Raw genomic sequence first — 225869 nt, 5'->3', positions numbered from 1 at the left:
CGCCGTGCGCGGTGACCGAGGGCGTGGCCGGAGCAGGGCGGGTGGGCCCGCCGCCGTCCGTCACCTCGACCGTGAGTCTGCCGGTCGGCTCCACGCGCCACGCGGCGCGGACGTCGCCGTCCCCGGCCAGGGCGTCGCCCAGGGGCCGACCGTGCTTGCACGCATTGCTCAAGAGTTCGGAAAGAATCAGTACGGCGTCGTCGATGACCGCTTCCGACACACCGCCCCTGCGCAACTGAGAACGCATCCGGTGTCTTGCTTCCCCCACGCCCGCAGGGCCATGGGGTACGGCCATGCTCGACGACGTGGGCACCTCCTGTGCCACCACCAACGCCACCCCCGAGACCTCCTTTGCCCCACGCCACGGTGTGGATGCCCCATTGGCCTGTACCGGAAACCGGCCAACGTAGGTCCGCTGACGCATTCGTAACGATCGAACACGGACCGAACGCGCCGGAGCACTCCCTGTAATCGTGTGGCCGGATTTCGACGATTTGGCCGTGACCGAAGATGCTTCAGTCGACTCGTGGGGTCAAGGTTTCTTCACAGGTCTTTACCAGTGACTCACCGTCAGGCGCCGCGAAGGTCATCGGCCCAGCTGGCGCAGGACCGCGCGGGGCCGGTTGGTGATGATGGCGTCGATGCCGAGTTCCACGCAGAGGTCGACGTCCTCGGGCTCGTTCACCGTCCACACGTGCACCTGGTGGCCGGCTCGTTTCAGCCGCTCGATGTACGCCGGGTGATTGCGCACGATCCGGATCGAGGGCCCCGCGATCCGCACGCCCGCCGGAAGCCGACCGTCCCTCAGCCGGGGCGAGACGAACTGCATCAGATACACCGTCGGCAGCATCGGCGAGGCGGCACGCACGCGTGCCAGCGAACGGGCCGAGAAGCTCATGATCCGCACCGGGGAGTCGGCGGCCGTGGCGGGCGCCTCCAGGCCGAACCGCTTCAGCAGCACCAGCAGCCGCTCCTCCACCTGCCCCGCCCACCGTGTGGGGTGCTTGGTCTCGATGGCCAGTTCCACTCGCCGTCCCGCGTCCGCGACCAGCTCCAGGAGTCGCTCCAGGGTCAGTACGGAGGTCTCCTCGCGGTCCTCGGGGCGGTGCTCCCAGTCGGGCTCCTCGTCCCGGTTCTTCCAGGAGCCGAAGTCCAGGGCGGCGAGCTCGGCCAGCTCCAGGGCGGAGACCGCACCGCGCCCGTTGGACGTACGGTTGACGCGTCGGTCGTGGACGCAGACGAGATGGCCGTCGGCCGTCAGGCGCACATCGCACTCCAGGGCGTCGGCGCCGTCCTCGATCGCCTTCTTGTACGCGGCCAGAGTGTGCTCGGGGGCCTCTTCGGAGGCTCCGCGGTGGGCGACGACCTGAATGCTGTGCTGCCGTGCGTGAGTCACCGCGTCATGGTGCCATCGTGGCGGGGTACGCGTCGCACGTGGTGGGCGATGACAGGACGAGATGCGGGCGTCGAGATGCGGCCGTTCCGTCCGAAAGGTCCCATATAAAGGATGGTCGCAGACCCACAGGCACCGCTTATGGTGCTCTGACGGCCTGTGGGAAAAGCTGACGGCATACAAAAGCACATGCACAGCTGCATCGCGCCGGACCGTCGGCAAGCGTGAACGAGCGTGACCGAGTGCGACCTTAGGAAAAACAGCCGTGGATCGAGGAGACAAGCTGTGAGCACCGAGAACGAGGGCACTGCGGTACCCCCGGCCCCGTCCGCACCTCCCGTGCCGGTGGATTCCCCCGCAGCCTCCCCGGCCTCCCCGCAGGCGAGCGCGCCCGACAGCGGCGCCCCGACGACCCCGCTCCCCACGACGCCTCCGCACGCCCCCGGCGCACCGGAGCAGGAACTGGTGCACGCGGGCCAGGCGCCGGCCTACGCGTCGGCGGGTGCGGGCGGCACGCAGGGGCCACAGGGTGCGCAGGGCTCGTACGGGCCGCAGGGCTCTCAGGCCTCGCAGGGTGAGGGCACCCCGGGTCAGGCCCCGGCCCAGGGCGTGCCCGGCTACGGCACCCCGGCCCAGACCCCCCAGGCCCCGGACGCCTCCTGGCCGCCTCCGCCGCCCGCGACCCCGGCGTACGCCGACAGCGGCTCGGGCGGTGCGGGTGCCGGTGGCTGGGGCGCCTCGTACCAGCAGCCCGCCCCCAAGTCGGGGCGCGGGCGCGGCGGCCTGATGGCGGCGGTCCTGATCGCGGCCCTGGTCGCGGGCGGCCTGGGCGGTGGTCTCGGCTACACCCTGGCCAAGAACGACGACAACGGCTCCTCGACGACCGTCTCCGCCTCCGACAGCGGCGGCGACGTCAAGCGTGACGCGGGCACCGTCGCGGGCGTGGCCGCCGCGGCCCTGCCGAGCACGGTGACCATCGAGGCCGAGTCGAGCAGCGGCGAGGGCGGCACCGGCACCGGCTTCGTCTTCGACCGCGAGGGCCACATCCTCACCAACAACCACGTGGTGGCGGACGCGGTGGACGGCGGCAAGCTGACCGCGACCTTCCCGAACGGCAAGAAGTACGACGCCGAGGTCGTCGGCCACGCACAGGGCTACGACGTGGCGGTGATCAAGCTCAAGAACGCGCCGGGCGACCTCAAGCCGTTGACGCTCGGCAACTCCGACCAGGTGGCGGTCGGCGACTCGACCATCGCCATCGGCGCCCCCTTCGGCCTGTCCAACACGGTCACCACGGGCATCATCAGCGCCAAGAACCGCCCGGTGGCCTCCAGCGACGGCACGGGTTCGAACGCCTCCTACATGAGCGCCCTCCAGACCGACGCCTCGATCAACCCGGGCAACTCCGGCGGCCCGCTGCTGGACGCCAAGGGCAACGTGATCGGCATCAACTCTGCGATCCAGTCCACGAGCAGCGGCGGCCTCGGCGGCGGCAGCCAGTCCGGCTCCATCGGCCTCGGCTTCGCCATCCCGATCAACCAGGCCAAGTACGTCGCCCAGCAGCTCATCAAGACCGGCAAGCCCGTCTACGCCAAGATCGGCGCGTCCGTCTCCCTGGAGGACTCCACGGGCGGCGCGAAGATCACCGATCAGGGCGCCAGCGGCTCCGACCCCGTCGAGTCCGGCGGCCCGGCCGACAAGGCGGGCCTGAAGCCGGGCGACGTCATCACCAAGCTCGACGACTCGGTGATCGACTCCGGCCCGACCCTCATCGGCGAGATCTGGACCCACCAGCCCGGCGACAAGGTCAAGATCACCTACGAGCGTGACGGCAAGACCAACACGGTGGAGCTCACCCTGGGCTCCCGCGAGGGCGACAGCTGACCCCACACGCGGGCCGCACCACCGCCCCCACGCGCGCGTGGGCACCGGTTACTCTTGTCCCCGCGCCGCCGGTCGACGAGCGGCGGCGCGGGGTGGGTTGCCCGAGCGGCCTAAGGGAACGGTCTTGAAAACCGTCGTGGCAGCGATGTCACCGTGGGTTCAAATCCCACACCCACCGCGTGAGTTCGAAGGGGTGTCTCTCCAGGAGAGGCACCCCTTCGGCCGTTTCCGGCGCACCGCCGACCTGCGGGTCGCAACTCCTTGCCCGGCGTGAGCGCATGTGCACGCGCGCACGGCCCGTCTCGACCTCGGTGCCGAGGGGATGGTCGGCGACGTCACGGGGCGCTACGAGACCCGCGAGCCCTTCCCGTTCACCCCGGCGTGAACGGCAGCGCCTGGAGCGCGTAGTCCCGGGCCAGCTCGTCCCAGGCCACGTCGCGCAGGGCGGCCGTCGTGTCGCAGTCCGAGGGCACGTCGGTGGTCGGCTGGAACCAGACGATCGTGAGCCGGGAGCGGTACAGGTCCGGGTCGTGGGACGGGGCGAGGGCCGCGGAGTGGAAGGTGCCGACGCAGGCCACGGAGGGGAGCACCTCGACGGGACCGAAGCCGCCGGCGTACTGGTGGGGGTACTCGCGCGGCGGCGGGACGAGGTGGACGGGCGCGGCCGGGAGGGTGTGTTCGGCCGCGTTCACCAGGGCCCTGATCCGTGACTCGTTCAGTGGCTTGCAGGGATAGCCCTCCGGCATGTCGCCGTACGTCGAGGAGAGCCGCAGTTCGGAGAGGACGACGCTGCGGCCCGAGGCGAGGGTGAGGCGTGCCAGGGCCATAGTCGGCACTCTGGGACGGTGGCGCATCGTGCTCCCGGGGGTGGTGCGTGCTGTGGTGCCGTGACATCCGCCCTCACGGCCGGTGTCCCGTCATGCGCGCCGCCGAGGCGATCGTGGCGCGGGCCTCGCGTTCGGTCAGGCCGGTGTTGAGGGCCGCCTCGACGAGGGGGTCCACGAGGGCGGGGCCGATGCCGTCCTCGTAGGCGCGGCAGGCCGCCCAGAACAGGCGGGTGTTGCGCTGGCCCTCGTGCGCGGCCAGCACGAACTGGACGAGGCCCTGTCCGTGGTCGCCGGTCGACGTGGGCGTGGGGTGGTGGGGGGTGCGGGGCGGCGGGAGCAGGAGGCGCAGCAGGGCCGGCGGGCAGGCCGCCGGGGCGAGGCGGGCCGTGCCGGGGGCCGTCGCGTACACGCCGTGGTCGGTGCGGGAGCCGGGGCCGACGAGATAGCCGCCGGCGCCGCGGATGTCGATGCCGGGCGCCAGCCGGCCGGCCGAGTTGGGGACGACCACGTCCGGCGGGCCGCTCAGCCACAGATGGCGGCCGCCGCTCGGGGTCAGGACGACCACGGTGGCCGGGATCGTGAAGAGGTGGCGCAGGGCCAGCTCGCGCAGTGCCGCGGAGGAGTCCGTACCGGACTTGGTGTCGAGGTCGACGCCGATCAGATGGTGGGGCGGGAGACCGCACGCGATGCCGTAGCCAGTCGCCCAGGGGGCCGCGGCGAACATCTCGCGGATACGCGCCGGGTCGGTGGCGGCGTCGTAGACCCCGTGCCCGAAGCGGCCGCACTCGCCGTGGCAGGGCGGGCCCGGCGCGGGCTCGGGAGCCCCGGAGGCCTCGGAGATCTTGGTTTCGTCGCGGTGCGGGGAGCGCAGCGCCGGGAGCTTCGTCCGGGACAGGGGAATGACGGCCAGTCCGCGTTCGGCGGCGGACAGGGCGTGTGCGAGGGCCAGCGTCGTGGCCTGCCGGTCTGTGGTGGCCATACCTTCATTTTCGTACGGGTGTTCGAAAAAGGGAAGGGAGTTCGGAGGCGACTCGCCAGGCGGAGCGGATTGGCCGGAAAACCGCCGGAACGCTTCACCTGTTGCGGCGCTTGGGGTGGAGATGCCCTGACCATGCCGGTCTGACGCCGTAGATCGCGAAAGGGGTTTATCGACTTGTCCTCACGCTTCAGGGGGAATAGCCGCTTCCGGGCTGGTTCGCCGGGGATTCGGTGGGCAACTCTGGTCTCGCGACGTCGTGAACGACACCGAGGTGGTCGGCCAACTGCCTTGGAATCAGCCTTACTTGACGTACTTCCGGCTCAAGAGGCCGGGTTCTGGAGGAAGAAACATGGCAAGCATCCGTACCGCCCGCGTCATCGCCGCCGTCTCCGCCCTTCCGCTCGCCGCGGCTCTGTTCACCGGCGTCGCGGCGGCGGACAACGGCGGCTTCGCGGACGACGGATCGAACGCGGGTGTCGCGAGCATCGTCGGCAGCGGGGTCGGCGGCACCAACAACGGCAACTCGTCCACCACGCAGCAGAACGCGGTCGGCTCCGGCGCCTCGAACCAGAGCAACACCGCCCAGGTCAACGGCTCCGCGTTCACGGCCATCAATCAGGGCAACGACAACACGTCCGTCAATTTCACCCCGCTGTGGTGGTGAGCCGGAGGGCTGCACCGAGGACGTGAACTGAGGGGAGGGTCGGCCGACCGGGGGGTCGGCCGGCCTGGTTCAACGGGACGGCCGGCCTGGTCCAACGGGTCGGCCGGCCTGGTTCAACGGGCGTGCTCCGAGGGGTGGTCGTACGGCTGCGCGGTGGTGCTTCGGCGCCACCGCGCAGCCGCTTTCGCATGACCTTGACGGGGCCCGCTGACCTTGACAGCTTCCGCCGACCTTGACAGGTCCCGCTGACCTTGACAGCTTCCGCTATCTGACGGACAGTCAGAAATCTTCGCGGAGTTCGCGGCCGGTTCGTGGAACCCGGGCGGCGGCAGCGGTGTACCAGAAATGACAGAACGCGACGGGCGGGACGGCGGGGACAAGGAAGACAAAGGGGGCTGAGATCCATGGCGCACGAGCTGCGGCCGAGCGACGAGTTGGGCTGGCGACTGAAGGCGTACGAGGGACAGGCCGCCGCCGTCTCCGCCGCCGGCAAGGACCCCGTCAACGCGCCCATGATCCGGCACTGGTGCGAGGCCATGGGCGACACCAACCCGGCGTACACCGGCCCGGACGCCATAGCGCCCCCCACCATGCTCCAGGCATGGACCATGGGCGGCCTCTCCGGTCATACGGGCCGCTCGTCGGCGTACGACGAACTGCTCACCCTCCTCGACGAGTCGGGCTGCACCTCGGTCGTCGCCACCGACTGCGAGCAGGAGTACGTCCGCCCCCTGCGCCCGGGCGACGAGATCACGTTCGACGCGGTCATCGAGTCCGTGTCCGACCGCAAGACGACCAAACTCGGCACGGGTTACTTCGTCACCACCCGTATGGACATCCGCGTCGGCCCCGACCTGGCGGGCACCCATCGCTTCCGCATCCTCAAGTACGCACCTGCGCACAGGAGGGAGGAGCCCGCGCGGAAGGAGCCTCAGCCGGAGAAGCTCCGGCGCGAGGAGCCCCCGCAGGGCGAGCCCGCACAGGGAAAGCCCGGGCAGGGAAAGCCCCCGCGTCCCCGCCCCGTCGTCAACCGCGACAACGCCGGCTTCTGGGAGGGCGTCCGCGAGCGCCGTCTCCTGATCCAGCGCTGCACGGCCTGCTCCACCCTGCGTCACCCCTGGCTCCCCGGCTGCGCCACCTGCGGACACCCGGAGTGGGACACGGTCGAGGCGAGCGGGACGGGCGAGGTCTATTCGTACGTCGTCATGCACCACCCGCCCTTCCCGGCCTTCGACCCTCCCTACGCGGTCGCCCTGATAGAGCTCACGGAAGGCGTGCGCATGATCAGCAACGTGATCGGGGTGCCGTACGACGAGGTGCGGATCGGTATGCCGGTGCGGCTCGAATTCGAGCAGTACGACGAGGAGTTGGTGCTCCCTGTCTTCCGTGCCGAGAAGAGCCGCGTCGAGAAGAGCCGCGTCGCCGTCGAGGGGAGGCCCGTATGAAGCCGGGTGAGCAGCTCCCGCCGCTGGAGATCCCGGTGACCCGGACCCTGGTGGTCGCCGGGGCCATCGCCTCCCGCGACTACCAGGACGTGCACCACGACGCCGAGACGGCCCGGCGGAAGGGCTCTCCCGACATCTTCATGAACATCCTGACCACCAACGGCCTGGTCGGCCGCTACATCACCGACCACTTCGGCCCGACGGCCGTCCTCCGCCGCGTGGCCATCCGGCTGGGGGCGCCCAACTACCCGGGCGACACGATGGTGTTGAGAGGCACGGTCGAGGAGGTCACCGAGGCCCCCGGCGGCGCCACGGCGACGGTCCGTGTGGTCGGGGAGAACGGCATCGGCAGACATGTCACGGGCACGGTGACGGTGACGGTCCCTTCGGGAGCCGACGCGCTCTCGGCAGCCGACGCCCCTTCGAGAGCCGGGGTGCCTTCAACGGCCGACGCGCCTTCAACAGCCGACGCGCCCCCGGCACCCGACCTCCCCCCGGCACCCGACCTCCCCCCGGAGCCCGCCGCCCCCGTCGGAGGTGCCGCATGAGTGTGCGGGCGCGGGACTCCCTCGGTGGGCGTGCTGCCGTCGTCGGGATCGGGGCCACGGAGTTCTCCAAGGAGTCCGGCCGCAGTGAGCTGAAGCTGGCCGTCGAGGCGGTGCGGGCCGCGCTGGACGACGCTGGGCTTACGCCGGCCGACGTGGACGGGATGGTGACGTTCACGATGGACACCAGCCCGGAGATCACCGTCGCCCAGGCCTGCGGGATCGGCGAGCTGTCGTTCTTCTCCCGCGTCCACTACGGCGGCGGCGCGGCCTGTGCGACCGTCCAGCAGGCGGCGCTCGCCGTGGCGACCGGCGTGGCCGAGGTGGTGGTCTGCTACCGCGCCTTCAACGAACGCTCGGGGCGTCGCTTCGGCTCCGGCGTGCAGCACCGGGAACCCTCCGCGGAGGGCGTCGCGCTCGGCTGGTCGCTGCCGTTCGGGCTGCTCACCCCGGCGTCCTGGGTGGCGATGGCGGCCCGGCGCTATCTGCACACGTACGGCCTGACACCGGAGGCCTTCGGACAGGTGGCCGTCACCGCACGCAGACACGCGGCGACCAACCCGGCGGCGTACTTCCACGGCCGCCCCATCACCCTCGCCGACCACGCCGCCTCGCGCTGGATCGTCGAGCCGCTGCGCCTCCTCGACTGCTGCCAGGAGACGGACGGCGGCCAGGCCCTGGTCGTCACCTCGCTGGAGCGGGCGCGGGACCTGCCGAACCCGCCCGCCGTCGTGGCCGCCGCCGCGCAGGGAGCGGGCCGGGCCCAGGAGCAGATGACCAGCTTCTACCGGGACGACCTGACCGGCCTGCCGGAGATGGGAGTGGTGGCCCGGCAGCTGTGGCGGACCTCGGGGCTCACGCCGGCCGACATCGACGTGGGGATCCTGTACGACCACTTCACGCCGTTCGTGCTGATGCAGCTGGAGGAGTTCGGGTTCTGCGGGAAGGGGGAGGCGGCGGAGTTCGTGGCGGAGGGGAGGCTGCCGCTGAACACACACGGAGGACAGCTCGGGGAGGCGTATCTGCACGGGATGAACGGCATGGCGGAGGCGGTGCGACAGATCAGGGGGACGGCCGTGAACCCCATACCCTCGGCCCGCCGGGTCCTGGTGACGGCGGGGACGGGAGTGCCGACGTCGGGGCTGGTGCTCACGGCGGACGGATGACCTCGGTCCGGTGCCTCCGTGGGACGAGCCCCCAGGGGTCATCCCGCAGTAGTCCCCACCCCCTCGTCCACCCTCAGGAGGTGGAGCCACCCCCACCCCTACAACCTGAGGCGGAGTCGTCTTCGGGACCTGCGGCCGATGAGCCGGAGGCCCCCTCGCTCCTAGCGTTGAGCCATGACCACACCCGTCTGCACCAGCGCTTCGGACGCCGCAGTACCGGCGAGGCAGACCCGCCCGTATGCGACGTACCCCTCCTTCTCGTCGTACGTGAAGGCGCGCCAACCGGTGCTGCTGCGTACCGCCCGGTCGCTGACCGCGAACCCGAGCGACGCCGAGGACCTGCTGCAGACCGCGCTCACCAAGACGTATGTCGCCTGGGAGCGGATCGAGGACCACCGCGCGCTCGACGGCTATGTGCGCCGCGCGCTGCTGAACACGCGCACGTCGCAGTGGCGCAAGCGCAAGGTGGACGAGTTCGCGACCGACGAGATCCCGGAGCCCGAGCCGCTGCCCGGCGGCGAAGACCCGGCGGAGCAGCAGGCGCTGCACGACGCGATGTGGCGCGCGATCCTGAAGCTGCCGGCGCGGCAGCGGGCGATGGTCGTCCTGCGGTACTACGAGGATCTGAGCGAGGTGCAGACGGCGGAGGTGCTCGGGGTGTCGGTGGGGACCGTGAAGTCGGCGGTGTCGAGGGCACTGGGCAAGCTGCGCGAGGACCCGGAACTGGGCCTGGTCCGCTAGCGGGCCCCAGACGGGCTCTTCCCGGTAGCGCCGCCACGCTGTGAACACAACGTGACGTGATCGATCACCGTCCACTAGTGACATACCGCGCGGTATGTGAGCAGAATCAGCCCAACCCTTACTACCGCGTAGGCAATGTCGCCCCGGGAGGACGCCGTGCTGAGCACCATGCAGGACGTACCGCTGCTGATCTCGAGGATCCTGACCCACGGGTCCACGATCCACGGCACATCGCAGGTGACCACCTGGACCGGTGAGGGCGAGCCGCACCGCCGCTCCTTCGCCGAGATCGGCGCCCGGGCGGCCCAGCTGGCGCACGCGCTCCGTGACGACCTGGGGGTGGCCGACGACGAGCGCGTCGCGACCCTCGCCTGGAACAACGCCGAGCACGTCGAGGCCTACTTCGCGATCCCCTCCATGGGCGCGATCCTGCACACGCTGAACCTGCGGCTCCCGGCCGAGCAACTGGTGTGGATCGTCAACCACGCGGCGGACCGGGTGGTGATCGCCAACGGATCGCTGCTGCCGCTGCTCGCCCCGCTGCTCCCGCACCTGAAGACGGTGGAGCACGTGGTGGTGACCGGCCCCGGTGACCGTTCGCTCCTCGAGGGCTCCCACGCGAGCGTGCACGAGTACGAGGAACTGCTCGCGGGCAAGCCGACGACCTACGACTGGCCGGAGCTGGACGAGCGCCAGGCAGCCGCCATGTGCTACACCTCCGGCACCACGGGCGACCCCAAGGGCGTGGTCTACAGCCACCGTTCGATCTACCTGCACTCCATGCAGGTCAACATGGCCCAGTCGATGGGCCTGACCGACCAGGACACCTCCCTCGTCGTGGTCCCCCAGTTCCACGTCAACGCCTGGGGCCTGCCGCACGCCACCTTCATGACCGGCGTGAACATGCTGATGCCGGACCGCTTCCTGCAGCCCGCGCCGCTCGCCGAGATGATCGAGCGCGAGAAGCCGACGCACGCGGCGGCCGTGCCCACCATCTGGCAGGGCCTGCTCGCCGAGCTGACCGCCAGGCCGCGGGACGTCTCCTCCCTCGGCCAGGTCACCATCGGTGGCTCGGCCTGCCCGCCCTCCCTCATGGAGGCCTTCGACAAGCTCGGCATGCGGGTCTGTCACGCCTGGGGCATGACGGAGACCTCCCCGCTCGGCACCATCGCCCGCCCGCCGGCCCATGCGGTCGGCACGGACGCGGAGTTCGCGTACCGGCTCACCCAGGGCCGTTTCCCGGCCGGCGTCGAGGCCCGCCTCACCGGCCCCGGCGGCGAACGCCTGCCCTGGGACGGCGAGTCGGCCGGCGAGCTGGAGGTCCGCGGCACCTGGATCGCGGGCGCGTACTACAACGGCCCGGACGCCGAACCCCTGCGCCCCGCCGACAAGTTCAGCGAGGACGGCTGGCTGAAGACCGGCGACGTCGGCACCATCTCCCCCGACGGCTTCCTCACCCTCACCGACCGCGCCAAGGACGTCATCAAGTCCGGCGGCGAGTGGATCTCCTCGGTGGAGCTGGAGAACGCGCTGATGTCCCACCCGGACGTCGCCGAGGCCGCCGTGGTCGCCGTACCCGACGAGAAGTGGGGCGAGCGCCCGCTGGCCACCGTCGTCCTGCGCGAGGGCTCCGCCGCGACCTTCGAGACCCTGCGCGCCTTCCTCGCCGACGAGGGCCACATCGCCAAGTGGCAGCTCCCGGAGCGCTGGACGGTCATCGAGTCGGTGCCGAAGACGAGCGTGGGCAAGTTCGACAAGAAGGTGATCCGCAAGCAGTACGCGGAGGGCACCCTGGACGTCACGAAGCTCTAGAAGGCGCCTGTCGGCACCAACTGAACCTCATCAGGGCTCAGTTGGTGCCGATGCGTGCCAGCAGGTCCACGATCCGCGCCTGCACCTCGGCGCTGGTCGACCGCTCCGCCAGGAACAGCACCGTCTCCCCGGACGCCAGTCGCGGCAGGTCGGCCTGGTCGACGGCGGCGGTGTAGACGACGAGCGGGGTGCGGTTGAGCTGCCCGTTCGCGCGCAGCCAGTCCACGATCCCGGCCTGCCGCCGATGCACCTGCAGCAGGTCCATCACCACCAGGTTCGGCCGGAACTGCCCCGCCAGCGCCACCGCGTCGGCATCGCTCGCGGCCCGCGCCACCTGCATCCCGCGCCGCTCCAGCGTCGCCGTCAGCGCCAGCGCGATCTCCGCGTGCTCCTCGATCAGCAGCACCCGCGGCGGATGCTGCTCACTGTCCCGCGGCGCGAGCGCCTTCAGGAGTACGGCGGGGTCGGCGCCGTACGCCGCCTCGCGCGTCGCCTGTCCGAGCCCCGCGGTCACCATCACCGGCACCTGCGCGGTGACGGCGGCCTCCCGCAGCGACTGGAGCGCGGTCCGCGTGATCGGCCCGGTCAGCGGGTCCACGAACAGCGCGGCCGGGAAGGCGGCGATCTGCGCGTCGACCTCCTCGCGCGAGTGCACGATGACGGGCCGGTACCCGCGGTCGCTCAGCGCCTGCTGGGTCGTCACGTCCGGCGCGGGCCACACCAGCAGCCGGCGCGGGTTGTCCAGCGGCTCCGGCGGCAGCTCGTCGTCCATCGGCTGCGGCCGCGGCGGATCGGCGACCTCCACCGCGCCGCCCGGGCCGTCCAGCGGCTCAGGGCCCTCGGCGGCGTTCTCGTCCGGCGCCCCTATGGCGTACGACCGTCCGGTGCCCTCGGTCATCTGCGCGAGCCGCGACTGCCCGGCGAGCGACGGCTGCGGCGCCGCGGGCGCGGGGGCCTCCGCGGTGGGGTGCGGTCGGCCGGCGGCCGGGTCGGGCGGCGTACCGAGCTTGCGGCGGCGTCCGGAACCCCCTGGCTGATGCGGCGCGGGCGTGGCGGTCTGCGGCTGCTGCACCTGGGCGGCCTGCCGTGTGAACGGCACCCCCTGCCCCAGCGTCCGCACACTGATCGCCCGCCCCTGCGTGGAGTTCGGGTCGACGGGAGCGGCGGGAACCGCGCCCGCCCCGGCCTCGGCGGGCAGCGGCTGAGCGCCACGCGCCTGCGCCGCACCGGCCGCGGGCGGCAACGGCGTGCCGGGCGCGGACTGCGGGGCATGCGGCGGTACGGCGACGCCCTCGCCGTTCGCCGGTACGGCAACTCCGGCGCCCTCGCTGCCGGCCGCCCAGGCCTGCGGCGCGGCGGCCTCCGCCGGAAGCGGCTGTGCGGGAGCGGCGGCCGGAGCCGGCTGCGGAGCCGGCGCCTGCGCGGGCAACGCGGTCTGACCGGTGGCGTTCTGCGGGGGCACGGGAGCGACAGCCTGCGCCGGCACCGACTGAGCGGGCACCGGCTGCCCCGGAGCCGCGGCCGCCGGAACGCCCGCCGCCTGAGCGCCCTGCCCCGCGGTCGCCTGCTGCTGCGCCGGAACCCCCGGCGCGGGCGTCGCCCCGGTGGCCTCCGCGGGCTGACCCACGGCCCGCCGGCGCCGACCGGTCGGCGCGCTCGCGGGGTGCGGCTGCGGCGGAGTGTGATCCTTGGACTGATCGTGTGGCACCGCGTCGTGCCGCCCGTCGTCGACCAGCCCGCCGACGGGCCCGGCCTGGCCGGGAACGTGTACGGCGACCTGGGCGCCGGGCACCTGCGGAGGCACCGCGGCCGAAGCCTGCGCCTGAACCGGCATCTGAGCCGGCATCTGAACCGGAACCGGAACCGGCGCGGCCCCCGCCACCTGAGCCGGAACCGGCACGGCCCCCGGCACCTGAGGCTGCCCGGGAACCGGAGCCGCCCCGGGAACGTGAGGTTGCCCGGAAACTTGAGGCACCCCGGCAACCTGAGACTGCCCGGCAAGGTCAGGAGCCCCGGGAACCTGGGGCTGCCCCGCGACCTGGGCCGCCCCGGCAACCTGAGACTGCCCGGCAACCTGAGTCGCCCCAGGAACCTGAGGCTGCCCGGCACCGGCAACCGGCGAAGGCACCTCGGCCACCTGCCCTGGCCTCTCGGCCACCTGCCCCGGCACCCCGGCCACCTGCCCCGGCACCGCGCCCCCGGCCACCTCGGGCCCCCGGTCCGCCTCCGCCGGCGGCAGGGCGAACACCGCACGCGGCCCCGCCTCCTGCGCGGCCGCACGCTCGTTCGCCGCGGCCAGGGCACGGCGCCGACGCCCGGTCGGCTGAGCCTCCCCACCGGCCGCGTCCCCGGACGCCACCGCGGGCAAGGCCGGCGGCAACGCGTGCTGCGCGGCCGCGGGCACCGCTTGCGGGGACACTCCCTGCGGCGGCACCCCCTGCGACGGCACTCCTTGCGGCGGTACGGTCCCGCCCAGTCCACTGCCCACGGCCGCGGTCCCCGCGGCATGCTCGGCGGCGGTCATGACGGCACCCTCGGAGACACCCACGCCCCCGCCGACGCCCGCGTCCGCCCCCGCGGCCACCTCACCACCGGCAACCTCGGCAGGCCGCCCCCGCCGCCGCCCGGTACCCCCGGACGCGGGCGCGGACTCCTCGGCAGCCGGACCCGTCTGAGCCGCCGCAACCGGCGCCACCTGGGCCGCCGGAACCTGCGCCGCCTCCTCCGCCGTACGCCTCCTGCGTCGCCCGGTCGGCGCGGTGCCCCCGGCGCCACCGCCCTCACCCGAGCCCTCGGCGGAGCCGTCCGCGTCGGCCAGGTCCTCGCTCTCCAGGAACGCGTCCGTCGTCGCTCGCCGAGCCCGGCGTCGCCCGCCCGCCTCGGTGGCCTCCGGGGCCGCCTCGAGCGCGGCCGGAACAGCGGCGGGTGCGGCCGGAACGGCCCCCGCGCCACCCCCGATCGGCACTTCGAGGACGTACGCGCTCCCGCTCATCCCCGGCACTTCATGGGTCTGGAGCACACCGCCGTGGGCCCGCACGATCCCGCGCACGATCGGCTCGTGCACCGGGTCTCCTCCGGCGTACGGCCCGCGCACCTCGATGCGGACGACCTCGCCGCGCTGGGCGGCGGCCACCACGACCGTGTTGTCCATGTAACCGCCCGCCGACACGGGCGCGTTGCCGGTGGCGTCGACGCCGGCGACGTCGGCGACGAGGTGGGCGAGGGCGCGGGCCAGCAGCGCGTGGTCGACCTCGGCCTCGATGGGCGGCGCGTGCACGGCGAACTGCACACGGCCGGGCCCGATGAGCTCGACGGCCCCTTCGACGCCCGCCGCGACGACGGCGTCGAGCATCACCTTGGTCCGTGTGATGCCGTCGGTGCCCGCGTCGAGCCGCTGGTAGGCGAGGACGTTGTCGATGAGCTGGGTGATCCGGGAGTACCCGGCGGACAGGTGGTGCAGGACCTGGTTGGCCTCGGGCCACAACTGCCCGGCGTCGTCGGCGGCGAGGGCGGCCAGCTCGCGGCGGAGTTCGTCGAGCGGCCCGCGCAGAGAGGTGCCGAGCAGCGTCAGCAGCTGCTCGTGCCGCCCGGCGAGAGCCTCGTAACGGTCCTTCTCACGCTCACCCAGCGCCGCGTACCGCTCCTCGCCGGCGGCGAGTTCCTCCGCGTGCCGCTCCTGGAGTTCCTCGACCTCGGTGACGTGCTTCTGGCGCAGCGCGGTGAGTTCGGAGGCGTGCTCCTCCGAGAGCCGTTCGAGCTCGTCCGCGTGCTGCTTCTCGACGGCGGCCTTCTCCTCGGCGAGCGCGTCGTACGGCCGCCGGTCGGTGAAGGTCATGACGGCGCCGACGAGCTGGTCGCCGTCGCGTACCGGTGCGGTCGTCAGGTCGACGGAGACCTTCTCGCCCTTCTTCGACCACACCACCTGCCCGCGCACCCGGTGCTTGCGCCCGGAGCGCAGGGTGTCGGCGAGCGGGGACTCCTCGTACGGGAAGGGCGTGCCGTCGGCGCGCGAGTGCAGCATCAGCTCGTGCAGCTCGCGTCCGCCGAGGTCGCTGGCCCGGTAGCCCAGTATCTGGGCGGCGGCCGGGTTGACGAGGACGATCCGCCCGTCGGTGTCGGTCCCGACGACTCCCTCCGCGGCCGCGCGCAGGATCATCTCGGTCTGCCGCTGCGAGCGGGCCAGCTCGGCCTCGGTGTCGACGGTGCCGGTGAGGTCGCGTACGACGAGCATCAGCAGTTCGTCGCCGCCGTAGCCGTAGCTGTCGTAGGCCTGCTGGCTGTTCTCGAGGTTGGCGCTGGTGACCTCGACCGGGAACTGGCTTCCGTCGGTCCGGCGCGCGAGCATCCGGGTCGGCTTGGTCCGGCCGCGCGGGTCCATGTGGTCCGGGCGTCGCATGGAACCCGGGATCAGCTTGGAGTCGAACTCGGGCAGCAGATCGAGCAGCCCGCGCCCCACGAGCGCGGTGCCGGGGGCCTCGAAGGCCTCCAGCGCGATCGTGTTGGCGTTGACGACGGTCCCATTGGCGTTGACCAGCACCAACGCATCGGGCAGCGCGTCGAGTATGGCTGCGAGGCGAGCAGCGCCTCGGGATGGCCTGCTGCTCACGAGACGCTTCCTCCCTGTTACCGCACCTTGCCGACCGCTCGGGCCATCTTGCCAACCGGTCCGCAGCGTGTCACGCGAGGGAGTCTAAGGGCTGCGGTTGCGCGCGCGGCCCCGGATGAGAGGGAGGTCGCACGACGAAGTGACGCAGAACGTGTGACCGACTCCCGCGACCTCTTGCTTCGTCTCCGGGGGACCTGCGCGCCGCTTTCACGTCCCCGCTGATTCCGCCATGAAATGCCTGTGCGAACACGACGGGTGTACGCGACCTCCCGCCATGGCCTCACCCCCGCAGGTCGGGCAGCAGCGGCACCATCCGGTCCCACCGCCCGATCTCGCACCCGTTGCTGCGGTCGTACGTCGCCTCGACGGGCCGCCCGGCCCAGGTCCCGGTGACATGCGCGGTGGCGGGGCCGCCGTACTGCCTGGTGCAGAGGCTGTCGTCGGGTACGGGGGCGAAGGTGTCCTTGCCCCACTGGGTGCCGCGGTCGAGCGCGGCGCAGGCGCGGCCGGCGTCGGGGTGGGTGCCGCCTCCGGGGTGGCAGTACAGCTCGAAGGTGCCGTCCTTTCCGCCGCCCGCGTTCCGGACGGTGACGGTGAGGTGGTCGCCGGTGCCGAGGTCGTCGCGGGCGGGCGGCGGCATGCGGTCCAGGGCGGTGGCGGGCGAGGCGGCCAGGGAGCCGACGGCGACGAGGGAGGAGGCGCCGGCGACGAGCAGCCGGGCGAACGGGGCGCGGGACTTCCGGAACAGGGACATGACCTGACTAACGCCGCCCGCCCCGGCCGGTTGCGGCGCGGCCCGGTGACGGCGAGAAGGGCTTTGCCCTGCGGCCCGCCTGCCTAGTACCGTGGGAGGCGATTGGTGACACCGCGCTCGACTGTGTCATCATCTGCACGCACCACTCGCGCTCGCGCGGGCGGCTGTGCTGGAGGCGTCGCCTAGTCCGGTCTATGGCGCCGCACTGCTAATGCGGTTTGGGACTTAAATCCCATCGAGGGTTCAAATCCCTCCGCCTCCGCGCTTGATCACGAAGCCCCGGTCCTCGGACCGGGGCTTCGTCGTTGTCCGGCATCGGCCGCGCATGCCGCCGACAGGGCGTTTCCGCAGGTCACAAGGGGTAAGGCAAACGGATTTCACATGGCGGCGGCAGTCATGTAATGTTCTTCCTGTCGCCGCGAGCGGCCCGGAAGGGCAAGGAACGGCGGGAAAACAAAACAAGCACTCGTAGCTTAACGGATAGAGCATCTGACTACGGATCAGAAGGTTGCAGGTTCGAATCCTGCCGAGTGCACACCGACGAAAGGCCCCGGAGAGATCCGGGGCCTTTCGCGTTTCATGGTGATGTTCCGGGGAGGGAGAGCGCGATGAGGGTCAGGGGCGGCGGCAGAGCGGGGCTCGTGGGGATGGGACTCGCGGCCGTGCTGGTGGGATGCGGCGGCGGGGGCGACACGGAGGGCGCGGGGGCCGGGGAGGCGTCGGAGCGGGCGTCCACGGCTTCCGCGTCCGCATCCTCGTCCCCTGCCTCGTCCGCGTCCTCGTCGTCCTCGTCGGAGCAGGGGCGGCTCGCTCCCGATGTGTTGCAGAGCCGCTGGTGGTCCTGGGCGGCCTCCGAGCCCGAGTCGACGAACCCGGTCGCGGACGAGGACGGCGGCGACTGTGCGCGGAACCAGCCGAAGGACGTGTGGTTCCTGGCCGGCACCTTCGGGACGCGGGCCGCGCGCAGCTGCCCGGTCCCGGCCGGGGTGCCGCTGGCCTTTCCCCTGGTGAACCGGATCGGCGGCCCCGCCGACTGCGCGCTGTTCATGGACGGTGTGGAGGGCACGGCGGTCCTGGACGGCAAGAAGGCCGAGGCGGACGTCTACCGGGGCCAGGCCGTCACCGTGGAGAGCGTCGCCGGCAATCCCGTCACCGGCACGGACGAGACGTTCGAGGGCACCGGGTGCGGGCTGTGGGTCCAACTGCCCGGTCTGGACAGCGGTCTGCACACGCTGAAGATCCGGGGCCGGGCCGGCGACTTCGCGACGGGCGTCGACTACACGCTGACGGTGGCCGCCAGCTCGTAGGGGTCGTACGGCAGTTCAGGCCGCCGCCCCGGCCAGCCGGTGGAAGGCCTCGATGGTGCGCGGGTGGGCGAGCTCGTCCAGGAGGTGGCGCCACTCGGGGTCGGCGGCGGCCGGGTGGGTCAGGTCCCAGGCGGTGAGCAGCGGAGCGAGTTCGCTGTCGTCGGTCGGGGACGAGGGGTTCGCCGGTGTGTTCATGAGAGCTTCCTTCCTGCGAGGGGTCTGAGCCCCTGGGACGGGATGCGTTCCTCCGAAGGCCCTTGAGAACCTCTGCCTTCCACCATGCCGTGACCCCACTCGCGGAACCATGGAGTCGCCCACCGGAGCGGGGGTGTGGTCAGCCCCACCCACCGGACGCGGGGTGGCCGGTGTCGGCTCAAGTGTCGCGCCACTCCCGCCCGTTGAGGCGAACATTCGCGCTTGTGTCGCATGTTCGAATGCGCCTAGCTTCTCGCGTCATGACCATGACGAGAAGAACGATCCTGCGTGGCATGGCCGCCGGCCCCTTCGCCGGTGCCGCCGCGAACGTCCTGTCCGCCACCCCCGCCCAGGCCGCGACCGTCGACGCGAACCAGTACTCCCTGACCGGCCGCTCCTCCAACGAGCACGGCGAATTCGCCGCACTGGCGGCCGGGTTGGCGTCCCGGCTGACCAAGGTGGACGCCACCACCGTCATCGCCACCACCAACCGCGACGCCAAACCGCTGACCAGCGCACCCAGCACCGCCGAGGCCTTCCAGACCGGCTTCGCCTGGGACCCCGCCGACCAGGACGTCCTGTACTGGATACCCCAGGGCGTCACCACCAGCGCCGACGCCTACGGCAACGGCCGCTACCCGGACAGCGGCGGTGACAAGGTCGTCCTCGTCTCCTGGTACTTCGAGACCGACACCGACCCCGACACCCCGGGCGACGAGCAACCCATCGACAAGGGCATGCGCCTGACCTTCGTCGACTACAACGCCGCCGCCGCGCCCACCTATCGCCACGTCCTGCTGGTCGAGCCGGTACGGACGGCCACCGGCGCGTACTCCTTCGCACCCGTGCAGAAGCACGCCGGCGGCATCATGTGGTACGGCAACCTGCTGTACGTCGTCGACACGTACAAAGGGCTGCGGATCTTCGATCTCAACACCCTGTTCACGGTCGACACCGCCGAGAAGGACGTCTGCGGTCTGCACACCGACGGCAGTTACTACGGGTACGGCTACCAGTACGTCCTCCCGCAGAGCCACGCCTACGACAACGCGGGAACGTATCTGCGCTACTCGACCATCGGCCTCGACCGCGCCAGCACCCCCGACAGCCTGGTGATAGGCGAGTACTCGTTGGACGGAGTGGTCTCCTACAACGACCCCGGCCACACCTTCAACGGCACCGGCGCGCCCGCCGAGACGACACCCCATGTGGTGCGCTGGCCGCTCGACTACACGGACCGGCATCCGGGCTCGCTCACCGCGACCGAGGCCGTCACCGTCGCGCAGAAGAAGATCCAGGGCATCGTCTCCCGCAAGGACAAGCACTACCTCTCGGTGAGCGCGGGTCCGTCCACCAAGGGCGCCCTGCGCACCTTCACCTCCGGCTCGTCCACCGCCACCACCGTCGCCGACCTCGCCATCGGCTGCGAGGACCTGAGCTTCCACAGCAGCGGCGCCTCCGGGTGGGCGTACGGCGAGTCCGTGATCTGGAACGTCAGTGAGTACGACGGACTGCGGTACGTGTACGCGGTGCGGGCGGACGGTTCGTGAGCGTCTTGTCCTGAGCCTGTTGTCCTGAGCCTCTTGCTCCAGCTTGCTCTAACGGGCGAGCAGGAGGTCGTCGTGGCGGAGGCGGACGGCGGTCGGCAGGGGGCGTACCGGCACCGCCTTCTCCGCGCGGCCGCCCGCGAAGACGCACAGCCGCAGCACCAGGAACCGTCCGATCCCGGCGAGACCGGAGGCGCCCAGGTAGACGGCCTGCTCCCGGACGAGGCCCGGCGAGGCCACCACGGCGTGCAGCACGACCATCGCGGCGCAGGTCACCCCGTAGGCCACCGTCGCCGAACCCGCCGACTGAAGATGGCGGCGCAGTCCGGCGCGGCGGCCGGTGCCGAAGGTGACCAGGGCGTGCAGCTCGGTGCAGAGCAGGGTGGACGAGACCGTGATCACCGCGTTCGCCAACGCCCAGGGCATCAGCGTCGCCAGCAGCGGGACCGCCGCGCCGGCCAGCAGCCCCACGCCTCCGCCGCACACCACGAACCGGACGAAGGAGGCGAACGCGCCCACCCCCTGCCGCACGTCCGGGCGCTCCGTGCGCTGGGTCTCCATGGCGGTGTCCTTCCGGGGCGGTCGGGGAGCTGCTGACGTGCTCCACGATCTCCCGGCGGGCCTCGCGAAACGATGGTGCGCCCTCCCGGAACGGGGGTAGGGCCAGCTCCACCATCTCCCTTCGGCCACGCCCGACTTGGCCGCCCTTCGGCCACGCCCGACTTGGCCTTCCTTCGGCCACATCCGACTTGGCTTCTCTTCGGCTACGCCCTACTTGGAGCGCCCGGCGGCCTGCGCGTCCTGGCCGCGCAACTCCTCGATGTACTCCAGTGCGAGGCCTGTCGTCCGCGTGAACCAGTCGTTCAGTACGGCGATCTCGGCGGCGGAGTAGTCGGCGAAGAGGGTGTCGAGGCGGGCGTAGTAGGGGCCGTACAGGGCCGTGACCCGGGCGACCGCGGCCGGGACGGCGGCGACCCGGACGCGGCGTCGGTCGGCGGGGTCGGGGCGGCGGGTGATGAAGCCGCCGCGCTCCAGACGGTTGAGGATGCCGGTCATCGCGCCCGTGGTGACGTGGGCGTGCTCCGCGAGGTCGCCCGCGGTGAGCAGGTTCTCGCCGGCCTTCAGGACGCAGGCGAAGCAGAGCAGGTCGGTGACGTTCAGGCCCAGCCGCTGGGCCATTTCCTGCTGGCCGAGCAGGTGCGTCGCGATGAGGGAGTCCATCGACGACAGCGCCTCGGCCGGGGTCGTGGCGGGGCGGGGCTTGGCTGGCATCTTCCCTATTACCTTAGATTGTGAGAGGTTTAGTGTCTGAACTTCTTAGATCGTGAGAGATCGGGGGTGGGTACGTGAGCCAGTATGACGAGGGGCACACGATCGCGGGGTGGACCGGATGCGCCGTGGCCACGGTCGGTTGTGTCGTCCTGGGCCTCGGGGTGGTCATGGTGTCGGTCCCGGTGCTGGCGGGCGGGGGTGCCGTGGTGCTGCTGGGGCTTCTGGTCACCTGGGCCCTCCATCTCGCCGGCTGGGGCAAGCCGCCGGGGCGCCGGCCGCGGGAGGAGTGGGGGCTGCGGACGCGCGACCTGTCGGCGCGGGACGGGCATCCGGGGTGTGTGGGGTGCCGGCTGGCGGGGCGGGGGCGGCGGGCCGCGGTACCGGTGGTCGCCGCCGCCGAGCCGGAGGTCGTCACGGCGGACGCGGGTGGCTGATCGGGGCGTTGTCAGTGGCGCCCCCTACTCTCGTCAGAGATGGCACAGGCATGGAAGTGCTCGGGGCTGCGATGGTCGGCGGACGGTCCCGTGCTGGCGTGGGACGGCGGTCGGCGCAGTGCGCTGACCTGGGGGAAAAGGGTGGCCTTCGGGGTCGCGGACGGGGGTGTGCGGACATGCGTGGGAGCGCGGGGGCATGCGTGTCCGGTGCGGGCGGCCGTGCCGGGGCGGAGCACGGGGGCGCGGTGCGAGGAGTGTGCGCGGCTGGACCGGGCGCACTCCGTGGCCGCCGACACGATCGCGGACGACCCACGCCCGTACCACGTATATCTGGCGTGGTTCGGCCCCGGCATGACCAAGGTCGGGATCACCGCTGAGGAGCGGGGTTCCGCGCGGCTGCTGGAGCAGGGGGCAGTCTGCTTCAGCTGGCTCGGCCTCGGCCCGCTGATGGCCGCCCGGCGGACGGAGGAGCTGCTGCGGGCCGCCCTCCGGGTGCCGGACCGGATTCCGTACGCCGACAAGCGCGCCGTGCGGTCCGCGTTGCCGGGGACGGCGGCGGAGCGGGCGGCCGAGATCGCGGAACTGCACGGGCGGGCGCTGGCGTTGGGCGGCTGGCCCGAGTCGCTGCGGGCCGAGCCGTTCCGGCCCGTGGACCACATAGAGGTGTTCGGCCTCGCGGGGGTGCCGGCCGCTGTCGGTGCGGTGTCCGAGCTCGTCGCGGGTGGCGTGGTGGGTGGGCGGCTGGTCGCCGCCGCCGGGCCGGATCTGCATCTGGACACGGGGGACGGGGTGATCGTGCTGGACACGAGGCTGATGACGGGGTGGGGCCTGGTGCCGGTGGAGGGGGCGGAAGTGTCGGTGCCGGTGCGGGAGTTCAGGCGGGAGGCGGGGGTGCAGGACGGGTTGTTCTGAGGGGCCGGGCGACGGCCCGGACGCGGAAGGTGAGAGGGGCCGGGCGCCCGCCCGGGCCTGGAAGGTAAAGAGACGGATCCCTCCGGGATCCCTTTCGGCAAGGTCCCTGGACGCGGCGCCGCACCGGGGGCGACCGTGGACGACATGAGTGATCAACACATTGCACCTGTCGCGCCCGTTCTCCCCGTCGCCGCCCATGAACCGCCGTACTACGCGGTCGTCTTCACCTCCGTCCGTACGGAGGAGGCGGAGCGGGACGGCGGATACGGCTCCACCGCGGAGCGCCTGGGCGAACTGGTCCAGGAGATCCCCGGGTTCCTCGGCGAGGACTCGGCGCACACGCCGGGCGGACTCGCGGTCACCGTGGCCTACTTCCGGGACCTGGCCGGCATCGAGGCGTGGCGGCAGCACGCGGCGCACCGCGAGGCCAAGGAGCACGGTCAGGCGCACTGGTACGAGCGCTACGCGCTGCACATCGCCAAGGTCGAGCACAGTCACGGCTTCCAGCGGGCCCGCGGCTGACCTCGGGCGACCGGTGCCGCCTGGGTGTTCCCTGTGCGTTTCTCAGGGAAATCACAGGAAGACGAAAGCCGGTTCTCAGAGCGTCCCGACAGTGTGTCCACCATGACCACGACCTCGCCCCAGGGGCGCACCGAACTGCTGAGGCCGGACGGGAGCCCCGTCCGAGTGCTTGTGGTGGACGACGAGCAGTCGATCACCGAACTGCTGTCCATGGCCCTGCGCTATGAGGGATGGCAGATCCGGAGCGCGGGGGACGGCACGGGTGCCGTCCAGACCGCGCGGGAGTTCCGGCCCGACGCCGTCGTACTCGACATGATGCTGCCCGACATGGACGGGCTGACCGTCCTCGGGCGGCTGCGGCGTGAGCTGCCGGACGTCCCCGTCCTGTTCCTCACCGCGAAGGACGCCGTCGAGGACCGTATCGCCGGGCTCACCGCCGGTGGGGACGACTACGTCACCAAGCCGTTCAGCCTCGAAGAGGTCGTCGCCCGGCTGCGCGGCCTCATCCGGCGTTCCGGCGCCGCCGACCGCCGCTCCGACTCCGTCCTGGTCGTCGGCGACCTCACGCTGGACGAGGACAGCCACGAGGTCTCGCGGGCCGGGGTGTCCATCCACCTCACCGCCACCGAGTTCGAGCTGCTGCGCTTCCTGATGCGCAACCCGCGGCGGGTGCTCAGCAAGGCGCAGATCCTGGACCGCGTGTGGTCCTACGACTTCGGCGGCCAGGCCAATGTCGTCGAGCTGTACATCTCCTACCTGCGCCGCAAGATCGACGCCGGTCGCGAGCCGATGATCCACACCCGGCGCGGCGCCGGTTACCTGATCAAACCCGCGGCGTCATGAGCGGACGGCGACGGCCGCGTCCGCAGAGGAAGCGACTGGGCAAGCCGCGTACCCTGCGGGCGCGGCTCGTCGTCGCGTCCGTGGTGCTGATCGCCGTGGTGTGTGCGGTGATCGGGACCGTGACGACGTTGGTGTTGCGGTCGCATCTGTATGAGCAGCTGGGCACCAAGGTCGGAGAGGCCGCGATGCGGGCCTCCGGCATGGGCGCGCCGCCCGGCCTGCAGACCAAGGGCACGGGCGGCCCCGGGAGCACCCCGGCCACCTTGACCGATCTGGTCACCAAGGGACCGCAGCAGAGCAGCATCGCGGCCACGGTGCAGAAGGGCGTCATCACTGATGCCCTGGTGGGGAACGACGACGCCTACACCCGGTCTGCGGAGTCGCTGAGCGACGCGGCGATCGAGGCGCTGAACGAGGTCTCCCAGGACCAGAAGCTGCACACCGTGGACCTTCCCGGCCTCGGTGAGTACCTCGTCCGGTACGCCTCCGGTGACAGGGGCGACTACTACGTGGGCCTGCCCACCAAGGAAGTCAACAACACGCTCAACACCCTCATCGCCGTGGAGGCCAGCGTCACCGCCGCCGGCCTGGTGGCCGCCGGTATCGCCGGTGCTGTCATCGTCGGCGTAGCCACCCGCCCCCTCCGTCGCGTCGCCGGGACGGCCACCCGGGTCTCCGAACTCCCCCTCCACACCGGCGAGGTGAACCTCAGCGAGCGAGTCGCCGAGTCGGAGTGCGACCCGAGCACCGAGGTCGGCAAGGTCGGCGTCGCGCTCAACCGGATGCTGGACCACGTCCACGCGGCCCTGCACTCCCGTCAGCAGAGCGAGATGCGCGTCCGCCAGTTCGTCGCCGACGCCAGTCATGAGCTCAGGACGCCGCTGGCCTCCATCCGTGGGTACGCCGAACTCACCAGACGCGGCCGGGAGCAGATCGGCCCCGACACCCGCCACGCGCTCGGACGCATCGAGTCCGAGGCGGGGCGTATGACGTTGCTGGTGGAGGACCTGCTGCTGCTCGCGCGGCTCGACGCCGGGCGCCCGCTCCAGTTCGAGCAGACCGACCTGATCCCCCTCGTCGTCGACACCGTCAGCGACACCCGCGCGGCAGGCATGGAGCACAACTGGCGGCTCGACCTGCCCGATGAACCCGCCCTCGTCTCCGGCGACGCCGCACGCCTCCAGCAGATCCTCATCAACCTCCTCGGCAACGCCCGCAAGCACACCGCCCCCGGCACCACCATCACCGCCCGCGTCCAGCGGCGCGGCCCCTGGATGTGCGTGGACGTCGAGGACAACGGCCAGGGCATCCCACCGGATCTGCTGCCGCATGTCTTCGAGAGGTTCGCGCGCGGTGACTCGTCCCGTTCCAGGGCCTCCGGGTCCACCGGGCTGGGGCTGGCCATCGTGCAGGCCGTGGCGACCGCGCACGGCGGTGCCGTGACCGTGGACAGCGTGCCGGGCCGGACCGTGTTCACGGTCCACCTGCCCGCGCTCGCCCCCGCGACGCCCCGCCCGGCGCCCGAAACGAACTGGCAATCGCACTCACAGGCACAGCACAGTGCCGGCACATGGGTGCAACAGGGCACTTGACGACAGTCGGTGCATGCGAACCGACTCTTCTCCCGGCACTCTGCCGGCGCGGGAGCACCTCCCGGCCGCAGCCGCCGGTACGCCTGTCCTGGACGTAGTGATCCCCGTCTACAACGAGGAGAAGGACCTCCAGCCGTGTGTGCGCAGACTGCACGAGCACCTCACGCGCACCTTCCCGTACGCGTTCCGCATCACGATCGCGGACAACGCGTCGACGGACACCACCCCGCAGGTGTCCCGGCGGCTGGAGGCGGAGATCGCCGAGGTCCGGGCCTTCCGACTGGAGCAGAAGGGCCGCGGCCGCGCCCTGCGTGCCGTGTGGTCCGCCTCGGACGCGCCGATCCTCGCCTACATGGACGTGGACCTGTCCACCGACCTCAACGCCCTGCTCCCGCTGGTGGCCCCGCTGATCTCGGGCCACTCCGACCTGGCGATCGGATCCCGCCTCGCCCGCTCGTCCCGAGTGGTGCGCGGCCCCAAGCGGGAGTTCATCAGCCGCTCGTACAACCTCATCCTGCGCGGCTCGCTCCAGGCCCGCTTCTCGGACGCGCAGTGCGGCTTCAAGGCCATCCGGCGTGATGTGGCGCAGGCGCTGCTGCCGATGGTCGAGGACACCGGCTGGTTCTTCGACACCGAGATGCTCGTCATCGCCGAGCGCGCGGGGCTCCGTATCCACGAAGTGCCCGTCGACTGGGTCGACGACCCCGACTCCACTGTTCATATCGTCAAGACGGCGACCGAGGACCTGAAGGGGGTGTGGCGGGTCGGCAAGGCGCTGGCCTCCGGCTCGCTGCCGCTGGACCGGATCGCGCGTCCCTTCGGCGACGACCCGCGCGACCGCGAGATCAAGGACGTACCGAAGGGGCTGGCCCGCCAGCTCGTCGGGTTCTGTGTCGTGGGCGGTCTGTCGACCCTCTTCTATCTCCTCCTCTACAGCGGCTTCCGGACCTTCTCCGGCTCGCAGGTCGCCAACGCGCTCGCGCTGCTGGTCTCCGCCGTCGCCAACACGGCGGCCAACCGCCGGCTCACCTTCGGGGTGCGCGGCAGCGGCGGCGCCGTCCGGCACCAGGCGCAGGGCCTCGTCGTCTTCGGTATCGGCCTCGCCCTGACCAGCGGCTCGCTCGCCGCCCTCGACGCGGCCGGCGGCGACCCCGCGCACTCCACCGAACTGGCGGTCCTGATCGTCGCCAACCTCGCCGCCACCGTGCTGCGCTTCCTGCTCTTCCGTGCCTGGGTGTTCCCCGAGCGCCGCGAGTCGACGCTGGTCGCGAGCCACACACCCGGCCGGCCACCGCACCCGCCGCTGCCGATGCGCGCGGGCGGCCACCACTTCACGTACGACGACCAGTTCCGCGCCGGTGAAGCCGCGGACCGCACCTGGGGGGACGCCACCATGCAGTTGCAGCCGGTGCGCCCGACCGACACCGACCCGAGGGACGCCCGATGACCATCACCAGTACGGCCGTGCCGGAGCCCTCGGCTCCGCCGGCCCCGCCCGCCCCCGAGGCCGGTGAGCCCAAGCAGCCGTTCGTGCGCGGACTGTGGCGCGGCCGGCCCGAGGACCCCCGCTGGGCGCGCCCGGCCTTCTGGGGCCTGCTGCTCGCCACCGCGGTCCTGTACTTCTACGACCTGAGCTCCTCCGGCTACGCCAACTCCTTCTACTCCGCGGCCGTCCAGGCCGGCAGCCAGTCCTGGAAGGCGTTCTTCTTCGGCTCGCTCGACGCGTCCAACGCCATCACCGTCGACAAGCCCCCGGCCTCGCTGTGGCCGATGGCGCTGTCGGTGCGGATCTTCGGGCTCAGCTCCTGGGCGATCCTGATGCCCGAGGTGCTGATGGGCATCGGCACGGTCGCCGTCGTGTACGCCTCCGTGCGTCGCCGTTTCAGCCCCGCGGCCGGTCTGATCGCGGGCACCGTGCTCGCGCTCACCCCCGTCGCGGCGCTGATGTTCCGGTTCAACAACCCGGACGCGATGCTGGCCCTGCTGATGGCGGTCGCCTGCCATCTCGTCGTGCGCGCCCTGGAGGACGGGCGGACGAAGTGGCTGGTGTGGGCGGGCGTGGCGATCGGCTTCGCCTTCCTCGCCAAGACGCTCCAGGCCTTCCTGATCCTGCCGCCGCTCGCGATCGTGTACGCGGTCTGCGCACCGGTGTCGCTGAGGAAGCGCTTCGGCCAACTGGCCGCCGCGACCGCCGCGTTGATCGTCTCCGGCGGCTGGTGGGTCGCGATCGTCGAACTGTGGCCCGCCTCCTCACGCCCCTACATCGGCGGCTCCCAGAACAACTCGTTCCTTGAACTGACCTTCGGCTACAACGGCCTTGGCCGTCTCAACGGCGAGGAGACCGGCAGCGTCGGCGGCGGTGGCGGCAACAGCGGCGGCCAGTGGGGCGAGACCGGCTGGGACCGGATGTTCAACTCCGAGATCGGCGGCCAGATCTCCTGGCTGCTCCCGGCGGCCCTGATCCTGTTGGTCGCGGGCCTGTGGGCCACGCGCAGGGCGCGCAGGGCGTCCGTCACCCGCGGCGCGTTCCTGGTCTGGGGCGGCTCGCTGGTCATCACCATGGTCGTCTTCAGCTACATGGCGGGCATCTTCCACCAGTACTACACGGTGGCCCTCGCCCCCTACCTGGCGGCCGTGATCGGCATGGGCGCCGGGCTGCTGTGGGAGAAGCGCGCCGAACTGTGGGCGTCGATCACGCTCGCGGCGTCGGTCGTGGCGGCGGCCGCCTGGAGCTACGTCCTCCTCAACCGCACCTCCGACTACCTGCCCTGGCTGAAGTGGCTGGTCCTGATCGGCGGTCTGGTCGCCGCGCTCGGCCTGATCTTCGCGGGCCGGATCAGCCGCCGACTGGCCCTCGCGGCGGCGTCCCTGGGCCTGGTGGCCTCCCTCGCCGGCCCGACCGCGTACACCATCAGCACCCTCCAGGAGGGCCACACCGGCTCCATCGTGACGGCCGGCCCGGCCGGCGCGAGCATGGGCATGGGCGGCGGGGGCGGCCGGGGCGGTGGTCCCGGTGGCGGTGGCGGTGGCTTCCCGGGCGGCGGGATGCCGGGCCAGAACCAGCAGAACGGCAACGGCAACACCCAGAACCAGCAGGGCAACGGTTTCCCCGGGGGCACTCGGACGGGCGACGGCGGCGGCATGGCCGGTGGCGGCGGTGGCGTCGGCGGCCTGCTGAACGGCGCGACCGTCTCCGACGAGGCCAAGAAGCTGCTGGAGACCGACGCCGACGACTACACGTGGGCCGCGGCGGCCATCGGCGCCCAGAACGCGGCGAGCTACCAACTCTCCACGGGCGAACCGGTGATGGCGATCGGCGGCTTCAACGGCACCGACCCGTCCCCGACGCTGGCCCAGTTCAAGCAGTACGTCGAGGACGGCAAGATCCACTACTTCATCTCGTCCGGCTCCGGCGGCGGCATGGGCGGCAGCGGCACGTCCTCGCAGATCACCTCCTGGGTCGAGGCCAACTTCAAGAAGGTGACGGTGGGTTCGTCGACCTTCTACGACCTGACGCAGAAGGCGAGCAGCTGACGTGACGCGGTGAAGGGCGGCGACCGGTGGAGGTCGCCGCCCTTCTCGTCGTACGGCGAGAAACAGCGGGACGGCGAGAAATCGCGGGACGGCGAGAAATCGCGTTGTACGGTGTATAGCGACCGCTCTACGGTGTACAACATGTCTGCTCCCGCTCCCGCTCCCGCACCCGCCGCCGTCGCCCAGAGCCACCCCCAACGCTGGCTCATCCTCGGTGTCATCTGCCTCGCCCAGCTCACCGTCGTCCTCGACAACACCGTGCTGAACGTCGCGATCCCCTCGCTCACCCGTGAACTGGGCGCGGCCACCTCGGACATCCAGTGGATGATCAACGCGTACTCCCTGGTGCAGTCCGGGCTGCTGCTCACCGCGGGCAGCGCCGCCGACCGCTACGGCCGCAAGAAGATGCTGATCGCCGGCCTGAGCCTGTTCGGCATCGGCTCGCTGGTCGCCGGACTGGCCGACAGCACCGGCCAGTTGATCGCGGCGCGGGCCGGGATGGGCGTCGGCGGCGCGCTGCTGCTGACCACCACCCTCGCCGTCGTGATGCAGATCTTCGCGCCCGAGGAGCACGCCAAGGCCATCGGCATCTGGGCGGCCGTCAACGCCCTCGGGTTCGCGTGCGGTCCGCTGCTCGGCGGGTTCATGCTGGACCATTTCTGGTGGGGCGCGATCTTCCTGATCAACCTGCCGGTCGCGGCGGTGGGGTTGGTGGCCGCGGTGACGCTGGTGCCGGAGTCGAAGAGCCCGCGAGGAGACCGTCCCGACCTGCTGGGCGCGCTGCTGTCGACGATCGGTATGGCGGCGCTCGTCTTCGCGATCATCTCCGGTCCGGAGCACGGCTGGACGTCGGGCCGGGTGCTGCTGACGGCGGCCGTCGCGGTGGCCGTCCTGGGCGGGTTCGGGTACTGGGAGACCCGGATCGAACACCCCATGCTCGACCTGCACTTCTTCAGGAACCGCCGCTTCACGGGCGCCATCGCGGGCGCGGTGCTGATCACCTTCGGCATGGGCGGCTCGCTCTTCCTGCTCACCCAGCACATGCAGTTCGTCCTCGGCTACGGCCCCCTGGAGGCCGGTCTGCGCACCGCGCCGCTCGCCCTGACGATCGTCGCCCTCAACTTCTCGGGCCTGGCGGCGAAAGCGGCGACGAAGCTGGGCACCCCGACCGCCATCGGAGTGGGCATGGCGCTGATGGCGGCCGGGCTGGCGTCCATCGCGACGCTCGCCTCCGGCGGTTACGCCGGGACGCTGATCGGGCTGCTGCTCATCGGGGCGGGGGCGGCGATCGCCAGCCCGGCGATGGCGCACGCCATCATGAGCTCCATTCCGCGGGAGAAGGCGGGGATCGGAGCGGGTATCAACGGGACGGTGGCGGAGTTCGGGCAGGGGCTCGGGGTGGCGGTGCTCGGCGCGGTGCTGACTTCGCGGTTCGCGGCGGAGTCCTTGCCGGCGGCGTTGGCCGAGGCGCGGTCGGCTGCGGAGCGGGTGCGTCTCACGGAGGCGTTCTCTTCTGGGCTGGAGAGCAGTTTGCTGGTGGGGGCCGTTGCGGTGTTGGCCGGTGGGCTGGTTGCCGCCGCGTTGTTGAGGCGGGCTGAGCGGGGAGAAAGTGCCTAGGCCGCTGAGAGGGCGCTTAAGGTGATCGTTGATCGCAAAGCTAGGAAGGTGCGCCATGGAGAAGGCCGGTCAGCGGGCTGCGCGTACCAGTGTGTGGCTGGAAGGGAAGGCGCGGCGGAGTGCCCGGGGTGGCGGTCAGCCCACCGGGCTCGACCGTGAGCGCATCACCTCGGCCACCGTCCGGCTCCTCGACAGTGAAGGGCTGGCCAAGTTCTCCATGCGGCGGCTGGCCGCCGAGTTGAACGTCACCGCGATGTCCGTCTACTGGTACGTCGACACCAAGGACGACCTCCTCGAACTCGCCCTCGACGCCACCTACGGCGAACTGGACCTCCCCGACCCGGAGGCGGACGGCGAGGACTGGCGCGACCAACTCCGCGTGCTGGCCCGGGGCTACCGTTCCCTGCTGGTCCGGCACCCCTGGATGTCCTCGCTGGTCGGCACGTTTCTCAACATCGGGCCGAACAGCCTGGTCTTCTCCCGGTTCATCCACGGCGTCATCCGCCGCACCGGCCTGCCCGCGCACGGCCTGGCGGCGGCCATCTCCGCGGTCTTCCAGTTCGTGTACGGCTTCGGCACCATCGAGGGCCAGTTCAACGCCCGTTCCGTCCAGGTCGGCATGACCCCCGACGAGTACTTCCGCGACGCGATGAGCGCGGTGAGCCAGGCCCCGCAGACCGCCGACCTCGTCAAGGAGGCGGAGGACATCATGGCGGCGCGGGGCGGCGACACGGTCGAGGAGATGTGGGAGCGGGACTTCGACTTCGCCCTCGATCTGCTGATCGCGGGGATCGAGGCGATGGTCAGGCGTCCGGCGTGACGAGTCGGGCCGGAAAGCCCCCCGTCGCCACCGGACCCCACTTCTCCGGTGTGATCCGGATGATCGACTTGCCCTGCTTGAGCATCGCGGCCCGGTACTCGTCCCAGTCCGGGTGCTCCCCGGCGATGTTCCGGTAGTACTCCACGAGCGGCTCGACGGAGTCGGGCGAGTCGATGACCTCGGCGGTGCCGTCGATCTGGACCCACGGCCCGTTCCAGTCGTCGCTCAGCACGACGAGGCTGACCCGCTCGTCGCGCTTGGCGTTGCGCGTCTTGGCCCGCTCCGGGTAGGTGGAGACGACGATCCGCCCGGAGTCGTCGACCCCGCACGTCAGCGGGGACGCCTGCGGGCTGCCGTCCGCCCGGCGGGTCAGCAGCAGGGCCTTGTGCCGGGGCCGTACGAAGTCCAGCAACTCGTCGAGGGAAACACGGGTGTTGGTAGCGATGCTCGGTGCCATGGCCCCACCCTAGGCCTGCGGAGGCAGGGACTCCCCTTGTACCGCCTGAATGTCGAGCTCCACCTTCAGCGTCGTGCCGATCGCCGCGATCCCCGCCTGCACGACCTGGTTGTAGTTCATCGCGAAGTCGTCCCGCCGCAGTTCGGTCGTCGCCCGGAACGCCGCCCGCGTCCCGCCCCACGGGTCGGCGCCGGTGCCGAGGTAGGCGAGGTCCAGGTCGACGGGGCGTACGACACCGTGCATGCCCAGCTCCCCGTGGACCGTCCAGCGGTCGGTGCCCGCGAGCGAGATGCCCGTCGACCGGTAGGTGATCTCGGGGTGCACCTCGACGTCCAGGAAGTCGGCGGACTTCAGATGGCCGTCGCGCATCGCGTTCCCCGTGTCGATGGACGCGGCCCGGATCACCGCCGCCACCCGGGACTTGGTGACGTCGTCCGGCGCGATCTCGATCGTGCCGGCGAAGTCCGTGAAGCGGCCGTGCACGCTGGAGATGCCCAGGTGCTGGGCGACCGCGCCGACGCTGGAGTGCACCGGGTCGATGGTCCACGGTCCCGGCGGCGGGAGTTCGGTGCCGCCCTGGCGGGCCAGGGTGACCGTGCCGACCTCGGCCCGGCCGCTCGCCGTGACGATCGCGCTCGACGCGGCGGGCGCGTAGCCGACGGCGGTGACGATGACGGTGTACGCGCCGGGCGCCAGCGGCTCGGGGTCGCGTACCGCGCCCTCCTCGTCGGCCTCGGCCCGCAGCACCTGCGTGCCGGTCATGTCCGTCACCGTGACGACCGCGTGCGACACGGCCCATCCGTCCCGGGTACGGATCCTCGCGGTCAGTCCCATCTCAGCTCTTCTCTCCTCACACGGGTCCGGCCCGTGGGGCGCGCCTCCGCTCGGGACGCGCTCCACGGGCCGGGGTTCTCAGTGACTCACTCGCCGGGGTGCGCGAGCTCGATGTCGTGACCGTCGGTCCCCTGCCCGGTCACCGTCAGGGCCGTCGCGACCGGCGGGTAGCCCGTCGCGATGACCGTGTACTCGCCGCCGCCCAGGTCGGTGAAGGCGTACGCCCCGTCCGACCCGGTGGTGGCGGTGCCGACCACGTTGCCGGCCGCGTCCACGAGGGTCACCCGTGCGTCGGCCAGCGGACCGTGCGGCGCGCGTACGACGCCCTGGACCTGGGCGCCGGAGTCCAGCTCCACCTCGATCCGGGTGACCCCCGTGCCGCCGACCTCGACGGGCAGTGCGCGCGGCCGGTACCCGGCGGCGTTCACCGCGACGGTCACGGCACCCGGCACCAGCTCGGCGAAGCCGAACTCGCCCTGCTCACCGGTGGTCCCGGTGGCCAGCAGATCACCGCGGACGTCGGTCACGATGACCATGGCGTCCTTCACCGGCAGCGCGCCGTCCGAGGCCCGCACGACCCCGCTCAGCCCGCTCGTGCCGCTGAGTAGGATGTCGTACGCCACCGGCTCGCCGTTGACCACGACGGTGGACGCCTGCGGCTGGAAGCCGTCCGCGGAGGCGATCAGGACGTACGAGCCGACGCTGGGCGCCTCCACCCCGTAGGAACCGTCCGCCTGCGTCACCGACCGGCCCAGCTGCCGTCCCGCGAGCGAGATCAGCGTGACCGCGGCCTGCGGGACGGGCGCGCTCTCGGCGCCGCGGACGTGACCGCGGACCGGGATGCCGCCGGACGGTGCGACCGGGGCCTCGACGGTCGCCACGGCGGCGAGCCGCTGGGTGCCGTCGGCGACCGGCTCGGCGGTGGCCCAGCTGGGCACCCGCTCCTCGGCGACCGGCGCCTCCGTAACAGCCTCCACCGGAGCCTTCTCGGCCTCGGACTCGGACGCCGCCTGGGCCAGCGCACCCTTGGTCTTCAGCGGGACCTCCTTGATGAACAGCGTGATCAGGAAGGCCGCCGCGGCCAGGCACGCGGCGATCAGGAACACGTCCGCGATGCCGTGGCCGTACGCGCTCTCCATGACCGTGCGCAGCGGCGCGGGCAGCTTGTCCATGTCCGGGATCTCGCTGGAGCCGTTCGAACCGGAGGCGAGGGAGGCGTACTTGGGGCCGAGGTCGGTCAGGCCGTCCCTGACGTAGTCGGTGATCTTGTCGGCCATCACGGCACCGAGCACCGAGACGCCCATCGCACCGCCGAGGGACCGGAAGAAGGTGACCGTGGAGGACGCCGAACCGAGGTCCTTGGGCTCGACCTGGTTCTGCGTGCACAGCACCAGGTTCTGCATCATCATGCCGATGCCGAGACCCAGCAGGGCCATGAAGATCGCGGTCTTCCAGTAGTCCGTGTCGTAGCGGATGGTGCCGAGCAGGCCGAGGCCCGCCGTGATGAGCACGCCACCGCTGACCAGCCAGGCCTTCCAGCGGCCGGTGCGGGTGATGAACTGCCCGGAGACGGTGGAGGAGACGAACAGACCGCCGATCATCGGGATGGTCAGCACGCCGGACATGGTCGGGGACTTGTCGCGGGCCAGCTGGAAGTACTGGGCGAAGAAGACCGTGCCGGAGAACATCGCGGTGCCGACGAACATCGACGCGATCGACGACAGAGTGATGGTCGGGTTGCGGAACAGCCGCAGCGGGATGAGGGGTTCGGAGGCCTTGGACTCCACCAGCACGAAGATCAGGGCGAGCGCGATCGAGCCGCCGACCATGGCGTAGGTCTGCCAGGACACCCAGTCGTACTTGTCACCGGCGAAGGTGACCCAGATCAGCAGCAGCGACACCGCCGCCGCGACGAAGAACGCGCCGGCCCAGTCGACCTTCACGTCCCGCTTCACGACCGGCAGGTGCAGGGTCTTCTGCAGCACGATCAGCGCGATCACGGCGAAGGGCACACCGACGTAGAAGCACCAGCGCCAGCCGAGCCACGAGGTGTCGGTGATGACACCGCCGAGCAGCGGGCCGCCGACGGTGGCGACGGCGAAGGTCGCGCCGAGGTAGCCGGAGTACCGGCCGCGCTCGCGCGGGGAGATCATCGCCGCCATCACGATCTGCGCGAGGGCGGAGAGCCCGCCGACGCCGATGCCCTGGACCACGCGGAAGGTGATCAGCATGCCGGCGTTCTGGGAGAGTCCGGCCGCGGCCGATCCCAGCACGTAGATGACGAGCGCTATCTGGACGAGCGCCTTCTTGCTGTAGAGGTCGGCGAGCTTGCCCCACAGGGGAGTGGAGGCCGTCATCGACAGCAGGGCGGCGGTGACGACCCAGGTGTAGGCGGACTGGCCGCCGCCGAGGTCACCGATGATCTCCGGGAGGGCGTTCGAGACGATCGTGGACGACAGGATCGCCACGAACATCCCGAGCAGCAGCCCGGAGAGCGCCTCCATGATCTGCCGGTGCGTCATCGGGGCATGCTCGGCGCCTCCCCCGTGCTTGGCATGAGCCCGCACACCGGCTGGTGTGGTCGTTGCCATGGGCTTCCTTCTCTTAAGTGGTCGCGGGTGTACGGGTGGTCTCTTCGAACACAGGAGGGGCGGCGGGGGCGCGGCCGTCGTCGAAGCTCGCCCGGAGCCGGGCCATGAGCCGGCTCAACTGGGCCACCTCGTCGTCGCTCCAGTCACTGAGCCGCTCGGCGAGCATCCGGCAGGTCCGCTCCGACAGTTCGTCGAGCCGGGCCAGGCCCGCCGGGGTGAGGTGCAGGATGCGACCGCGCTTGTCCGCCGGGTCGGGGGAGCGCCGTATCCAGCCGCGCTCGGCGAGGTGCGCCGCATGGCGGCTGGTCACCGACATGTCCACGGCGAGCAGCTCCGAGAGCTTGCTCATGCGCATGTCCCCGTGGCGGGCGAGCAGCGTCAGCACGGCGGCGGAACCGCTCGGGCAGTCGGACGGCAGGATCCGCCCCATCTCCCGCTTCACGGCACCGAAGGCACTGAACTGGCGCATCAGCTCCTCGTACTGCGGCTGACCGGCCATGCCACCTCCCGTATTCGTTGCTTGGGGCAACCATAGGAGAGGTTGGTTGCTACAGGCAAATAAAACGGGTGAGGGCCGCATAAAAACTTGGCAAAGGCAAGTATTGCGAGCGTAAACGCGCATGTGAGAGGCGTTGGAGCAGGTCCCTGCCCCGCACTTGGGCCGACACGGCGGATTCGCTAGTGTCTCGGGGCATGGCTAACACCCAGGACCCCCAGGGCAACTACGACCCCGCCGGCAGCACCCAGATGTTCCGCGCGTTCGTCGACGAGGGCCCGCAGGGCCGCCAGCAGGCGGCCGCCGCCCCCACCTCCTCCGGCCCGCGCATCGGCCTGATCGTCGGTGTCGTCGTCGCCGTGGCGATCGTCGCGGCGGTGGCCTGGCTGGCGCTCAAGTAGTTCCCGGGGTCACTCCCAGCGGACGTCGACGTCCCGCGTCTCGATGTGCATGCCGAGCGGCACGCGCCACGCCTCGACGCACACCGTCCACGTCCGCTCCTTCCGCGCGCCGCCCCCGACCGGCGCCGGAAGCGCCACCTCCGACTCGACGGTCCCCCAGTCGACCCCGAGCGCCCCGATGACGTGCGTCCCGAACCGCGCGGTCCCCGAACGGACCGCCGCGTCCCCGGAGTTGCGGAACACGAGCGTCACGTCCTCGCACCACCGCCGGTCGGTGGCCGTCCGCACGGGAGCGTCCCAGGTGAGCGCGGCGGGCGCGGTCGTACGACGGGAGGACGCCGTCGGGGACGGTGAACCGGACGCCGTAGGACCGGACTTGGCGCCGCTCGTCGGGTGGGCACCCGACGCGCGGGCCCTGGACGGGTGGGCGCTCGGCGCCGGGAGGTCCGGATCCGGTGAACCGTCCGTGTGGTCACGGGAGTTGCCGACGCCGGTGCTTGCCGCACCGCTCTCGAGCGGCACCACCCGCACGTCCCCCGTCGGCTGCACGGACGAGGGCGGGCCGGCCGGCGGCCCGACGGCCGTGTAGCCCTCACCCGTGCTGCCGCACGAGGTCAGCGCCACGCCCAGACAGACGACGGCCGCCGATGCGCCGATCAGGGCGCCTCGACGGCCATACGTCCATGTCGTACTCGGTGTCGTGCCCGGTGTCGTACGGAGCATCGGGCCATGGTGGCTGACACTCCGTCAATTATGAAGACCTCAGTCGGAGATGAGGCCTTCCCGCAGCTGCGCCAGGGTCCGGGTCAGCAGCCGGGAGACGTGCATCTGGGAGATGCCGACCTCCTCGCCGATCTGCGACTGGGTCATGTTGGCGAAGAACCGCAGCATGATGATCTGCCGCTCGCGGGGCGGCAGTTTGGCGAGCAGCGGCTTCAGGGACTCGCGGTACTCGACGCCCTCCAGGGCGGTGTCCTCGTAGCCGAGGCGGTCCGCGAGGGAGCCCTCGCCGCCGTCGTCCTCCGGGGCCGGGGAGTCCAGCGAGGAGGCGGTGTAGGCGTTGCCGACCGCGAGGCCGTCGACGACGTCCTCCTCCGACACCCCGAGAACCGCGGCGAGTTCGGCGACGGTCGGGGAGCGGTCGAGCTTCTGCGAGAGCTCGTCGCTGGCCTTGGTGAGGGCGAGCCGCAGCTCCTGGAGGCGGCGCGGGACCCGCACCGACCACGAGGTGTCGCGGAAGAACCGCTTGATCTCACCGACGACCGTCGGCATCGCGAACGTCGGGAACTCCACGCCCCGTTCGCAGTCGAAGCGGTCGATCGCCTTGATCAGGCCGATGGTGCCGACCTGGACGATGTCCTCCATCGGCTCGTTGCGCGAGCGGAACCGGGCGGCGGCGTACCGCACCAGCGGGAGGTTGAGCTCGATCAGGGTGTCCCGGACGTAGGCACGCTCGGGGCTGTTCTCGTCGAGTGCGGCGAGCCGCAGGAAGAGGGAGCGGGACAGGGTGCGGGTGTCGATGGCTCCCGAGGCCGCGGGGGCCGGGAGAGCCGGGGCCGGCGCGGCCTCGACAGCGGTTACGGCGTCGAGCGCGGGCGCGGACTCGCTCTTCGTGAGCGTGAGCACCTTCGAGCTGCCCTGGTCTGCGGACATGCCACCCCCTCTGGGTCGCGGGACGGTCGCGGCCGGCGTTCCGTCGAGGAACGTCAGCCTTCACCTGAATACCGGCGCCGAAGCCCCGGCAAACGCGCTTCCGGCAGAATGTCACATGTCGGCAACACGCTGTAGTGACATGTCGACATGCGAGACGTGAATACGCCCTGGATAAAGGGGGTCTGACGGTTTTTCGGCGCAGAACCGTGGGGATCCGTGCTGGTGAGCGATTCGCTCGCGAAGGTGATCTATCGCTTGTGCATTCGGTTGGGCCTCGTCCGATTCCCGACCGGAGCTCCAGTCTCAGGCCTCGATGCGATTCGCGGACCGCAGCCGCTGGAAGCTACGCGCGAGTAGCCGCGAGACATGCATCTGGGAGACGCCGAGTTCCGCGCTGATCTGTGACTGGGTGAGATTGCTGTAGTAGCGCAGAAGAAGGATGCGCTGTTCCCGCTCGGGCAGTTGCACCAGCAGATGCCGTACGAGATCCCGGTGCTCCACGCCGTCCAGGGCGGGGTCCTCGTAGCCGAGCCGGTCGAGGAGGCCCGGCAGTCCGTCGCCCTCCTGGGCGGCCTCCAGTGAGGTCGCGTGGTACGACCGCCCGGCCTCGATGCAGGACAGCACCTCGTCCTCGCCGATGCGCAGCCGCTCGGCGATCTCGGCGGTGGTGGGGGTGCGTCCGAAGGCCGTGGTCAGGTCCTCCGTCGCGCTGTTGACCTGCACCCACAGCTCGTGCAGCCGGCGCGGCACGTGCACGGTCCGTACGTTGTCCCGGAAGTACCGCTTGATCTCGCCGACGACCGTCGGCATCGCGAACGTCGGGAACTGCACACCGCGGTCCGGGTCGAAGCGGTCGATGGCGTTGATGAGCCCGATGGTGCCGACCTGGACGACGTCCTCCATCGGCTCGTTGCGGGAGCGGAAACGGGCGGCCGCGTACCGCACGAGCGGGAGGTTGGCCTCGATGAGCGCCCCGCGCACCCGGTTGTGCTCCGGCGTGCCCGGCTGGAGCCCCTTGAGCTGGCCGAAGAGCACCTGGGTGAGCGCCCGGGTGTCCGCTCCGCGGCTGCGCTGGGGGGTGGCGGGCGCCGGGGGCTGGAGGGACACCGGAGCCTGGACGGGCGCGGGGGTCTGAACGGGCGCCTCTTCCTGGGGCGGCGCAGTACTGGCCGACACGGTCAACGCCACCTCTTCATCGGTCTACATCGGTCAACTCATCCGTCAAAAGCGGTCATAGCATCACAAGACATGTGCACTGTGTGCAAGCACCTCATAACCCCGTGTTGAGGGAAGAGTTGAGGCGGAAGACGCACGAAAGCCCCCCGCCGTTCCGACGAGGGGCCGAACGAGGTGGGCCTTGGACTCAGTAGGCGTAGTCCGCGATCACCCAGGTGGCGAACTCCTTCCAGAGCCCCACCCCCGCCTGGTGCTCCGGGTGCTCGACGTAACGGCGCAGCGCATCCACGTCCTCGAACCCCGAGTTGATGGCGAAGTCGTAGGCGATGGGCCGGTCGCTGAGGTTCCACCCCAGCTCCCAGAACCGGATCTCGTCGATCTTCCCCTCCAGCGTCCGGAAGGCCTCGACACCCGCCTCGACGCGCGGGTCGTCGCGCTCGACACCGTCGTTGAGCTTGAACAGGACGAGATGGCGGATCATGAGCACTCCTGGTGACTGCTTACTGCGCCCCGTCGGCGAGCCAGGTGAAGAAGTCGCCGATCGCCTTGGCGGCGTCCGATATGCCCTCGAACCCTATCTGGACGTAGTCGGCGGCCTTGGCCGGGTCCGTGATGATCACGTACAGCACGAAGACCACGAGCAGATAGACGGCGGCCTTCTTCGAATTCACCGCCATCGCGGCCTCCCCCGTGACTGAGGTGCTCTTTGGGACTGGTGTGCCAGCGGCGAGTGTAACTTCACGTCGTATTTAAGGACCAACGGCCCGCAGGCTCAGGCCTTCTCGCCTCTCTCACGCCTCGGCACGCACGAAGGGCCCCGTCTTTCGACGGGGCCCTTCTCAAGCGGTAGCGGAGGGATTTGAACCCTCGGTGACTTGCGCCACACTCGCTTTCGAGGCGAGCTCCTTCGGCCGCTCGGACACGCTACCGAGGGAGACCTTACAGCAAGGTGGGGCATGCTCTGAAATCGGTATCCGGGGCCCCTCAGCGGGCGCGGAAGAACTCGGTGAGCAGCGCCGCGCACTCCTCGGTGAGGACGCCCTCGATCACCTCGGGGCGGTGGTTGAGGCGGCGGTCGCGGACGACGTCCCAGAGGGAGCCGGCCGCGCCGGCCTTCTCGTCGCGGGCGCCGTAGACGACCCGGTCCACCCGGGACTGCACGAGGGCGCCCGCGCACATCGTGCAGGGTTCGAGGGTGACGACCAGCGTGCAGCCGGTCAGCCGCCACTCGCCGAGCTCGGCCGCCGCCCGGCGGATCGCCAGGACCTCCGCGTGGGCGGTCGGATCACCGACCGCCTCGCGTTCGTTGTGGCCGGCGCCGAGGACGGTGGTGCCGTCCGGGGCCAGTACGACGGCCCCCACGGGCACGTCCGCACCGGCCTTCCCGGCCTCGTCCAGGGCGAGCCGCATCGCGGCCCGCCAGCGGTCGCGTACCGGGTCCGGGGACCCCACGGGGACGCCCCCGGTCAGCGGACGGTCTCCAGGACCTCCGAGGCGCCCAGGGCCTCGGCGATCTCGGTGAGCGCGTCCTCCGACAGGGCCTTCAGTTCCTTCTGGCTGACACCCAGGTCGTCGAGGATCTCGGGGTCGCCGACCGGGCCGTGCGGCACGGCCTCGGCGGAGCCGCCGCCCTCGCTGTCGTCGTCGTCCTCGTCCTCGCCGTCCTCGGTGCCGTCGAGGTCGAGGGATTCCAGGTCGGCGTCGTCCTCGCCGGGCTCCCTTCCGAGCAGTTCGTCGGTGAGCAGGATCTCGCCGTAACTGCTGCGGGCAGCGGCGGCGGCGTCCGAGACGTAGATACGGGGGTCGTCCTCGCCGTCGATCCGGACGACGCCGAACCAGGCGTCCTCCTGCTCGATGAGCACCAGCACCGTGTCGTCCTCGGGCGAGGCTTCACGGGCCAGTTCGGCCAGATCCGACAGGGTCTCCACATCGTCGAGCTCTGTGTCGCTCGCTTCCCACCCGTCTTCGGTGCGCGCGAGCAGTGCGGCGAAGTACACCGTGACTCTCCCACTGGTCATAGGCGTGCCGGTTGGGGGTCCCCCCGGCGGAGGTCTGCGGGCGGGGAGGCTTTGGCTCCGAGCCCCACCCACTCGGAATCGTGGCAGAAACGAAGCGATCAGGGGACGTCTTCGGCTCCCTGTGTCCGCCCGTTTTGATCGTCCACCAGCGGGATCGTACGCGGCTCCCGCCGTGGCACACGCATCAGGCGGTCCAAGAACGCCTCAAGGCCTACCAGCGGAAGGTGCGCATGCGCATGGCGTGGCGCAGCCGCGCGACCTTGGCGCGCCGGGGCTGGACACGGTCCCGCAGCTCCCGGGCCTCGGCGAGATCGCGCAGGAACTGGGCGCGCCGCCGACGGCGCTCGGCGTCGGTCTCCTGTTGTGGTTCCGGCCCCGGCTCCTGCTCGGGCACAGGCACTGGCATAGGCACACCACCCCGGTCACGTCCCTCCCACTTTCCCTCCGACGGGGGGTTTGATGCCAGCGGGCGGGTGACTGGTGTTCCCCAGGGGTTTGGGGATCGCCGGGACGACGGGCCCAGCGGGCCCGGTTACTGTTGTGGACATGCGTCTCCACGTCGTCGACCACCCCCTGGTCGCCCACAAGCTCACCACGCTGCGCGACCAGCGCACCGACTCCGCGACCTTCCGCCGTCTCGCCGACGAGCTGGTCACCCTCCTCGCCTACGAGGCCACGCGCGACGTGCGCACCGAGCAGGTCGACATCAACACGCCGGTCGCCCGGACCACCGGCGTGAAGCTGTCCTACCCGCGCCCCCTGGTCGTGCCGATCCTCCGCGCCGGCCTCGGCATGCTCGACGGCATGGTCCGCCTGCTGCCGACCGCCGAGGTGGGCTTCCTCGGCATGATCCGCAACGAGGAGACGCTGGAGGCGTCCACGTACGCCACGCGCATGCCGGAGGACCTCTCCGGGCGTCAGGTGTACGTCCTCGACCCGATGCTGGCGACGGGCGGCACGCTGGTCGCGGCGATCCGTGAGCTCATCAAGCGCGGCGCGGACGATGTGACGGCCGTGGTGCTGCTGGCGGCCCCCGAGGGCGTGGAGCTCATGGAGCGCGAGCTGGCGGGGACGCCGGTGACGGTGGTGACGGCAGCGGTCGACGACCACCTGAACGAGCACGGGTACATCGTGCCGGGCCTGGGAGACGCGGGCGACCGCCTCTACGGCGCCGCTGAGTAAAACGCCCTCAAGGGGCGCGGGGCCGTATCAACATGCGGCTCCGCCGCGGGGCGCGACAAGCCACAACAGGCCCGCAGCCGCACAACAACCGCACCCCTACGGCGAGAAGGCGCGAACCTCAACAGCTCTTCTTCGACGACGTCGGCGCAGGCTGCGGCTTCCCCAGCGCGGCCAGCGCCTTGTCCGCGTCCGCCTTCTTCGCCAGCGACTTGAACCCCGTGCCGATGATCAGGTCCACGTCGGCACCCTTGCGCCCGTCCGCCCGCGCCTCGGCCCCCGCCACCTGCGTGCCCAGCACCTCCAGCGACGTGCTCATGGCCGACGTACGCCCCAGCAACAGCCCCGCGCCCTTGACCTTCTTGTCGAACTCCTTGGTCGCGTTGCCCACGTCGCCGATCTTGAAGCCGCGCTTCTTGAGCACGTCGGCCGTCTCCTTGGCGAGCCCGGCGCGGGGCGTGGCGTTGAAGACGTTGACGATGATCTGCGACGGCTTCGGATACGCGGAGGCGGACGCCGAGGCCGAAGGGGACGCCTTCGTCGCGCAGTCCGCCTTGGGACCCGCCGCCGACGCCTTCTCGTCGTTGCCGGTGAAGATGCCGATGAGCTGCAACGTGCCCCAGCCGACCAGACCGAGCGCGGCGACGGACGCCACCAGCGCGACCACGAGCCTGCCGCGCCGCCGGGGGCGGCGCATGCGTGGGTATTTGTCCCCCGTGATCCGGTACTTGCCGCCCATGCCTGGGGGAGTCAGCATGCTCATGGGCGCAGCGTAGTGCGCCGCGGCGGCGATTCCTACTAAATGATCATTGGATACCGGGCAGGAGAACCCGAAAGGGCCAACCCTTCACCGGGTGGTCACTCAATCCAGTTCCAGCACACGCGCGTGCAGCACCTGGCGCTGCTGGAGCGCCGCCCGCACCGCGCGGTGCAGCCCGTCCTCGAGGTACAGGTCGCCCTGCCACTTCACGACGTGCGCGAAGAGGTCGCCGTAGAACGTGGAGTCCTCGGCGAGCAGGGTTTCCAGGTCGAGCTGCCCCTTGGTCGTCACCAACTGATCGAGGCGGACCGGGCGCGGCGCGACGTCCGCCCACTGCCGGGTGCTTTCCCGGCCGTGGTCGGGGTACGGCCGGCCGTTTCCGATGCGCTTGAAGATCACACGGAAAGCCTACCGGTCAAGACCTTCCGGGCGCAGCCATGGCGACGGAGTGTGATGCTGGAAAAGATGCCGTAAACGGGGGCAAACCGGAACAGGTGCCTGAGATGAGTGACAGCGAGACCATGCCGCCGGCCACCGCTCCCGAGGCGCCGGGCAGTGCCCCCGCGCTCCCGAAGGAGGCCCTGGAGATCGCCTCCGGGTACGCCTTCGCCGGGCCGGCCCTCGATCTCGGCGCGCTGCTGTGGGACGGGGCGTGTCTGCCGGACGCGCAGGTCAGGATTCCGCTGCCGATGCTGAACCGGCACGGACTCGTCGCGGGCGCCACCGGCACCGGCAAGACCAAGACGCTCCAGCTGATCGCCGAGCAGCTCTCCGCGCAGGGCGTGCCGGTGTTCCTCGCGGACATCAAGGGGGACGTGTCCGGGATCTCGGCGCCGGGCCGGCCGAACGAGAAAGTCCAGGAACGTGCGCGGGACGTCCATCAGCAGTGGGCGGCGACCGGCTTCCCGGCCGAGTTCTACGCCCTCGGCGGCATCGGCCACGGCATCCCCGTACGGGCCACGATCACCGACTTCGGCCCGCTGCTGCTCTCCAAGGTCCTCCAGCTCAACCAGACCCAGGAGCAGTCCCTCGGCCTGATCTTCCACTACGCCGACCAGAAGGGGCTCGAACTCGTCGATCTCAAGGACCTCAGGGCCGTCGTGACCTTCCTGACCTCCGACGAGGGCAAGCCCGAGCTGAGGAACATCGGAGGCCTCTCCACCGCCACGGCCGGCGTGATCCTGCGCTCGCTCACCGCCTTCGAGGCGCAGGGCATGGCCGACTTCTTCGGTGAGCCGGAGTTCGACACCGCGGACCTGATGCGCACGGCGTCCGACGGGCGCGGCATCGTCTCCGTCCTCGAACTGCCCGCCGTGCAGGACAAACCGGCGTTGTTCTCGACGTTCCTGATGTGGCTCCTCGCCGACCTCTTCCACGATCTGCCGGAGGTCGGGGACGCGGACAAGCCGAAGCTCGTCTTCTTCTTCGACGAGGCGCATCTGCTCTTCCACGACGCCTCGAAGGCGTTCCTTGACTCCATCACGCAGACCGTCCGGCTGATTCGCTCGAAGGGGGTCGGCGTCTTCTTCGTGACGCAGACCCCGAAGGACGTACCGTCCGATGTCCTCGCCCAGTTGGGCAATCGCGTGCAGCACGCGCTGCGGGCCTTCACTCCGGACGACCAGAAGGCGTTGAAGGCGACGGTGAAGACGTTCCCCGACTCGGCGTACGACCTGGAGGAGCTGCTCACCGGGCTCGGCACGGGTGAGGCCGTGGTGACGGTCCTCAGTGAGAAGGGCGCCCCCACCCCCGTCGCCGCGACCCGGCTGCGCGCCCCCGAGTCCCTGATGGGCCCGATCGAGCCCACCGCCCTCGACGAGGCCGTCGGGGCCTCGCCGCTGCACGGACGTTACGCACAGGCTGTGGACAGAGAATCGGCGTACGAGAGGCTGACCGCGTCCCGCGGGGCGAAGGGCCCGGACGAGATGAAGACGGCCCCGCCCCAGAAGACCGCCGCCAAGAAGGCCGCCCCGAAGGAGGAGCCCTCCGTCGTCGAACAGGTCGTCGGCAGCGGCATGTTCAAGTCCCTCGCGCGTTCCCTCGGCACCCAGATCGGCCGTGAGATCACCCGCTCGATCTTCGGCACGGCCAAGCGGAGGCGGTAACCCCGGTCACCCGGAGGCCCCGCCTCCGCCACTGGCTCAGCCGCGCTTCCCTTCCTTCACCGGCGGCTTCTGTGCCTGCGGGACCTGCGGGACCTGCGGCTTGGGCGCGCTGCGGGCGGCTTCCGCGCGCAGGAGGGCGCGCAGGACGGCGTACGGGTCGACGGGCATGGTGGTCGTGCTCCTTGCGTTCGCTGCTGAAACGGCCTCGGTCGCGAGGGCCGGTCAGCAGCGCAGGACCACCGTGCGGAGGGCGAGCAGGCGAGACGAGGGGTGCGGCGGCGCAGGGAGCGGTGTGCCCTCCGAGGCGACGGGGGAGGCCGGCTCGACGCGGGGCGCGGGACGCGGCGGGGCGACGGGTTGCCGGTCGGCCGGTCGCAGGACGGTGTCGAGCACGTCGTACTCGGCGACCTCACCGGCCGCGACCGGCACGGCGGCGGCGGGCGCCCCGGCGGGTGCGACCGGCACGAGCAGCGCGAGCAGCAGGACGAAGGCGCGGAGCCAGGTTCGGGTGCTGCTCATGATTGCTGGTCTGCCCCGGGGAGTACGGGGTCCATCGCGTCGTCCGTCAGATCCGCCCGCACGGGTTACCCGCTCACACCTCGCGCGGCACCCGGCGTGCCCGCCCCCGCATCCGTACCGCCGTGACGATCTCGACGACGCCCACGACGACCAGCCAGATCCCGCCGACCACGGTGAGGACGGCGACCGACTCGAAGGGGGAGTCGATGAGGACGATGCCGGCGACGAACGTGATGATCCCGAGGAAGACCTGCCAGCCGCGGGCGGGCATCGACGGGTCGGAGGCGGCGGCCAGGGTCTGGGTGATGCCGCGGATCAGCCAGCCGATGCCGATCCACAGGGCGAGCAGCAGGATCGACTGCATGGGGCCGCGGAAGCAGAACAGGCCCAGCAGGATCGACAGGGCGCCGCTGATGAAGGCGAGGACGCGCAGGCCGGTCGTTCTGTGCGTGCCGAAGGCGGAGACCAGTTGGAAGACGCCGCTGACGACGAGGTAGACGCCGAAGAGGATGCCGGTGGCGAGGAGTGTGGAGCCCGGCCAGACCAGCACGAGGACGCCGAGGACGAGGGAGGCGAGGCCGGTGATCAGGACCACCTGCCAGGCCGCCTTGGACAGGGCGTGGAGGGGGCCCTCGAAGGGGGGTTCCGGCTCGGCGGTCCGCCGCTGGGCGTGGACCTTGCGGTCGTCGTACTCCGGGCTCCAGGAGGAGCCGCTCGGTGCCTCGGTCATGGTCCATGCTGGGACCGCGGGCGGCCGCCGTGCGAGGCGGGCTGAGCCGACCGGGTTACTGCTTGGCGGCCTTCGCCGCCTTGGCCGCGGCCTTCATCTCCTGCTTGTGCGCCCGCACTTTGGTCAGGGACTCGGGGCCCTTGATGTCGGCGACGGACCGGAAGGACCCGGCCTCGCCGTACGCGCCCGCGGCCTCCCGCCAGCCCTTCGGGGTGACGCCCAGTTGCTTGCCCAGCAGCGCCAGGAAGATCTGGGCCTTCTGCTTGCCGAAGCCGGGGAGTTCCTCCAGGCGGCGGAGGAGTTCGCGGCCGTCCGGCACGCCCTTCCAGATCAGCTCGGCGTTCCCGTCGTAGTGCTCGACGAGGTACTGGCACAGCTGCTGGACGCGTTTGGCCATGGAGCCCGGGTAGCGGTGGACCGCCGGCTTCTCGGAGAGCAGGGCCGCGAAGGCCTCCGGGTCCTGGGCGGCGATCTCGTGGGCGTCGAGGTCGTCGCCGCCGAGGCGGTCCGCGATCGTCCGCGGCCCCTTGAACGCCCACTCCATCGGGACCTGCTGGTCCAGCAGCATCCCGACGAGCGCGGCGAGCGGGGAACGTCCGAGGAGTGCGTCGGCCTCGGGGTCCTGGGCGAGGTGCAGGGTGACGTCCATGACCCCGATCATGCCGCGTACCGGGTCAGGCCGCCCGCCAGTAGCCGAGCGCGTGCATCCGGTCCTTCGGCACGCCCAGTTCCTTGCGGACGTAGGCGGAGAGGGTGCGGGTGGTGCGGGTGTCGCAGGCGATCCAGACGTACGCGTCCGGGTGGGCCTTGAGGAGGTCGGGCAGGTCCCTCTTCACCTCGTCGACGAGCGCGGAGGAGGCCCGGACGTCGTGGCGGGACGCGTCCGTGCGGAACGGGAGGCCGTCGCGGGCGCCCTCGAACCAGATCGTCGCCGGGGACGAGTCCAGGGCGGCCAGGAGGGAGTTGATCGCGGGCAGGGAGGCCGGGTCGCCGATCGCGACGACATGGGTCGGGGCCGGGTCGGGGTGTTCGAAGGCCGTGCCGTGGACCGTGGCCTCGATCGTGTCGCCGGGCTTCGCCGCGCGCGCCCAGTCGCTGGCCACGCCCTCGTGCAGCGCGAACTCCAGGCTGAAGGTGCCGGCCGCCGGGTCCGGGTCGACGAGGGTGTACGCCCGCTGGTGCGGCTTGCCCGCGTCGGAGAACCAGAGGCGGACCCACATCGTCGGGTGCACGCCGGTCGCGGCGAGCAGGCCGCCGTCGCTCAAGTGGAGCCGCCGGTAGTGCGGGGTGACGTCCTCGGCGCCGGTCACCGTCAGGACGAAGTCCTTCGCGCGCAGCAGTCTGAGGACCGCGCCCTCCCAGCCGTGCCCCTGCCCCATCGCCTCTTCACCCCTCGCGTACGATTCCACCCGACATACTTAGGTGAGCCTAACCTAAAGCACGGGAGAGCCGCAGAGTGAGCGCCGAGATCTACCGAGATGCCTGGGGCATCCCGCATCTGCGGGCGGACGGCGTGCGCGCACTCGCCCGTGCCCAGGGTCTGGTCACCGCCCGCGACCGCGCCTGGCAGCTGGAGGTCGAACGGCACCGCGCCCGCGGCACCTCGGCCGCCGTCCTCGGCGTCGACGCCCTCCCCTGGGACCGCTTCGTCAGACGCGCCCGCCTCGACGACACCGCGAGACGCTGCTTCGCCGACCTCTCCGTGAAAGACCCCGAGACGGCCGACTGGGTACGGGCGTACGTCGACGGCGTCAACGAAGGCCTCACCGGCGCCGAACTCCCGCTCGGCGCCCCCGGCCGCTGGGAGCCCTGGACCCCGCTCGGCGTCTGGCTCGCCACCCACGTCCTCTTCGCGGGCTTCCCGGCGAAGCTCTGGCGCGAGCAGGCCGTCCGGCACCTCGGGGAGGAGGCCGTAGGACTGTTCGCCACCGACGGCCCCGGCACGTCCGGCAGCAACGGCTGGCTGGTGAGCGGCGAGCGGACCGCGACCGGCCGGGCCGTCATCGCCGGCGACCCGCACCGCTTCATCGAGGACCCCGGCGTCTACCAGCAGATCCACCTGTCCTGCCCGGAGTTCGACGTCATCGGACTCGCCGTGCCCGGCGTCCCCGGCATCGCCCACTTCGGTCACACCGGCACGGTCGCCTGGGCCATCACCAACGCCATGGCCGACTACCAGGACCTCTACCGCGAGAAGCTGCGCCGCACCGGGGCCGGGGTGGAAGCCCTCGACCCGGACGGGACATGGCGGCGCGCCTCCCGGCACACCGAGACCATCGCGATCGCGGGCGAGGAACCGGTGGAGGTCGAGGTCATCGAGACCGCGCGCGGCCCGGTGATCGCCGGCGGCCCGGAAGGCCTCGACGACGGCACCCCGCTCGCCCTCAGCCTGCGCACCCCGCCCCGGGTCACCGGCGACCTGGGCTTCAGCACCCTCCTCCCCCTGCTGCGCGCCCGCCGGATCGCGGACGTCGACCGGGCCTTCGACCAGTGGGCCGAGCCGGTCAACGTCGTGCAGGCCGCCGACACCGAGGGCGGGCTGCTGCACCGCGTCGCGGGCCGGGTGCCGGTACGGTCCACCGCCAACCGCACCCGGGTGGTGCCCGCCTGGGAGGCCGGGCACGAGTGGACCGGCTGGCACGACATGCCCCGCGCCGGCCTCACCGACGGCGTCGCCGTGATGGCCAACCAGCGCGGCCCGGCCGCACCGCTCGGCGTCGAGTTCGCGCCGCCGCACCGCGCCGACCGCATCGCCGAACTGCTCGCCGGGAAGGAGAAGTGGACGGCCGCCGACATGCCGGCCATCCACATGGACACCCATCTCGCCTCCGCCGGGCCCCTGTTGGACCACCTGGCGGCCCTCACGGACCTGAGCCCGGCGGCCACCGAGCTCAGGGCGACCCTCCTCGCCTGGAACCGCCGTATGGACGCGGACAGTTCGGCCGCGGCGCTGTTCGCGGCGGTGCGCACCGCACTCGTACGACGGCTCGCCGCGCACCCCGCCTTCGCCGCGCTCACCACCCCGCCCGCCTACCCGGAGGTCCTCCTGCCCTGGCTCGCGCTCACCCCGCGCATCGGCTACGCGCTCGAACACCTGCTGCGGGCCGAGGAGTTGTACGGCATCGACCGGCCGGCCGAGGTGCGTGCGGCCGTCGAGGAGGTGGCCCTGGCGGGGTCGGCCACGACGTGGGGCGAGACGCACCGCCTGGTGCCGTGGCGGGCGCTGCCGGACCCGTCGTACGACGCACCGGGGCTCTCCGGTGACCACGACTGCGTGCTGTGCACCTCGGCGCTCCCGGGGCTGACCGACCTGGCCGCGCGCGGACCCGCCGCGCGGTACGTCTGGGACCTGGCCCGGCGTGCGGACAGCCGCTGGGTGGTGCCGTTCGGCGCCTGCGGGGTGCCCGGCTCGCCCCACCACCGTGATCAACAGCCCCTGTGGCTCGGCGGCGACCTGGTCCCGGTCGTCACCGACTTCGAACAGCTCAGCAAGGAGAGCGATGTCTGACCTCTATGTGCACCAGCAGGACGTCGACGGCTTCGGCACCGTCGCCGTCCGCCGGCTCGACGCCGAGGCCGACGCCGGGCTGGTGCACGGCTGGGTCCGTGAGGAACGCGCCGCCTTCTGGGGCATGAACGGGCTCACCCAGGACCAAGTGGCCGACATCTACGCCCACATGGACACCCTCGACACCCACCACGCCTACCTCCTGGAGAAGGACGGCGAACCGGTCGGCCTGCTCCAGACCTACGAGCCCGAGGCCGACCGGGTCAGCGAGTGCTACGCCGTGCAGGCCGGCGACATCGGCGTCCACCTGCTCCTCGGGCCCGCCGACCCCACCTCGGGCGCCCGCTCCGGCTGGTCGGCGGCGCTGCTGGGCGCCGTCGCGCATTACGTCCTGGTGGTCCTCGACCGTCGCCGGGTCGTCGTCGATCCCGACGTGCGCAACGAGAAGGCGATCGCCCGCTTCCTGCGGCAGGGGTTCGTGGCGGGGGAGCGGGTCGTGCTGCCGGAGATCGACCTCCCGGACGTGTATCTGCCCGAGAAGCATGCCCAACTGGCCTTCCTGCACCGGGAGGTAGTGTTCCCCGGGTGACCCCGGATGACCTCGTCGCCCACTACGGACTGGAACCGATCCCGCGCGAAGGAGGCCTGTTCCGCCGCACCTGGGAGGGGCCCGAGCGCGCGGACGGCGGCCCGGAGGGCACGGCCATCGTCGCCCTCCTCACCGCGGACGACTACTCGGCCCTGCACCGCCTGCCCGCCGACGAGATCTGGCACCACTACCTCGGCGACCCCCTGGAACTGCTCCTGCTCGCCCCCGACGGCACGTCCCGCACGGCGGTCCTCGGCCCGGACGTCCTCGCCGGACAGTCGGTGCAGCTGACCGTCCCCGCCGGCACCTGGATGGGCGGCCGCAGCCTCGGCGCCTGGACGTTCTTCGGGTGCACGATGGCTCCGGGGTTCACCTACGGGGGGTACGAGCACGGCGACCCGGAGACGCTGCTGGCGCGTTATCCCGCCCAGGCCGACCGGATCGCGGGACTGTGCCGTCCATGAGACTCCTCGAAGGACAGGTCGCCCTGGTTACCGGCGCGGGCGGCGGCATCGGCCGGGGCATCGCCCTGCGGTTCGCCGAACGGGGCGCGGCGGCGGTCGCGGTCCACTGCCGTACGTCGGTGACGGCGGCGGAGGAAGTGGCGGCGCGGGTACGGGAGACGGGGGCCCGGGCCGTCGTGCTGCGGGCCGAGCTGCGGGACGAGGAGGAGTGCCGGCGGCTGGTCCGGGAGGCCGCCGAGTGGGGTGGCGGGCGGTTGGACGCGCTGGTCAACAACGCGGGTGTGCAACCGGTCCAGGGGCTGCCCGGGATGACCGCCGAGGAGTGGCGGGAGGTCGTGGACGCCAACCTGTCGAGCGTGTTCGCGTGCACGCAGGCGGCGGCCGAGGCGATGGAGGGGGGCGGGTCCGTCACGCACATCGCCTCGATCGAGGCCCACGCCCCCGCCGCCGGGCACGCCCACTACTCCGCCGCGAAGGCCGCCGTCGTCATGCACGCACGGTCCGCCGCCCTGGAGTACGGGCCGCGCGGCATCCGCGTCAACAGCGTCTCCCCGGGCCTGATCGACCGGGACGGGCTGGCCGAGGCCTGGCCGGAGGGCGTGCGGCGCTGGGAACAGGCCGCTCCCCTGGGCCGGTTGGGCCGCCCCGAGGACATCGGCGACGCCTGCGCCTTCCTCGCCTCCCCGCTCGCCTCCTGGATCACCGGGCAGGACCTGGTCGTCGACGGCGGGGTGTCGGCGCGCCCGACCTGGTGAGTGTTCCGCGGCTCGCGTACGTACATGTCCCGGAGCGGCGGCACGGAGCGGAGTACTGACGTGGAGCGTGACGGTGGCCGAGGACGGCGGCGATTTCAAGGGCTGGTGCTGCTGGGCACCGTGCTGGTCCTGCTCCTCTTCGGCGGTGCGGGACCCGCGTCCGCCCACGCCGCCCTCCGCGCCTGCGACCCCGAGGACGGAAGCGTCCTCAAGTCCGCGCCCCGCCATCTCACCCTGACCTTCACCGAGTCCGTCGGCCTGCTCGACGACTCCTTCCGCGTCCTGGACCCGGACAACCGGCGGGTCCGCACCGGCGAACCCGAGCATGTGCCGGGCCGCTCCGACACGGCCCGCGTGACGCTGCCCGCGAAGGGTCTCGGCGAGGGCACCTTCACCGTGGCCTGGCGGGTCGTCTCGGCGGACAGCCACCCGGTGTCGGGCGCGTTCACGTTCTCGGTGGGCAAGCCCTCGGTCACCTCGGCGGTCGTGGACCCCGGCCCGGTGGAGAACCCGACGACGGCCACGCTCTACAACATCGCCCGCTATCTCGCCTATCTCGCCGCCGCCCTCCTCATCGGCACGGCCGTCTTCCTCGCCGCCTGCCGCCCCGCGGACGCGACCGTGCTGCCCCGGCTGCTGTGGGCGGGCTGGGGGATCCTGGCCGCCGCGACCGTCGCCCAGCTGCTGCTGCGGGCCTCGTACGAGACGGGCACGGCCCCGGCCCTCGACGGCTTCGACCGGACGCTGACGACCCGTCCCGGGCAGGTCCTCCTCGCCCGGCTGGCGCTGCTCGCGCTCACCGCGCTGTACCTGCGCTGGGTGCGCAAGGCGTGGAGCGCCAAGGGCACCCGGATCGCCGGCGGTGTCCTCGCCGTCGCCCTCGCCCTCACCTGGGCCGCCGGTGAGCACGCCTCCGCCGGGATCCAGGTGCCGGTGGCGATGACCGCCTCCGTGCTGCACGTCCTCGCGATGGCGGCCTGGCTGGGCGGCCTCACCGCCCTGGTCACCACCCTGTACCGGGCCCCCGTCGTCGAGGCCGCCACGGTCGCCCGCTTCTCCCGCCTCGCCTTCGCCTGTGTGACCGTCCTGGTCGTGACCGGCGTCTACCAGTCCTGGCGCGGCCTCGGCTCCTGGGCGGCGCTGACGGGGACGTCGTACGGCCGTCTCCTGCTCTTCAAGCTCGCGGCGGTGCTCGTGCTGCTCGGCGCGGCCGGGCTGTCACGGCAGTGGACGGCACGGCTGGTCACGGTGGACGCCGAGAGCGTCGTAAAGGAGCGGGAGCGGGTGCCCGAGCCGGTGGGCGGGCCGCCGCTGCCCGCGCCCGAGAAGACCGCGGACGCCCCCGGCGACGACGGGTACCGGCGCGGGCTGCGGCGGTCCGTGGCCGTCGAGATCACCGTGGGTGTCGTGGTGCTGGTCCTCACGACCGTGCTGACCGGCACGCTGCCCGGGCGGGCGGCGGAGGATGCGGCCACGGCGACCCCGGGCGGCGGACTGCCCGTCGCCTCGGTCACGAACGTGCCCTTCGACATGGGCCCCGCCGGACGCGGCACCGTGCAGATCACCCTCGACCCGGGCCGGGTCGGCCAGAACCAGGTGCAGGCGATCGTCTACGGCGCCGACGGCGGTTTCGCGACCGTCCCCGAGCTGCGGCTGACCTTCACCCTGCCGTCCCAGGACATCGGCCCCCTCGACGCCCGGCTCACCGACCAGGGCGGCTACTGGGGCACCAGCGACTTCACCCTGCCCATCGCCGGGACCTGGACGATGCGGACGACCGTGCGGATCTCCGAGACCGACCAGGTCAGCGAGACGAACAAGGTCGAGATCGGGTAGCCGGTCACCGGCAGGGCGTCCGACGGCCGGACCTGCCGACCTGCCGCACTGCTTCGGGAACACGCTGGGCCATCGTCCTCATCTCCACCGGTGAGAACATGCCGATCATCTCGGCCCTGCACAACCGAAAGAGAACCACCGTGTCCCACGCCTTCACCCCGGTCGCCTCCGTGCCCGTGGACCCGGCCGGCGCCCGTGTCCACGAGGAGGGCTGGCAGTCCTGGAGCCCCAGCGGCAGCTACGCCCTCGGCGACAAGCCGTACCGCCCGGCCAACGCCAACTGGGCGACCGTCTGCTACCGCCCCGGCGTCACCGTCCCGGAGGGCACCTTCCAGGGCGAGGGGCTGCTGGCCCTGGACCCCGGCGACGGCACCCCGGTCCGCCTCTGGGCGGCCCCCGACCCGGTCCGCGAGGTCCCGTCCATCAGGCTCGTCGTGGACGGAGCCGTCGCCCAGGTGAGCGCCGACGGCCCGGTGAAGGAGTGGACGGGGACCGGCATCCAGGCGGTACTGGAGGAGTGGGCCGCGTCCCTCGCCGTCCGGCCGCCCCGCCCGGCGCCCACCGTCTGGTGCTCCTGGTACGAGTACTTCACCGAGGTCACCGAGGACGACATCCACGAGAACCTGCGCGCGATGGACACCCTCGACCTGCCCATCGAGGTCGTCCAGATCGACGACGGCTACCAGAAGGCCCTCGGCGACTGGCTCACCCTCTCCGGCCGCTTCCGCTCCCGCGCGGGCATCGCCGACACCATCCGCGCCCGGGGACGCCGGGCCGGCATCTGGACGGCCCCCTTCCTGGTCGACCCGGCGAGCGACCTGGCCGCCGAACACCCCGACTGGCTGGTGAAGGACCCCGCCGGCGGCTTCCTGCACGCCGGCCGCAACTGGGGCCACGACCTGAGCGTCCTGGACACGACCCACCCCGAGGCGGCGGAGTACCTGACGTCGGTGTTCCGGACCTTGCGCGCCGAGGGCTACGACTACTTCAAGGTCGACTTCCTGTATGCGGGGGCGCTGGAGGGCGTGCGGCACGCGTCGGTGGACGCGCGGGAGGGCGGGCACTCCGAGGTGGACGCGCTGGAGGGCGTGCGGCACTCCGGCACGGACGCGCTCACGGCGTACCGGGACGGCATACGCCTCATCCGTGCGGCGATCGGCGAGGACGCCTACCTCCTGGGCTGCGGCGCCCCGATCCTCCCCTCCATCGGCCTCTTCGACGCCATGCGGGTCAGCCCGGACACGGCCCCGCACCGCCGCCCCGAGGCCGACGACTACAGCCAACCCGGCCAGGACCCGGCCGAGTTCACCGGCACCGGACGCCAGTGGCAGCACGGCCGCCTCTGGGTCAACGACCCCGACTGCCTGATGGCCCGCCCGGCCGTGGAGACCCGCGAACGCTGGGCGGCACACGTCGAGGCGACCGGCGGCCTGATGGCGTCGAGCGACCGGCTGCTGTCGCTGGACCAGTGGGGCGTGGCGACAACCCGCCGACTGCTGGGCGGAGACGACCGGTGACCCACCGATGAGTTCCGCCGTCGGCCACGGTCATGGAAGGCGACACCGACGGCACGAAAGGACGTGAGTCACATGACCGAGCCGGTGAAGGGCCCCGCCAGCTACTTCCCCTCCATCGAGAAGAAGTACGGCCGCCCGATCGAGGAATGGGTGGAACTGATCCGCAGCTCCCCGCTGACCCGGCACATGCAGCTCGTCACCTGGCTCAAGACGGAGCACGGCCTGGGCCACGGCCACGCGAACGCGCTGGTGGCGCACACCCTGGCCGAGGGCAAGTGACGGACCCGCCGGACCCCGGCGGCGGTCCACCGGCCCGAGCAGCCGCCCGGCGCCGATGGCAGGATCCACCCGCATGGGAACAGCAGCAGCACAGGACTGCCCCGTGGCCCTGGTCACCGGCTCCACGTCCGGCATCGGCGAGGCCGTGGCCCGGCGGCTGGCCGGGGACGGGATGCGGGTCGTCGTGCACTCGCGGCGCAGCACCGACGCCGGCGAGGCCCTGGCGGCGGAGCTCGGCGGGACGTACGTACGGGCGGACCTGGAGGTCGAGGACGAGACGCGGGCCCTGGTGGGGACCGCCCTCGACCGCCTCGGCCGCCTCGACGTCCTGGTGAACAACGCGGGCATCAGCTGGCCCGTCCCGCACGCCGACCTGGCCGCCGCGACCCCGGCGGACTGGCGCCGGCTGCTGGAGGTCAACCTGATCGCCCCCTGGGTGCTGTGCACGGAGGCGCTCCCGGCGCTCCGCGAGGCACCCGGCGGCGGCAGCGTGGTGAACATCACCAGCCACGCCGGGGTGCGCCCCAAGGGCTCGTCCGTCCCGTACGCGGCGAGCAAGGCCGCGCTGAACCACGTCACCCGCCTCCTCGCCGCCGCGCTCGGGCCGGAGGTCCGGGTCAACGCGGTGGCGCCCGGTCTGGTGGACACCCCGATGACGAGGGACTGGGCCGAGGCCCACCAACTCTGGCGCGAACGCGCCCCGATGCACCGCCCCGCCCGGCCCGCCGACGTGGCCGACCTGGTGGCCGCCCTGATCGCCGGCAGCTACCTCACCGGCGAGGTGATCGTGCTGGACGGTGGCCTGAATCTGACGTGAGCGACCGCACGGACGCGGCGGAATCGAACCGGTTTCCGGGCTGGGCCCTCTGAAGGGTGGGGGTCTTTGAACTTACGATGAGCGGCGGCCCAACACCGCACGACGCCCGTCCGACGTCCGCCCGCACCCCCGTCCGCCCGCACCACGTCCAAGAAATCGGCCGGCCCATTGATACCTGGAGAGCCGCGGGACCACCCGCTCCCGCGAATACGACGAAGAACCACGTCCGCCGCGTGGCGCCGTCCACAGACGATCCTGTGGACCGCGGCCGGTGCGGTGACCCTCGGTTTCCTCATCGCGATGGAGCTCACGGCACGCCACTACGGCCTGCCGGGACCGCTGACGACCCAGGTCAAGGAGGTGATCCTGCCGCCCAAGTCGGGCTTCCTGCTGTACGGCGCCATGGCGCTGATGATGGTGGTGCTCACCCGGCGGGAGCGCTTCCGCGCACTCGGTGTCGCCCTCGGTATCGACGCCGTTCTGCTGCTGGTGCGCTGGGCGACGGGCACCGGCCTGCACGGCGGCCACCCGTTCGGCAACGGCGCGCTGTGGGTCGTCCTGGGCTACGGGGTCATCGCGCTGACCCGCCGTACCGGCGCCGAACGCGTCCTGCTGCTGAAGGGCGTGGGCCTCGCGCTGCTCCTGGTGGCCGGCCGTAAGACGGGCGACACCTGGCTGCTCATCACCGCCAAGGCCCGCCCGACGGTCCTCGACCCGTACCTCGCGGTCGCCGACCGCGCGCTGGGCGACCCGTCCTGGGTGGCGGGCCGCATGCTCAAGGCCACCGGCCCGCTCGGCGCCCACGTCCTCGACCTGGTCTACGGCCAGCTCGCCGTGGCCGCCGTCGTCGTCTCCCTGTACGGGCTGCGCAACGTGGCGGCCGAGCGGCGCTTCCCGCGCCACCACCTGGTGCGCACGTTCCTGGTCATCGGCCTGCTCGGACCGGGCATCTACATGATCTTCCCGGTGGTCGGCCCGATCTTCGCCTACGGCACGGGCATCGAGCACTGGCAGCCGGTCGGCCTGTGGACCCACACGCCCGCCACCGCGCAGTGGTCGGTGGGCGACTTCTGGCCGAACACACCACCCCCGCTCACGGACCCGCACGCGATCCCGTTCGACGAGCTCACCCCGCGCAACTGCATGCCGAGCCTGCACACGGCCTGGGCCACCGCGATCTTCATCCACTCCCGCCGGGGCCCGCGCGTGCTGCGCTGGGCGGGCACGTTCTGGCTGATCGCCACCCTCGCGGCGACCCTCGGCTTCGGCTGGCACTACGGCACCGACCTCGTCGCCGGCGTGGTCTTCACGCTCACGATCGAGGCGGCCCTGCGCGCCCAGGCCCGCGGCTGGGACCGCTCGGCGACCCACCTGGTCACCTACGGCACGATCATCTTCACGGCCCTCCTCCTGTCGTACCGCTACCTCCCGACAGAACTGGCCCGCCTTCCGTGGCTGTACGGCCCGCTGATCCTGCTGGCGATGGGTTCCGTCATCTACGGCTACCTCCGCACCACCAGGGCCTGGGAGCGCCAGGACATCTCCCTGCCGACCCAACGCCGCCCAGAACAGGGACAGGGTCAGGAACAGGAACAGGAACAGGGTCAGGTTCAGGGACAGGGACAGGAATCAGCACCGGCACCGGCATCGGCGACCTGACCCGGCCGAGCCCCACAGCCGTCGGCGAGCCGGACCGCTTTAACGGTCCGGCCCCGAGTCCTACGCGGGCACCACGCCGTGGACGCGGGACGAGTACGCGTGCCAGCTGAACGCCAGAGGGCCGGACCACTTTCATGGTCCGGCCCTCTTGGCTGGCGGAGGATACGAGATTCGAACTCGTGAGGGGTTGCCCCCAACACGCTTTCCAAGCGTGCGCCCTAGGCCTCTAGGCGAATCCTCCGCCGCAAACAATACAAGACGTTGAGGAGTGCTCGCGAACTCGTTCCCACCCCCGGCCATCGGGTACTGTTTGGGCAGCCCCTCACGCGGCGCTATCTGACTGAACTCCCCCAGGGCCGGAAGGCAGCAAGGGTAGGTCGGCTCTGGCGGGTGCGTGGGGGGCGCTTGCGTTTCCGGGGCGGGTGGAGCCTCCGCGGGGCCCGGGTTGTCAGTGGGCGCCTATAACCTCGTATGCGTGTCGTCTCTCGCGCTGTACCGCCGCTATCGCCCGGAGTCGTTCGCCGAGGTCATCGGGCAGGAGCATGTCACCGACCCGTTGCAGCAGGCGCTGCGGAACAACCGGGTCAATCACGCGTACCTGTTCAGCGGTCCGCGCGGTTGCGGCAAGACGACGAGCGCGCGCATCCTGGCCCGCTGTCTGAACTGTGAGCAAGGTCCCACGCCGACCCCGTGCGGCGAGTGCCAGTCCTGCCGGGACCTGGCCAGGAACGGCCCGGGTTCCATCGACGTCATCGAGATCGACGCCGCGTCCCACGGTGGTGTGGACGACGCCCGTGACCTGCGTGAGAAGGCCTTCTTCGGCCCCGCCGGCAGCCGGTACAAGATCTACATCATCGACGAGGCCCACATGGTCACGTCGGCGGGCTTCAACGCGCTGCTGAAGGTCGTCGAGGAGCCCCCGGAGCACCTCAAGTTCATCTTCGCCACCACCGAGCCCGAGAAGGTCATCGGGACGATCCGGTCCCGGACCCATCACTACCCCTTCCGGCTCGTGCCGCCGGGGACGCTGCGCGAGTACCTCGGTGAGGTGTGCGGCAAGGAGGGCATCCCGGTCGAGGAGGGCGTGCTCCCGCTCGTCGTCCGTGCCGGCCAGGGTTCCGTGCGTGACTCCATGTCCGTCATGGACCAGCTCCTCGCCGGCGCCCGGGAGGAGGGTGTGACCTACGCCATGGCCACCTCCCTCCTCGGCTACACGGACGCCTCGCTCCTGGACTCCGTAGTCGAGGCCTTCGCCACCGGTGACGGCGCCGCCGCCTTCGAGGTCGTGGACCGGGTCATCGAGGGCGGCAACGACCCGCGTCGCTTCGTCGCGGACCTGCTGGAGCGCCTCCGTGACCTCGTGATCCTCGCCGCCGTCCCGGACGCCACCGAGACGGGGCTCATCGACGCCCCCGCCGACGTCCTGGAACGGATGCAGGCCCAGGCAGGCACCTTCGGACCGGCGGAGCTCAGCCGCGCCGCCGACCTCGTCAACGAGGGCCTCACCGAGATGCGGGGCGCCACGTCTCCCCGGCTGCAACTCGAGCTGATCTGCGCCCGCGTACTGCTGCCCGCCGCCTACGGCGACGAACGGTCCGTGATGGCCCGCCTCGACCGCCTGGAGCGAGGCGTCAACTTCTCCGGCGGCAACGCCTCCGGTGGCCTGGGCGCACCCGCGATGGGCTACGTCCCCGGCCCCGACGCCCACGCCCAAGCCCCCGCCCCCGCGGCTGCCGCACCGATCCCGCCCGGCGGCGGCGCGGCGGCGGCGCGAGCGGCGGTACGAGGCGGTGGGGGAGGCGTAGGCGCTGGGCCCGTGGGAGCGGGAGCAGCGGGAACGGGAGCCGGAGCGGGAGGGCCCGCGGGCCAGCCGGTGCAGCAGGGGCACCCCGTGCAGCAGGGCCAACATGGGCAGCCGGGCCACCCGGGCCACCCGGGCCACCCGGGTCAGCCCGTCCCGGCAGCTCAGCCCGCCCCCTCCGCACCATCGGCGCCGCCGGTCCAGCCACCGGCTCAAGAGCCCCCGGCCGCTTCCGCGCCCACCGCCCAGCCCACCGCCCCTGCCTCCACCGGCACGTCCGCCCCCGGCGCCTGGCCCACCGCCACCCCCGCCGGTGGCGGCCGGCGCCCCGGCGGCTGGCCCACGGCCACCCCGGCGGGCGGCGGCGGCCAGCCCCCCGCGGCCGCGCCCGGCGCCGGCGCCCCCGCGGCACCCCAGCCCACCGCCGCTCCGGCACCCGCCCCGCAGTCCGCACCCCCCGCGGCCGCGGCGGCCTACGCACCCCCGGCCGGCGGCCTCGACCCCCGCATGCTCTGGCCGAACATCCTGGAGGCCGTCAAGAACCGCCGCCGTTTCACCTGGATCCTGCTCAGTCAGAACGCCCAGGTGGCCGGCTTCGACGGCACCACCCTCCAACTCGGCTTCGTCAACGCCGGCGCCCGTGACAACTTCGTCAGCAGCGGCAGCGAGGACGTCCTGAAGCAGGCGCTGGGCGAACAGTTCGGCGTCCAGTGGAAGATCGAGGCGATCGTCGACGCGTCGGGCGGCTCGGCACCGGCGCCGACCGGCGGCGCACAGAACTTCAACGGCGGCTACGGCGGTGGCGGCGCCCCCAGCACGTACGGCACCCCGGCCGCCCCCGCGCAACGCCCGCAGTCCCCCCAGCCCACCCCCGCGGCCCCCGCCGCCCCGACCCCGTCGACACCTCCTCCGTCGGCATCCCCCACCCCGGCACCCCGGCCCTCCGCCCCGGAACCGCCCCCGGTCGCCCCCGAGGACGACATCCCGGAGGACGACGACCCCGACCTCAACGAGTCGGCCCTCTCCGGCCGTGAACTGATCGTGCGGGAGCTGGGGGCGACGGTGGTGGAGGAGTTCACGAACGAGTAGGGCCGCGAACGGCAAGTCGGCAGCACGCACCTAGGGCCGCCGACCTCGACGCCGGGCAAGAAGGGGTCGGGCAAGAAGGGACCGGGCAAGAATTCAGAGGAACGTACAGGCCCCTCACGCCCCTCCCCTCGGCAACCCGCACAAAGCCGCACCCTCTGCGCCGGTTACCCTGAACCCCGTGAAGGTCCTCGTCATCGGCAGCGGCGCCCGCGAACACGCCCTGTGCCGCTCCCTGTCCCTCGACCCCGACGTCACCGCGCTGTACTGCGCCCCCGGCAACGCCGGCATCGCCGAGGTCGCCGAGCTGCACCAGGTCGACGCCCTGGACGGCAAGGCCGTCGCCGCGCTGGCCGGTGAGCTCGACGCCGAGCTGGTCGTCGTAGGCCCGGAGGCACCGCTCGTCGCCGGTGTCGCCGACGCCGTGCGCGAGCTGGGCATCCCGGTCTTCGGCCCCTCCAAGGAGGCCGCGCAGCTCGAGGGCTCCAAGGCCTTCGCCAAGGACGTGATGGCCGGCGCCGGAGTGCCGACCGCCCGCTCCTACGTCTGCACGACACCCGAGGAGGTCGACGAGGCCCTCGACGCCTTCGGCGCTCCGTACGTGGTCAAGGACGACGGCCTCGCCGCCGGCAAGGGCGTCGTCGTCACCCCGGACCTGGCGGCCGCCAAGGCGCACGCCAACGCCTGCGACCGCGTCGTCATCGAGGAGTTCCTCGACGGCCCCGAGGTCTCCCTCTTCGCCGTCACCGACGGCGAGACCGTCGTCCCCCTCCAGCCCGCCCAGGACTTCAAGCGCGCGCTGGACGGCGACGAGGGTCCCAACACCGGCGGCATGGGCGCGTACTCCCCGCTGCCGTGGGCGGACCCGAAGCTGGTCGAGGAGGTCCTCGACACCGTCCTCCAGCCGACCGTCGACGAGATGCGCCGGCGCGGCACCCCCTTCTCCGGGCTCCTCTACGCCGGTCTCGCGATCACCTCGCGCGGTGTCCGCGTCATCGAGTTCAACGCCCGCTTCGGCGACCCCGAGACCCAGGTGGTCCTGGCCCGTCTGAAGACCCCCCTCGCCGGCCTGCTGCTGGCCGCCGCCAAGGGCGACCTCGCCGACCTGCCGCCGCTGCGCTGGAGCGAGGACGCCGCGGTCACCGTGGTCATCGCCTCGCACAACTACCCCGGCACCCCGCGCACCGGCGACCCGATCACGGGCCTGGACGCGGTGGCCGCCGAGGACGCCCCGCACGCCTACGTCCTGCACGCGGGCACCCGGCACGACGGCGACGCCGTGGTCAGCGCGGGCGGCCGCGTCCTGTCCGTCACCGCGACCGGCAAGGACCTCCACGAGGCCCGCGACCGCGCGTACACCGCCGTCGGCCGCATCCACCTCGACGGCTCCCAGCACCGCACGGACATCGCCGCGAAGGCCGCGTCCGGCGCCTGAACCGGCGCAGCCCGGCCCGGGACCCGATGAACCGAGCAGGCCCCGAATCCGTCTCTGGATTCGGGGCCTGCGGCTTTCGCTCGCCTCGAAGATGACTGAATCCAAGTCAAGATCCAAGGCCTGATCATCGCTGTCCGTCATCCACCTTTCCCCAAAGCCATTCCATCGAGTGACCGGTGTCTTTAACGGCTGACGGGGACCGAGGGCCCAACTAGGGTGCGGCGCAAGCGTTCCGGCACTTGGCCCACCGGCATTGCGATGTCGGTGGCGGGTGCCACAGTGGGGGAATGAGCAACGCACGGACAGCAGGGAGGGGGCGACTCCGGTCGTGACCGGTATGGGTGTGGAGGCAGGAGCACAGGCCGCTCGTTCCCGGGCTCTCGCCGTGCTGCGCATCCGCAGCCGCGCGCTGGCCGTCGCACTGCTGCCCGCCGCGGTCGCCGTGGTGCTGTACGCGGGCGACACCACCGGCCATCTGGTGGGCCCCGGCTGGCATGCCGCCCGCTGGACCGTCGCCCCGCTCGCCGCCCTCGTCCTGCTCGCGGCCGCCGGCATCGCCCTGGTCGTGGCGCGCGCCCGCCCCGCGGTGAGCCCGACGGTCCCGATCGCCGAGGAGTCCGCCCCGGACCTGTACCGCATGGTCCGCGACCTGGCCGACCGCCTCGACGTCCCCGCCCCCTCCGCGATAGCGCTCACCCCGGACTGCGACAGCTGGCTGGAGGACCGCACCCACCCGGCCCACGGGCCGCCCCCGCGGACCGACCGTGACGAGCTCACCGGCGCCCCCGGCGCGCACCGCCGTACGACAGCGGCCCCCGTCCTCGTCATCGGCTCCCCGTTCCTGTGGTGGATGCGCGTGGGCGAGCTCCGCGCCGTCCTCGCCCCGGTCGTCGCCGGTACGGGCCCCTCGGCCCACCCGGACATAGCCGCGGCCCGCCGTTTCGTGCGCGGTCTGGACGCCGCGGTGGCCGTCTCCTCGACGTCCGGCCGCTGCCCGCTGACCCGCGGGGTGTGCGCGGCCGTCGGCTGGGTGGCGCGGCTGCTGCTGCGCAGCTGCCGGGAGCACGCGGCGCTGATGGAGCGCGGGGTGGCCGCCGCGGCCGCCGAGCGCGCACAGGCGGTGGACTACGGACTGCGGATCGTCGCGCAGGAACAGGTGGGCCTGGCGTACGCGGGCTGGGACCGGCTCCTGACCCGCGTCGCGCTGCCCGCCTGGCGCATGGGCCGCTGGCCCTCCCGACTGGACGCCGGCGTGGTGGCCGCCCTCACGGAGCTGTCCCGCCGCGACCGACTGGCCGAGGGCTTCGCCTCCCGCCTGGGCGAGCGCCCGGCCTGCGACCTCCTGGAGGAACCCGGCGCGATCGACGAGGCGGCCTCTCTCCTCGCCGCCCGCCTCTTCCACGGCGGCCCCGCCGAACCGGGCCCGGACTGGGCCCCGGTCACCTGGCAGGAGTACCCGGAAGAGGTCGTGGACCGAAAGTGGCGCCTGGACGCGGCCCGCCTCCACCGAGTCCTGGACGCCCAGGGCATCCACCACACCCCGGACCCCACCACCCCGGCCACAGCGGGCCCCACCTTGTCGAGGGTCCTGGACTACTTGGCCACTCCGCCGAACACCGCAGCCGCCCCGGCCCCCGCCCCCGCCGATGTCGATGTCGATGCCGAAGCCGACGGCGAGTCCGAACCCGGCAGCGAACGCACCCACACCCTCGCCGCAGCCCTCACCACCGAGCTCGCCCGCGAGGAGTCCACGGCCCCCGAGGCAAAGGCTCCCGACACCCAGCCCCCACCCCTGCCCTGGGACGACGCCACCCTCCCCCTCTTCCCGCTCCAACCCCCTCGCACCGCCCGCGAACTCCTCACCGACCACGTCACGGCGATGGTCTGCTGCGCCGCGATGGACACCGCCGGCGCCACCCCCGGCCTGGACTGGCTGGACGGCCCGACCCTCCTCATCAACGGAGAGCGGACCCCGGACCTCGCTCCGGGCGTCCTCAGCCTCATCGAGGACGGCGACCCCGTCCCCCTGCGCCACTGGCTGACCCAGGCAGGCATACGCCCGGAGAAGCCGCTCCGCCTGGTCTGAGGCAGCCGTGTCGGAACACCTGATTCCACTTTCGGCGAATTCGCAACGAATAGTGACAGCCTGCGCGCGTTATGTGATGTGCTGGGACCGATCGCGCACATGGCAAGGGCTTGCGACATAAGACACGCCGACCACACGGGGGTACGAGGGAGGGGAGCAGCCATGGCTTCGGAGCCGATCCGCCGCTGGGAGTCGGGAGCCCTGGCGCACGCCGTGACGGACCCCTTCGGCCAGGGCCCTCTCCCCTGGCTCCGGGGCAGCGAGACCTACTTCGACGACACGGGCCAGGTCGTCCCCTGGTATGTGGACGGCACCCCGCCACCACCCCCGGCCGGCGCCACCGGCGCCCGTATCCCCACCCCCCGCTCCTCCTCCGGCGGCCCCCGCGCGGCCGACGACGTGCGCCGCCAGATCAAGGGCTTCGCCTCCACCGGCGCGGTCGCCCCCGGCGAGGCCGTCGACTTCCACATCACGGTCGACCCGCCCCAGGAATTCAGCGTCGACGTCTACCGCATCGGCCACTACGGCGGCGACGGCGCCGCGAAGATCACCACCAGCCCCCGTCTCTCCGGCATCGTCCAGCCCCCGCCCCTCACCGCGGACCGCACGGTCTCCTGCCATCACTGGTGGCTGAGCTGGCGCCTCCAGATCCCCTCGTACTGGAGCATCGGCGCGTACGTGGCCGTCCTCACCACCGCCGACGGCTACCGCTCCCACGTCCCGTTCACGGTCCGCCACGACCAGCCGGCCGACCTGCTCCTGCTCCTGCCGGACGTGACGTGGCAGGCGTACAACCTCTACCCGGAGGACGGCCACACCGGCGCGAGCCTCTACCACGCGTGGGACGAGGACGGCCGTCTCCTCGGCGAGTCCGACGCCGCGACGACGGTCTCCTTCGACCGCCCGTACGCGGGCGCGGGCCTGCCCCTGCACGTGGGCCACGCCTACGACTTCATCCGCTGGGCCGAGCGCTACGGCTACGACCTCGCCTACGCCGACGCCCGCGATCTGAACTCCGGCCGCGTCGACCCCACCCGGTACCGCGGTCTGGTCTTCCCGGGCCACGACGAGTACTGGTCGGCGAACATGCGCCGCACCGTGGAGCGCGCCCGCGACCACGGCACCTCCCTCGTCTTCCTCTCCGCCAACACCATGTACTGGCAGGTGGAGTTGGGCCCGTCCCCGTCCGGCGTCCCCGACCGCCTCCTGACCTGCCGCAAGCGCCGGGGCCCCGGCCGCCCGGTGCTGTGGCGCGAGATCGACCGCCCCGAGCAGGAGCTGATCGGCATCCAGTACGCGGGCCAGGTCCCCGAGCCCCATCCGCTGATCGTGCGCAACGCCGACCACTGGCTGTGGGAGGCGACCGGCGCCCATGAGGGCGACGCCATCGAGGGCCTGGTCGCCGGTGAGGCCGACCGCTACTTCCCGCGCACCCCGCTGCCCGCCCACGACGACCGCATCCTGCTCGCACACTCCCCGTACACCGACACCGAGGGCGCCCTCCGCCACCAGGAGACGTCCCTCTACCGTGCCCCCTCGGGCGCCCTGGTCTTCGCGTCGGGGACGTTCGCCTGGTCCCCGTCCCTGGACCGCCCGGGCCATGTGGACCCCCGCGTCCAGCGCGCCACCGCCAACCTCCTGGACCGCATCTGCAAGCGTGACTGACCCGAGGTCCGAGGTCAGCCGCCTATAAGGGACAATCAACCCGTTGGACAGAACCACGGGGAGGAACCGTGTCCGGATTCGTAGAAAAGCCCGAGCCGATCCAGGTGCCGGGCTTGGTGCATCTCCACACCGGCAAGGTGCGCGAGCTGTACCAGAACGAGGCGGGCGACCTCGTGATGGTCGCCAGCGACCGCATCTCCGCGTACGACTGGGTGCTGCCCACCGAGATCCCGGACAAGGGCCGGGTCCTCACGCAGCTCTCCCTGTGGTGGTTCGACCAGCTCGCCGACCTGATCCCGAACCACATCATCAGCACCGATGTCCCCGAGGGCGCCCCCGCCGACTGGGCGGGCCGCACGGTGGTCTGCAAGTCGCTCCAGATGGTCCCGGTCGAGTGCGTGGCCCGCGGCTACCTCACCGGCTCCGGCCTCGTGGAGTACAACGAGTCGCGTACGGTCTGCGGCCTCGCCCTCCCCGAGGGCCTGTCCGACGGCAGCGAGCTGCCCGCCCCGATCTTCACCCCGGCCACCAAGGCCGCGGTCGGCGAGCACGACGAGAACGTGTCGTACGAGGAGGTCGCCCGCCAGGTCGGCGCCGACACCGCCGCCCAGCTGCGCCAGGCCACCCTCGCCGTCTACACCCGCGGCCGGGACATCGCCCGCGACCGGGGCATCCTGCTCGCGGACACCAAGTTCGAGTTCGGCTTCGACGGCGACACCCTCGTCATCGGCGACGAGGTCCTCACCCCGGACTCCTCCCGCTTCTGGCCGGCCGAGTCGTGGGAGCCGGGGCACGCGCAGCCGTCGTACGACAAGCAGTTCGTGCGGGACTGGCTGACCTCGGCGGCCTCCGGCTGGGACCGCAAGAGCGAGCAGCCGCCGCCCGCGCTGCCGCAGGAGGTCGTGGACCGCACGCGCGCCAAGTACATCGAGGCATACGAGCGCCTGACGGGCACGAGCTGGAGCTGACGGCACGACAAAGGCCCCGGTCGATGACCGGGGCCTTTCAAGTGGAGCGAACGACGAGGTTCGAACTCGCGACCTCAACCTTGGCAAGGTTGCGCTCTACCAACTGAGCTACGTTCGCACTGCGCCGAAGCGCGATGCCTACTATACCCAACCTCGCTCGCGCGCGAGACGTACTGCGGTGTGCCGGTTCTCCGCCCCGAGCTTCGAGACGGCCGACGACAGATAGTTCCGCACGGTCCCCTGGGACAGCGCGGCCCGCTCGGCGATCTCCGCGACGGGCGCCCCGTCGGCGGCGAGTTCCAGCACCTCGGCCTCGCGCGCGGTCAGCGGCGAGTCCCCGGCGGAGATCGCGTCGGCGGCCAACTCGGGGTCGACGTAACGGTTTCCGGCGTACACCGTGCGGATGATCTCGGCGAGCTTCTGCGCGCTCACCGTCTTGGGGACGAACCCGCGCACACCCGCCTCAAGGGCCCGCTTCAGATGGCCGGGCCGGCCGTGACTGGTCACGATCAGCACCCGGCAGCCGGGCAGTTCGGCCCGCAGCGATGTGGCGACCTTCACACCGTCGGCCCCCGGCATCTGCAGATCGAGCACCGCCACATCCGGCTCGTGCGCCCGGGCCATCGCCAGCGCCTCGGGCCCGGACGCGGCCTCGGCGACGACCGCCAGATCGTCCTCCAACGAGAGCAGCGCGGCCAGCGCCCCGCGGATCAGATGCTCGTCGTCGGCCAGCAACAGCCGCACGGTCACGGAGTCACCTCTGTCACCATCGGCACCTGTGCCACCAAACGGAACACACCCTCCCGCACGGTCCCCGCCTCCAACGTCCCGTCCACCGCCGCCAGCCGCTCCCGCAGCCCGGCGAGCCCGGACCCGCCCGGCCCGGACGGACCGGCGGCCCCGTCGTTCTCCACCGTCAGCACCACATCGTCCTCCGACCTCCGCACGGCCACCGTGCACCGCTTGGCGTCCCCGTGCCGCAGGACGTTCGTCGTCGCCTCCCGGACCACCCAGCCGAGCGCCGACTGCACGTCCAGCGGCAGCCCGGCCGCCTCCCCGCTGACCGTGCACTCGATCCCGGCCGCCGCCAACACGCCCTGGGCGCCGCCGAGTTCGACCCCCAGGTCGGCCTCCCGATAGCCGCGTACGACCTCCCGCACCTCGCGCTGCGACTCCTGCGCGATGCGCTGCACCTCGATCATCTGCTCCTCGGCCTCGGGCCGCCCGCGCCTGGCCAGCTGCACGGCGAGCTCGCTCTTCAGCGAGATCACCGCGAGGTTGCGGCCCATGACGTCGTGCAGATCGCGCCCGAACCGTAGCCGTTCCTCGGCGACGGCGAGCCGCGCCCGGGTCTCGCGGGCCTCGTCGAGTTCGTACACGGCGTTGAGGAGCCAGACGGAGAAGGCGGAGGTGAAGGCGATGAACCCGCCGCCGAGCAGCACGACCAGCATCGTCACCAGGGTGGCGGGCGCGGGCAGCCCCAGCGGGAGGGCCACGATCCCCGCCCCGGCCGCGAACCCGGCGACGACGCCGTACACCCGGCGCCGCTCGCGCACGCCCATCGCGATGACGCCGGCACCGAAGATCAGGATGACCCCGAAGACGCTGCCGGCCGCGGTCTGGACGTCGTCCCCGCCCGGCCCGCGCTCCGCGACGCCGAGGGCCGTGACGGCGACGACGGCGGTCACCGTGCCGAGTGTCCACAGCATGGGGACGGGCCGCTCGCGCCGCCCGCGCGTCCAGTCGAGCACCCGGGAAGCGGTCACGGCACAGGTGACGGCGTGCACGGTCACCAGCGTCAGCAGCGGAGCGGCGAGCCAGGGCGTCATCGCACCGAGGAGCGGCAGCCCGACCGTGACCGCCTCGATCACCGCGAAGAAGTGGAACGACCATCGGGTGTACGTCTCGACCTTGGCCGGCGTGCTCTTCCGCCCCCACCAGCTCCCCGGCTTGCGCATGCTCTCCCCGTACCTCAGCGCCTCGGCTCCCACCGGAACCACCGCCCTACAGCAAACACCCCCGCCGCCGCCCAGGCCAGCGCGGTCAGCACCGGCCCGATCGTCTCGTACACGCTGAGCTCGCCGGTCCAGCCGCCGCGGATCAGGGTGATCACCGGGGTCAGCGGCAGCAGCTCGCACACCGAGGCCATCCGGTCCGGCAGCAGCTCCAGCGGGACGGCGATCCCCGACCCCACCATGGCGACCATCACCAGCGGCAACGCCGTGACCTGAGCGCTCTCCACGGTCCGGGTGAACGCCGCGGTGACGGCGGCCAGCAGGGCACTCACCGCGAGCCCGAGCAGCAGGCCCAGGACGGCGAGGTGCGGTGCCCTCGGGGCCGGGATGTCGAGCAGGGCGGTGCAGGCCGCGGCCAGCACCAGGGACTGCACGAGCCCCGTCGTCACGGCCGGCAGCGCGGTCCCGGCGAGGATCTCGCCGTCCCGCAGCTCTCCCGTCCGCAGGCGCTTGAGGACGAGTTCCTCGCGCCGCCCGACGAAGACGCCGACCAGCGCCGAGTACACCGCGAACAGCAGCGAGAACCCGATCGCCCCCGGCAGCAGCACCGTCCCGACGCTGAGCCCGGTGCCCTTCAGATCCATGTCCTCGGCCACGGTCCGCACACTCAACGGCAGCACCAGCGGCACGAACACCGCGGTGACGATCATTCCCTTGCTGCGCCCGAAGAGCGTCAGCTCGGCCCGCGCGAGGGCCTTCACCCGACCCACCGCCATCCGGTCGACCACGGCGCTCATGCCCTGACCTCCTGAGCCGCGATCCCCAGGAACGCCTCCTCCAGCGAGGCCGACCGCACATCGAGCCCCCGCAGCTCGACCCCCGCCGTGGACGCCCACACCAGCACTTCGGTGGCCACCCGCTGCAACTCCCGCGTCCGCAGCCGTACGACCCGTCCGTCGACCTCGTGGGAGAGCACCCCCAGCTCCCCGAGCGGTGGCAGATCGCCCACGAAGTACCCCTGGGGCAGCTCGAAGGAGATCCGCGAGGGCTGCCCGGCCGTCACCTCGGCGGGCGTCCCGGTGACCGCGATCCGCCCCTCGTGCAGGATGGCGAGCCGGTCGGCGAGGCCCTCGGCCTCCTCCAGATAGTGCGTGGTCAGCAGCACCGTGGTGCCGCCGTCGCGCAGCGCCCGCACCAACTCCCAGGTGTCCCGGCGCCCCTCGGCGTCGAGCCCGGTCGTCGGCTCGTCCAGGAACAGCACCTCGGGCCGCCCGAGCAGCGCGAGCGCGAGATCCAGCCGCCGCCGCTCACCCCCGGACAACTGCTTCACGCGTACGTCGCTCCGGCGCGCGAGCCCGACGAGCTCCAGCGCCTCGACGGGCGGCCTGGCCCCGCTCACGCACCCCGCCCACATCCGGGCGGTCTCGGCGACGGTCAGCTCGGACGGGAACCCGCCCTCCTGGAGCATCACGCCGGTCCGCGGCCGTACGGCGGCCCGCTCGGCGTAGGGATCGTGCCCGAGTACCCGCACCCGGCCCCCGGCCGGTGGCGCGAGCCCTTCCAGCAGCTCGACCGTGGACGTCTTGCCGGCCCCGTTGGTGCCGAGCAGAGCGAAGACCTCGCCGCGGGCCACGGAGAAGCTGATTCCGCGGACCGCCTCGAACCCGCCCCCGTAGACGCGTCGCAGGTCGGTGACCTCAATCACGTTCGTGTTCGTGTCCATGGTGCAAGCGTCCCGGCGCCGGGGACCCGGAAGGAGTGCGCGCTGTCATCACTCGGCATGACAAATGTCAGAGGCACCCCGCAACCACTCCGCACACGAAGAAGCCCCCCGGCAGAAGCCGGGGGGCTTTCATCAAGAGCGAACGACGAGGTTCGAACTCGCGACCTCAACCTTGGCAAGGTTGCGCTCTACCAACTGAGCTACGTTCGCATTGCCTCCGGTCAGCTCTCACCGACCGGCGCGAGCACCATCCTACCTGATCCACAAGAGGGACCAGACCGGTGATGCAGAGCGGGTGACAGGAATTGCACACTGCGCCTTCCCCCTGGAAGGGGGATGTTCTGCTACTGAACTACACCCGCATGTACTCCGTGAGCTGGGCCTTCCGGCCTCGCCCCTCGGCGTGCTCCAGACTCTAGCCGACCAGGAGGGGTGCAGCGCAAGTCGGTTGTCCCGAGGGGCGGGTGACCGGGCGTCGACGGGGCTACTGCGCCTCGGCGAACGCCTCGTAGACCTTCTTGGGGATGCGGCCGCGGGCCGGCACGTCCATCTTGTTCGCCTGGGCCCAGGCGCGGACCGCCGCCGGGTCGGGAGCGACCTCGGTCTGCTTGTACGCCTTGCCGGACCGGGAGCGCTTCCGGCCGGCTTCCACGTAGGGCTCGAGGGCCTTACGCAGTTTCTCGGCATTCACCTGATTCAGGTCGATCTCGTACGACTTGCCGTCGAGTCCGAAGGCGATGGTTTCCGCCGCTTCCGAGCCGTCGATGTCGTCAAAGAGAGTGACCACGACCTTCTGCGCCACGAATATCGGTCCCTTCGTACGGCACTTTGTCAATTCATTTGTACAGTGCCCGACAATGCATTGTGAAGCCCGACTAAATCCTTTGGCGTGTCCGAGCGCAATAGGTATCGGGTGTCGATCGCGGATCTTTCCTGGAAATTTTGGTGAACGCCGCCCCTGATGCCGGATCGTGACTGGGGTCACGTAGCTTCCTACAAGTCAACGCGCGTAGAAATTTTGTGCGGGTAGTCTGAAGGTGCCTGTTGGAGGACACCCGCAGGAACCTTGCTCAGCACCACACACCGGGAGTGCCAGTGGCACGCGTCGTAGTCGACGTCATGCTCAAGCCGGAGATCCTCGACCCCCAGGGCCAGGCGGTGCAGCGCGCACTGCCGCGTCTGGGTTTCGAAGGCATCTCGGACGTCCGTCAGGGAAAGCGTTTCGAACTGGAAGTTGACGGGCCGGTCGACGAGGCCGCGCTCGCCCGCATCCATGATCTTGCGGAATCCTTCCTCGCCAACACCGTGATCGAGGACTTCACGGTGAAGGTGGAAGAAGTCGCGGAGGCCGCGAAGTGACCGCTCGTATTGGCGTCGTCACTTTCCCGGGGAGTCTCGACGACCGGGACACCCAGCGCGCGATCCGCCTCGCGGGCGCCGAACCGGTCGCCCTCTGGCACAAGGACAAGGACCTCCACCAGGTGGACGCGGTCGTCCTCCCGGGTGGTTTCTCCTACGGCGACTATCTGCGGGCCGGCGCCATCTCCCGCTTCTCGCCGGTGATGGAGACGGTCATCGAGCAGGCGAAGGCCGGCCTCCCGGTCCTCGGTATCTGCAACGGCTTCCAGATCCTCACGGAGGCCCACCTCCTCCCGGGCGGGATGCTCGGCAACGACCACCTGCACTTCATCTGCCGCGACCAGAAGCTGCGGGTGGAGAACACCTCCAGTGCGTGGACGGTCGACTACAGCGCGGGCCAGGAGATCCACATCCCGCTGAAGAACATGGACGGCCGGTACGTCGCCGACGAGTACACCCTCGACAAGCTCGAGGCCGAGGGCCGCGTCGCCTTCCGGTACGTGGACTTCAACCCCAACGGCTCGCTGCGCGACATCGCCGGCATCACCAACGAGGCCGGCAACGTCGTGGGCCTCATGCCGCACCCGGAGCACGCCGTCGAGCCGCTCATCGGGTCGGGCCGCACCGACGGCCTCCCCTTCTTCACCTCGATCCTCAAGAAGCTGGTCAACGCATGAGCCGGACGCCTCTGGACACGGTCGAGCACGCGGCCGCGACCCCCGACGTCGAGCTGCCCTGGGCCGAACTCGGTCTCAAGAAGGACGAGTACGAGAGGGTCGTCGAGATCCTCGGCCGCCGCCCCACCGGCGCGGAACTGGCCATGTACTCGGTCATGTGGTCCGAGCACTGCTCCTACAAGTCCTCCAAGGTCCACCTCCGCCAGTTCGGCGAGAAGGCCCCGCAGAGCGACGCCCTCCTCGTCGGCATCGGCGAGAACGCGGGCGTCGTGGACGTCGGCCAGGGTTACGCCGTGACCTTCAAGGTCGAGTCGCACAACCACCCCTCCTACGTCGAGCCCTACCAGGGCGCGGCCACGGGTGTCGGCGGCATCGTCCGCGACATCATCGCGATGGGTGCCCGCCCGGTGGCCGTGGTCGACCCGCTGCGCTTCGGCGCCGCCGACCACCCCGACACCAAGCGCGTCCTGCCGGGTGTCGTCGCCGGCATCGGCGGCTACGGCAACTGCCTCGGCCTGCCCAACATCGGCGGCGAGGTCGTCTTCGACGCCTGCTACCAGGGCAACCCGCTGGTCAACGCCGGTGCCATCGGCGTCATGCGGCACGAGGACATCCACCTCGCCAAGGCGTCCGGCGCGGGCAACAAGGTCATCCTGTACGGGGCCCGGACCGGCGGCGACGGCATCGGCGGCGCCTCGATCCTGGCCTCCGAGACCTTCGACGACGCCAAGCCCTCGAAGCGTCCGGCCGTCCAGGTCGGCGACCCCTTCCAGGAGAAGCTCCTCATCGAGTGCACCCTGGAGGCCTTCAAGGAGAAGCTGGTCGTCGGCATCCAGGACCTCGGCGCGGCCGGTCTGTCCTGTGCCACGTCCGAGCTGGCCTCCAACGGTTCCGGCGGCATGCGCGTCACCCTCGACGACGTCCCCCTGCGTGACTCGACGCTCTCTCCCGAGGAAATCCTCATGAGCGAGTCGCAGGAACGGATGTGTGCGGTCGTGGAGCCGGAGAAGGTCGACCGGTTCCTGGAGATCTGCGACAAGTGGGACGTCATCGCCACCGTCATCGGTGAGGTGACCGACGGCGACCGGCTGGAGATCTACTGGCACGGCGGCAAGATCGTCGACGTCGACCCGCGCACGGTCGCGCACGACGGCCCGGTCTACGAGCGCCCGTACGCCCGCCCGTCCTGGCAGGACGAGCTCCAGGCCGATGACGCCAACAAGCTTCCTCGGCCCGCGACTTCGGACGAGCTGAAGCAGCAGGTCCTGAAGCTCGTGTCGTCCCCGAACCAGGCCTCCAAGAAGTGGATCACGTCCCAGTACGACCACTTCGTGCAGGGCAACACGGTGCTGGCCCAGCCCGAGGACTCGGGCATGATCCGCATCGACGAGGAGACCGGCCTCGGCGTCGCCATCGCGACGGACGGCAACGGCCGCTACGCCAAGCTGGACCCGTACCACGGCGCCCAGTTGGCGCTGGCGGAGGCGTACCGCAACGTCGCCACCACCGGTGCCAAGCCGCTCGCCGTCTCCGACTGCCTCAACTTCGGTTCGCCCGAGGACCCGGCCGTGATGTGGCAGTTCGCGGAGGCCATCCGTGGACTCGCCGACGCCTGCCAGCAGTTGGGCACCCCGGTGACCGGCGGCAATGTCTCGCTCTACAACCAGACCGGCGAGGTCGCCATCCACCCGACCCCCGTGGTCGCGGTGCTCGGCGTCATCGACGACGTCGCCCGCCGCACGCCCGTCGCCTTCCAGGAGGAGGGCCAGCTGCTCTACCTCCTCGGCGACACGCGTGAGGAGTTCGGCGGCTCGGCCTGGTCCCAGGTCGTCCACGACCACCTGGGCGGTCTGCCCCCGAAGGTGGACCTGGAGCGTGAGCGCCTCCTCGCGGAGATCCTGATCTCGGCCTCCCGCGACGGCATGATCGACTCGGCGCACGACCTGTCCGACGGCGGCCTGATCCAGGCGGTCGTGGAGTCGGCGCTGCTCGGCGGCAAGGGCGCGCGTCTGGTCGTCCCGGACGGGCTCGACGCCTTCACCTTCCTCTTCTCCGAGTCGGCGGGCCGCGCGGTCGTCGCCGTGCCGCGTTCCGAGGAGGTCCGCTTTAACGACATGTGCGGTGCGCGGGGCCTGCCGGTCACCCGCATCGGTGTCGTCGACGGCGAAACCGTGGAGATCCAGGGCGAGTTCGCGCTCTCCCTGGAGGAGCTGAAGAAGGCCCACGAGGAGACGATCCCGGCGCTGCTCGCGTAGTCGGTGACACGCCTGTGAAGGCCCCGGCCGTTGCGACGGCCGGGGCCTTCATGCGTGGCCGAGTCGCTCTCAGTTCCCGACCGAGTCGCTCTCAGTTCCCGACCGGCACGGGAGCGGGGACGCGCTCCGAGGACGCGGGCCCCGCCTTCGGCAGCCGCAGCGCCAGCACCACCCCGAGCCCCATCAGCGCGGCCCCGCACAGGAACACCGCGTCCATGGCGGAGACGTACGACGGCATGTCCGTGCCGTCGCTCAGCCTGCTGATCAGGGTGCCGAACAGAGCGGCGCCCAGGGCCGTGCCGAGGGTCTGGAAGAAGCGGATGCCGGTGGTGGCGACCCCGAGCTGGTGGCGGGGTGCCGCGTACTGGACGAGCTGGATGAGCTGGCCGATCAGCTGGCCGAACCCGGCGCCGACGAGGAGCAGTTCGGCGCGCAGCCACCACAGTGAGGTGTGGGTGCCGGTGGTGGCCAGCAGCAGGAAGGCGACCGCGGTGACGGCGGACCCGGTGATCACGAACGTCCGCTCGGACCAGCCGCGTTCGGTGAGCTTGCCGGTGACGACGCCGACCACGGTCATGCCGATCGCCATGGGGATGAGGTACAGGCCCGCCGAGGAGCTCGCGATGGAGCGGACGACCTGGAGATAGACCATCACGTAGTACATCGAGCCGACCATGGCCGCGCCGACGAGCCCCTGGATGGCGAAGCCCCAGCGCAGCTCCGGGACCCGGAACATGGACAGCGGCAGGATCGGCTCGGCGGCGGTCTTCTGCCGGCGCAGGAACAGCGCGAGCGAGGCGGCTGAAGCCAGCGCCACTCCGATGACCTGCGGGGACGTCCAGTCGTACGCCTTGCCGCCCCACTCGGTGACCAGCAGCAGCGTGGTGGAGAAGCCGGCGGCGAGGGCCGCGCCGGGGAAGTCGATGCGGTGCCGCTCGGTGTGCCGGGGGAGTTTCAGGACCAGCGCGGACACGGCGAGGACCGTGATGCCGATGGGCAGGTTGACGTAGAAGATCCAGCGCCAGCTCGCGTGGTCGGAGAGCACTCCGCCGATCCACGGACCGAGCGCCATGCCGCCGCCCGCGACGATGCCGCCCATGCCGGCGCCCTTGCTGTCCTTCTCCTTGCCGGGCCCCTTGAGCTGGGCGATCACCACCATCGTCACGCTCATCAGCCCGCCGGCGCCGATGCCCTGCACCGCCCGGGCGGCGATCAGCTGGCCGATCGACTGGGCGGCCCCGCACAGCGCCGAGCCGAACAGGAAGGTGCCGACGGCCCCGAGGAAGACCTGCTTGGCGCCGAGGGTGTCGCAGAGCTTGCCGTAGAGCGGGAGCACCGCGGCCGAGGCCAGCGAGAAGGCGCTGACCAGCCACGGGATCTTGTCGATGCCGTGCGCGGGGTCGAGGTCCCGGACGATCGGGACGGTCGCCGCGGACACGATCTGCATGTCCAGGACGGCCAGCACGATCGTGGCGAGGCAGACGAGGAAGCCGATCTTGCGCTGGGTTTCGGTCATGGCAGCACCATGCCCGAGAATCATGTACTGAGTCAATGTTTCATCTGGGATCAAGTTTCATCTTGGTACAGTGACGGCATGGCTTTTGCTGAGGGCATGGGGCTGCGCGAGCGCAAGAAGCTCCAGACGGCGATGCGGATCTACCGGACCGCGGTGGCGCTGTTCGACGAGAAGGGCTTCGACGCCGTCTCCGTGCAGGAGATCGCCGACGCCTCCGAGGTCTCCAAGATGACCGTCTTCAACTACTTCGGCACGAAAGAGGACTTGGTCTTCAAGCCCATGGAGAACCATTTCTCCGATCCGGCCCGCGCGGTGCGCGACCGGAAGCCGGGCGAGTCCGCCGTGGACGCCGTACGCCGGCAGTTCCTGGAGATGATCGACGGCCGTGACCCCTCGATCGGCTTGAACGCCGAGCCCTTCGCGCGCCGGATCCGCTCGGTGATCATGGCGACGCCGGTGCTGCGGGACCGGGCCTACGTCTCGGCCGAGAAGGGCGCCCTCGAACTCGCCGGCCTGCTCACCGAGGAGACCGGCGACCGCACCCTGGCCCTGATCGCCGCCTCCACCCTCACCCACGTCCGCCAGGCCCTGGTCGAGGAGCACCACCTGCGCATCGACGCCGGCGAGAGCGTGGACGAGGTCGCCGCCGACGCCGCCGAACGAGCCGAGCGGGCCTTCGCGTTGGTGGCCGGGGGCCTCTCCGGCTACGCCGTCCGACAGGCCTAGGCTGACCCCCATGCCACCGGCCAAGAAGCGCGCTCGCAGCTACGACCCCGCCAAGATCCGCACCGCGGTGCTCACCCAGTTCGGGACCGTACGACAGGCCGTACGCACCCTCACCCCCGAGCAGTTGGCCGGCCCCACCCGCCTCGGCGACTGGACCGTCCGCGACCTGGCCGCGCACCTCACCATGGCCGTCGGCGCCATCAGCAACGCCCTGGAGGCCGAGGAGCCGCCGAAGCGCGCCCTCGCTCTCCTGGACTGGCCCGCCACCACCGCGTCCCGAGGCGCCGACATCGACGACGGCACCCGGCGGCTGGCCCAGGACAACCCCGACCTCGACGCCCTCTACGCCCGCACCGAGGAACGCTTCATCCAGAGCCTCGACCAGGCACCCGACGACCGCCTCATCGGCAGCCGCACCGGCGCCATGACCCTCGCCGACTACCTGGTCACCCGGACCGTCGAACTCGTCGTCCACACCGACGACCTGAACGCCGCCGTCCCCGGCCTCGACATCCCGTACGACCGCCAGGCCCTGGCCGCCTGCACCCGGCTGCTCGCCGACGCGCTCGCCGTGAAGGCCCCCGGCGGCTCGACCGAGGTGCGGATCCCGCCGTACGCCGTGGTGCAGTGCGTCGAGGGCCTCCGGCACACCCGCGGCACCCCGCCCAACGTCGTCGAGACCGACCCGCTGACCTGGATCAGGCTCGCGACCGGGCGGCTGACCTGGAAGGACGCGGTCGAGGACGCCAAGGTGAGTGCGAGCGGGGAGCGGGCGGATCTGGGCAGTCTGCTGCCCCTGATGGGCTGATCCGCACACGGTTGAGGAACCGGTCCTCCGCCCCACCCGTCCCACCGCCATGGACAAACAGCGAATGACCCTCGCCGTCCTGACCGTCCTCCCGCTCGCCGCGGCCTGCGGAACCGAGCAGGCCGACGGCGGTTCGGTGGCTGCCGAGCGATCCGTCACCGGCATCCACTGGAGCGTCGACAGCGTCACCGTGGACGGCACCACCCACCGGGCCCCCGCCGGGGCGAACGTCACGATCGAGGACGGCAAGGCGGCCGGCGACTACGGCTGCAACCACTTCAACGCCAAGGTCGCCTTCGAGGACGGCGCCCTCCGGCTCAGCGACACCACGACGACCGAGATGGCCTGCGGGGAACGCCCCATGGCCTTCGAACGGACCCTCGCCCGCACCCTCACCGCCGGCGCCCTGAAGACCGACGTCACCGACCACCGGCTCACCCTCACCACCGACGACGGCGACACCGTCCGCCTCACCGAGGAACCGGACGCCCCGCTGTACGGCACGAAATGGGACATCACCTCACCGAGTCCCACCGGCGACGCCCACCTCGTCTTCGACCGGAGGACCGGCAAGGTCACCGGCAGCCTCGGCTGCAACAAGGTCACGGCGACCGCCACGGTCCGCGACGGACATATCACCCTGGGCGCCCCCGCCACCACCCGAATGGTGTGCGACACCTCACTCATGAAGACGGAGAAGACCCTCCTGGGCCTCTTCGACGGCACGGTGAAGTACGCACTGGATCATCGAGCCCTCACGCTGACCAGCGAAAACGGAAAAACCACCAACGCGGTCGCGGCCGAGTGATCCCGTAAAGGTCCGTATCCCCAATTCGGACCAGTGGACGACCTCGCCTACACTCGGGGACGTGCCACGTGGTGACGGTCGACTCAATCATGATCTGCTCCCCGGCGAGAAAGGCCCCCAGGACGCGTGTGGCGTCTTCGGTGTCTGGGCTCCGGGTGAAGAGGTCGCCAAGCTCACTTACTTCGGGCTCTACGCCCTCCAGCATCGGGGCCAGGAATCCGCGGGTATCGCGGTCAGCAACGGCTCCCAGATCCTCGTCTTCAAGGACATGGGCCTCGTGTCCCAGGTCTTCGACGAGACCTCTCTCGGTTCGCTCCAGGGTCACATCGCGGTCGGACACGCCCGCTACTCGACCACCGGTGCCTCCGTGTGGGAGAACGCCCAGCCGACGTTCCGTGCCACCGCGCACGGCTCGATCGCGCTCGGCCACAACGGCAACCTGGTCAACACGGCGCAGCTCGCCGAGATGGTCGCCGACCTCCCGAAGGACACCAACGGCCGCTCGACCCGCGTCGCGGCCACCAACGACACCGACCTGCTCACCGCGCTCCTCGCGGCCCAGGTCGACGAGGACGGCAAGCCGCTGACCATCGAGGAGGCCGCTCACACGGTCCTTCCGCAGGTGCGCGGCGCGTTCTCCCTCGTCTTCATGGACGAGCACACGCTCTACGCCGCCCGCGACCCGCAGGGCATCCGCCCGCTGGTCCTCGGCCGCCTGGAGCGCGGCTGGGTCGTCGCCTCGGAGTCCGCCGCCCTCGACATCTGCGGCGCGTCCTACGTCCGCGAGATCGAGCCGGGCGAGTTCGTCGCCATCGACGAGAACGGCCTGCGCACCTCCCGATTCGCGGAAGCGAAGCCCAAGGGCTGTGTCTTCGAGTACGTCTACCTCGCGCGCCCCGACACCGACATCGCCGGCCGCAACGTGTACCTCTCCCGCGTGGAGATGGGCCGCAAGCTGGCGAAGGAAGCCCCGGTCGAGGCGGACCTGGTCATAGCGACTCCGGAGTCGGGCACCCCGGCCGCCATCGGCTACGCGGAGGCCTCCGGCATCCCGTTCGGCGCGGGCCTGGTGAAGAACGCGTACGTCGGTCGTACGTTCATCCAGCCCTCCCAGACGATCCGGCAGCTCGGCATCCGTCTGAAGCTGAACCCGCTGAAGGAAGTCATCAAGGGCAAGCGCCTGGTCGTCGTCGACGACTCGATCGTGCGCGGCAACACCCAGCGCGCCCTGGTCCGCATGCTCCGCGAGGCGGGCGCCGCCGAGGTCCACATCCGGATCTCCTCGCCGCCGGTCAAGTGGCCCTGCTTCTTCGGCATCGACTTCGCCACCCGCGCGGAGCTCATCGCCAACGGCATGACGATCGACGAGATCGGCACCAGCCTGGGCGCCGACTCCCTCGCCTACATCTCCATCGACGGCATGATCGAGGCGACCACCATCGCCAAGCCGAACCTCTGCCGCGCCTGCTTCGACGGCGAGTACCCGATGGAGCTCCCGGACCCCGAGCTGCTCGGCAAGCAGCTCCTGGAGACCGAACTGGCCGCGGGTCCCGCGGCCACGGCGGCGGCCGACGCGATCCGTCGCCCGTAAGCCCCGTAGTACGACACGAAAGTTCTCACCCCATGTCTGAGACAACTGGTGCCAGCTATGCGAGCGCGGGCGTCGACATCGAGGCGGGCGACCGCGCCGTAGAACTCATGAAGGAGTGGGTCAAGAAGACCCAGCGCCCCGAGGTCCTCGGCGGCCTCGGCGGTTTCGCCGGCCTCTTCGACGCCTCCGCCCTCAAGAACTACGAGCGTCCCCTCCTCGCCTCCGCCACCGACGGCGTGGGCACCAAGGTGGACATCGCGCGCCAGCTGGGCGTCTACGACACGATCGGCCACGACCTGGTCGCGATGGTCATGGACGACATCGTGGTGTGCGGCGCCGAGCCGCTGTTCATGACCGACTACATCTGCGTCGGCAAGGTCCACCCCGAGCGGGTCGCCGCGATCGTCAAGGGCATCGCCGAGGGCTGTGTCCTCGCCGGCTGCGCCCTGGTCGGCGGCGAGACGGCCGAGCACCCCGGCCTGCTGGGCCCGGACGACTTCGACGTCGCCGGCGCCGGTACGGGCGTCGTGGAGGCCGACCGGCTGCTCGGCCCCGATCGCATCCGTACGGGTGACGCGGTCATCGCCATGGCGGCCTCCGGTCTTCACTCGAACGGGTACTCGCTCGTCCGGCACGTCCTGCTGAACCAGGCGGGCCTGTCCCTGGACGCACGGATCGAGGAGCTGGGCCGCACGCTCGGCGAGGAGCTCCTGGAGCCCACCAAGATCTACTCGCTGGACTGCCTGGCGCTGATGCGCACCACCGACGTGCACGCCTACTCGCATGTCACCGGTGGTGGCCTCGCCGCCAACCTGGCCCGCGTGATCCCCGACGACCTGCACGCGATCGTCGACCGCTCCACCTGGACCCCGGCCCCGATCTTCGACCTCGTCGGCAGGACCGGCTCGGTCGAGCGTCTGGAGCTGGAGAAGACCCTGAACATGGGCGTCGGCATGATCGCGATCGTCCCCGAAGAGTCGGCGGACGTGGCACTCGCGACGCTGGCCGACCGCGGGGTCGAGGCCTGGGTAGCCGGCGAGATCACCGACCGCGGCGACCACGCCACGGGCGCGGAGCTGGTCGGGGACTACGCCTGAGCAGGCCGCCGCTGACTGGCAGCGCAAAACCCGGTCCGGTGGTGTGGACCACTACCGGACCGGGTTGCGCACTGCTGGAGCGTCAAGCGCCGCGGCGTTGCTGCGACGACGGACCGGACTCGTCGTCCTCGTCCTCATCGTCGTCGTTATAGAGATCCGCGTACTGGGCGTACGGGTCGTCTTCATCGTCGTCTTCGAACGGCTCGCCATTCGGCGGCTGTTGCGAAGTCGAAGCGCCCAGCTCATTGGCCAGACGCGACAGGTCAGTCCCGCCGCTGCTGTACTTCAGCTGGCGGGCGACCTTCGTCTGCTTGGCCTTTGCCCGGCCGCGCCCCATGGCTCGACCCCCTCGGTGACGGGGCTCGATGGCCCCAGAGTCTTGACACGCGTTCATGATCTGGAACGGGCTCTCCGCAGAGAGACCGGCCCGTAGGGCTTCCACGGTACCTGAGCCCACGCCCATACGGTACGTCGCCCGCAGGACGGGCCTGGCCCCAGAACCCGCGAGGCGCCCTGTCCCCGCTGGTCAACCGCGATTTTAACCACTTCTTGGCGGCCGACCCGCCGACGAACGTGAGAGTTCTCTCTAAGTGCCCGCCGACGGGTACCGGCCATGCGCCGCTACGACGGTCAGCGCGCCCGGTGCGCCACCGCCGCCTCATGCATCCGCTGCTCGGCGATCCGGTCGGCCGCGGCGGCCGGCGGGATACCGTCCGCCTTCGCACGTGCGAATATGGCGAGCGTGGTGTCGTAGATCTTCGCCGCCTTCGCCTTGCACCGGTCGAAGTCGAAGCCGTGCAGCTCGTCGGCGACCTGGATGACCCCGCCCGCGTTCACCACGTAGTCCGGCGCGTAGAGGATGCCGCGGTCGGCGAGATCCTTCTCCACACCCGGGTGGGCGAGCTGGTTGTTGGCCGCGCCGCAGACGATCCTCGCGGTCAGCGCGGGCACGGTGTCGTCGTTCAGGGCGCCGCCCAGCGCGCAGGGGGCGTAGATGTCGAGGCCCTCGGCGCGGATCAGGGTGGCGGTGTCGGCGACGGCCGTGACGCCGGTCGGGTGGGCGGCCAGGATGCGGCCCACGGCCTCCTCGCGGACGTCCGTGATGACGACCTCGGCGCCCTCCTCGCGCAGGTGGGTCACCAGGTGGTGGCCGACCTTGCCGACGCCCGCGATGCCGACCTTCCGGCCGGCCAGCGAGGGGTCGCCCCACAGGTGCTCGGCGGAGGCCCGCATGCCCTGGTAGACGCCGAACGCGGTGAGCACGGAGGAGTCGCCGGCGCCGCCGTTCTCGGGCGAACGCCCGGTCGTCCACCGGCACTCACGGGCGACGACGTCCATGTCGGCGACGTACGTACCGACGTCGCAGGCCGTGACGTAGCGCCCGCCGAGCGAGGCCACGAACCGGCCGTAGGCGAGCAGCAGCTCCTCGCTCTTGACCGTGTCCGGGTCGCCGATGATCACGGCCTTGCCGCCGCCGTGGTCCAGGCCGGCCATGGCGTTCTTGTACGACATCCCGCGTGCGAGGTTCAGGGCGTCGGCGACGGCCTCCTCCTCGGTCGCGTACGGGTAGAAGCGGGTGCCGCCGAGGGCGGGGCCCAGCGCGGTGGAGTGGATGGCGATGACGGCCTTCAGGCCACTGGCACGGTCCTGGCAGAGCACGACTTGCTCATGACCGCCCTGGTCCGAGTGGAACAGGGTGTGCAGGACGCCGGCTGATACTTCGGTCACGGTGGTGACTCCTGGATGCGTAGCGGCGGTTGGGACCAGCTCCCGTAAGGGTGGCGGGCGCTGTGGGCACGAGATTAGAGCCTGACCGGACCCGCCCACCTCGCCGTGCTCAGGATCACCTACGCACGGAGTACCCCCGTGCGACGATTTGCATAGATTTCGCGCCCGTTTGTGAGCGGGTTCCGAAGGTTTTCCTGGCAGCGGGCGGGGGAGGGAGCAGGCGTGCCCAAGGTGTCCTCGGTGGTCGTCCCGTATCCGACCTATCTCCGCGTGTACGAGCCGCTGGCCGCCTTCCCGGAGCCGGAGCGCGGCCACTGGGCGCGCTACGCCCGCCGCCCCGACCGCCCCTCGTACCAGGACGAACTGCGCCGCTCCCTGGCCGACTTGCTGCCCACCCCGCCGGTGGCGGTGCCGGTGCACGAGAGCAGCGACGCCTTCGTGCTGGACGTGGACGGCGTGGTCTGCGTCTGCCCCTGGCGGACCCGGCTGCGCGGCTGGCAGGCCCTGGGGGAGCTGGGCGAGGAGCTGCCGAAGCCGGTCCTGGACGCGGTGCTGCCGGAGGTCGTACGGCGGCAGGCGGCGCAGGACTACGAGCGGTGGCTGATCCGGAACCCGGACGCCCGCCCCTGGATCCGCTCCTCGACCTGGCAGGTGCCGCTGCACTGGTTCGTGCTGGTCGGCGACGAGGAGCGGTCCTTCGACAAGGGGTCCGGGGAGATCCCGGCGATGCTGCGCTACCGGACGCCGATGGTGCAGGCGCGGCGGCGGGTGGCGCGGGCCCTCAGGACGCTGAAGGACACCCTCGACGAGGGGCCGCTCATCGACGGCCTGGTGGACGTGGGGCGTTGGCTGGAGGAGTTCCACCCGCGCTCGCTCGTCGAGCTGGACTACGGCGGCCTGGTGCACACGCTGCCGGCCGGCGAGCTGGAGGACGACCACTCGGCGGCGGACGTGGCCGAGGGCATCGAGGCGCTGCGCCGGGGTGACGGGGCGGCCGCGGGGGAGGCCTACGGGCGGCTCGTGGAGCGCTGGCGGTCGGTCAGGGACCGGCGCTCGGCGAACTGAGTGAGGCTTAGGTCACGAACGGGTGTTTGACGTGACGCTCGTTTTGGGGTTTTGTCCTCGCACTGAGTTGCCTGCGGAGCTTGAGGTTCCCCCGACATGGGACGTACGTCACGATCCGGGCTTTCATCTCAACTGAGGCTCAAGTGCGGTCAAGCGTGATGGACCGCACGTACCTGGCCCTTGCGTCTCTTCCCCCTCCTCATGCCAAAATAGGACAAGGGGCCCGGGGGAGGTTCCGCTTTGGGGGGTCTGGTGACTCCTGATCGTCCTGTGACTGATCGTCACAGTGGCGTGACTGTCCGCTATGGCATGGTCCATCGGCCTCTGTCGCCGATGAACACCTGGGGGGCAATTCCATCGGTTTGGCCGACGAGGCTGGACAGATGGTGTAGTTGTAGTGCCGAGGACAAGCCGTTCGTCCTATAACCGACTCGACTCGCGTCCGCCATTTCGGGCAACGCGGGTCAAGGTGCAGAATTTAGAGGAAAGAACCGAGAAGGTTCGGTTCTCCCGAGGAGGCCGCTCATGACCGCTCGCACCCCTGATGCCGAGCCGCTGCTGACCCCGGCTGAGGTCGCCACCATGTTCCGTGTGGACCCGAAGACGGTCACGCGGTGGGCGAAGGCCGGGAAGCTTACTTCCATCCGTACGCTCGGCGGGCACCGCCGCTACCGCGAGGCGGAGGTCCGTGCACTGCTCGCGGGCATCCCGCAGCAGCGCAGCGAGGCCTGAACCAACTGAATAACGGGCAAACCGGCAGGTCCCCCAACGTGCCGATACGCCCGTGACACCGCTTCACAAGCTCCAAGCGACGCGGGTTCCGCCCCAACGGGGCCCACGCCCAAGCTCATCCCAAGAACATCGCAGGGTGCGTCGTCGATCGCGCTGGACTCCGCCGGGTCCAGCGCGATCTTTTTTGTGCGCGCGGGGAGTCTCGCTCCCGGCTCTGTGAGCGGGCTTGTCGGAGTCTGGGGAGGGGTGTCGGATCTCCTGTGGACGCCCCCTCCGGGCTGGTGCAATTGCACATATTAAATTGACCAGTTGTAGGTGAGGCGTAAGTACCGCGGTTTCAGAAACTCATGCGGTGACACCCGTCACATGCCAGAGTCCTTGTTGCCTCTGACTCATGTGCGCTAGAGGAGCCACGCGTCCCACCGTCCCACGCCGGTACGGGTGTTGGGGCCGCCGTTGGTCACGCGCCGGCGGGACTTTCGTCCTCCGCGGGCTCTCCGGTGTCCTGTGGGCCTCTCGGGGCGGAGTCCATGGCCAGCCGCAGCAGCTGATGGCAGATCGGGCAGTGGCGCGTCAGATGGCGATATGAGGAGGCGGCCGACAGATGCGCACGGAGCAGCGCCCGCGTCTCGTGCCTGACCGAAGCCGCCATACGCCACCTCCAGGGGCCACGCAGGGAAGGGGCCCTGGTTTCTGGGTACCGACCGAAGGGGGCGCCGTCAAGACGGCACTGTGCACAACAAGAAGCCCGGATCCGAAGATCCGGGCTTCTGTAACTGCGGTCCTGACGGGATTTGAACCCGCGGCCTCCACCTTGACAGGGTGGCGAGCACTCCAAACTGCTCCACAGGACCAGGTTTCGCGGCGCTTATTGCTGCGTTGCGCTGCGAGAAGGACTCTACAGGAGGGTGTGCCTCCTGCGCGAACTCACCCAGTGTGCAGGGGCGGTTACGGTACGGCCGCGTCGATCGCCTTCACGATCCGCTTGTCCGAGATGGGGTACGCCGTGCCCAGCGCGTGGGCGAAGTAGCTGACCCGGAGCTCCTCGATCATCCAGCGGATGTCCAGGACGGCGGTCGGCACCGGGCGGCCCTGCGGCATCTGCTCCAGGAGCCAGGCGTACTCGTCCTGCATCTCGTGGACCTTCTCCATGCGCGTGGTGTCCCGCTGCACGGCCGTCGGCATCTGCTGGAGGCGACGGTCGGCGGCGACCAGGTAGCGCATCAGGTCCGGCAGCCGGCGCAGCCCCGTCGCCGTCACGAAGCCCGGCTTCACGAGGGCGTCCAGCTGCTTGCGCACGTCCGTCAGGTTCGCGAGGAGCGCGGGGCTGCGTACGCCCTTCAGACGCCGCTCACAGGCCTGCCAGGCGGCCAGCACCTGCTGCACCTGTCCGACCGTACGCACCGTCGTGTCGACGATCTCCGCGCGGACCTTGTCGTACAGCTTCCGGTACGACTCCTCGTCCCACGCCGGCCCCCCGAAGTCGCCGATCAGCTTGTCCGCCGCCGCCATCGCGCAGTCGTCGAACAGGGCCTGGATCGTGCCGTGGGGGTTGGCCGAGAGCGCCAGCTTCTGGGCGTTCGTCAGGTGATCGCTGGCGAACTTCGCCGGGTTCACCGGGATGTTGCGGAGCACCAGCCTGCGCGTGCCCTTCCACATCGCCTCCGCCTGTTCCGCCTCCGTGTCGAAGAGGCGGACCGAGACGGTGTCGCCGTCGTCCACGAGGGCCGGGTACGCCTTCACCGGCTGACCCGCCCGGCGCGTCTCGAAGACCCGCGTCAGCGTGCCGATCGTCCAGTCCGTGAGGCCCTTGCGCTCCAGGGACTCGCCCCCCTGGCGCTCGGCGGTGGCCGCCGCGGCCTGCGAGAGGGCCTTGCGCGCCTTCGGCTTCAGCTGGAGCTTCAGCGCCTCCAGATCCTTGTCCTCGGCCAGCTTGCGGCGCCGCTCGTCGACGATCCGGAAGGTGATGCGCAGGTGGTCCGGGATCTTCGACCAGTCGAAGTCCTCGGCCTCGAAGGGCACCCCGACCATGCGCTTGAGCTCGCGGGCCATGGTGGTCGTCAGCGGCTCCTGGAGGGGGACCGCCGTGTCCAGGAAGCGTTTGGCGAAGTTCGGCGCCGGGACGTAGTTGCGGCGGATCGGCTTGGGGAGGGAGCGGATCAGCTCCGTCACGACCTCCTCGCGCAGGCCCGGGATCTGCCAGTCGAAGCCCTCGTCCGTGACCTGGTTGAGGACCTGGAGCGGGATGTGGACGGTGACACCGTCGGCGTCCGCGCCCGGCTCGAACTGGTAGGTGACCCGGAACTTCAGCTGCCCCTGCCGCCAGGAGTCCGGATAGTCGGCCTTGGTGACCGCCTCCGCCGACTCCCGGATGAGCATCTCCCGCTCGAAGTCGAGGAAGTCGGGCTGCTCGTGCCGCTTGCGCTTCCACCAGGAGTCGAAGTGGGCGCCGGAGACGACGTGTTCGGGCACCCGCTGGTCGTAGAAGTCGAAGAGGGTGTCGTCGTCCACGACGATGTCCCGGCGGCGGGCCCGGTGTTCGAGCTCCTCGACCTCGCTCAGCAGCCTGCGGTTGTCGGCGTAGAACTTGTGGTGCGTGCGCCAGTCACCCTCGACCAGGGCGTTGCGGATGAAAAGCTCGCGGGATGTCTCCGGGTCGATCCGGCCGTAGTTGACCTTGCGCTGGGCGACGATCGGTACGCCGTACAGCGTGACCTTCTCGTACGCCATCACGGCCGCCTGGTCCTTCTCCCAGTGCGGTTCGGAGTACGTCCGCTTCAGCAGGTGCTCGGCGAGCGGCTCGACCCACTCCGGCTCGATCTTGGCGTTGACGCGGGCCCAGAGGCGTGAAGTCTCCACCAGTTCCGCCGACATGACGAAACGGGGCTGCTTCTTGAAGAGCGACGAGCCCGGGAAGATCGCGAACTTGGCGCTGCGGGCGCCCAGGTACTCGTTCTTGTTGCCGTCCTTCACGTCCTTCATCCCGATGTGGGAGAGAAGGCCGGCGAGGAGGGAGACGTGGACGGACTGGTCCGGCGCGTCCTCCTCGTTCAGATGGATGCCCATCTGCTTGGCGACGGTACGCAGTTGCGTATAGATGTCCTGCCACTCGCGGATGCGCAGGAAGTTGAGGTACTCCTGCTTGCACATCCGGCGGAAGGAACTCGAACCCCGCTCCTTCTGCTGCTCGCGGACGTACCGCCACAGGTTCAGATAGGCGAGGAAGTCACTGGTCTCGTCGCGGAAGCGGGCGTGCTGCTGGTCGGCCTGGGTCTGCTTGTCGGCGGGGCGCTCACGCGGGTCCTGGATGGACAGCGCCGCCGCTATGACCATGACCTCGCGGACACAGCCGTTCTTGTCGGCCTCCAGGACCATGCGGGCCAGCCGCGGGTCGACGGGCAGCTGGGCGAGCTTGCGGCCGGTGTCGGTGAGCCGCTTGCGCGGGTCCTTCTCGGCCGGGTTCAGCGCGCCGAGCTCCTGGAGGAGCTGCACGCCGTCGCGGATGTTGCGGTGGTCCGGCGGGTCGATGAAGGGGAACTTCTCGATGTCGCCGAGGCCGGCCGCGGTCATCTGGAGGATGACGGAGGCGAGGTTCGTGCGGAGGATCTCCGCGTCGGTGAACTCCGGGCGGGCGAGGAAGTCGTCCTCGCTGTACAGCCGGATGCAGACACCGTCGGACGTACGGCCGCAGCGGCCCTTGCGCTGGTTGGCGCTGGCCTGCGAGATCGCCTCGATGGGGAGCCGCTGGACCTTGGTGCGGTGGCTGTAGCGGGAGATACGGGCGAAGCCCGGGTCGATGACGTACTTGATGCCCGGGACGGTCAGCGAGGTCTCGGCGACGTTCGTCGCCAGAACGATCCTGCGGCCGGTGTGCGGCTGGAAGACGCGGTGCTGCTCGGCGTGCGAGAGCCGGGCGTAGAGGGGGAGGACTTCCGTGCCCTGCCCATTGGCGCCTCCGGCGCGGGGGTAGTTCCTCTTGTTGAGCGCGTCCGCGGTGTCGCGGATCTCCCGCTCGCCGGAGAGGAAGACCAGGATGTCGCCCTTGCCCTCGGCCTGGAGCTCCTCGACGGCGTCGCAGATCGCGGTGATCTGGTCGCGGTCGGCGTCGTCGGAGTCCTCTTCGAGCAGCGGGCGGTAGCGCACCTCCACCGGGTAGGTCCGGCCGCTGACCTCGACGATCGGGGCGTCCCCGAAGTGCCGGGAGAAGCGCTCGGGGTCGATGGTCGCGGAGGTGATCACGACCTTGAGGTCCGGGCGCTTCGGCAGCAGCTGGGCGAGGTAGCCGAGCAGGAAGTCGATGTTGAGGGACCGCTCGTGGGCCTCGTCGATGATGATCGTGTCGTAGGCGCGCAGCTCGCGGTCGGTCTGGATCTCGGCGAGCAGGATGCCGTCCGTCATCAGCTTGATGAAGGTGGCGTCCGGGTTCACCTGGTCGGTGAACCGCACCTTCCAGCCGACGGCCTCGCCGAGGGGGGTGTTCAGCTCCTCGGCCACGCGCTCGGCGACGGTCCGGGCGGCGATACGACGGGGCTGCGTGTGCCCGATCATGCCGCGGACGCCACGCCCCAGCTCCATGCAGATCTTCGGGATCTGCGTCGTCTTGCCGGACCCGGTCTCACCGGCCACGATCACGACCTGGTGATCACGGATGGCGTCCGCGATCTCGTCCTTCTTCTGGCTGACCGGGAGCTGCTCGGGATAGCTGACGGCGGGCACGCGGGAGCGCCGCCCGGCCATGCGTTCCTCGGCCTTCGCGACCTCGCCCTCGATCTCGGCGAGCACGGCGGCACGGGCCTCCGGCTTGCGGATCTTGCGCGCACCTTCGAGCCGGCGGCCGATCCGGTGCGCGTCGCGCAGGGACAGCTCGCTCAGGCGGGGGGCGAGGGCGCCGAGGCTCGGGGCGTCGGAGGCGCCGGGGGCGGGGGCAGGATGCGTAGACATACGCGATCCAGGATCTCATCCCCGGGAAATTCGTGGCTAACGCTTTTGCCGCGGTGTCCCGGGCGGCCGCGCGGCGCCGTCCGGGTCCCGGCGGGTGGGGGACGTCGGGCGTGCCGTCGCCCCCCACCCCTGCGGTGCGTGCGTCAGCGCACGTCCACGTAGTCCTCTCGGCCGCTTCCCACGAAGTGCCTGCTGTCCGGGTACAGGTGGACCGGGACCCAGGTGCCGTCCTGCTTGGCGGTGAAGCCCTTGCTGAAGGAACCGTTGGTCTTGGTGGTGACGGTGGCCATCAGGTACCAGGTGGTCTGGCCCTTGGGCCGGAAGAGGATCTGCACCTTCTTGCCGCCGTAGGCCTTCCACGTGGACGAGCCGGGCTGGCGGTCCTGGAGGATGCCCTTCACCGTGATCGTCCGGCCCTTGTATACGGGCTCGGGGGAGGCGTTGGCGTCCTTGACGCGGGTGACGGCCCGGTTCTTGCGCAGGCTCTTGGAGACCGTGCCCTTGATGTCCTTGGTGGTGGACCCGGCGTACCGCAGGCGCCAGTAGCCGTCCGTGTAGCCGGGCAGCTTCTCGACGACGAACTGGGAGCCGAAGCGGGTCTTCACGGTCTTCTGCGTGGTCCAGCCGCTGGTGCCGTTGGCCGAGTACTGGATGTCGACGCTGACCTGGTCGCTGGTGTCCCGCCCGATGGCGTCGAGGCTGCCGGTGATCTCCAGCTGCGCGTACTTGTCCATCGCCGCCGTGAACTCGGTGAACTTGGTCGTGGCCGTGACCGCCACGCTGACGTCCGCGGTGGTGGTGCGCTGGATGAACGGGTTGTACGGGTACGGCGTGAAGGCCACCTCGAACGTGGACTTGCTGCCCCACGGGTACTTCTCGAGCGAGAAGCGGCCGTCGGCGTCGGTGGTCGCCTCGGCCGGGTTGCAGGTGGTGCAGTCCTTGTAGTCCATCTCCAGCGGGATGCCGGGCAAGGGCTTCCACGACGAGTCGCCGCTCTGGTACTGGAGGGTGCCGGTGACCGCGACCTTCTCGTTCGCGACGACGTGGAAGCTGCTCCGGTCCAGGACGAAGCGGGTCGGCGCCGCCTTGGGCCGGACGTCGATCCAAGGGCTCATCGCGAAGCCGAGATCGCCCTCATACTGGGCGAAGGTCCAGCCACCCGCCGTCGTCTCGTGGGAGGCGGAGAAGTGGCCGGCGTCGTCCGTGACGGTGGTCGCGTCCTGGTTCTGGTCGAACGTGAGGTCCACGGTGGCGCCGGGCAGCGGCACCGTCTCGCGGGTGCGCGGGTCGCGGACCACCATGTCGCCGGTGGCGGTGACGGTCTTGTGCTCGATGTCCGGCTGTTCCGGCGTGACGGCGAAGCCGCTGATCACGGGCTGCTTCTGGTAGTGCAGCTTGCCCGCGTCCTGCTGGACGGTGGTCTCACCGGCGGTGTTCGTGGCCTCGATGTCGACCGTGTAGTCGCCGAGGGTGTCCAGGTGGATGGGCTGGGAGGACCAGACACCTTCCCAGGGACTCACGTAGTACGTCAGCTTGAAGTCGGTGACGGTCGCGACCGGAGCGTCCGACGCGTCGCTGCCGACGGGCCGCAGCGACGCGGTGATCTTGTCGATCTCACCGCTGTAGTTGAGCCGTACGTCGAGCACCGACCAGTCGGCCTGGTCGCCGTACGCCTCTTTGACGTTGGGTCCGGCGGCGTGTGCGGTGCCGGGAATCGCGAATGTGGAGAACATGACAGCCGCAGCGGTCACGATTCCCCTGGTGATGCGTCTCAAGAACCCCCCTCAGGCTCTCTGTGAGCGACGAAAACCCCCACCGGTTGTCCGGTGGGGGTTTTCGTACTGAGTGGCTGGGGCCGGGGTCGAACCGGCGACCTATCGCTTTTCAGGCGATCGCTCGTACCAACTGAGCTACCCAGCCACGAGGCTTCAAGGAAACCTCAGCGGTCCTGACGGGATTTGAACCCGCGGCCTCCACCTTGACAGGGTGGCGAGCACTCCAAACTGCTCCACAGGACCAAGCTGTTGCGTACGACAGTGTCGCACACGGTGTTGCGTGCCCCCAACGGGATTCGAACCCGTGCTACCGCCTTGAAAGGGCGGCGTCCTAGGCCGCTAGACGATGAGGGCTATCGGCCCGCCTTGCGCTTCGCAGCGCGTCGGGGACGTGAGAAGCATATGGGATGCCGGGAGGTATCGCCAAAACGGTTTAGGGAGCCCGGCCGGAAGGGGTGGAGGGCGGGGTCGGGGAGGGGGTCGGCGTGCGGGTCGCGCCCGGCAGGTTCTCCTCCGGGAGATGGCGGCTGACCTCGGCGGTCGTCAGGCCGAGGCCGCCCAGTTCGATCGAGTCCCAGGCCTGGAGGCGGCGGGTGTCGCGGTCGAAGTAGAGGATCGAGGCCTCGATCGGGTCCGGGTACTTGCCCTCGACCGCGCGCAGCCCGCTGCCGCCGGTGGAGCCCTCGACGCGCAGCCGGGTGCCGTTGCTCATGACCTCCGTCTCCTCGTGGTGCAGATGCCCGGAGAGGACCAGCGGGACCGAGCCGTCGACCTCGCGGGCGGCGGAGGGCTCGTGGATCACGGCGACGTCGACGGGCTTCCCGGCGGTCGTCCAGTCCCGCAGCGACGCCGCGAGCCGGGCGCCGGCCGCCTCCTGGGTCTCCTGGGCGCCGGACTTCTCGCTGCGGTCGGGCGTGAACTGGGGATCGCCCAGCCCCGCGAAGCGCAGCCCGGCGACGGTCTCGGCGCGGCCGTCGTCGAGGACGTGGACGTTCTTCATGCGTTCCAGGTAGCGCTGGGTGACCCGGGAGTCGTGGTTGCCGCGGACCCAGACGTACGGCGCCCCGAGGTCGGCGACCGGGTCGAGGAAGCCGTTCTCGGCGGCGGTGCCGTGGTCCATGGTGTCGCCGGAGTCGACGATGACGTTGACCTGGTACTGCTCCACCAGCGAGGCGATGATCTTCCAGCTCGCCGGGTTCAGATGGATGTCGGAGACGTGCAGGACGCGGATGGTCGTGGGGTCCGGCTGGTAGGCGGGGAGCGTGGACGTGACGTCGTACAGCTTGGTCACGTTCGTCACCAGGCGGGCCAACTCCTGCTGGTAGACGTCGAACTCGGTGACGATGCTGCGGGCGTTGCCGACCAGGGACGGGGCCGAGGAGAGCAGGCCGGAGAACTTCGGCTGGAGGACCGAGTCGGGGTTCCAGGTGGCGTACGCCGTCCCGCCGCACGCGGCCAGCAGGGTCAGGGCGAGGCCGCCGGCGGCGAGGGCGCGGCGCGGGCGGCGGTAGACGGCGAGGCCGAGGGCGGTGGCGCCGGCGACGACGGCGACGCAGGAGCGCAGCGCCAGGTCGAGGGTGCCGTGTTCGACGTCCTTCGCGACCTCGTCCTGGAGGCCGGAGAGGCGTTCGGGGTGGTCGACCAGGGCCTGGGAGCGGACCGGGTCGAGCTGGTCGACGTTGACGTCGAGGCGGACCGGGGCGTGGTGGCTGTCCAGTTGCAGGGCGCCGAGCGGGGAGACGTTGATCTTCGTGCCGCCGGTGAGGGACGGACGCAGGGTCATCGTGGTGTTCATGGGCCCGACGGGGGTGCGGACGTTGCCGACGATCAGCAGGCCCAGCCAGGCGCCGAGCAGCACGACCGCGACCAGGCCGAGGGCGCGGCCCCACGGGTGCGGCTGGGGCACGAGCTCGACGGCCGGGTGCGGTCGGCGGGTGCGGTAGTGCCGGGCGAGGGCGCGCGGCGAGCGGCGGAGACGGATCAGGGCGTTCAGGACTGCGGCGGGGACGCGGGCCATTGGTCCCGTATGCCCAAGTGCGGGGGCGGGTATGCGGCGGACTTCGCCCGCGGTGATCAGCCCCAGCCGAGTTCGTGCAGGCGCTCGTCGTCGATGCCGAAGTGGTGGGCGATCTCGTGGACGACGGTGACGGCGACCTCGTGGACGACGTCGTCGCGGGTCTCGCAGTGGCGCAGGGTCGGGCCCATGTAGATCGAGATGCGGTCGGGGAGGACGCCCGCGTACCACTCGCCGCGCTCGGTGAGCGGGGTGCCCTCGTAGAGGCCGAGCAGGTCGGGGTCGTCCGCCGGGGGTTCGTCCTCGACGAACACCGCCACGTTGTCCATGACCCGGGTCAGCTCGGGCGGGATCCGGTCCAGGGCCTCGGCCACCAGCTCTTCGAAGGTGTCGCGCGTCATCTCCAGCACAGGGCCATTGTCGGGGACGGGGGCGTGATCCGCGGGGTCGGGCGCGGCTCGGGTGCGGTCGGGGCCGCACCGGGGGCCGGCGCGTGTCCTCTTGCGGGCGGCGGGAGTTGAACAGGTTGACTCCCTCACCCGCCCTCGGAGGTGGCTGCCCGTGCGCCCCAAGTACGTACCCGTCCGTCTGGCCGCCACGGTCATGGCCGTCGCCGCTGCCGCCGGCTGTATGAGCGTCGGTGACGACGAAGGGGGAAAGAGCGCCAAGCCCTCGCACTCCGCGGGCGAGCGGGGCGGTGAGGCGCCGGACGGCGGGGCGGCGGTGTCCGGCGGCGGCTCCGGGTACGGGGCGGCGGGCGTCGACGGCAAGCACGGGAAGAAGGAGAAGGGCAAGGGGAAGGACGGGGCGTCGGCGTCCCCCTCCGCCTCGGCGTCCGCCGCGGACGAGGCGTCCCCCTCGGCGAAGCCCAAGCCGGGGAAGCCCGACAAGCCGGGGCAGGCGACCCCGACCAAGGCGCAGCCGACGCCGACGAGGCCGGCCGACCCGGACCCGGTGACGCCGACGCCGGAGCCCCCGTCGCCGGAGCCGCCGACGCCGACCGCCGAGCCGTCCTCCTCCGCGCACCCGGACACCGAGGCGCAACTCGTCCAGCGGGAGCCGGCGCCGACGGCGGGTTCACCGGCGTGAGGGAGTGACAGGTCCGTGAGGGCGTGGCGGTGTGACGTACGTCTAGTCCGGGTGGATTGGTTTGCCTTCGGGGGTGGAGGGTGCGTATGGTGGTAGATCGTTTGATCCCATTGCCCGGCGCCATTGCAGAGAGCGCCGTGTGGCGCGTTCTCTCCCTTGCCGTGGCTGACCGCATAGAGGCGGTCGTATTGCGAAATCACGGAGTTGACGGGCGCGTGCCGACGAGACTCCGGAAGGTTTCGCTTACGCATGTCCATTTCCAGTTCTGATCACATCGTCATGCCCGAGAACGACGAGAACGAGGCCGTCGAGGCGCTCGCGACCGTCGACTCGGTCGAGACCGTCGACTCGGCCGACTCGGTCGACGAGACCCCCGAGGTCACCTTCGCCGACCTCGGTCTCCCCGAGGGCGTCGTGCGCAAGCTCGCGCAGAACGGTGTGACCACCCCCTTCCCGATCCAGGCCGCGACCATCCCGGACGCCCTGGCCGGCAAGGACATCCTCGGCCGTGGCCGCACCGGCTCCGGCAAGACCCTCTCCTTCGGTCTGCCGACCCTGGCGCGTCTCGCCGGCGGCCGCACCGAGAAGCACAAGCCCCGCGCGATCATCCTCACCCCGACCCGTGAGCTCGCCATGCAGGTGGCGGACGCCCTCCAGCCGTACGGCGACGTCGTCGGCCTGAAGATGAAGGTCGTCTGCGGCGGCACGTCCATGGGCAACCAGATCTACGCCCTGGAGCGCGGCGTCGACATCCTCGTCGCCACCCCGGGCCGCCTGCGCGACATCATCAACCGCGGCGCTTGCTCCCTGGAGAACGTCGAGGTCGCCGTCCTCGACGAGGCCGACCAGATGTCCGACCTGGGCTTCCTGCCCGAGGTCACCGAGCTGCTCGACCAGGTCCCGGCCGGCGGCCAGCGGATGCTGTTCTCGGCCACGATGGAGAACGAGATCTCCACCCTGGTCAAGCGCTACCTGAGCAACCCCGTCACGCACGAGGTCGACAGCGCCCAGGGCAACGTCACGACCATGTCGCACCACATCCTGATCGTGAAGCCCAAGGACAAGGCGCCGGTCACCGCGGCCATCGCCTCCCGCAAGGGCCGCACCATCATCTTCGTCCGCACCCAGCTGGGCGCCGACCGCATCGCCGAGCAGCTGCGCGAGGCGGGCGTGAAGGCCGACGCGCTGCACGGCGGCATGACCCAGGGCGCGCGCACCCGCACGCTGGCCGACTTCAAGGACGGTTACGTCAACGCGCTCGTCGCCACCGACGTCGCCGCCCGCGGCATCCACGTGGACGGCATCGACCTGGTCCTCAACGTGGACCCGGCCGGCGACCACAAGGACTACCTGCACCGCGCGGGCCGCACGGCGCGTGCCGGTCGCACGGGTACGGTCGTCTCCCTCTCCCTGCCGCACCAGCGCCGCCAGATCTTCCGCCTCATGGAGGACGCGGGCGTCGACGCCGGCCGGCACATCATCCAGGGCGCCGGCGCCTTCGACCCCGAGGTCGCCGAGATCACCGGAGCCCGGTCGATGACCGAGGTCCAGGCCGAGTCCGCGGGCAACGCCGCGCAGCAGGCCGAGCGTGAGGTCGCCTCCCTGACCAAGCAGCTGGAGCGGGCGCAGCGCCGTGCCGCCGAGCTGCGCGAGGAGGCCGACCGCCTCGTCGCCCGGGCCGCCCGCGACCGCGGTGAGGACCCGGAGGCCGCGGTGGCCGAGGCGCAGGCGGAGGCCGTGGCCGCCGCCGAGGTGGCCGTGCCCGAGCAGCCCGCGGCGCAGGACGTCGACCGGACCGAGAGCGCGGCGCCGTACGAGCGTCGTGAGCGTCGGGACAACGACCGTGGCGGCTTCCGCCGTGACGACCGTCCGGCCGGCCGTTCCTTCGAGCGTCGTGACGACCGCGGTGGCCGTGGCTTCGAGCGTCGGGACAACGACCGTGGCGGCTTCCGTCGCGACGACCGCCGCGATGACCGTGGTGGCCGTTCCTTCGAGCGTCGTGACGACCGCGGTGGCTTCAACCGCGACAACCGTGACCGTGGCGAGCGTGGCTTCGAGCGCCGGGACAACGACCGTGGCGGCTTCCGCCGTGACGACCGCCGCGATGACCGTGGTGGCCGTTCCTTCGAGCGCCGTGACGACCGGGGTGGCTTCAACCGCGACAACCGCGACAACCGTGACCGTGGCGAGCGTGGCTTCGAGCGCCGGGACAACGACCGTGGCGGCTTCCGCCGTGACGACCGTCCGGCCGGCCGTTCCTTCGAGCGCCGTGACGACCGCGGTGGGCACCGTGGCAGCGACCGTCCCTTCAACCGCGACCGCCGCGACGACCGTCCGGGCTTCCGCTCCGGTGGCCACGAGCGCCCGTACGGCCGCCGTGACGACCACCGTGGCACCGGCTCCGGTTCCGGCTCGTCCTTCGGCCGCCGCGACGACAAGCCGCGCTGGAAGCGCAACGGCTGACGGTAAGTGAGCAGACAGGCGCCGTGATCCCCCGTGCCGGGAGGGTCGCGGCGCTTCGTCGTTCACGCGGCCGGAAAACGCTCTCTCCGCACTGTGTGAAAGCTGTAGGATCAGCCGACTTCTGAGGGGGATGCGACGGCCGGGGCCGGGGAGTCTGACGCAGTGCCCGCTTCCTCTCGTGCTTCTGGGGAGGGTTCGCCTTGGCGCGTCATGCCGTCGTACGACTCGTGGGTGCCGCCGCGATGCTCGCGGCCGGCCTCAGCCCGCTGCTGCCGGTGGCCTCGGCCGCGGAGGAGGTGCCGCAGGAGACGGTCGTACCGGCGACGCTGAACAGCAGTCACACGCGGACGAGCCTCTTCTACTCCGACGAGACCTACGGCGGGGACGGAGCGGGCGGCCAGGGAGCCTTCCACCGGCTCTACGACCCCTCCCGACTGGTGTGGACGCGATACTCGGACGGCAGGTCCTTCGAGGTGCCGGCGGCCTCCCCGGGCCTGGCCACCGATGACGGGACGGGCGATGACATCGCGTCGTTCCGCTACCAGGACGGCCACGTCGACCTGTGGAACGCCGTCGACCGGACGATGAGCACCTTGCGGATCCCCGAGGGGCGCAGTGTGTGGTCCGGGGTGTTCGGCGGCATCGTCGCCACTTTCGAGACGGTCACCGCGGAGGACGGGACGAACAGGCGGGTCAACCACCTGCTGAGCGCGGGCCCCGACGGGACCACCCGTGACGTGGTCGTCTCCGGAGTCCCCGAGGAGCTGACCCTCGGAGCGCCGCTGCGCGGTGACGCCACCGGGCTCGTCTTCAGCGGCCTCGTCGACGGCACGCGCCGATCGGTGGCCGTCGACCCGCAGACCGGCCAGGTCAAGAGCTGGACGCAGACCCTGCCCAGCAGCAACGTCTACACCGAGCTGTCGCCCGACTACCTGGTCCAGTACGCCGGCCGGTCCGCCTCGAAGGTGTACGTCTACTCCCGCGCCGATCTCTCGGCGGCCCCCGTCGAGGTGACCTTGGACAGGGCGGACGGTGCGTATCCCGCCGACGACCTCTCGGTGGTCGGCGACTGGCTCGTCCACCGGCCCGCCGGCGGTACCGAGGTGACCGCCGTTCCGATCAAGGGCGGCGCTCCGATCACCCTGCTCACCTCCTCCAACGACGGCATCTCCGCCTCCCCCTCCGGCAACGCCGTCGCCGTCGGACGCACCGGCACCGACGTCGACGACTGGGGCGTCCAGCGCATCCACCCCGACGAGAACGGCAGACCCGCCGTCACCCTCGTCAAGGCGTTGCCGCGACCGCCGTACGAGATCCAGGGGCTCGCCCTGGAGCAGGGGCGCCTCCTGGTCGCCGACGAGAGTCGGGACGGCCAGTACCGCGACACGTACCTCCGGACCGTCGCCGTGACCGGAACGCCCACGTACGGGGAGCGCTCCTCGTACGACGGCACCGACATGAAGCTGTACAGCTGCCCGGCGACGGAGGGCGGCTGCGCGGTGTTCGGTACGGCCGACGACCGCGCGGTCTGGCTGATGCGGGACACCGCGAGCCGCGACCGGCTCCGGGCCAACGGGCCCAAGGAGTACGACTGGGACGAGCACTACGTCCCCGCGGGCGGTCGGATCACCGACGTCTCCGGGGAGTACGTGATCCACACGACCGCGACCCAGCAGATCGTCCTCAGACTCGGCGACAGCTCCGGCCCCAAGGTGACCCGTGCCCCCGGCGCCGCGGCTCTCGACGGTGACGTCCTGTGGACGGCGGGCGCGACTCCCGGCACGGTGACGGCGTACGACCTGAGCACGAAGAAGACCACCGAGACGCTGACGACCGACGCCGGCTGCACCCCCACCGAACTCCAGGCGCTGGGCCGCTATCTGTACTGGACCTGCGACGGCAGGGCCGGCGTCTACGACCGTACGGCGAAGAAGTCCGTGGCCGTGCCCGCCGACGAGGCCAAGCTCGGCGACGGGTATGTCGTCACGCATGACAAGGCCGCCGGAAAGCTGGTGCTGACGACGGTCGTCGGCGGGACCGCCGCCGGCCGGGTCATCGGCGACCTCCCCGACACCGGGGTCTCGCAGCGTGACGTGCGCTGGACGGTCGACGAGGCGGGCGCCAACGCGGCCTACGTCGACGACCAGGAGCAGGTGCACCTCGTGCCCTCCGGGGTGCCGCAGCAGCCGTTGCGGCTCCTCGCGCCGGTCACGGCGTACCCGTTCGTCGAGGCGAGTGAGGTCGACACGGTCCCGGGCACCCTGGCCACCGTCCTGCTGTCGAAGCCGTCCTCCAACTGGACCCTGAGCGCGCGCAACCGCGTGACCGGGAAGACCTACACGGACGGCCGGGACGGCACGGCCGCGCGCGGTGAACTGACCGTCGGCTGGCACGGTGCCGACTCGACGAGGACCGGGGACGCGTTCGCGCCGAACGGCACCTACGACTGGACCCTCACCGTCACCCCCGCGGACGGCGTCGGCGATCCGCTGACCGTCAAGGGCACGGCCCGGCTGACCAAGGCCGAGCCCGTACGCCACGACCACATCGGCGACGACGGCGTCGGCGACCTGCTCACCCTCAACTCCTCCGGTGGTCTGACCTTCCAGCACGGCACCGGCAAGGGCACGTTCGCGGGGAAGACCACCGGGGCCGGTTGGCCGACGAGCGCGAAGTTCGTCCCGGTCGGCGACCTGAGCCGGGACCGCTGCAACGACGTCCTGGTCCGCTACAGCTCGGGCGCCCTGCGGCTCTACAAGCCGCGCTGCGGAGCGGAGCTGACGCCGTCCACGGCGTACACGACGCTCGGCACTTCCGGCTGGACGCAGTACGACGTGCTGACCGCGCCGGGCGACGTGAACGGCGACAGCCTCCCCGACCTGATCGCCCGCAACGCCTCCACCGGCACCGTCTACCTCTACAAGGGCACCGGCACCGGCAAGCTCTCCGCCCGCGTGAAGCTCTACGACAACTGGAAGACGTACAAGAAGATCGTGGGCGCCGGGGACCTCAACGGTGACGGTGTCGGGGATCTCCTCGCCCAGGACAAGTCGAACAACCTGTACCGCTACGACGGGAAGGGCGACGGCACCTTCAAGGCGCGCGTGAAGGTGTTCAGCGCGTGGGGCGGCTCCTACGACGCGGTCGTCGGCGTCGGTGACATCACCGGCGACGGCAAGGCCGACCTCGTCTCCAGGGACACCTCCGGCAATCTCTGGCGCAATAACGGCGACGGCAAGGGGTCGTTCGGGGCGCGGACGAAGATCGCCGGCGGGTGGCAGGGCTACAAGGGTATTTTTTAGCCATGCTGTGACGTGTGTCACGCCCCTGGTGAGGGAATCGCTGGGGGCATGACAGATGACGCGATAGCGAGCGGGCCGTCCAAGGGGCCATCCGGCCTGTCGGACGAGGAACGGCTGGCCCAGCTCGGTTACACGCAGGTCCTGGCCCGCCGTATGTCGGCGTTCTCCAACTACGCGGTCTCCTTCACGATCATCTCGGTCCTGTCCGGCTGTCTGACGCTGTATCTGTTCGGCATGAACACCGGCGGCCCCGCCGTGATCACCTGGGGCTGGGTGGCGGTCGGGCTGATGACGTTGTTCGTCGGGCTGTCGATGGCCGAGATCTGTTCGGCGTACCCGACCTCCGCGGGCCTGTACTTCTGGGCCCACCGGCTGGCCCCGCCCCGGACCGCCGCCGCCTGGGCGTGGTTCACGGGCTGGTTCAACGTGCTCGGGCAGGTCGCCGTGACGGCCGGCATCGACTTCGGGGCCGCGTCCTTCCTGGGCGCCTACCTGAACCTCCAGTTCGACTTCGAGGTGACACCGGGGCGGACGATCCTGCTCTTCGCCGCGATCCTCGTCCTGCACGGCCTCCTCAACACCTTCGGCGTGCGGATCGTGGCCCTGCTGAACAGCGTGAGCGTGTGGTGGCACGTGATCGGCGTCGCGCTCATCGTCGGCGCGCTGACCTTCGCCCCCGACCACCACCAGTCGGCGTCCTTCGTGTTCGGCGAGTTCGTGAACAACACGGGCTGGGGGAGCGGCGTGTACGTGGTCGCGCTCGGCCTGCTCATGGCCCAGTACACCTTCACCGGCTACGACGCCTCCGCCCACATGACCGAGGAGACGCACGACGCCTCGACGGCCGGCCCGAAGGGGATCGTGCGGTCGATCTGGACGTCGTGGATCGCCGGTTTCGTGCTGCTGCTCGGCTTCACCTTCGCCATCCAGTCCTACGACGGTGCCCTGACCTCCGCGACGGGGGCGCCGCCGGCCCAGATCCTGCTGGACGCGCTCGGCGCGACGAGCGGAAAACTGCTGCTCCTCGTCGTCATCGGGGCGCAGCTGTTCTGCGGGATGGCGTCCGTGACCGCCAACAGCCGCATGATCTACGCGTTCTCGCGCGACGGGGCCCTCCCGTACTCGCGCCTCTGGCACACCGTCAGCCCGCGCACCCGCACGCCCGTGGCGGCCGTGTGGCTGGCGGCGGGCGGGGCGCTGCTGCTGGGACTGCCGTACCTGATCAACTACACGGCCTACGCGGCGGTGACCTCGGTGGCGGTGATCGGCCTCTACATCGCGTACGTCATCCCGACGCTGCTGCGGCTGCGCAAGGGCGAGGAGTTCGAGCGCGGACCCTGGCATCTGGGCCGCTGGTCCCGGGCGATCGGCGTGGTGTCGGTGGTGTGGGTCGGCGTGATCACGGTCCTGTTCATGCTGCCGCAGGTCTCGCCGGTCACCTGGGAGACCTTCAACTACGCGCCGGTGGCCGTCCTCGCGGTCCTCGGCTTCGCGGCGGCCTGGTGGCTGGCCTCGGCCCGGCACTGGTTCCTCAACCCCGACCACGAGCGGACGCGGGCACGGGAAGCGGCCCGCAAGGGCGCCCCCGAACCGGTCGATCCGTGACCTTTGCGGCCGGTACCCGACCCCGGCGCGGCCGTGTCCCCGATACCCGATCGGAGAGACGGCCGCGTCCGGCTATGCTCGGGGAGGCAACATCGCCTGGGGCCCTTAGCTCAATTGGCAGAGCAGTGGACTTTTAATCCATTGGTTGTGGGTTCGAGTCCCACAGGGCCTACGGTTCGCGGCGCCCGAGTCGGCTTCGGTCGGTTCGGGCGCCGGGTTGTTTTCCGGGTCAGCGCGTCCGGGGCCACAGGGCGCCGAGGATCAGCCGCACCTGGTCGACCAGGTGCGCGGGGTCGAAGGTGCCGGGGGCCGTGAGGGCCAGGCGGCCGAAGTGTTCGGCGCAGGCGACCAGGGCGTGGGCGAGGACGCGCGGGTCGAGGGCGTCGTGGTCCGGGCCGGTCAGGGCATGGGAGAGCCACGCCTCCACCCGGAGCCGGAAGCGTTGCCGGTCCGCCTCGATGCGGTCGCGGACGACGGCGGGCATGTTGCCGGGCGGCGACAGGATCAGCCGCCAGGTGTCCGGGTCCTGACGGAGCATCGCGGACATGCGGCGCACGGTCTCCGCGGCGAACGCGGCAGACTCGGGCGACTCGGGCGACTCGGGCGACTCGGTGGAGTCGGGCAGTGTGGCGAGCAGACGCTCGAAGGCGCGGGCCTGCTGCCGGTCGAGCAGCGCGGTCAGCAGGGTGTCGAGGTTGTCGTAGGCGCCGTAGACCACGGACCGGGCGACGCCGGCCCGCTTGGCGACGGCGTCGATGGAGATCCGGTCGTAGCCGTCGCTCACGATCACGGCGAGGGCGGCGTCCAGCAACTGTTCGCGGCGCTGTTCGATCGGGACGCGGGGGGCGTAGGGGCGTCGTTTGCGGGGCCGGTCCCCGGAAGTCGTGTGGGTCGACACCTTGGCAGTTTACGACAGGCGTGTCTTAATTTAAGACACCAGTGTCGTAAGTGAGGGGCGGCTTCATGGCGAAGCTCAGGAGGTTCGGGCGCGGCGAGGTGCAGCCTCACGAGGACTACGGCTTCTTCGGGCCCGGTTCGGTCGTGTGGAAGGTCTGGAGCTATCCGACCGCCCCGACCGTGGGGTTCCAGCGCGCCGTCGTCGTCGAGGAACTCGACCCGCCGCTCGTCGCCGCCGTCCACGCGACCCAGGGCATCTACCGGCGCGCCCGCACCCGTTACGACCGCACGCTGCGGTACTTCGCGATGGTGGCGTTCGCCGGCACCCGTGAGGTCTGCAAGGCCGCGGACGTCCTGGTCAAGGTCCACTCCAAGGCGATCGGCGAGCTGCCGTACGGCGGCGGCACCTACGACGCCAACGACCCCGCCTCCCAGCTGTGGATCCAGCTCACCGGCTGGCACTCGATCCTCTACGCGTACGAGAAGTACGGCCCCGGCAAGCTCAGCGAGCGGGAGGAGACGGAGTACTGGGAGGCCTGCGCGCTCGCCGCGGAGTTGCAGACCTGCTCGCCGGACGACGTACCGCGCACCCGGGAGGGCATCCGGGCGTACTTCGCCGAGATGCGCCCGCGACTGTCCGCCAGCCCGATCGCCAAGCAGGCCATGAACCACCTGCTCAGGACCGAGCTCGTGCTGCCGCCGACGCCGTGGTGGGCGAAGCCCGCGAGCCTCGCGGTCGCGCGGGCCCAGCGGATCGCCACGGTCGCCACCCTGCCGCGCTGGATGCGCGAACTGGCCGGCATCCGGCAGTCACGCCTCCTCGACACGCTCATCGTGCCCGTCATGAAGACGGCCTTCGCGCTCGCCCATCTCAGCCCCCGGCTCGAACTGCTCCTGATCGGACGGCTCTCGCCCTCCACGGTCCCGGTGATCGCGCCGATGAAGCTCGGCATCCCGCCCCGCACGCAGGAGGTGCTGACGCCCGCCGAGGCCCGCGCCCGCCACGGCTACCCCAGGCCCGCCGAGGCCCACCTCGACCTCCGCGCCCGGCAGGCCGCCCGCGTCTTCGAGGACGGCAAGGCCCCCAGCGACCAGGGCCTCATCGAGTCCCAGGAGATCCTCGGACCGCTCGCATAACAGGAGGCCACCTCCTGTGCCGGCGACATGGGTCGGCCCCATGCCGATGTCGCCGGCGCCGGGCGGTGCGGTACGCAGGAACGCCGACATCGCTCCCCACGTCCGTGGGTCATGCGTGTCGCTGGGCACTGCTCTGCTGGGCGCGCTGATCGAGGCGGCTGCCCGGGCAGTTGTCCGGCGCCGGCCGTTATCCGACGCTCAACTCGCCCAGCGGCAGCGTGTGCTGGGTCTGGAGCACCTTGGCCCGCAGATAGCGGACGTTGTGGGCGGTGGTGAAGACGCCGGTGGGGACGCGGTCGCGGACGTCGATGCCGAGGTCGCGCAACTGGCCCGCCTTGTCGGGGTTGTTGGACAGCAGGTCCAGCGACTCGATCCCCAGGGCCTTCAGCATCTGCGCGGCCGCCGTGTAGTCACGGTCGTCCTCGGGCAGGCCCAGCGCGGTGTTCGCGGCGTAGGTGTCGAGGCCCTCGTCCTGGAGGGCGTACGCGTCGAGCTTGTTGTAGAGACCGATGCCGCGGCCCTCCTGGCGGAGGTACAGCAGCACGCCGCCGCGTTCGGCGATGCGCTCGACCGCCTCGCGCAGCTGCGGGCCGCAGTCGCAGCGGGCGGAGCCGAAGACGTCGCCGGTGAGGCACTCGGAGTGCAGCCGGACCAGGGGGTTGGGGCCCGGCTCCCCGAGGACGACCGCCAGGTGTTCCTGGCCGTCGACCAGTCCGTGGAAGGTGACCAGCTCGGAGTCGACGCGGTAGCCGTCACCGAAGCGCAGGGGCACGCGGACACGGGAGCGCTGGGTTGCGGCGGGGATGTCGGTCATGCGGGTACTCCGGTCCGTAGACATGTCTGCTTCAGATTTGAAGCAGATCTACGGTTCGAGACCCTACCTCATGCTTTAAATTTGAAGCAATGGATGTATGGCGCTTGTCACGAACCGTTCGTCGCGAACCTCGTGACGAACCCCGTCACGAACAGGACGGCGACGACCGCCGCCGCCACGGAACCTCGTCCCCCGTGTCCTCCTGGAGCCCGTCCGCGATCGCCCGGGAGATCTCCTCCAGTTGCCCCACCTGCTCCGGGCTGAGCCGGTCGAAGATCGCGGAGCGGACCGCCTCGACATGTCCCGGAGCCGCCCGCTCCACCTCCGCCATGCCCGCGTCGGTGAGTGCGGCGATGCTGCCGCGCTTGTCCCACCGACAGCTCTCCCGCCCGACCAGCCCGTCCTTCTCCAGCCGGGTCACGGCGTACGTGAGCCGCGGCCGCGTGATCTTCAGCCCCTCGGCGAGATCGGTCATCCGCAGCCTCCGCTCCGGCGCCTCGGAGAGAGTGGAGAGGATGGAGTAGTACAGGTGCGGCATGCCGGCGTCCTGCTGGAGCTGCCGGTCGATCGCGTCCTCCAGGAGGTGCGTCGCGGCGATGTACGCGCGCCAGGCGCGCTGCTCCTCGGGGGTGAGCCAGCGAGTCGTCATGCCCCCAGTGTAGGTTTGCTTCAAACTTGAACCAAGAGTGCCACGTCACAGCACGCCACCGCGCGCCGCAGCACGCCACCGCACATCTCAGCGAGAGGGACCGCGCCGATGCCCCACCCGTACGTCCTCCTCTCCGCCGCCGTCTCCCTCGACGGCTATCTCGACGACACCGGCCCCGACCGGCTCCTGCTCTCCTCCCCGGCCGACTTCGACCGCGTCGACGAGGTCCGCGCCTCCGTCGACGCGATCCTGATCGGCGCCGGCACCATCCGCGCCGACAACCCGCGCCTGCTGGTGAACTCCGCGGAGCGCCGCGCGGCCCGGGTGGCGGCGGGCAAGCCGGAGTACCCCCTGAAGGTCACGGTCAGCGGCTCGGGCGACCTGGACCCGCAGGCGCGGTTCTGGCACACGGGCGGCGACAAGGTCGTCTACACGACGGACAAGGGCGCCGAGCGTGCCGAGGCGCACGGCCTCGCCGCCGACGTCGTCTCCCTCGGCGCCGACCTCGACTGGCACCGGCTCCTGGCCGACCTCACCGCCCGGGGCGTGGACCGCCTCATGGTCGAGGGCGGCGGCCGCATCCACACCCAGCTCCTCCAGCTGGGCCTCGCCGACGAACTCCAGCTGGTGCTGGCCCCGTTGTTCGTCGGCACCCCGGAGGCGCCCCGCCTCTTCGGGCCCGGCGGCTACCAGGGCGGCCGGCTGCGGCTGGTGGAGACCCGGCGGATCGAGGACGTGGTCCTCATGCGCTACGAACCCACGGCCCCCGGCACCGGCCCGCGCGCCACGCCCGCCGACCACCACTGGCTCCGCCTGGCCTGCGAACTGGCGACGCTCTGCCCGCCCTCCCGGACCGCGTTCAGCGTCGGCGCGGTCGTGGTCGCCGCCGACGGCACGGAACTCGCCCGCGGGTACTCGAGGGAGGGCGACGACCCCGTCGTCCACGCGGAGGAGGCGGCCCTGGCGAAGATCGACGCGCACGACCCCCGGCTGGCGTCGGCGACCGTCTACAGCAGCCTGGAGCCCTGCGCCCGCCGTGCCTCCCGCCCCGCGCCGTGCGCCCGGCTGATCCTCGACGCCGGGGTACGGCGGGTGGTGACGGCCTGGCGGGAGCCGGACACGTTCGTGACGGCGGCGGACGGGAACGGGCTGCTGGTGGCGCACGGGGTCGACGTCGTCGTACTGCCGGAGTACGAGGAGCGGGCGAAGGCGCCGAACGAGCACCTGCTGTCGTAACGTCAGCCGGCCGCGACCACGGCGGCCGTGGCCTCGGCCGACCGATCGGACCAACAGATCCTGCGCCCCGGCAACCCCCGGTCCACGCTTCCCCTATGAGGCCCCGACTCACCGCCGCTCTCCTGCTGGCCCCGCTCCTCGCCACCGCCTGCGCGGGGACCGGCGCCGACACCCGCACCATGGCCCGCGCCCTCCCCCCGGACACCGCCTTCACCCACCCCGGCGTGCTCGTCAGCGAGGCGCAGCTGGAGGCCGTGAAGAAGAACGTCACCGCGGGCAAGCAGCCGTGGCTCAAGGCCTACCTCGACATGCGGGACAGCAAGTACGGGGCGTACAAGTACCGGCCCGAGCCGTACGCCAGCGTCGACTGCCCCGGTGGCGACCACGCCGACCGGCCCGCGCACGGCTGTGTCGAGGAGCGCGAGGACGCCATCGCCGCCTACACCCAGGCCCTGCTGTTCCGGATCACCGGCAAGCAGCAGCACGCCGTGAAGGCCAGGGAGATCATGGACGCCTGGTCGGCGACGATGCGGCGGCACACCGAGGAGGACGCCGGGTTGCAGACCGGGTGGGCCGGGTCGACGTGGGCGCGGGCCGCCGAGATCGTCCGGCACAGTCCCGGCGCGGGCTGGCCGGCGGACCGGGTCGCCCGGTTCGAGACCATGCTGCGCACGGCGTATCTGCCGACCGTCACCCGCAAGGTCCCCGACTACAACGGCAACTGGGACCTCGTGATGACCGACGCGGCCATCGGGATCGCCGTCTTCCTGGAGGACCGCAAGGCCTTCGAGCACGCCCTGGAACGGTTCCGCGAGCGCGTGCCCGCCTACTTCTACCTGGCGAAGGACGGCAAGCTGCCGCTCACGCCCAAGGGGTCGACCGTCAACACCCCGCAGAAGCTCACGACGTACTGGTTCGGGCAGCGGACGTACAAGGACGGCATGTCCCAGGAGACCTGCCGCAACTTCAAGCACGTCGGCTACTCCGTCGCCGCCACCGCCCACATCGCCGAGACCGCCTGGCACCAGGGCATCGACCTGTACGGCGAGGTGAAGGACCGGCTCAAGAGCGCCCTCGCCTTCCACGCCCGGTACCAGGCCGGGGAGTCCGCCCCCGTGTGGCTGTGCGGCGGCAAGGTGGACCGGAACATGGGGCCGGACCTGGAGGTCGCCCTCAACCACCTGGAGAACCGCCTCGGCATGGCCGTCCCGGCCGCCCACAAGCTCGCCGAGGAGACCCGCCCGGCCGGTACCGACAACCTCTTCGTCTCCTGGGAGACCCTGACCCACGCGGGCAATCCCGGCAGCTGAGAACCGCTCGTGAGCTGGGGCGACGTAAAGGTGGCGCGAGGGGTCCCGCGGATGGCGTATGCTGGTTTCACCGACGCGGGGTGGAGCAGCTCGGTAGCTCGCTGGGCTCATAACCCAGAGGTCGCAGGTTCAAATCCTGTCCCCGCTACTGAAGGCCCAGGGCCGGAATCCAGATCAATGGATTCCGGCCCTGAGTCGTTGTCCGGGCCCTTTCCGGCCGTCGGAGACATGGGCGATGTCACGGCCGGTGATCAGGCGAGCGCCCTCCGCATAACAACTGACATACCGTCAATACCTGTGAGTCTCCTGTGGGTCTCCGGGGGCGGGGTCAACTCGCCCGTTTTTCACCGGCCATGACCCCTACGTCCTGCCGAAAAAGGTTAATGATCAAGCAGAACAGCTTGGAATCCGTACCCCGGGTCTATTAACGTTCGATAACGCAGCGCGGTCGTCCCAGCCGTCACAAGAGTCGGCTCCGTGCGCACGCGCCGAATCCCGCAAGGGAACCGGGGAACCACCAACTTGGGGTGAATCACGCGGAAGTCGCCGTGGCAGCACGGCGGTTATACGCGCGTAGGAGACCTTCCTGCTCCGAACCCGTCAGCTAACCCGGTAGGCGAGAAGGAAGGAAAGGAGCACGCCCACGTGGCGTCAAACCGGCCTGCCCCCGAGGCCCCGTACGTGCCGAGCCAGCGCAGCACCGATGCCTTCGGCTACGGCAGCTACCACCACGACGAGGGCCCGCAGGACGTCTGGAATCCCACCGAGGACTCCCTCCGCCCGCCGCGTGGCAAGCACCGGGTGGCCAAGCAGCGCGGCGGGGGACTCGCCCGCAGCTCCACGGTCCTGGGCGTCGGTGTCATAGCCGCCGTCGGCGCGGGCGGCATGGCCAGCGCCAACACCGGCAAGCCGCCGGTCTCCATCTCGATCCCCGACCTGCCCAACGTGGGCGGCGTCTTCGGCGGTGACGACGAGGCCCCCAAGGGTTCCGCCACCGCCCTCAGCAGCCTGGCCACCAGCGCCACGCGGACCGCCGAGAGCGGCTCGGACGCCGGTGAGGCGCTGCGCAACCGGATCATGGCGCAGGCCGAGAGCCAGCAGAACCAGGTCGACAACAAGGCGCAGCTGGCCGCCGAGGCCGAGGTCGCCACGCAGACCGCGAAGGCCGAGGCCGCCGCGCTCAAGCAGGCCGCCGACGACGCCGCCGCGGCGAAGAAGGCCGCCGAGGAGAAGGCCGCGAAGGAGGCCGAGGCCAAGCGCCTCGCCGAGCTCGCCAAGCAGTTCACGCTGCCGACCTCCTCGTACACGATCACCTCGACCTTCGGTCAGGCCGGCTCGCTGTGGTCCTCCGGCTACCACACCGGGCTCGACTTCGCGGCCCCCACGGGCACGCTGATCAAGGCGATCCACAGCGGCACCATCACGGAGGCCGGCTGGGCCGGCTCCTACGGCTACCGCACGATCCTCACCCTCGACGACGGCACCGAGCTGTGGTTCTGCCACCAGTCCTCGATCAGCGTCAGCGTCGGCCAGAAGGTCAGCACCGGCGACGTCATCGGACGCGTCGGCGCGACCGGCAACGTGACCGGCGCCCACCTGCACCTGGAGGTCCACCCGGGCGGTGCGGACACCGGCATCGACCCGATGGCGTGGCTGCGGAGCAAGGGCCTGAACCCCTGACCTCTCAGAGGCGCGCCTCTCTCTGAACCCCGGCGGTCCTGACGCTCACCCCCCGACGTCAGGGCTGCCGGTCCGCTGTGTACGGAATACCGGCTTCCGGCGCAGGTGTTGATCCCGTACATGACTTCTCTTCGCAAGCTGGGCACGTCCGATCTCGAGGTCTTCCCGCTCTCCCTGGGCGGCAACGTCTTCGGCTGGACCGCCGACGAGGCGCAGTCCTTCGCCGTCCTCGACGCCTACGCCGCCGCGGGCGGCAACTTCCTCGACACCGCCGACTCCTACTCGAACTGGGTGGAGGGGAACTCGGGCGGCGAGTCCGAGACCATCATCGGCAAGTGGACCAAGGCGCGCGGCAACCGCGACGACGTCGTGATCGCCACGAAGGTCAGCCAGCACCCGGAGTTCCAGGGCCTGCGGGCCGCCAACATCAAGGCCGCCGCGGACGCCTCCCTGCGCCGCCTGGGCACCGACCACATCGACCTCTACTACACCCACTTCGACAAGCCCGAGGTGCCGGTCGAGGAGATCATCGGCGCGCTGGACGAGCTGGTGACGGCGGGCAAGGTGCGGCACATCGCCGCGTCCAACATCTCGGCCGAGCGGCTGGAGAAGTCGCTGGCCTTCTCCGAGCGCGAGGGCCTGGCCCGGTACGTGGCGCTCCAGCCGCACTACAACCTGGTCTCGCGCGAGACGTACGAGGGCGAGCTCCAGGACCTGGCGGAGCGCACCGGCCTCGCCGCCGTCCCCTACTTCGCGCTCGCCTCCGGGTTCCTCACCGGCAAGTACCGCGACGGCGAGGTGGTGGAGGGCGCCCGGGCCGCCGGAGCCGGCAAGCACCTGGAGACCGAGCGGGGCCGCAAGGTCCTCGCCGCCCTCGACGACGTCGCCGAGGCCCACCGCGTGCCGGTCGCCACGATCGCCCTGGCCTGGCTCGCCGCCCAGCCGACGGTGACGGCCCCGATCGCCTCGGCGCGGGTGGTGGACCAGCTGCCGGCGCTGCTCAAGGTCGCGGAGGTGACCCTCACGGAGGCCGAGGTGGAGCGGCTGACGGAGGCGTCCGCGTAGCTTTCGTCAGGTCTGGTAGGGGTTGTACGCGGGGTACGGCGCCGACTGCTGGCCGTACCCGTACACCCCGTACATCGGCCACGGTGCCGCCACCACCGGGACCGGCGGTGCCGTCGTCCGGGCCGCGTGGTCGAGCGCCGGGCGGGCGACGTCCCGCCGGGCCCACAGCTCGTGCAACAACTCCCTCTCCCGTACGACGAAGTCGGCGCCGGCGCGGCCGCGGCGCCCCCGGTGCCGCAGGAACGCCAGCGACGTCGCGTACGCCTCGTACTGCGCCACCGCCCGCGCGGCGGGCCGTCCGGCGTGCCGGCGGGCGTACTGGCGGGCGATGCGCCGGGCCCGCATCGAACTGAGCGCGAAGGGCTCGGCGGGGGTGAGCCAGCCGGCCACGGCGTAGGCGGGCAGTTCCTCGCGGACGGTCCTCAGCTCGCGCTGCCGGGTCCAGATGACCAGCCAGGTCAGCAGCCCGAACGCGGGGACCATGAAGGCCGCGTACACGGCGAAGAAGCCGTACTCCCCGAAGGTGGACGAGCCGTTCCAGACGGCGTGCATGCCCATCGCGAGCAGCAGGCCGGAGAGGGGGACGAGGACGCGGCGGAGGTGGTGGCGGTCGGCGGAGAGGGCGGCGATGCCGAAGCCGATGCCGGTGAGGACCGTGAACAGGGGGTGCGCGAACGGGGACATGATCACGCGCACGAAGAACGTCGCCGCGGTCACGGACGCGATGCCGCGGTCGCCGGTGAGCTGGTCGGTGCCGAAGGCGGTGCCGAGGTAGAGGATGTTCTCGGTGAACGCGAAGCCGGTGGCGGTGACCCCGGCTATCACCACGCCGTCGACGATCCCGGTGAAGTCCCGTCTGCGGAAGAGGAAGACCAGCAGGACGGCGGCGGCCTTCGCGGACTCCTCCACGATGGGCGCTATGACCGTGGCACCCAGGGTGTCCGCGCTGGACGGGTCGGCTGTCGCCGTGGCTATCCATCTCGTGGCGAAGCTGTTGGCGACGATCGCTATCAGCGCGGCCGCGCAGGCGCCCCAGGCGAAGCAGAACAGCAGATTGCGCCAGGGGCCCGGTTCGACGCGGTCCAGCCAGCGGAACGCGGCTATCAGCAGCGGCACGGGCAGGATCGCGAGGCCGAGGCCGACCAGGAAGCCCTCGGTGCCGGTCTGCTCGCGCACCAGGGCCAGGATGACGAGCCCGGACAGGGCCAGCAGGGTGGTGAGGGCGCCGTAGCGCACCGACTTCCGCTGCCACCAGTGCGCGTGCCGCAGTGCACCGCCGGCGGGGCCGGTGGGAGGGTGCGCGGGGTACGGGGGAAAGGTGGCCACGGCATTGACCTTAACGAGGGGGGTGGCTGCGGTGCTTGTCTCTGCTCGGTTCTCTGTCGCCTTCTCTTGCCTGCTCTATCGGTTCCTGTCGCTGCCCTGTCGCTGCCTATCGCTGCCTATCGCTGTACGCGACGGAACAACAGGTCGTTCACGACATGTCCCTTGTCCAGTCCCTGGCCCTCGAAACGGGTCAGCGGCCGGTAGTCGGGACGCGGCGCAAAACCGCCGTCGGCCTGGGTGTTCTCGAAGTCCGGGTGCGCCGTGAGCACCTCGAGCATCTGTTCGGCGTACGGCTCCCAGTCGGTCGCGCAGTGCACGATCGCGCCCGGCTTGAGGCGGGTCGCGGCGAGGCTGAGGAACTCCGGCTGGATCAGCCGCCGCTTGTGGTGCCGCTTCTTCGGCCAGGGGTCGGGGAAGTAGACGCGCAGCCCGTCGAGGGAGTCGGGGGCGAGCATCTCGCGCAGCAGGATGATGGCGTCGCCGTTGCCGACGCGGACGTTCGGCAGGCCGTTCTGGTCGGCCAGGTTGAGCAGGTTTCCCTGGCCGGGGGTGTGCACGTCGACGGCGAGGACGTTGGTGCCGAGGTCGGCGGCAGCCATCTGCGCGGTGGCCTCACCCATGCCGAACCCGATCTCCAGGACGACGGGGTGGGCGTTGCCGAACAGCTCCTCCAGGTCGATGACCCCCCGCCCGTCGATGTCCAGCCCCCATTTGGGCCACAGCCGCTGCAACGCGTCGGCCTGCCCGGCGGTCACCCGGCTCCGCCGCGGCTGGAAACTCCGGATCCGCCGCTCGAAGTGCGACCCGGCGGGGTCCGGCTTGGGCCCGTCGGGGAACCGGGGCTCACCTTTGGACCGGCTGTGCCGGACGGAGACACCGGGGGCGTGCTCGGACGCTTCGCCGGAGGCGTGCGGGGCCGGCTCACCGGGGGTGGCGGCGGGCCGGGGGGCTTCGGGGGTGTTGGGGGAGTCAGACACAGTGGGGTCGATTTTACGGGCGTGGCCGCGCCGCGTCGCTCAGCTGCCGACCAGCGCCTCCAGCGCCCTCCTCGCCACCTCCCGCCCGATCGGCAGCGAAGCCGTCGCCGCCGGGGACGGTGCGTTCAGTACGTGGACCGTCCGCGCGCCCTCCTTGATCAGGAAGTCGTCCACCAGCGTCCCGTCCCGCAGCACGGCCTGCGCCCGCACCCCCGCCGCCGTGGGCACCAGGTCGTCCTCCCGGACCGCGGGCAGCAGCCGCCGCACCGCCCGCGTGAACGCCGCCTTGGACACCGACCGGCGCAGCTCCCCGGCCCCGTACCGCCAGTGCTGCCGCGCTATGTGCCACGACCCGGGCCACGCGAGCGTCGCGCCCAGCTCCCGAGGCCGTACGACACCCCACCCGTACCCCTCGCGGGCGAGCGCCGGCACCGCGTTGGGCCCGATGTGCACGCCTCCGTCGATCCCGCGCGTGAGATGCACGCCGAGGAACGGGAACGCCGGGTCCGGCACCGGATACACCAGCCCCCGCACCAGCTCGGGCCGCGCCAGCTCGTAGTACTCGCCACGGAACGGCACGATCCGCATCTCCGGGTCGTCCCCGGCCAGCCGCGCCACCTCGTCGCAGTGCAGCCCCGCGCAGTTCACCAGCACACGCGCGCGGAGCACGTCCCCGGCGGTGGTGCGCACGGCGACGCCCAGCGCCGGGCGCCGGTCGATCCGCTCGACCCGCGCGCCGTACCGGATCTCCGCCCCGGACGCCGCCGCGAGCTGGCGGGCGACGCCGACGAAGTCGCACACGCCGGTCGTGCCGACGTGTATGGCGGCGAGGCCCTCGACCTCCGGCTCGTACTCGGAGATCTGGGCGGGGCCCAGCTCGCGCACCGGAATGCCGTTCTCCCGGCCGCGCTGCACCAGGCCGTGCAGCCGCGGCAGCTCGTCCCGCTCGGTGGCGACGATCAGCTTGCCGGTGACGGCGTGCGCGATGCCGTACTCCGCGCAGAACTTCACCATCTCCGTGGCGCCCTTGACGGCGTACCGCGCCTTGAGCGACCCGGGGCGGTAGTAGATCCCGCTGTGGATGACCCCGCTGTTCCGCCCCGTCTGATGCCGGGCCGGGCCGGCCTCCTTCTCCAGGACGGTCACCCGCGTCCCGGGCGCGGCACGCGTGATCGCGTACGCCGTGGACAAGCCGACGATGCCCCCACCGATCACGAGCACGTCACAGTCGTAAGCGACGGCCGAGCGCACGTGCACCACCTCCCACCTCGATAGTGCACTGCGCCACTGACAGTCCCTTCAAACGCGGGACACGACAGCTGCCTAGGCGGGAGCCATCAGCAGCGGCCTCGCCCGCTCTCGCAGCTCCACCACCCGCGGCTCGTCGCCGTACGGCTCCAGGCGGTGCAGCAGGTCCTTCACGTACTCGGTGGTGCGGGCCGACGAGATGCGCCCCGCGACCTCCACCGCCCGCACGCCCTGCTCGCATGCCGCATCCAGATTGCCCGACTCGAGCTCGGCGACCGCCGAGACGACGAGCCGCAGTCCGTGCGAGCGCACGAACTCCTCCGTCGGCTTCGACAGCGCCTGCTCCGTGAAGCGGCGCACCTGGCGCGGTGCCTTGAGGTCGCGGTAGCACTCGGCCGCGTCGGCGGCGAACCGGTCGTAGGAGTAGAAGCCGAGCCAGGACGGGTCCTGGTCGCCGTCCCGCGCCCGCTCCAGCCAGCCCTCGGCGGCCCGCAGCGCCGCGCCCGCCGCGTGCGCGTCACCCGCGCGTGCGTGGGCGCGTGCCTCGACGAGGCGGAAGAAGCTCATGGTCCGGGCGGTCGCCAGGCCCCGGTTGCGTTCCAGGGCGGCCTGGGCGAGGTCGACGCCCTCGTCGCCGAAGCCCCGGTAGGTCGCCTGGAGGGACATGGAGGCCAGGACGTAGCCCCCGAGGGGGACGTCGGCCGCCGCGCGGGCCAGGCGCAGGGCCTGGATGTAGTAGCGCTGCGCCGCTTCCTGCTGGCCGGTGTCGAAGGCCATCCACCCGGCGAGCCGGGTGAGTTCGGCGCTGGCACCGAAGAGTGCCCGGCCCACCTCGTCGGAGTAGGAGCCGAGCAGCAGCGGAGCCGCCTCCACCCGTAAACACTCCGGCACCATGGACGAACGCCAGTCGCCGCCTCCGTACTTGGAGTCCCAGCGCCTGGCGTCCTCGGCGGCCTCCCGCAGTTTCTGCACGTCGCTGTGGCCGACTTTGAGCGGTGCGCCGGAGTCCTCGGAAGTGTTCACCTCGCGCGCGACCGAGCTGTCGGCCGGGGTTATCAGCCACCGTGAGGCAGGCGTTGCGTACGCGCTTACTGCGAACGATCCGGCCAGCGACTGCCAGATGCCGCCGGAGCCGGCCCGGCGGCCCGCGAGGTCGAGCCGGTACAGCTCCGTCGCGCTGCGGACGGCCTGTCCGACGTCCCTGGGGAAGGCGAGGCCCACTTCGGGTGCGGGATCCGCGTCCGCCAGACCGATCTCGTGGAGCGGCACCGGGCGGCCGAGCTTCTGGCCGATCGCGGCGGCGATGAGGTGCGGCGCAGCGCCTTGCGGCACCATGCCCTTCGACACCCAGCGCGCCACCGAGGTCTTGTCGTAGCGAAGAGTCAACCCGCGTTGAGCGCCAAGATCGTTGACGCGACGCGCGAGTCCTGCGTTGCTGATTCCCGCGAGGGCGAGAACGGCGCCGAGTTTTTCGTTCGGCCCGCGTTGCTCCCTGGACATGCGCCACCCCTCGACACAGACGGCTGCCGCGCTGGCATAACCACGCGGCATTCGTAAACCCAGCGTAGTTCGCCGCATCCCAAGCGTTAAGGGGCATTCTTCCGGATGGCGGGATTGTGGCCCGTACGCGCGTACGGGCCCCCCACGCAGCGTCGCGGCGTGCCCCCGCTGTGTGGCCGTGCGCCTGTGCGTGCGCTCTTCTCCGGCCATCGGGGGAGCGGTTCCATGGATCGTGCGTGGGTCGGCCCGCTGTACTGGATCCAGTGGGCTGGGGGATTCCGCCGCCTCCATCCCCGCGGGCGGCGGAACGGTCCGGGGGGCGAACTCCGTTCCCCGGACTGCGCGTTGCCCAGGCGGTGCGCAGAGCCTGTACGGAGCGTGCGCGAGCCTGTCCCCGCCGCGCCAATTTGGCTGAAAACAGCCCCCGCTTTCCGCGGGCAATTACCGCTCCCACCATGGAAGTTGGCGGCGCGAAGGGCGTTCTGGGGGAGCGTATCGGGGGCGCATTCAGGTCGCAGCCCCCCTCCTCAGTACGGGTGTTCGCTTCTTCACGGGCACGCGCGCGGGGGCGCAGGCGGCGGAGCTCAAGCGGCTCCACCGCCCCTCCGGCGCGCCTCCTTCATGGCAGCATGGTGAACCGATTCGTACGGTGCACTGGTTGTCCACAGCCTGTGGAGGCGTCCATGCGGTGGTTGGTGGGGTGGAGCAGCACCGCAGCGGGAGCGGCCGAGATCGGCTCCGCCGGGGCCACCGGCGCGGACGGCGAGACCGTGCACCCGGTGGGGTCCCAACTCCTGTGGGGAGATCCCGATCCGCTGTGGGCGGTCGGCGACTGGCGCCCCGACGAGGTACGGGTGGTGAAGGCCGACGCCCAGAACCGCATCGCCGTCCTCGGCACCTGTGGCGCGAGCGACGAGCAGCTGCGCGTCGGTCTGTTCGCCGCGCGCGGAGGGGCACTTCGCCATCTGACGAACTGGCCCGGCAGCTACACCGCGGTCGTCCAGGTGGGCCGCCGCGTCACGGTGTGCGGCGATCTCGCGGGCGCCCGCCCGGTGTTCTACACCCCCTGGGCCGGCGGCACGGCGTACGCGACGGCCGCCCTCCCGCTCGCCGACCTCATCGAGGCCAACCTTGACTTCGGCCATCTGGCGGCGCTGCTGGCCGCTCCCGACGTACCGGCGGCCCTGCACGACTCCACGCCCTACGACGGCGTACGGCGCATTCCGCCGGGGCACGCGCTGATCCTGCGCGCCGGGGCGCGTGAGATCGCCGGGTACGAGCCGGTGGCCTCCCTCGCGGTGGCGGCGCCCACGGCCGATGCCGACAGTGCGGTGGACGCCGTACGGGACGCGCTGGTGGAGGCGGTACGCGCGCGCTTGTCGGCTCCCCGGCATGTGCCCGGCGCCGACATCGACCCGGGTCCCGTGCCCGGCATGGGGCCCGCCGAACGCCGTGCCGCGCGCGGGATGCCGGTACCGGGAATCGGCGCCGACCTCTCCGGCGGTCCCGCGTCCGGCACCCTCGCCCTGCTGGCGGCGGGCCTCCCGGGGATGCCGGGCACGGTGCTGGGACACGGCACGGGCGCGGGCGAACGTCTGCTGGCGGTCACCTTCAACGACCTCGCGGTGGGCGGCCGTGAGGCCGAGCTCGAACGCGCCGGGAACCTCGCCGCCAACCCGCGCCTGCACCACGTGGTGGTGACCGGCGGCGAGGAGACCCTGCCGTACGCCGACCTGGACGGCCCGCTCACCGACGAGCCCGGCGCGAGCCTGGTGACGGCCGCCCGCCATCGCGCCCGCCTGGCCTCCGGCAGCGCCGACCACTTCACGGGCTACGGCGCCCGCCAGGTCCTGGACGCCCACCCGGCCCGCCTCGCCGACCTCCTGATGGACCGCAAACGCCGCCATCTGGTGCGCCCGGTCGCCGCGCTGGCCAAGGCGGACGGCTCGGTGATGGTCCCCGCGCGCGTGTACAGCGCGGCGCGCCGGCTGGCCCGCACGCCGTACCGGGCAGGCCTCGAGGTCCTGTCCGACCGCCTGATGGACCGCCGCTTCGACGAGCCCGGAGGCGCGGTCGGCGCCTCCCTGGCCGCCCTCACGTGGGCCAGACCGGGCCCCGCGGCCCGTTGGCTGACCGGCGAGGCCCTCGCTGAAGTATCGGTTCGCCTCCAGGGCGCGACGAGCCGCTCGGCGGTGGGTCCGGGCCAGCGCCCGGGCGACTACCGCGCGCGTGCGGCGCTGGCGAGGCACGCGGCGGACGTGAGGGTGCTGGAGCAGGCAGCCGAGATCCGCTTCCAGCGCCTGCACACCCCGTTCCTCGACAACCAGGTCGTCCGCGCCTGCCGAGCCCTCCCCGAGGCCCTCCGCGTCCAGCCGGGAGCCCGGGCCGCGATCCTGCGCACGGTCCTCCAGGGCGCCGGCGTGGCCGACCTCCCCCCGGGCTGGGGCGCCCCGTCCCACGCCTCGGCGGCGGTGGCGGCCCGCACGGGCCTGCGCGTGGCCGCGGACTCCCTGATGGCCCTCTTCGGCACGCCCTTGCTCGCGGAGGCGGGCCTGGTGGAAGCACGGGTGGTCCGCAAGGCCCTGAGAGCGGCGGCGGAGGGCGAACCACTTCCCCTGGACGGCCTGGCCGACCTGGTCTCCCTGGAACTCTGGCTGCGCCGCCTCCTGGCCCGCCGGGGAACCTGCTGGACCGGCACCCCGGCCCGCGCGCGTGCGGTACCGGCGGGGATCACGCCGCAGCGGGGGGCGTTGGGGGCGGGGGCCACGGCGAGGAGGGGGTAGGGACGGTCCTTCCGGGCAACGGCCACCCCCGCCCGTCCGCCCCGAGACACCCCACCGCCGACAAACCCCGTGCCCCTCGCGGCCTCCCCGGCGACAATGACCCGGTGCGGTACAGAATTCTGGGTGTCACCCAGGCAGAGGACGACCACGGCACCGTCGTACCCCTGGGCGGCCCCCGAGTCCGAGCCCTGCTCACCGCCCTCGCCCTCCGTCCGGGCCACACCCTCACGCCCGACACCCTCATCGACGACATCTGGGCCGCCGACCCGCCCCAGGACGCCAACGCGGCGCTCCAGGCGCTCGTGGGCCGGCTGCGCCGCGCCATCGGGAAGACGACGGTCGTCTCGACCCCCGGCGGCTACCGCCTCGCCGCGGCCAGGACGGACGTCGACCTCTTCGTCTTCGAACGCCTCGTGCAGCAGGGCATCCAAGCCCTCCACACCGGCGACCCCGGCGCCGCCGCCCGGGCCCTGGACGAGGCCCTCGCCCTGTGGCACGGCCCGGCCCTCGCCGACCTCCCCGACCGCACCGCCGCGACCCGCCCCGAGACGCTCCGCCTGGAGGCGACCAGGACCCGCGCGGAGGCGTCCCTGCGGCTCGGCCGCGCCCAGGACGTCGTACCGGAACTGACAGAGCTGACCACGGCCCGTCCGTACGACGAGAAGCTGCACGCCCTCCTCGTCCGCGCCCTGCGCGACACCGGCCGCCCGGCCGACGCCCTGGCCGCGTACGAGACGGCCCGCCGCGCCCTGTCCGAGGGCCTGGGCACCGACCCGGGCCCGGAACTCCGCGCCCTGCACGCCGAACTCCTGGCCCCGGCGCCGCCCTCACCACCGTCCGCCGGGCCCAAGCCCCCCACGGCCACGGCCGAACGCCTCACCCGAACCGGCAACCTCCGTCCCCGCCTGAACTCCTTCGTGGGCCGGGAACCCGAACTCGACGCCATCCGTTCCGAATTGCACAGGGCCCGGCTCGTCACCCTCACCGGACCGGGAGGCTCTGGAAAGACCCGCCTCGCCGAGGAAGCCGCCGCCGGGCTGTCCCAGGCGTGGCTGGTCGAACTGGCACCGCTGGACCGCCCGGAGGCGGTGCCCGGCGCGGTGGTCAGCGCCCTCGGTCTGCGGCAGACCGTGCTGATGGCCACCGAGCTGTCCACCCCGCAGGAGGACCCGCTCGCCCTGCTCGTCGAGTACTGCGCCCCGCGCAGCCAACTCCTGATCCTTGACAACTGCGAACACGTGATCGAGGCGACGGCCCACCTCGCCGAAACCCTCCTCACCCACTGCCCGGGGCTCACGATCCTCGCGACCAGCCGTGAACCCCTGGGCGTCCCCGGCGAGTCCGTGCGCCCGGTCGAGCCCCTCCTCCCCGACCAGGCCCACCGGCTCTTCACGGAGCGCGCGACGGCCGTCCGCCCGGACACGGCGGACCTCGTCCTCCGCGACTCCGACGCCGTGGCGGAGATCTGCCGCCGCCTCGACGGACTGCCGCTCGCCATCGAGCTGGCGGCGGCCCGCCTGCGGCTGCTCACGCCCCGGCAGATCGCCGACCGCCTCGACGACCGCTTCCGCCTCCTCACCTCCGGAAGTCGCACGGTCCTGCCCCGCCAGCAGACCCTGCGCGCGGTCGTCGACTGGTCCTGGGACCTGCTCGACGAGCGGGAGCGGACGGTGCTGCGCGAGGTGTCGGTGTTCGCGGGCGGCTGGGACCTCGCCGCCGCGGAGGCCGTGTGCACCGGCCCCGCCGCCGAGCTGATCGGGGCGCTCGTCGACAAGTCCCTGATCGTGGCGGCCCCGGGCGAGGACACGACCGTCTGCGGCGCCATGCGCTACCGCATGCTGGAGACGATCCACGAGTACGCCGTGGAGCGCGCAGCCGAGGCCCCGGACCAGCGCGCCGGCGCCGAGCGGCGGCACCGCGCGTGGGCGGGCGCCCTGGTCGCGGAGGCCGAGCCGGTGCTGCGCTCGGTCGGCCAGCTTCCGTGGATCTCCCGCCTGGAGACCGAGCTGGACAACATCCGCGCCGCCCTGCACCGAGCCGTCGAGGACGGGGACGAGGCGGCGGCGGGCGCCCTCGCCCTGAACATGGGCTGGTTCTGGTGGCTGCGCAACTACCGACGCGAGGGCGCGGACTGGGTCGACCGGATCCTCCGGCTGGGCGCCGCGCTGGACGCGGGCCCGCTCCCCACGGACCCCCGGGCCCGCTGCTCCCTCATGGAGACCGTGGACCCGAGGGAAGCCCTGCTCTCCGCGCCGGACGGCGAGGCCGGGCACCCGCTGCAAGCGCTCCGTATGGAGCTGCGGATGCTGCACATCCTCCTCGTCTCGGAGATCGAGGCGCGCAACCGGGTGCCGGACGAGCGGATGGGCGCGTACATCTCGCGGGTGCGTGCGTACTTCGAGAAGGGCGGCCCGCAGGCGTCCCGGATGCCCGGTCTGGTCTGGCCGCTGACCTCGTTCTTCATGGGCGACCGGACGGACGCCCGGGACATTCTGGACACCGCGGTCACCAACTGCCGCGAGCACGGCGGCGACTGGGAGCTGGGCGTCTCCCTGATGTTCCGCACGCACATGGTGGTCGACTCGCCGGGCGGCATGCAGGGTGTGGACGACGACCTCGCGGAGCTGCGGGTCCTCAGCCACCGCGTCGGCGACCGCTGGCTGCTGGCCCAGGTGTACAGCGCGGCGGGGGAGACGGCCATGGCCCGCGGCCGGCTCGAGGAGGCGAAGGGGGAGTACGAGGAGGCGCTGCAACTCGCCTACGAGGTGGGGGCGTACACGGAGACGCCGTTCCTCATCGCCCGCCTCGCCGAGATCGCCTACCGCGCGGGCGACCGCTCGGCCGCGATCACGGCCCTGGACGAGGCGAGCGAGGCCTCCGACCGGTACGGCGTCGGGGACAGCAGGGCGTTCGTCCTGCTGCTGCGGGCGCATGTCGCGCTGGACGACAAGGACACCGCCACCGCGCGCGAGATGCTGGAGGAGGCCCGCGTGGAGACCGCGCGGGGCACCCCGCCCCCGCAGTTCATCGTGATGCTGAAGGCGGTCGAGGCCATGGTGACGGTCGCCGAGTCGGGTCCGGGGCACGGACTGCCGAAGCTGGTCGCCACGGTTCGGGAGGCCGTGGACAAGCAGTGCGCCGACCTGATCGTGGCGACGCTCGTGGACGCCGCGGCGACCCTGCTCGCCGACCTCGGCGACCTTCCCCGCGCCACCAGGCTGCTGGCCGCCGCCGGGCACTGGCGGGGCGACGACGCGCGCTCCATGCCGGAGGCGGCCCGCGCCGAGCGCGCGGAGTCGACGGCCCGCACCGAGCTGGGACCGGCGCGGTACGACGAGGAGCACGCGCGGGGCGTCACCCTCACCTCGGCCGACGTCCTCGACGAACTCGACGAGGCACTGCGCGCGGGCGTCACCGGCCTCTGAAGGCGACGGGGCCAGGACAGGCGCTACGAGCAGCGGAACTTCGACTCGGCCCAGTCCGCCAGCAGCAGGTCGTCGTACTTGCTGTGCGGCTCGACGACCAGCCGCACGGTCTTGCGCCCGGTGAGGTCGACATGGACCGGGATCGCCGCGTCCCCGCCCTGGACCATGCCGGACTTCCACAGCTGGACGCCGTCGGCGTAGACGGAGAAGTACATCTTGCCGAGCCCGAGGGTCATGTCGTCGACGCCGGCATAGGCGTCGTAGGAGGTGCAGGAGCGGTTGAGGTCGATGGTGACGGAGGACCGGCCGTGCACGGTCACGCCGTGCGTGTAGCTCTTGTCCGCGATCGAGACGCCGTACCGCTGCCACACCCAGCTGCTCTCGGCGATCCGCATCTCGGGCTTGGTGCCGTCGCCGTTGACGTTGTACGCCAGCTCGCTCCACTGGTAGACGGCCGGGGCGGGGGTGGGCGTGGGCGTCGGAGTGGGGGTCGGGGTCGGGGTCGGCTTGGGCTTCGGCTTCGGTGTGGGGGTCGGCGTCGGTGTGGGCTTCGGGGTGGGCTTGGGCGTCGGGGTCGGTGTCGGCGTCGGCGTCGGGGCGATGACCGCGGGCGCGGGCGCCGGCTGCTTCTTGGGCGGCTTGGGCGTCTCCTCCGCGGGCTCGGCCACCGGCGTGGAGGCGGGCGGTCTGGCCTCGGGCTTGTTGTCGACCGGCTTGTCGTTGCCGGACAGGGCCAGTGCCGCGGCCACGCCCGCCGCGACCAGCACACTGGCCGCGATCCCGACCTTGACCGGCGCGCCCAGCCCCTCGGAGGCCGCCGCGCCGCCGGCCGCGCCCGCCCCGCCCGACGAGCCGCCGCTCGCCGCCGCGGCGCCCGCGACACCGGCCGCGCCCACCCCGGTGCCACCGGCGATGAGCGCGGCGACCTTGGCGTACCCGGCGGCACCGAACCAGCCGATGACGGCGACCGGTACGACGGCGGGGATGCTGCTCGCGACCTCGGAGATCTGGGCGGCCGCGAGGCGGCACTTGGCGCACTCCTCCAGGTGCTTGCGCAGGCCGCGTTCGGCGCGGGTGCGCAGTCGGCCGCGGGCGTACGTGCCGAGCTGGTCGGCGTAGCGGGCGCACTCCTCGTCGTCGGCGAGGGTCGCGCTCACGTGGGCCTGGAGGTAGGCCTGCTTGAGGCCCTCGCGGGCGCGGGAGGCCAGCACGCGCGTGCCGTTGGCGTCGAGTCCGAAGAGCGTGGCGACATCGCTCGGCGACTCGTCCTCGACCTCGGTGTGCCACAGCACGGCCTGCCAGCGCTCGGGCAGCGACCGGAAGGCCTGCATGGCCATGGACTGCTCGGCCTCGTGCATCGCGCGGACGTCGGCACCGAGGTCCAGGGTGTCGTCGTCGGAGACCTCGCTGACGCGCGCGGACTGTGCGGCGAACAGCGCGAAGTCGTCGACCAGTTGCTCCCGCTTCGCGGACTTCGTCCAGTTCGCGGCGACCCGACGGACGGTGGTCAGGAGATACGCGCGTACGGCGTGCTCGGGCCCCGAGCCGCCGCGCACCGCCTGGAGCATGCGGGCGAAGACCTCGGCGGTGAGGTCGTCGGCGGTGTGGGCGTCCCGGCAGCAGGTGCGGGCGTACCGGCGCACCGCGTCCGCGTGGCGCCGGTACAGCTCCTCGTAGGCCGTGTCGTCGCCCGAGCGCATCCGGCCGATCAGGTCGGCGTCGGAGGGCGGCAGGTCCCGGGGCGGCGGCAGGACGCTGTCGTCACGCCGGTCGCGCTGCGTCGGGACGCTGCCCTCGACCGGGTCGCCGCCGCCGTGCGGGCGGCCCGCCCGTCCGCCCTGGCTCGGCACCTGGGGCGACGCGAGGCCGTCCGGCTCACCGTCACCGTGTGACTCGTCCCGCCCGTCAACGCTCATCGCGGAAAGCCCCCGCCGCCTGCCCTGCCCGTCCCGAACACCGGGTCAGAGTGCCATATCGGCTTTTGACCGAGCCCCGGCAGTACGGGGCATCCACTCGTCCGTGGGGACCTTTGGCAAGGCAGTACTAGCCGTCACCCATCCGGGGAAGGCTCAACTGACGTCGCCCACACGGAAGTTGGGGGACGTATCCGAAAAGGCCGGAATGTGACCGGGGTGTGAGCGGCGCACCGCTCACACCCCGTCGTCACCTCTTCGAGTCACCGGGTCGCGCCGGTGTTCACGACGGCCGTGACCGCAGACCCTCCAGCAGGATGTCCAGCAGTCGCGCCGACGCCGCCGCCTGCTGCGCCGCGTCCGGCAGCGAGGGCGCCGCCGTCGCGATCACCAGCAGCACGTCCGACACCGACACGTCCGCCCGCAGCTCACCCGCCGCCCGCGCCCGCTCCACGAGCTGGCCCACCACGTCGAGCAGCGCCGCCGCCCCCGTGTCGTCGGCCGGCAGCGACTCCTCCGACACCAGCCGCAACTCACCGGAGCCGGGCTGGGACCGCTGCTGCGGCACCCGCGCCTCGTCGAAGACGGCCCCGTCGGCCTGCCCGGCGTGCTCCTCGGGGACGCCGACCCGCAGCACCTGCGGCGGCAGCAGCCGCCCGGCACCCGAGGCCACCGACGTCCGCAGGAAGCGCGACAGCGCCGACCACGGCTCGTCCTCCTGCCCGAGCGCCGCACGCGCCTGGTCGGTCAGCCGGGAGGTCTCCTCCTCGGCTATCCGGCGCACCAGGACGTCCTTGCTCGGGAAGCGCCGGTACACGGTGCCCACACCGACCCGCGCGCGGCGCGCCACGTCCTCCATCGGCGCGCCGTACCCCAGCTCGCCGAAGACCTCGCGCGCGGCACGCAGTACGTGCTCCAGATTGCGCTGTGCGTCCACGCGCAGCGGTGTCGAGCGCGACGCGTCCCCGCGTCCGTTGCCCGCCGCCGCGCTCATCGCTCCGCCACCAGGTGCGATGGCGGACGCGGAAGACCAATGAGAGTCCTGAACATGCATAAGCGTTCCCCCGGTAATGACGTCTCCCCCCGGAGACTCTCCCCGCCACTGAAAGGCCGGGGCGACACAGGGAACGAACCCGGTTCACGGGCCGCCCGTCGCGGACCCGATGAGCGCATCCCCCTACACCCCGTCGACACACGAACATAGTTGAGAGGGAGTCAATTCAGAAGGGGCAGGTTCCGCACAGAGCGCCCCCCGAAAGGAGTACGGGTCGTATACGTCCCGATTGCACCCCTCAAAGCCCCCCGGCGCACACCTGCTGACCTGCAATCCTTCCCCGCACGCCGTCGATTCGGCCAACCCCGCCCACACGAAGTCACCGGTCACACAAATTGTCGGGGCTGTGGACAAACTCAAGCGCCGGGTGCGTCATGGGGTGGTGAAGGAACGCGCGCGCATTCTCGTTGTCGGCGGCGGCTACGTCGGGATGTACACGGCCCTGCGTCTCCAGCGGAAGCTGAAACAGGAACTCAGGCGCGGAGACGTCGAGATCACGGTGGTCACTCCCGACCCCTACATGACCTACCAGCCGTTCCTTCCCGAGGCGGCCGCCGGCTCCATCTCCCCACGCCATGTCGTCGTCCCGCTGCGCCGCGTCCTCGATCACTGCACCGTGATCATCGGCGAGGCCACCGCCATCGACCACGCCAAACGTACCGCCACCCTCACCACCCTCGCCACCGAGGAGGAGGGCACGGGCGGCCGGCAGCTGACGTACGACGAACTCGTGCTCGCCCCCGGCTCCGTCTCGCGCACCCTGCCCATCCCCGGTCTCGCCGACCACGCCATCGGCTTCAAGACCGTCGAGGAGGCCATCGGGCTGCGCAACCACGTCATCGAGCAGATGGACATCGCCTCCTCCACCCGCGACCCCGCGATCCGCGACGCCGCCCTCACCTTCGTCTTCGTCGGCGGCGGCTACGCGGGCGTGGAGGCCCTCGGCGAACTGGAGGACATGGCCCGCTACACCGCGCGGTACTACCACAACGTCCAGCCCGAGGACATGAAGTGGATCCTCGTGGAGGCCTCCGAGCGCATCCTCCCCGAGGTCGGCGCGGAGCTGGGCCGCTACACCGTCACCGAACTGCGCCGCCGCAACATCGACGTACGCCTGAACACCCGCCTCGAATCCTGCGCCGACCGGATCGCCGTCCTCAGCGACGGCGCCCGCTTCCCGACCCGTACGGTCGTCTGGACGGCCGGCGTCAAACCGCACCCGGTCCTCGCCGCCAGCGACCTTCCGCTCACGGACCGAGGCCGGCTGAAATGCACCGCCCAGCTCACGATCGAGGGCGTCACGCACGCGTGGGCGGCCGGAGACGCCGCCGCCGTCCCCGACGTCACGGCCGAGGAACCCGGCAAGGAGACCGCCCCCAACGCCCAGCACGCGGTGCGCCAGGCCAAGGTCCTCGGCGACAACATCGCCCACGCCCTCAAGGGCGAGCCCTTGGAGACGTACTCCCACAAGTACGTCGGATCAGTGGCCTCCCTCGGCCTCCACAAAGGCGTCGCACACGTCTACGGACGCAAGCTGAAGGGCTACCCTGCCTGGTTCATGCACCGCGTCTACCACCTCAGCAGGGTCCCCACCTTCAACCGCAAGGCTCGTGTCCTGGCCGAATGGACCCTGTCCGGGCTCTTCAAGAGGGAGATCGTCTCGCTGGGTTCGCTCGAACATCCCCGAGCGGAGTTCGAACTCGCGGCCGGTGGAAAGCCTCCTCAGGACCCCACGAACGACCCGAAGGGGTCGTCCTGACCGGACCCAGGAACTCCACCGGCGGGGCAGGCGTCTGACGGATGTCGGCCCGGTCGGTCACACTGCCACACTGATCCCCGACCCAGGACGGGTGGACGCCCGCCCACCGAACCCGCGAGGACCCAGGCCGGGTCCGGAGCCGGCCGAAGACGACGACACGAGGCAAGGATTCGTGAACTTCACGCGCTGGAGCGCCCGGCTCCCCGGAACGCAGCGCCGCGCAGCCGCGCGGACCGACCACGAGCTCACCCCGGACCGACTCGGGGAGGGCGCCGTACCCGCGGCCCGCGCCGAACAGCTCACCGACGACGCACCCCCCGTCCCCGCCGTCGACGAACTCCCCGTGCGCGAGGTCCTCGACCGCGTCCCGGCCCTCGTCGCCCTGGTCCACGGCCCCGACCACCGCCTCGCCTACGTCAACGACGCCTATGTGACCGCCTTCGGCCCACGCTCCCCGGGCGCCCCCGCGAGCGAAGCCCTCCCCGAGTTCCACGAGACGGGCCTCCTCCCCCTCCTCGACCAGGTCCTGCGCAGCGGCAAGCCGCGCACGATCAAGTCCCGCAAGGCCCCCGACGGCCGCTGCTACACCTTCACCTGCACCCCGGTGTCGGAAGGCGACGGCGGCGTCCTCGTCTTCGCCACCGACGTCACCGACCACGCCGAAGCCGCCGAGCGCCTCAGAGCGAGCGAACGCCGCCAGCGCGAAACCGCGGTCACCCTCCAGCGCTCCCTGCTCCCGCAGGTCCTGGAGGAACCCGACGACCTCCGCATCGCCGCCACCTACCAGCCCGGCGGCACCGAGGCCGCCGTCGGCGGCGACTGGTACGACGTCATCACCCTCGGCGGCGGCCGCACAGCCCTCGTCATCGGCGACGTCATGGGCCGAGGCGTCCGCGCCGCAGCGGTCATGGGCCAACTCCGTACGGCGGTCCGCGCGTACGCCCGCCTCGACCTGCCCCCGCACGAGGTCCTCCAGCTCCTCGACGGCCTCGCCACGGAGATCGACGCCAACCAGATCGCCACCTGCGTGTACGCCATCCACGACCCCAACGAGGGCAAGCTGGTGTACGCCTCCGCGGGCCACCTCCCGATCCTCGTCCGCGACGAGAGCGGCGCGGTGCTCCGCGCGGACGAGCCGACCGGCCCGCCCCTCGGCACCGGCGGCTGGATTCACACCTCCGGCTCGATCCCGCTGGGTCCCGGCGCCACGGCGGTCCTCTACACCGACGGCCTCGTCGAACGCCGGGACGAGGACCTGGACGAGGGAATCGCGTCGCTGGAGCGTGCGCTGTCCGGCGCGACCGGCACGCCCCAGGTCGTCTGCGACCGCCTCGTCCGCTCCGCCGGCGTCACCGCCGACCACGACGACGACGTCGCCGTCCTCGTCCTCCAGCACCCGTCCCGCACGGGCCCCGACAGCGACCTCTTCCGCAACGCCGCGCTCGAACTCCTCGGCGGGGTGGAGGCGGCCCCACGCGCGCGTGCGTTCGCCTCCGGCGTGCTGACCAGCTGGCGGTTCCCGGCGGAGCTGCATGACCTGGGAGTGCTGGCGGCAAGCGAACTGGTCGCCAACTCGCTCCAGCACGGGACGCCGCCTATGCGGTTGAGGCTTCGCCGGACCGACCGTCGCTTGATCATCGAGGTGACTGATGGCGACGACCATCTGCCTCGGCGTCGTAAGGCGGAACCCGGGGATGAGTCGGGGCGGGGGATCGCGATTGTGGCGACCATTGCTTCGAACTGGGGGTCGCGGAGGACGCCTGGGGGTGGGAAGGCGGTTTGGTGCGAGTTCGTGCTGCCTAAGGGGTAGAGCGCGGGGGTGGTGTGGCGGCTGCGGGTGCGTTGTGGCTGGTCGCGCAGTTCCCCGCGCCCCTTAGGTATCTCCAGTTACGCGGCGACAGATTCTTGCTGTGTGCCGCCCTGGGCCACCACGCGGCTCCTTGCTCGCCACGGGTGGTCCTGCGCCGGCGTCAGTTGGCGGCCCAGCCGCAGCGCCAGGTACGTGATGCCCACCGAGAACAGCAGGAACGTCACGATGTACGGGGCGTGCAGGGACGCGCCCATCGGGCCGCCGATCGCCGGGCCCACCGCCAGGGCGAGCTGCTTCACCAGGGCGAAGGCCGAGTTGTACTGGCCCGCCATGCCCGTCGGGGCGAGGTCGGCCACCAGCGGGGCGACCGTCGGGGACAGCATCGCCTCGCCCAGACCGAAGAGGGCGTACGTCGAGACGAACGCGGCCGTCGCCATGGCCTGGCTGCCGTGGCCGAGCCCGGCGTACCCCGCCACGACCCACGCCACCGACCAGATGATCCCGACCGCGGCGATCACACGCGAGCGCCGGCGCCGCTCGACGAACTTCAGGACCGCGAACTGCGCCACGACGATCATCGCCGTGTTGGCGGCCAGCGCCGTCCCCAGCGCGGACGTGGAGATCCCGGCCGCCTCGACGCCGTACGCGCTCAGGCCCGACTCGAACTGGCCGTAGCAGGCGAAGAACAGCACGAAGCCCAGCACGCACAGCTGCACCATCGCCCGGTTCCCCAGCAGCTGCTTCCAGCTGCCCTTGGCGGAAGCGGACGGCGCACCCTCGACCCGCGGCGCGCGCGGCATCCGCACCGTCGCCATCACCACGGCGAGCAGCAGGAACATCGCCGCCTCGATCGCGAAGAGGAGGGTGAACGAGGAGACGTCCGTGGTGTCGACGAGGTGACCGCCGATGAGTCCGCCGACGCCGAGCCCGAGGTTCTGGAGGAAGAACTGCATCGCGAAGGCCCGGGAGCGGGTCTCCGACGTGGAGCAGTCCACGATCATCGTCGCCAGGGCGGGCTGCATCACGGCCTGCCCGGCGCCCAGCGCGGCCGCCGACAGCAGGACGGTGGTCGCGTTGCTCGCGAGCCCCAGGCTCAGCGCGCCCAGCGCGGCAGTGACCAGGGCGACGAGCAACACCGGAAGCGGGCCACGCCGCACGATCGCCCGGCCGGCGAACGGCAGCACGATCAGCGCGGCCACGGCGAAGACGGCGAGGACGAGCCCCGCCGTCATGGCTCCAAGGCCCCGCACCTGCGCCACATAGACGTACAGGTAGGGGACGGTGAAGCCGAGCCCGAACGCGCTGAGTGCGTTACCCACGTGAATCCGGCGCATCGCTGCGCCCATCGCCCTGGTCACGTTCACCTCTCTCAGGTAGTTGGAGTCCCTCAGTACTTAGAACCGAAGACTTCGAAGCTAAAGTTCAGACCTAAAGAGTACACAGAGAAGGACTTCAACGCCAAGCGACCGCGTGCCATACTGCGACCATGGCTGACACCCCCGGCGGTCCCGGCAGTCTCCACATCGGCGGCGAGCCGACACTCGAGGAACAGATCGCCGCCTACCAGCGCGAGTTCCAGGACCTCGACCCCCAGGTCGAGCAGATCGTCTCGGCACTGTCGCGACTGAACCGCCGGATGAACGTCGCCTACGGCCGCCAGACCTCCGCCCTCGGCATCAGCAACACGGACTGGGAGGTCCTCAAGGCTCTCGTCCTCTCCGGTGCCCCTTACCGGATGGGGCCCGGCGAGCTCGCCAAGCGCCTCGGCCTGACGCCGGCCGCCATGACCCATCGCATCGACCGGATGGTCACGGAGGGACTGGTCACCCGGGAGCGCGACGAGTCCAACCGGGTCCGCGTCATCGTGGAGCTGACCGCGGAGGGCCGCGAGAAGTGGCTGGAGGCCATGCGCATGGCGACGGTCTTCGAGGAGGACCTCCTCCAGGACCTGTCCTCCGAGGAGCGGACGGCCCTCGGCGATGTCCTCACCCGCCTTCTGCGCAGGGTGGAGCACGCCCAGCCGGACGCGGGCGGCCGCCTCACCGACCTGGACTGACGTCACCGTCTGACCGCCCCCCGACGTCACCCGAAAAGATCTTGACAGGGGGTGCTTGACAGCCCCCTCGTGGATCCGTAGAGTTCTTCGGGTTGCCGCGGAGCCGTAACGGTTCTTCGACAACACCTCCCGCCGCATCAGCGGCACACAAACCATCAGCACGATCTCCCAGCCGGGATGAATTCGGCGTGCCCGAATTCAATTCGATTTGGGCGCGGCAGCTCGATTAGCAACTGCCGGGAGGATCCGCTAAGGTTTGAGACGTCGGAACGGCCCAACGGCCGGGAAGGCAAGCCCCTCTGACTGGGAGTCAGGCCCGAAAGGATCTGATAGAGTCGGAACCGCCGGAAAGGGAAACGCGAAAGCGGAAACCTGGAAAGCACCGAGGAAATCAGAACCGGAAACGATCTGATAGAGTCGGAAACGCAAGACCGAAGGGAAAAGCCCGGAGGAAAGCCTGAGAGAGTCTCTCGGGTGAGTACAAAGGAAGCGTCCGTTCCTTGAGAACTCAACAGCGTGCCAAAAATCAACGCCAGATTAGTTGATACCCCGTCTCCGGCCGGTCATCGGTTGGGGCGAGGTTCCTTTGAAACAACACAGCGAGGACGCTGTGAACCATCGGATCATTCCTCCGGTGGTTCCGCTCTCGTGGTGTTCATCCCGATTACGGGAAAACATTCACGGAGAGTTTGATCCTGGCTCAGGACGAACGCTGGCGGCGTGCTTAACACATGCAAGTCGAACGATGAACCACTTCGGTGGGGATTAGTGGCGAACGGGTGAGTAACACGTGGGCAATCTGCCCTTCACTCTGGGACAAGCCCTGGAAACGGGGTCTAATACCGGATACCACTTCCACTCGCATGGGTGGGGGTTGAAAGCTCCGGCGGTGAAGGATGAGCCCGCGGCCTATCAGCTTGTTGGTGAGGTAACGGCTCACCAAGGCGACGACGGGTAGCCGGCCTGAGAGGGCGACCGGCCACACTGGGACTGAGACACGGCCCAGACTCCTACGGGAGGCAGCAGTGGGGAATATTGCACAATGGGCGAAAGCCTGATGCAGCGACGCCGCGTGAGGGATGACGGCCTTCGGGTTGTAAACCTCTTTCAGCAGGGAAGAAGCGAAAGTGACGGTACCTGCAGAAGAAGCGCCGGCTAACTACGTGCCAGCAGCCGCGGTAATACGTAGGGCGCAAGCGTTGTCCGGAATTATTGGGCGTAAAGAGCTCGTAGGCGGCTTGTCACGTCGGGTGTGAAAGCCCGGGGCTTAACCCCGGGTCTGCATTCGATACGGGCTAGCTAGAGTGTGGTAGGGGAGATCGGAATTCCTGGTGTAGCGGTGAAATGCGCAGATATCAGGAGGAACACCGGTGGCGAAGGCGGATCTCTGGGCCATTACTGACGCTGAGGAGCGAAAGCGTGGGGAGCGAACAGGATTAGATACCCTGGTAGTCCACGCCGTAAACGGTGGGAACTAGGTGTTGGCGACATTCCACGTCGTCGGTGCCGCAGCTAACGCATTAAGTTCCCCGCCTGGGGAGTACGGCCGCAAGGCTAAAACTCAAAGGAATTGACGGGGGCCCGCACAAGCAGCGGAGCATGTGGCTTAATTCGACGCAACGCGAAGAACCTTACCAAGGCTTGACATACACCGGAAACGGCCAGAGATGGTCGCCCCCTTGTGGTCGGTGTACAGGTGGTGCATGGCTGTCGTCAGCTCGTGTCGTGAGATGTTGGGTTAAGTCCCGCAACGAGCGCAACCCTTGTCCTGTGTTGCCAGCATGCCCTTCGGGGTGATGGGGACTCACAGGAGACCGCCGGGGTCAACTCGGAGGAAGGTGGGGACGACGTCAAGTCATCATGCCCCTTATGTCTTGGGCTGCACACGTGCTACAATGGCAGGTACAATGAGCTGCGAAACCGTGAGGTGGAGCGAATCTCAAAAAGCCTGTCTCAGTTCGGATTGGGGTCTGCAACTCGACCCCATGAAGTCGGAGTTGCTAGTAATCGCAGATCAGCATTGCTGCGGTGAATACGTTCCCGGGCCTTGTACACACCGCCCGTCACGTCACGAAAGTCGGTAACACCCGAAGCCGGTGGCCCAACCCCTTGTGGGAGGGAGCTGTCGAAGGTGGGACCAGCGATTGGGACGAAGTCGTAACAAGGTAGCCGTACCGGAAGGTGCGGCTGGATCACCTCCTTTCTAAGGAGCACTTCTAGGCAGCCGCAAGGCTGTCCAGAGGCCAGTACATCGGCGAACGTTCGATGCTGGTTGCTCATGGGTGGAACGTTGATTATTCGGCACTCTCAGTCATCTCGGGCTGCCAGTACTGCTCTTCGGAGCGTGGAACGCTGATCACGAGTGGCGAGGGTGTCGGGCACGCTGTTGGGTGTCTGAAGTAACGGCCGCAAGGTTGTGCTTCGATGCCGGCCCCAGTGAACTCGCCGAGTGTGGCGGGGTGATGGGTGGCTGGTCGTTGTTTGAGAACTGCACAGTGGACGCGAGCATCTGTGGCCAAGTTTTTAAGGGCGCACGGTGGATGCCTTGGCACCAGGAACCGATGAAGGACGTGGGAGGCCACGATAGTCCCCGGGGAGTCGTCAACCAGGCTTTGATCCGGGGGTTTCCGAATGGGGAAACCCGGCAGTCGTCATGGGCTGTCACCCATACCTGAACACATAGGGTATGTGGAGGGAACGCGGGGAAGTGAAACATCTCAGTACCCGCAGGAAGAGAAAACAACCGTGATTCCGGGAGTAGTGGCGAGCGAAACCGGATGAGGCCAAACCGTATGCGTGTGAGACCCGGCAGGGGTTGCGTATACGGGGTTGTGGGATCTCTCTTCCACGGTCTGCCGGCCGTGGGACGAGTCAGAAACCGTTGATGTAGGCGAAGGACATGCGAAAGGTCCGGCGTAGAGGGTAAGACCCCCGTAGTCGAAACGTCAGCGGCTCGTTTGAGAGACACCCAAGTAGCACGGGGCCCGAGAAATCCCGTGTGAATCTGGCGGGACCACCCGCTAAGCCTAAATATTCCCTGGTGACCGATAGCGGATAGTACCGTGAGGGAATGGTGAAAAGTACCGCGGGAGCGGAGTGAAATAGTACCTGAAACCGTGTGCCTACAAGCCGTGGGAGCGTCGCGCATTGAGTTTACTCAATGCGTCGTGACTGCGTGCCTTTTGAAGAATGAGCCTGCGAGTTTGCGGTGTGTTGCGAGGTTAACCCGTGTGGGGAAGCCGTAGCGAAAGCGAGTCCGAATAGGGCGGTTTAGTAGCGCGCTCAAGACCCGAAGCGGAGTGATCTAGCCATGGGCAGGTTGAAGCGGAGGTAAGACTTCGTGGAGGACCGAACCCACCAGGGTTGAAAACCTGGGGGATGACCTGTGGTTAGGGGTGAAAGGCCAATCAAACTCCGTGATAGCTGGTTCTCCCCGAAATGCATTTAGGTGCAGCGTCGTGTGTTTCTTGCCGGAGGTAGAGCACTGGATAGGCGATGGGCCCTACCGGGTTACTGACCTTAGCCAAACTCCGAATGCCGGTAAGTGAGAGCGCGGCAGTGAGACTGTGGGGGATAAGCTCCATGGTCGAGAGGGAAACAGCCCAGAGCATCGACTAAGGCCCCTAAGCGTACGCTAAGTGGGAAAGGATGTGGAGTCGCACAGACAACCAGGAGGTTGGCTTAGAAGCAGCCACCCTTGAAAGAGTGCGTAATAGCTCACTGGTCTAGTGATTCCGCGCCGACAATGTAGCGGGGCTCAAGCGTACCGCCGAAGTCGTGTCATTGCAGCAATAGGGCCAACGCCTGCTGTGATGGGTAGGGGAGCGTCGTCTGCCGGGTGAAGCAGCCGCGGAAGCGAGTTGTGGACGGTTGACGAGTGAGAATGCAGGCATGAGTAGCGATTCACACGTGAGAAACGTGTGCGCCGATTGACTAAGGGTTCCTGGGTCAAGCTGATCTGCCCAGGGTAAGTCGGGACCTAAGGCGAGGCCGACAGGCGTAGTCGATGGATAACCGGTTGATATTCCGGTACCCGCTGTGAAGCGTCAAACATCGAATCCAGTGATGCTAAGGCCGTGAAGCCGCCCCGGAGCCTTCGGGCAAAGGGGAGTGGTGGAGCCGCTGACCCGATCTGGTAGTAGGTGAGTGATGGGGTGACGCAGGAAGGTAGTCCATCCCGGGCGGTGGTTGTCCCGGGGTAAGGGTGTAGGCCGTGATCTAGGCAAATCCGGATCACATAAGGCTGAGACCTGATGCCGAGCCGATTGTGGTGAAGTGGATGATCCTATGCTGTCGAGAAAAGCCTCTAGCGAGTTTCATGGCGGCCCGTACCCTAAACCGACTCAGGTGGTCAGGTAGAGAATACCGAGGCGTTCGGGTGAACTATGGTTAAGGAACTCGGCAAAATGCCCCCGTAACTTCGGGAGAAGGGGGGCCACGCTTGGTGAGAGGACTTGCTCCTCGAGCTGGGGGTGGCCGCAGAGACCAGCGAGAAGCGACTGTTTACTAAAAACACAGGTCCGTGCGAAGCCGTAAGGCGATGTATACGGACTGACGCCTGCCCGGTGCTGGAACGTTAAGGGGACCGGTTAGTGACCTTTCGGGGTTGCGAAGCTGAGAACTTAAGCGCCAGTAAACGGCGGTGGTAACTATAACCATCCTAAGGTAGCGAAATTCCTTGTCGGGTAAGTTCCGACCTGCACGAATGGCGTAACGACTTCTCGACTGTCTCAACCATAGGCCCGGTGAAATTGCACTACGAGTAAAGATGCTCGTTTCGCGCAGCAGGACGGAAAGACCCCGGGACCTTTACTACAGTTTGATATTGGTGTTCGGTTCGGCTTGTGTAGGATAGCTGGGAGACTGTGAAGCTCGGACGCCAGTTCGGGTGGAGTCGTCGTTGAAATACCAGTCTGGTCGTGCTGGATGTCTAACCTGGGTCCGTGATCCGGATCAGGGACAGTGTCTGATGGGTAGTTTAACTGGGGCGGTTGCCTCCTAAAGAGTAACGGAGGCGCCCAAAGGTTCCCTCAGCCTGGTTGGCAATCAGGTGTTGAGTGTAAGTGCACAAGGGAGCTTGACTGTGAGACCGACGGGTCGAGCAGGGACGAAAGTCGGGACTAGTGATCCGGCGGTGGCTTGTGGAAGCGCCGTCGCTCAACGGATAAAAGGTACCCCGGGGATAACAGGCTGATCTTCCCCAAGAGTCCATATCGACGGGATGGTTTGGCACCTCGATGTCGGCTCGTCGCATCCTGGGGCTGGAGTCGGTCCCAAGGGTTGGGCTGTTCGCCCATTAAAGCGGTACGCGAGCTGGGTTTAGAACGTCGTGAGACAGTTCGGTCCCTATCCGCTGTGCGCGTAGGAGTCTTGAGAAGGGCTGTCCCTAGTACGAGAGGACCGGGACGGACGAACCTCTGGTGTGCCAGTTGTTCTGCCAAGGGCATGGCTGGTTGGCTACGTTCGGGAGGGATAACCGCTGAAAGCATCTAAGCGGGAAGCCTGCTTCGAGATGAGGACTCCCACCTCTATAAGAGGGTAAGGCTCCCAGTAGACGACTGGGTTGATAGGCCGGATCTGGAAGCACGGTAACGTGTGGAGGTGACCGGTACTAATAGGCCGAGGGCTTGTCCTCAGTTGCTCGCGTCCACTGTGTTGGTTCTGAAACCACGAACAGCCCCGCGCCTGGTCACGGCGTGGTGTGGCAGTGTTTGACAGTTTCATAGTGTTTCGGTGGTCATAGCGTGAGGGAAACGCCCGGTTACATTCCGAACCCGGAAGCTAAGCCTTACAGCGCCGATGGTACTGCAGGGGGGACCCTGTGGGAGAGTAGGACGCCGCCGAACAAATTTTGAGAAAACCCCCGTACCGTTAATTCGGTACGGGGGTTTTCTGCGTTTCGGCTACCGTTACCGACATGAGCAGCACTGATGTCGAGATCCGTTCCATACGCGCCGACGAGTGGCCCGCCGTGAAGGAGTTGCGGCTGGTCTCGTTGCAGGACCCCGCCGCACCCGTCGCCTTCCTGGAGACGTATGAGGAGGCTGTCGGCCGCCCTGACTCCTTCTGGCAGGAGCGGGCAGCGGGGGGATCGGATCCCGAGGGTGGGGTTCTTCAGTTCGTCGCCGAGGCCTCTGACGGGACCTGGGTCGGGTCCGTCGTCATGTTGATCGAGGATGCCGGTACGACGGACTGGGCCGGCTTCCCTGTGGAGCGGCGGCAGGGGCATGTCGTCGGCGTCTTCGTGCGGCCCGAGTGGCGTGGCGGCGGAGTGACCAGGGCGCTGTTCGACGCCGCTCTGGAATGGGCCTGGGGGCGTGGGGTGGAGGCCGTACGGCTCATCGTGCACGAGGACAATCCGCGGGCCCAGGCGTTCTACCGCAAGGCAGGGTTCGTGCCGAGCGGGAAGGTCGTGCCGTTGGCCGGGCACGAAGGGGAGAACGAGCTGGAGTTCGTGCTGGAGAAGACCGGCTGACCTTCGGTCTCAGACCGGTAGTTCCCTTCGGCCTCAGACCGGTAGTTCTCGGCCTCAGACCGGTAGTTCGTCGTGCGGCCAGCGGGCCCTTGCCTGCTCCCTCGACCGGAGCAGGGCCAGGGTCGGCAGGCCCCGGTCCGCTCCGGTGGCCAGCAGCTCCGGGAGCTGGGGAAGCGGAGCCACCGCGGCGACGTCGTCCAGGACGAGCGTCAGTGGTGGGTCGAGGCGACCGGAGGATGACCGTTCGGCCATGTGCCGGCCGCGCTCGACCACGCTGGAGACGAGGGCCGTCAGGAGTGGCATCGCGCCCGGGTTGGTCCTGGGGTCCTCGATGGACTCCCCCACTACGTAAAGCGTGCCCCCTTCGTCGACGAAGGAATCCAAGGCGAGCGCATCAGTTCGGTTTGGAGTGCAGGCCTCGCGGATGTTGACCGTGAAGAGCGCGGAGAGGGCTCGGCCGGTCAACTCCTGGGCGATGTCCCGGCGTTCCGGGTGAGCGGTGAGGGTGGCTTCCAGCTCGCCCGCCGCGCCGGGGGCCGCCTTCGGGTTGGTACGGAGGATGCGTACCGCGTCCTGGATCTGGGTGCCCTGGGACCAGCGGTGGACGTGGCGGATGGTGCGGCCGTCTATGGCGGCGGCGTGCAGATAGCTCCGCAGGAGCGTTTCCGCGGTGTCGCTGACCGCCTGGTCGAGGCGGGCTGTCGGGCGGACCGGGGTGAGGAGGGCCGCGGCTCTCGCCTTCGCCGTCTGCTTGTCCTCGCAGCCTGCCGTGGGGGACCAGTGCAGCCGGGCCGGGGTGTCACAGAGGTGGGTGGGGTCGTAGAGGTGGACCGGGCCCAGTTTGGCGCGGGCGTCCTTGGTGTCCGACCAGATGGCGGGGTTGGACGTGACCACCAGGGTGGGGCCCTCCGCGTCGCGTACCGCCTGGGTCGCCGTGCCCTGGCGGGTCTCCCTCGGAGCGACCAGCACCTTCTCCACTGGCTGGGGGACCGTCGTCGCGGGGACAGGCACCGGTTCCGCCCTCGGTGTGGGCACCTCGTGGTGCGTGGCCCTCTCGACAACGGGCTCCTCGAAGGCGGGAGCCATCGGCGGCTGCTCCACTGCCACGGACCGCGGCGCCACCGGTGGAGCCGCCTTCCGCGTCCGTCGTAGCGCCCGCCACCGGGCCACCGTCCCCAGCACGAACACGGTGAGCACGACCAGGACCATCAGCTGGCCGATGAACAGGCCCCAGAAGAGGCCGTAGCCGGAGAGCTGGGCCGCCGGGGTCTTGGGCCAGGCGCCCGGCATGTCGTGGGGCTGGCCGATGAGTTGGCGCATGGCCAGGGGAGTGCGGGTGAAGGTGACGCCGTCGGGCCAGTGGCCGTGGGCGAACCAGCCGGCCAGGCCGGTGGCCGACCAGACCATCAGCGTCATGCCGATGAGGAAGGCGAGTATGCCGACCAGCAGCCCGTCCGGGATGCCGCCCTGGCCCTCCTGCCGGCGGTCGTCAGGTCTCACCACAGCCCGCCCCTCCTGCCTACGCCACCGTCGACTCGGAGCCGCCCAGGTGCTGCTGCTCCATGTGGGCTTCCACGAAGGCCGCCGCTCGCTCCTCCGCCTCCAGCTCGGCCGCGCGCAGGGCGTCGTCCGTCAGGTCGCGGTCGGCGGAGGACTCGGTCATCGCGCGGTCCGTGAAGACGAGCGGGCGTTCCGTCTCGGTGATCAGGTGTTTGACCACCTGGACATTGCCGTTGACGTCCCACACCGCGATGCCGGGGGTGAGCGAGGGGATGATCTCCACCGCCCAGCGGGGCAGGCCCAGGACCCGTCCCGTGGACCTCGCCTCGTCCGCCTTCTGGGCGTAGATCGTCCTGGTCGACGCCATCTTCAGGATCGCCGCGGCCTCCTTCGCCGCCGCCCCGTCGACGACGTCGGAGAGGTGGTGGACCACCGCCACGAACGACAGACCCAGCCGTCGGCCGAACTTCAGCAGGCGCTGGAAGAGCTGGGCCACGAAGGGGCTGTTGATGATGTGCCAGGCCTCCTCGACCAGGAAGATGCGCTTCTTCCGGTCGGGGCGGATCCAGGTGTGCTCCAGCCACACGCCGACGATCGCCATGAGGATGGGCATGGCGATGGAGTTGCGGTCGATGTGGGACAGGTCGAAGACGATCAGCGGGGCGTCCAGGTCGATGCCGACCGTCGTCGGGCCGTCGAACATGCCCCGCAGGTCACCGTCGACCAGACGGTCCAGGACCAGGGCGACGTCCAGGCCCCACGCCCGTACATCGTCTATGTCGACGTTCATCGCCTCGGCCGACTCCGGCTCGGGATGCCGTAGCTGCTCGACGATGTCCGTGAGGACCGGCTGGCGTTCGACGATCGTCTCGTTGACGTAGGCGTGCGCGACCTTCAGGGCGAAGCCCGAGCGCTCGTCCAGGCCGTGGCCCATCGCGACCTCGATGATGGTCCGGAGCAGCGCGAGCTGGCCCGTCGTCGTGATCGCGGGGTCGAGCGGGTTGAGGCGGATCCCCATGTCCAGGGCGGCCATCGGGTCCAGGCGGATGGGGGTTATCCCCAACTCCTGCGCGATGAGGTTCCATTCACCGACGCCGTCCTCGCCCTGGGCGTCCAGGACGACGACCTGCCGGTCCCGGAAGCGCAACTGCCGTAGGACGTACGTCTTCTCCAGCGCCGACTTGCCGTTGCCGGACTCGCCGAGGACCAGCCAGTGCGGGGCCGGGAGTTGCTGGCCGTACAGCTGGAAGGGGTCGTAGATGTAGCCCTTGCCGGAGTAGACCTCGCGGCCGATGATGACGCCCGAGTCGCCCAGCCCCGGTGCCGCCGTGGGCAGGTAGACCGCCTGGGCCTGGCCCGTGGAGGTGCGGACGGGCAGGCGGGTCGTCTCGACCTTCCCGAAGAGGAAGGACGTGAAGGCGTCGGTGAGGACGGAGAGCGGGTCCCGCATCAGCGCATCAGCCTCTACCTTCGGATTCCGGTGGCGAACGGGAGGGTGTTCACGAAGGCGCGGTGGTGCTCGCGGTCGCACCACTCCAGCTTCAGGTACGACTTTCCGGCCGAGGCCCGGATGGTCCGCTTGTCGCGGGCCAGCGCCTCGGGGGAGCGGGAGGAGACGGTGATGTAGCCGACCAGGTTGACGCCGGCCGCGCCGCTCGCCAGGTCCTCGCCGCGCTGGTCGAGGCGGTTGTGGGCGGCGATGTCACGGGGGTCGACGGTCCGGTTCATCTTCGCGGCGCGGGACGCCTCCGCCTCGTCGTTCGTCTTCTCCGTCAGCATGCGCTCGATGGCGACCTCGGTGGGTTCGAGGTCCATCGTCACGGCGACCGTGCGGATGACGTCCGGGGTGTGGACGAGGAGGGGCGCCAGGAAGTTCACGCCCACCGGGGTCATCGGCCACTCTTTCACCCAGGCGGTGGCGTGGCACCAGGGCGCGCGGGTGGAGGACTCGCGGGTCTTGGCCTGGAGGAAGGTGGGCTCCATGGCGTCCAGCTCGGCCGGCCAGGCGTTCCGTTTCGTCATCGCCTGGATGTGGTCGATGGGGTGGTCCGGGTCGTACATGGAGTGGATGAGCGAGGCGAGACGCCCCTGGCCGAGGGGCTGCCGTACGCGGATGTCCGCTTCCTGGAGGCGGGAGCAGATGTCGGTCAGCTCGCGCGCCATGACCACCGCCAGACCCGCGTCGCGGTCCAGCTTGCGGCCCGACTGGGGGCGGGCCGCGCGGGCCATCGCGTGGGCCTCGGCGGAGAGTTCGCGGGTGTAGTGCATACAGGCGACGAGGTACGCGCGGTGCTGCTCGCTGCTGGTGGAGACCATCGACTGGAGCTGGTCGTACGACTGCTGCAACCATCCCGGTGCCTTGTCGTCGCCGCGGACGGCCACGTCCTTGGCGTGGGCGTCCGGGTCGGCGGGGAGGGTGCGGGCGAGCATCTGGAGGCGGGTGACGAAGCCGTCGCCGTTGGCCACGTGCTTGAGCAGCGTGCCGAAGCGGTCGACCAGCGCCTCCTGGTCCTCGGAGTCGCGCAGGCCGACGCCGGGGCCCTCGATCTCGATGGCGGCCGTCACCGTGCGGCGGTCCGCGTGCAGGAGTACGGCGATCTCGTCGGGGCCGAAGGGGGCGGCGAGCCAGGTGATGCGGCCGATGCCGGGGGGCGGGCCGATCTCGATCTCGCGGCCGTCGACGCGGGTGCCGGCCTCCATGACGCCGGAGCGGTAGACGGTGCCCTGCTTGAGGGTGCGCTTGTAACTGCGGTTGATCTCGAACCACTTGTAGAACGTGCGGTGCTTGTACGGGACGTAGACCGCCGCCAGTGCGAGCAGCGGGAAGCCCATCAGCAGCACGATGCGCAGGGACAGCACCGGGACGAGGAGCCCGCACATCATGCCGAGGAACGCGCCGCCGATGATGAGCGCGATCTCGCCGGTCTCACGGTTCCTGCCGACGATCGCGTTCGGCCGGGCGCGGCCGATCAGATATGTACGGCGGGGCGTGACCGGATGGGACACGTGGGACTCGGTCGTCAACGCCCTTCACCTCCCGAGCGGTTGTTACTGCTGTTGCGGGTGTTGCTGGCATGGGGTGTGTTCACCGGGCTGCTCGAGCGGGGCGAGGGGGCGGCGGAGGGGACAGATCCGCCGCCGGCGCCGCCGCCGTTCGAGCCGCGCGTGCTGTGGGCGGCCACGCCGCCGGAGGCCGGGTTGGAGGGGCGGGCGCCGCCGCCGGAGGCTTGTCCGCCGCCGTTGTTGTCGGCCCGGGTGCTGTGGGTCTTGATGCCCTGGGCGACGAGGGTGGCCGGGGAACTGATGACGGCCGCGGCCTTCCCCTCCGCGCCCTGCATGATGCGGTTGTTGCGGGAGCCGGCGATCTCGTCGCCGAAGCCGGGGACGAAGCGGTAGATCATCGCCGACGCGAAGATCGCCAGCAGGATGATGGCGAGGCCGGAGACGACCGCGGAGAAGGCGTCGGGGCCGTCGTCGGTGGACAGTGCGCCGGCGAGGCCGAGGACGATGACGATCACCGGTTTGACCAGGATGACCGCGATCATGATGCCCGCCCAGCGGCGGACGTGGCCCCAGAGGTTCTTGTCGACGAGGCCGGCGTAGACGACGGTGCCGAGGAGGGCGCCGACGTAGAGCAGGGCGGCCCTGATGACGAGCTCCAGCCAGAGGACTCCGGCGGCGAGGATGCTGACCAGTGACACGACGATCAGCATGATCGGGCCGCCGCCGATGTCCTCGCCCTTGTTGAGGGCGCCGGAGAAGGTGCCAAAGAACGTGTCGGTCTGGTCGCCGGTCGTCTTCGCGAGGACCTCTGTGATGCCGTCGGTCGCCGATACGACGGTGTAGAGGATCAGCGGGGTGAAGGCCGAGGCCAGGACGGTGAGCCAGAGGAACCCGATCGCTTCGCCGATGGCGGTGGAGAGGGGGACGCCTCGTACCGCGCGCTTGGCTACCGCGAGCAGCCACAGGAGCAGGGTCAGCACGGTCGACGCCGCGAAGACGACCGCGTACTGCTGGAGGAACTTGGGGTTCGTGAAGTCGACGTTGGCGGTGTCCTTCACGGCCTCGCTGAGCTTGTCGACGGTCCAGGAGGCGGCGTCGGCACAGCCCTTGGCGAGGGAGGAGAGGGGGTCGAGGGAGGAGGTGGGGTCGATGGAGCCGCCGGAGCCGGAGCCGGTGCCGTGGCCTTGTTCGCAGTAGTCCTTGGCGGGGCCGTGGATCAGGTCGCAGGGGTCATTGCTGGGCGTAGCTGTAGGCGTGGGCGACGGTGTGGGTGCGGCGAAGGCGCGTGTCGCCAGGAGGACGACTGTGGTCTGTACGGCCGTGACGACAGTGGCGACCTTGAGTACGCGTCGGCTACCGGGCATAGGTGAACCCTCCGTACTCTTCGACGGCCTTCGCCATCTCGTCGGCGCTGGAGGCCCTGTCGTCGCCGGGAACGGGCGAGGGGCCGTCTTTCTGGGAGTGCGTCACGATCTTCCAGTCGCCCCCGGTCCACTGGAGTTGCATGGTGATGGTGAACCACGTGCTGGTGACCGGGTTGGTGGAGTTCTCGCCGGCCAGGCCGAGGAGACCGCTGCACCAGACCTCGACAGTCGCGTTGTCGGCGGATGCCTGGGTGGCCTTGGTGCCGATCGGGGTGGTGCGAGATACGAACGTGTAGCCCTGCGGTGTGGAGCCGTCCTCGTTCAAGCCGACGTTCTTGTTGAACTCCGGGGTGTAGGCCTTGTCCAGCGTTCCTTCGAACTGCGAGATCCGGGAAGGCGTGATGATGGCCTGCAGGATGGCGTCACGCTTGCTCTTGTTGAACATCTCGGCTGACCCCAGCGCCACGGAGTAGTTCGCCGCCGCACTCTGCGCCCCCTGCGAGTCACGCGCGAACCCCGACCCCACCGGCGTCTTCCCGCTCGCCGCCGTAGGTGATGTCACCGGCTTGTCGCCGCTCGTCGATTTCGATGGGGAGTCGTCTCCTCCGCGGTTCGCGAAGGCGATCGCGGCGATGAGGACCACCACCACGCCGACCACCGTGACGAGGCTTCGGGACGATGAGCGGCCGCCTCTCCGGGCGCCGCCGTACACGTCACCGCCGCTGTCCGGCAGGCGCGTGCGGGTCTGGCCCGTGCCTCCGTAACCGCCGGAGCCCTCGCGTTCGTCCCCGAGACTCATGCCGCGTACGCCCCCTCGACGTCGTGCGGAAACTCGTAGGCATACGACGGTAGCCGTGCTGGTTCCCGCGCGGGCGCGGTGTGGTGACTGGACATCAGGGAAACGCAACCTCAGCCGGTGGGCACGACGGGCGGGTGGGTGGTGGGGGACAGCCGGGCGTGCCCGGAGGGACTGGAGGGATGGGCTGACCGACCCGCTAGACCGCCATGCCGTACACGATGGTGAACAGCGTGCCGAGTGAGCCGATGATGAAGACTCCGGTGAGGCCGGCGATGATGAGGCCCTTGCCCTGTTCGGCGCTGAAGGTGTCGCGGAGCGCGGTCGCGCCGATGCGCTGCTTCGCGGCGCCCCAGATGGCGATGCCGAGGCAGAGCAGGATGGCCACCGCCATCACGACCTCGATCATCACCTTCGCCTCGTTGCCCAGGCTGCCGAAGGGGCCCCAGTCCGGAGCGATCCCGCCGATGATGGTGTTGATGTCTCCCTTGTCGGCCGCAAAGAGCATGTAAGTCACCGCCCCTGGTGGGTAGTTCCGCTTCCCCTGCGGGTGCGCAGAGGTCAGGCCTCATTGTCGCCGACAAATCCGCCGTCGTATGTCGACTTGGCGTCATTGATGGGCGAGTTTCGTACGAATGCTTGTCTGGTACTCGTTTGGTTACTCTGTGTATCACGGCAGGTCACGCCGGGCAATGAGGCCTGAGCGGAACCTTCGTGTGGTTCCGTCGTTGACCTCTTCTTGCACCCGTGTTCTGTGGGTGAAGGCTAACCCCCGTACGGCCACCGCTAGCGCGTCGTGCACTTCGGGTAGGTCGTGCCCTCGGCGCAGTTGTCGTAGCTGCTCTCGCTGACGTCGACCTCCTCCTCGTCGCCGCTCTTCGTACGGACCGTCAGTTCGTACTCGGTGTGGCAGCTTCGGGTCTTCTTGCCGTTCTTCTTCTTCGTCTTGCACTCGTAGTCCGAGTCCTTGCCGGTGACCGTGCCGGTGACGGGCTTCGAGTCGCTGCCGCAGGCGGTCAGCAGCGGTGCGGTGAGGACGGCGACCGTGGCAAGGGCCGCGAGTGTGCGCTTCATGTGACTTCCCCCGTGGGCATCGGCATGACGAACGGACGGGCCGCGGCTCGTCGCCACAGCCCGTCCCTCAGTATCCGTGCCGGCGTCAAGACCGGTGCCGGTGCGGCTCAGCCGGTGAAGGCGCCCACTCCCTCCGGGGTTCCCCAGCCTGTCGGGCCGTCATATCCCGACCTGGCCGTGCAGTAGTAGCTCGTGGTGCAGGTGCCGTTGTTGCCCGAGGTCACGTCGTTCAGGGCGGAGGTGTGCGCGTAGGGGTAGGAGGCGGGGTAGTCGCTGCTCCCCGGCGTGCCCGCCAGGGCGTAGACGCCCGCGATGATCGGCGCGGACGCGCTCGTGCCGCCGAAGGTGTACCAGCCCGCGGTGATGCCGTAGGAGTCGTAGACCGAGACGCCCGTCGCCGGGTCGGCCACCGCCGAGACGTCCGCGATCATGCGCTTGGTGCAGCTGGTGTCGGTCTGCCAGGAGGGCTTCGCGTCGTACGACGAGCAGCCGGAGCCCGTGCCCTCCGTGCTGCTGGTCTTCCAGACCGTCTCCGACCAGCCTCGGGTCGTCGAGGAGGCCCTCGACAGGGCTGTGCCGCCCACCGACGTCACGTACTTCGACGCCGCCGGGTATTCCGCGCCGTAGCCGCTGTCGCCGGCGCTGACCGTGATGGCGACGCCGGGGTGGTTGAAGTAGGAGGAGTCGTACGTCGTGTCGCTCGACGACTCGCTGCCGCCGTAGCTGTTCGAGACGTACTTCGCGCCGAGCTTGACCGCCTCGTTCACGGCCGTGCCCAGGTTGGCCATGGTGGCCGACTTGGCCTCGACCAGGAGGATGTTGCAGTTCGGGCAGACGGCCGACGCCATGTCGAGGTCGAGGGAGATCTCCTCCGACCAGCCGGTGTCGCTGGTGGGGAGGGAGGTCGTGGAGCCGGTCTGGCTGACCTTCTTGAAGCAGCCGTTGGCGGTGGTGCAGGCCGGGAGGCCGTAGTACGAGCGGTAGGTGGCCAGGTCGGCCGCCGCGTTGGGGTCGTTGTACGCGTCGACGATGGCGATCGTCTCGCCGGAGCCGTTGGAGGCGGCGGCGGACGTGAGGCCGTAGGCGTCCTGGAGGTCGCTCGGGCCGTAGCCGGAGGGGGTGGTGGCGTCGGCGGCCTTGGGGGTCACGCCGTTCGCCCGCTGGAAGGCCGTGGTGCCGCCCGTGACGCGGAGGGAGTCGCAGGCCAGCTCGCCCGTCCTGTGGGGAGTGGAGCAGGGGGTCGCGGCCCAGGTGACCTTGGCCGGGACGGCCGCGTTCGCCTCGCCGGCCGCGGTGCCGAGACCGGTGAGCAGCAGCGTCACGGCGGCGGCCGCGGTGCCGATCCGGCGCCATCTCGTCAGCGGGGAGGGTCTGTCGGTGGGGGTCGTGCGCATCGTGCAGCCTCCTGAAGGTGGTGGAACAGGAGCGGTGCGGGTGCGGGTCGCCGGAGCGGTGGACCCGGCGGCGGGCGGCGGCCCGGAACGACGGTCTCTTGTTGAGTACGTGACAACAAGGAGGGTGGTGGAATCCTGACTTCCGCCATACCGAACGGGGGTCGGGGCTTACTTCCTGATGGCCGCTCAATGGGCGGCGCACGGCGGTTGCTTGACCCGATGCACAGGTGGACGGCGAACGGGCCGCGACCGGATGGCGCGGCCCGTTGCCGTGTGTGCCGCCGAAGGGGACCCCACGTCCCCCCTCTCAGGGCGGCTCCCCGTGACCCGACGGGGAGTTTCTTCCTGGCGCGGGTCAGCCGGTGAAGGCGTCCAGCCCGGCCGGGGTTCCCCAGCCCGTCGGGCCGTCGTAGCCCGACCTGGCCGTGCAGAAGTAGCTCGTGGTGCAGGAGCCGTTGCTGCCGCTCGTCACGTCGTTCAGGGCGGAGGTGTCCGCGTAGGGGTAGGAGGCCGGGTAGTCGCTGCTGCCCGGGGTGCCCGCGAGGGCGTACACCGACGCGATGATCGGGGCCGAGGCGCTGGTGCCGCCGTAGGTGTTCCAGCCGGTGCCGTCGGAGCCGTAGGAGTCGTAGACGGACACACCCGTCGCCGGGTCGGCGACCGCGGAGACGTCGGCGATCATGCGCTTCGAGCAGCTCGTGTCGGTCTGCCAGGACGGCTTGGCGTCGTACGCGGAGCAGCCGGAGCCGGTGCCCTCGGTGCTGCTGGTGTTCCAGACGGACTCCGTCCAGCCGCGGCTGGTGGAGGACGTGGAGAGCTTCGTGCCGCCGACCGCGGTCACGTACTTCGACGCGGCCGGGTACTCGGCGCCGTAGCCCTCGTCGCCCGCGGAGACGGTGATGGCGACGCCGGGGTGGTTGAAGTAGGAGGAGTCGTAGGAGGAGTCGCTCGACGACTCGCCGCCGCCGTAGGAGTTGGAGACGAACTTCGCGCCGAGCTTGACCGCCTCGTTCACGGCCGTGCCCAGGTTGGCCATGCTCGACGACTTCGCCTCGACCAGGAGGATGTTGGCGTTGGGGGCGATGGCGGAGACCATGTCGAGGTCGAGGGAGATCTCGCCGGCCCAGCCGCTGTCGGCGGTGGGGAGGGAGGTCGTGGAGCCGGTCTGGCTGACCTTCTTGAAGCAGCCGTTGGCCGTCGTGCAGGCCGGGAGGCCGTAGTACGAGCGGTAGGTGGCCAGGTCGGCCGCCGCGTTGGGGTCGTCGTACGCGTCGACGATCGCGATCGTCTCGCCCGAGCCGTTCGAGGCGGCGGCGTCGGTCAGGCCGTAGGCGTCCTGGAGGTCGCTCGGGCCGTAGCCGGTGGGGGTGGCGGAAGTGGCGTTCGGCTTGAGGGACTTGGGAGTCGTGCCCTTCAGCGCGGCCTGCTTCTCCATGAATGCGGTGGTGCCCGCGGTGACGCGGAGCGCGTTGCAGGCGGCGTAGCCCTTCTTGGGGGCCGCGGCGCAGGAACTCTCGTACTGCACATGGGCCTTGGCGACCTGCGCCGCGATGGCCTTCGCGCTCGCCTTGTGCGGCGTGGGGGTGTCGGCGTGTGCCTGGGCGGCGGTGCCGAGGCCGGCGAGGAGGAGTGCGGTGGTGGCCGCGGCGGCGGAGCCCGCCTTGCGCCATCTGCCGGGTATGTGGGGGGAGTTGGGCGTACGCAACGTACAGCCTCCTGTGAGTGGGGTTGCAGAGGCCTGCGGTGGGGGACCACCGGTGAGGTTCCCGGTGGGGGCGGCGACCCGCGTAGACCATCCCCTTGTTGAGTACGTGACAACAAGACGCGTTGCGGAACTCTGACTTCCGCATGACTCAGGGGCGTGGGGGCTTACTGATCAATGGCGGGCCGATGGCCATGGGTTGGCTGTGGCTTGACTGTGCGCACAGCCGGCTCACAGCGAGCGGGCCGCGGGGGTCATCGGGGCAACAGGCCGTGCAACAGGAGATGGACGAGGGTGTCGACGCTGTCGACGGCCGCCTGGGCGTCGGTGTGGCCGTTGGCCGCGAACGTGGCGATGCCGTGCAGCGCGGCGCCCACGGTGAGGGTGAGCACGGCCGGGTCGCCCTCGACGATCTCGCCGCGCTGCTGGGCCTCCGCGACGATCGCGGCCAGGGACTGCACCGTGCGCTCGGCCGCGGCGGCCATCTGCCCGGAGGCGTCCGGGTCGTGCTTGAGGGAGTACATGAGCTCCAGCAGTGCCGCGTTGTCGGTGGCGAACCGCAGATAGGCGCGGGTGAGGCCGGTGAGGCGGGGCTGGAGCGGAAGGGTGGGGTCGTCGGCGGTGGCGAGGGTCTGCATCAGGCGGTCGTAGCCGTCGAGCGCGAGTGCGTCGAGCAGGGCCTGCTTGTCCTTGAAGTGCCGGCCGGGGGCGGCGTGGCTGACGCCGATGTCCCGGGCCAGCTCGCGCAGTGACAGCGCTGCGGCGCCCTTGTCGCGCAGGGTGCGTTCGGCGGAGGTGAGCAGCGCCGAGCGCAGGTCTCCGTGGTGGTAGGGGCGGCTCGCGGACATGGACACCATCGTATCCGTATGTTGGCGTCGCCATCATTGTTGTCATTGACAGCATTGTTGGCGACGCCTACATTGAGGCCATGGCCGACAAGCAGAACGCATGGAATCCGAACGACCTCCCTGACCTCGCGGGCCGCACGGCCGTCGTCACGGGAGCCAACAGCGGCATCGGGCTGCGCGCCGCGGAAGGGCTGGCCCGGGCGGGCGCGCATGTCGTGTTCGCCGTACGGGACGTGGAGCGGGGGCGGGCCGCGGCGGCGGGCGTGAACGGCAGCACCGAGGTGCGGCGGCTCGATCTGGCGGACCTGTCGTCGGTGCGGGAGTTCGCGGACGGCTGGGAGGGGCGGCCGCTGAGCCTGCTGATCAACAACGCGGGCGTGATGATGCTGCCCCAGCAGCGGACGCGGGACGGCTTCGAGATGCAGTTCGGCACAAACCACCTGGGGCACTTCGCGCTGACGAACCTGCTCCTGCCGCACGTCACGGACCGGGTGGTCACGGTGGCGTCGGGCGCCCACCGCTTCGGCGACCAGAAGATCCACTTCGACGATCTGAATCTCACCTCGAACTACAGCCCGACCCGCGCCTACGCCCAGTCCAAGCTCGCCAACCTGCTCTTCGTGCTGGAACTCCAGCGCAGGCTGACGGAGGCGGGCTCGCCGGTCCGCGCCACCGCCGCGCACCCCGGCTGGGCGGCCACCAACCTCCAGAGCCATCACGCCAACCCCCTGATGCGCCTCGGCATGGCGATCGGCAACAGGCTCCTCGCCCAGGACGACCGCGCGGGCGCCCGGCCCACCCTGTTCGCGGCGACCGAGGACATCCCCGGCGCGAGCTACGCCGGCCCGGACGGGCTGGGCGAGTGGCGCGGCGCCCCGACGCTGGTCAGCCGCTCCCGCGCGGCGAGCGACACGGTGGCCGCACGACGCCTGTGGAGCGCGTCGGAGGAACTGACCGGGGTGAGGTTCCCCCTGGAGGCCGCTGTGCGGGGCTAGGCCGACGGCGTGGTGGGCGACGGGTCGGCGTCCGCCGCGAAGGCGGTCGCCGGAACGGCGAGCGCCATGGAGGCGGCGACGGCGAGGGCCGAGACGGTGAGTGACGTAAGGACCCGTTCCCCCGGACGGCGCAGCCGTCTGACCCCTCTCTCACCTTCGGCGGCCACACTGACTTCGATGAAGCACACGCCCCTCTGTGTCGCCCTCGTGCTGCTCGCCGTCACCTCTGCCTCCGAGGCGGCCGCCGACGACGGGCCAGGACCGTTCGGTGTCACCGCCGTCGCGCAGGCAAACGCGGAGACGGCGAGAGTCGGGGCGCTGTTCGACGACGGAGAGCACTTCTGCACGGCGTCCGTCGTGCACAGCCCGGGCCGGGACCTCGTCGTGACCGCCGCCCACTGTCTCGACGGCACCGAGGACGCTCTCGAGTTCGTGCCGGGCTACCGCAACGGTCGGGCGCCGTACGGGAAGTGGCGGGTGACGCGGCGCTTCCTGCCCGACGGGTGGGACGAGGACAGCGACGTGGCCTTCGCGGAGGTGGCCGAGCGGCACGGCGAGGGCGTCGAGGACGTCGTCGGCGCGAACCGCTTCACCACCGGCACCGCCACCGGCGCCACCGCCGTGACCGTCACCGGGTACCCCAACTCCCGTGAGGTCCCGCTGCGGTGCACCAACAAGCCGATCGCGCACAGCCGTACGCAGCAGCGCATCGACTGTCCCGACCTCAGCGGCGGGACCAGCGGCAGCCCCTGGGTGAACGGGGACGGTCAGGTCGTCGGCGTGCTCGGCGGGCACGAGCAGGGCGGGGAGACCGACGACATCTCGTACAGCGTCGTCCTCGGCTCCGAGGCCGCCGCGTTGTACCGCCGGGCGGTCGGCTGATCTCTGTGGCGTCCCCCGGTTGCCGCGGATTCCGCCGGGGAAGCTCCTAGACTGACGCGGGCGGAATCTCCGGGCACGTCCCGGTGGACTCCCTGGCAGCGAGGGGCGGTTGACGGTGCGTAAGGCGTGGATCGTGGCGGGTGCCGCTCTCGGGGCGGGGCTGAGCTTCGTGATGCTGCTCGTCGTGGGGGTCTACGTCGTCGCCGGGAACCTCGCCAACGGGGTCGGCGGGGCCACCAAGGCGCTCGCCAAGGGCGCTGTGCCGGCCGCCTATTCGGGGCTGGTGCAGAAGTGGGGCAACCTGTGCCCGGCCATCAACCCGGCACTGCTCGCCGCCCAGCTGTACCAGGAGAGCGGGTTCAACCCGAGGGCGCAGAGCGCGGCGGCCGCGCAGGGCATAGCGCAGTTCATCCCCGGCACCTGGGCCACGCACGGGATCGACGGCGACGGCGACGGCGACCGCGACGTATGGGATCCGAATGACGCGATTCCGTCGGCCGCGTCGTACGACTGCAAGCTCGCCTCGTACGTGAAGGACGTCCCCGGCGACCCCACGAGGAACATGCTCGCGTCCTACAACGCGGGCGCGTACGCGGTCATCAAGTACGGCGGCGTACCGCCGTACCAGGAGACCCAGAACTACGTGAAGACGATCACGACGCTGGAGGAGAGCTTCGCCGCTCCCGTCACCCGCGTCGACCCGTCCAAGCAGGCCGCCGCCGCGATCACCTACGCGCAGAACAAACTCGGCACGCCCTACCTCTGGGGCGGTGACGGTACTGCTCAGGACGGTGGGCGGTTCGACTGCTCGGGGCTGACGAAGGCCGCGTACGAGAGCGTCGGGGTCACGCTGCCGCGCGTCGCCAACGACCAGTGGAACGCGGGACCGCATCCGGCCAGGGACGAGCTGCTGCCGGGCGATCTGGTCTTCTTCTCCGACGACCTCACCAACTCCCGCGCCATCCGGCATGTGGGGATTTATGTCGGCGGCGGATACATGATCGACGCCCCGAGAACGGGTGCTGTGATCCGGTTCGACCCGATCGACACCCCCGACTACTTCGGTGCGACCCGGGTCACCGAAGATGGCGCGAAAGCGCTCCCCACGACGGTCTGAACGGGCTGTGAACCTACCCCCTGAGCTGCAGAGATGTGTCTCTCTTCGATAACGTCTGCGTGATCATTCAGTGGAGTGTGGAACGTATTAACGGGGACCATGCGTTCCTGTTGTCGTAGCCGAACGCATATCGGATCTACATCCACGGGGGCCGAGAACAACGACGAAGGGGCCACAGCACCATGGCTGGACTCGCCGCATCCGGGTCGAACCCCGACGTCGAGCTGCTCTACGACATCAACGGCCTGGCCAAGGACGCGCCGCACTGGTTCGACCGGGTCATGGAGTTCGTCGGCGAGTACGGCATCCTGCTCGCCACCGTGCTGCTCGTGCTGTGGTGCTGGCTGTCCGTGCGCAGGCGCGGCGGCGAGGAGGCCGCCCCCTCGGTCGCGGCCCTCGTCTGGGCGCCGCTCGCCGCCGGTGTCGCCGTGCTGATCAACGTGCCGATACGAGGTTTCGTGGAGCGGCCCAGGCCGTTCGTCGACCACGACGGCCTGGAGGTCCTGGTCAGCGGCAAGACCGACTATTCGTTCGTCAGTGATCACGCCACGATCACCATGGCGCTGGCCGTCGGACTGTTCCTCGCCAACCGGAAGTTCGGCGTCGTCGGCATCCTGCTCGCCCTGTTCGAAGGCTTCTGCCGGGTCTACATGGGCGTCCACTACCCGACCGACGTCCTCGGCGGCCTCGCCCTCGGCACCGCCGTCGCCCTCCTGCTCTCCCCGCTGGCCATGGCCCTGCTCACGCCGCTGACGAAGGCGATCGAGCGGTCGCCGCGTGCGGGGTGGCTGATCCGCTCGCGGAAGGCCTCGGCGTACGACGGACAGGGCGCCGTCGTGCCCGGGGCGCGCCAGGAAGCGGGCGCGGAGGAGCGGGACCTCGCGGCCTGACCGGGCTGCTCGGCCCGGCTACCGGGGGCTGCTCGGCCCGGCAGGGCTGCCGGCCTGACCGGGCTGCTCAGAGCGCCTGCGGGAACGTGAAGAAGCCGTTCGGGTCGTACTGCTTCTTCAGCGTCGCCAGACGGTTCGCCGCGTCCCCGTAGTAGGCCTTCCGCCAGTTCGTCAGCGTCGGGTCCGTGTAGTTCTGGTACGCCGCCCCCGACGCGTACGGCTTCATCGCGTCGTGCGCCGCGGTCAGCCAGGACTGGCCGGTGGCGCCGGAGGTGCCCGCCCGCCAGGACACGATGTACTGGGCCAGCATGCGGGAGCGGCGGTGGACGAACGCCGTCGCCGTGGGGGAGACGCGGTTGACCGCGCCGCCGAGCGCGGTCAGGGCGATGCTGCCGGAGCCGCCGCGCACCGTCTCCATCTGCTTCAGCAGGGCCTTGATGCCGGCCGTGGACAGGGAGCGGTCGAAGAAGTCCGACTTCGCCGCGTACGTCTCCCGGTTCAGCGCGCCCTGCGGGGAGCGGCCAGGGGTCTTGCCGGGGAGATGGCACTGGGCGTCGGTGGCGAAGGAGGAGCAGCCGGCGTAGATCTCCATCGCCTCCTCGTAGGAGCGGCGGCGCAGGGAGACGCTGCTCGCGGGGGCGCCCACCTTGTCGGCGAGGCGGTCCACCGCGTTCTGGAGCTCGCCGTAGGTGCCGAGGGAGAAGGCGGCGACGTTGATGGTGGTGTAGCCGCCGGTGGTGCCCGCCAGGTGCAGGGACGACCAGATCTCGTCCGGCTGGTCCGGCCCCCACTCCTGCCAGGCCTTTATCACGGCGGCGGCCTTCGACCAGGGCCAGGAGAGATAGCCGGTCACCGCCTGTGGGGCCGGGTGCGTCTTGAACTGGAGTTCCGTGACGACGCCGAAGTTGCCGTTGCCCGCGCCGCGCAGGGCCCAGAAGAGGTCCGTGTTGGTGGTGGCGTTGGCGGTGAGCTGCTTGCCGTCGGCGGTGATGATCGTGGCCTGGGTGAGGCTGTCGCAGGTCAGGCCGTAGGCGCGGGAGACGACTCCGTGGCCGCCGCCGAGGGTGAGACCGGAGACGCCGACGGTGGGGCAGGAGCCGGCGGGGATGGTGACGCCCTTCGCGGTGAGGGCGCGGTAGACGTCGATGAGCTTGGAACCGGCGCCGACGACCGCGGTGCCGCCGCTCGCCCGGACCTTGTTGAGCTTGGAGACGTCGATGATCAGCCGGCCGTTGCCGGAGGACCAACCGGCGTAGGAGTGGCCGCCGTTGCGGATCGCGACCTTGAGGTGGTGGGCGCGGGCGTAGGCGAGGGTGGTGCGGATGTCGTCGGCGTGGGCGACGTAGGCGACGGCGGTGGGCTTCAGGTTGTCGAAGCGGGTGTTGTAGAGCTGGTGGGCGGCCGGCCAGTTGGTGTCGCCGGGGCGGAGGAGGGGGCCGTCGAGGTCGTGGGCGAGGGCGGTCCAGTTGGCCGGGGCGGCGGGCAGGGCGGCGGACTTGCCGGTGACGGAGGGCGATGTGCCGGCGGGGGTGGTGGTCTGGGCCGCGGTGGCGGTGTCGTCGCCGGTGCAGGCCGCGGTGGTGGCGGCGGCCAGGGCGGCGACGGTGCCTCCGATGAACGTACGGCGTTCCATGGTGCGTGCCCTCCGTGGCCTTGGGTCGGCTTCGTGGCTTTCGTGGCTCTCGTGGAACGAGACGGGGTGGGGGTGGCCGGGGTTCCATGGTGCACGGAGTCGGGGCGGAGGTGCCGGGGTGTCGCTCACCCGCGCTGGCGGGGTGCCGCTGCGCCCACCCGTGCCGCCCAGCGGCACGACTGCCCGCAGCTAGGCAGCTACGTCGGCATGTGGTTCTGGGCGTCTGTTCTTGCTTGGCTTCTTGCTCTTCTTGCTGGGCCTCGCCAGCCGCAGGTGCAGCGGGCTGTGCAGAAGCGGCCCTGGTCGACCGTCGTCGTCAGGTGTTCGGGGGATTCATGGGGTGGGGGGACCCTGTCCTGCTGCGCCACGGCGACAACGTTACCGAGCCTCGGTAAAGGGGCGGTATGCGTGACGGGCCCAACGAGCCGTCGTTAAGCGGAGCGACAGGGGGTCCGTGACGGAGGCAGGCGATGGCGGAGCGGCAGCACAGGGTCGGCGGGGCGATCGTCGCGGGGGTCGTCGTCCTGTGTGGGAGCAGTGGGTGTGCCGGGGGCGGCGGAGGCGGTGGGGACGAGCGTGGGGGCGATCCTGTTGTCGTGCTGCATGCCGCCGCTGAGAGGCTGGTGGAGGCCGGGAGTTCCAAGGCCCGTACCTCCATGGAGATGGCCACCGGCGGGACCCGGGTCACCATCCGCGGCGAGGGTGTCTACGACTACCGGCGGCAGCTCGGGCAGTTGAAGGTGCTCCTGCCTCAGGACCCGGCCGGCCAGAGCGAGCACCGGCCGATTACCGAACTGCTCGCCCCGGGTGCCCTGTTCATGAAGAACCGGGGGGCCGGAGTGCCCGCCGACAAGTGGGTGCGCGTCGACACCGCCACCCTCTCCGACGGGAACCTGGTCACCGGCGGTGCCACCGATCCGTTCGCCGCCGCCGAGTTGCTGCGCGGGGCGCGGACGGCGACGTACGTGGGGAAGACGGACGTCGCCGGGATCGCCGTACGGCACTATCGCGGTACCGCCGATCTCGCCGTGGCCGCGCGGGACGCGACCGACGGGAACAAGGCATCGCTGGGCGCGGCGGCGAAAGGGTTCGCCACGGCGCGCGTCCCCTTCGACGTGTACCTCGACGACGACGGGCGCATCCGCAAGATCCGGCACCGGTTCAGCTTCGTCAACGGGCAGCAGAAGGGCACCGTGGCCGTCGCGTCGACGACCTTGCTGTTCGACTTCGGCGCCGCCGTCGACGTACGCCTGCCGAACGGCGACGACATCTACGCCGGGAAGATCGCGGAGGGGTGAGCGGTCGTGACGGGCGTCAAGAACTAGCCCGTCCGTGCCATGCGCGGTGCGTAGACCGCTCCCTACTCTAGGAAGCGGTGACGGCAGAGAAGAGGTGATGCACGTGGCTCCGGTCGGCGGTACGGCAGTTCAGGACCACGTGGCCCTCGCCGAGATCGAGCTGTGCGGAGAGCTGATCATCGCGGCGTCGGCCGCGCACGAGGACCGGCTCAGCCTTGGACGCATCGACGAGGTGCTGAAAGTGGCCCAGGAACGCGAGGACGCCTCCGGCGAATGAGCCGGAGGCGCTCCTGTGGCCACGATCACCCGCGATCAGGTCACGTCCGCAGCATGCGGGCGATCGCCTGCGTGGCCTCCGCCACCTTCGCGTCGATCTCGTCGCCGCCCTTGACGGCCGCGTCGGCCACGCAGTGCCGCAGGTGTTCCTCCAGGAGTTGCAGGGCGAAGGACTGAAGCGCCTTGGTGGAGGCGGACACCTGCGTGAGTATGTCGATGCAGTAGACGTCCTCGTCGACCATCCGCTGCAGGCCACGGATCTGGCCCTCGATGCGGCGCAGGCGCTTGAGGTGTTCGTCCTTCTGCTTGTGGTAGCCGTGCGTGGCGTGCTCGGAGGGCGCTGCCGCGCCGGCCTCGGTGGTCGTCATCGCGTCCTCCATGTCACTTGGGCATGACCTAGACGGTTACATACCCCTACTGGGTATATCGTACCGAACTCTGGCGGGTATAGGGCCTGCGGAAGGCCCCCGTGCTGACCACTCTGCCTGATGGGCGACACTGGGGGACGGCCCATTAGCCGTGGCCGGATGATGCACTTAGCATCAGCCTGACCGAAACCGATGCACCCCGAGGACCCCTTGTGCGCTTCCGTCTGACCCCCAGGGAGACGAGCTTCTACGACATGTTCGCCGCATCCGCGGACAACATCGTCACGGGCTCGAAGCTCCTCATGGAACTGCTCGGGGCGGACACCGCCGGCCGGGCCGAGATCGCAGAGCGTATGCGGGCCGCGGAACATGCGGGTGACGACGCCACACACGCGATCTTCCATCAGCTGAACTCCTCGTTCATCACGCCGTTCGACCGTGAGGACATCTACTCCCTGGCGTCCTCCCTCGACGACATCATGGACTTCATGGAGGAGGCCGTCGACCTCGTCGTCCTCTACAACGTCGAGGAACTGCCGAAGGGCGTCGAGCAGCAGATCGAGGTGCTGGCGCGGGCCGCGGAGCTCACGGCGGAAGCCATGCCGAACCTGCGGACCATGGACAACCTCACCGAGTACTGGATCGAGGTCAACCGGCTGGAGAACCAGGCCGACCAGATCCACCGCAAGCTGCTCGCCCACCTCTTCAACGGCAAGTACGACGCCATCGAGGTGCTGAAGCTGAAGCAGATCGTGGATGTGCTGGAGGAGGCGGCGGACGCCTTCGAGCACGTGGCCAACACGGTGGAGACCATCGCGGTCAAGGAGTCCTGAGCCCTTCATGGACACCTTCGCGTTGATCGTGACCATTGGCGTCGCGCTCGGATTCACCTACACCAACGGCTTTCACGATTCGGCGAACGCGATCGCCACGTCGGTCTCGACACGGGCGCTGACGCCGCGTGCGGCACTGGCGATGGCCGCCGTGATGAACCTCGCCGGCGCGTTCCTCGGTTCCGGGGTCGCCAAGACCGTCAGCGAGGGGCTGATCGAGACGCCCGAGGGGTCGAAGGGGATGGGCATCCTCTTCGCCGCGCTGGTCGGGGCGATCACCTGGAACCTCATCACCTGGTACTTCGGGCTGCCCTCGTCGTCGTCCCATGCGCTGTTCGGCGGCATGGTGGGCGCGGCGCTCGCGGGCGGTACGACGGTCTACTGGCACGGCGTGCTGGAGAAGGTCGTCATCCCGATGTTCGTGTCACCGTTCGTCGGTCTCATCGCCGGTTACCTGGTGATGACCGCGATCATGTGGATCTTCCGGCGGGCCAACCCGCACAAGGCCAAGCGCGGATTCCGGATCGCGCAGACCGTCTCGGCGGCCGGGATGGCGCTCGGGCACGGCCTCCAGGACGCGCAGAAGACCATGGGCATCGTGGTGATGGCGCTGGTCATCGCCGACGTCGAGGACTACGGCGATCCGATCCCGGTGTGGGTGAAGATCGTGTGCGCCGTGATGCTGTCGCTGGGCACGTACGCCGGTGGCTGGCGGATCATGCGGACGCTGGGGCGGAAGATCATCGAGCTGGATCCGCCGCAGGGGTTCGCCGCGGAGACGACCGGCGCGTCGATCATGTTCACCACGGCGTTCCTCTTCAAGGCGCCGATCTCCACGACCCATGTCATCACCTCCGCGATCATGGGCGTCGGCGCGACCAAGCGCGTGAACGCCGTGCGCTGGGGTGTCGCCAAGAACATCGTGCTCGGCTGGTTCATCACCATGCCGGCGGCGGCGCTGGTGGCGGCGGCGTCGTTCGGGATCGTGAATCTGGCGTTCCTGTAGAACAGGAAAGAGCCCGCCCCGACCACGAAAGAGCCCGCCCCACATACGAAAGAGCCCGCCCCCTGATGAGTCAGGGGGCGGGCCCTTTTTCGTCCTCGCGGTGGCACCGCCATGCAGCACCGCGAGGGGATCTGGGGATCAGCCGAAGCGGCCCGAGATGTAGTCCTCCGTCGCCTGGACCGACGGGTTGGAGAAGATGCGCTCCGTCTCGTCGATCTCGATCAGCTTGCCGGGCTGGCCGACGGCGGCCAGGTTGAAGAAGGCGGTGCGGTCCGAGACACGGGCCGCCTGCTGCATGTTGTGCGTCACGATGACGATCGTGAAGAGCTCCTTCAGCTCGCCGATCAGGTCCTCGATCGCGAGCGTGGAGATCGGGTCCAGGGCCGAGCAGGGCTCGTCCATGAGCAGCACCTTGGGCTCCACCGCGATCGCGCGGGCGATGCACAGGCGCTGCTGCTGACCGCCGGAGAGGCCCGAGCCCGGCTTGTTCAGGCGGTCCTTGACCTCGTTCCAGAGGTTCGCACCCTTGAGGGACTTCTCGACGACGTCCGCGAGCTCGGACTTCTTGTACGAGCCGTTCAGCCGCAGGCCCGCCGCCACGTTGTCGAAGATCGACATCGTGGGGAACGGGTTCGGACGCTGGAAGACCATGCCGACCTCGCGGCGGACGGAGACCGGGTCGATCCCGGCGCCGTACAGGTCCTCGTCGTCCAGCATCACCTTGCCCTCGACGCGACCGCCGGGGGTGACCTCGTGCATCCGGTTCAGGGTGCGCAGGAACGTCGACTTGCCGCAGCCGGAGGGGCCGATGAAGGCCGTCACCGAGCGGGGCTCGACGGTCATCGAGATGTCTTCGATCGCCTTGTGGGACCCGTAGTAGGCGGTCAGTCCGCTTACGTCGATTCGCTTGGCCATGACTACTTCACTTCCAGAGATTCGTCGGTCGCTGTATGGCCGCGTCAGCGACCGGTCTTCGGGGCCTTCCAGCGGGCGATGCCGCGGGCCACCAGGTTCAGGATCATCACGAAGGCGATCAGCGTCAGCGACGCCGCCCAGGCGCGGTCGTACGCCGCTCCGGACCCCGCGCTGTTCGCGTACTGCTGGTAGATGTACAGCGGCAGCGACGACTGCGCCCCTTCGAAGGGGTTGGTGTTGATGAACGGGTTCCCGAACACGAGGAGCAGTACCGGAGCCGTCTCGCCCGCGATACGGGCGACCGCCAGCATGATGCCGGTCGTGATGCCGCCGATCGAGGTCGGCAGGACCACCTTCAGGATCGTGCGCCACTTCGGGACGCCCAGGGCGAGGGAGGCCTCGCGCAGCTCGTTCGGGACGAGCTTGAGCATCTCCTCGGTGGAGCGGACGACCACCGGCATCATCAGGATGGCCAGGGCCAGCGAGCCGGCGAAGCCGAAGGGCTGCATGTCGAACTGGAGCATGAGGCTGAGGATGAACAGACCCGCGACGATCGACGGGATACCGGTCATGACGTCCACGAAGAACGTGATGGCCTTGGAGAGCTTGCCCCGCCCGTACTCGACCAGGTAGATCGCGGTGAGCACACCGACCGGCGCGGCGATCAGGGTGGCGAGGCCGACCTGCTCCAGGCTGCCGATGATGGCGTGGTAGATACCGCCGCCGGGCTCGGTGTCGGCGACCACACCCATGGAGTGGGTCAGGAAGTAGAGGTCGAGGACCTTCACACCGCGTACGACGGTCACCCAGACCAGGGAGACCAGCGGGACCACGGCGAGCAGGAAGGCGACCCAGACCAGCGAGGTGGCGATCCGGTCCTTGGCCTGGCGCTTGCCCTCGACGCGGGCGGCGATGCCGTAGGTCCCGACGACGAAGAGGATCGCGGCGATCAGGCCCCACTGCACGTGGCTGTCGAGGCCGGCGCCCAGGCCGATGGCGATCGCGAGGCCGACCGAGCCGCCCGCGATGGCGTACGGGGACCACTTGGGCAGGCGGGCGCCCTTGAGGGTGCTGACGGTTGCGGTGCTCATGCGTTGGCCCCCGAGTACTCCGCGCGGCGGGCGATGATCGCCCGGGCCGCGCCGTTGACCAGCAGCGTGATGACGAACAGGACCAGACCGGAGGCGATCAGCGCGTCCCGGCCGAACTCGGTGGCCTCGCCGAACTTGCTGGCGATGTTCTGCGCGAAGGTGCCGCCGCCCGGGTCGAGCAGGCTGGCCTGGATGTCGAAGGTCGGGGAGAGCACGGTGGCCACGGCCATCGTCTCGCCGAGCGCGCGGCCGAGGCCGAGCATCGAGGCGGAGATCACGCCGGAGCGGCCGAAGGGGATCACCGCCATGCGGATGACCTCCCAGCGGGTGGCGCCGAGCGCCAGGGCCGCCTCCTCGTTCATCCGCGGCGTCTGCCGGAAGACCTCACGGCTGACGTTGGTGATGATCGGCAGGATCATGATCGCGAGCAGGATGCCGACGGTCAGCATCGAGCGGGGCGCGCCGCCCTGCCAGGAGAAGATGCCGGTCCAGCCGAGGTAGTCGTCCAGCCAGCCGAACAGGCCGTTCATGTGCGGTACGAGGACCAGGGCGCCCCACAGGCCGTACACGATGGACGGCACGGCGGCGAGCAGGTCGATCACATAGGCGATGGGACCGCTCAGCTTGCGCGGGGCGTAGTGCGTGAGGAACAGGGCGATGGCGACGGCGATCGGGACCGCGATGGCCATGGCGACGATCGAGGAGACGATCGTGCCGAACGCCAGGACCGCGATGCCGAAGACCGGCTCCTGGAGGCCCGTGTTCCATTCGAACGTGGTCAGGAAGTTGCCGTGGTCCTTGCTGATGGCGAGGGACGCGCGGTAGGTGAGGAAGACCGCGATCGCGGCCATGATCACCAGCAGGAAGATGCCCGAGCCGCGGGAGAAGCCGAGGAAGATCCGGTCTCCGGGGCGGGTGGCGCCGCGGGCGGCGCGCTTCTGCTCGGTCTCGGTGGGCTGGGCTGCGGGGGGAGGTGTGTCGGTTATCTGTGTGGTGTCCATCGGGTTCTCCGGTCTGCGGAGACGCACGGTGTGTGCGGCTCCTGGCGGCGGTGCACCGGACGGTGCGGCCCGGCCCCGGCGAGGGGACGGGCCGCACGCTCAGATCAGCTCAGGCCCTCGATGGTGGTGCGGACCTTGGCGATGATGTCGTCGGGGATCGGGGCGTAGCCGGCCGCGGAGAGCTGGCCCTGGCCGTCCTCGGAGGCGATGTACCGCAGGAACGCCTTCGTGGCGGGCAGGGTGTCGGCCTTGTTGCCCTTGTCGCAGACGATCTCGTACGTGACCAGGGTGATCGGGTAGGCGCCCTCGGCCTTGGTCGCGCGGTCCAGCTCCAGCGAGAGGTCCTTGCCCGTGCCGACGACCTTGGCGGCGGCGATGGCCTTGGTGGCGTTCTCGACGGTGGCCTCGACCGGGGCGGAGGCGCCGGTGTCGACGGTGACCGGGACGATGCCGTCCTTGGCGTACGACAGCTCCATGTAGGAGATGGCGCCGGAGGTCTGCTTGACCTGCTGGGCGACACCGGAGGAGCCGGACGCCGACTGGCCGCCCTTGGCCTGCCAGGCCTTGCCGCCCGAGTACTTCCAGTTCGCCGGGGAGGCGGCGATCAGGTACTTGGTGAAGTTGTCCGTGGTGCCGGACTCGTCCGAGCGGTGGAACGCCTGGATCTTCAGGTCGGGGAGCTTGGCGTCGGGGTTCAGCTTCTTGATCGCCGCGTCGTTCCAGTTGGTGATCTTGCTGTCGAAGATCTTGGCGATGGTCTCGGCGTTGAGGACGAGCTTGTCGACGCCGGGGACGTTGAAGCCGACCGCGATCGGGCCGCCGACCATCGGCAGGTCGATGCCCTGGCCGCCCTTGCAGACGGACTTGGAGGCGGTGACCTCTTCGGGCTTCAGCGCCGAGTCGGAACCGGCGAAGGCCACCTGGCCCTGCGTGAAGGCGGTGACACCGGCGCCGGAGCCGGAGCCCTTGTAGTTGATCTGCACACCGGAGCAGGCCGCGGTGAACGACTTCACCCAGGTGTCGATCGCGTTCTTCTGCGCGGAGGAGCCGTCGGCGAGCAGCTGACCCTTGGCGTCGTCGCACTTGATGTTGCCGGCCTGAGCGCTGGCGGAGGAGTCGCCGCCGTTGCTGTTGCCGGTGTCGTCCGAGCCGCACGCCGTGAGGGCCAGGGCGCCGGAGACGGCGAACGCGCCGAGAGCGAGAGCCCGCCGGTTCTTGCGCTGAAGCTTCACTGAGGGAGTTCCTTCCGAGAGCCGCCGTCCTGAATTCGGCGGCGTGCGAAGACTGGGTGGCGCGGATGCGTCGTCGAGGTGTTCCCGCGAGGCGCGGTCCGCACCGCGTAAGGCCGAAATTAGGCAGATCAGGTGAAGGCGCCGACTGGCGGAAATGAACGGAGAGTGAACCCCTGCGAAAGGTGCGGTTAGGTCACGGAACGGTTGCATTCCACGGGGCGCACCGGCCTCATGCGAGATGCAGTGCCGCCAGGAGCTCGTCGATCAGCGCGCGGTCCCGCTGCTGGGTCAGACGGTTGCGGGCCGCCGTCGGAGGAAGCCAGAGGATGCGGTCCACCTCGGTGTTCGGGGTGAACGCCCCGGCCGTGGCCTCCGCCGCCCAGTACTGGACCTGCTTGGGGCGGCCGTTCGCCAGATAGCGGACGGTGGACAGCCTGGTGCCCGGGGTCGCCTCGTAACCGGTCTCCTCCGCCACCTCGCGCAGCGCGCCGGCGAGCGCGTCCTCGCCGCGCTTCAGCTTGCCCTTCGGGTGCGACCAGTCGTCGTATTTCGGCCGGTGGACGAGGCAGATCTCCAGCTCGCCGTCGATGGGGGAGCGGCGCCACAGAACGCAGCCGGCCGCGTGGACGGTGGTCGTGTCGGGAGAGCTCACGGGGCGCTCACCGTTCCTTCTCGGCTGTCTCGGTCGTCTCGGCTAGGGGGTGCTGACTGTTTCCTTCTGCCAGGCCCGCTGGAAGGCGAATCTCGCGGCCTCCACCTCGTGGCGCTGGTCGGCGTGGAGCACGCCGAGGGCGTACGCGGTGGCCGGGGCGATACGCGGGGTGCGCGCCGCCTGTGCCGCGGCGGCCGCCGCCTCGGACGCGTCGCGGTGGCGGTCCAGCGCTTCGCCGGCCGCGAGCAGGCGTACGTCGACGATCTCGGCGTTGTGGAGGACCTCGCGGGCGTAACGGTGCAGGCGCAGCAGCAGGCGGACCTGGTGCCAGGGGGCGTCCTGGGGGTGGGGGGACGGGTCCGGGGAGAGGCCGTGAACGAGGGCCTCGGCGTTGTAGGGGTGGCCCGCGGTGACCAGGGGGAGGGCGGTGACGGCGTCGTTGAGGCGGTCCTCGGCTGCGGCGGCGAGGGGAAGGAGCGGGGTGGTGGCGGCGGTCTGGGACAGGGGGACTTCGCTGGCCAGGACGGCGATGTTGTCGGCGACCGCGTGGAAGCGGCTGGAACCCAGGGCCTGGAGGGCGGTGCTGTGGGCCCGAGTGCGGGCGAGGGTGAGCTGGCGGTCCAGGAGGGCGCCTGCCTTCGCCGCGCCCACGGTCAGGTTGCCGCGGTCCGGGGTGGGCGTACCGGGGTTTCCGCTCGCAGCGCCGGCTGGTGCCGCCCCAGCGGCACGACTGGCCGCGGCGGCTCCGCCGGACTGAACCGGCAGCATCGCGCCCGACAGCCTGTGCAGGGCCAGCAACAGGCGTTCCAGTCTTGCCTCGTACGCGTGTTCCAGCGCCAACGTGCCGGACAGCCAGGCCAGTTCGGGGCGGATGCGCTCCGACCAGTCCGGGTCCAGGAGGGGGCGGAAGGTGTGGAGGCTGGCGCTGATGCGGCGGGCCGAGCGGCGCAGGGCCCGGGCCGCGTCGACGGACGCCTCCGAGCCGCCCGCCGCCGCACCGCCGTTCTCGCGGTGCTGGCGCAGGGCTCGGAGGAACTCCGTGGCCTGGGCGCGGAGGTAGCCCGCGAGGGCGTCCGCCGTGGCCGCCCCGGCCGTGGCGTCCGTCGGTTCAAGGTGTTGCTGTGCCACGCCGGCGCCTCCGGGCGTCTATGAGCATCTCCTGGATGTTGCGCAGGGGCTGGCCGTCCGCGTCGGTGGCGTGCCGCTCCCAGTCGCCGTCCGGGCCCAGGTGCCAGGAGGAGGTGGTGTCGGACATGCCCGTTTCCAGAAGGCGGTTGAGGGATGCGCGGTGGGCCGGGTCGGTGACCCGGACCAGCGCCTCGATACGGCGGTCGAGATTGCGGTGCATCATGTCGGCGCTGCCGATCCACACCTCGGGCTCGCCGCCGTTGCCGAAGGCGAAGACCCGGGAGTGTTCGAGGAAGCGGCCGAGGATCGAGCGGACCCTGATGTTGTCCGACAGGCCTTCCACGCCCGGGCGGATCGCGCAGATGCCGCGCACCCAGACGTCGACCGGCACGCCCGCCTGGGAGGCCCGGTAGAGCGAGTCGATGAGCGCCTCGTCGACCATCGAGTTGACCTTGATGCGGATGAACGCCGGGCGGCCCGCGCGGTGGTGCTGGACCTCCTTGTTCACCCGGGAGATCAGGCCGTCGCGCAGGGACTTGGGGGCGACCAGGAGGCGGCGGTACGTCTCGCGGCGGGAGTAGCCGGAGAGGCGGTTGAAGAGGTCGGAGAGGTCCGCGCCGACCTGGGGGTCGGCGGTGAGCAGGCCGAGGTCTTCGTACAGGCGGGCCGTCTTCGGGTGGTAGTTGCCGGTGCCGACGTGGCTGTACCGCCGGAGCGTGTCGCCCTCCTGACGGACCACCAGGGACAGCTTGCAGTGGGTCTTCAGACCGACGAGGCCGTACACCACATGGCAGCCCGCCTCCTCCAGCTTGCGCGCCCACTTGATGTTGGCGTGCTCGTCGAAGCGGGCCTTGATCTCGACCAGGACGAGGACCTGCTTGCCGGCCTCGGCGGCGTCGATGAGGGCGTCGACTATGGGGGAGTCGCCCGAGGTCCGGTACAGGGTCTGCTTGATGGCGAGGACGTCCGGGTCGTCGGCCGCCTGCTGGAGGAAGGCCTGCACGGAGGTGGAGAAGCTGTCGTACGGGTGGTGCAGGAGGACGTCGCGGGCGCGCAGGGCCGCGAAGATGTCCGGCGCGGACGCCGACTCGACCTCGGCCAGGTCGCGGTGGACGCCGGCGATGAACTTCTTGTACTTGAGCTCGGGGCGGTCGAGCGAGGCGATGCGGAAGAGGCCGGTGAGGTCCAGGGGGCCGGGGAGGGGATACACCTCGGCCTCGGAGATCTTCAGCTCGCGCACGAGCAGGTCGAGCACCTCGCGGTCGATGGACTCCTCGACCTCCAGGCGCACCGGCGGGCCGAAGCGGCGCCGCATGAGCTCCTTCTCCAGGGCCTGGAGCAGGTTCTCGGCGTCGTCCTCCTCGACCTCCAGGTCCTCGTTCCTGGTGAGGCGGAAGGCGTGGTGCTCCAGCACCTCCATGCCCGGGAACAGCTCCTCCAGGTGGGCCGCGATGACGTCCTCGATGGGGACGTAACGGCCGGGGGAGCTCTCCAGGAAGCGGGACAGCAGCGGCGGGACCTTGACGCGGGCGAAGTGGCGGTGGCCGGTGACGGGGTTGCGTACGACGACCGCGAGGTTCAGGGAGAGACCCGAGATGTACGGGAAGGGGTGCGCCGGGTCGACCGCCAGCGGGGTCAGGACCGGGAAGATCTGGTGCCGGAACAGGGTGAAGAGGCGAGCCTGCTCCTTCTCCTGGAGCTCGTTCCAGCGGACCAGGTGGATGCCCTCCTCCGCGAGTGCGGGGGCGACGTCCTCGTGGTAGCAGGCGGCGTGCCGGGCCATCAGCTCGCGGGAGCGGGCCCAGATCATCTCCAGCACCTCGCGCGGCTGGAGACCGGAGGCCGAACGGGTGGCGACGCCGGTGGCGATACGGCGCTTGAGTCCGGCCACCCGGACCATGAAGAACTCGTCCAGGTTGCTGGCGAAGATGGCGAGGAAGTTCGCCCGTTCGAGCAGCGGGGTGTTCGGGTCCTCGGCGAGTTCCAGGACGCGCTCGTTGAACGCGAGCCAGCTGCGTTCCCGGTCGAGGAAACGACCCTGCGGAAGCTCGACGCCGTCGTACGGGGCCTCCTCGTACGCGTCGAGGTCGGCGTCGATGTCGGGTTCCAGATCCGAGACGACCGCCGCGACGGTGTGCGGGCGGTGTGCGGCTATGGAGCCCACGGAGGGCTGCGCGTGCTGGACCTGTGCGGACGCCTGGGCGTTGGGCTGGCTCATGGACCCATTGTTCCGCGCCATGGGCGATACGGGCGCGTCGGACAGCGCGGGCGGGAGCGCGGCGGCGAGGCGGAGGTCCCCGTTCCCCGCGGACCCCCCGGAGGGCGGCGAAGGCTCTGGCACGGCGGGCTTCATTCGCCGAGCGTCGCAAGCCCGTCTGAACCAATGGTTACGGAGACATGGCGTGCGGGATATCGCGGGACGGCTCCCGGGCGTCCACGGGTCCGGGCCGCACGTCCCCCACCCCCGTGGGAGGACGTGCGGCCCGGAAGTCGTGGCCCGTGGCCCGTCCCGGCCCGGATGTCAGGCGGTACGGCGGCGCAGCAGCCAGAACGCGGTGGCGACGGCCGCGGCGGCGACGCCCAGGAGGATGCCGGTCTCGACGAGCTGGAGGGGCCAGAAGTGGGAGGCGGGGTGGTAGTCGGCGTAGAAGGCGACCGCGTGGTGGTCGGCCATGCACTGCTCGAAGTCGTCGCCGCAGTTCGGGTAGGGGATGCGGGCTCCCGTGTCGGTCAGCATGCCCTGGTCGCCGAACGGGACGTCGCCGGCCGTGGCGGGCCACTCGGACTCCAGGGACGCGGTGGCGGTCTTCCACGGCCACAGGTCGGGGGTCACCAGGGCGGTGAGGCGGACGACGCCCCAGGTGACCGCGGTGCCGAGGGCGAGCGCGGGCAGGGTGCGGCGCAGCAGCAGGCCGGTGAGCGCGCCGAGGGCGAGGGCGCACAGGGGCAGGGCGAGGGCGACGGAGCCGTTGGCGACGAAGACCTCCCGCTCCGACCAGGTCAGGTACACCGGGAACGGGTTCGCCTCGAAGGTCAGGCGGTGCACCAGCACCAGCACGGTCGTGCCCGCAGTGAGGACGGCGGCCGGCACGGCGAGCTTGCCGACCAGCCAGCGGGCCGGGCTCACGGACTGCGTCCAGGCCAGCTTCGCGGTGCCGTTCTCCATCTCGCGGCCGGTCAGCGCGGCCCCGGCCCAGGCGGCGACGGGCAGGCACAGCCAGGAGAGCGCCAGCTCGGGAAGGCGTACGGCCCGGTAGTAGCCGTTGATCGTGGTGTCCCACGTGCAGGCGTCGATGTCGTCGGGGCACCCCCGCCGCCAGTTGGCATAGATCTCGGTGGCGCCGGGACCGTACGCCCACAGCAGGCTGCCCGCGGCGGCGGCCACGACGACCAGCCAGACGATCAGCGCGCCGCGGTGCAGGCGCAGCACCGTGCGCCCGGTGGGGGCGGGTCTTACCGTGGCGGGCGCCGGGGCGGCGGCCGGTGTGGTCGCGGTCATGCGGAGGACTCCTGGCGGGGCGTGCGGGCGGGGACGGTGCGGCGGGCTAGGAGCAGGAACGCGGCGGTGGTGGCCAGGGCTGTGACGCCGAGGACGATGGCGGTCTCGACCAGGTGCAGGGGCCAGTAGTGGGACTGCGGATGGTACGAGGCCGAGTCGACCTGCATGACCGGCGCGCCGTGCGGGGTGCCGGTGGCCGGGGGCCAGTAGTCCTCGCGGTGCTTCTCGACGTACCGGTTGAGCACGATCATCACGGCGACCGCGAGGGCGGCCGCGGGCAGCGTGCGGCGTACGGCGAGCGCGGTGAGCGTTCCCACGGCCAGCGCGCACAGGCCGTACGCCACCACGAGCGGGCCGCGGGCGGCGAAGACGTCGGCGAACGTCCAGTCGTCGCCCATCAGGGCGCGGTGCGCCGACCAGGCCCAGCGGTAGACGGGGACGAACACCACGCCGCCGGCGATCAGGACCAGGGCCGGCGCGGTGAGCTTCGCGGCCAGCCAGCGGGCCGGGGTGACGCCCTGCGTCCACGCCAACCGGGCGGTGCCGGACTCCAGTTCGCGGCCGACGAGCGCGGCGGCCGACCAGGCGGCGACGGCCCAGAAGCCGTAGTACATGAACGTGCTGACCCAGCCCATCGGGCTGCTGTACTCCAGCTGGTCCAGGCCGCGCGGGTCGTGGAGCGCGTCGGCGGTGACCTCCGTCAGCCACACCAGGTAGCCCACGCAGCCGGCGACGAAGACCGTCCACACGATCAGGGCCGCGCGGTGCAGGCGCAGCACCGTGGCGAGCTGTGCCGGGAAGGCGCTCATGCGGACCTGCCTTTGCGGAGGCCGGTCTCCCGGTGCAGCAGCCGGAAGGCCAGCAGGGTCAGCAGGGCGGTGAGGGCGAGGACCAGGGCGGTCGCGGTGAGCTGGAGGGGCCAGTAGTGGGAGGCGGGGTGGTAGTCGCGGTACCAGCCGACGGCGTCGAACTTGTCGTAGAACGCGAGGCATTCGACGTTCTCGGAGTTGGCGCAGGTCGGGTTGGAGACGTGGGCGCCGGTGGCGGTCACGATGCCCTCGTCGACGCCGAGGCCGCCGCCGGCCGGGGCGAAGCGGCGCAGGCCGACCACGGCGGTGGACGTGGTCCACAGGTGGGGTATGGCCAGCTGGACGCCGTACCAGAGCAGGCCGGTGAAGCCCAGGCCCGCGACCAGGGCCGGCAGGGAACCGCGCCGGAGCAGGCCCGCGAGGGCGCCCGCGACCAGACCGGCCAGGGCCAGGGCGACGACGACCGGGCCGTTGGCGTAGAAGGTCGGCAGGTCGTACCAGCTCTTGAGGCTGTCGATGCGGCCCTTGCCCGCCGACCACGCCAGGTGGTGCAGCAGGACCAGCAGGCCGGTCCCCGCGGTGACCACGGCCGCCGGGAGCGCCAGCCGGGAGGCGAACCAGCGCAGCGGGGAGGTGCTCTGCGTCCACGCCAGCCGCGCGGTGCCGGTCTCCACCTCGCGGCCGGTGAGGGCGGCGCCGGCCCAGGCGGCGACCAGGAAGGGCGCGGCGAGGACGGCATAGGTCGTGTACGTGTAGACGTCCTTGTAGTGGAGGATCGCGGCCTGGTCGTATGCGCAGGTCGCCGTCCGGCAGGCGTTGTAGGCCCGCCAGGCCGCCGCGGACGCGTCGGCGAGCGGACCGCCCAGCCACAGCAGGACGCCGGAGACGGTGACGACCACGGCCGTCCAGAACAGCAGGGCCGGGCGGTGCAGGCGGATCAGCCAGCGGGTGAGGTGCGGGGTGCCCGCGGCCGGCGGGGTGAGGGTGGTCATGCGACGGACTCCTCGGGGGACTTCGCCGGGGTGGCCGTCGCCGTCGCCTTCGCCTCGGGGTTGCGCAGGTAGGACAGGACCAGCTCCTCCAGGGACGGCGTGCCGGTGCGCCAGTCGGCGGGGAGCGGGGCGGCCGGGCGGATCAGGGCGGTGAGCCGGCGGCCCGTGGTGCGGGACTCGACGACGGTGTGCGGGGCGAGGTCGGTGTCGGCGGCGGCCGACACACGCGCGTGCGTCTCCAGGATCTCGTCGATCTCCCCGGCGAGCCGGACCCGTCCGCCGCCGATCAGCAGCAGGTGGTCGCACGAGTCCTCCAGCTCCGCCACGACGTGCGAGGACATGGCGATCGTGGTGCCGTGCTGGGCCGCCTGGGACATCAGGACGCCCATCAGCTCGTGCCGGGCCAGCGGGTCGAGGTCGGCCATCGGCTCGTCCAGGAGTAGCAGTTCGGGCCGCTTGCCGAGGGCGAGGGCGAGCGCGACCCGGGTGCGCTGACCGCCGGACAGGGAGCGGATACGGGCCTTCGGGTCGAGGTCGCCGTCGGCCGCGATCCGCTCGGCGGCGCGCGCGTCCCAGTGGCCGGGGTTGAGGTCGCCGCCCATGCGGAGCGTCTCGGCGACGGTGAGCTGGGGGTAGAGCGGCTTGTCCTGTGCGACGAAGCCCACCCGCGCGCGGGCCTGGCCGGCGGGCGCCCCGAGCACGGTGAGCGTGCCCTCGGTCGGGGCCAGCAGGCCCGCGGCGAGGGCCAGCAGGGTGGACTTGCCCGCGCCGTTGGGGCCGACGACGGCGCACACGCGTCCGGCGGGCAGCGCGAAGGAGCAGTCCCGCAGGGCCCATCCGGCGCTCCGCCGCAGCCGCCCGAAACGCTTGCCCAGCGCGGCTGCCTCAAGGGCGGTGTCGGTCATGAAGGGTCTCCCTGGCTGTGCTGGGGCGCGGCGGTCTGTGCGGGGAACTGCGTCGGGAAGTGCTTGTCGAGTACGGCGGTGAAGAGGGCGGCCACGTCGTCCCGGTCCAGGCCGGCCACGCGGGCCTTGGCCGTCCAGCCGTCCAGCTCGGCGTGGAGCGGCGAGTCGGCCGGGGCGGCGCCGAGACCGCGGCGCACGAAGGTGCCGAGTCCGCGGCGGGCCTCGACCAGTCCCTCGCGCTCCAGCTCGCGATAGGCCTTGAGAACGGTGTTGGGGTTGATGGCGGTGGCCTCCACTACCTCGCGAGCCGTGGGCAGCTTGTCGCCCGGCTCCAGGTGGCCCAGTCGGAGGGCCTGCTTGGTCTGCTGGACGATCTGGACGTATGTGGCGACCCCGGAGTGCCGGTCGATGCGGTACTCGAGCACCCGTGAACCACCCTTTCACTAATTGAGTAGTGAAAGGGTGGTGGAAGGGGGGTGGCAAAGTCAAGCGGAGCCCCGTCGGAAAATCGGTCGCCGTTTCGTGAACCGATCGGCGGGGCTCGTGCGATGAGGGGGTGTGAGCGAGACGAGAAGCGACGGCGAGCTGCTGCGGGCCGCGGCAGACGGGGACCGGCGCGCCTTCGAGGAGCTGTACCGGCGGTTCGCGCCCTGGCTGACCGCGCGACTGCGGGGCCGGTGCGCCGACGCCGGGATAGTCGACGACGTCGTGCAAGAGACGTTCCTCGCGATCTGGCGCGGCAAGGCCCGCTATAGGGAGGACGGCGACGTGGCCGGGTGGCTGTGGCGGATCGGCTCGCGGCGGCTGGTCGACGCGCTGCGCGGTGACGGGGCGCGGGGGCGGCTGCGGCAGGCACTGGCCAGGCTGCGGCACCGGGACGAGGCGTCCGCGGAGGAACGCGTGCTCGCGGGGGTGGAGCACGGAGACCTCGCGGGCGCCCTGGTCCGGCTCTCACCCGAACTCCGCGCGGTCCTCCAGGCGACGGTCATCGACGGACTGACCACCCGTGAAGCCGCCGTCGTCCTGGGGATTCCGCCGGGGACGGTCAAGACGCGGGCCTCGCGCGCCCGCAAGCAACTGCGGGAGGCGCTGGCATGACATGGCATGTGGACGAACAGGACCTGCGGGCCTACGCCCGGGGCGAGTTGGCGCCGCCCATGCTCTGGTCCGCCGACACCCATCTGATGGCCTGCGCGGACTGCCGGGAGACACTCGCCTCGGTGAGCGACCCGGTGGCCCTCGACGCCGGCTGGGAGCGGCTCGACGCCGAACTCGACGTACCCCGCAGGGGGTTGCTGGAGGGGCTCCTCGTGCGGCTCGGCGTCGCCGACCATGTCGCCCGGCTGCTCACGGCGACACCCGTACTGCGCCGCTCATGGCTCGCGGCGGTGGTGTTCCTGCTGATGACGACCGTGGGCGTGGTCTACACGGCGGACTCGCCGACCCTCTTCCTCGCCCTCGCACCGCTGCTCCCGCTCGCCGGAGTCGCGCTCTCGTACGGCCCCGCGCTGGACCCGACGTACGAGATGGCGGTCGTCAGCCCGGTGCACGGCTTCCGGCTGCTGATGATCCGCACGGTGGCGGTGCTCGCCGCGGGCCTGGGTCTCAACGGCCTGGCGACCCTCGCGCTGCCCTCGTACGGCCTGCGGGCGCTGGCCTGGCTGCTGCCAGCGCTGGCCCTGACCGCGACCGGACTCGCGCTCACCCCGCGGCTGGGGCCGGTGCTCGCGCCGTCGCTGGTCGGCGGCGCGTGGGTCGCCCTGCTCGTCGCCACCGACCGGGCCGGGGACGGCCCGCTCGTGCCGTTCACCGCGGCCGGCCAGGGCGCCGCCGCGGCGGTCGCCGCCCTCGCGGTCGGCCTGCTCTTCCTCGTACGTGACCGTTTCGACGTCTTCCACAGGAGTGCCGTATGACACCCACCGTCTCCGCCGAGGGGCTCAGCCTCCATTACGGCGGCACCCGCGCCCTCGACGATGTGTCGCTGCGGCTGACCCGAGGCGTCACCGGGCTGCTCGGCCCCAACGGGGCGGGAAAGACCACCCTGTTGCGGGTGCTGGCCACGGCCGTCCCCGCCGACCGCGGCGCCTTCACGGTCCTCGGGAACGACCCGGGCACCGCGCGCGGCCGGCAGGAGGTGCGGCGCCGGCTCGGCTATCTGCCGCAGACCCCCGGCTTCCACCCGGACTTCACGGCCTTCGAGTTCGTCGACTACGTGGCGATCCTGAAGGAGCTCACCGACCGCGGCGCCCGCCATCGCGAAGTGCGGCGCGTGCTGGACGAGGTCGACCTGGGCGACGTCCGCGGCAAGCGCATCAAGAAGCTGTCCGGCGGCATGCGGCAGCGGGTGGCGCTGGCGGCGGCGCTCGTCGGCGACCCTGGCTTCCTCGTCCTCGACGAGCCGACGGTCGGCCTGGACCCCGAACAGCGCATGCGCTTCCGGGAGTTGATCGCCCGGGCGGGCGAGGGCCGGACCGTGCTCCTGTCCACCCACCAGACCGAGGACGTGGCGATGCTCTGCCACCGGGTCGTGGTGATGGCCGGCGGCCGGATCCGCTTCGACGGCACCCCGGCCGAGCTGACCGCGGTGGCCGCGGGGCGCGTGTGGAACAGCACGGACCGCGACCCGGGCGCGAAGGCGGGCTGGCGCACCGGCACCGGCTCCTTCCGCAACGTGGGCCACCCGCCCGCCGGCGCGGACCTCACCGACCCCACCCTGGAGGACGGCTACCTCCTCACTCTGGACGACGCGGGCGTGGAGGTGGCGGCGGCATGAGCGCGGTCATGGAGGCGGCCCCGACCGCCACACAGACGCCATCGCGGAACTCCTGGGCGGCCGTGTTCGCCCTGGCCCGCTTCGAGGCGCGCAGGCTCCTCACGACCATCCCGGTGCTCCTCGGCTTCCTCGTCTACGCGGCCTGGACCGTCTGGCGCGCCCAGGACTACGCGGACGGCTACCCGGCCCTCCAGGACGCCGACCGCGCCACCCAGGGAGGCCCGCTCCTCGTCGGCCTCGCGGTACTGCTGGCCGTGAACCAGGCCGTACTGAGATCCCTCCGCCGCGACACCGAACGGCACTTCACCGTGCTGGTGATGAGCAGGGCACACCGGACGGCCGCACATCTGCTCTCCGTGGTCCCCGCCGCCCTGCTCACCGCGGTGTGCGTGGCCGGACAGTTCGGCTGGCAGGCGCTCAAGCCGGGCGCGCTCGGACACGGTTCGCCGGGCGAGCTGCTGGTCGGGCCGCTGACGGTGCTGGCGTTCGGGGCGACCGGGGTGCTGATCGCCCGCGTGATCAGAACGGCCTTCACGGCACCGCTGGTCGTGGTCTTCTTCCTGTTCCTCTTCCTGCTCAGCACCGGCGCCGGCGTCGACGAGGGCTGGACGCGCTGGCTGACCCCGGTCATAGGCGTCGCCAGCAGCAACACCCTGCCCTCCGACCTGATCGGCCGCCCCGCCGCCTGGCACGCGCTCTATCTCGCCGCGCTCGGTCTGACGGTGGCGCTGCTCGCGGTGCTGTTCGGCGGCGGGCTGCGCGCGCGGTCCGTGCAGGCCGGGTTCGTCGGAGCGCTGGCGCTGACGGTCCTTGGCGCGGTCGCGCAGGGCCAGGGCGTGTCCTCCGAGGTGACGGCGGCGCGGGAGCGGGCCACGCTCCACCCCGAGCAGGTGCAGACGTGCGTGGAGCGGGACGGGTCGCGCTACTGCGCCTTCCCCGAGTGGCGGGGCCGGACCGCGGACTGGGCACGGACCGTGGCCGAGGTCCAGTCCCTCGCCGGCGGCACCGCCCACGACCAGAGCCTCCTCGTCCGACAGCGGCTCGACGCGCGCTACGGCCTCGACGGGGACTCCGCCCTCGACCCCGCGACGACTCCGTACCAGGTGACAGTGGGCACCGCCTGGGGCGGCAACCGCGTTCCGGAGTTCTCGGCCGCCGTCGCGGGGGTGCTGGTCACCGGCGACGAGAAGACGGCCGGTGAGCTGTGCGACGGCCGCATGGTCACCGTCATGTGGCTGGCCCTGGCCGGCCAGTCCGACCCGATCGGCAGCCTCAAGAACGTCCGCCTCGACGACAGCGTGAGCGGCTCGGCGATCGTCCTGTCCCAGACGAACCCGCTGTCGATGACGGCCGGTCAGACGACGGTCGTCCGCACGCTGCTGGAGCAGCCGCGGGACGAGGTGGCGGCGAAGGTGAAGCAGAACTGGGCCGAGCTGGTGTCCCCGAAGGTGACGACGGCTCGGGTGGCGGAGCTGCTGGGGGTCAAGACGAAGGTGGGGGCGGACAAGTGCGACTGAGGGGCGGGCCGATGTCGCTGGCTCTGTTGGCGCTGGGGGTGGGCAAGTGGAGCTGATCGGAGCGTTGTTGGTGCCCGTCCTGCGGACCCTGCCCTGGCGGGCGCTCGGAGCCGCCGGTGCCGTGGGGCTGCTGATCGTCTCCATGGCGCGACTGTCGGACACGGCAGACGAACCGCTGGCGCTGAACCTGCTGCGCGCCGCAATCCTCGCCTTCACCCTGGGCCTGGCGTTCGTGCTGGACGACCCGGCCCGGCACACCACGACCCCGGTGCCGACCCGCCGGCCTGCCCGCCACGCCCTGCGGGTGGCGCTCGTCGCGCCGGTCACCGCGGCGTGGTGGACGGCGGCGGTGCTGCTCGTGCCGGACGGGATACGTCCGCCCGTGGGCGACGTGACCCTGGAGGCGGGCACGGCGTTCACGCTGGCGCTCGCGGCGTCGGCGGCAGCGGTCCGCTTCACTCAGGCGGCGGAGCCGGGGCAGGCGGTGGCCGGCGCGGTGCTGACGACGGCCGTGCTGGGGCTGCTGCTGTGGCCGGGGCGGTGGGCGCTGTTCGTGGGGCCGCAGGACCCGAGGTGGGCGCAGGCACATGACCGGTGGGGGATGGTCCTGGCCGGCGCGGTGCTGGTGTGGGCGGCGTGCGGGCCGGAGCCGTTGAGACGCCGGGTGGCCTTGAAGCCGAGCAGGGCCTGAGCGGCCGGGTTTGAGCGGCCTGGCCTTGAGTTCCTGGGCTTCAGCGTCCGGCCTGAGCCCCGGCCTTGAGTCCCCGAGCCCCCGGACCCCGAGGCCCCCGGTGTCACATCACGTCTCCGTGCGGTACATCAGGTCCGTCTCATGCGTCACGAACCCCAGCCGCTCGTACACCGACACCGCCGCCTTGTTGTCCGCGTCGACATAGAGCATCGCGGTCGGCAGGCCCTGCTCGGCGAGGTGCCGCAGGCCGATGGTCGTGAGGGACTTGCCGAGCCCTCCGCCCTGGACGCCCGGCTTCACACCGAGGACGTACACCTCGCCCAGCCCCTCCGCCGCATGGACCTTGGTCCAGTGGAAGCCGACGAGTTCGTCGCCGCGGAAGGCGAGGAAGAAGCCGGCGGGGTCGAACCAGGGCTCGGCCATCCGGTCGTCGAGGTCACGCTGGACGAGGGAGCCCTGCTCGGGATGGTGGGCGAACGCGGCGGCGTTCACGGCGAGCCAGGCGGCGTCGTCGGTGCCGGGGACGAAGGACCGTACCGTCACACCGTCCGGCAGGACCGGGTCGGGCAGGTCGAGGTCGGTCAACGGCCGCCGCATCTGCCGTAGCTCACGGAACAGGGTCAGGCCGAGGACCTGGGCGAGATGGCGGGCGGCGGCGTGACCGCCGTGGGCCCACACCCGCAGCCGTTTGCCGGAGGCGGCGAGGAGCGCGGAGCCGAGGGCCCGGCCGTGGCCGCGACCGCGGTGCGCGGGGTGGACGACCAGCTCGGCGGCCGGGGCCTCCACGGGGTCGGTGTCCTCCAGCTGGGCGTAGCCGACGAGTTCGTCGTCCACGGTCAGCAGCAGATGGGCCACCCCCTCGCGGGCGCCCCCGCGCAGTTGCAACCGGCCCTGTTCCGAGACGGCTTGCTGGCCGTCGCTGCGGGCGGCCGCCGCGAGGAGCGCGAGAACGGCGTCCGTCTGGTCCGGGGAGAGTGCCGAGCAGGTCTGGATGGAGCGAGTGCTGCCGGGCCGCACGGTGTCGTCGCTGGTCATGCGTATGAGGGTACGGGGGAGAACCCGCAAAGCGGCGGCACTGTAAACCCTGCAAAGCGTCAGCAAAGGTGAGGGCAAAGGGAAACCAGGATGTAACCAAGAAACCCCTGTCGCGCTACGCGCGTTGACTTTAGGCTGCGCCGGACGGGGCCCACTTGCTCAGACGACCCACAGGGGGGCGTATGCCAGCCATATCCCAGCCGCACCGCCGCAGACGGACCGTCCGGCTGCTCGCCGCAGCCGCCGGTCTCGCGACCGCCGGTGCCCTCGCCGCCGCGCTGCCCTCGTCGGCCGCCCCGGTCGAATCAGGCAAACCGGGCAAGCTGCCCAGCCGTTACCAGGACGTGCAGCTGCTGTCCTTCAACGACCTGCACGGCAACCTGGAGCCCCCGTCCGGTTCCTCCGGCCGCGTCACCGAGCTCCAGGCGGACGGCACCACCAAGACGATCGACGCCGGTGGTGTCGAGTACCTCGCCACGCATCTGCGCGACGCGCGCGCGGGCCACAAGTACTCCATCACCGCGGCCGGCGGTGACATGGTCGGCGCCTCGCCCCTCATCTCGGGTCTCTTCCACGACGAGCCCACCATCGAGGCGCTCAACAAGCTGGACCTGGACGTCACCTCCGTCGGCAACCACGAGTTCGACGAGGGTGCCAAGGAACTGGCCCGCCTCCAGAAGGGCGGCTGCCACCCGACGGCCGGCTGCTACACGGACGAGGAGTTCGAGGGCGCCGACTTCCCGTACCTGGCCGCCAACGTCCTGAACGAGAAGACCGGCAAGCCGATCCTCAAGCCCTACTGGGTGTGGAAGAAGGACGGCATCAAGGTCGGCTTCATCGGCGTCACCCTGGAGGACACCCCCGGTGTCGTCTCCGCCGACGGCGTCAAGGGCCTGAAGTTCAAGGACGAGGTCGAGACGATCAACAAGTACGCGCGGGTGCTCCAGGCCCAGGGCGTGAAGTCGATCGTGGCCCTCATCCACGAGGGCGGCGCCCCGGCGTCGGGCGCGTACAACTACAACTGCGACTCCCCGGGCGCGGGCGACGGCATCTCCGGCCCGATCGTGGACATCGCCAAGAACATCACCCCGCAGGTCGACGCGCTGGTGACGGGTCACACCCACGCCGCCTACGCCTGCACCATCAACGACCCGGCGGGCAACCCGCGCACGGTCACCTCGGCGGCCTCCTTCGGCCGGCTCTACACGGACACGACGCTGACGTACGACCGTTGGACGGGTGACATCGCCCGTACGTCGGTGAAGTCGGCGAACCACGTGGTCACCCGGACCGTCGCCAAGGCGCCGGACATGACCGACCTGATCAGCCGGTGGAACACCCTCGCCGCGCCCATCGGCAACCGCCCGATCGGTTACATCTCCGCGGACATCCCCAGCACCGGCACCGAGTCCCCGATGGGCGACCTGATCGCGGACGCGCAACTGGCGTACGGCAAGCAGCTCGACCCGGAGACCGACCTCGCGCTGATGAACCCGGGCGGTGTGCGGGCGGGCCTGACCTACGCGCAGAAGGGCACGGAAGGCGACGGAGTCGTCACCTACGCCGAGGGCTTCACCGTCCAGCCGTTCTCCAACACCGTGAACCTCCAGGACTTCACCGGCGCCCAGCTGATCCAGGTCCTCAAGGAGCAGGTCAGCGGCAGCAACGCGGCCTCCCCGAAGATCCTCCAGCCGTCCTCGGGCCTCACCTACACCCTGGACCTGACGAAGACCGGCGCCGACCGGATCGTCGTCGACTCCATCAAGCTCAACGGCACGGCCCTCGACCCGACGGCCACCTACCGCGTCGCCACCAACAGCTTCCTCGCGGGCGGCGGCGACGGCATCACCACGCTCGGCCAGGGCACCAACGACCTCGTCGGCACGGACGACCTGGCGGCGCTGGAGCAGTACCTCACGGCCAACTCCTCGGCCACCAACCCGATCGCACCCCCGGCGACGAACCGGATCACGATCGTGCAGTAACCCGTCTGGACCCGTCTGGACCCGTCTGGAACCTTCTGGGCCTTTCGGGGCAGGCAGGAAGAGGCGGCCGCGTCATCGACACGGCCGCCTCTTGGCGTCTCGCTCAGGAAGGCCGCAGGGCGAGGAGGTCCGGCAGGTGGGACTCGGCGACGTACGGCAGGGTGGTCTTCCGTCCCCGGGTGTCGTGCAGGCGTATGAGCCGCCTCGGGGTGGTGGAGGACGGCGTCTCCACGACGAGGTCCTGGATCTCGTGCCACGCCCACTTCCGGGACCGCACGACCCCCACGACGACCACCCCGTCCGCCCGCACCACCGTGCGCGACCGCCACAGGGACAGGGCCCACACCCCGTCGACGATCGCCAGGACCGAGATCAGGATCGCCCCGACCCACCCCGGTACGTCATTGATGACGACCTCGAGCACCCCGCACGCCAGCATCACCGAGATGAGCCCGATCACCTTCAACCGCGAACGCCGGTCGGCGCGGTACTCCCGCAAGGTCACGTCCATCCCCCCACTCCCTGACGGCTACTTGGCAGCCCACAGGCCCAAGGTGTTCCGGTTGCCTTCGGCCGCCCGGCGCAGCGCGTCCGTCGACCCCAGCAGCCCGTACGGCAGATACCCGGACCGGACGCCGAGCTCCCACCCGTGCACCTGCACCGCGAGGCAGGCCAGGGTGAGGGCGCCGAGGGGGAGGAGGGTGCGCGGCGCGGGATCGTCCGCGACGACACTCTCCCGGTACCGGACGAGGTGGGCGACGAGGGCGGCCTCGAAGGCTTCCTGGTCGTCGTCCAGGAGTACGCGCAGCAGCCGCTGGTCCGCGGTCAGGGCGCCGGCCTCGTCGAGCCCCCTGGCGGCCTCGGCCAGCTCCCCGGCGTCGGGCTTGCGCAGCGGAACGGTCGGCCAGTCGCGCGGGAGATGTCCGGCCGCCTCGGTGAGGTAGCGGCACAGCGCGTCCATGGCGGCGAGGTCGGCGGGCGTGGAGACGGAGGGGTACGAGTTGTACGGCACGCCGTCACGGATGGCGGGCGCGTAGTCGCCCCGCAGCAGCAGTCCGGTGACCTGCTCCCAGTCCCACACGTGCCCGCTGACGACGCACATCTCGAACATGTCGAGCCACGTCCGCGCGGTGGGCGCCTCCTGGACGACGTCCCGGAAGGTGATCGGCCCGTCCCCGAACTCGTCGTCGTCGGGGTCCGTGCTGATCACCTCCCCGACAAGGGGGAACCGGATCTTCTGGTCCCCGCCCGGGAAGCACATGACGCTCAGCACTCCGTGCACACACTCCGCGGCGGTGACGGCGACCGCAGCGGCCGTGGCGTCGAGCCCCGGCTCCGTGACGGCACGCGCGGCGACATGGTCGAGCAGCTCGTCCGCCATCGCCCGTATCAGGGCCGGCGAGATGTTGCCGTACCGCAGCGAGTGCCAGCGTGTGTAGGCCCGCCCGCGGATGTCGTCGAGCGCCTCGGCCAACCGCTGCTCACTGACCTGATGGCATGTCACTTCCCGCACGCGCCCCGTCCCTTCATGCAGGTGATCACTGGACGAGGCACGTTATCAACGAGTACCGACAGTGTCGGGGGGAGGCGTGGGCGCCCCCGGCAGGCGTACGGTCGCGATCGTGCCGCCGCCGTCCGCGTGACCGAGGGTGACCTGGCCGCCGGACTGCTCCACGGTGCGGGCGACGATGGACAGGCCGAGGCCGGAGCCGGGGAGGGCGCGGGCGCTGGGGGAGCGCCAGAAGCGGTCGAAGACGTGCGGGAGTTCGTCGGCGGGGATGCCGGGGCCGTGGTCGCGGACGGTGAGGACGCCGTCCTCCAGCCGTACGTCGATCGTGCCGCCGTCCGGGCTGAACTTCACGGCGTTGTCGAGGATGTTGACGACGGCACGCTCCAGTGCGGCCGGCTCCGCGCGCGAGAACCAGGGCTCCAGGTGCGCGTTGATCGTCAACTCCGGCCCCCGGAGCCGGGCCCGGCGCAGCGCCGACTCGACGGTGTCCTCCAACGACACGACCTGAACGCGCTCGCCTCGCTGTCCCTCGGACCGGGACAGCTCCTGCAAGTCGCCGATGAGCGCCGCCAGTTCGGTCATCTGCGCCTTCACCGAGGCGAGCAGCGCCTTGCGGTCGGCCTCCGGGATGGGCCGGCCCGTCTCCTCACTCCGGGTGAGGAGCTCGATGTTGGTCCGCAATGAGGTCAGGGGAGTGCGGAGCTCGTGACCGGCGTCCGCGATCAACTGCTGCTGGAGGTCGCGGGAGCTGGCGAGGGAGGAGGTCATCGAGTTGAAGGAACGGGAGAGCCGGGCCACCTCGTCCTCGGCGTCGTCCTCGACGGGGATGCGCACGCTCAGATCCTCGGTACGGGCCACGTGTTCGACGGCCTCGGTGAGCTTGTCGACGGGGCGCAGGCCTGCGCGGGCCACGGCGAGCCCGGCGGCGCCTGCGCCGAGGACGCCGATGCCGGAGACGAGGAGGAGGATGAGGGAGAGGTCGTTGAGGGTGTTCTGGGTGCCCTTGAGGGGGACGGCGACGATGATCCCGATGTTGGGACCGGCCTCTCCGGTGGTGGGGTTCGTGGTGCCGCTCAGATAGCGCGTCATCACCCGCACTCCGGTGCCGTCCTCGGCGCTGCCGTTCCGGAAGTAGACGTGGTTGGGTTCGGCCTTCGCGATCACGTTCTTGTCGGCCTGGGTCACCTCGATCGCGCCCGCCGAGTCGTTGACGACGCAGACCTTGCCGCTCGCCGTGACCACCTGGGTGTAGTCGCCGCGCGGGAAGGGGGTGCTCTGCGGAGTCTTGGAGCAGTTGTCGAGGGCGGACTGGGCCTGGCTGATCTGCCTGAGCTGCGCGGGGCCGCCCATGCCCTGCTGGAGGTCGTTGTCCAGCTGCTCGTACAACTTCCCCTGCACGATGAACCAGCACGTCACCGAAACCGCCGCCACCGCAAACGCCACCGCCGCAGCCACCAGCAACGACAGCCGTGCCCGAATGGGCAGCGTCTGGAACCGGCGCAGAAGCCTTCTCACTCCGCGCCGCCCTGTCGCAGCACATACCCCACGCCCCGCACGGTGTGCACGAGCCGAGGCTCGCCACCGGCCTCGGTCTTGCGGCGCAGGTACATCACGTACACGTCCAGCGAGTTCGACGACGGCTCGAAGTCGAAGCCCCACACCGCCTTCAGGATCTGCTCGCGGGTCAGCACCTGGCGCGGATGTGCCATGAACATCTCCAGCAGCGTGAACTCGGTGCGTGTCAGCTCCACCGGCCGCCCCGCACGGGTGACTTCCCGCGTCGCCAGGTCCATGCGCAGGTCCGCGAAGGTCAGCGCCTCGTCCTCCACCACGGCACCCGCACCGGCCGCGGCCGCCGCGTACGAGCTGCGCCGCAGCAGCGCACGGACGCGCGCGAACAGCTCGTCCAGCTCGAACGGCTTGACCAGGTAGTCGTCGGCGCCCGCGTCGAGGCCGGTCACCCGGTCGCCGACCGTGTCCCGTGCCGTCAGCATCAGGATCGGCGTGGTCGTGCCCGCACCCCGCATCCGGCGGGCGGCGGTGAGGCCGTCCATGCGGGGCATCTGGATGTCGAGGACCACCAGGTCGGGCTGGTACGCGGTCGCCTTCTCCAGCGCGTCCGCGCCGTCGACCGCGACCTCCGTGTCGTAGCCCTCGAACGCGAGGCTGCGCTGGAGCGCTTCGCGCACCGCCGGCTCGTCGTCGACGATCAGGATGCGCTGGGGGTCACGGTCGCCATCGGCGGGGCTCATCGCTCGAGGTTCCTCGGGGTGCGGTGGGACGTGGGCGCCTTCAGCCTCGCATGTTTGCGGGCTTCTGGGTCAAGCACAGGGAGGACGGTCAGGCGCGCACCTTGCGTCGCCGGGCGGTACGGCGGGCGGCCGCCGTCGAGATCTCCGGGGCCCGGACCGCCGGTGCCGTCGGCGCGTGCAGCTCGTACGCCACCTCAAGGGCCAGGGCCAGGGCGAGGCCGGCCGGGTCGGTGGCGGCCACGGTGTGGGAAACCTGCTTGATCACGACGTACTCCTTACACACAGAACAGGCACGGTTCCGGGGATCAGTTGTCGCTGCCGCCGGCCCGCAGCGTCGCGAGGTCGGACTTGACGGTGTTGATCGGGATGGCGAAGCCGAGGCCGACGCTGCCGGCGCTGGAGGAGGACGTGGAGTCCGCCGCCGAGTACATCGCCGAGTTGATCCCGATGATGTTGCCGTTCATGTCGATCAGCGCGCCGCCGGAGTTGCCGGGGTTCAGCGAGGCGTCCGTCTGGAGCGCCTTGTACGTCGTCGTCGACGACCCCGTGTCGCCGTTGAACTGCTGGCCGCCGAACTCGAACGGCCATCCGCCGCCGCCCTGCTGCTGTTGCTGCTGGCCCTGGCTCTCGTCCGTCGAGACGGTCACGTCACGGTTCAGGGCGGAGACGATGCCGCTGGTCACCGTGCCGGTCAGGCCCTCGGGGGAGCCGATCGCCACGACCTCGTCGCCGACCTGGACGCCGTCGGAGTTGCCGAGGGTCGCGGGGGTGAGGCCGGAGGCGTTCTCCAGCTTGATCAGGGCGAGGTCCTTCTTGCTGTCGGTGCCGACGACCTTCGCCGTGTACTCCTTGCCGTCGCTCGTCGAGACCTTGATCGAGGAGGCGCCGGCGATGACGTGGTTGTTGGTGATGATCTCGCCGTCGCCGGTGATGATCACGCCGGAGCCGGTGGAGGAGCCGTTGCTGAGCGTCGCGTTGATCTCGACGATGCTCGGGCTGACCGCCTTGGCGACCCCGGAGACCGTGCCCCTGGCGGAGGACGGCACCACGTTGGTGCTGGTGCTGCTGGAGGCGACCGTGTCGTTGCCGGTCAGCTCCTGGATGCCGTAGGCCGTACCGCCACCGATCGCCGCGGCGACGATCGCGACGGCGGCGAGGAGGGCGAAGGGACCGCGGGCGCGCTTCTTGGGAGCGGGCGCGGGGCCGGCCGGGACCGCCGTCATCACGGCCGTGCCGCCGTCACCGCCGCCGTTGCCGTCACCGCCGGCGACCTGAGTCTGCGCCGGCCACACCGTGGTCCCCGGCTCCACCGTCACCGGCTGCGGCGCGGGCGGCTGCGCCGGCGGGGGCGGCCACTCCGGGTTCACCGGGGAGGAGTGCGCGGGAGTGGCGGAGGCGTGCTGCTGGGCGCCCTGATACGGGTTCGTGTACTGCTCGTACTCGCCGTCGCGGCGGAAGCTCTCGGTCATGACACTGAGCTTGTCGCCCGACCATGAGAGCTTCCTGAGTGCTCCCTGAGAACGCCGCCAAAACCTCGTTTGCCCGATATAAAGCCGGTACTGGGGCCGGGCCGGGCTCTCTCAGACAAGCCTCATAAAGGCCCGCGGAGCCTCATTCACAGCCGCAGGACCGGCGTACGACCAGCCGCGACGGGAACACCTTGAGCCGCTCCCGGCGCGAGCCGGCCACCCGCAGCCCGTCGTCGAGCACGAGGTCCACCGCGGCCCGCGCCATCGCCGAGCGGTCCGATGCGATCGTTGTCATCGGCGGATCGGCGAGCGCCGCTTCCTTGATGTCGTCGAAGCCGATGACGGCCAGCTCGCCCGGCACGTCGATGCGCAGCTCGCGGGCCGCCCGCAGCAGGCCGATGGCCTGGTCGTCGGTCGAGCAGAAGATCGCGGGCGGACGGTCCGGGCCCGACAGCAGTTGCAACGCCACCTGGTAGGCGTCGTAGCGGTTGTACGGCGCCTCGAAGAGCCGTCCCTCGGTGGGGATGCCGGCCTCCTCCATCGCGCGCCGCCAGCCCTCGACGTGGTCGGAGACCGGGTCGCCGACGGCGGGGGTGTCCGCCGTACCGCCCATACAGGCGACGTAGGGGTAGCCGTGGCCCAGCAGGTGTTCCACGGCGGTCTTCGCGCCGGCGAGGTCGTCGAGGACGACGGCGACGTCGTCGATCGCCTCCGGACGCTCGTGCAGCAGCACCACGCGCGCGTCCCAGGCCTCGATCTCGGCGGCGGCCAGGTCGCTCAGCGCGTGGCTGACGAGGATCAGGCCGGAGACCCGCATCCCGAGGAAGGCGCGCAGATAGTGGGTCTCGCGCTCGGCGACGTAGTCGGTGTTGCCGACCAGGACCATTTTTCCGCGCTCGGCCGCGGCCTGTTCCACCGCGTGCGCCATCTCGCCGAAGAACGGCTGACGGGCGTCCGGGATGATCAGGCCTATGAGATCCGTGCGCCGGGACGCCATGGCCTGGGCGACCCGGTCGGGCCGGTACCCCAGCTCCTTGATCGCGGCGAGAACGCGCTCGCGCGTGGCCGGGGCGACCGGCCGGGGTCCGTTGTTGATGACGTAGCTGACGACGGCAGTGGACGTCCCTGCCAGCCGCGCCACGTCATCTCGAGTCACCTTGGCCACGCGCGGAGTCTACGCGGATGGACCCGCTCTGGGCAGGGCGTAAGCCGTCTTCCCTGTGCTCCGCCCGAGCGACCCCTGTGCCCGCCGGGCCCCGTCAGACCTCGGCGCTGATCTCGGCGGCGTCCAGAGCGACCGTCTCGTCCGTCTCCTCCGCCTTTGGCAGCTCGCTCCTGCCCTTGGCGTCGTCCGTCGCGCGCTCGCCCTTCTCCGGGGTAACGAATCGATAACCGACGTTCCGGACGGTACCGATCAGCGACTCGTGCTCGGGGCCGAGCTTGGCGCGCAGCCGTCGTACGTGCACGTCCACGGTCCGGGTGCCACCGAAGTAGTCGTAGCCCCAGACCTCCTGGAGCAGCTGGGCGCGCGTGAAGACGCGGCCCGGGTGCTGGGCCAGGTATTTGAGGAGCTCGAACTCCTTGAAGGTCAGGTCCAGGACCCGGCCCTTGAGCTTGGCGGAGTACGTCGCCTCGTCGACCGACAGGTCGCCGTTGCGGATCTCCATCGGGGAGTCGTCGTTGACGATCTGCTGGCGGCCCATCGCGAGCCGCAGGCGGGCCTCGACCTCGGCAGGTCCCGCGGTGTCCAGGAGGACGTCGTCGATGCCCCAGTCGGCGGTGACGGCGGCGAGGCCGCCCTCGGTGACGACGAGGATGAGCGGACAGCCCGGCCCCGTGGAGCGCAGGAGCTGGCACAGGCTGCGGACCTGCGGCAGGTCGCGGCGCCCGTCGATCAGGATGATGTCGGCACCCGGGGTGTCGACGAGGGCGGGGCCCTCCGCCGGAGCCACTCGCACGTTGTGCAGGAGCAGGCCGAGAGCGGGGAGCACCTCCGTCGACGGCTGGAGGGCGTTGGTCAGGAGCAGCAGAGAACTCATACGGCTGGTTCCTCCTCGGTCCCGGCGAGGTTTTCGCTCTCGGATCTTTCGTATACAGACGATCCGAAAGCACAAAAGGACCCGGGGGCTGCATTGCCCGAGTCCTCTGTTCAGGAGAATAGCCCACATGCACATTGATCCGGCAGGTCGTGTGGCGCGATCCACCGCAATTCCGCACTCTGAGACGAACAGAGGCACACCTATACGGACGTTTCTGCACACTGTCGACGGGGTGACGATCGATTCCGTATACGATCCGCCGGCCTCCGTATACGACGCCTCCCCGTCACCTTCCCGTTCTCCCGTGTTCGTCATCGCGCACGGTTTCACCGGCGACGCGGATCGTCCTCATGTTCGCCGGGTGGCGGAGACGTTCACGCAGTACGGCGGCGTGGTCACGTTCTCCTTCCGCGGCCACGGGGCCTCCGGCGGGGCCTCGACCGTGGGGGACCGCGAGGTGCTCGATCTGGCCGCCGCGGTGGGGTGGGCGCGCTCGCTCGGGCACGCGCGCGTGGTGACGGTGGGGTTCTCGATGGGCGGTTCCGTGGTGCTGCGGCACGCGGCGCTGTTCCGGGCGGACGAGCCGGGGCGCGAGGGGCGCACGGATGCGCACTCGGACGCGGTGGTTTCGGTGAGTGCACCGGCCCGGTGGTACTACCGGGGTACGGCACCTATGCGGAAGCTCCACTGGCTGGTAACGCGGCCCGCGGGACGGCTGGTGGGCCGCTACGGATTCCGTACCCGCATCCACCACAAGGAGTGGGACCCGGTCCCGCTGTCTCCCGTGGAGGCCGTGCCGAGGATCGCGCCGACCCCGCTCCTCATCGTGCACGGCGACCGCGACGGCTACTTCCCCCTCGACCACCCCCGCATGCTCGCCGACGCCGCCCCCGGCCACGCCGAACTCTGGCTGGAGCACGGCATGGGCCATGCCGAGAACGCGGCCCCGGACGAGCTGCTGCGGCGCATCGGGGACTGGGCCGTCTCACGGGACAGCTAGCCTGACGGTGTTCAACACGGTCGAGTGAGGAAGCAGCGGAAGCAGATGCCAAAGGTCACGGTGCGCTACTGGGCCGCCGCGAAGGCCGCGGCCGGGGTCGCCGAGGAGGCGTACGACGCCGACACCCTCGCCGAGGCGCTGGACGCGGTGCGCGAGCGACACCCCGGTGAACTCACGCGCGTGCTGCAACGATGCTCGTTCCTCATCGACGGTGACCCCGTGGGCACCCGCGGACATGAGACGGTACGGCTGGCCGACGGCGGCACGGTCGAGGTGCTCCCGCCGTTCGCAGGAGGGTGAGCGATGACGAACCAGCCGTACGAGCCGTACGAGGGCCAGCAGGGCCAGCAGGGACAGCAGGGGTACGACCCCTACTGGCAGCAGGCCTACGACGATCAGCACGCCGCTCAGCAGTACACCCAGCAGTGGCAGGGGCAGACCTGGGAGACGCAGATGCAGTCGCCGGTCGCCCCCGCGGCGCCCGCCGCGGCGGACACGGCGTATCTGCCGCCGCAGGGGTACGAGGCCCCGCAGGGCTACGAGCCGCCGGCGTACCAGGCGCCCGGGTATCAGGAGCCGGTGTACCAGGCGCCGGGGTATCAGGAGCCCGCTCCGGCTCCGGAACCGGTCGCGGCCCCTTCCTCTTCCGGTGACTACGGTCCCGCCACCCTCGGCGGCAACGCCCGGGTGACCGACGCCCAGCGCGCCCGGCTCGAAGGGCGTTCGCCGATCATCGAGCCCGGGATGCAGCCCGCCGCGCTCACGGCGGTGCTGGGACTGCTGCTGGCGGGTGCGGCGGCCGTCGGGTCGTACGCGCTGCTCGTGCCGCTCGTTCTTCTCCAGGCCGTCACCGCCGCCGGCTGGTTCCGGCTGAACGGCATGTGGCCCGCCCGGCAGGGCATCGCGCTGGCGTTCCTCGGGGCGGTCGTCGCGGACGTCGCGCTGCTGGCCGCGGACCGGTCGCCGTCGGCGATCCTCGGCACGCTGGGCGTGTGGGTGCTGCTGTGCCTGGTGCTGCAACTGCGCTCGCACGCCGACCCCGACGAGCGGATGTACGGCCTGATGGCGACCGTCACCTCGTCGGCGCTGGCGATCGTCGCGGCGGGGTACCTCGCGGCGTCGGCGGACGCGGTGTCGGTGGGCGCGGTGTCGGTCGCGGTGGCGGTGCTGGCGCGGGCGTTGCCGTTGCCGACGCCCGCGTCGGTGGTCGTGTCGCTGCTGGCCGCGGCGGGTGCCGGTATCGCCGTGGGCGGGATGACCGGGCTGGGCGCGGAGGGTGCGCTGCTCGGGGCTGGTGCGGGGGTGTGCGCGCTGATCGGACACCGGGTGGCCAGCTACGACTATCCCTCGCGGTTCGTGCACTTCACGGCGGGGGTCGCGCTGCCGCTGGCCGCTGCTGCTCCGGCTGTGTACGTGCTGGGGCGGGCGCTCGGGTAGTGCGCTGACGGTCCGTGGGGGCACCTGTCACAGGTGATCAACAATTCCCCGGGGTGTCTTGGTCGCGGCGCTACGGTGGCAAGGGACGTAGACCGCCGAGGTGGGGGAACACCAAAGAATGCGCGCACTGCGAATACTGCTGATTGTTGTTGTCGTGCTGGGCGGGCTCTTCGTCATCGCCGACCGGGTTGCCGTGCACTTCGCCGAGGGGGAGGTCGCCGACAAGCTGAAGAGCAGCGAGAACCTTGCCAGTACTCCCGATGTGTCGATCAAGGGCTTTCCGTTTCTGACCCAGGTGGCGTCCGGGGAGCTGGACGACGCCGAGGTGGGGATCAAGGACTACGAGGCCGCTGCCGGGGCGGCGGGCGAGAAGATCCGTATCGACGACATCACGGCCAACTTCAAGGGTGTCTCGTTCTCGGGCGACTACAGCTCCGCCACTGCCGCCACGGCCAGTGGTACGGCGTCCATCTCCTACGACGAGCTGCTCAAGGCCGCCCAGTCCGAGCCGACGGAGATCTTCCCCGGCGTGACCGCCGAGGTCGTCGGGCTCTCCGACGGGGGCAACGGGAAGATCAAGGTGAACGTCAAGGTCACCGCCCTGGGCCGGTCGCAGACCTACCCCGTGCTCAGCACGGTCACCGTCGACGGCGACACCGTGAAGGTGCACGCCGACAACCTGCCGAACCTGGTCGTCGAGGTCGCCGAGGGCAAGGTGCGGTCGATCACCGACTTCGAGCAGAAGATCGACGACCTGCCCGGCGGCATCCAGCTCGACAAGGTCGAGGCCGCGCAGGACGGTGTGGAGGTCACGGTGAAGGGTTCGAACGTCGAGCTGGCCGGGTAGGACCGCGTTCGGCGGACAGCGAGTGTCCGAGGGGCGAGACGGGTCGTCCGTGGATATCGGGTGGTGACGGCCGCCGGCGTCCGGAACCCGTGCGAACACGGCCCGGACGCTGATCCTTTCCCACATCGCGGACGATCGCGTCTCAAAATACGACACACCGGTGACATGGCCGGTAGTCCGTCCCTACGATCGACGGCATGAAGCGACAGGCGGATCTCACAAAGCGGCGGGCAGTCGACCTGTGCCGCGTTGCCGCCATGCTCTGTCGCACTTTCTGAGCGGAAGCGCCGAGCGCCGTCCGCATCCCCCCGCCCTGACCTTGGGCACCCGTGCGCCGCGGCCCCGTCGGCCCGCGCACCCGCACAGTCGTATGCCCCGCCGTAACTGCCCCGGAGGAGAAAGAGCATGAGCCGCAGCGACGTCCTGGTCGACGCCGACTGGGTCGAGGCCAACCTCGACAACCCGAACATCGCGATCGTGGAGGTGGACGAAGACACGTCCGCCTACGAGAAGAACCACATCCGCAACGCGATCCGCATCGACTGGACGAAGGACCTTCAGGACCCGGTCCGCCGTGACTTCATCGACCAGGAGGGCTTCGAGAAGCTCCTGTCGGCGAAGGGCATCGCCAACGACACACTGGTGATCCTCTACGGCGGCAACAACAACTGGTTCGCCTCCTACGCCTACTGGTACTTCAAGCTCTACGGCCACGAGAGCGTCAAGCTCCTCGACGGCGGCCGCAAGAAGTGGGAGCTCGACGCCCGCGAGCTGGTCGAGGAGGTGCCCGAGCGCCCGACGACCGAGTACAAGGCCAAGGCCCAGGACACCTCCATCCGCGCCTTCCGCGACGACGTCGTCGCCGCGATCGGCTCGCAGAACCTGGTCGACGTGCGCTCGCCCGACGAGTTCTCCGGCAAGCTGCTCGCCCCGGCCCACCTGCCGCAGGAGCAGTCGCAGCGTCCGGGCCACGTCCCGTCCGCCCGCAACATCCCGTGGTCCAAGAACGCCAACGACGACGGCACCTTCAAGTCGGACGAGGAGCTCAAGGAGCTCTACGCCGAGGAGCAGGTCGACCTGGCCAAGGACACCATCGCCTACTGCCGTATCGGTGAGCGCTCCGCGCTGACCTGGTTCGTCCTGCACGAGCTGCTCGGTGTCGAGAACGTCAAGAACTACGACGGCTCCTGGACCGAGTACGGCAGCCTCGTCGGCGTCCCGATCGAGCTCGGCGCCAACAAGTAAGCAGACCCCAGTCCCACCCCCGACCGGCCTTCCTTCCGGTCAGACCCCTCTGAATCTGGAGAAAGACATGTGTGGAGCGAAGGCCGGCGGCCCCGACGCCTCGACGATCAAGCCCGGTGAGACCACCATCCAGGGCCAGGTGACGCGTGACGGCGAGCCTGTGGTGGGCTACGTCCGCCTCCTGGACTCGACCGGCGAGTTCACCGCCGAGGTCCCGACCTCCGCGACGGGCCAGTTCCGCTTCTACGCGGCCGAGGGCACCTGGACCGTCCGCGCGCTGGTGCCGGGCGGCACCGCCGACCGTACCGTCGTCGCCCAGCAGGGTGGCCTCGCCGAGGTAGCGATCGCCGTCTGACGGACCTGTGTCGCACGAAGGGGCTGTACCTCTCCAGGTACAGCCCCTTCGCCCTGTCCAGGCCTACCCTGGACACATGCTGGCGCGTCGACGGCACGTCTATTTCGCCATGATGGGCACCTGCGTCGGGCTCTTCGTCCTGGCGTGGGGTGTCGTGCGGCTGTGGTCGATCCCGGTCGCGGTCGGGATGTGCGTGGTCGCCATGCTGATCCCGCCCGTCGCCGCGATGGTGGCCAACCGGCGCGGGCCCGACGACCGGTGGTGGGACGACCCCTCCGGCGATCCCAAGTCCGACGAGTGGTGGGACGAGCTGGACGGGAAGAAGCGGCGGCAGTAGGAGGGGGCCCATGTCGCCCATGAGGTTGTCGTCCGTCGTACTCGACGCACCGGACGCCCGTCAGCTCGCCGCCTTCTATCAGCGCCTGCTCGGATTCGTGGTGCGCGAGGAGGAACCCGACTGGGTGCTCATCGGGCCGCCCGGGGGAGGCGTGGGGCTCGCCTTCCAGACCGAGCCCGCGTACGTGCCGCCGCTCTGGCCCGACCGCGAGCCCGGCGAGCAGCAGATGATGCTGCACCTCGACATCGAGGTCGACGACCTGGCGGCCGAGACCGCGCGGGCGCTGGCCGAGGGGGCGCGGCTCGCCGAGTACCAGCCGCAGGACGACGTACGGGTGCTCTTCGACCCTGCGGGACATCCGTTCTGCCTGTGGACGCCCGAGTCCTAGTAGACGAGCGCCTGCGTCTCGTCGCCCAGGGCCTCCTGGACGAACACCTGCGCGCCCGCGATCCGTACGCCCTCGATGACGTCCTTCTCCGTGATCTCCCGGCGGGCCGCGCACTGCGTGCACAGGGTCAGCGTGCCGCCGGCCAGGATCGACTCGATCAGGTCGGGGAGGGGGGCCGCGTGCGGCAGCTCGAACTCGGCGGCCCGGCCCGGCAGCGCGAACCACGCGGACTCGCCGGTCAGCCAGAGGGAGACCTCGACACCACTGGCCACGGCCACCGCCGCCACCGTGAACGCCTGCGAGCAGCGCTCGGGGGCATCGGCCCCCGCCGTCACCTTGATCACGAGCTTCTTCGCCATGGCTGAATCGTAATCAACGCGGCCACAACCCAGGTCGCAGGCCATGAGTCTCCTGTGCGCACATATGGAATGTGCACTTCACGTTCTGTGGGGGGACGTCTTGGAAGTACCCGAAGTTCAGGAAAACCCGGTACCTGACGAGGTGCCGGAAGCGTCAGAAGCGCCAGAAGCGTCAGATACGCCGGAAGTGCTCCGCCCGGCGCGCCGACGCGGGCGCACCACGCTGCTCGTCGCTGTCGCCGCCGTCCTCGGTGTCGTCGCCGGCACCTGCACCGGGTTCGTCGTCCAGGCGAACCGGGAGCCCACCGCGCTGCCGCCGCTGTCGCAGCCGGTCGTCAAGCAGGCCAAGGGCGAGGTCGAGCCGCTGTCGGCCGCGCAGGACCGGCACGTCAAGGTGAACGGCGATCTGCGCAAGCTGCTGCTGAAGCGGCCCAAGGGGGCGCGGGAGCCGCGGTTCGAGGTGGGCACCGACGGCTGGCTGGACCTCACCGACTACGCGGAGCTCTACGACAAGCCGAAGAACGCCTTCGGTAACCTTGCGAACGACGAGTTCCGCCGCGACGCCGCCACCAACTGGCTGGTCGGCAGGACGTACAGCGTCGAGATCCACCTCGCCCAGTTCCGCCAGGAGCAGGACCTGACGGCCGCCGACTACACCGCGAACGAGCAGAGCTTCGCGGACAAGGAGTCCGACACCGACAGCTGGGAGATTCCCGGGACGGGCGACGGCTGGGCCTACGTCCACCACACCCCCGACACGAAGCCCGGATATCTGCCGCTGTACATGGCTGAGGCGATGGCCACGCGCGGCGACATCGCGATGACGATCTGGGTCTACGACACCAAGCCCATTCCCAAGAAGAAGATCATGGACCTGGCCGAGCGGCAGATGGGGCGGCTGTGAGCATCGACAACCCCGAACTCCTCGAGAGCCCTGTGCCGGACGAGGCCACTCCCGAACCCGCGCCCGCCAAGAAGCGCGTGCCCCGGCGCCGGGTCGCCGCCGTCGCCGGTTCCGTGCTCCTCCTCGGTGCCGTCGTCGGCGGTTCCGGCTACACCGTGGTGACCGTCCAGGACGCCGACCGCGATCCGGGCCGGCCGACCTGGCAGTTCCCGAGGGCGGCCGAGGACACGGACACGGCCGAGGAGGCGAAGGGGCTGCGGGGTCTGCTGGTGCCGTACGCGCGGCAGGGCTTCGGCCGCGGTCCCGACCTCGCCGAGTTCGGCACGGACGCCGAGCTCAGCGGCAAGCAGGCCACCGCGCTCCGCAAGGAGTCGATCAAGGGTCTGCCGCCCACTCAGCGGCGGCAGATGGAGAAGCAGATCGACCGGCAGCGCATCAAGGGCGTCGCCATGCGCAGCTACCTGAACAGCCAGTACTACCAGGACAAGGCGACCGTGATCGGCGTCGTCCTGACCCGGATGGAGAGCCGCGCCGCCGTGCGGAACATCGCCACGGCGCAGAGCGAGTTCTTCGACGCCGTGGACCTCTTCCGCAAGGGGCCGAAGGTCGAGGGTCACAAGGAGGCCAAGTGCTTCCTGACGCCCAAGGACGACGACATCAAGATCGACCGGATGTTCTGCTCCGCGTACGTGGGCGAGGTGCTGGTCGAGCTCAACGCCTCCGGAGGGGCTCCCATGGACCAGCGGAGCATCGCGAGGTTCCTCGCCGACCAGCTCGGCCGCATCGACGACCCGGGGAAGGCCGTATGACCACCGAACAGCAGCCGCAGCCGATCGGGGAGATCACGGAGGTCACGGAGGTCACCGAGGTCACCGAAGTCACCGAGGTCACGGAAGGCGCCCAGCCCGTCCCGCCCGTCCCGCCCGTCAAGAAGGACCGCCGCGTCCTGCGCGCCGTCCTGCGCTGGACCGCTGCCGTCGTGGTGTTCGCCGCGGCCGGGGCCGGGACGGCGTACGGGATCACGCGGATGGAGCGGACGGACGTACCGGGACTCGCGACCGAGCCGGACGGGCGCTGGGAGTACCCGGCGATCGTCAAGCCGCCCCTGCCCTCCGGCAGCCCGGCGCCCTTCGACCAGGCGAACGCGGCCAACTCCCACTACGCCGACCTGCGCGAGCTGCTCCTGCCCGCGCCCGAGGGCGCCAAGGCCGACAAGGCGCTCGACGGCGAGGACGGCTGGCTGGCGAAGAAGGACTTCCTCGCGGTCTACGAGGACAAGGACGACCGGGGTGTCATCGACCAGCTCCTGACCGACCAGGGGCTGCGGCACGTGGCCGCCCGCGGCTGGACCACGGCCGACGGCACCCACACCCGGATCTATCTGATGCAGTTCGAGACGGCGAGGGTGGTCGACTCCCTCCAGGAGAACGACTTCACCGGCTACGACGCCCCCCAGTACGCCCTGAAGGGCGCCTCCGAGGTGCACCTCGACGAGGCGTTCCCGGAGAAGGCCGAGGTGGAGAACGTACGGCACTACGCGTACGGCGAGGCCAAGCCGTACGGGGCGGAGCACGTGCGGGAGGCGTACCTGGTCTCCGGGGACGTGCTCGGTCTCGTCGTGCAGTCGCGGAAGGGCGAGGCGGCCGCCGTGCCGTTCCAGCAGACGGTCGTGCTCCAGAGCCAGCTGCTGGGCTGAGGCGTACCTCGCAGAGAAGGGCGGGCCCCGGCCGACTAAGCTGGGGCCCGGCTCTAGTACCGCCCATAACCGCTCAGCAAGGAGCACCCCGTGCTTGAGGCATTCTTCGAAGCCCTGCTCGTCCTGGTCTGCGTCGGCGTCCTCGCCTTCGCCGGGCTGACGGTGAAGAAGCTGTACCAGGGCCAGCGCTGACCCGAAGCTAGGAACTGTAGAAGCTCATGATCGAGATCCCGTCCGACCTCCACAAGGACCTCGTCCCCCTCGTCTTCCTGCTCGGCAACTGGGCGGGCGCGGGTGTGCACGACTTCCCCGGCTCCGAGAAGTGCAACTTCGGGCAGGAGGTCACCTTCAGCCACGACGGCCGGAACTTCCTGGAGTACCAGTCCCACACCTGGGTCCTGGACAACGACGGGAACAAGGTCCGTCCGCTGGAGTCCGAGCACGGCTTCTGGCGCGTCGACGCCGACCGCAAGGTCGAGGTCACGATGGTCCGCGACGACGGTGTCGTCGAGATCTGGTACGGCGAGCTGGCCAAGCAGAAGCCGCAGATCGACCTGGTCACGGACGCGGTCGCGCGTACGGCGGCCTCCGGCCCGTACAGCGGCGGCAAGCGCCTGTACGGCTATGTCAACAGCGACCTGATGTGGGTCGGCGAGAAGCAGACCCCCGAGGTCGAGCTGCGCCCCTACATGTCGGCGCACCTGAAGAAGGTCGTCACCCCGGAGGACGTCGAGCGCTGGGCGAAGGCCCTGCCGGACGACATGCCGGACGACGGAATCGCGTTCTTCAAGTAGGGCTTCCGCCGACTGCACGTAGGCCTTCCGCCGAGTGGTCATAGACTTTCCGGTGTGGTGAGCATCGACTGGAAGAGCGACCTAAGGCAGCGCGGCTACCGACTGACGCCGCAGCGCCAGCTTGTCCTCGAAGCCGTGGACACCCTGGAGCACGCGACCCCCGACGACATCCTCACGGAAGTGAAGAAGACGGCGTCGGGGGTCAACATTTCCACCGTGTACCGCACGCTGGAGCTTCTGGAGGAGCTGGGCCTGGTCAGCCACGCCCATCTCGGGCACGGCGCGCCGACGTACCACCTCGCCGACCGCCACCACCACATCCACCTGGTCTGCCGCGACTGCCAGAACGTCATCGAGGCGGACATCGAGGTGGCGGAGGAGTTCACCGCGAAGCTGCGCTCGATCTTCGGCTTCGAGACGGACATGAAGCACTTCGCGATCTTCGGCCGCTGCAAGGACTGCTCCCTCAAGGCCACCAAGGCCCTCAAGGCTTCAACTACCGAGTCGTAGGCTTGTGCATATGAAGAGCCCTCTGCTGTCCCTGCCCGGTGCCGTCCCCGGCGAAGGCGTGGACGAAGACGTCGCCGCCCACTACGGCGACCTGTTCCGCGAGCAGCGTGCCCTCGCCGAGGGCACCGGATTCGTCGACCTCTCGCACCGCGGGGTCCTCGCCGTCACCGGCGAGGACCGGCTGAGCTGGCTGCATCTGCTGCTCACCCAGCACGTCAGCGAGCTGCCGGCGGGCGAGGCCACCGAGGCGCTGATCCTCTCCGCGAACGGCCACATCGAGCACGCCCTGTACCTGGTCGACGACGGCACCACGGTCTGGGCCCACATCGAGCCCGGCACCCAGGAGGCGCTGCTGGCGTACCTGGAGTCGATGAAGTTCTTCTACCGCGTCGAGGTCACGGACCGCACCGCGGACATCGCGGTCGTCCACCTCCCGGCGGGTTCGATCGCCGAGGTCCCCGAGGGCGTGGTGGTCCGCGAGACGGCGTACGGCCGCGACCTGTTCCTGCCCCGCGAGGACCTGGAGTCGTACGCGGCGAAGACGGGCCCGGCAGCCGGCCTCCTCGCCTACGAAGCCCTCCGCGTCGAGCAGCACCGCCCCCGCCTCGGCTTCGAGACCGACCACCGCACCATCCCGCACGAACTGGGCTGGATCGGCACCGCGGTCCACCTCCAGAAGGGCTGCTACCGAGGCCAGGAGACGGTCGCCCGCGTCCAGAACCTGGGCAAGCCCCCGCGCCGCCTGGTCTTCCTGCACCTGGACGGCAGCGAGGTCCACCTCCCGCCCCCCGGCACGGACCTCCGCCTCGCCTCCGACGGCCCGGACGGCCGCAAGATCGGCTTCATCACGACCTCGGTACGCCACCACGAACTGGGCCCGGTGGCGCTGGCCCTGGTGAAACGCAACGTGTCCGTGGACGCCCCCCTGGTGGCGGGGGAGACGGCGGCGGCACAGGAGGTCGTGGTCGAGCCGTAGGCGGGGGACCGTGCGGAGCCGGCGCGGGTTCAGCGCGGCACGGCGATCTTCGCCGCGAGCGTGAAGCCGCCGCCGGTGATCGTCACCGCGCTGCCCAGACCCTCCAGCACTCCCGGCGTCAGCATCAGCACCGTGATGCCGGCGGCCAGCGCAGCGACCGCGATGATCACCGCCGTGATCGCGTTCGACATCGGAATCCGTGCGATGCCGGTGCCGCCCGGGTCCTGTCCTGTGGGCGGGTGGTGTTCCATGCCGCTTCCCCCTTCGTCGAGCACGTCAGCCCAGGTGATTGGCGGACCACGGACGACGCGGTGACAGCCGCATATTCCGTGATGTTCCGTGCTCCGAGAGATTCCCGGCCGCCGGGTGGCCCAACACACCCCGGATATACGGGATTTGGGGCAGGAAGGCGCAGGGGGCGCGGCTCCTGCGTCTGCGGTAGGGAAAGTACGACGGGGGCCCCGCCGAGGTTTTCGCCCGGCGGGGTCAACCGCTGTCGAGGGGGCCCGCTGTCACGAGCCCCACGAGTCGGTGTCCGCTGCCCCGAGAACCAGGCTCACCTGGGCTGACAGGGAGAAGGATGTTCGGGTGGTTGAGCGGTCACACAGACCAATTGGACTGCCAACTCTCCCAAGTTGTGCCCACTTGGTCCCGGCCCGTAAACAACGAACGGACACTTGCCCTCAACCCGCCAGCGGCAGTCAGGCGGTGCTGGACTGGTTGGCGGCTCAGATCTCCAACAGGACCGTGAACGGGCCGTCGTTGGTCAGGGAGACCCTCATCTGGGCGCCGAAGCGGCCTGTCGCCACCGTGGCGCCGAGGGCGCGGAGTTGGGCGACGACCTCCTCCACCAGGGGCTCGGCGATGTCGCCGGGGGCGGCGGCGTTCCAGGTGGGGCGGCGGCCCTTGCGGGCGTCCCCGTACAGGGTGAACTGGCTGATGACCAGCAGGGGGGCGTCGATGTCGCTGCACGACCGTTCGTCGTGCAGCATGCGGATCGACCAGAGTTTGCGGGCGAGTTGGGCCGCCTTCTCCTTGGTGTCCTCGTGCGTCACCCCGACGAGGACACAGAGCCCTTCGCCGCTGATCTCCCCGACCGTCTCGCCGTCGACCACGACGCTCGCGCCGTCGACCCGCTGTACCACTGCACGCATGGCCCCCATGATGCCGTGCGCGGAAAGGGCGACGGACCGGGGGCTGACCGGGGGTTTGCGGGGGCTTCCTAATGATCCTTAACCCCCCATCTGGGCCGTTCGGGGGCACTCGGTCACATAGCGGCCACTTGGGGTGGCACGATGCTCACACACGCCGGTCGAGGGGACGGTAGAGGCACATGAGCACACCGAGTACCGAGCAGCCACCCGGGTCCGCGTTCCGGCCACCCACGCAGCGGACGGAGGGGCCGGAAGCGTCACCAGCACCGGCCCCGGTGGCCGCAGCCCGGCTGCCCGCGGACCCGCCCGACCCCGACCTGGCCGTCCTGAGCCTGCCCGAGCTGCGCACGGTGCGCCGGGACGCCCAGCGCGACGAGGCGGACCTCAGTTACGTACGGCGCCTGTTGCAGGGCCGGATCGACATCCTGCGCGCGGAGCTGGCCCGCAGGTCGCCCGCGGGGGAGGGCTCGGTGGTGGAGCGCCTCTCGGAGATCCTGACCGACGCCCCGGCCCGCCAGCGCTCCTCCGCCCGCCACGTCACCCTGGGCACCCCGCACAACGAGGAGTACCGCCGGCTGGCCGCCGACATGCTCGCCGAGGTCGAACTGTCCGACCTCGCGGCCCGCACGGACGCCGAGCTGCACGCCGCGATGGGCCGCCTCGTCCGCTACGAACAGCAGGTCTCCCGCCGCCGCCAACGCCTCCAGCACACGACGGACGAGTGCAGCGGGGAGATCGCGCGCCGGTACCGGGAGGGCGAGGCCCAGGTCGACGACCTGCTGATGTGAGGGGAGGAGCCCTCGGGGGAGAGGGAGGCGGAGGGAGGGGGAGTGCATGGGTGGCGGGGGGGGCGAAGAACGTGAGGGCACGAAAAACGTTGGGGGCTGCACCCATCACCCCCCTACCGTGACCCCATGACCACCCGCCCCGCCATCGACGTCCGCCCCATCACCGAGGCCGACATCCCCGACTGGACCCGCGCCCTCCACACCGGCTTCCTCCGCAGCCCGGCCCCCACCCAGGAGGAGATCGACTCCCGCACCGGCTACCTCCTCGCCCACCGCACCCAGGGCGCCTTCGACGCGGGCCGCTGCGTGGCGACGTACCGCTCCTTCGACCAGGAGCTCACCGTCCCCGGCGGCCATCAGGTCCCCGCCGACGCCATCTCGAACGTCGCCGTCACCGCCACCCACCGCCGCCGCGGCCTCCTGACCCGCATGATGACCCAGGACCTCACCGCCGCGAAGGAGCGCGGAGACGTCGCCGCCACCCTCATCGCCGCCGAGTACCAGATCTACGGCCGCTACGGCTTCGGCCCCGCCACCTCGATGACGGAGTGGACGGTCGACGTCCTCCGCACCGGCCTCGACGCCCGCCGGCTCACCCCGGACGACGGCGGCCGTATCGACCTCGTCGACGGCGAGGACGTCCGCAAGCTCGGCCCCGACCTGCACGAGCGCCTGCGCCGCGCCCAGCCCGGCGCCGTCAGCCGCGACGACCGCTGGTGGCAGGTCAACACGGGCGTCGTCCACCTGGACCGCACCCCCTGGGTCGAGCCCTTCTACGCCCTGTACCGCTCCCCGTCCGGCGAGCCCGAGGGCCTGGTGTCGTACGTCTGCGACGACACCTGGCACGACAAGCAGCCGCACGACACGGCCCAGGTGAACTGGCTGATCGCGACGACCCCCGCCGCCGAGCGCGCCCTGTGGCACTACCTCTGCTCCATCGACTGGGTCACCCAGGTGAAGAGCGGCTGGCGCGCCCCCGACGACCTGCTCCCCCTCCACCTCCCCAACCCGCGCGCCGCGAAGGCCACGACCTCACAGGCGGACTGGTTGTGGGTGCGGCTGCTGGACGTCGTACGGGCTCTGGAGGCGCGTGCGTACGACGGGGTGGGCGCCCTCGTCCTGGAGGTGGCCGACGCGGCCGGGCTGGCCGGCGGGCGTTACCGGCTGGAGGCGGCGCCGGACGGCGCGTCCTGCACGCCGACCGGCGCGAGTCCCGAACTCACCCTGGACATCGCCGACTTGGCGGCCCTGTGGCTGGGTGACGAGTCCGCCGTACGGCTCGCGGCGCTCGGCCGGGTCCGGGAAGAACGAGCGGGCGCCGCCCAAGTGGCCGACGCCCTGCTGCGTACGTCCAGGCGACCGTGGTGCCCGGACATGTTCTGAGTGCTCCTTCCGCTGGACGACGAGGACGAATCCGTAGCTGTGCCTCTTCAGTTGTGACTGTTCACTGGTGCCTGTTCAGTTGTGGCTGTGCTTTGGGCGCTGCTGTTCGGTTGTCGGTGTTCAGTTGTGGCTGTGCTGTCTTCTGCTGACCGATCAGGCTCCCGGCTCCCCTCCGGAAGGGAGCCCGATCGGCCGGACTGACCTCGGACGTGGGCGGTCCGGTCAGCCGGACTGGGCGAGCAGCATCACGAGGATCGCCGCTCCTAGGCCGCCGACCATGGTGTTCTTGGCCTTGACGCCGACCGTGAGCAGGAGGAAGGCGATGATGCCCATCGGCCCCCATTTCCACTGGACGAGCTGCTCGAATCCGAGGGCGACGGCGGCGACGGCGATGGCGAACGGCATGACGATCCCCCCTGGGCGAAGCGTTGGGCGAAGCATGGTGTCGTGCTCGGCCTGCTGGCGCCAACCCCCTTGAAGCTTGACCATGTTCTGAAAGTTGGCGACCAACTTCACTGTAGTTATCTCCGCTTGGATGCGGCTCATAACCACCTTTCTTCGAACTGCCAAAAGATGGCGGGAAGTTGTAGTGTTTGGTCGTGGACCCGAAACCCGCCTCCGTCAATGGGCTGGAGAAGGCGCAGCGGTCACAGAAGTCTCCTCGTGAGGTGGCCGACGAGCTGCGTTCCCGTATCCGGTCCGGTGAGCTGCGGCCGGGTCAGCGCATGCCCACCCAGGCCCGGCTGGCGGACGAGTTCGGCGTGGAGCGGGGCGCCGTACGGCAGGCCCTGCGCATCCTGCAGTCGGAGCGACTGCTCACCAACGTGTCCAAGGGCAGCCCCGCGACGGTCGCCCCCGACCTCGGCAGGGCGCTGACCGGGCCCGGAGCGCCGCCGCTGCCGACGATGGTCGCCCTCGCGCCGCGCATCGCCGCCGCCTTCGCCGCCCCGCACGTGGAGATCGACGCCCTGTGTCTGACGTCGGTCTCCTTCAACCTCGCCCTCGGCGAACCGCTGCGCCAGATCCACGCCGGACGACTGAAACCGGCCAAGGTCGACGTCCGCGTCCTGCTGCCGTCCCGGGACATCGACCTCGCCTTCCCGATCCCCGTGGATCCCTCGGCGGACGGCAGGGTGCAGCGCCGCTGGCTGTCCCAGCGCAACGCCCAGGGCCAGGTGCTCCAGCACAACCTCCTCGCCCTGCGCGCCACCCACGGCATCGACGTCAAGGTCACCTTCCGCGCCCTGCCCTTCACCCCGCCCGTGAAGCTGTACCTGCTCAACAACACGGAAGCGCTCTTCGCCTACTACACGCTCACCAAGCGCGAGGAGGAGATCGACCACGAGCACCTGTTGATGTACGACGCGGAGGGCACCCAGTCGATGCTGTTCGCCTTCGACCAGGGGGCGGGGCTGCGGGACACCACCTTCGTCGAGCAGTCCCACCTGTGGTTCAACGCACTGTGGGAGACGATCAGTTCGGAGCTGACGCTCACGAGCTGAGGTCTCCCACAGAGGTGGATCCGGGCTGTTCCTCTTCATAGGGCCTGCCCCGAGACGAGGAGCGCGAGCACCACGGCACCGACGGAGCTCAGTGCCGGGCTCTTGGCCTTGAGGCCGACGCTGAGCAGCAGCAGTCCGAGGATGCCGGCAGCGCCGTACCTCCACTGGATGGTCTGCTCGATGCCGACCACGAAGATGGCGGAGAGAAGATAGATGGCAGGCACGGTGATTCCCCCTTAGGGCGTGAGGCGGGCATCCGGGGCGAGCGGATGTGGGGGGTTGTGCGGGATGGTGGCGAACAAGGAAGCAAAACTTCCGCCAACTTGGAGAAGTTGGCAACCATCTCTGCTGTAGTTGTCCCCACTTGGTACCTACTTTGAAACAACTCCCAGGCAACTCCCCAAAGATGGGCGAGAGTTGTAGCGTTTGGTCGTGACCCAGGAGAACGTGGCAGTGAACGGCAGCAGAAAGCTCTCGCCCCAGGAGATCGCCGACATCCTCCGGGACCGAATCCGCTCCGGCGACCTCAAGGCGGGCGACCGCCTGCCCACCCAGGCCGAACTGGCCGAGGAGTTCAATGTCGAACGCGGCACCGTCCGCCAGGCCCTGCGCGCGCTCCAGGAGGACGGCCTCCTCAGCAACGTGAGCAAGGGCAGCCCACCGAGGATCGCCGAGCCGGCCCCGGTGCGCGGGGCGCCGCAGCCGACGATGGTCGGACTGGCCCCCCGGCTGACGGAGGCGTTCGCGGCGCCGCACGTGCGCGTGGACGTGGTCAGCCACACCTCCGAGACCCTGATGCTGGCGCTCGGCGAGTCCCTGCGCCGCATCCACGAGGGCAGGATCCGCCCCGAGTCCATCGAGTTCCGGGTCCTGCTGCCGTCCCGGGACATCAACCTCGCCTTCCCGGTGCTGGTCGACCGCGACGGCCAGGAGGACCCGGTCCACCAGCGCTGGCTGGAGATGCGCAACGCCCAGGCCCACGTCCTGAAGTACAACCTCAACGCCGTCCGCTCCACCCACGGCATCGACGTCCGCATCACCTTCCGCGCGCTGCCCTTCACTCCGCCGGTGAAGATGTACCTGGTCAACGGCGAGGAAGTGCTGCTCGGCTACTACATGCTCGAAAAGCGCGAGGAGGAGTACGAGAGCCAGACCCTGGAGATGTACGACGCCCTGGGCTCCCAGTCCGTCCTGTTCTCCTTCGTCAAGGCGGCGAGCCAGCGGGACGCGGCGTTCGTGGAGGAATCCCAGAAGTGGTTCGACGCCCTCTGGGAAACCATCACGACGGACCTGACACTCTCCTAGTGACTCCTGATACAGCGCAGACTGATTCGGTGACAGCAGAGACAGAGAACGATCCTGAAGCACTGGAAGACCTCCGGGAGCTGATCAGGCACGCCCGAGTCGTGCTGTGGGACTTCGACGGCCCGATCTGCCGCCTGTTCGCCGGGCACTCGGCGGAACGGGTGGCCGCGGAACTGGTCGAGTGGCTGGAGAGCCGCGGACTGCACGGCCTGGTGACGGAGGAGGAACGGAAGTCCCTCGACCCCCATGTCGTGCTGCGCGCCGTCGACCTCCGGCACCCCGGCAGCGACCTGGTCGCGGAGCTGGAGGAACGTCTCACCCAGGAAGAACTGCACGCCGCGACGTCGGCCATGCCGACCGCCTACGCCGACCCGCTCATACAGACGTGGGCCGCGATGGGCGCTCGGTTGGCGATCGCGACGAACAACTCCCCGCGGGTGGTGCGCAAGTACTTGGCCGGCCGCGGCCTGACGTCCTGCTTCCACCCCCACATCTACGGCCGCACCCAGAACCTCCACCACCTCAAACCCCACCCGCACTGCCTCAACCACGCCCTGAACGCGATGGGCGCGGCCCCTTCGGCAGCCCTGATGATCGGCGACACCCCGTCCGACTACGTGGCCGCGCGAAGCGCCGGTGTTCCGTTCCTGGGCTACGCGCGTAACGGGCGCAAGGAGGGGTTGTTGCGGGAGGCGGGAGCCTCGGTGGTGGTCAACTCGCTTGATGTGGTGCGGGATGTGCTGCTGGGGCGGGTCTGAGCCGGTGATGCCGCAGCAGGGGCATTCTGGACCACCTCCCTTCCACTCCACCGCCAAGGCGTCAACTCTCCGACCAATTGGACTGGTTGACTTGTGGGTGGTCTGCCCGGCCTGACTGATCCCTTAACCAACTGGCCAGTCCACTGGTGGAATTGACTGGAGATTGGTTTGCCGGTGGACGGCAGGCGGTACGGTCGAGGCGTGGACGCACGGGGAAACGGCGACAGCGGAGGCAAGGAGTTCCAGCGGGTCGCCGAAACGCTGCGCACCCGGATGACCGACGGCACCTACTCGGTGGGGTCCTTCCTGCCGCCGCAACGGGAGCTCGCCGACGAGTTCGGGGTTTCGCGGGACACCGTTCAGCGAGCTCTGCGGGAGCTGGCCGACGAGCACTGGATCGTCTCGCGGCAGGGAAGCGGTTCCCGGGTGATCAAGACCCAGCTGATCAAGTCGTCGGCACCCAAGGCGGTCAAGTCGCGGCACGGGGCGACGCTGAGCCACATCATCGGATCGGCGTTCGAAGCGCCCGAAGTCACCCTGGACGTCTACACGCTGACCGCGGAATCGCTGGACGCCCACATCCGCGTCCAGGCCGAGCGCATCCATGCCGGCGAGATCTCACCCGAGCGCATCGCTCTGCGGCTGCTGTTGCCGGACACCACGCAGCCGCTGCCGTATCCACGGGTGAAGGGTAAAAAGGAGGACATGCGCCTCCAAGAGCGGCTGGTGGGCATCAGTCATCGGCATACCGAGTCGTTGCTCGGGTCCCTGAAAGATCTGCGGACCGAGGGGCTGGTGCCGTCCGTCGGCGTCGAGATCCAGCACACGCCACTGGTCCCGCCGTTCAAGCTCTACCTCATCAACCGCGCCGAAGCTCTCCACGGCATGTACGACGTGATCGAGCGTCAGATCGAGCTGGACGACGGCGATGTGGTCACCGCGCTGGACGTCCTGGGGCTGGGTGCGACCCTCACCCATCAGGTGAAGGACGAGGACACGAACTCGCCGGGATCGGTTTTCGTGGACAACATGCAGGCGTGGTTCGACTCGGTCTGGGCCCGGCTCTCCGAATAGCGGCCAAACGGTGACCGGGGGACATGGTTCGGTGCGCTAACATTCCCGCACCGCTGAGCAATCGCTCTGCTGCGCGCGTATGGACGTGGCAAAGAGCCAATCTCGCACGGCCTGACGAACGAAGAGTGGCAAAACCACTCGTTATGGCTACTCCAGCCGGGCTCTGGTCGTGCTTGCTAAAACCGAGACTTAGTGTTGCCGTGCCTGTCGTCTGTCGCGCGAACGATCCGGAGTGTGGCCTGTGGGCGCACCGCCTCTTCCAGAGACCCCGCCCGGGGCACGCACGGTCGAGGAGTTCGTGAGTCTGGCCGAGCAGTTAGGGCAGGCGACCAGCGGGCATCACAACAAGAACTTCGTCCTGCCTCTCACGGAACCCGCGGCACGGCTGGCCGGGCGGGACGCCGGGACGACGGTGACCGTGCGTATCCGGCGCGAAGAGGCGCTTCCGGTCGTCATCAGAACCTGGGCGGACGAGGCGGAGATCCTCGACGCCATTCAGGGCGTGCTGCCCCACGTTCCGCAGTGTCTCTACAAGGGCGACACCTTCGCGATCCACAGCTATGTGGAGGGCGTGCCGCTGTCCAAGGTGTGCAGCAACGGCAAGCCGGTCGACACCATGATCATCCGCGCGCTGGCGGGTCTGCTCGCCCAGATGACCCAGGTGCGCAGCGGGGCCTTGCCGGAGCTGCCGTCCGACTGGCCCGGCAATCACACGGACAGCCAAGCGTTCTTGCAGGCGTTGGCCTTGATGGCGGACCGGCAGATCCGGCAGCCCAATTGGGCTGGCTTCGGCGGCCTGTTCGCGGCCCTGGGCATCCCCGAGGACGCCATGCTGCGGTTCGCCGAGCGGGTGCCGATCATGTCCCGTCGACCGTTCAGTCTGCTCCACGCCGATCTGCACCGCGACAACCTCATCATGTCGTACGCCGGCGATCCGCCTCTCATCTGCGTCGACTGGGAACTGGCGACCTACGGCGACCCCCTGCACGATCTCGCCACGCACCTGGTTCGCATGCAATACCCGCCCTATCAGTGGGACGAGGTCATCGACGCCTGGGTGGCCGCCATGCGCCGAGTGCGGCCCGCAGCGGTGAAGGGCCTGACCAGGGACCTGCCCATCTACATCGCCTTCGAACGGGCCCAGTCGGTCTACCCGGATGTGATGCGGGCGGCGCAGGCCCTGCAGAACTCGCCCGACCAGAAGACCCTCGATGAGGCCAAGGGGGCGGTGGCCCGGGCTCTGACGGCGGCCGCGGGCCCGCTCAGACTCGGCAGTGTTCCGGACGAGCAGGAGATCGAGCGGATCCTCTTCAGATGGCTGGCAGCCAGGAACGGGGGGCGCGGCCTGACTGTCGAGATCGACAAGTGGTCGTGGGACCCACGCTTCCCGGAGCGTCCCGACTTCCCGCATACGGCCGTGGTCAAGGCGCTGCACGCGGAAGGGGCGGCGCCGGCCAGTCGTGTACTCAAGGGGACCGGTCACCTGAACACGATCGTGCACGTACCCGGCGTCGACTTCCCCGTGGTGGTGCGGCGCAAGGTGCCGAACGTCGATCGGCGTGAGCGTGGCTTCCTCAGCGAACATGCTGTCCTGCGCACCATCGAGGAATCCAAGGCCATGGTGGCAGCGCCAAGGTTCCTGGCCCTGGGGACGAGCTACCAGGGGGAACCATTCGCCATCCACACCTATGAGGGTTCACCCGACCCGGACCAGCCGCCCCGCCACCCTGAACAGGGCCTGCTGCCGCATGAGGCGAACGCCCTCGTCGACCAACTGTGCGCACTCACGGCGGTGGACTACAGAGCGCTGGACCCGGCCGCGGGGGAGGGGTCCTTCTACACCACGCTGAGCGAGCAACTCGTCCTGCTGGTCGCCGAGTTGCCGAGGGAATCCCAGCAGTTGGCCCGTCACCTCGGACTGCCGGATGCCGTGCGGCTGCGGGAAATCCTCTCCCGGCATCAGGTGGGCCACCGCGAGCCCGCCCTGCTGCACGGCGACCTCAACCCGTGGAACCTGGTGCGCCGCCCCGACCGGCAGGCCCTGACCATCATCGACTGGGAGATGGCAGTCGTCGGCGACCCCCTCTACGACCTGGTCCGGCACCTGCATCTCACTCCCACCCGGCCGGAGATCCGCGAGCGCATGTTCAACCGCTGGGCTCTCCGGCTGGCCCCGGAATACACCAAGGGCTGGCGACGGGACTGGGGTATCTACCGCTGGATCGAGATCGTGCGCTCCGCATACATCGACCTGGACCGCCTGGTCACCGGCGCCAGCCTGGACGCTCCCAACGTGCGCAGGGCCCTCGACTCTTATTCGACGACCCTGAGGGCGGCGACGGCGTCACTCGGTCTGCGCGAACGTCGTATGCACAACCCCTATCTCGCACTGACGCTCGTGGAACGCGAACCCCGTACCCTCGCCCAATGACCACCCCCGGCCTGCGCGCCCGCAAAAAGCAGCGGATGTACGAGACCGTCTCCGAGACCGCGATCCGCCTCTTCCTCGAAAAGGGCTACGACGCGGTCTCGGTGGCCGAGATCGCCGCCGCGGCCGACATCTCCAAGCCCACCCTCTTCCGCTACTTCCCCGCGAAGGAGGACCTGGTCTTCCACCGCATCGCCGACCACGAGGACGAGGCCGCGCGGGTGGTGCGGGAGGGACGGGGGGCGCCCTTGGAGTCGTTGCGGCGGAACTTCCTGGACGGGATCGAGCAGGGCGACCCCATCACCGGCGTCAGTGACCACCCCGCCGTCCGCGCCTTCTACGACCTCCTCTACGGCACCCCCGCCCTCGTCGCCCGCCTCCACCTCCACCTCGAACGTTCCGAGGAGGCCCTCGCCGCAGCCCTCGGCGGTGACCTGGACGCGCGGCTGGCCGCCGGGCAGATCGTCGCCGTACGCCGCATCCTCGCTCAGGAGAACTGGCGGCGGATCGGAGCCGGGGAACCCGTCGCCGAGGTGAGGGCCACGGCTCTCGGTGATGCCGAGCGTGCCTTCGATCTGCTGGAGGCGGCTCTGCCGCGCTACTCATGACGACTGAGGCTCGGTAAAAAATTTAACCCGGTTACGTTATGCCGGTACGCTCGGTTTCATGACGTCACCCGACCCCACCCCCCTCACCCACGCCCTCCACCTCGAACGCGCCCACCACGACACCTGCCGCGCCGCCCTCGCCGCCATGGTCGACGGCGCCCAGGAGCAGGTCGTCGTCGGTGAAGACGTCTCCGCCTCCGGGGCCGACGCCGAAGTCCTCGGCTATCAGCTGCGCAGCAAGGCCAAGGAGATGCGGGAGCTGCCCGAGGGGCCGTTGTTCTTCGGCCGTCTGGATTTCGACGGCGGTGAACATGCCGGGCAGGGCTATCACGTCGGGCGGCTCCGGATCAGCGAGCACCCCGCCGCCCCACCCCTCGTCGTCGACTGGCGCGCCCCCGTCTCCCGCGCCTTCTACCAGGCGAGCGCCCACGACCCGCAGGGCGTCGCCGTGCGGCGGCGGTTCGGGTGGGCGCCCGGGAGCACGGGCGCGTCGGAAGACCTCACCAGCCTTGAGGACGAGCATCTGAGCCGGGGCGAGGACCGCGCCAGCGACATCCTCGTCCGCGAGATCGAACGTCCCCGCGTCGGCCCCATGCGCGACATCGCCGCGACCATCCAGCCCGAGCAGGACGATCTCGTACGAGGTGATCTCGGCGTCTCCGTGTGCGTGCAGGGCGCTCCCGGGACGGGGAAGACCGCCGTGGGCCTGCACCGGGCCGCCTATCTCCTCTACACCCACCCCCAGCGCATCCAGCGCGGCGGCATGCTGATCCTCGGCCCCAACCGCACCTTCCTTTCTTACATCGCGCAGGTCCTGCCCGCCCTCGGCGAGACCGGCGTACGGCAGTCCACGCTGTCGGAGGAGATCGGCCGGCACCCGGTCACCGGTCGCGACGATCCACCCACCGCCGTGCTCAAGCACGACGTGCGCATGGCCGAGGTGCTGCGGCGGGCGCTGTACGCGCGCGTGTCGGCGGAGCGGGCCGAGGAGATCGCGATTCCCGAGGGGGCCTATCGGTGGCGGGTGCCGAGGGAGGCGTTCGCGCGGATCGTGGACGGGGTGCGGGCGGAGCAGCCGCCGTACGCCGTCGGGCGCGAACGGGTGCGGACGCGGGTCGTCGCCCATGTCCAGGCGCTCGCCGAGCGGCGGGCGGGGCCGCCGCCGAACGCGTGGGTGCGGAAGATGGCGACGGCGGTCCGGCCGTACGTCGATGCCGTGTGGCCGCGGGTGCGGGCGGAAGAGGTCGTCGCTGAACTGCTCTCGGACGGCGGGGTGTTGGAGGCCGCGGGCCGCGGCCTGCTCGACGGAGATGAGCAGAAGGCGTTGCTGTGGGGCAAGCCGCCGCGGTCGTGGAAGTCGGCGCGCTGGTCGGCCGCCGACCTCGTACTGCTCGACGAGGTCGGCGGGCTGATCGAGCACCCCGAGGGCTACGGCCATGTCGTCGTCGACGAGGCGCAGGACCTCTCCCCGATGGAGTGCCGGGCCATCGCGCGGCGGGCCGTGTTCGGTTCGCTGACCGTGCTCGGGGATCTGGCGCAGGGGACCACGCCGTGGGCCGCGCGGACCTGGGCCGAGCAGCTCACGCACCTCGGGCGGCCGGACGCGGCCGTCGTGCCGCTGACCACCGGGTTCCGGGTGCCGGAGGCCGTCGTAGGGCTCGCCAACCGGCTGCTGCGGCGCCTGGACGTCGACGTACCGGAGGCCCGATCCCTGCGCGGGGACGGGGAGTTGAGGGTGCGGGAGGCAGAGGACGAGCTGCTCGGTGCGGTCGTGGGCGCGGTGCGTGACGCCCTCGGGCGGGAGGGGTCGGTGGGGGTGATCGCGGCCGACGCGGACCTTCCCCGGGTGCGGGCCGCCCTCGACGCGGCCGGTGTCCCGGTGGCCGGGCCGGACGACCTGGCCGCCCGCGTGACCCTCGTCCCGGCCTCGCTGGTCAAGGGGCTCGAGTACGACCATGTCGTCGCCGTCGAGCCCGCGGCGATCGCCGAGGCGGAGGAACGAGGGCTGCACCGGCTGTACGTGGTGCTCACGCGGGCGGTGTCGGGGCTTGAGGTGGTGCACCGGCGGCCGTTGCCGTTCTGAGTCGGCGACCGGTGCCGTTCCGCTCAGCCTCCGAGCAGGGGGATCAACTGCTCCTCCTCGTAAGTGAGATGGGCCTCCAGCTCGGTGGCCAGTCGCTCGAACTCGGCCAGGGCCGTGCCGGGTTCGCCGGCCGTCCACACCACCTGCCGCATCTCCAGCACGAGTTCGGCGATCCGCTCGTGCTCCTCGCGCAGCCGGGCCAGTGCGGGGGCGGCGGCGGGATGCCGGTCGGCGAGGAACGGGAACAGGGCCGTGTCCTCGCCGGTGTGGTGGTTGTGCAGGCCCTGGCAGAAGGTGAGGCAGTTGACGCGGAGCTGGGCGCCGAGCGGGGCACCGTCGTCGCTCTTCCTCATCTCGTCGCGGATCCGGGCGAGTTCGTGGCGGAAGTTGTCGTGGACGAGCTTGATCGCCTCGCCCATGGAGTCGGCCCGGATGTTCGGCGGGCCGGGTGCGGCGACCTCGTACAAGGCGACCACGGGGAGCAGCCGGTCCCCGGCCTTCTCCTGGTACTCCGCCCAGCCGTGGTCGGCCTCCACGGCCCGCGCGAACGACCGGTCGCGTTCCTCGCCCTCCAGCACGACGGCCTGCGCCTCGTAGGTGAACGCGCCTGCTTCGACCGTCACTTGGGGATGCGCGAGGACGTTGCGGTACCAGTCCGGATGCCGGGGCGAGCCGCCGGCCGAGGCGATGACCAGGACGCGGTCGCCGCCGTCGGGGAGGTAGCCGAGGGGAGTGGTGTGGCGGGTGCCGGTGCGGGCGCCGGTAGTGGTGAGCAGGAGCAGCCGGCCACCCTCGAACCAGCCACCGACGCGTCCGTTGTTGGCACGGAACTCGTCGATGACCTGTTGATTGAAGTCGTTGGGCATTCTCGTCTTTTCTCTTCGTCGTCGATCTCGTCGATCTCGTCGGTCTCTTGGAGGGGAGTCGATGGCGAAGAGAAGCGGCGGGCTTCTGGCCCGCACGGGCCTCACGCGGAGGCCGGGTACCCAACTGTCGCGCGGCGCGTGGCCGCAAACCCGGCAGTCATGGGAAGGACGGTAGTCGCGGCGCCGGGCAGGCCGCCACCGGTTTTCCGCGACGGCGGAACCACTGGCCGGGCCCGCCTCCGCCTCCCTACCTTGGCCCCATGGCTGACGAGTCCTTCGGACACCCGCGACTGGCCGCGCTCTACGACCCCCTCGACCCCGACCGCGGCGACCTCGACGCCTACGTCCGCATCGCGGCGGAGTTCGGGGCGCGCCGGGTCCTGGACATCGGCTGCGGCACCGGTGTCTTCGCCCTCCGGCTGGCGGACCGTGGCATCGAGGTCGTGGCCGTCGATCCCGCCGGTGCGTCGGTGGACGTGGCCCGCGCCAAGCCCGGTGCCGACCGCGTCCGTTGGATCCGCGGTGACGCGACGGACCTCCCGCCGCTCACCGTGGACCTCGCCACCATGACGGCGAACGTCGCCCAGGCCGTCGTAGACCCGAAGGACTGGCGCGAGACCCTGCGCGGGGCGTACGCGGCACTGCGTCCCGGCGGCCGCCTGGTCTTCGAGACCAGGAACCCGGCCCGGCGCGCGTGGGAGGAGTGGAACCGCGAGACGTCGTACGCCGTGACGGAGGTACCAGGCACCGGAAGGGTCGAGAGCTGGGTCGAACTCCTCGACGTGACCGGACCGTTGGTGACGTTCCGGTGGACCTACGTGTTCACCGCGGACGGGCAGGTGCTGACATCGGACTCGACGCTGCGGTTCCGGGAACGGGGGGAAGTGGAAGCGGAGTTGGCCGCCGAGGGCTACACCCTGGACGACGTCCGCGACGCCCCCGACCGCCCGGGCCGGGAATTCGTCTTCGTGGCGCGGCGCCCGCGGTGACGAGGGGCGGGAGGCCCGCGGAAGAGCCCGTTCCCACGGGCATCGCCGTCACTCACCCGGACCTACCCGTACGTGGCGTGGCGCACTTTTGCAAGCGGGTGCTTGCAATAGTTAGCGGGGGTGGGGCACAGTAGAGGCATGGCATCGCTCAACGTCGGCAATCTCGGTGAGTACCTGCGCGAGCAGCGGCGAAACGCCCAGCTCTCGCTCAGGCAGCTCGCCGACGCCGCCGGGGTGTCCAATCCGTATCTGAGCCAGATCGAGCGCGGGCTGCGCAAGCCGAGCGCGGAGGTGCTCCAGCAGGTCGCCAAGGCACTGCGGATCTCCGCCGAGACGCTGTACGTCCGGGCCGGCATCCTCGACGCGGACCGGGACCGGGACGAGGTGGAGACGCGCGCCGTCATCCTCGCCGACCCCACGTTGAACGAGCAGCAGAAGCAGGTGCTGCTCCAGATCTACGAGTCCTTCCGCAAGGAGAACGGATTCGGGACCGACGCCGGGGAGCGGGAGCGGGACGGCTCCGAGGAGCCGGAGCCCTCCATAGCCGAGGACGCGCTGAGCGCGCGGAGCGACCAGGGCAGCACCACCAAGCGCCGTACCCGCAAAAAGGGCACGGCACCCGAGACCACGGCCCCCCGCACGGCCGACGGCAGCGACGCCGACCCGCAGCAGACGGCCAGTTGACGCCCATGCACCACAGACGTCAGAGCCGACCGACCGCGGGACCCAAAACCCTCACCTGAAAGCGACCCGGGAGGACCATCACCATGGCCATCACCGACGACATCCGCAAGGCCGTCACCGACCCGACCCCGCTCTACTTCCTCGCCGGCGCCGGCGACCTGGCCTTCCAGGAGGCCAAGAAGGTGCCCGGCATCGTCGAGCAGCTGCGCGCCGAGGCCCCGGCCCGGATCGAGGCCGTCCGCGGCACCGACCCCAAGGCCGTGCAGGAGAAGGCCGCCGCCCGCGCCAAGGAGGCCGGTGCCCGGGCCAAGGAGGCCCAGGAGAGCATCCAGGCCAAGGTCGGCGAGTTCATCGCGACCCTCGACGGCGACATCAAGAAGCTCGGCAGCACGATCGACGCCGACCTGAAGAAGTTCGGCGAGAGCGCCCAGGACTTCGCCCTGCGCAGCGTCGGCGTCGCCGCCGAGTACGCCGTGAAGGCGCGTGAGACCTACGAGAAGGTCGCCGAGCACGGCGAGCAGGCCGTCAAGACCTGGCGTGGCGAGGCCGCCGAGGAGATCGAGGAGCTGGCCATCGCCGTCGAGCCGAAGGCCGAGCCCGTCGAGGTCAAGGAGGAGCCGAAGCCGGCCGCCGCCGCTCCGGCCCCCGCGAAGAAGACCGCCACCGCCGCGAAGAAGGCCCCGGCGAAGAAGACCACCGCCAAGAAGACGACGCCGCCCGCGAAGTAGTCGGCGGACGGCTGGAACAGGCGGACAGCCGGAACAGGCAGTGGGCCGGGCACCTCGGGGGTGCCCGGCCCGTTGTACGGGTACGGTGACCGCGTAATGACGAGCCGAGTCAGGTGGTGGACGTTGTGCTGATGCAGGGTTTCGCGGGATTGATGTGGCTGCTCTACCTCGCGATGCTGGCCTTCGCGGTGGTGGCCTTCGTGATGGCCGCCTTCTTCCGCGAGGACGCGTACCGCGCGGCCGACAAGCAGGGCAAGGGCTTCTGGCTGATCATCCTCGGTATCGCGGTGGCCGTGAACCTCCTGGTCCCGATGCTGTTCCTCCAGCTCGCCGGCCTGGTCGCGTCGATCGTCTTCTTCGTCGACGTCCGCCCGGCCCTGCGCCAGGTGTCCGGCGGCGGCAGGGGCCGCAGGGGCGGCGGTTCGAGCAGCGACGGCCCGTACGGCCCTTGGAACGGCGGCCGGTAAAGGGCTTTTAGGGGCGCGAGGCTGTCTCGATGTGCGGCTCCGCCGCGTGGGCGCGACCAGCCACGGCGGACCGGCACCCGGCACTCAACCGGCCCCATGACGGCGGCACCCCGCGTCACGCCGCCCGATCCAACAGCACAACCGCCACGTCGTCCGCCAACTCGCCCCCGTTGAGCTCCCGCACCTCATTCACGGCAGCCCGCAACAACGCCTCCCCGCGCAGCCCTTCACCCAGCTGCCGCCGGACCATCTCCACCATGCCGTCCTGCCCGAGCCGCTCCCGCCCCGCACCGACGCGCCCCTCGATGAGCCCGTCGGTGTAGAGCATCAGGCTCCACTCCCGCCCCAGCTCCACCTGCATCCGCGGCCACCGGGCCCCGGGCAGCAGCCCGAGGGCGGGCCCGTTGTTGTCGTACGGCAGCAGCCGCGCCGGCCGTCCAGGGCGGGCCACCAGCGGCGCCGGATGTCCGGCGAGGCACAGCCCCGCGCGGCGCCCGTCCGGCGCGATGTCGACCGTGCACAGGGTCGCGAAGATCTCGTCGTCGGCCCGCTCGTGCTCCAGGACCTGTTGGAGCGTCCCCAGCAGCTCGTCCCCGCACAGCCCGGCCAGCGTCAGCGCCCGCCAGGCGATCCGCAGCTCCACGCCGAGCGCCGCCTCGTCGGGCCCGTGCCCGCAGACGTCGCCGATCATGGCGTGCACGGTGCCGTCGGAGGTCCGTACGACGTCGTAGAAGTCACCGCCGAGCAGCGCGCGCGAGCGTCCCGGCCGGTAGCGGGCGGCGAAACGGAGAGCCGAGCCCTCCAGCAGTGGCGTGGGCAGCAGGCCGCGCTCCAGGCGCCGGTTCTCCTGCGCCCGTACACGGCCCTCCGCGAGCCGCCGCTCGGCGGTGTCGGAACGTTTCCGCTCTACGGCGTAACGGATCGCGCGGCTCAGCAGCCGGCTGTCCAGCTCGTCCCGGAAGAGATAGTCCTGGGCGCCCACGCGCACGGCCTCGGCACCGCGCTCGGCGTCGCCGGAGGCGGTGAGGGCGAGCACGGCGTGCCGCGGGGCGAGCTCCAGCACGTGCTTGAGCACGGCGAGCTCGTCGTCGTCCCCGGCGCGCACCGGTGCGGGCAGCGCCAGGTCGAGCAGGATGCAGTGGACGTCGTCGGTGAGCAGGCGCTCGGCCTCGGTGAGATTGCGGGCCGTGCGGACGCGGATCGGGTTGCCGGCGGCGTCCAGGAGCTCGGGCACGATCGTGGAGCCGCCGGGATCGTCCTCGATCACCAGCAGCGTCAGATGGGTGCCGTGGTGCTTCTCGACCGTGCTGTCCTTACGCGGGGCCTCCTCCTTCGGAGGGCCGCCGACCGGGCCGCCGAGTGCTGTCGCGGCCTGCGCCTGACCACCTTCCACGGCCGGGATCGCTCTCTGCCGCGGTACGGGTACGGGCATCGTCTTGGGTTCCTTCCCTCCCCCCGAGGGCATGGTGGGGCGAGGGACCTCGACCCACCGACGGGGACCATAGCGGTAGTCGGCGCCGCAACGGAATGGCGCACGGCACGCGGTTCGGCGGGCGGCCGCTGTCATATGCCGCGTTCCCTACCGCAGTTGGACACCCCGCCCGAGGTGCGGGAATGACGAACGTCACGTCCGCACCGGGTTTGTACGACGCCCGACGTGCCCTGCGTCACGTGACCCCGGTCTCAACCGCCCGCGGCCGTCTCAGGCGTCGGGCCGCACGACCGCCAGGATCGGCATCGACCCCGCCCCCGCGATCGTCACCGTCCGCCCCGGGCGCGGGGCGTGGACGATCGCGCCGTCCCCTATGTACATCGCGACATGGCTGGCATCGGAGTTGTAGATGATGAGGTCGCCGGGCCGCATGTCCTTGACGTCGATCTTCTTCAGCTGCTTCCACTGCTCCTGTGAGGTCCGCGGAATGGGCTGCCCGGCGCTGGCCCAGGCCTGCGAGGTGAGCCCCGAGCAGTCGTAGGACCCCGGTCCCTCGGCGCCCCACTCGTACGGCTTGCCGATCTGCGAGGTCGCGTACTCCACGGCCTTCTTGCCCTGTGCGGACGCCTTGCCGTTGATCTCGTCGAGGATGCCGGAGTCGAGCCAGGTGCTCTGCGCCTTGTAGGCGGCCTCCTGCTCCAGCCGCGCCAGCCGCTCCTTCTCCTTCTTCTCGAGCTTGGACTCGAGTTCCTCGGCGGCGGCGATCTGCTTCTTGACCTTCTTCTTGGCGGCGGCCTTGGCCTTCCGGTTGGCCTCCAGCTTCTCCCACTGCGCGGAGGCGTCGTCGGCGTACTGCTCCAAGTCCTCCTGGGTGCGGGTCAGTTCCTCCAGCAGCCCCTTGGTGGCACGCTGCCCCTGGAGCACCCGCCCGGCCCCGTTGAGGAAGTCTTCCGGGTCGTCGCTGAGCATCAGCTGCGCCTCGTCGGGCAGTCCGCCGCTGCGGTACTGGGCGGCGGCCGCCGCACCCGCCCGCTTCTTCAACTCGGCGAGCCGCTCCTGCCCCTTGACGATCTTCTTCGCCAACGCCACGAGCGCGGCCGACTGCTGGTCGGCGGCCTCCTCCGCGGCGTTGTACCGGTCCGTGGCCACGGCTGCGTCGTGATAGAGGTCGTCCAGCTTCTCGCGTACGGCCTCAAGGTCCTTGTCGGGCGCGGCAGCGGGCGCGGCGGAGGGCGAAGCGCTGGGGGTCGGTGTCGGTGTGGGAGTCGGCGCCGCGAACGCCGTACCCGGAGCCGCCAGCACGGTCACCGCACAGACCACGGTCACGGCCGCCGTCAACAGCCCGCGCTTGCCCGCACCCATACCTCTTCCCCCACATCTGATTTACCGTCAGTAACTTACGGACGCTTGGGGGATCGTGCCATGTGCCACCGAAAAGCGACAGAGGTCGTGCGTCAGCGGTACTTCGCTCCTCCTGCCCCCGTTCCCGCCCCCGAAGACGATCTCCCCGCCTTTGTGACGAACGACTCACGGAGATCGTTCCCCGCAGCTCAGCGGCCCCGAGGCGCCAACGCCTCCCACGCCACGGTCACTTCACCCTGCCGCCATCGTGCGGGCCCGTCCACCACCGGCCAGTCGGTCCGCAACTCCCGCACGGCCCGCATCCACCGCTGCCGGGCGCCGTACGACGCATAGGGCGCGGCGGCGGCCCAGGCCCGGTCGAAGTCCCGTAGGAAGGCATGCACGGGTTCCCCCGGCACATTGCGGTGGATGAGCGCCTTGGGCAGCCGCTCGGCAAGATCGGACGGCCGTTCCAGCGACCCCAGCCGGGTGGCGAACGTGACCGTCCGCGCCCCCTCCACCCCGAGCGCGACCCACACATGCCGTCGCCCGACCTCGTCACAGGTCCCCTCGACCAGCAGCCCCCCGGGCGCGAGCCGCGCGCGGATCCGCGCCCAGACCTCCGCGACCTCGCCCTCGTCGTACTGCCGCAGCACATTCGCCGCCCGCACCAGCACCGGCCGCTGCGCCACAGGGATCTCGAACCCTCCGTGCCGGAAGACGAGCCCCTCCCGCTCGTACGGCTTGGCGGCGGCAACCCGGGCGGGCTCGATCTCCACCCCGACCACCCGCACCCGCGGCGCGACGGTCCGCAGCCGGGCGAGCAACTCGACGGCGGTCCAGGGGGCGGCCCCGTACCCGAGGTCGACGGCCACCGGATCGCCGGCCCGCCGCAGCTCGGCGCCATGGACGGCGGCGATCCAGCGGTCCATGCGCCGCAGCCGGTTGGGGTTGGTGGTCCCGCGCGTGACCGTGCCCACGGGACGGGTACGGGCGCGAGATGTCATACGTACGAGGTTATGCGGCGGGCGCACCTCCACCGCCATCGACCGCCGCGCGACGGACGCGCCCCGCCACCGAACAGTTGAGCGACCCCCAGTAATGCCTAGGCAAAAACCCCCACCGCCGGAATGGGAACCAGCCCCTCCGACGTTGCACCCCCTTGGAGGGCGCCCCACACCCTCCGTCCGGCATGCCCGCAGCAAGGAGGAAACGCCACGTGAGCCAGTACGTCAGCAGGCTCGGGCGTCGTTCCCCGGCCACGCCCGCGAGGCTGAGGCTGCACCGTCGCCCCCGCCGCGTGGCGATGCTCTCCGTGCACACCTCCCCCCTCCACCAGCCCGGCACCGGCGACGCGGGCGGCATGAACGTCTACATCGTCGAGCTCGCGCAGCGCCTCGCCGCGATCAACATCGAGGTCGAGATCTTCACGCGCGCGACCACCGCCTCGCTCCCGCCCACGGTCGAGCTGTCCCCCGGCGTCCTGGTCCGCCACGTCGACGCCGGCCCCTACGAGGGCCTCGCCAAGGAGGACCTCCCCGCCCAGCTGTGCGCCTTCACGCACGGCGTGATGCAGGCGTGGGCCGGCCACCGCCCCGGCTACTACGACCTCGTCCACACCCACTACTGGCTCTCCGGCCACGTCGGCTGGCTCGCCGCGCAGCGCTGGGGCGTCCCCCTGGTGCACGCCATGCACACCATGGCCAAGGTCAAGAACGCCAACCTCGCCGACGGCGACACCCCCGAGCCCGCCGCGCGTGTCATCGGCGAGACCCAGATCGTCCAGGCGGCGGACCGGCTCATCGCGAACACCACCGAGGAACGCGACGAACTCGTCCACCACTACGACGCCGACCCCACCAAGGTCGCCGTCGTCCACCCCGGCGTGAACCTGGACCGGTTCTGTCCCGCCGACGGCCGCGCGGCGGCCCGCGCCCGCCTCGGCCTCCCCCAGGACGCCCTCATCCCTCTCTTCGCGGGCCGCATCCAGCCCCTGAAGGCCCCGGACATCCTCCTCCGCGCCGTCGCCGTCCTCCTCGACGAACGCCCGGAACTCCGCTCCCGCCTGGTCGTCCCCGTGGTCGGCGGCCCCAGCGGCAGCGGCCTGGCCAAGCCGGAGGGCCTTCAGAAGCTGGCCGCCCGCCTCGGCATCGCGGACGTCGTACGCTTCCGCCCGCCCGTCGGCCAGGACCAGCTCGCCGACTGGTTCCGGGCGGCGTCCCTGCTGGTCATGCCGTCGTACAGCGAGTCCTTCGGCCTGGTGGCCATAGAGGCGCAGGCGACCGGCACCCCGGTCCTCGCGGCCGCGGTCGGCGGCCTGCCGGTGGCGGTCCGCGACGGCGAGACCGGTTTCCTCGTACGGGGCCACAACCCCGCCGACTACGCGCGCGTGCTCGCGCGTTTCGCCGACGACCCGCAGCTCGCCCCCCGCGCGGGCGCCGCGGCCGCCCGGCACGCGCAGTCCTTCGGCTGGGACACCGCGGCGGCGGCGACCGCCGACGTCTACACGGCCGCGCTACAGGCCCACCGCCGTCGCGTACGCTCCCACCATGGCTGACGCACAGGCTGACGCGCAGAAGGTCATCGAGGCGGTCCTCAAGGACAACGAGCTCGACTGGGAGAGCCCGACCCCCGGCAGCTACGTCGTCCAGCTCCCCGGCACCCGCAAGCTGAAGACGACGGTCTCCCTCCTCGTCGGCCGGCACTCCCTCTCCCTGAACGCCTTCGTCATCCGCCACCCCGACGAGAACGAGTCCGGCGTCCACCGCTGGCTCCTGGAGCGCAATCTCAAGCTGTACGGCGTGAGTTACGCCGTCGACCAGCTCGGCGACGTCTACGTCACCGCCAAGCTCCCCCTCGCCGCGGTCACGCCGGACGAGATCGACCGGCTCCTCGGCCAGACCCTGGAAGCGGCGGACGACAGCTTCAACACCCTCCTGGAACTCGGCTTCGCGACCGCGATCCGCAAGGAGTACGAGTGGCGCGTCTCCCGAGGCGAGTCCACCCGCAACCTGGACGCCTTCACCCACCTCACCCAACGCCCGACGGCCTGACCTCGGACCGTCCGCGTCACCTGCCGCCCCGCAGGGCGTCGTATCCGACGAAGTCGAACATCCGCACCCCGGGCGCGAGCGGCCGCGGCTCGCCGCCGTACCGATGGGCGCCCACCCCGAAGTCCAGCCCCGGGTCGGACACCCACACCCGCTCGAATCCGCGTTCCTCCAGCCAGGCGCAGACCTGCGGCACGAGGTCGACGAGGCCGAGCCGCCGGTTCCGTGTCCACACGACCGTGCCGCCCGTACGGCACAGCCGGGTGCAGTGATCAAGGAGCCGCTCGGCGTCGGCGTCGGTGACGTTGCCGAGGATCCCGCAGATCAGGACGAGGTCGGCGGGGACGAGACCGACGTAGCGGTCGGTCAGCGAGGCGTCCCCGGCGACGACCTCGACGCCCGCGAGCCCGGCGGCCTCGGCCGCGGCCCGGGCGGCCGCCACGTTCCGCTCGTCCAGCTCGACGAGCCGGGCCCGTACGTCGTCCCGCCGAGGGTGGTCGGCGAGCACACCGATCAGGTCGTGCCCCTGCCCGGCACAGAGACTGACGGCGGTGAGCAGACCGGGCGGGGCACCGGCGAGGGCGTCACGGATACGGTCCTGGACGACGACCAGGCGCTGCCGGAGAGGGGAGTTGGGGGAGGCGTACCGGTCGTGCCACGCGTGCCAGTCCATACGGCGGACGATAGATCGCGGCGCGCGCGACCCACCCTTGTATTACGCGGACTTGGCGTACCGCCCCCGATCCAGCCGGGCTTGGCGTACCGCCCCCGATCCAGCCGGACTTGGCGTACCGCCCCCGATTCACCCGGACTTGGCGTACCGCCCCCGATCCACCCGGACTTGGCGTACCGCCCCCGATTCACCCGGACTTGGCGTACCGCCCCGGCGTGACCCCCACCAGCTTCCGGAAGTGCCGGGTGAGATGGGACTGGTCGAAGAAGCCGGTGGCCGTGGCGACCTCGCCGGGACGCCGGCCCTCCAGGAGCAGCCGGCGGGCGCGGTCGACGCGGCGGGAGTTGAGGTACTGGTGCGGGGCGATGCCGTAGGCGGTGCTGAACGCCCGTACGAGATGGGCGGGATGGGCGTGCAGCAGCGCGGCCGCCTCCTCCAGGGCGACGCCCTCGACGATCCGCGCGTCCAGCAACTCCCGCAGCCGGCGCGCGAGTCCGGGGTCGGCGCGCGGCACGTCCGTGACCAGGCGCGGCCGTAGATGGGCCGTGAGCCGCTCCCCGATGAACGTCAGCCTGCTGGCCGCCTCCAGCTCGTCACCGGGATGGTCGAGGGCGTGGTGCAGCTGCCCGACGCGCCGCCGCAGCACCGGGTCCCGCAGGTCGGGGGTGTCGACGGCGGACCCCACGAGGTCCGCGCCGAGCAGCGAGGTGTCGAGATAGACGACCCGCTTGCGGAAGCCGCCCGGCGTGGCGGGGGAGCCGTTGTGCGGGACGTGCGGCGGCAGCAGCGACACGGTGTCGTGCGGGGTGCCGTGCTCGTGCCGGTCGAGGTCGTACCGTACGGCCCCGTCGTCCACGATCAGCAGCGTCCACGCCTCGTGGACGTGCATCGGGTAGGCGTACCCCGTGAAGTGGGCGTGGAAGACCTCCACGACACCCGGGACGGCCGGGCGCCAGGCGGTGACTTCCTGCCGGGCGGCCATGCAAAGAACGTACAAGACGAAACCGTACGGCCGCCCGCAGGCTTCCGGCATGAGCACTGAACCGATCCGTTTCGACACCAAGATCGCCGTCCTGCTGCGCGAGGACCTGGAGTCCTGGCAGCGGCTGAACGTCACCGCGTTCCTCGTCAGCGGCCTCGGCACCGAGGCCCCCGAGGTGGTCGGGGAGCCGTACGAGGACGCGGACGGGGTGCGGTGTCTGCCGATGTTCCGGCAGCCGGTGCTGGTCTTCGAGGGCACCAAGGAGACGCTGAAGGCCGCCCACGCGCGCGTGCTGTCCCGTGCGCTCCCGCGCGCGGTGTTCACCAGCGACCTGTTCGCCACCGGCAACGACCGCGACAACCGGGCGGCGGTACGGGCCGTGCGGACGGCCGACCTCGACCTCGTCGGGATCGCGGTGTACGGCCCCCGCAATGCCGTCGACAAGGTCGTGAAAGGCGCCCGGATGCATCCGTGACGGAATCTGCACAGCCCGCCCGCAACCGGGCCGTGAGCGGGCGCTGTTGAGGCGGGGTTGTCCCGTTCGCGTGCGCAAGCGCCGGGGCTGTCGGCCGCCTGTGGGGTGCCGGTGTGGAGAACCTGGCTCCAATTCGTGGACGGGCCCCCATGGTTGGGTCACCGATGCGCTCACCTGCACGGCGACGAGCGGGAACGCACTGGATGCCGGGCGCGCTCCGTGGTTTGATCCTGCGCACCGCGCCCCGCCCGCTGTCCCCCCGCGGGGCCATCCCCCATGTGCACCCATGCGAAGGGCTGTTTCCTCATGAACTCCGCTCCCCAGGTTCAGACCGCCGAGCTCTCCGACGCCGACCTCGACACCGTCTCCGGTGGCCTGGCCCCCCAGATCACCGTCGCCGTCGGCGACACGACGCTCAGCAGCGCGGACGTCCTCGCCCAGCTCGACTCGGTGAAGGCGACGGCCCTGGGCACCGTCGGTGGCGCGCTGGGCGCGCTGCCGCACGAGGTCGGCGTGACGGCGAGCTTCTGACCTCGTTCTCTGCGCGCGTGCTGACGAGCCCCTTGCCATCCGGGCAAGGGGCTCGTCGCCATGTTGCTGTTGCTGTTGCTGTTGCTGTGGCTGTTGCTGTGGCTGTGGCTGTGGCTGTCCGGTCAGGCGGCGCTGACCTCGGGCTTCGCTAGGGAGGGCGGTTCCGCGAGGACCGGCTCCTCGGCCGGCAGCCGCCGCATCACGGCCGCGTACCCGACCCCGGCCACCGTCCCGACGACCGCGCACAGTCCCCACAGCCACTCGGCGCCGTAGTGGTCGATGACGATGCCTGACATCAGCGGGGCGATGAGGGAGGCGGCGGCCCAGGACAGGGTGTACATGCCCTGGTAGCGGCCACGGCCGTGGACGGGCGAGAGGCGGACGACGAGGCTCGTCTGTGTCGGGGCGTTGACGATCTCGGCGAGCGTCCACACGCAGACGGTCAGGGCGAAGACGCCGATGGACCCGGCGAAGGCGGTCAGCCCGAAGCCGTAGCCGGCGAGGAGGGACGAGACGACGAGCAGCCGGCGCGGATCGCGGTGCTGGATGAACCGGGTGACGGGGATCTGGAGCGCGACGATCAGCACGCCGTTGACGGCGATGGCCATGCCGTAGTCGGCGGGCGTGAACCCGGCCTCGCCCATGGCCACCGGAAGCCCGACCGCGCCCTGCTGGAAGACGAGGGCGACGAGGAAGGACAGTCCGACGACACCCATGTACCGCCCGTCGCGCAGCACGGTCCGGAGGCCGACCTCGGTGTCCGCCTTCTCCTCGCTCGGCGTGCGCTCGGGCCGCGACTCGGGCAGCTTCAGGAAGACCACGATCGCGCACACGGCGGTCATGCCTGCCTCGATGAGGAAACCGGCGAGGTAGCTGAACTCGGCGATGAACCCGGCGCCCATGGAGGAGACGGCGAAGCCGAGGTTGATCGCCCAGTAGTTGAGCGAGAAGGCCCGCACCCGGTCCTCGGGCCGCACGATGTCGGCCATCATCGCCTGCACGGCCGGTCGTGAGGCGTTCGAGGTCAGGCCGACGAGGAAGGCGACGGCGGCGATGGCGGCGGGGTGGTGCATGAACCCGAGCAGGGCGACGGACAGGGCGGTCGAGCCCTGCGCGACGAGCAGGGTGGGCCGCCGCCCGAGCCGGTCGGTCATGACCCCGGCCCCCACGGAGGAGACGACACCGCCCAGCCCGTGCAGCGAGGCGACGAGGCCGGCGTAGGCGGCGCTGTACCCCCGGTCGAGCGTCAGATAGAGCGCCATGAAGGTGGCGACGAAGGCGCCGAGGCGGTTGACGAGGGTGCTGGTCCACAGCCACCAGAACTCGCGGGGGAGCCCGGAGACGGTCTCTCGCAGAGCGCGTCTCATGGTGACGAGTGGCATGGCGGATCCCCCGGTGATGTAAGTGTCCCAAGCGGCGATGAGAACTTACAAGGAGAGGGTCCGGCAAGACCACTCAATTAACAGATCCCGTCAAGCGTCCGCCCATCGAGCGCGGGCGCGAGCGGCGGACCCCTTGGATTACGCTCATACGCATGGCCGACGCACCGTACAAGCTGATCCTCCTCCGCCACGGCGAGAGCGAGTGGAACGCGAAGAACCTGTTCACCGGCTGGGTGGACGTCAACCTCAACGAGAAGGGCGAGAAGGAGGCGGTCCGCGGTGGCGAGCTCCTGAAGGACGCCGATCTCCTGCCCGACGTGGTCCACACGTCCCTCCAGAAGCGAGCGATCCGCACGGCGCAGCTGGCCCTGGAGGCCGCCGACCGCCACTGGATCCCGGTCCACCGCAGCTGGCGCCTGAACGAGCGCCACTACGGCGCCCTCCAGGGCAAGGACAAGGCGCAGACCCTCGCGGAGTTCGGCGAGGAGCAGTTCATGCTCTGGCGCCGCTCGTACGACACCCCGCCCCCGCCCCTCGAGGACGGCACGGAGTTCTCCCAGTCCGCGGACCCCCGCTACTCCTCCATCCCCCCGGAGCTGCGCCCGCGCACGGAGTGCCTGAAGGACGTCGTCGTCCGCATGCTCCCCTACTGGTACGACGGCATCGTCCCCGACCTCCTGGCCGGCCGCACGGTCCTCGTCGCCGCCCACGGCAACAGCCTCCGCGCCCTGGTCAAGCACCTGGACGGCATCTCGGACGCCGACATCGCGGGCCTGAACATCCCGACGGGCATCCCCCTGTACTACGAACTCGACGCCGACTTCACCCCGGTCACCCCGGGCGGCCGCTACCTCGACCCGGAGGCGGCAGCGGCGGCGATCGAGGCGGTCAAGAACCAGGGCAAGAAGAAGTAAGCCGAGCTGAAGAAGCCCCCTACCTGCGGGTTCTCCGCTGGAAGGGGGCTTTTCGGTGCCTCTGGGCCGTCTCCGGGCCGTCAGGGCGATGGGACCGCGCGCTCTCCAGGCTCCGCCTCCTGTCTCCACTCCGCTCTGGCACCGGCGCTCTGGAGTACCGCGACAGAGGACTGGGCCCTGTACGCAGACAGACCCCCAAGGAGGGTGACGGGCGCTTGGCGTGCCAGCTCCCGGCTGTGCCACAAGCTCTGCCCGGTCACCTTGCGCACTGCCAGAACCACATCCATTTCGCGGGCTCCGCAGTCGACGAGCACCACCTCGTGGGACGGGTCGTCGCAGATCAGCGTGTAGTACTCCGTGCCCTCTTCGTCGGACATCTCGCCCTCCTGCCTCAGCGAACGGGAGCGTATGCGCCCTCGAAGACGGCAGCCACGGCTTTTCGAGTGCGCTCCTGGCTGGACGGCATCAGGTGCGCGTACACGCGAAGGGTCAGACCCGGGTCCGAGGGGCCCTGAAGAGCCGATTCCGAACCTGCCCGCGGATCTCAGGTCGTTGGCCGTGGAAGTCCTGGACCGGGTCCTCGCAGACGAATCCGAGCTCTTCGAGTGTTGGAAGGAGTCTGAGGGCGGCAGAGCCTGGGAACGAAGCATCGGCGAGCTGCGCCAGGTGCTCGATCCGGCGCCTCAGACACAAGGAGATGCGCTGTTCGAGATCTGAGTCGCGCCCGTCTCCGTAAGGAGCCTGGGCCGTCCCTGGGCCGTCCGATGCCGCTCGACAGTGGCCAACGTCGACCAACGTTGACTCTTCAGAACCCCAAGCGCACCGCCCTGAGCTGCAAAGTCCCAGTTCCCCAAGATCCCCGACAACACCCAGCGCAAGAAGAAGTAGAGAACGTGATCCTGCCTCCCATCTGCGCGAACGGCGCGGACGGGGGGCATTTTCACGCAGCGGTGGCTCAGACCGACAACGGCACTGCGTGGATCTCGTCCGCCTTGTGGCCCGCGCGTTCGTGGACGCGCTGGACCGCCTCGGCCGACGGGGCCTCCGAGAGGCAGTACACCGTGCCGGACTCGGGGTCCGCCCAGGCCCGTTCGAAGTGGACCTTCTCGTCCTTCTCTATCGCGAGGTCGGCCTCGTGGGCCTCGCGCAGCTGGTCGGCCGTGATGCCTTCCATGCCGTGGTGTACGTCCATGAAGCGGGTCATGGTCCTACACCCCCTTCCCGTTCCGTCGTCCTCCTCTCCATGCTGCGCCCCGCGCCCCACCCCTGCACCCGGGCGACCGCACAGCGAAGGGCCCCGGCGCGCGCACGCGTGCGCACACCGGGGCCCTTCAAGCCGTACGAGAGACAGTCGCCCTACGTCAGCCGCACTGGCACGGATTGCCCGACTGGCAGCCGCAGCCGCAGCCCGAGCCGCAGCCGCACGCGCCGATCAGGAGCAGGTTCCTGGCCTCGGTGGGCTGGTCGGTCTGGCGTTCCTGGGTGGGGTCGGGTGTCTTGCTCGGGGTGTCGGCCATGGGTCCTCCTCGAGGCAGGGGTCTGAACTCTCGGCCCTCGGATCAGACCCTGTGCCCATTGCATGCCCGCCCAGCAGGTCGCATCAACGGCGCACTGAGGCTTGCGCGCGCCCCGAACAGGCGCCCACGCGCCCGACGTCAGGTCCCCGACGTGCCCCGAAGAGGCCCCGCGCCCGACGTCAGATCCCCGACGTGCCCCGAAGAGGCCCCGCGCCCGACGTCAGGCCCCCTCCACCCCGGTCACCGGCTGGATGTCCGCCGTCAGCTCGTCCGCGTGCTCGCCCGTCACCAGGTA

208 protein-coding genes, 14 tRNA genes, 3 rRNA genes, 1 other RNA gene, 1 pseudogene and 1 riboswitch (2 of these 228 only partly in view) are annotated in these 225869 nt (G+C 70.6%); of the genes and pseudogenes, 117 read left to right on the top strand and 110 right to left on the bottom strand.

Going from position 1 to position 225869, the window contains the following annotated elements; all coding sequences use genetic code 11:
* Positions 1-424: the 5' portion of an ATP-binding protein gene (locus EJC51_RS24280; RefSeq protein WP_126273008.1), read on the bottom strand. It extends 215 nt beyond the left edge of the window; the window shows 424 of its 639 coding nt (coding positions 1-424); it begins with the start codon at positions 422-424; its stop codon lies off the left edge, out of view.
* A gap of 162 nt (positions 425-586) precedes the next feature.
* Positions 587-1396 carry a glycerophosphodiester phosphodiesterase gene (locus tag EJC51_RS24275; protein ID WP_126273007.1) on the bottom strand — a complete coding sequence of 270 codons (810 nt, stop codon included), beginning with the start codon at positions 1394-1396 and terminating at the stop codon, positions 587-589.
* A 282-nt stretch (positions 1397-1678) separates the two neighbouring features.
* Here EJC51_RS24275 and EJC51_RS24270 point away from each other — a divergent pair, with 282 nt between their 5' ends.
* Together EJC51_RS24270 and EJC51_RS24265 are read left to right on the top strand one after the other, a co-directional pair.
* On the top strand, positions 1679-3277 hold the full coding sequence (locus EJC51_RS24270) for a S1C family serine protease (RefSeq protein ID WP_126273006.1): 1599 nt from the start codon (positions 1679-1681) through the stop codon (positions 3275-3277).
* 91 nt (positions 3278-3368) lie between these two features.
* Positions 3369-3455, top strand: a tRNA-Ser gene (locus EJC51_RS24265).
* Positions 3456-3648: 193 nt separating this feature from the next.
* On the opposite strand, the gene EJC51_RS24260 is transcribed toward EJC51_RS24265, so the two are convergent.
* Entirely contained in the window at positions 3649-4131 is a 483-nt protein-coding gene (locus EJC51_RS24260) for a hypothetical protein (RefSeq protein WP_126273005.1), read from the bottom strand.
* Between the two features lie 46 nt (positions 4132-4177).
* A complete protein-coding gene (locus EJC51_RS24255) occupies positions 4178-5083 on the bottom strand; it encodes a bifunctional DNA primase/polymerase (RefSeq protein ID WP_126273004.1) in 906 nt (301 codons plus the stop codon).
* Between the two features lie 349 nt (positions 5084-5432).
* Here EJC51_RS24255 and EJC51_RS24250 point away from each other — a divergent pair, with 349 nt between their 5' ends.
* The 6 genes and pseudogenes from EJC51_RS24250 (at position 5433) to EJC51_RS24225 (ending at position 11456) form a co-directional block, all read left to right on the top strand.
* A complete protein-coding gene (locus tag EJC51_RS24250) occupies positions 5433-5747 on the top strand; it encodes a hypothetical protein (protein ID WP_097266095.1) in 315 nt (104 codons plus the stop codon).
* A 404-nt stretch (positions 5748-6151) separates the two neighbouring features.
* The gene (locus EJC51_RS24245) at positions 6152-7192 is read left to right on the top strand and encodes a bifunctional MaoC family dehydratase N-terminal/OB-fold nucleic acid binding domain-containing protein (protein ID WP_208870737.1); all 1041 of its coding nucleotides are present in this window, start codon (positions 6152-6154) and stop codon (positions 7190-7192) included.
* A pseudogene (locus EJC51_RS24240) lies at positions 7189-7587 on the top strand (MaoC/PaaZ C-terminal domain-containing protein); the annotation flags it as partial. The gene EJC51_RS24245 and the pseudogene EJC51_RS24240, both read left to right, overlap by 4 nt.
* Before the next feature lie 149 nt (positions 7588-7736).
* Positions 7737-8903: a lipid-transfer protein gene (locus EJC51_RS24235; protein WP_126273002.1), complete on the top strand. Its 1167-nt coding sequence runs from the start codon at positions 7737-7739 to the stop codon at positions 8901-8903.
* Positions 8904-9077: 174 nt separating this feature from the next.
* Complete coding sequence (locus EJC51_RS24230; protein ID WP_126273001.1) at positions 9078-9644, top strand: SigE family RNA polymerase sigma factor; 567 nt, start codon at positions 9078-9080, stop codon at positions 9642-9644.
* A gap of 135 nt (positions 9645-9779) precedes the next feature.
* On the top strand, positions 9780-11456 hold the full coding sequence (locus EJC51_RS24225; protein WP_126273000.1) for a long-chain fatty acid--CoA ligase: 1677 nt from the start codon (positions 9780-9782) through the stop codon (positions 11454-11456).
* Between the two features lie 37 nt (positions 11457-11493).
* Here the strand turns inward: EJC51_RS24225 and EJC51_RS24220 are convergent, their stop codons facing one another.
* Complete coding sequence (locus EJC51_RS24220) at positions 11494-16062, bottom strand: PAS domain-containing protein (RefSeq protein ID WP_126272999.1); 4569 nt, start codon at positions 16060-16062, stop codon at positions 11494-11496.
* Between the two features lie 280 nt (positions 16063-16342).
* The gene (locus EJC51_RS24215) at positions 16343-16816 is read right to left on the bottom strand and encodes an SSI family serine proteinase inhibitor (protein ID WP_126272998.1); all 474 of its coding nucleotides are present in this window, start codon (positions 16814-16816) and stop codon (positions 16343-16345) included.
* 171 nt (positions 16817-16987) lie between these two features.
* Here EJC51_RS24215 and EJC51_RS24210 point away from each other — a divergent pair.
* The 3 genes from EJC51_RS24210 to EJC51_RS24200 all read left to right on the top strand — a co-directional run bounded on the left by EJC51_RS24210 (position 16988) and on the right by EJC51_RS24200 (position 18123).
* Positions 16988-17078: transfer RNA gene (locus tag EJC51_RS24210), tRNA-Ser, on the top strand.
* A 200-nt stretch (positions 17079-17278) separates the two neighbouring features.
* Positions 17279-17351 (top strand) — tRNA-Arg (locus tag EJC51_RS24205).
* Positions 17352-17424: 73 nt separating this feature from the next.
* Complete coding sequence (locus EJC51_RS24200) at positions 17425-18123, top strand: signal protein (protein WP_126272997.1); 699 nt, start codon at positions 17425-17427, stop codon at positions 18121-18123.
* 15 nt (positions 18124-18138) lie between these two features.
* Here EJC51_RS24200 and EJC51_RS24195 read toward each other — a convergent pair whose 3' ends face one another.
* Positions 18139-18318, bottom strand: coding sequence for a hypothetical protein (locus EJC51_RS24195; protein WP_126272996.1), 180 nt, complete (start codon positions 18316-18318; stop codon positions 18139-18141).
* 260 nt (positions 18319-18578) lie between these two features.
* Between EJC51_RS24195 and EJC51_RS47810 the strand changes: the two genes are divergently transcribed.
* Entirely contained in the window at positions 18579-19868 is a 1290-nt protein-coding gene (locus tag EJC51_RS47810; protein ID WP_166682898.1) for a hypothetical protein, read from the top strand.
* A 48-nt stretch (positions 19869-19916) separates the two neighbouring features.
* Here the strand turns inward: EJC51_RS47810 and EJC51_RS24185 are convergent, their stop codons facing one another.
* Positions 19917-20426, bottom strand: coding sequence for a hypothetical protein (locus EJC51_RS24185; protein WP_126272995.1), 510 nt, complete (start codon positions 20424-20426; stop codon positions 19917-19919).
* Between the two features lie 210 nt (positions 20427-20636).
* Positions 20637-21137: a MarR family transcriptional regulator gene (locus tag EJC51_RS24180; RefSeq protein WP_126272994.1), complete on the bottom strand. Its 501-nt coding sequence runs from the start codon at positions 21135-21137 to the stop codon at positions 20637-20639.
* A gap of 74 nt (positions 21138-21211) precedes the next feature.
* Between EJC51_RS24180 and EJC51_RS24175 the strand changes: the two genes are divergently transcribed.
* The 9 genes from EJC51_RS24175 to EJC51_RS24135 all read left to right on the top strand — a co-directional run bounded on the left by EJC51_RS24175 (position 21212) and on the right by EJC51_RS24135 (position 31411).
* The gene (locus EJC51_RS24175; protein ID WP_126272993.1) at positions 21212-21571 is read left to right on the top strand and encodes an HGxxPAAW family protein; all 360 of its coding nucleotides are present in this window, start codon (positions 21212-21214) and stop codon (positions 21569-21571) included.
* Between the two features lie 39 nt (positions 21572-21610).
* Positions 21611-22483, top strand: a complete 873-nt coding sequence (locus EJC51_RS24170) for a DUF2797 domain-containing protein (protein ID WP_126272992.1) — start codon at positions 21611-21613, stop codon at positions 22481-22483.
* A 144-nt stretch (positions 22484-22627) separates the two neighbouring features.
* Positions 22628-23005, top strand: coding sequence for an antibiotic biosynthesis monooxygenase family protein (locus EJC51_RS24165; RefSeq protein WP_166682897.1), 378 nt, complete (start codon positions 22628-22630; stop codon positions 23003-23005).
* A gap of 102 nt (positions 23006-23107) precedes the next feature.
* Complete coding sequence (locus tag EJC51_RS24160; protein WP_165951221.1) at positions 23108-23848, top strand: response regulator transcription factor; 741 nt, start codon at positions 23108-23110, stop codon at positions 23846-23848.
* On the top strand, positions 23845-25440 hold the full coding sequence (locus EJC51_RS24155; RefSeq protein ID WP_207924793.1) for a sensor histidine kinase: 1596 nt from the start codon (positions 23845-23847) through the stop codon (positions 25438-25440). The genes EJC51_RS24160 and EJC51_RS24155 overlap by 4 nt, the downstream gene beginning before the upstream one ends.
* A gap of 13 nt (positions 25441-25453) precedes the next feature.
* On the top strand, positions 25454-26887 hold the full coding sequence (locus EJC51_RS24150; RefSeq protein ID WP_126272990.1) for a bifunctional glycosyltransferase family 2/GtrA family protein: 1434 nt from the start codon (positions 25454-25456) through the stop codon (positions 26885-26887).
* A complete protein-coding gene (locus EJC51_RS24145; RefSeq protein ID WP_126272989.1) occupies positions 26884-28974 on the top strand; it encodes an ArnT family glycosyltransferase in 2091 nt (696 codons plus the stop codon). Before EJC51_RS24150 ends, EJC51_RS24145 begins: the two co-directional genes overlap by 4 nt.
* 141 nt (positions 28975-29115) lie before the next feature.
* On the top strand, positions 29116-30591 hold the full coding sequence (locus EJC51_RS24140; protein ID WP_126272988.1) for an MFS transporter: 1476 nt from the start codon (positions 29116-29118) through the stop codon (positions 30589-30591).
* 55 nt (positions 30592-30646) lie between these two features.
* Positions 30647-31411, top strand: a complete 765-nt coding sequence (locus tag EJC51_RS24135) for a TetR/AcrR family transcriptional regulator (protein ID WP_126272987.1) — start codon at positions 30647-30649, stop codon at positions 31409-31411.
* On the opposite strand, the gene EJC51_RS24130 is transcribed toward EJC51_RS24135, so the two are convergent.
* The 4 genes from EJC51_RS24130 to EJC51_RS24115 all read right to left on the bottom strand — a co-directional run bounded on the left by EJC51_RS24130 (position 31395) and on the right by EJC51_RS24115 (position 35792).
* On the bottom strand, positions 31395-31868 hold the full coding sequence (locus tag EJC51_RS24130) for a PPOX class F420-dependent oxidoreductase (protein ID WP_097266056.1): 474 nt from the start codon (positions 31866-31868) through the stop codon (positions 31395-31397). The genes EJC51_RS24135 and EJC51_RS24130 overlap by 17 nt on opposite strands.
* 9 nt (positions 31869-31877) lie before the next feature.
* A complete protein-coding gene (locus EJC51_RS24125; RefSeq protein ID WP_126272986.1) occupies positions 31878-32702 on the bottom strand; it encodes a YceI family protein in 825 nt (274 codons plus the stop codon).
* Between the two features lie 86 nt (positions 32703-32788).
* Entirely contained in the window at positions 32789-35224 is a 2436-nt protein-coding gene (locus tag EJC51_RS24120; RefSeq protein WP_483025183.1) for an MFS transporter, read from the bottom strand.
* A gap of 82 nt (positions 35225-35306) precedes the next feature.
* Positions 35307-35792 carry a MarR family winged helix-turn-helix transcriptional regulator gene (locus EJC51_RS24115; protein WP_126272984.1) on the bottom strand — a complete coding sequence of 162 codons (486 nt, stop codon included), beginning with the start codon at positions 35790-35792 and terminating at the stop codon, positions 35307-35309.
* Between the two features lie 194 nt (positions 35793-35986).
* Between EJC51_RS24115 and EJC51_RS24110 the strand changes: the two genes are divergently transcribed.
* A complete protein-coding gene (locus EJC51_RS24110) occupies positions 35987-36190 on the top strand; it encodes a hypothetical protein (RefSeq protein ID WP_059194469.1) in 204 nt (67 codons plus the stop codon).
* A 9-nt stretch (positions 36191-36199) separates the two neighbouring features.
* On the opposite strand, the gene EJC51_RS24105 is transcribed toward EJC51_RS24110, so the two are convergent.
* From EJC51_RS24105 to EJC51_RS24070, 9 genes are all read right to left on the bottom strand, one after another.
* Positions 36200-36913: a hypothetical protein gene (locus tag EJC51_RS24105; RefSeq protein WP_126272982.1), complete on the bottom strand. Its 714-nt coding sequence runs from the start codon at positions 36911-36913 to the stop codon at positions 36200-36202.
* A 39-nt stretch (positions 36914-36952) separates the two neighbouring features.
* On the bottom strand, positions 36953-37843 hold the full coding sequence (locus EJC51_RS24100; RefSeq protein WP_126272981.1) for an RNA polymerase sigma factor SigF: 891 nt from the start codon (positions 37841-37843) through the stop codon (positions 36953-36955).
* 303 nt (positions 37844-38146) lie between these two features.
* A complete protein-coding gene (locus EJC51_RS24095; RefSeq protein ID WP_126272980.1) occupies positions 38147-39031 on the bottom strand; it encodes an RNA polymerase sigma factor SigF in 885 nt (294 codons plus the stop codon).
* Between the two features lie 175 nt (positions 39032-39206).
* Positions 39207-39500 (bottom strand): Dabb family protein, encoded by a 294-nt coding sequence (locus tag EJC51_RS24090; RefSeq protein ID WP_126272979.1) that lies wholly within the window; start codon positions 39498-39500, stop codon positions 39207-39209.
* 19 nt (positions 39501-39519) lie between these two features.
* On the bottom strand, positions 39520-39696 hold the full coding sequence (locus EJC51_RS47805) for a hypothetical protein (RefSeq protein ID WP_165951220.1): 177 nt from the start codon (positions 39694-39696) through the stop codon (positions 39520-39522).
* Positions 39697-39863: 167 nt separating this feature from the next.
* Positions 39864-39948, bottom strand: a tRNA-Ser gene (locus tag EJC51_RS24085).
* Between the two features lie 55 nt (positions 39949-40003).
* Positions 40004-40429, bottom strand: coding sequence for a tRNA adenosine(34) deaminase TadA (gene tadA, locus EJC51_RS24080; protein ID WP_126277110.1), 426 nt, complete (start codon positions 40427-40429; stop codon positions 40004-40006).
* A 56-nt stretch (positions 40430-40485) separates the two neighbouring features.
* Positions 40486-41016 (bottom strand): tRNA adenosine deaminase-associated protein, encoded by a 531-nt coding sequence (locus tag EJC51_RS24075; RefSeq protein WP_126277111.1) that lies wholly within the window; start codon positions 41014-41016, stop codon positions 40486-40488.
* Between the two features lie 232 nt (positions 41017-41248).
* On the bottom strand, positions 41249-41443 hold the full coding sequence (locus EJC51_RS24070) for a hypothetical protein (RefSeq protein ID WP_126272978.1): 195 nt from the start codon (positions 41441-41443) through the stop codon (positions 41249-41251).
* Positions 41444-41583: 140 nt separating this feature from the next.
* Between EJC51_RS24070 and upp the strand changes: the two genes are divergently transcribed.
* Positions 41584-42219 (top strand): uracil phosphoribosyltransferase, encoded by a 636-nt coding sequence (upp, locus tag EJC51_RS24065; RefSeq protein ID WP_097274289.1) that lies wholly within the window; start codon positions 41584-41586, stop codon positions 42217-42219.
* Positions 42220-42337: 118 nt separating this feature from the next.
* Here upp and EJC51_RS24060 read toward each other — a convergent pair whose 3' ends face one another.
* Both EJC51_RS24060 and EJC51_RS24055 read right to left on the bottom strand, forming a co-directional pair.
* Entirely contained in the window at positions 42338-42979 is a 642-nt protein-coding gene (locus EJC51_RS24060) for a LytR C-terminal domain-containing protein (RefSeq protein WP_126272977.1), read from the bottom strand.
* 99 nt (positions 42980-43078) lie between these two features.
* Positions 43079-43375, bottom strand: a complete 297-nt coding sequence (locus tag EJC51_RS24055) for a type II toxin-antitoxin system VapB family antitoxin (protein WP_003999914.1) — start codon at positions 43373-43375, stop codon at positions 43079-43081.
* Between the two features lie 104 nt (positions 43376-43479).
* Here EJC51_RS24055 and EJC51_RS24050 point away from each other — a divergent pair, with 104 nt between their 5' ends.
* Entirely contained in the window at positions 43480-45081 is a 1602-nt protein-coding gene (locus EJC51_RS24050; protein ID WP_126272976.1) for a helicase HerA-like domain-containing protein, read from the top strand.
* 36 nt (positions 45082-45117) lie between these two features.
* Here EJC51_RS24050 and EJC51_RS49210 read toward each other — a convergent pair whose 3' ends face one another.
* From EJC51_RS49210 to EJC51_RS24030, 5 genes are all read right to left on the bottom strand, one after another.
* Complete coding sequence (locus EJC51_RS49210) at positions 45118-45249, bottom strand: hypothetical protein (protein ID WP_279631354.1); 132 nt, start codon at positions 45247-45249, stop codon at positions 45118-45120.
* 54 nt (positions 45250-45303) lie between these two features.
* The gene (locus tag EJC51_RS24045) at positions 45304-45600 is read right to left on the bottom strand and encodes a hypothetical protein (protein WP_126272975.1); all 297 of its coding nucleotides are present in this window, start codon (positions 45598-45600) and stop codon (positions 45304-45306) included.
* 73 nt (positions 45601-45673) lie between these two features.
* Positions 45674-46330: an HdeD family acid-resistance protein gene (locus EJC51_RS24040; protein ID WP_126272974.1), complete on the bottom strand. Its 657-nt coding sequence runs from the start codon at positions 46328-46330 to the stop codon at positions 45674-45676.
* A 55-nt stretch (positions 46331-46385) separates the two neighbouring features.
* Positions 46386-46979 carry an HhH-GPD-type base excision DNA repair protein gene (locus tag EJC51_RS24035; protein ID WP_126272973.1) on the bottom strand — a complete coding sequence of 198 codons (594 nt, stop codon included), beginning with the start codon at positions 46977-46979 and terminating at the stop codon, positions 46386-46388.
* 25 nt (positions 46980-47004) lie between these two features.
* Positions 47005-47709: a siderophore-interacting protein gene (locus tag EJC51_RS24030; RefSeq protein ID WP_126272972.1), complete on the bottom strand. Its 705-nt coding sequence runs from the start codon at positions 47707-47709 to the stop codon at positions 47005-47007.
* 77 nt (positions 47710-47786) lie between these two features.
* On the opposite strand from EJC51_RS24030, the gene EJC51_RS24025 reads away from it, so the two are divergent.
* From EJC51_RS24025 to EJC51_RS23985, 9 genes are all read left to right on the top strand, one after another.
* Positions 47787-49838 (top strand): penicillin acylase family protein, encoded by a 2052-nt coding sequence (locus EJC51_RS24025; protein ID WP_126272971.1) that lies wholly within the window; start codon positions 47787-47789, stop codon positions 49836-49838.
* Positions 49831-50427 carry a GNAT family N-acetyltransferase gene (locus EJC51_RS24020; protein ID WP_126272970.1) on the top strand — a complete coding sequence of 199 codons (597 nt, stop codon included), beginning with the start codon at positions 49831-49833 and terminating at the stop codon, positions 50425-50427. The genes EJC51_RS24025 and EJC51_RS24020 overlap by 8 nt, the downstream gene beginning before the upstream one ends.
* Complete coding sequence (locus EJC51_RS24015) at positions 50424-50891, top strand: cupin domain-containing protein (RefSeq protein WP_126272969.1); 468 nt, start codon at positions 50424-50426, stop codon at positions 50889-50891. Before EJC51_RS24020 ends, EJC51_RS24015 begins: the two co-directional genes overlap by 4 nt.
* Positions 50888-51646: an SDR family NAD(P)-dependent oxidoreductase gene (locus EJC51_RS24010; RefSeq protein ID WP_126272968.1), complete on the top strand. Its 759-nt coding sequence runs from the start codon at positions 50888-50890 to the stop codon at positions 51644-51646. Before EJC51_RS24015 ends, EJC51_RS24010 begins: the two co-directional genes overlap by 4 nt.
* Before the next feature lie 105 nt (positions 51647-51751).
* The gene (locus tag EJC51_RS24005) at positions 51752-53482 is read left to right on the top strand and encodes a copper resistance CopC/CopD family protein (protein WP_126277109.1); all 1731 of its coding nucleotides are present in this window, start codon (positions 51752-51754) and stop codon (positions 53480-53482) included.
* 140 nt (positions 53483-53622) lie between these two features.
* Positions 53623-54999 (top strand): glycoside hydrolase family 36 protein, encoded by a 1377-nt coding sequence (locus tag EJC51_RS24000; RefSeq protein WP_126277108.1) that lies wholly within the window; start codon positions 53623-53625, stop codon positions 54997-54999.
* 72 nt (positions 55000-55071) lie between these two features.
* The gene (locus tag EJC51_RS23995; protein ID WP_059194487.1) at positions 55072-55278 is read left to right on the top strand and encodes a DUF4287 domain-containing protein; all 207 of its coding nucleotides are present in this window, start codon (positions 55072-55074) and stop codon (positions 55276-55278) included.
* A gap of 73 nt (positions 55279-55351) precedes the next feature.
* Positions 55352-56095 carry an SDR family NAD(P)-dependent oxidoreductase gene (locus EJC51_RS23990; protein ID WP_208870736.1) on the top strand — a complete coding sequence of 248 codons (744 nt, stop codon included), beginning with the start codon at positions 55352-55354 and terminating at the stop codon, positions 56093-56095.
* Between the two features lie 300 nt (positions 56096-56395).
* Complete coding sequence (locus tag EJC51_RS23985; protein WP_208870735.1) at positions 56396-57754, top strand: phosphatase PAP2 family protein; 1359 nt, start codon at positions 56396-56398, stop codon at positions 57752-57754.
* A gap of 153 nt (positions 57755-57907) precedes the next feature.
* Here EJC51_RS23985 and EJC51_RS23980 read toward each other — a convergent pair.
* A tRNA-Ser gene (locus EJC51_RS23980) sits at positions 57908-57995 on the bottom strand.
* 72 nt (positions 57996-58067) lie between these two features.
* On the opposite strand from EJC51_RS23980, the gene ffs reads away from it, so the two are divergent.
* The 6 genes from ffs (at position 58068) to EJC51_RS23950 (ending at position 66795) form a co-directional block, all read left to right on the top strand.
* Positions 58068-58166, top strand: an RNA gene (gene ffs / locus EJC51_RS23975) — signal recognition particle sRNA small type.
* A gap of 63 nt (positions 58167-58229) precedes the next feature.
* Complete coding sequence (locus EJC51_RS23970; RefSeq protein WP_126272966.1) at positions 58230-60644, top strand: DNA polymerase III subunit gamma and tau; 2415 nt, start codon at positions 58230-58232, stop codon at positions 60642-60644.
* A 178-nt stretch (positions 60645-60822) separates the two neighbouring features.
* Positions 60823-62076 carry a phosphoribosylamine--glycine ligase gene (purD, locus tag EJC51_RS23965; RefSeq protein WP_126272965.1) on the top strand — a complete coding sequence of 418 codons (1254 nt, stop codon included), beginning with the start codon at positions 60823-60825 and terminating at the stop codon, positions 62074-62076.
* Between the two features lie 337 nt (positions 62077-62413).
* Complete coding sequence (locus EJC51_RS23960) at positions 62414-64162, top strand: hypothetical protein (protein WP_208870832.1); 1749 nt, start codon at positions 62414-62416, stop codon at positions 64160-64162.
* Positions 64163-64324: 162 nt separating this feature from the next.
* Positions 64325-65827 (top strand): N,N-dimethylformamidase beta subunit family domain-containing protein, encoded by a 1503-nt coding sequence (locus tag EJC51_RS23955; RefSeq protein ID WP_126272963.1) that lies wholly within the window; start codon positions 64325-64327, stop codon positions 65825-65827.
* A 68-nt stretch (positions 65828-65895) separates the two neighbouring features.
* Positions 65896-66795 (top strand): phosphoribosylaminoimidazolesuccinocarboxamide synthase, encoded by a 900-nt coding sequence (locus EJC51_RS23950; protein WP_126272962.1) that lies wholly within the window; start codon positions 65896-65898, stop codon positions 66793-66795.
* A 42-nt stretch (positions 66796-66837) separates the two neighbouring features.
* Here EJC51_RS23950 and EJC51_RS23945 read toward each other — a convergent pair.
* The 8 genes from EJC51_RS23945 to EJC51_RS23910 all read right to left on the bottom strand — a co-directional run bounded on the left by EJC51_RS23945 (position 66838) and on the right by EJC51_RS23910 (position 71275).
* A tRNA-Gly gene (locus EJC51_RS23945) sits at positions 66838-66913 on the bottom strand.
* Positions 66914-66936: 23 nt separating this feature from the next.
* Positions 66937-67545: a response regulator transcription factor gene (locus EJC51_RS23940; RefSeq protein WP_126272961.1), complete on the bottom strand. Its 609-nt coding sequence runs from the start codon at positions 67543-67545 to the stop codon at positions 66937-66939.
* Positions 67542-68753: a sensor histidine kinase gene (locus EJC51_RS23935; RefSeq protein ID WP_126272960.1), complete on the bottom strand. Its 1212-nt coding sequence runs from the start codon at positions 68751-68753 to the stop codon at positions 67542-67544. The genes EJC51_RS23940 and EJC51_RS23935 overlap by 4 nt, the downstream gene beginning before the upstream one ends.
* 14 nt (positions 68754-68767) lie before the next feature.
* Positions 68768-69547, bottom strand: a complete 780-nt coding sequence (locus EJC51_RS23930) for an ABC transporter permease (RefSeq protein WP_126272959.1) — start codon at positions 69545-69547, stop codon at positions 68768-68770.
* Positions 69544-70473 (bottom strand): ABC transporter ATP-binding protein, encoded by a 930-nt coding sequence (locus EJC51_RS23925; protein WP_126272958.1) that lies wholly within the window; start codon positions 70471-70473, stop codon positions 69544-69546. The genes EJC51_RS23930 and EJC51_RS23925 overlap by 4 nt, the downstream gene beginning before the upstream one ends.
* A gap of 137 nt (positions 70474-70610) precedes the next feature.
* Positions 70611-70683: transfer RNA gene (locus EJC51_RS23920), tRNA-Gly, on the bottom strand.
* Positions 70684-70763: 80 nt separating this feature from the next.
* Positions 70764-70835: transfer RNA gene (locus EJC51_RS23915), tRNA-Gly, on the bottom strand.
* Positions 70836-70957: 122 nt separating this feature from the next.
* Positions 70958-71275 (bottom strand): histone-like nucleoid-structuring protein Lsr2, encoded by a 318-nt coding sequence (locus EJC51_RS23910; protein ID WP_059194499.1) that lies wholly within the window; start codon positions 71273-71275, stop codon positions 70958-70960.
* Positions 71276-71568: 293 nt separating this feature from the next.
* Here EJC51_RS23910 and purS point away from each other — a divergent pair, with 293 nt between their 5' ends.
* From purS to purL, 3 genes are read left to right on the top strand one after another with little or no spacing between them, the layout of a single operon-like run.
* Complete coding sequence (purS, locus tag EJC51_RS23905; protein WP_015659417.1) at positions 71569-71832, top strand: phosphoribosylformylglycinamidine synthase subunit PurS; 264 nt, start codon at positions 71569-71571, stop codon at positions 71830-71832.
* On the top strand, positions 71829-72509 hold the full coding sequence (purQ, locus tag EJC51_RS23900) for a phosphoribosylformylglycinamidine synthase subunit PurQ (RefSeq protein WP_079310179.1): 681 nt from the start codon (positions 71829-71831) through the stop codon (positions 72507-72509). Before purS ends, purQ begins: the two co-directional genes overlap by 4 nt.
* Complete coding sequence (gene purL, locus EJC51_RS23895; RefSeq protein WP_126272957.1) at positions 72506-74764, top strand: phosphoribosylformylglycinamidine synthase subunit PurL; 2259 nt, start codon at positions 72506-72508, stop codon at positions 74762-74764. Before purQ ends, purL begins: the two co-directional genes overlap by 4 nt.
* Positions 74765-74855: 91 nt before the next feature.
* On the opposite strand, the gene EJC51_RS23890 is transcribed toward purL, so the two are convergent.
* Positions 74856-76280 carry an MFS transporter gene (locus EJC51_RS23890; protein ID WP_126272956.1) on the bottom strand — a complete coding sequence of 475 codons (1425 nt, stop codon included), beginning with the start codon at positions 76278-76280 and terminating at the stop codon, positions 74856-74858.
* 78 nt (positions 76281-76358) lie between these two features.
* On the opposite strand from EJC51_RS23890, the gene EJC51_RS23885 reads away from it, so the two are divergent.
* From EJC51_RS23885 to purM, 5 genes are all read left to right on the top strand, one after another.
* Positions 76359-77006, top strand: coding sequence for a TetR/AcrR family transcriptional regulator (locus tag EJC51_RS23885; protein ID WP_126272955.1), 648 nt, complete (start codon positions 76359-76361; stop codon positions 77004-77006).
* A gap of 10 nt (positions 77007-77016) precedes the next feature.
* Positions 77017-77814 carry a maleylpyruvate isomerase family mycothiol-dependent enzyme gene (locus tag EJC51_RS23880; protein WP_126272954.1) on the top strand — a complete coding sequence of 266 codons (798 nt, stop codon included), beginning with the start codon at positions 77017-77019 and terminating at the stop codon, positions 77812-77814.
* Between the two features lie 64 nt (positions 77815-77878).
* Positions 77879-78622: an META domain-containing protein gene (locus EJC51_RS23875; RefSeq protein WP_425276802.1), complete on the top strand. Its 744-nt coding sequence runs from the start codon at positions 77879-77881 to the stop codon at positions 78620-78622.
* Between the two features lie 61 nt (positions 78623-78683).
* Complete coding sequence (purF, locus tag EJC51_RS23870) at positions 78684-80213, top strand: amidophosphoribosyltransferase (RefSeq protein ID WP_079310184.1); 1530 nt, start codon at positions 78684-78686, stop codon at positions 80211-80213.
* 32 nt (positions 80214-80245) lie between these two features.
* A complete protein-coding gene (purM, locus tag EJC51_RS23865; protein WP_126272952.1) occupies positions 80246-81310 on the top strand; it encodes a phosphoribosylformylglycinamidine cyclo-ligase in 1065 nt (354 codons plus the stop codon).
* Between the two features lie 82 nt (positions 81311-81392).
* Here purM and EJC51_RS23860 read toward each other — a convergent pair whose 3' ends face one another.
* A complete protein-coding gene (locus EJC51_RS23860) occupies positions 81393-81647 on the bottom strand; it encodes a DUF3073 domain-containing protein (protein WP_059194509.1) in 255 nt (84 codons plus the stop codon).
* 293 nt (positions 81648-81940) lie between these two features.
* Positions 81941-83038 (bottom strand): Leu/Phe/Val dehydrogenase, encoded by a 1098-nt coding sequence (locus tag EJC51_RS23855; protein WP_126272951.1) that lies wholly within the window; start codon positions 83036-83038, stop codon positions 81941-81943.
* Between the two features lie 222 nt (positions 83039-83260).
* On the opposite strand from EJC51_RS23855, the gene EJC51_RS23850 reads away from it, so the two are divergent.
* Together EJC51_RS23850 and bldC are read left to right on the top strand one after the other, a co-directional pair.
* Positions 83261-84103: a DUF8083 family protein gene (locus tag EJC51_RS23850; protein ID WP_126272950.1), complete on the top strand. Its 843-nt coding sequence runs from the start codon at positions 83261-83263 to the stop codon at positions 84101-84103.
* Between the two features lie 525 nt (positions 84104-84628).
* The gene (bldC, locus tag EJC51_RS23845) at positions 84629-84835 is read left to right on the top strand and encodes a developmental transcriptional regulator BldC (protein ID WP_003949541.1); all 207 of its coding nucleotides are present in this window, start codon (positions 84629-84631) and stop codon (positions 84833-84835) included.
* Between the two features lie 460 nt (positions 84836-85295).
* Here bldC and EJC51_RS48805 read toward each other — a convergent pair whose 3' ends face one another.
* The 9 genes from EJC51_RS48805 to EJC51_RS23800 form a co-directional block, all read right to left on the bottom strand.
* A complete protein-coding gene (locus EJC51_RS48805; RefSeq protein WP_126272949.1) occupies positions 85296-85487 on the bottom strand; it encodes a DUF6274 family protein in 192 nt (63 codons plus the stop codon).
* A 127-nt stretch (positions 85488-85614) separates the two neighbouring features.
* Positions 85615-85689 (bottom strand) — tRNA-Asp (locus EJC51_RS23835).
* Between the two features lie 94 nt (positions 85690-85783).
* Complete coding sequence (hrpA, locus tag EJC51_RS23830; RefSeq protein ID WP_126272948.1) at positions 85784-89776, bottom strand: ATP-dependent RNA helicase HrpA; 3993 nt, start codon at positions 89774-89776, stop codon at positions 85784-85786.
* 143 nt (positions 89777-89919) lie between these two features.
* Positions 89920-91509 carry a hypothetical protein gene (locus EJC51_RS23825; RefSeq protein ID WP_244362819.1) on the bottom strand — a complete coding sequence of 530 codons (1590 nt, stop codon included), beginning with the start codon at positions 91507-91509 and terminating at the stop codon, positions 89920-89922.
* Positions 91510-91622: 113 nt separating this feature from the next.
* Positions 91623-91696, bottom strand: a tRNA-Phe gene (locus EJC51_RS23820).
* A gap of 23 nt (positions 91697-91719) precedes the next feature.
* Positions 91720-91794: transfer RNA gene (locus EJC51_RS23815), tRNA-Asp, on the bottom strand.
* A gap of 38 nt (positions 91795-91832) precedes the next feature.
* Positions 91833-91905, bottom strand: a tRNA-Glu gene (locus tag EJC51_RS23810).
* Positions 91906-91984: 79 nt separating this feature from the next.
* Positions 91985-93568, bottom strand: a complete 1584-nt coding sequence (locus EJC51_RS23805; RefSeq protein WP_126272946.1) for a metallophosphoesterase family protein — start codon at positions 93566-93568, stop codon at positions 91985-91987.
* Positions 93569-93624: 56 nt separating this feature from the next.
* Positions 93625-93975, bottom strand: a complete 351-nt coding sequence (locus EJC51_RS23800) for a metallopeptidase family protein (RefSeq protein WP_126272945.1) — start codon at positions 93973-93975, stop codon at positions 93625-93627.
* Positions 93976-94126: 151 nt separating this feature from the next.
* Between EJC51_RS23800 and EJC51_RS23795 the strand changes: the two genes are divergently transcribed.
* The 5 genes from EJC51_RS23795 to EJC51_RS23775 all read left to right on the top strand — a co-directional run bounded on the left by EJC51_RS23795 (position 94127) and on the right by EJC51_RS23775 (position 102196).
* Positions 94127-94654 carry a hypothetical protein gene (locus tag EJC51_RS23795; RefSeq protein WP_126272944.1) on the top strand — a complete coding sequence of 176 codons (528 nt, stop codon included), beginning with the start codon at positions 94127-94129 and terminating at the stop codon, positions 94652-94654.
* A 249-nt stretch (positions 94655-94903) separates the two neighbouring features.
* On the top strand, positions 94904-97117 hold the full coding sequence (locus tag EJC51_RS23790) for a DEAD/DEAH box helicase (protein ID WP_126272943.1): 2214 nt from the start codon (positions 94904-94906) through the stop codon (positions 97115-97117).
* Positions 97118-97317: 200 nt separating this feature from the next.
* Positions 97318-100419, top strand: a complete 3102-nt coding sequence (locus EJC51_RS23785; protein ID WP_244362816.1) for an FG-GAP repeat domain-containing protein — start codon at positions 97318-97320, stop codon at positions 100417-100419.
* Positions 100420-100467: 48 nt separating this feature from the next.
* On the top strand, positions 100468-102024 hold the full coding sequence (locus tag EJC51_RS23780; protein WP_126272942.1) for an amino acid permease: 1557 nt from the start codon (positions 100468-100470) through the stop codon (positions 102022-102024).
* Between the two features lie 99 nt (positions 102025-102123).
* A tRNA-Lys gene (locus EJC51_RS23775) sits at positions 102124-102196 on the top strand.
* 57 nt (positions 102197-102253) lie between these two features.
* On the opposite strand, the gene EJC51_RS23770 is transcribed toward EJC51_RS23775, so the two are convergent.
* Positions 102254-102922: a TetR/AcrR family transcriptional regulator gene (locus EJC51_RS23770; protein ID WP_126272941.1), complete on the bottom strand. Its 669-nt coding sequence runs from the start codon at positions 102920-102922 to the stop codon at positions 102254-102256.
* Positions 102923-102987: 65 nt separating this feature from the next.
* Here EJC51_RS23770 and EJC51_RS23765 point away from each other — a divergent pair, with 65 nt between their 5' ends.
* Complete coding sequence (locus EJC51_RS23765) at positions 102988-104058, top strand: oxygenase MpaB family protein (protein ID WP_126272940.1); 1071 nt, start codon at positions 102988-102990, stop codon at positions 104056-104058.
* Positions 104059-104245: 187 nt separating this feature from the next.
* Here EJC51_RS23765 and EJC51_RS23760 read toward each other — a convergent pair whose 3' ends face one another.
* Both EJC51_RS23760 and EJC51_RS23755 read right to left on the bottom strand, forming a co-directional pair.
* Positions 104246-104872, bottom strand: coding sequence for a GTP cyclohydrolase II (locus EJC51_RS23760; protein ID WP_126272939.1), 627 nt, complete (start codon positions 104870-104872; stop codon positions 104246-104248).
* 145 nt (positions 104873-105017) lie between these two features.
* A complete protein-coding gene (locus EJC51_RS23755) occupies positions 105018-105521 on the bottom strand; it encodes a MarR family winged helix-turn-helix transcriptional regulator (protein WP_126272938.1) in 504 nt (167 codons plus the stop codon).
* A gap of 108 nt (positions 105522-105629) precedes the next feature.
* On the opposite strand from EJC51_RS23755, the gene EJC51_RS23750 reads away from it, so the two are divergent.
* From EJC51_RS23750 to EJC51_RS23730, 5 genes are all read left to right on the top strand, one after another.
* Positions 105630-106757, top strand: coding sequence for a dihydrofolate reductase family protein (locus EJC51_RS23750; protein ID WP_126272937.1), 1128 nt, complete (start codon positions 105630-105632; stop codon positions 106755-106757).
* A gap of 95 nt (positions 106758-106852) precedes the next feature.
* Positions 106853-108067 carry an alginate lyase family protein gene (locus EJC51_RS23745; protein WP_126272936.1) on the top strand — a complete coding sequence of 405 codons (1215 nt, stop codon included), beginning with the start codon at positions 106853-106855 and terminating at the stop codon, positions 108065-108067.
* 74 nt (positions 108068-108141) lie between these two features.
* Positions 108142-108215, top strand: a tRNA-Met gene (locus EJC51_RS23740).
* Between the two features lie 328 nt (positions 108216-108543).
* A riboswitch (cyclic di-AMP (ydaO/yuaA leader) is annotated at positions 108544-108701 on the top strand.
* A gap of 11 nt (positions 108702-108712) precedes the next feature.
* Positions 108713-109747: a M23 family metallopeptidase gene (locus EJC51_RS23735; protein WP_126272935.1), complete on the top strand. Its 1035-nt coding sequence runs from the start codon at positions 108713-108715 to the stop codon at positions 109745-109747.
* Positions 109748-109867: 120 nt separating this feature from the next.
* Positions 109868-110812 carry an aldo/keto reductase gene (locus EJC51_RS23730; RefSeq protein ID WP_126272934.1) on the top strand — a complete coding sequence of 315 codons (945 nt, stop codon included), beginning with the start codon at positions 109868-109870 and terminating at the stop codon, positions 110810-110812.
* 6 nt (positions 110813-110818) lie between these two features.
* On the opposite strand, the gene EJC51_RS23725 is transcribed toward EJC51_RS23730, so the two are convergent.
* From EJC51_RS23725 to EJC51_RS23710, 4 genes are all read right to left on the bottom strand, one after another.
* Positions 110819-112138, bottom strand: a complete 1320-nt coding sequence (locus EJC51_RS23725) for a PrsW family intramembrane metalloprotease (RefSeq protein WP_126272933.1) — start codon at positions 112136-112138, stop codon at positions 110819-110821.
* A gap of 116 nt (positions 112139-112254) precedes the next feature.
* The gene (trmB, locus tag EJC51_RS23720) at positions 112255-113115 is read right to left on the bottom strand and encodes a tRNA (guanosine(46)-N7)-methyltransferase TrmB (protein WP_126272932.1); all 861 of its coding nucleotides are present in this window, start codon (positions 113113-113115) and stop codon (positions 112255-112257) included.
* Between the two features lie 39 nt (positions 113116-113154).
* Positions 113155-114375, bottom strand: a complete 1221-nt coding sequence (gene lhgO, locus EJC51_RS23715; RefSeq protein ID WP_126272931.1) for an L-2-hydroxyglutarate oxidase — start codon at positions 114373-114375, stop codon at positions 113155-113157.
* Between the two features lie 63 nt (positions 114376-114438).
* Positions 114439-115863 (bottom strand): NsdA family TPR-like regulatory protein, encoded by a 1425-nt coding sequence (locus tag EJC51_RS23710; RefSeq protein ID WP_126272930.1) that lies wholly within the window; start codon positions 115861-115863, stop codon positions 114439-114441.
* Between the two features lie 683 nt (positions 115864-116546).
* On the opposite strand from EJC51_RS23710, the gene EJC51_RS23705 reads away from it, so the two are divergent.
* A complete protein-coding gene (locus EJC51_RS23705; protein ID WP_126272929.1) occupies positions 116547-118646 on the top strand; it encodes an asparagine synthase-related protein in 2100 nt (699 codons plus the stop codon).
* 104 nt (positions 118647-118750) lie between these two features.
* A complete protein-coding gene (locus tag EJC51_RS23700) occupies positions 118751-122071 on the top strand; it encodes an AfsR/SARP family transcriptional regulator (RefSeq protein WP_126272928.1) in 3321 nt (1106 codons plus the stop codon).
* A 23-nt stretch (positions 122072-122094) separates the two neighbouring features.
* Here EJC51_RS23700 and EJC51_RS23695 read toward each other — a convergent pair whose 3' ends face one another.
* Together EJC51_RS23695 and EJC51_RS23690 are read right to left on the bottom strand one after the other, a co-directional pair.
* Positions 122095-123987 (bottom strand): sigma-70 family RNA polymerase sigma factor, encoded by a 1893-nt coding sequence (locus EJC51_RS23695; protein WP_126272927.1) that lies wholly within the window; start codon positions 123985-123987, stop codon positions 122095-122097.
* Positions 123988-124267: 280 nt separating this feature from the next.
* Positions 124268-125038: a TetR/AcrR family transcriptional regulator gene (locus EJC51_RS23690; RefSeq protein WP_126272926.1), complete on the bottom strand. Its 771-nt coding sequence runs from the start codon at positions 125036-125038 to the stop codon at positions 124268-124270.
* Positions 125039-125417: 379 nt separating this feature from the next.
* On the opposite strand from EJC51_RS23690, the gene EJC51_RS23685 reads away from it, so the two are divergent.
* Both EJC51_RS23685 and EJC51_RS23680 read left to right on the top strand, forming a co-directional pair.
* Positions 125418-126797, top strand: a complete 1380-nt coding sequence (locus EJC51_RS23685) for an NAD(P)/FAD-dependent oxidoreductase (protein ID WP_126277105.1) — start codon at positions 125418-125420, stop codon at positions 126795-126797.
* Positions 126798-126969: 172 nt separating this feature from the next.
* A complete protein-coding gene (locus EJC51_RS23680) occupies positions 126970-128607 on the top strand; it encodes an ATP-binding SpoIIE family protein phosphatase (protein WP_126272925.1) in 1638 nt (545 codons plus the stop codon).
* Between the two features lie 77 nt (positions 128608-128684).
* On the opposite strand, the gene EJC51_RS23675 is transcribed toward EJC51_RS23680, so the two are convergent.
* The gene (locus EJC51_RS23675; RefSeq protein ID WP_126277104.1) at positions 128685-129953 is read right to left on the bottom strand and encodes an MDR family MFS transporter; all 1269 of its coding nucleotides are present in this window, start codon (positions 129951-129953) and stop codon (positions 128685-128687) included.
* Between the two features lie 140 nt (positions 129954-130093).
* Between EJC51_RS23675 and EJC51_RS23670 the strand changes: the two genes are divergently transcribed.
* The 5 genes from EJC51_RS23670 (at position 130094) to EJC51_RS23645 (ending at position 137138) form a co-directional block, all read left to right on the top strand.
* Positions 130094-130663 (top strand): MarR family winged helix-turn-helix transcriptional regulator, encoded by a 570-nt coding sequence (locus tag EJC51_RS23670; RefSeq protein WP_126272924.1) that lies wholly within the window; start codon positions 130094-130096, stop codon positions 130661-130663.
* Between the two features lie 677 nt (positions 130664-131340).
* Positions 131341-132866: ribosomal RNA gene (locus EJC51_RS23660) — 16S ribosomal RNA — on the top strand.
* Between the two features lie 310 nt (positions 132867-133176).
* Positions 133177-136298: ribosomal RNA gene (locus EJC51_RS23655) — 23S ribosomal RNA — on the top strand.
* A 94-nt stretch (positions 136299-136392) separates the two neighbouring features.
* Positions 136393-136509 (top strand): 5S ribosomal RNA (gene rrf / locus EJC51_RS23650).
* Together the 16S, 23S and 5S rRNA genes form the textbook arrangement of a ribosomal RNA operon.
* Before the next feature lie 71 nt (positions 136510-136580).
* Positions 136581-137138, top strand: a complete 558-nt coding sequence (locus EJC51_RS23645) for a GNAT family N-acetyltransferase (RefSeq protein ID WP_126272923.1) — start codon at positions 136581-136583, stop codon at positions 137136-137138.
* A gap of 54 nt (positions 137139-137192) precedes the next feature.
* Here the strand turns inward: EJC51_RS23645 and EJC51_RS23640 are convergent, their stop codons facing one another.
* The 10 genes from EJC51_RS23640 to EJC51_RS23595 all read right to left on the bottom strand — a co-directional run bounded on the left by EJC51_RS23640 (position 137193) and on the right by EJC51_RS23595 (position 148828).
* Entirely contained in the window at positions 137193-138638 is a 1446-nt protein-coding gene (locus EJC51_RS23640; RefSeq protein ID WP_126272922.1) for a TraM recognition domain-containing protein, read from the bottom strand.
* A gap of 19 nt (positions 138639-138657) precedes the next feature.
* Positions 138658-140088 carry an ATP-binding protein gene (locus EJC51_RS23635; RefSeq protein WP_079312623.1) on the bottom strand — a complete coding sequence of 477 codons (1431 nt, stop codon included), beginning with the start codon at positions 140086-140088 and terminating at the stop codon, positions 138658-138660.
* 14 nt (positions 140089-140102) lie between these two features.
* Positions 140103-141662, bottom strand: coding sequence for an SCO6880 family protein (locus EJC51_RS23630; RefSeq protein WP_126272921.1), 1560 nt, complete (start codon positions 141660-141662; stop codon positions 140103-140105).
* Entirely contained in the window at positions 141659-143005 is a 1347-nt protein-coding gene (locus EJC51_RS23625) for a hypothetical protein (protein ID WP_126272920.1), read from the bottom strand. Before EJC51_RS23625 ends, EJC51_RS23630 begins: the two co-directional genes overlap by 4 nt.
* Positions 142995-143804: a DUF8175 domain-containg protein gene (locus EJC51_RS23620; RefSeq protein ID WP_126272919.1), complete on the bottom strand. Its 810-nt coding sequence runs from the start codon at positions 143802-143804 to the stop codon at positions 142995-142997. The genes EJC51_RS23625 and EJC51_RS23620 overlap by 11 nt, the downstream gene beginning before the upstream one ends.
* Before the next feature lie 196 nt (positions 143805-144000).
* Positions 144001-144309, bottom strand: coding sequence for a hypothetical protein (locus EJC51_RS23615; RefSeq protein WP_003991275.1), 309 nt, complete (start codon positions 144307-144309; stop codon positions 144001-144003).
* Between the two features lie 278 nt (positions 144310-144587).
* Positions 144588-144875 (bottom strand): DUF2500 domain-containing protein, encoded by a 288-nt coding sequence (locus EJC51_RS23610; RefSeq protein WP_126272918.1) that lies wholly within the window; start codon positions 144873-144875, stop codon positions 144588-144590.
* Between the two features lie 107 nt (positions 144876-144982).
* Complete coding sequence (locus EJC51_RS23605; RefSeq protein ID WP_126272917.1) at positions 144983-146269, bottom strand: S53 family peptidase; 1287 nt, start codon at positions 146267-146269, stop codon at positions 144983-144985.
* A gap of 355 nt (positions 146270-146624) precedes the next feature.
* Positions 146625-147974 (bottom strand): S53 family peptidase, encoded by a 1350-nt coding sequence (locus EJC51_RS23600; protein WP_126272916.1) that lies wholly within the window; start codon positions 147972-147974, stop codon positions 146625-146627.
* A gap of 251 nt (positions 147975-148225) precedes the next feature.
* Positions 148226-148828 (bottom strand): TetR/AcrR family transcriptional regulator, encoded by a 603-nt coding sequence (locus EJC51_RS23595; RefSeq protein ID WP_126272915.1) that lies wholly within the window; start codon positions 148826-148828, stop codon positions 148226-148228.
* A gap of 71 nt (positions 148829-148899) precedes the next feature.
* On the opposite strand from EJC51_RS23595, the gene EJC51_RS23590 reads away from it, so the two are divergent.
* Positions 148900-149814 carry an oxidoreductase gene (locus tag EJC51_RS23590; protein ID WP_126272914.1) on the top strand — a complete coding sequence of 305 codons (915 nt, stop codon included), beginning with the start codon at positions 148900-148902 and terminating at the stop codon, positions 149812-149814.
* Here EJC51_RS23590 and EJC51_RS47800 read toward each other — a convergent pair.
* Positions 149811-149981, bottom strand: a complete 171-nt coding sequence (locus tag EJC51_RS47800) for a hypothetical protein (RefSeq protein ID WP_165951444.1) — start codon at positions 149979-149981, stop codon at positions 149811-149813. The two genes, EJC51_RS23590 and EJC51_RS47800, sit on opposite strands and share 4 nt — an antisense overlap.
* Before the next feature lie 10 nt (positions 149982-149991).
* Here EJC51_RS47800 and EJC51_RS23585 point away from each other — a divergent pair, with 10 nt between their 5' ends.
* From EJC51_RS23585 to EJC51_RS23575, 3 genes are all read left to right on the top strand, one after another.
* Positions 149992-150696 (top strand): trypsin-like serine peptidase, encoded by a 705-nt coding sequence (locus EJC51_RS23585; protein ID WP_126272913.1) that lies wholly within the window; start codon positions 149992-149994, stop codon positions 150694-150696.
* A 109-nt stretch (positions 150697-150805) separates the two neighbouring features.
* Positions 150806-151813 (top strand): C40 family peptidase, encoded by a 1008-nt coding sequence (locus EJC51_RS23580; RefSeq protein ID WP_207924954.1) that lies wholly within the window; start codon positions 150806-150808, stop codon positions 151811-151813.
* A 182-nt stretch (positions 151814-151995) separates the two neighbouring features.
* On the top strand, positions 151996-152703 hold the full coding sequence (locus tag EJC51_RS23575) for a phosphatase PAP2 family protein (RefSeq protein WP_126272911.1): 708 nt from the start codon (positions 151996-151998) through the stop codon (positions 152701-152703).
* Positions 152704-152770: 67 nt separating this feature from the next.
* Here the strand turns inward: EJC51_RS23575 and EJC51_RS23570 are convergent, their stop codons facing one another.
* Entirely contained in the window at positions 152771-154336 is a 1566-nt protein-coding gene (locus EJC51_RS23570) for an FAD-binding oxidoreductase (RefSeq protein ID WP_126272910.1), read from the bottom strand.
* 470 nt (positions 154337-154806) lie between these two features.
* On the opposite strand from EJC51_RS23570, the gene EJC51_RS23565 reads away from it, so the two are divergent.
* Positions 154807-155634, top strand: a complete 828-nt coding sequence (locus tag EJC51_RS23565) for an SCO4651 family lipoprotein (protein WP_126272909.1) — start codon at positions 154807-154809, stop codon at positions 155632-155634.
* 97 nt (positions 155635-155731) lie between these two features.
* Complete coding sequence (locus EJC51_RS23560; RefSeq protein WP_059195744.1) at positions 155732-155911, top strand: hypothetical protein; 180 nt, start codon at positions 155732-155734, stop codon at positions 155909-155911.
* 40 nt (positions 155912-155951) lie between these two features.
* Here EJC51_RS23560 and EJC51_RS23555 read toward each other — a convergent pair whose 3' ends face one another.
* Positions 155952-156278, bottom strand: coding sequence for a metal-sensitive transcriptional regulator (locus tag EJC51_RS23555; protein WP_126272908.1), 327 nt, complete (start codon positions 156276-156278; stop codon positions 155952-155954).
* A gap of 212 nt (positions 156279-156490) precedes the next feature.
* Here EJC51_RS23555 and EJC51_RS23550 point away from each other — a divergent pair, with 212 nt between their 5' ends.
* Positions 156491-157111, top strand: a complete 621-nt coding sequence (locus tag EJC51_RS23550; RefSeq protein WP_015659485.1) for a DUF47 domain-containing protein — start codon at positions 156491-156493, stop codon at positions 157109-157111.
* A gap of 7 nt (positions 157112-157118) precedes the next feature.
* Complete coding sequence (locus EJC51_RS23545; RefSeq protein WP_059195746.1) at positions 157119-158117, top strand: inorganic phosphate transporter; 999 nt, start codon at positions 157119-157121, stop codon at positions 158115-158117.
* A gap of 138 nt (positions 158118-158255) precedes the next feature.
* Here the strand turns inward: EJC51_RS23545 and pstB are convergent, their stop codons facing one another.
* The 12 genes from pstB to EJC51_RS23485 all read right to left on the bottom strand — a co-directional run bounded on the left by pstB (position 158256) and on the right by EJC51_RS23485 (position 170766).
* The gene (gene pstB, locus EJC51_RS23540; protein WP_097265880.1) at positions 158256-159032 is read right to left on the bottom strand and encodes a phosphate ABC transporter ATP-binding protein PstB; all 777 of its coding nucleotides are present in this window, start codon (positions 159030-159032) and stop codon (positions 158256-158258) included.
* A gap of 44 nt (positions 159033-159076) precedes the next feature.
* Positions 159077-160123: a phosphate ABC transporter permease PstA gene (gene pstA / locus EJC51_RS23535; protein WP_126272907.1), complete on the bottom strand. Its 1047-nt coding sequence runs from the start codon at positions 160121-160123 to the stop codon at positions 159077-159079.
* Positions 160120-161124: a phosphate ABC transporter permease subunit PstC gene (gene pstC, locus EJC51_RS23530; protein WP_126277103.1), complete on the bottom strand. Its 1005-nt coding sequence runs from the start codon at positions 161122-161124 to the stop codon at positions 160120-160122. The genes pstA and pstC overlap by 4 nt, the downstream gene beginning before the upstream one ends.
* A gap of 104 nt (positions 161125-161228) precedes the next feature.
* On the bottom strand, positions 161229-162356 hold the full coding sequence (gene pstS / locus EJC51_RS23525) for a phosphate ABC transporter substrate-binding protein PstS (protein WP_126272906.1): 1128 nt from the start codon (positions 162354-162356) through the stop codon (positions 161229-161231).
* A gap of 229 nt (positions 162357-162585) precedes the next feature.
* Positions 162586-163008 carry an NUDIX hydrolase gene (locus EJC51_RS23520; protein ID WP_126272905.1) on the bottom strand — a complete coding sequence of 141 codons (423 nt, stop codon included), beginning with the start codon at positions 163006-163008 and terminating at the stop codon, positions 162586-162588.
* 42 nt (positions 163009-163050) lie between these two features.
* Complete coding sequence (locus tag EJC51_RS23515) at positions 163051-164136, bottom strand: CHAD domain-containing protein (protein WP_126272904.1); 1086 nt, start codon at positions 164134-164136, stop codon at positions 163051-163053.
* Positions 164117-166489, bottom strand: a complete 2373-nt coding sequence (locus EJC51_RS23510) for an RNA degradosome polyphosphate kinase (RefSeq protein ID WP_126272903.1) — start codon at positions 166487-166489, stop codon at positions 164117-164119. The genes EJC51_RS23515 and EJC51_RS23510 overlap by 20 nt, the downstream gene beginning before the upstream one ends.
* 168 nt (positions 166490-166657) lie before the next feature.
* The gene (locus tag EJC51_RS23505; protein WP_126272902.1) at positions 166658-167635 is read right to left on the bottom strand and encodes a hypothetical protein; all 978 of its coding nucleotides are present in this window, start codon (positions 167633-167635) and stop codon (positions 166658-166660) included.
* The gene (locus EJC51_RS23500) at positions 167632-168444 is read right to left on the bottom strand and encodes a hypothetical protein (RefSeq protein ID WP_126272901.1); all 813 of its coding nucleotides are present in this window, start codon (positions 168442-168444) and stop codon (positions 167632-167634) included. The genes EJC51_RS23505 and EJC51_RS23500 overlap by 4 nt, the downstream gene beginning before the upstream one ends.
* Entirely contained in the window at positions 168441-169436 is a 996-nt protein-coding gene (locus tag EJC51_RS23495; protein ID WP_126272900.1) for a TMEM14 family protein, read from the bottom strand. Before EJC51_RS23495 ends, EJC51_RS23500 begins: the two co-directional genes overlap by 4 nt.
* Positions 169433-170341, bottom strand: a complete 909-nt coding sequence (locus EJC51_RS23490; protein WP_126272899.1) for an ABC transporter ATP-binding protein — start codon at positions 170339-170341, stop codon at positions 169433-169435. The genes EJC51_RS23495 and EJC51_RS23490 overlap by 4 nt, the downstream gene beginning before the upstream one ends.
* Positions 170338-170766: a GntR family transcriptional regulator gene (locus EJC51_RS23485; protein WP_126272898.1), complete on the bottom strand. Its 429-nt coding sequence runs from the start codon at positions 170764-170766 to the stop codon at positions 170338-170340. The genes EJC51_RS23490 and EJC51_RS23485 overlap by 4 nt, the downstream gene beginning before the upstream one ends.
* Before the next feature lie 133 nt (positions 170767-170899).
* Here EJC51_RS23485 and EJC51_RS23480 point away from each other — a divergent pair, with 133 nt between their 5' ends.
* The 5 genes from EJC51_RS23480 to EJC51_RS23460 are packed head-to-tail and all read left to right on the top strand — an operon-like array spanning position 170900 to position 175322.
* Positions 170900-171439: an RNA polymerase sigma factor gene (locus tag EJC51_RS23480; protein ID WP_059195759.1), complete on the top strand. Its 540-nt coding sequence runs from the start codon at positions 170900-170902 to the stop codon at positions 171437-171439.
* Positions 171436-172254 carry a zf-HC2 domain-containing protein gene (locus tag EJC51_RS23475; RefSeq protein WP_126272897.1) on the top strand — a complete coding sequence of 273 codons (819 nt, stop codon included), beginning with the start codon at positions 171436-171438 and terminating at the stop codon, positions 172252-172254. Before EJC51_RS23480 ends, EJC51_RS23475 begins: the two co-directional genes overlap by 4 nt.
* Positions 172251-173114 carry an ABC transporter ATP-binding protein gene (locus EJC51_RS23470; RefSeq protein ID WP_126272896.1) on the top strand — a complete coding sequence of 288 codons (864 nt, stop codon included), beginning with the start codon at positions 172251-172253 and terminating at the stop codon, positions 173112-173114. The genes EJC51_RS23475 and EJC51_RS23470 overlap by 4 nt, the downstream gene beginning before the upstream one ends.
* Complete coding sequence (locus EJC51_RS23465) at positions 173111-174631, top strand: ABC transporter permease (protein WP_126272895.1); 1521 nt, start codon at positions 173111-173113, stop codon at positions 174629-174631. The genes EJC51_RS23470 and EJC51_RS23465 overlap by 4 nt, the downstream gene beginning before the upstream one ends.
* Positions 174632-174683: 52 nt before the next feature.
* Positions 174684-175322 carry an ABC transporter gene (locus EJC51_RS23460; protein WP_425276845.1) on the top strand — a complete coding sequence of 213 codons (639 nt, stop codon included), beginning with the start codon at positions 174684-174686 and terminating at the stop codon, positions 175320-175322.
* A gap of 108 nt (positions 175323-175430) precedes the next feature.
* Here EJC51_RS23460 and mshD read toward each other — a convergent pair whose 3' ends face one another.
* Complete coding sequence (gene mshD, locus EJC51_RS23455; protein ID WP_126272894.1) at positions 175431-176357, bottom strand: mycothiol synthase; 927 nt, start codon at positions 176355-176357, stop codon at positions 175431-175433.
* A gap of 182 nt (positions 176358-176539) precedes the next feature.
* Here mshD and EJC51_RS23450 point away from each other — a divergent pair, with 182 nt between their 5' ends.
* The gene (locus EJC51_RS23450; RefSeq protein ID WP_126272893.1) at positions 176540-178342 is read left to right on the top strand and encodes a bifunctional metallophosphatase/5'-nucleotidase; all 1803 of its coding nucleotides are present in this window, start codon (positions 176540-176542) and stop codon (positions 178340-178342) included.
* Between the two features lie 103 nt (positions 178343-178445).
* On the opposite strand, the gene EJC51_RS23445 is transcribed toward EJC51_RS23450, so the two are convergent.
* From EJC51_RS23445 to EJC51_RS23415, 8 genes are all read right to left on the bottom strand, one after another.
* Complete coding sequence (locus EJC51_RS23445; protein WP_126272892.1) at positions 178446-178853, bottom strand: PH domain-containing protein; 408 nt, start codon at positions 178851-178853, stop codon at positions 178446-178448.
* An 18-nt stretch (positions 178854-178871) separates the two neighbouring features.
* Positions 178872-179855: an immunity 49 family protein gene (locus tag EJC51_RS23440; RefSeq protein ID WP_126272891.1), complete on the bottom strand. Its 984-nt coding sequence runs from the start codon at positions 179853-179855 to the stop codon at positions 178872-178874.
* 45 nt (positions 179856-179900) lie between these two features.
* Positions 179901-181367, bottom strand: a complete 1467-nt coding sequence (locus EJC51_RS23435; protein ID WP_126272890.1) for a sensor histidine kinase — start codon at positions 181365-181367, stop codon at positions 179901-179903.
* Positions 181364-182104: a response regulator transcription factor gene (locus EJC51_RS23430; RefSeq protein WP_126272889.1), complete on the bottom strand. Its 741-nt coding sequence runs from the start codon at positions 182102-182104 to the stop codon at positions 181364-181366. Before EJC51_RS23430 ends, EJC51_RS23435 begins: the two co-directional genes overlap by 4 nt.
* A gap of 88 nt (positions 182105-182192) precedes the next feature.
* Positions 182193-182369: a hypothetical protein gene (locus EJC51_RS47795; RefSeq protein WP_166682895.1), complete on the bottom strand. Its 177-nt coding sequence runs from the start codon at positions 182367-182369 to the stop codon at positions 182193-182195.
* Between the two features lie 40 nt (positions 182370-182409).
* Complete coding sequence (locus tag EJC51_RS23425) at positions 182410-183573, bottom strand: S1C family serine protease (protein WP_126272888.1); 1164 nt, start codon at positions 183571-183573, stop codon at positions 182410-182412.
* 142 nt (positions 183574-183715) lie between these two features.
* The gene (locus tag EJC51_RS23420) at positions 183716-184738 is read right to left on the bottom strand and encodes a LacI family DNA-binding transcriptional regulator (RefSeq protein ID WP_126272887.1); all 1023 of its coding nucleotides are present in this window, start codon (positions 184736-184738) and stop codon (positions 183716-183718) included.
* A 94-nt stretch (positions 184739-184832) separates the two neighbouring features.
* Positions 184833-185612 carry a response regulator transcription factor gene (locus EJC51_RS23415; RefSeq protein ID WP_126272886.1) on the bottom strand — a complete coding sequence of 260 codons (780 nt, stop codon included), beginning with the start codon at positions 185610-185612 and terminating at the stop codon, positions 184833-184835.
* Positions 185613-185739: 127 nt separating this feature from the next.
* On the opposite strand from EJC51_RS23415, the gene EJC51_RS23410 reads away from it, so the two are divergent.
* The 9 genes from EJC51_RS23410 to EJC51_RS23375 all read left to right on the top strand — a co-directional run bounded on the left by EJC51_RS23410 (position 185740) and on the right by EJC51_RS23375 (position 191221).
* A complete protein-coding gene (locus EJC51_RS23410) occupies positions 185740-186612 on the top strand; it encodes an alpha/beta hydrolase (protein WP_126272885.1) in 873 nt (290 codons plus the stop codon).
* Positions 186613-186657: 45 nt separating this feature from the next.
* Entirely contained in the window at positions 186658-186912 is a 255-nt protein-coding gene (locus EJC51_RS23405; protein ID WP_059196243.1) for a MoaD/ThiS family protein, read from the top strand.
* Positions 186913-186915: 3 nt separating this feature from the next.
* A complete protein-coding gene (locus EJC51_RS23400; RefSeq protein ID WP_126272884.1) occupies positions 186916-188049 on the top strand; it encodes a hypothetical protein in 1134 nt (377 codons plus the stop codon).
* Positions 188050-188167: 118 nt separating this feature from the next.
* Positions 188168-188896, top strand: a complete 729-nt coding sequence (locus EJC51_RS23395; RefSeq protein ID WP_126272883.1) for an LmeA family phospholipid-binding protein — start codon at positions 188168-188170, stop codon at positions 188894-188896.
* Between the two features lie 197 nt (positions 188897-189093).
* A complete protein-coding gene (locus EJC51_RS49605; RefSeq protein WP_350310325.1) occupies positions 189094-189174 on the top strand; it encodes a putative leader peptide in 81 nt (26 codons plus the stop codon).
* Between the two features lie 127 nt (positions 189175-189301).
* On the top strand, positions 189302-190141 hold the full coding sequence (locus EJC51_RS23390) for a sulfurtransferase (protein WP_126272882.1): 840 nt from the start codon (positions 189302-189304) through the stop codon (positions 190139-190141).
* A 67-nt stretch (positions 190142-190208) separates the two neighbouring features.
* Positions 190209-190496, top strand: a complete 288-nt coding sequence (locus EJC51_RS23385) for a DUF1416 domain-containing protein (protein ID WP_007382995.1) — start codon at positions 190209-190211, stop codon at positions 190494-190496.
* A gap of 76 nt (positions 190497-190572) precedes the next feature.
* Positions 190573-190833, top strand: a complete 261-nt coding sequence (locus tag EJC51_RS23380) for a DUF3099 domain-containing protein (RefSeq protein ID WP_059195775.1) — start codon at positions 190573-190575, stop codon at positions 190831-190833.
* A gap of 19 nt (positions 190834-190852) precedes the next feature.
* Positions 190853-191221, top strand: a complete 369-nt coding sequence (locus tag EJC51_RS23375) for a VOC family protein (protein WP_166683025.1) — start codon at positions 190853-190855, stop codon at positions 191219-191221.
* On the opposite strand, the gene EJC51_RS23370 is transcribed toward EJC51_RS23375, so the two are convergent.
* Positions 191218-191580, bottom strand: coding sequence for a DsrE family protein (locus tag EJC51_RS23370; protein ID WP_126272880.1), 363 nt, complete (start codon positions 191578-191580; stop codon positions 191218-191220). The genes EJC51_RS23375 and EJC51_RS23370 overlap by 4 nt on opposite strands.
* Positions 191581-191767: 187 nt before the next feature.
* Between EJC51_RS23370 and EJC51_RS23365 the strand changes: the two genes are divergently transcribed.
* The 6 genes from EJC51_RS23365 to ygfZ all read left to right on the top strand — a co-directional run bounded on the left by EJC51_RS23365 (position 191768) and on the right by ygfZ (position 196460).
* Positions 191768-192484: a hypothetical protein gene (locus tag EJC51_RS23365; protein ID WP_126272879.1), complete on the top strand. Its 717-nt coding sequence runs from the start codon at positions 191768-191770 to the stop codon at positions 192482-192484.
* Positions 192481-193293 (top strand): hypothetical protein, encoded by an 813-nt coding sequence (locus tag EJC51_RS23360; RefSeq protein WP_244362811.1) that lies wholly within the window; start codon positions 192481-192483, stop codon positions 193291-193293. Before EJC51_RS23365 ends, EJC51_RS23360 begins: the two co-directional genes overlap by 4 nt.
* Positions 193290-194180 carry a hypothetical protein gene (locus EJC51_RS23355; protein WP_244362809.1) on the top strand — a complete coding sequence of 297 codons (891 nt, stop codon included), beginning with the start codon at positions 193290-193292 and terminating at the stop codon, positions 194178-194180. The genes EJC51_RS23360 and EJC51_RS23355 overlap by 4 nt, the downstream gene beginning before the upstream one ends.
* Positions 194181-194398: 218 nt before the next feature.
* Positions 194399-194974, top strand: coding sequence for a heme-binding beta-barrel domain-containing protein (locus EJC51_RS23345; protein ID WP_126272878.1), 576 nt, complete (start codon positions 194399-194401; stop codon positions 194972-194974).
* Between the two features lie 54 nt (positions 194975-195028).
* Positions 195029-195484: a Fur family transcriptional regulator gene (locus EJC51_RS23340; protein WP_126272877.1), complete on the top strand. Its 456-nt coding sequence runs from the start codon at positions 195029-195031 to the stop codon at positions 195482-195484.
* A 10-nt stretch (positions 195485-195494) separates the two neighbouring features.
* A complete protein-coding gene (gene ygfZ / locus EJC51_RS23335; RefSeq protein ID WP_126272876.1) occupies positions 195495-196460 on the top strand; it encodes a CAF17-like 4Fe-4S cluster assembly/insertion protein YgfZ in 966 nt (321 codons plus the stop codon).
* A 29-nt stretch (positions 196461-196489) separates the two neighbouring features.
* Here the strand turns inward: ygfZ and EJC51_RS23330 are convergent, their stop codons facing one another.
* Both EJC51_RS23330 and dtd read right to left on the bottom strand, forming a co-directional pair.
* Positions 196490-196711, bottom strand: a complete 222-nt coding sequence (locus EJC51_RS23330) for a hypothetical protein (protein ID WP_079309012.1) — start codon at positions 196709-196711, stop codon at positions 196490-196492.
* Between the two features lie 477 nt (positions 196712-197188).
* Complete coding sequence (gene dtd, locus EJC51_RS23325) at positions 197189-197614, bottom strand: D-aminoacyl-tRNA deacylase (RefSeq protein WP_126272875.1); 426 nt, start codon at positions 197612-197614, stop codon at positions 197189-197191.
* Positions 197615-197793: 179 nt separating this feature from the next.
* Between dtd and EJC51_RS23320 the strand changes: the two genes are divergently transcribed.
* Positions 197794-198402, top strand: a complete 609-nt coding sequence (locus tag EJC51_RS23320; protein WP_126272874.1) for an RsiG family protein — start codon at positions 197794-197796, stop codon at positions 198400-198402.
* A gap of 126 nt (positions 198403-198528) precedes the next feature.
* Entirely contained in the window at positions 198529-199785 is a 1257-nt protein-coding gene (locus EJC51_RS23315; RefSeq protein ID WP_126272873.1) for a GNAT family N-acetyltransferase, read from the top strand.
* A 222-nt stretch (positions 199786-200007) separates the two neighbouring features.
* On the opposite strand, the gene EJC51_RS23310 is transcribed toward EJC51_RS23315, so the two are convergent.
* Positions 200008-200190, bottom strand: coding sequence for a hypothetical protein (locus tag EJC51_RS23310; RefSeq protein WP_126272872.1), 183 nt, complete (start codon positions 200188-200190; stop codon positions 200008-200010).
* A gap of 188 nt (positions 200191-200378) precedes the next feature.
* On the opposite strand from EJC51_RS23310, the gene EJC51_RS23305 reads away from it, so the two are divergent.
* Positions 200379-201287, top strand: a complete 909-nt coding sequence (locus EJC51_RS23305; RefSeq protein WP_126272871.1) for a winged helix-turn-helix domain-containing protein — start codon at positions 200379-200381, stop codon at positions 201285-201287.
* 35 nt (positions 201288-201322) lie between these two features.
* On the opposite strand, the gene EJC51_RS23300 is transcribed toward EJC51_RS23305, so the two are convergent.
* Positions 201323-201511, bottom strand: a complete 189-nt coding sequence (locus EJC51_RS23300) for a hypothetical protein (RefSeq protein WP_097265804.1) — start codon at positions 201509-201511, stop codon at positions 201323-201325.
* Between the two features lie 202 nt (positions 201512-201713).
* Between EJC51_RS23300 and EJC51_RS23295 the strand changes: the two genes are divergently transcribed.
* From EJC51_RS23295 to EJC51_RS23270, 6 genes are all read left to right on the top strand, one after another.
* Positions 201714-202592: a GntR family transcriptional regulator gene (locus EJC51_RS23295; protein ID WP_126272870.1), complete on the top strand. Its 879-nt coding sequence runs from the start codon at positions 201714-201716 to the stop codon at positions 202590-202592.
* Positions 202593-202621: 29 nt separating this feature from the next.
* Positions 202622-203350: an HAD family hydrolase gene (locus EJC51_RS23290; protein ID WP_244362807.1), complete on the top strand. Its 729-nt coding sequence runs from the start codon at positions 202622-202624 to the stop codon at positions 203348-203350.
* A 201-nt stretch (positions 203351-203551) separates the two neighbouring features.
* Positions 203552-204424 (top strand): GntR family transcriptional regulator, encoded by an 873-nt coding sequence (locus EJC51_RS23285; protein ID WP_126272868.1) that lies wholly within the window; start codon positions 203552-203554, stop codon positions 204422-204424.
* A gap of 298 nt (positions 204425-204722) precedes the next feature.
* A complete protein-coding gene (locus EJC51_RS23280) occupies positions 204723-206855 on the top strand; it encodes a phosphotransferase family protein (protein WP_244362805.1) in 2133 nt (710 codons plus the stop codon).
* The gene (locus EJC51_RS23275) at positions 206852-207460 is read left to right on the top strand and encodes a TetR/AcrR family transcriptional regulator (RefSeq protein WP_126272866.1); all 609 of its coding nucleotides are present in this window, start codon (positions 206852-206854) and stop codon (positions 207458-207460) included. The genes EJC51_RS23280 and EJC51_RS23275 overlap by 4 nt, the downstream gene beginning before the upstream one ends.
* A gap of 58 nt (positions 207461-207518) precedes the next feature.
* Positions 207519-209543, top strand: a complete 2025-nt coding sequence (locus EJC51_RS23270) for a HelD family protein (protein ID WP_126272865.1) — start codon at positions 207519-207521, stop codon at positions 209541-209543.
* 23 nt (positions 209544-209566) lie between these two features.
* On the opposite strand, the gene EJC51_RS23265 is transcribed toward EJC51_RS23270, so the two are convergent.
* Positions 209567-210409 carry a nitroreductase/quinone reductase family protein gene (locus EJC51_RS23265; RefSeq protein WP_126272864.1) on the bottom strand — a complete coding sequence of 281 codons (843 nt, stop codon included), beginning with the start codon at positions 210407-210409 and terminating at the stop codon, positions 209567-209569.
* A gap of 260 nt (positions 210410-210669) precedes the next feature.
* On the opposite strand from EJC51_RS23265, the gene EJC51_RS23260 reads away from it, so the two are divergent.
* From EJC51_RS23260 to EJC51_RS23245, 4 genes are all read left to right on the top strand, one after another.
* Positions 210670-211398 (top strand): class I SAM-dependent methyltransferase, encoded by a 729-nt coding sequence (locus EJC51_RS23260; RefSeq protein ID WP_126272863.1) that lies wholly within the window; start codon positions 210670-210672, stop codon positions 211396-211398.
* Between the two features lie 138 nt (positions 211399-211536).
* Entirely contained in the window at positions 211537-212082 is a 546-nt protein-coding gene (locus EJC51_RS23255; RefSeq protein ID WP_126272862.1) for a helix-turn-helix domain-containing protein, read from the top strand.
* A gap of 83 nt (positions 212083-212165) precedes the next feature.
* On the top strand, positions 212166-212810 hold the full coding sequence (locus EJC51_RS23250) for a hypothetical protein (RefSeq protein WP_126272861.1): 645 nt from the start codon (positions 212166-212168) through the stop codon (positions 212808-212810).
* A gap of 131 nt (positions 212811-212941) precedes the next feature.
* A complete protein-coding gene (locus EJC51_RS23245; RefSeq protein WP_373559653.1) occupies positions 212942-213277 on the top strand; it encodes a DUF2516 family protein in 336 nt (111 codons plus the stop codon).
* 115 nt (positions 213278-213392) lie between these two features.
* On the opposite strand, the gene EJC51_RS23240 is transcribed toward EJC51_RS23245, so the two are convergent.
* The 3 genes from EJC51_RS23240 to EJC51_RS23230 all read right to left on the bottom strand — a co-directional run bounded on the left by EJC51_RS23240 (position 213393) and on the right by EJC51_RS23230 (position 217057).
* Positions 213393-214709 carry a PP2C family protein-serine/threonine phosphatase gene (locus EJC51_RS23240; RefSeq protein WP_166682894.1) on the bottom strand — a complete coding sequence of 439 codons (1317 nt, stop codon included), beginning with the start codon at positions 214707-214709 and terminating at the stop codon, positions 213393-213395.
* Between the two features lie 270 nt (positions 214710-214979).
* On the bottom strand, positions 214980-216071 hold the full coding sequence (locus EJC51_RS23235; RefSeq protein ID WP_126272859.1) for a C40 family peptidase: 1092 nt from the start codon (positions 216069-216071) through the stop codon (positions 214980-214982).
* A 188-nt stretch (positions 216072-216259) separates the two neighbouring features.
* Positions 216260-217057: a class I SAM-dependent methyltransferase gene (locus EJC51_RS23230; RefSeq protein WP_126272858.1), complete on the bottom strand. Its 798-nt coding sequence runs from the start codon at positions 217055-217057 to the stop codon at positions 216260-216262.
* A gap of 212 nt (positions 217058-217269) precedes the next feature.
* Here EJC51_RS23230 and mshA point away from each other — a divergent pair, with 212 nt between their 5' ends.
* Both mshA and EJC51_RS23220 read left to right on the top strand, forming a co-directional pair.
* Positions 217270-218607, top strand: coding sequence for a D-inositol-3-phosphate glycosyltransferase (mshA, locus tag EJC51_RS23225; RefSeq protein WP_126272857.1), 1338 nt, complete (start codon positions 217270-217272; stop codon positions 218605-218607).
* On the top strand, positions 218600-219103 hold the full coding sequence (locus EJC51_RS23220) for a type III secretion system chaperone family protein (protein ID WP_126272856.1): 504 nt from the start codon (positions 218600-218602) through the stop codon (positions 219101-219103). The genes mshA and EJC51_RS23220 overlap by 8 nt, the downstream gene beginning before the upstream one ends.
* Positions 219104-219119: 16 nt before the next feature.
* On the opposite strand, the gene EJC51_RS23215 is transcribed toward EJC51_RS23220, so the two are convergent.
* Entirely contained in the window at positions 219120-219773 is a 654-nt protein-coding gene (locus EJC51_RS23215; RefSeq protein WP_126272855.1) for a methyltransferase domain-containing protein, read from the bottom strand.
* 187 nt (positions 219774-219960) lie between these two features.
* Positions 219961-220755 carry an AraC family transcriptional regulator gene (locus EJC51_RS23210; RefSeq protein WP_126272854.1) on the bottom strand — a complete coding sequence of 265 codons (795 nt, stop codon included), beginning with the start codon at positions 220753-220755 and terminating at the stop codon, positions 219961-219963.
* 49 nt (positions 220756-220804) lie between these two features.
* Here EJC51_RS23210 and EJC51_RS23205 point away from each other — a divergent pair, with 49 nt between their 5' ends.
* Entirely contained in the window at positions 220805-221230 is a 426-nt protein-coding gene (locus EJC51_RS23205) for a DUF2000 domain-containing protein (RefSeq protein WP_126272853.1), read from the top strand.
* Positions 221231-221536: 306 nt separating this feature from the next.
* A complete protein-coding gene (locus EJC51_RS23200) occupies positions 221537-221761 on the top strand; it encodes a hypothetical protein (protein ID WP_244362803.1) in 225 nt (74 codons plus the stop codon).
* A gap of 122 nt (positions 221762-221883) precedes the next feature.
* Here EJC51_RS23200 and EJC51_RS23195 read toward each other — a convergent pair whose 3' ends face one another.
* Positions 221884-223143 carry an MDR family MFS transporter gene (locus EJC51_RS23195; RefSeq protein WP_126272851.1) on the bottom strand — a complete coding sequence of 420 codons (1260 nt, stop codon included), beginning with the start codon at positions 223141-223143 and terminating at the stop codon, positions 221884-221886.
* 152 nt (positions 223144-223295) lie between these two features.
* Between EJC51_RS23195 and EJC51_RS23190 the strand changes: the two genes are divergently transcribed.
* The gene (locus EJC51_RS23190) at positions 223296-224057 is read left to right on the top strand and encodes a phosphoglyceromutase (RefSeq protein ID WP_126272850.1); all 762 of its coding nucleotides are present in this window, start codon (positions 223296-223298) and stop codon (positions 224055-224057) included.
* A gap of 80 nt (positions 224058-224137) precedes the next feature.
* Here EJC51_RS23190 and EJC51_RS23185 read toward each other — a convergent pair whose 3' ends face one another.
* Positions 224138-224434 (bottom strand): ribosomal protein L7/L12, encoded by a 297-nt coding sequence (locus tag EJC51_RS23185; RefSeq protein WP_126272849.1) that lies wholly within the window; start codon positions 224432-224434, stop codon positions 224138-224140.
* A 145-nt stretch (positions 224435-224579) separates the two neighbouring features.
* On the opposite strand from EJC51_RS23185, the gene EJC51_RS49600 reads away from it, so the two are divergent.
* The gene (locus tag EJC51_RS49600; protein WP_425276844.1) at positions 224580-224774 is read left to right on the top strand and encodes a DUF4259 domain-containing protein; all 195 of its coding nucleotides are present in this window, start codon (positions 224580-224582) and stop codon (positions 224772-224774) included.
* Positions 224775-225012: 238 nt separating this feature from the next.
* On the opposite strand, the gene EJC51_RS23175 is transcribed toward EJC51_RS49600, so the two are convergent.
* From EJC51_RS23175 to phoU, 3 genes are all read right to left on the bottom strand, one after another.
* Positions 225013-225261 carry an SCO4226 family nickel-binding protein gene (locus EJC51_RS23175; protein ID WP_126272847.1) on the bottom strand — a complete coding sequence of 83 codons (249 nt, stop codon included), beginning with the start codon at positions 225259-225261 and terminating at the stop codon, positions 225013-225015.
* Between the two features lie 157 nt (positions 225262-225418).
* Entirely contained in the window at positions 225419-225574 is a 156-nt protein-coding gene (locus EJC51_RS47790; RefSeq protein WP_165951440.1) for a hypothetical protein, read from the bottom strand.
* A gap of 220 nt (positions 225575-225794) precedes the next feature.
* A protein-coding gene (gene phoU / locus EJC51_RS23170; protein WP_097265766.1) for a phosphate signaling complex protein PhoU crosses the window boundary here: on the bottom strand, positions 225795-225869 show its 3' portion. It continues 615 nt past the right edge of the window; the window shows 75 of its 690 coding nt (coding positions 616-690); the start codon falls outside the window, past its right edge — the gene reads right to left on this strand; its stop codon occupies positions 225795-225797.

Source organism: Streptomyces aquilus (assembly GCF_003955715.1).
Taxonomy (GTDB): Bacteria; Actinomycetota; Actinomycetes; order Streptomycetales; family Streptomycetaceae; genus Streptomyces; species Streptomyces aquilus.
Note: the sequence above shows the minus strand (reverse complement) of the source record. Positions and strands in the feature narration are given on the sequence as shown.

Excerpts from the sequence above, each read along its gene's own strand:
- EJC51_RS24260 (WP_126273005.1), bottom strand. The coding sequence starts at position 4,131 with ATGCGCCACCGTCCCAGAGTGCCGACTATGGCCCTGGCACGCCTCACC.
- EJC51_RS24255 (WP_126273004.1), bottom strand. The coding sequence starts at position 5,083 with ATGGCCACCACAGACCGGCAGGCCACGACGCTGGCCCTCGCACACGCC.
- EJC51_RS24250 (WP_097266095.1), top strand. The coding sequence starts at position 5,433 with ATGGCAAGCATCCGTACCGCCCGCGTCATCGCCGCCGTCTCCGCCCTT.
- EJC51_RS24245 (WP_208870737.1), top strand. The coding sequence starts at position 6,152 with ATGGCGCACGAGCTGCGGCCGAGCGACGAGTTGGGCTGGCGACTGAAG.
- EJC51_RS24235 (WP_126273002.1), top strand. The coding sequence starts at position 7,737 with ATGAGTGTGCGGGCGCGGGACTCCCTCGGTGGGCGTGCTGCCGTCGTC.
- EJC51_RS24230 (WP_126273001.1), top strand. The coding sequence starts at position 9,078 with ATGACCACACCCGTCTGCACCAGCGCTTCGGACGCCGCAGTACCGGCG.
- EJC51_RS24225 (WP_126273000.1), top strand. The coding sequence starts at position 9,780 with ATGTCGCCCCGGGAGGACGCCGTGCTGAGCACCATGCAGGACGTACCG.
- EJC51_RS24215 (WP_126272998.1), bottom strand. The coding sequence starts at position 16,816 with ATGTCCCTGTTCCGGAAGTCCCGCGCCCCGTTCGCCCGGCTGCTCGTC.
- EJC51_RS24200 (WP_126272997.1), top strand. The coding sequence starts at position 17,425 with ATGAGGGTCAGGGGCGGCGGCAGAGCGGGGCTCGTGGGGATGGGACTC.
- EJC51_RS24195 (WP_126272996.1), bottom strand. The coding sequence starts at position 18,318 with ATGAACACACCGGCGAACCCCTCGTCCCCGACCGACGACAGCGAACTC.
- EJC51_RS47810 (WP_166682898.1), top strand. The coding sequence starts at position 18,579 with ATGACCATGACGAGAAGAACGATCCTGCGTGGCATGGCCGCCGGCCCC.
- EJC51_RS24185 (WP_126272995.1), bottom strand. The coding sequence starts at position 20,426 with ATGGAGACCCAGCGCACGGAGCGCCCGGACGTGCGGCAGGGGGTGGGC.
- EJC51_RS24180 (WP_126272994.1), bottom strand. The coding sequence starts at position 21,137 with ATGCCAGCCAAGCCCCGCCCCGCCACGACCCCGGCCGAGGCGCTGTCG.
- EJC51_RS24170 (WP_126272992.1), top strand. The coding sequence starts at position 21,611 with ATGGCACAGGCATGGAAGTGCTCGGGGCTGCGATGGTCGGCGGACGGT.
- EJC51_RS24165 (WP_166682897.1), top strand. The coding sequence starts at position 22,628 with ATGAGTGATCAACACATTGCACCTGTCGCGCCCGTTCTCCCCGTCGCC.
- EJC51_RS24160 (WP_165951221.1), top strand. The coding sequence starts at position 23,108 with ATGACCACGACCTCGCCCCAGGGGCGCACCGAACTGCTGAGGCCGGAC.
- EJC51_RS24155 (WP_207924793.1), top strand. The coding sequence starts at position 23,845 with ATGAGCGGACGGCGACGGCCGCGTCCGCAGAGGAAGCGACTGGGCAAG.
- EJC51_RS24150 (WP_126272990.1), top strand. The coding sequence starts at position 25,454 with ATGCGAACCGACTCTTCTCCCGGCACTCTGCCGGCGCGGGAGCACCTC.
- EJC51_RS24145 (WP_126272989.1), top strand. The coding sequence starts at position 26,884 with ATGACCATCACCAGTACGGCCGTGCCGGAGCCCTCGGCTCCGCCGGCC.
- EJC51_RS24140 (WP_126272988.1), top strand. The coding sequence starts at position 29,116 with ATGTCTGCTCCCGCTCCCGCTCCCGCACCCGCCGCCGTCGCCCAGAGC.
- EJC51_RS24135 (WP_126272987.1), top strand. The coding sequence starts at position 30,647 with ATGGAGAAGGCCGGTCAGCGGGCTGCGCGTACCAGTGTGTGGCTGGAA.
- EJC51_RS24130 (WP_097266056.1), bottom strand. The coding sequence starts at position 31,868 with ATGGCACCGAGCATCGCTACCAACACCCGTGTTTCCCTCGACGAGTTG.
- EJC51_RS24125 (WP_126272986.1), bottom strand. The coding sequence starts at position 32,702 with ATGGGACTGACCGCGAGGATCCGTACCCGGGACGGATGGGCCGTGTCG.
- EJC51_RS24120 (WP_483025183.1), bottom strand. The coding sequence starts at position 35,224 with ATGACGCACCGGCAGATCATGGAGGCGCTCTCCGGGCTGCTGCTCGGG.
- EJC51_RS24115 (WP_126272984.1), bottom strand. The coding sequence starts at position 35,792 with ATGGCCGGTCAGCCGCAGTACGAGGAGCTGATGCGCCAGTTCAGTGCC.
- EJC51_RS24110 (WP_059194469.1), top strand. The coding sequence starts at position 35,987 with ATGGCTAACACCCAGGACCCCCAGGGCAACTACGACCCCGCCGGCAGC.
- EJC51_RS24105 (WP_126272982.1), bottom strand. The coding sequence starts at position 36,913 with ATGCTCCGTACGACACCGGGCACGACACCGAGTACGACATGGACGTAT.
- EJC51_RS24100 (WP_126272981.1), bottom strand. The coding sequence starts at position 37,843 with ATGTCCGCAGACCAGGGCAGCTCGAAGGTGCTCACGCTCACGAAGAGC.
- EJC51_RS24090 (WP_126272979.1), bottom strand. The coding sequence starts at position 39,500 with ATGATCCGCCATCTCGTCCTGTTCAAGCTCAACGACGGTGTCGAGCGC.
- EJC51_RS47805 (WP_165951220.1), bottom strand. The coding sequence starts at position 39,696 with ATGGCGGTGAATTCGAAGAAGGCCGCCGTCTATCTGCTCGTGGTCTTC.
- tadA (WP_126277110.1), bottom strand. The coding sequence starts at position 40,429 with ATGCGGCTCGCCCTGGACGAGGCCGGGAAGGCCGGTGCGGACGTGCCC.
- EJC51_RS24070 (WP_126272978.1), bottom strand. The coding sequence starts at position 41,443 with ATGCCAGTGCCTGTGCCCGAGCAGGAGCCGGGGCCGGAACCACAACAG.
- upp (WP_097274289.1), top strand. The coding sequence starts at position 41,584 with ATGCGTCTCCACGTCGTCGACCACCCCCTGGTCGCCCACAAGCTCACC.
- EJC51_RS24060 (WP_126272977.1), bottom strand. The coding sequence starts at position 42,979 with ATGAGCATGCTGACTCCCCCAGGCATGGGCGGCAAGTACCGGATCACG.
- EJC51_RS24050 (WP_126272976.1), top strand. The coding sequence starts at position 43,480 with ATGAGTGACAGCGAGACCATGCCGCCGGCCACCGCTCCCGAGGCGCCG.
- EJC51_RS49210 (WP_279631354.1), bottom strand. The coding sequence starts at position 45,249 with ATGCCCGTCGACCCGTACGCCGTCCTGCGCGCCCTCCTGCGCGCGGAA.
- EJC51_RS24045 (WP_126272975.1), bottom strand. The coding sequence starts at position 45,600 with ATGAGCAGCACCCGAACCTGGCTCCGCGCCTTCGTCCTGCTGCTCGCG.
- EJC51_RS24040 (WP_126272974.1), bottom strand. The coding sequence starts at position 46,330 with ATGACCGAGGCACCGAGCGGCTCCTCCTGGAGCCCGGAGTACGACGAC.
- EJC51_RS24035 (WP_126272973.1), bottom strand. The coding sequence starts at position 46,979 with ATGGACGTCACCCTGCACCTCGCCCAGGACCCCGAGGCCGACGCACTC.
- EJC51_RS24030 (WP_126272972.1), bottom strand. The coding sequence starts at position 47,709 with ATGGGGCAGGGGCACGGCTGGGAGGGCGCGGTCCTCAGACTGCTGCGC.
- EJC51_RS24020 (WP_126272970.1), top strand. The coding sequence starts at position 49,831 with ATGTCTGACCTCTATGTGCACCAGCAGGACGTCGACGGCTTCGGCACC.
- EJC51_RS24010 (WP_126272968.1), top strand. The coding sequence starts at position 50,888 with ATGAGACTCCTCGAAGGACAGGTCGCCCTGGTTACCGGCGCGGGCGGC.
- EJC51_RS23995 (WP_059194487.1), top strand. The coding sequence starts at position 55,072 with ATGACCGAGCCGGTGAAGGGCCCCGCCAGCTACTTCCCCTCCATCGAG.
- EJC51_RS23990 (WP_208870736.1), top strand. The coding sequence starts at position 55,352 with ATGGGAACAGCAGCAGCACAGGACTGCCCCGTGGCCCTGGTCACCGGC.
- EJC51_RS23985 (WP_208870735.1), top strand. The coding sequence starts at position 56,396 with ATGGAGCTCACGGCACGCCACTACGGCCTGCCGGGACCGCTGACGACC.
- EJC51_RS23960 (WP_208870832.1), top strand. The coding sequence starts at position 62,414 with ATGGGTGTGGAGGCAGGAGCACAGGCCGCTCGTTCCCGGGCTCTCGCC.
- EJC51_RS23955 (WP_126272963.1), top strand. The coding sequence starts at position 64,325 with ATGGCTTCGGAGCCGATCCGCCGCTGGGAGTCGGGAGCCCTGGCGCAC.
- EJC51_RS23935 (WP_126272960.1), bottom strand. The coding sequence starts at position 68,753 with ATGCGCAAGCCGGGGAGCTGGTGGGGGCGGAAGAGCACGCCGGCCAAG.
- EJC51_RS23930 (WP_126272959.1), bottom strand. The coding sequence starts at position 69,547 with ATGAGCGCCGTGGTCGACCGGATGGCGGTGGGTCGGGTGAAGGCCCTC.
- EJC51_RS23925 (WP_126272958.1), bottom strand. The coding sequence starts at position 70,473 with ATGGACACGAACACGAACGTGATTGAGGTCACCGACCTGCGACGCGTC.
- purL (WP_126272957.1), top strand. The coding sequence starts at position 72,506 with ATGAGCCGGACGCCTCTGGACACGGTCGAGCACGCGGCCGCGACCCCC.
- EJC51_RS23890 (WP_126272956.1), bottom strand. The coding sequence starts at position 76,280 with ATGACCGAAACCCAGCGCAAGATCGGCTTCCTCGTCTGCCTCGCCACG.
- EJC51_RS23885 (WP_126272955.1), top strand. The coding sequence starts at position 76,359 with ATGGCTTTTGCTGAGGGCATGGGGCTGCGCGAGCGCAAGAAGCTCCAG.
- EJC51_RS23880 (WP_126272954.1), top strand. The coding sequence starts at position 77,017 with ATGCCACCGGCCAAGAAGCGCGCTCGCAGCTACGACCCCGCCAAGATC.
- EJC51_RS23875 (WP_425276802.1), top strand. The coding sequence starts at position 77,879 with ATGACCCTCGCCGTCCTGACCGTCCTCCCGCTCGCCGCGGCCTGCGGA.
- purM (WP_126272952.1), top strand. The coding sequence starts at position 80,246 with ATGTCTGAGACAACTGGTGCCAGCTATGCGAGCGCGGGCGTCGACATC.
- EJC51_RS23860 (WP_059194509.1), bottom strand. The coding sequence starts at position 81,647 with ATGGGGCGCGGCCGGGCAAAGGCCAAGCAGACGAAGGTCGCCCGCCAG.
- bldC (WP_003949541.1), top strand. The coding sequence starts at position 84,629 with ATGACCGCTCGCACCCCTGATGCCGAGCCGCTGCTGACCCCGGCTGAG.
- EJC51_RS48805 (WP_126272949.1), bottom strand. The coding sequence starts at position 85,487 with ATGGCGGCTTCGGTCAGGCACGAGACGCGGGCGCTGCTCCGTGCGCAT.
- hrpA (WP_126272948.1), bottom strand. The coding sequence starts at position 89,776 with ATGTCTACGCATCCTGCCCCCGCCCCCGGCGCCTCCGACGCCCCGAGC.
- EJC51_RS23825 (WP_244362819.1), bottom strand. The coding sequence starts at position 91,509 with ATGTTCTCCACATTCGCGATTCCCGGCACCGCACACGCCGCCGGACCC.
- EJC51_RS23805 (WP_126272946.1), bottom strand. The coding sequence starts at position 93,568 with ATGGCCCGCGTCCCCGCCGCAGTCCTGAACGCCCTGATCCGTCTCCGC.
- EJC51_RS23790 (WP_126272943.1), top strand. The coding sequence starts at position 94,904 with ATGTCCATTTCCAGTTCTGATCACATCGTCATGCCCGAGAACGACGAG.
- EJC51_RS23780 (WP_126272942.1), top strand. The coding sequence starts at position 100,468 with ATGACAGATGACGCGATAGCGAGCGGGCCGTCCAAGGGGCCATCCGGC.
- EJC51_RS23765 (WP_126272940.1), top strand. The coding sequence starts at position 102,988 with ATGGCGAAGCTCAGGAGGTTCGGGCGCGGCGAGGTGCAGCCTCACGAG.
- EJC51_RS23760 (WP_126272939.1), bottom strand. The coding sequence starts at position 104,872 with ATGACCGACATCCCCGCCGCAACCCAGCGCTCCCGTGTCCGCGTGCCC.
- EJC51_RS23755 (WP_126272938.1), bottom strand. The coding sequence starts at position 105,521 with ATGACGACTCGCTGGCTCACCCCCGAGGAGCAGCGCGCCTGGCGCGCG.
- EJC51_RS23750 (WP_126272937.1), top strand. The coding sequence starts at position 105,630 with ATGCCCCACCCGTACGTCCTCCTCTCCGCCGCCGTCTCCCTCGACGGC.
- EJC51_RS23745 (WP_126272936.1), top strand. The coding sequence starts at position 106,853 with ATGAGGCCCCGACTCACCGCCGCTCTCCTGCTGGCCCCGCTCCTCGCC.
- EJC51_RS23730 (WP_126272934.1), top strand. The coding sequence starts at position 109,868 with ATGACTTCTCTTCGCAAGCTGGGCACGTCCGATCTCGAGGTCTTCCCG.
- EJC51_RS23710 (WP_126272930.1), bottom strand. The coding sequence starts at position 115,863 with ATGTCCAGGGAGCAACGCGGGCCGAACGAAAAACTCGGCGCCGTTCTC.
- EJC51_RS23705 (WP_126272929.1), top strand. The coding sequence starts at position 116,547 with ATGCGGTGGTTGGTGGGGTGGAGCAGCACCGCAGCGGGAGCGGCCGAG.
- EJC51_RS23695 (WP_126272927.1), bottom strand. The coding sequence starts at position 123,987 with ATGAGCGTTGACGGGCGGGACGAGTCACACGGTGACGGTGAGCCGGAC.
- EJC51_RS23690 (WP_126272926.1), bottom strand. The coding sequence starts at position 125,038 with ATGCATGTTCAGGACTCTCATTGGTCTTCCGCGTCCGCCATCGCACCT.
- EJC51_RS23675 (WP_126277104.1), bottom strand. The coding sequence starts at position 129,953 with ATGGGCGCAGCGATGCGCCGGATTCACGTGGGTAACGCACTCAGCGCG.
- EJC51_RS23670 (WP_126272924.1), top strand. The coding sequence starts at position 130,094 with ATGGCTGACACCCCCGGCGGTCCCGGCAGTCTCCACATCGGCGGCGAG.
- EJC51_RS23645 (WP_126272923.1), top strand. The coding sequence starts at position 136,581 with ATGAGCAGCACTGATGTCGAGATCCGTTCCATACGCGCCGACGAGTGG.
- EJC51_RS23635 (WP_079312623.1), bottom strand. The coding sequence starts at position 140,088 with ATGCGGGACCCGCTCTCCGTCCTCACCGACGCCTTCACGTCCTTCCTC.
- EJC51_RS23625 (WP_126272920.1), bottom strand. The coding sequence starts at position 143,005 with ATGCCCGGTAGCCGACGCGTACTCAAGGTCGCCACTGTCGTCACGGCC.
- EJC51_RS23620 (WP_126272919.1), bottom strand. The coding sequence starts at position 143,804 with ATGAGTCTCGGGGACGAACGCGAGGGCTCCGGCGGTTACGGAGGCACG.
- EJC51_RS23615 (WP_003991275.1), bottom strand. The coding sequence starts at position 144,309 with ATGCTCTTTGCGGCCGACAAGGGAGACATCAACACCATCATCGGCGGG.
- EJC51_RS23610 (WP_126272918.1), bottom strand. The coding sequence starts at position 144,875 with ATGAAGCGCACACTCGCGGCCCTTGCCACGGTCGCCGTCCTCACCGCA.
- EJC51_RS23605 (WP_126272917.1), bottom strand. The coding sequence starts at position 146,269 with ATGCGCACGACCCCCACCGACAGACCCTCCCCGCTGACGAGATGGCGC.
- EJC51_RS23595 (WP_126272915.1), bottom strand. The coding sequence starts at position 148,828 with ATGGTGTCCATGTCCGCGAGCCGCCCCTACCACCACGGAGACCTGCGC.
- EJC51_RS23590 (WP_126272914.1), top strand. The coding sequence starts at position 148,900 with ATGGCCGACAAGCAGAACGCATGGAATCCGAACGACCTCCCTGACCTC.
- EJC51_RS23585 (WP_126272913.1), top strand. The coding sequence starts at position 149,992 with ATGAAGCACACGCCCCTCTGTGTCGCCCTCGTGCTGCTCGCCGTCACC.
- EJC51_RS23575 (WP_126272911.1), top strand. The coding sequence starts at position 151,996 with ATGGCTGGACTCGCCGCATCCGGGTCGAACCCCGACGTCGAGCTGCTC.
- EJC51_RS23570 (WP_126272910.1), bottom strand. The coding sequence starts at position 154,336 with ATGGAACGCCGTACGTTCATCGGAGGCACCGTCGCCGCCCTGGCCGCC.
- EJC51_RS23565 (WP_126272909.1), top strand. The coding sequence starts at position 154,807 with ATGGCGGAGCGGCAGCACAGGGTCGGCGGGGCGATCGTCGCGGGGGTC.
- EJC51_RS23560 (WP_059195744.1), top strand. The coding sequence starts at position 155,732 with ATGCACGTGGCTCCGGTCGGCGGTACGGCAGTTCAGGACCACGTGGCC.
- EJC51_RS23555 (WP_126272908.1), bottom strand. The coding sequence starts at position 156,278 with ATGACGACCACCGAGGCCGGCGCGGCAGCGCCCTCCGAGCACGCCACG.
- EJC51_RS23545 (WP_059195746.1), top strand. The coding sequence starts at position 157,119 with ATGGACACCTTCGCGTTGATCGTGACCATTGGCGTCGCGCTCGGATTC.
- pstB (WP_097265880.1), bottom strand. The coding sequence starts at position 159,032 with ATGGCCAAGCGAATCGACGTAAGCGGACTGACCGCCTACTACGGGTCC.
- pstA (WP_126272907.1), bottom strand. The coding sequence starts at position 160,123 with ATGAGCACCGCAACCGTCAGCACCCTCAAGGGCGCCCGCCTGCCCAAG.
- pstC (WP_126277103.1), bottom strand. The coding sequence starts at position 161,124 with ATGGACACCACACAGATAACCGACACACCTCCCCCCGCAGCCCAGCCC.
- EJC51_RS23510 (WP_126272903.1), bottom strand. The coding sequence starts at position 166,489 with ATGAAGCCCGCCGTGCCAGAGCCTTCGCCGCCCTCCGGGGGGTCCGCG.
- EJC51_RS23505 (WP_126272902.1), bottom strand. The coding sequence starts at position 167,635 with ATGACCGCGACCACACCGGCCGCCGCCCCGGCGCCCGCCACGGTAAGA.
- EJC51_RS23500 (WP_126272901.1), bottom strand. The coding sequence starts at position 168,444 with ATGAGCGCCTTCCCGGCACAGCTCGCCACGGTGCTGCGCCTGCACCGC.
- EJC51_RS23495 (WP_126272900.1), bottom strand. The coding sequence starts at position 169,436 with ATGACCACCCTCACCCCGCCGGCCGCGGGCACCCCGCACCTCACCCGC.
- EJC51_RS23490 (WP_126272899.1), bottom strand. The coding sequence starts at position 170,341 with ATGACCGACACCGCCCTTGAGGCAGCCGCGCTGGGCAAGCGTTTCGGG.
- EJC51_RS23475 (WP_126272897.1), top strand. The coding sequence starts at position 171,436 with ATGACATGGCATGTGGACGAACAGGACCTGCGGGCCTACGCCCGGGGC.
- EJC51_RS23470 (WP_126272896.1), top strand. The coding sequence starts at position 172,251 with ATGACACCCACCGTCTCCGCCGAGGGGCTCAGCCTCCATTACGGCGGC.
- EJC51_RS23465 (WP_126272895.1), top strand. The coding sequence starts at position 173,111 with ATGAGCGCGGTCATGGAGGCGGCCCCGACCGCCACACAGACGCCATCG.
- mshD (WP_126272894.1), bottom strand. The coding sequence starts at position 176,357 with ATGACCAGCGACGACACCGTGCGGCCCGGCAGCACTCGCTCCATCCAG.
- EJC51_RS23450 (WP_126272893.1), top strand. The coding sequence starts at position 176,540 with ATGCCAGCCATATCCCAGCCGCACCGCCGCAGACGGACCGTCCGGCTG.
- EJC51_RS23445 (WP_126272892.1), bottom strand. The coding sequence starts at position 178,853 with ATGGACGTGACCTTGCGGGAGTACCGCGCCGACCGGCGTTCGCGGTTG.
- EJC51_RS23430 (WP_126272889.1), bottom strand. The coding sequence starts at position 182,104 with ATGAGCCCCGCCGATGGCGACCGTGACCCCCAGCGCATCCTGATCGTC.
- EJC51_RS23425 (WP_126272888.1), bottom strand. The coding sequence starts at position 183,573 with ATGACCGAGAGCTTCCGCCGCGACGGCGAGTACGAGCAGTACACGAAC.
- EJC51_RS23415 (WP_126272886.1), bottom strand. The coding sequence starts at position 185,612 with ATGAGTTCTCTGCTGCTCCTGACCAACGCCCTCCAGCCGTCGACGGAG.
- EJC51_RS23410 (WP_126272885.1), top strand. The coding sequence starts at position 185,740 with ATGCACATTGATCCGGCAGGTCGTGTGGCGCGATCCACCGCAATTCCG.
- EJC51_RS23405 (WP_059196243.1), top strand. The coding sequence starts at position 186,658 with ATGCCAAAGGTCACGGTGCGCTACTGGGCCGCCGCGAAGGCCGCGGCC.
- EJC51_RS23400 (WP_126272884.1), top strand. The coding sequence starts at position 186,916 with ATGACGAACCAGCCGTACGAGCCGTACGAGGGCCAGCAGGGCCAGCAG.
- EJC51_RS23395 (WP_126272883.1), top strand. The coding sequence starts at position 188,168 with ATGCGCGCACTGCGAATACTGCTGATTGTTGTTGTCGTGCTGGGCGGG.
- EJC51_RS49605 (WP_350310325.1), top strand. The coding sequence starts at position 189,094 with ATGAAGCGACAGGCGGATCTCACAAAGCGGCGGGCAGTCGACCTGTGC.
- EJC51_RS23390 (WP_126272882.1), top strand. The coding sequence starts at position 189,302 with ATGAGCCGCAGCGACGTCCTGGTCGACGCCGACTGGGTCGAGGCCAAC.
- EJC51_RS23385 (WP_007382995.1), top strand. The coding sequence starts at position 190,209 with ATGTGTGGAGCGAAGGCCGGCGGCCCCGACGCCTCGACGATCAAGCCC.
- EJC51_RS23380 (WP_059195775.1), top strand. The coding sequence starts at position 190,573 with ATGCTGGCGCGTCGACGGCACGTCTATTTCGCCATGATGGGCACCTGC.
- EJC51_RS23375 (WP_166683025.1), top strand. The coding sequence starts at position 190,853 with ATGAGGTTGTCGTCCGTCGTACTCGACGCACCGGACGCCCGTCAGCTC.
- EJC51_RS23370 (WP_126272880.1), bottom strand. The coding sequence starts at position 191,580 with ATGGCGAAGAAGCTCGTGATCAAGGTGACGGCGGGGGCCGATGCCCCC.
- EJC51_RS23355 (WP_244362809.1), top strand. The coding sequence starts at position 193,290 with ATGACCACCGAACAGCAGCCGCAGCCGATCGGGGAGATCACGGAGGTC.
- EJC51_RS23345 (WP_126272878.1), top strand. The coding sequence starts at position 194,399 with ATGATCGAGATCCCGTCCGACCTCCACAAGGACCTCGTCCCCCTCGTC.
- ygfZ (WP_126272876.1), top strand. The coding sequence starts at position 195,495 with ATGAAGAGCCCTCTGCTGTCCCTGCCCGGTGCCGTCCCCGGCGAAGGC.
- EJC51_RS23330 (WP_079309012.1), bottom strand. The coding sequence starts at position 196,711 with ATGGAACACCACCCGCCCACAGGACAGGACCCGGGCGGCACCGGCATC.
- dtd (WP_126272875.1), bottom strand. The coding sequence starts at position 197,614 with ATGCGTGCAGTGGTACAGCGGGTCGACGGCGCGAGCGTCGTGGTCGAC.
- EJC51_RS23320 (WP_126272874.1), top strand. The coding sequence starts at position 197,794 with ATGAGCACACCGAGTACCGAGCAGCCACCCGGGTCCGCGTTCCGGCCA.
- EJC51_RS23315 (WP_126272873.1), top strand. The coding sequence starts at position 198,529 with ATGACCACCCGCCCCGCCATCGACGTCCGCCCCATCACCGAGGCCGAC.
- EJC51_RS23310 (WP_126272872.1), bottom strand. The coding sequence starts at position 200,190 with ATGCCGTTCGCCATCGCCGTCGCCGCCGTCGCCCTCGGATTCGAGCAG.
- EJC51_RS23275 (WP_126272866.1), top strand. The coding sequence starts at position 206,852 with ATGACCACCCCCGGCCTGCGCGCCCGCAAAAAGCAGCGGATGTACGAG.
- EJC51_RS23270 (WP_126272865.1), top strand. The coding sequence starts at position 207,519 with ATGACGTCACCCGACCCCACCCCCCTCACCCACGCCCTCCACCTCGAA.
- EJC51_RS23265 (WP_126272864.1), bottom strand. The coding sequence starts at position 210,409 with ATGCCCAACGACTTCAATCAACAGGTCATCGACGAGTTCCGTGCCAAC.
- EJC51_RS23260 (WP_126272863.1), top strand. The coding sequence starts at position 210,670 with ATGGCTGACGAGTCCTTCGGACACCCGCGACTGGCCGCGCTCTACGAC.
- EJC51_RS23255 (WP_126272862.1), top strand. The coding sequence starts at position 211,537 with ATGGCATCGCTCAACGTCGGCAATCTCGGTGAGTACCTGCGCGAGCAG.
- EJC51_RS23250 (WP_126272861.1), top strand. The coding sequence starts at position 212,166 with ATGGCCATCACCGACGACATCCGCAAGGCCGTCACCGACCCGACCCCG.
- EJC51_RS23245 (WP_373559653.1), top strand. The coding sequence starts at position 212,942 with ATGCAGGGTTTCGCGGGATTGATGTGGCTGCTCTACCTCGCGATGCTG.
- EJC51_RS23240 (WP_166682894.1), bottom strand. The coding sequence starts at position 214,709 with ATGCCCGTACCCGTACCGCGGCAGAGAGCGATCCCGGCCGTGGAAGGT.
- EJC51_RS23235 (WP_126272859.1), bottom strand. The coding sequence starts at position 216,071 with ATGGGTGCGGGCAAGCGCGGGCTGTTGACGGCGGCCGTGACCGTGGTC.
- EJC51_RS23230 (WP_126272858.1), bottom strand. The coding sequence starts at position 217,057 with ATGACATCTCGCGCCCGTACCCGTCCCGTGGGCACGGTCACGCGCGGG.
- EJC51_RS23220 (WP_126272856.1), top strand. The coding sequence starts at position 218,600 with ATGGCTGACGCACAGGCTGACGCGCAGAAGGTCATCGAGGCGGTCCTC.
- EJC51_RS23215 (WP_126272855.1), bottom strand. The coding sequence starts at position 219,773 with ATGGACTGGCACGCGTGGCACGACCGGTACGCCTCCCCCAACTCCCCT.
- EJC51_RS23210 (WP_126272854.1), bottom strand. The coding sequence starts at position 220,755 with ATGGCCGCCCGGCAGGAAGTCACCGCCTGGCGCCCGGCCGTCCCGGGT.
- EJC51_RS23205 (WP_126272853.1), top strand. The coding sequence starts at position 220,805 with ATGAGCACTGAACCGATCCGTTTCGACACCAAGATCGCCGTCCTGCTG.
- EJC51_RS23200 (WP_244362803.1), top strand. The coding sequence starts at position 221,537 with ATGAACTCCGCTCCCCAGGTTCAGACCGCCGAGCTCTCCGACGCCGAC.
- EJC51_RS23195 (WP_126272851.1), bottom strand. The coding sequence starts at position 223,143 with ATGCCACTCGTCACCATGAGACGCGCTCTGCGAGAGACCGTCTCCGGG.
- EJC51_RS23190 (WP_126272850.1), top strand. The coding sequence starts at position 223,296 with ATGGCCGACGCACCGTACAAGCTGATCCTCCTCCGCCACGGCGAGAGC.
- EJC51_RS23185 (WP_126272849.1), bottom strand. The coding sequence starts at position 224,434 with ATGTCCGACGAAGAGGGCACGGAGTACTACACGCTGATCTGCGACGAC.
- EJC51_RS23175 (WP_126272847.1), bottom strand. The coding sequence starts at position 225,261 with ATGACCCGCTTCATGGACGTACACCACGGCATGGAAGGCATCACGGCC.
- EJC51_RS47790 (WP_165951440.1), bottom strand. The coding sequence starts at position 225,574 with ATGGCCGACACCCCGAGCAAGACACCCGACCCCACCCAGGAACGCCAG.